The sequence below is a fragment of the Streptomyces sp. NPDC058274 genome, from assembly GCF_042881375.1.
Classification (GTDB): domain Bacteria; phylum Actinomycetota; class Actinomycetes; order Streptomycetales; family Streptomycetaceae; genus Streptomyces.
In genome coordinates this window covers 114,678-305,743 of sequence record NZ_JBHVXW010000009.1, presented here as the reverse complement: position 1 = coordinate 305,743, position 191,066 = coordinate 114,678, and the positions used below count along the sequence as shown (strand labels likewise).

At 71.0% G+C, this 191,066-nt stretch carries 161 protein-coding genes and 2 pseudogenes (1 of these 163 only partly in view); 80 read left to right on the top strand and 83 right to left on the bottom strand.

The annotated features are described in order from the left end of the window. From ACFVYF_RS20665 to glgB, 3 genes are all read left to right on the top strand, one after another. The coding region (locus tag ACFVYF_RS20665; protein ID WP_389457249.1) for an alpha-glucosidase C-terminal domain-containing protein at nucleotides 1–360 on the top strand (360 nt) is incomplete at its 5' end. Between the two features lie 28 nt (nucleotides 361–388). After that, nucleotides 389–1,780, top strand: a complete 1,392-nt coding sequence (locus ACFVYF_RS20660) for a maltokinase (protein ID WP_389457247.1) — start codon at nucleotides 389–391, stop codon at nucleotides 1,778–1,780. Between the two features lie 52 nt (nucleotides 1,781–1,832). After that, nucleotides 1,833–4,166: a 1,4-alpha-glucan branching enzyme gene (gene glgB / locus ACFVYF_RS20655; RefSeq protein ID WP_389457246.1), complete on the top strand. Its 2,334-nt coding sequence runs from the start codon at nucleotides 1,833–1,835 to the stop codon at nucleotides 4,164–4,166. Between the two features lie 27 nt (nucleotides 4,167–4,193). On the opposite strand, the gene ACFVYF_RS20650 is transcribed toward glgB, so the two are convergent. Together ACFVYF_RS20650 and ACFVYF_RS20645 are read right to left on the bottom strand one after the other, a co-directional pair. After that, a complete protein-coding gene (locus tag ACFVYF_RS20650; protein ID WP_389457244.1) occupies nucleotides 4,194–5,618 on the bottom strand; it encodes a M1 family metallopeptidase in 1,425 nt (474 codons plus the stop codon). 126 nt (nucleotides 5,619–5,744) lie between these two features. Continuing rightward, nucleotides 5,745–6,533, bottom strand: coding sequence for a PIG-L deacetylase family protein (locus ACFVYF_RS20645; protein ID WP_389457242.1), 789 nt, complete (start codon nucleotides 6,531–6,533; stop codon nucleotides 5,745–5,747). A 170-nt stretch (nucleotides 6,534–6,703) separates the two neighbouring features. Here ACFVYF_RS20645 and ACFVYF_RS20640 point away from each other — a divergent pair, with 170 nt between their 5' ends. Together ACFVYF_RS20640 and ACFVYF_RS20635 are read left to right on the top strand one after the other, a co-directional pair. Further along, nucleotides 6,704–7,597: a Gfo/Idh/MocA family protein gene (locus ACFVYF_RS20640; RefSeq protein ID WP_389457241.1), complete on the top strand. Its 894-nt coding sequence runs from the start codon at nucleotides 6,704–6,706 to the stop codon at nucleotides 7,595–7,597. A gap of 91 nt (nucleotides 7,598–7,688) precedes the next feature. Then, on the top strand, nucleotides 7,689–8,654 hold the full coding sequence (locus ACFVYF_RS20635; RefSeq protein WP_389457239.1) for an ATP-dependent DNA ligase: 966 nt from the start codon (nucleotides 7,689–7,691) through the stop codon (nucleotides 8,652–8,654). Between the two features lie 22 nt (nucleotides 8,655–8,676). On the opposite strand, the gene ACFVYF_RS20630 is transcribed toward ACFVYF_RS20635, so the two are convergent. Then, nucleotides 8,677–10,017 (bottom strand): MFS transporter, encoded by a 1,341-nt coding sequence (locus ACFVYF_RS20630; protein WP_389457237.1) that lies wholly within the window; start codon nucleotides 10,015–10,017, stop codon nucleotides 8,677–8,679. Nucleotides 10,018–10,125: 108 nt separating this feature from the next. After that, on the bottom strand, nucleotides 10,126–10,740 hold the full coding sequence (locus ACFVYF_RS20625) for a LysE/ArgO family amino acid transporter (RefSeq protein WP_389457235.1): 615 nt from the start codon (nucleotides 10,738–10,740) through the stop codon (nucleotides 10,126–10,128). Nucleotides 10,741–10,806: 66 nt separating this feature from the next. On the opposite strand from ACFVYF_RS20625, the gene ACFVYF_RS20620 reads away from it, so the two are divergent. Then, entirely contained in the window at nucleotides 10,807–11,742 is a 936-nt protein-coding gene (locus ACFVYF_RS20620) for a LysR family transcriptional regulator ArgP (protein WP_389457233.1), read from the top strand. A 136-nt stretch (nucleotides 11,743–11,878) separates the two neighbouring features. Then, nucleotides 11,879–13,303, top strand: coding sequence for a hypothetical protein (locus ACFVYF_RS20615; protein WP_389457231.1), 1,425 nt, complete (start codon nucleotides 11,879–11,881; stop codon nucleotides 13,301–13,303). A gap of 165 nt (nucleotides 13,304–13,468) precedes the next feature. Here ACFVYF_RS20615 and ACFVYF_RS20610 read toward each other — a convergent pair whose 3' ends face one another. Genes ACFVYF_RS20610 through ACFVYF_RS20595 form a run of 4 tightly spaced genes read right to left on the bottom strand, consistent with a single transcriptional unit; the run spans nucleotide 13,469 to nucleotide 17,749 of the window. Beyond that, nucleotides 13,469–15,601: a xanthine dehydrogenase family protein molybdopterin-binding subunit gene (locus ACFVYF_RS20610; protein ID WP_389457229.1), complete on the bottom strand. Its 2,133-nt coding sequence runs from the start codon at nucleotides 15,599–15,601 to the stop codon at nucleotides 13,469–13,471. Between the two features lie 44 nt (nucleotides 15,602–15,645). Continuing rightward, complete coding sequence (locus ACFVYF_RS20605) at nucleotides 15,646–16,638, bottom strand: FAD binding domain-containing protein (protein ID WP_389457227.1); 993 nt, start codon at nucleotides 16,636–16,638, stop codon at nucleotides 15,646–15,648. Next, nucleotides 16,635–17,198 carry a (2Fe-2S)-binding protein gene (locus ACFVYF_RS20600; RefSeq protein ID WP_389457226.1) on the bottom strand — a complete coding sequence of 188 codons (564 nt, stop codon included), beginning with the start codon at nucleotides 17,196–17,198 and terminating at the stop codon, nucleotides 16,635–16,637. Before ACFVYF_RS20600 ends, ACFVYF_RS20605 begins: the two co-directional genes overlap by 4 nt. Nucleotides 17,199–17,257: 59 nt before the next feature. Beyond that, nucleotides 17,258–17,749 carry a DUF5709 domain-containing protein gene (locus ACFVYF_RS20595; protein ID WP_389457224.1) on the bottom strand — a complete coding sequence of 164 codons (492 nt, stop codon included), beginning with the start codon at nucleotides 17,747–17,749 and terminating at the stop codon, nucleotides 17,258–17,260. Between the two features lie 227 nt (nucleotides 17,750–17,976). Between ACFVYF_RS20595 and ACFVYF_RS20590 the strand changes: the two genes are divergently transcribed. After that, entirely contained in the window at nucleotides 17,977–19,158 is a 1,182-nt protein-coding gene (locus ACFVYF_RS20590; protein ID WP_389457222.1) for a PP2C family protein-serine/threonine phosphatase, read from the top strand. A 165-nt stretch (nucleotides 19,159–19,323) separates the two neighbouring features. Continuing rightward, complete coding sequence (locus tag ACFVYF_RS20585) at nucleotides 19,324–19,680, top strand: hypothetical protein (RefSeq protein ID WP_389457220.1); 357 nt, start codon at nucleotides 19,324–19,326, stop codon at nucleotides 19,678–19,680. Between the two features lie 36 nt (nucleotides 19,681–19,716). On the opposite strand, the gene ACFVYF_RS20580 is transcribed toward ACFVYF_RS20585, so the two are convergent. From ACFVYF_RS20580 to ACFVYF_RS20540, 9 genes are all read right to left on the bottom strand, one after another. Further along, nucleotides 19,717–20,424, bottom strand: coding sequence for a fibronectin type III domain-containing protein (locus ACFVYF_RS20580; RefSeq protein WP_389457218.1), 708 nt, complete (start codon nucleotides 20,422–20,424; stop codon nucleotides 19,717–19,719). A gap of 22 nt (nucleotides 20,425–20,446) precedes the next feature. After that, entirely contained in the window at nucleotides 20,447–21,049 is a 603-nt protein-coding gene (locus tag ACFVYF_RS20575) for a hypothetical protein (RefSeq protein WP_383274324.1), read from the bottom strand. 342 nt (nucleotides 21,050–21,391) lie between these two features. Then, nucleotides 21,392–22,387 (bottom strand): LacI family DNA-binding transcriptional regulator, encoded by a 996-nt coding sequence (locus ACFVYF_RS20570; RefSeq protein WP_389457217.1) that lies wholly within the window; start codon nucleotides 22,385–22,387, stop codon nucleotides 21,392–21,394. Nucleotides 22,388–22,547: 160 nt separating this feature from the next. Next, nucleotides 22,548–23,546: a hypothetical protein gene (locus ACFVYF_RS20565; protein WP_389457215.1), complete on the bottom strand. Its 999-nt coding sequence runs from the start codon at nucleotides 23,544–23,546 to the stop codon at nucleotides 22,548–22,550. A 32-nt stretch (nucleotides 23,547–23,578) separates the two neighbouring features. Further along, entirely contained in the window at nucleotides 23,579–24,865 is a 1,287-nt protein-coding gene (locus ACFVYF_RS20560; protein WP_389457213.1) for a TRAP transporter large permease subunit, read from the bottom strand. Nucleotides 24,866–24,868: 3 nt separating this feature from the next. After that, nucleotides 24,869–25,471 (bottom strand): hypothetical protein, encoded by a 603-nt coding sequence (locus ACFVYF_RS20555; protein ID WP_389457211.1) that lies wholly within the window; start codon nucleotides 25,469–25,471, stop codon nucleotides 24,869–24,871. Continuing rightward, nucleotides 25,468–27,597, bottom strand: coding sequence for a hydantoinase/oxoprolinase family protein (locus ACFVYF_RS20550; protein WP_389457210.1), 2,130 nt, complete (start codon nucleotides 27,595–27,597; stop codon nucleotides 25,468–25,470). Before ACFVYF_RS20550 ends, ACFVYF_RS20555 begins: the two co-directional genes overlap by 4 nt. Nucleotides 27,598–27,719: 122 nt before the next feature. Then, nucleotides 27,720–29,330, bottom strand: coding sequence for an FAD-dependent oxidoreductase (locus ACFVYF_RS20545; protein WP_389457208.1), 1,611 nt, complete (start codon nucleotides 29,328–29,330; stop codon nucleotides 27,720–27,722). 42 nt (nucleotides 29,331–29,372) lie between these two features. After that, nucleotides 29,373–30,485, bottom strand: coding sequence for a LacI family DNA-binding transcriptional regulator (locus ACFVYF_RS20540; RefSeq protein WP_389457206.1), 1,113 nt, complete (start codon nucleotides 30,483–30,485; stop codon nucleotides 29,373–29,375). Nucleotides 30,486–30,675: 190 nt separating this feature from the next. Here ACFVYF_RS20540 and ACFVYF_RS20535 point away from each other — a divergent pair, with 190 nt between their 5' ends. Further along, nucleotides 30,676–31,407, top strand: coding sequence for an MgtC/SapB family protein (locus ACFVYF_RS20535; protein WP_389457205.1), 732 nt, complete (start codon nucleotides 30,676–30,678; stop codon nucleotides 31,405–31,407). A gap of 54 nt (nucleotides 31,408–31,461) precedes the next feature. Here ACFVYF_RS20535 and ACFVYF_RS20530 read toward each other — a convergent pair whose 3' ends face one another. The 8 genes from ACFVYF_RS20530 to ACFVYF_RS20495 all read right to left on the bottom strand — a co-directional run bounded on the left by ACFVYF_RS20530 (nucleotide 31,462) and on the right by ACFVYF_RS20495 (nucleotide 43,375). Next, on the bottom strand, nucleotides 31,462–32,949 hold the full coding sequence (locus ACFVYF_RS20530; RefSeq protein WP_389457203.1) for an FGGY-family carbohydrate kinase: 1,488 nt from the start codon (nucleotides 32,947–32,949) through the stop codon (nucleotides 31,462–31,464). 165 nt (nucleotides 32,950–33,114) lie between these two features. Beyond that, the gene (locus ACFVYF_RS20525) at nucleotides 33,115–34,389 is read right to left on the bottom strand and encodes an SGNH/GDSL hydrolase family protein (RefSeq protein ID WP_389457201.1); all 1,275 of its coding nucleotides are present in this window, start codon (nucleotides 34,387–34,389) and stop codon (nucleotides 33,115–33,117) included. Beyond that, on the bottom strand, nucleotides 34,386–36,803 hold the full coding sequence (locus ACFVYF_RS20520) for a glycoside hydrolase N-terminal domain-containing protein (protein ID WP_389457199.1): 2,418 nt from the start codon (nucleotides 36,801–36,803) through the stop codon (nucleotides 34,386–34,388). The genes ACFVYF_RS20525 and ACFVYF_RS20520 overlap by 4 nt, the downstream gene beginning before the upstream one ends. Before the next feature lie 123 nt (nucleotides 36,804–36,926). Then, nucleotides 36,927–38,759: an alpha-galactosidase D gene (locus ACFVYF_RS20515; RefSeq protein WP_389457197.1), complete on the bottom strand. Its 1,833-nt coding sequence runs from the start codon at nucleotides 38,757–38,759 to the stop codon at nucleotides 36,927–36,929. 78 nt (nucleotides 38,760–38,837) lie between these two features. Next, on the bottom strand, nucleotides 38,838–39,764 hold the full coding sequence (locus ACFVYF_RS20510) for a carbohydrate ABC transporter permease (RefSeq protein WP_389457195.1): 927 nt from the start codon (nucleotides 39,762–39,764) through the stop codon (nucleotides 38,838–38,840). Next, nucleotides 39,761–40,693, bottom strand: coding sequence for a carbohydrate ABC transporter permease (locus tag ACFVYF_RS20505; protein WP_389457193.1), 933 nt, complete (start codon nucleotides 40,691–40,693; stop codon nucleotides 39,761–39,763). The genes ACFVYF_RS20510 and ACFVYF_RS20505 overlap by 4 nt, the downstream gene beginning before the upstream one ends. Before the next feature lie 26 nt (nucleotides 40,694–40,719). Next, the gene (locus ACFVYF_RS20500) at nucleotides 40,720–42,036 is read right to left on the bottom strand and encodes an ABC transporter substrate-binding protein (RefSeq protein ID WP_389457191.1); all 1,317 of its coding nucleotides are present in this window, start codon (nucleotides 42,034–42,036) and stop codon (nucleotides 40,720–40,722) included. A gap of 160 nt (nucleotides 42,037–42,196) precedes the next feature. Further along, complete coding sequence (locus ACFVYF_RS20495; RefSeq protein ID WP_389457190.1) at nucleotides 42,197–43,375, bottom strand: ROK family protein; 1,179 nt, start codon at nucleotides 43,373–43,375, stop codon at nucleotides 42,197–42,199. A gap of 183 nt (nucleotides 43,376–43,558) precedes the next feature. Between ACFVYF_RS20495 and ACFVYF_RS20490 the strand changes: the two genes are divergently transcribed. The 5 genes from ACFVYF_RS20490 to ACFVYF_RS20470 all read left to right on the top strand — a co-directional run bounded on the left by ACFVYF_RS20490 (nucleotide 43,559) and on the right by ACFVYF_RS20470 (nucleotide 50,873). Beyond that, nucleotides 43,559–45,682, top strand: a complete 2,124-nt coding sequence (locus ACFVYF_RS20490; protein ID WP_389457188.1) for an alpha-galactosidase — start codon at nucleotides 43,559–43,561, stop codon at nucleotides 45,680–45,682. A gap of 485 nt (nucleotides 45,683–46,167) precedes the next feature. Then, complete coding sequence (locus ACFVYF_RS20485; protein ID WP_389457264.1) at nucleotides 46,168–47,331, top strand: glycoside hydrolase family 64 protein; 1,164 nt, start codon at nucleotides 46,168–46,170, stop codon at nucleotides 47,329–47,331. 98 nt (nucleotides 47,332–47,429) lie between these two features. Beyond that, nucleotides 47,430–48,530 (top strand): substrate-binding domain-containing protein, encoded by a 1,101-nt coding sequence (locus tag ACFVYF_RS20480; protein WP_389457187.1) that lies wholly within the window; start codon nucleotides 47,430–47,432, stop codon nucleotides 48,528–48,530. Between the two features lie 345 nt (nucleotides 48,531–48,875). Further along, nucleotides 48,876–49,904 (top strand): hydroxyacid dehydrogenase, encoded by a 1,029-nt coding sequence (locus tag ACFVYF_RS20475; protein WP_389457185.1) that lies wholly within the window; start codon nucleotides 48,876–48,878, stop codon nucleotides 49,902–49,904. A gap of 291 nt (nucleotides 49,905–50,195) precedes the next feature. Next, nucleotides 50,196–50,873, top strand: a complete 678-nt coding sequence (locus ACFVYF_RS20470; RefSeq protein WP_389457183.1) for an AIM24 family protein — start codon at nucleotides 50,196–50,198, stop codon at nucleotides 50,871–50,873. 60 nt (nucleotides 50,874–50,933) lie between these two features. On the opposite strand, the gene ACFVYF_RS20465 is transcribed toward ACFVYF_RS20470, so the two are convergent. From ACFVYF_RS20465 to ACFVYF_RS20455, 3 genes are all read right to left on the bottom strand, one after another. Then, nucleotides 50,934–52,718 (bottom strand): M4 family metallopeptidase, encoded by a 1,785-nt coding sequence (locus ACFVYF_RS20465; protein WP_389457181.1) that lies wholly within the window; start codon nucleotides 52,716–52,718, stop codon nucleotides 50,934–50,936. A gap of 326 nt (nucleotides 52,719–53,044) precedes the next feature. Then, nucleotides 53,045–54,364: a polyprenyl synthetase family protein gene (locus ACFVYF_RS20460; protein WP_389457179.1), complete on the bottom strand. Its 1,320-nt coding sequence runs from the start codon at nucleotides 54,362–54,364 to the stop codon at nucleotides 53,045–53,047. Then, nucleotides 54,361–55,431 carry a tetratricopeptide repeat protein gene (locus ACFVYF_RS20455; RefSeq protein WP_389457177.1) on the bottom strand — a complete coding sequence of 357 codons (1,071 nt, stop codon included), beginning with the start codon at nucleotides 55,429–55,431 and terminating at the stop codon, nucleotides 54,361–54,363. The genes ACFVYF_RS20460 and ACFVYF_RS20455 overlap by 4 nt, the downstream gene beginning before the upstream one ends. Nucleotides 55,432–55,813: 382 nt before the next feature. On the opposite strand from ACFVYF_RS20455, the gene ACFVYF_RS20450 reads away from it, so the two are divergent. The 3 genes from ACFVYF_RS20450 (at nucleotide 55,814) to ACFVYF_RS20440 (ending at nucleotide 58,439) form a co-directional block, all read left to right on the top strand. Next, nucleotides 55,814–56,884, top strand: a complete 1,071-nt coding sequence (locus tag ACFVYF_RS20450; RefSeq protein ID WP_389457175.1) for a lipocalin-like domain-containing protein — start codon at nucleotides 55,814–55,816, stop codon at nucleotides 56,882–56,884. A 152-nt stretch (nucleotides 56,885–57,036) separates the two neighbouring features. Beyond that, the gene (locus ACFVYF_RS20445; RefSeq protein WP_389457173.1) at nucleotides 57,037–57,678 is read left to right on the top strand and encodes a TetR/AcrR family transcriptional regulator; all 642 of its coding nucleotides are present in this window, start codon (nucleotides 57,037–57,039) and stop codon (nucleotides 57,676–57,678) included. A gap of 134 nt (nucleotides 57,679–57,812) precedes the next feature. After that, the gene (locus tag ACFVYF_RS20440; protein ID WP_389457171.1) at nucleotides 57,813–58,439 is read left to right on the top strand and encodes an alpha-ketoglutarate-dependent dioxygenase AlkB; all 627 of its coding nucleotides are present in this window, start codon (nucleotides 57,813–57,815) and stop codon (nucleotides 58,437–58,439) included. Between the two features lie 14 nt (nucleotides 58,440–58,453). Here ACFVYF_RS20440 and ACFVYF_RS20435 read toward each other — a convergent pair whose 3' ends face one another. From ACFVYF_RS20435 to ACFVYF_RS20425, 3 genes are all read right to left on the bottom strand, one after another. Beyond that, nucleotides 58,454–59,038 (bottom strand): TetR family transcriptional regulator, encoded by a 585-nt coding sequence (locus ACFVYF_RS20435; protein ID WP_389457169.1) that lies wholly within the window; start codon nucleotides 59,036–59,038, stop codon nucleotides 58,454–58,456. Nucleotides 59,039–59,040: 2 nt separating this feature from the next. After that, nucleotides 59,041–60,561 carry an MFS transporter gene (locus tag ACFVYF_RS20430; RefSeq protein ID WP_389457167.1) on the bottom strand — a complete coding sequence of 507 codons (1,521 nt, stop codon included), beginning with the start codon at nucleotides 60,559–60,561 and terminating at the stop codon, nucleotides 59,041–59,043. A gap of 89 nt (nucleotides 60,562–60,650) precedes the next feature. Continuing rightward, nucleotides 60,651–61,856 (bottom strand): FAD-dependent monooxygenase, encoded by a 1,206-nt coding sequence (locus ACFVYF_RS20425; RefSeq protein ID WP_389457165.1) that lies wholly within the window; start codon nucleotides 61,854–61,856, stop codon nucleotides 60,651–60,653. Between the two features lie 448 nt (nucleotides 61,857–62,304). Between ACFVYF_RS20425 and ACFVYF_RS20420 the strand changes: the two genes are divergently transcribed. From ACFVYF_RS20420 to ACFVYF_RS20410, 3 genes are all read left to right on the top strand, one after another. Further along, entirely contained in the window at nucleotides 62,305–62,673 is a 369-nt protein-coding gene (locus tag ACFVYF_RS20420; RefSeq protein WP_389457164.1) for a tyrosinase cofactor, read from the top strand. A 33-nt stretch (nucleotides 62,674–62,706) separates the two neighbouring features. Continuing rightward, entirely contained in the window at nucleotides 62,707–63,531 is an 825-nt protein-coding gene (locus ACFVYF_RS20415; RefSeq protein ID WP_389457162.1) for a tyrosinase family protein, read from the top strand. A 113-nt stretch (nucleotides 63,532–63,644) separates the two neighbouring features. After that, nucleotides 63,645–64,097, top strand: a complete 453-nt coding sequence (locus ACFVYF_RS20410; protein WP_389457160.1) for an SRPBCC family protein — start codon at nucleotides 63,645–63,647, stop codon at nucleotides 64,095–64,097. A 43-nt stretch (nucleotides 64,098–64,140) separates the two neighbouring features. Here ACFVYF_RS20410 and ACFVYF_RS20405 read toward each other — a convergent pair whose 3' ends face one another. The 3 genes from ACFVYF_RS20405 to ACFVYF_RS20395 form a co-directional block, all read right to left on the bottom strand. Further along, nucleotides 64,141–64,836, bottom strand: coding sequence for a ribonuclease H (locus ACFVYF_RS20405; RefSeq protein WP_389457158.1), 696 nt, complete (start codon nucleotides 64,834–64,836; stop codon nucleotides 64,141–64,143). Between the two features lies 1 nt (nucleotide 64,837). Then, a complete protein-coding gene (locus ACFVYF_RS20400; protein WP_389457156.1) occupies nucleotides 64,838–65,797 on the bottom strand; it encodes a helix-turn-helix domain-containing protein in 960 nt (319 codons plus the stop codon). 353 nt (nucleotides 65,798–66,150) lie between these two features. After that, a complete protein-coding gene (locus ACFVYF_RS20395; protein WP_389457154.1) occupies nucleotides 66,151–66,948 on the bottom strand; it encodes a VOC family protein in 798 nt (265 codons plus the stop codon). A gap of 153 nt (nucleotides 66,949–67,101) precedes the next feature. Between ACFVYF_RS20395 and ACFVYF_RS20390 the strand changes: the two genes are divergently transcribed. Next, the gene (locus ACFVYF_RS20390; protein ID WP_389457262.1) at nucleotides 67,102–68,118 is read left to right on the top strand and encodes a zinc-binding alcohol dehydrogenase family protein; all 1,017 of its coding nucleotides are present in this window, start codon (nucleotides 67,102–67,104) and stop codon (nucleotides 68,116–68,118) included. A 71-nt stretch (nucleotides 68,119–68,189) separates the two neighbouring features. Here the strand turns inward: ACFVYF_RS20390 and ACFVYF_RS20385 are convergent, their stop codons facing one another. Beyond that, entirely contained in the window at nucleotides 68,190–69,035 is an 846-nt protein-coding gene (locus ACFVYF_RS20385; protein ID WP_389457153.1) for a neocarzinostatin apoprotein domain-containing protein, read from the bottom strand. Between the two features lie 128 nt (nucleotides 69,036–69,163). Next, entirely contained in the window at nucleotides 69,164–70,366 is a 1,203-nt protein-coding gene (locus ACFVYF_RS20380; RefSeq protein WP_389457151.1) for an SGNH/GDSL hydrolase family protein, read from the bottom strand. A gap of 228 nt (nucleotides 70,367–70,594) precedes the next feature. Here ACFVYF_RS20380 and ACFVYF_RS20375 point away from each other — a divergent pair, with 228 nt between their 5' ends. Together ACFVYF_RS20375 and ACFVYF_RS20370 are read left to right on the top strand one after the other, a co-directional pair. Beyond that, nucleotides 70,595–71,509 carry an SGNH/GDSL hydrolase family protein gene (locus ACFVYF_RS20375; RefSeq protein WP_389457149.1) on the top strand — a complete coding sequence of 305 codons (915 nt, stop codon included), beginning with the start codon at nucleotides 70,595–70,597 and terminating at the stop codon, nucleotides 71,507–71,509. 291 nt (nucleotides 71,510–71,800) lie between these two features. Then, a complete protein-coding gene (locus ACFVYF_RS20370) occupies nucleotides 71,801–73,060 on the top strand; it encodes a glycoside hydrolase family 71/99-like protein (protein WP_389457147.1) in 1,260 nt (419 codons plus the stop codon). A 120-nt stretch (nucleotides 73,061–73,180) separates the two neighbouring features. Here the strand turns inward: ACFVYF_RS20370 and ACFVYF_RS20365 are convergent, their stop codons facing one another. The 6 genes from ACFVYF_RS20365 to ACFVYF_RS20340 form a co-directional block, all read right to left on the bottom strand. After that, complete coding sequence (locus ACFVYF_RS20365) at nucleotides 73,181–75,424, bottom strand: ROK family protein (RefSeq protein ID WP_389457146.1); 2,244 nt, start codon at nucleotides 75,422–75,424, stop codon at nucleotides 73,181–73,183. Beyond that, entirely contained in the window at nucleotides 75,417–78,503 is a 3,087-nt protein-coding gene (locus ACFVYF_RS20360) for an alpha-mannosidase (protein ID WP_389457144.1), read from the bottom strand. Before ACFVYF_RS20360 ends, ACFVYF_RS20365 begins: the two co-directional genes overlap by 8 nt. Nucleotides 78,504–78,733: 230 nt before the next feature. Next, nucleotides 78,734–79,816: a Gfo/Idh/MocA family protein gene (locus ACFVYF_RS20355; RefSeq protein ID WP_389457142.1), complete on the bottom strand. Its 1,083-nt coding sequence runs from the start codon at nucleotides 79,814–79,816 to the stop codon at nucleotides 78,734–78,736. Continuing rightward, the gene (locus tag ACFVYF_RS20350; protein WP_389457140.1) at nucleotides 79,801–80,478 is read right to left on the bottom strand and encodes a ThuA domain-containing protein; all 678 of its coding nucleotides are present in this window, start codon (nucleotides 80,476–80,478) and stop codon (nucleotides 79,801–79,803) included. The genes ACFVYF_RS20355 and ACFVYF_RS20350 overlap by 16 nt, the downstream gene beginning before the upstream one ends. Further along, entirely contained in the window at nucleotides 80,475–81,758 is a 1,284-nt protein-coding gene (locus tag ACFVYF_RS20345) for an enolase C-terminal domain-like protein (RefSeq protein ID WP_389457138.1), read from the bottom strand. Before ACFVYF_RS20345 ends, ACFVYF_RS20350 begins: the two co-directional genes overlap by 4 nt. 228 nt (nucleotides 81,759–81,986) lie before the next feature. After that, a complete protein-coding gene (locus ACFVYF_RS20340; RefSeq protein ID WP_389457136.1) occupies nucleotides 81,987–82,772 on the bottom strand; it encodes an IclR family transcriptional regulator in 786 nt (261 codons plus the stop codon). A gap of 159 nt (nucleotides 82,773–82,931) precedes the next feature. Between ACFVYF_RS20340 and ACFVYF_RS20335 the strand changes: the two genes are divergently transcribed. From ACFVYF_RS20335 to ACFVYF_RS20310, 6 genes are all read left to right on the top strand, one after another. Continuing rightward, nucleotides 82,932–84,320: an ABC transporter substrate-binding protein gene (locus ACFVYF_RS20335; protein WP_389457134.1), complete on the top strand. Its 1,389-nt coding sequence runs from the start codon at nucleotides 82,932–82,934 to the stop codon at nucleotides 84,318–84,320. A gap of 113 nt (nucleotides 84,321–84,433) precedes the next feature. Further along, the gene (locus ACFVYF_RS20330; protein WP_389457132.1) at nucleotides 84,434–85,312 is read left to right on the top strand and encodes a carbohydrate ABC transporter permease; all 879 of its coding nucleotides are present in this window, start codon (nucleotides 84,434–84,436) and stop codon (nucleotides 85,310–85,312) included. Continuing rightward, nucleotides 85,309–86,190 carry a carbohydrate ABC transporter permease gene (locus tag ACFVYF_RS20325; RefSeq protein WP_389457130.1) on the top strand — a complete coding sequence of 294 codons (882 nt, stop codon included), beginning with the start codon at nucleotides 85,309–85,311 and terminating at the stop codon, nucleotides 86,188–86,190. The genes ACFVYF_RS20330 and ACFVYF_RS20325 overlap by 4 nt, the downstream gene beginning before the upstream one ends. Beyond that, nucleotides 86,190–87,038 (top strand): NAD-dependent epimerase/dehydratase family protein, encoded by an 849-nt coding sequence (locus ACFVYF_RS20320; RefSeq protein ID WP_389457128.1) that lies wholly within the window; start codon nucleotides 86,190–86,192, stop codon nucleotides 87,036–87,038. The genes ACFVYF_RS20325 and ACFVYF_RS20320 overlap by 1 nt, the downstream gene beginning before the upstream one ends. A gap of 8 nt (nucleotides 87,039–87,046) precedes the next feature. Next, the gene (locus ACFVYF_RS20315; RefSeq protein WP_389457126.1) at nucleotides 87,047–88,168 is read left to right on the top strand and encodes a glycoside hydrolase family 99 protein; all 1,122 of its coding nucleotides are present in this window, start codon (nucleotides 87,047–87,049) and stop codon (nucleotides 88,166–88,168) included. A gap of 81 nt (nucleotides 88,169–88,249) precedes the next feature. After that, nucleotides 88,250–91,039 (top strand): SpoIIE family protein phosphatase, encoded by a 2,790-nt coding sequence (locus tag ACFVYF_RS20310; RefSeq protein ID WP_389457124.1) that lies wholly within the window; start codon nucleotides 88,250–88,252, stop codon nucleotides 91,037–91,039. 60 nt (nucleotides 91,040–91,099) lie between these two features. On the opposite strand, the gene ACFVYF_RS20305 is transcribed toward ACFVYF_RS20310, so the two are convergent. Further along, the gene (locus tag ACFVYF_RS20305; RefSeq protein WP_389457122.1) at nucleotides 91,100–92,740 is read right to left on the bottom strand and encodes an MFS transporter; all 1,641 of its coding nucleotides are present in this window, start codon (nucleotides 92,738–92,740) and stop codon (nucleotides 91,100–91,102) included. Between the two features lie 199 nt (nucleotides 92,741–92,939). Further along, a complete protein-coding gene (locus tag ACFVYF_RS20300; RefSeq protein WP_389457120.1) occupies nucleotides 92,940–97,235 on the bottom strand; it encodes a discoidin domain-containing protein in 4,296 nt (1,431 codons plus the stop codon). Nucleotides 97,236–97,534: 299 nt separating this feature from the next. Here ACFVYF_RS20300 and ACFVYF_RS20295 point away from each other — a divergent pair, with 299 nt between their 5' ends. Beyond that, nucleotides 97,535–99,010: a short-chain fatty acid transporter gene (locus ACFVYF_RS20295; RefSeq protein WP_389457118.1), complete on the top strand. Its 1,476-nt coding sequence runs from the start codon at nucleotides 97,535–97,537 to the stop codon at nucleotides 99,008–99,010. A 57-nt stretch (nucleotides 99,011–99,067) separates the two neighbouring features. On the opposite strand, the gene ACFVYF_RS20290 is transcribed toward ACFVYF_RS20295, so the two are convergent. From ACFVYF_RS20290 to ACFVYF_RS20280, 3 genes and pseudogenes are all read right to left on the bottom strand, one after another. Beyond that, entirely contained in the window at nucleotides 99,068–101,281 is a 2,214-nt protein-coding gene (locus ACFVYF_RS20290; protein ID WP_389457117.1) for an MMPL family transporter, read from the bottom strand. A gap of 197 nt (nucleotides 101,282–101,478) precedes the next feature. Next, nucleotides 101,479–103,254 (bottom strand): coagulation factor 5/8 type domain-containing protein, encoded by a 1,776-nt coding sequence (locus ACFVYF_RS20285; protein ID WP_389457115.1) that lies wholly within the window; start codon nucleotides 103,252–103,254, stop codon nucleotides 101,479–101,481. A gap of 14 nt (nucleotides 103,255–103,268) precedes the next feature. Then, nucleotides 103,269–104,186 (bottom strand): annotated as a pseudogene (locus ACFVYF_RS20280) (chitinase); the annotation flags it as partial. 626 nt (nucleotides 104,187–104,812) lie between these two features. Between ACFVYF_RS20280 and ACFVYF_RS20275 the strand changes: the two are divergent. Both ACFVYF_RS20275 and ACFVYF_RS20270 read left to right on the top strand, forming a co-directional pair. After that, nucleotides 104,813–106,276 (top strand): FG-GAP-like repeat-containing protein, encoded by a 1,464-nt coding sequence (locus ACFVYF_RS20275; RefSeq protein ID WP_389457113.1) that lies wholly within the window; start codon nucleotides 104,813–104,815, stop codon nucleotides 106,274–106,276. A gap of 269 nt (nucleotides 106,277–106,545) precedes the next feature. Then, nucleotides 106,546–107,592 (top strand): aldo/keto reductase, encoded by a 1,047-nt coding sequence (locus ACFVYF_RS20270; protein ID WP_389457112.1) that lies wholly within the window; start codon nucleotides 106,546–106,548, stop codon nucleotides 107,590–107,592. Between the two features lie 124 nt (nucleotides 107,593–107,716). Here the strand turns inward: ACFVYF_RS20270 and ACFVYF_RS20265 are convergent, their stop codons facing one another. Together ACFVYF_RS20265 and ACFVYF_RS20260 are read right to left on the bottom strand one after the other, a co-directional pair. Continuing rightward, a complete protein-coding gene (locus ACFVYF_RS20265; protein ID WP_389457110.1) occupies nucleotides 107,717–108,199 on the bottom strand; it encodes a VOC family protein in 483 nt (160 codons plus the stop codon). A gap of 107 nt (nucleotides 108,200–108,306) precedes the next feature. Then, on the bottom strand, nucleotides 108,307–108,936 hold the full coding sequence (locus ACFVYF_RS20260) for an RBBP9/YdeN family alpha/beta hydrolase (protein ID WP_389457108.1): 630 nt from the start codon (nucleotides 108,934–108,936) through the stop codon (nucleotides 108,307–108,309). 50 nt (nucleotides 108,937–108,986) lie between these two features. Between ACFVYF_RS20260 and ACFVYF_RS20255 the strand changes: the two genes are divergently transcribed. From ACFVYF_RS20255 to ACFVYF_RS20240, 4 genes are all read left to right on the top strand, one after another. Further along, complete coding sequence (locus tag ACFVYF_RS20255) at nucleotides 108,987–109,967, top strand: LysR substrate-binding domain-containing protein (RefSeq protein WP_389457106.1); 981 nt, start codon at nucleotides 108,987–108,989, stop codon at nucleotides 109,965–109,967. Further along, complete coding sequence (locus tag ACFVYF_RS20250) at nucleotides 109,964–111,184, top strand: epoxide hydrolase family protein (RefSeq protein WP_389457104.1); 1,221 nt, start codon at nucleotides 109,964–109,966, stop codon at nucleotides 111,182–111,184. The genes ACFVYF_RS20255 and ACFVYF_RS20250 overlap by 4 nt, the downstream gene beginning before the upstream one ends. 112 nt (nucleotides 111,185–111,296) lie before the next feature. Continuing rightward, nucleotides 111,297–111,950 (top strand): ClpP family protease, encoded by a 654-nt coding sequence (locus tag ACFVYF_RS20245; protein WP_389457102.1) that lies wholly within the window; start codon nucleotides 111,297–111,299, stop codon nucleotides 111,948–111,950. Between the two features lies 1 nt (nucleotide 111,951). Beyond that, on the top strand, nucleotides 111,952–112,554 hold the full coding sequence (locus tag ACFVYF_RS20240) for a ClpP family protease (RefSeq protein WP_389457100.1): 603 nt from the start codon (nucleotides 111,952–111,954) through the stop codon (nucleotides 112,552–112,554). A gap of 29 nt (nucleotides 112,555–112,583) precedes the next feature. On the opposite strand, the gene ACFVYF_RS20235 is transcribed toward ACFVYF_RS20240, so the two are convergent. Then, nucleotides 112,584–113,027, bottom strand: coding sequence for a helix-turn-helix domain-containing protein (locus ACFVYF_RS20235; RefSeq protein WP_389457099.1), 444 nt, complete (start codon nucleotides 113,025–113,027; stop codon nucleotides 112,584–112,586). A gap of 77 nt (nucleotides 113,028–113,104) precedes the next feature. Then, nucleotides 113,105–113,926 (bottom strand): helix-turn-helix domain-containing protein, encoded by an 822-nt coding sequence (locus ACFVYF_RS20230; RefSeq protein WP_389457097.1) that lies wholly within the window; start codon nucleotides 113,924–113,926, stop codon nucleotides 113,105–113,107. Between the two features lie 135 nt (nucleotides 113,927–114,061). Between ACFVYF_RS20230 and ACFVYF_RS20225 the strand changes: the two genes are divergently transcribed. The 3 genes from ACFVYF_RS20225 to ACFVYF_RS20215 all read left to right on the top strand — a co-directional run bounded on the left by ACFVYF_RS20225 (nucleotide 114,062) and on the right by ACFVYF_RS20215 (nucleotide 116,549). Beyond that, nucleotides 114,062–114,808 carry an SDR family oxidoreductase gene (locus ACFVYF_RS20225; protein WP_389457095.1) on the top strand — a complete coding sequence of 249 codons (747 nt, stop codon included), beginning with the start codon at nucleotides 114,062–114,064 and terminating at the stop codon, nucleotides 114,806–114,808. Between the two features lie 4 nt (nucleotides 114,809–114,812). Next, the gene (locus ACFVYF_RS20220; protein WP_389457093.1) at nucleotides 114,813–115,169 is read left to right on the top strand and encodes a nuclear transport factor 2 family protein; all 357 of its coding nucleotides are present in this window, start codon (nucleotides 114,813–114,815) and stop codon (nucleotides 115,167–115,169) included. Between the two features lie 483 nt (nucleotides 115,170–115,652). Next, a complete protein-coding gene (locus ACFVYF_RS20215) occupies nucleotides 115,653–116,549 on the top strand; it encodes a SigB/SigF/SigG family RNA polymerase sigma factor (protein WP_389457091.1) in 897 nt (298 codons plus the stop codon). A gap of 124 nt (nucleotides 116,550–116,673) precedes the next feature. Here ACFVYF_RS20215 and ACFVYF_RS20210 read toward each other — a convergent pair whose 3' ends face one another. From ACFVYF_RS20210 to ACFVYF_RS20195, 4 genes and pseudogenes are all read right to left on the bottom strand, one after another. Further along, on the bottom strand, nucleotides 116,674–118,134 hold the full coding sequence (locus tag ACFVYF_RS20210; RefSeq protein ID WP_389457089.1) for a diacylglycerol/lipid kinase family protein: 1,461 nt from the start codon (nucleotides 118,132–118,134) through the stop codon (nucleotides 116,674–116,676). Between the two features lie 130 nt (nucleotides 118,135–118,264). Next, a pseudogene (locus ACFVYF_RS20205) lies at nucleotides 118,265–118,608 on the bottom strand (PP2C family protein-serine/threonine phosphatase); the annotation flags it as partial. A gap of 87 nt (nucleotides 118,609–118,695) precedes the next feature. Then, entirely contained in the window at nucleotides 118,696–119,148 is a 453-nt protein-coding gene (locus ACFVYF_RS20200; RefSeq protein ID WP_389457088.1) for an ATP-binding protein, read from the bottom strand. A gap of 236 nt (nucleotides 119,149–119,384) precedes the next feature. Continuing rightward, a complete protein-coding gene (locus ACFVYF_RS20195) occupies nucleotides 119,385–119,753 on the bottom strand; it encodes an STAS domain-containing protein (RefSeq protein WP_389457086.1) in 369 nt (122 codons plus the stop codon). A gap of 315 nt (nucleotides 119,754–120,068) precedes the next feature. Between ACFVYF_RS20195 and ACFVYF_RS20190 the strand changes: the two genes are divergently transcribed. From ACFVYF_RS20190 to ACFVYF_RS20180, 3 genes are read left to right on the top strand one after another with little or no spacing between them, the layout of a single operon-like run. Further along, a complete protein-coding gene (locus tag ACFVYF_RS20190; protein ID WP_389457084.1) occupies nucleotides 120,069–120,215 on the top strand; it encodes a hypothetical protein in 147 nt (48 codons plus the stop codon). A gap of 19 nt (nucleotides 120,216–120,234) precedes the next feature. Further along, a complete protein-coding gene (locus tag ACFVYF_RS20185) occupies nucleotides 120,235–120,882 on the top strand; it encodes a PRC-barrel domain-containing protein (RefSeq protein WP_389457082.1) in 648 nt (215 codons plus the stop codon). Beyond that, complete coding sequence (locus ACFVYF_RS20180; protein WP_389457261.1) at nucleotides 120,882–121,307, top strand: PRC-barrel domain-containing protein; 426 nt, start codon at nucleotides 120,882–120,884, stop codon at nucleotides 121,305–121,307. Before ACFVYF_RS20185 ends, ACFVYF_RS20180 begins: the two co-directional genes overlap by 1 nt. Before the next feature lie 8 nt (nucleotides 121,308–121,315). Here ACFVYF_RS20180 and ACFVYF_RS20175 read toward each other — a convergent pair whose 3' ends face one another. Next, a complete protein-coding gene (locus ACFVYF_RS20175) occupies nucleotides 121,316–122,620 on the bottom strand; it encodes a DUF6777 domain-containing protein (protein WP_389457081.1) in 1,305 nt (434 codons plus the stop codon). A 163-nt stretch (nucleotides 122,621–122,783) separates the two neighbouring features. Between ACFVYF_RS20175 and ACFVYF_RS20170 the strand changes: the two genes are divergently transcribed. Then, nucleotides 122,784–124,064: a streptophobe family protein gene (locus ACFVYF_RS20170; protein WP_389457078.1), complete on the top strand. Its 1,281-nt coding sequence runs from the start codon at nucleotides 122,784–122,786 to the stop codon at nucleotides 124,062–124,064. Here ACFVYF_RS20170 and ACFVYF_RS20165 read toward each other — a convergent pair. From ACFVYF_RS20165 to ACFVYF_RS20150, 4 genes are all read right to left on the bottom strand, one after another. Beyond that, the gene (locus ACFVYF_RS20165) at nucleotides 124,061–125,062 is read right to left on the bottom strand and encodes a serine/threonine-protein kinase (RefSeq protein ID WP_389457076.1); all 1,002 of its coding nucleotides are present in this window, start codon (nucleotides 125,060–125,062) and stop codon (nucleotides 124,061–124,063) included. The two genes, ACFVYF_RS20170 and ACFVYF_RS20165, sit on opposite strands and share 4 nt — an antisense overlap. Beyond that, on the bottom strand, nucleotides 125,062–125,994 hold the full coding sequence (locus tag ACFVYF_RS20160; RefSeq protein WP_389457074.1) for a hypothetical protein: 933 nt from the start codon (nucleotides 125,992–125,994) through the stop codon (nucleotides 125,062–125,064). The genes ACFVYF_RS20165 and ACFVYF_RS20160 overlap by 1 nt, the downstream gene beginning before the upstream one ends. Nucleotides 125,995–125,999: 5 nt before the next feature. Continuing rightward, on the bottom strand, nucleotides 126,000–128,348 hold the full coding sequence (locus tag ACFVYF_RS20155; protein WP_389457072.1) for an FHA domain-containing protein: 2,349 nt from the start codon (nucleotides 128,346–128,348) through the stop codon (nucleotides 126,000–126,002). 109 nt (nucleotides 128,349–128,457) lie between these two features. Then, the gene (locus ACFVYF_RS20150) at nucleotides 128,458–128,868 is read right to left on the bottom strand and encodes a hypothetical protein (RefSeq protein WP_389457070.1); all 411 of its coding nucleotides are present in this window, start codon (nucleotides 128,866–128,868) and stop codon (nucleotides 128,458–128,460) included. 436 nt (nucleotides 128,869–129,304) lie between these two features. On the opposite strand from ACFVYF_RS20150, the gene ACFVYF_RS20145 reads away from it, so the two are divergent. Then, entirely contained in the window at nucleotides 129,305–129,691 is a 387-nt protein-coding gene (locus ACFVYF_RS20145; protein ID WP_389457068.1) for a nuclear transport factor 2 family protein, read from the top strand. A 71-nt stretch (nucleotides 129,692–129,762) separates the two neighbouring features. Next, the gene (locus tag ACFVYF_RS20140) at nucleotides 129,763–130,050 is read left to right on the top strand and encodes a DUF1905 domain-containing protein (RefSeq protein WP_389457066.1); all 288 of its coding nucleotides are present in this window, start codon (nucleotides 129,763–129,765) and stop codon (nucleotides 130,048–130,050) included. Nucleotides 130,051–130,104: 54 nt separating this feature from the next. Here the strand turns inward: ACFVYF_RS20140 and mgrA are convergent, their stop codons facing one another. Next, nucleotides 130,105–131,097 carry an L-glyceraldehyde 3-phosphate reductase gene (gene mgrA, locus ACFVYF_RS20135; protein ID WP_389457064.1) on the bottom strand — a complete coding sequence of 331 codons (993 nt, stop codon included), beginning with the start codon at nucleotides 131,095–131,097 and terminating at the stop codon, nucleotides 130,105–130,107. Nucleotides 131,098–131,208: 111 nt separating this feature from the next. Between mgrA and ACFVYF_RS20130 the strand changes: the two genes are divergently transcribed. From ACFVYF_RS20130 to ACFVYF_RS20120, 3 genes are all read left to right on the top strand, one after another. Continuing rightward, nucleotides 131,209–132,132: a LysR family transcriptional regulator gene (locus ACFVYF_RS20130; RefSeq protein WP_389457062.1), complete on the top strand. Its 924-nt coding sequence runs from the start codon at nucleotides 131,209–131,211 to the stop codon at nucleotides 132,130–132,132. 68 nt (nucleotides 132,133–132,200) lie between these two features. Next, nucleotides 132,201–133,703, top strand: coding sequence for a carotenoid oxygenase family protein (locus ACFVYF_RS20125; protein WP_389457060.1), 1,503 nt, complete (start codon nucleotides 132,201–132,203; stop codon nucleotides 133,701–133,703). A 27-nt stretch (nucleotides 133,704–133,730) separates the two neighbouring features. Next, nucleotides 133,731–134,246, top strand: coding sequence for a DinB family protein (locus ACFVYF_RS20120; RefSeq protein WP_389457059.1), 516 nt, complete (start codon nucleotides 133,731–133,733; stop codon nucleotides 134,244–134,246). Here ACFVYF_RS20120 and ACFVYF_RS20115 read toward each other — a convergent pair. Both ACFVYF_RS20115 and ACFVYF_RS20110 read right to left on the bottom strand, forming a co-directional pair. Then, nucleotides 134,228–135,298: an adenosine deaminase gene (locus ACFVYF_RS20115; protein ID WP_389457057.1), complete on the bottom strand. Its 1,071-nt coding sequence runs from the start codon at nucleotides 135,296–135,298 to the stop codon at nucleotides 134,228–134,230. The two genes, ACFVYF_RS20120 and ACFVYF_RS20115, sit on opposite strands and share 19 nt — an antisense overlap. Nucleotides 135,299–135,495: 197 nt before the next feature. Continuing rightward, on the bottom strand, nucleotides 135,496–135,894 hold the full coding sequence (locus ACFVYF_RS20110; protein ID WP_389457056.1) for a VOC family protein: 399 nt from the start codon (nucleotides 135,892–135,894) through the stop codon (nucleotides 135,496–135,498). Nucleotides 135,895–136,151: 257 nt separating this feature from the next. On the opposite strand from ACFVYF_RS20110, the gene ACFVYF_RS20105 reads away from it, so the two are divergent. The 4 genes from ACFVYF_RS20105 (at nucleotide 136,152) to sph (ending at nucleotide 139,378) form a co-directional block, all read left to right on the top strand. Beyond that, nucleotides 136,152–136,895 carry a phosphatase PAP2 family protein gene (locus ACFVYF_RS20105; protein WP_389457054.1) on the top strand — a complete coding sequence of 248 codons (744 nt, stop codon included), beginning with the start codon at nucleotides 136,152–136,154 and terminating at the stop codon, nucleotides 136,893–136,895. Nucleotides 136,896–137,007: 112 nt separating this feature from the next. Next, nucleotides 137,008–137,718, top strand: a complete 711-nt coding sequence (locus ACFVYF_RS20100; RefSeq protein WP_389457052.1) for a dienelactone hydrolase family protein — start codon at nucleotides 137,008–137,010, stop codon at nucleotides 137,716–137,718. A gap of 83 nt (nucleotides 137,719–137,801) precedes the next feature. After that, on the top strand, nucleotides 137,802–138,260 hold the full coding sequence (locus tag ACFVYF_RS20095; RefSeq protein ID WP_389457050.1) for a pyridoxamine 5'-phosphate oxidase family protein: 459 nt from the start codon (nucleotides 137,802–137,804) through the stop codon (nucleotides 138,258–138,260). Nucleotides 138,261–138,391: 131 nt separating this feature from the next. Then, a complete protein-coding gene (gene sph, locus ACFVYF_RS20090; protein WP_389457048.1) occupies nucleotides 138,392–139,378 on the top strand; it encodes a sphingomyelin phosphodiesterase in 987 nt (328 codons plus the stop codon). A 36-nt stretch (nucleotides 139,379–139,414) separates the two neighbouring features. Here the strand turns inward: sph and ACFVYF_RS20085 are convergent, their stop codons facing one another. The 6 genes from ACFVYF_RS20085 to ACFVYF_RS20060 all read right to left on the bottom strand — a co-directional run bounded on the left by ACFVYF_RS20085 (nucleotide 139,415) and on the right by ACFVYF_RS20060 (nucleotide 146,349). Beyond that, nucleotides 139,415–140,320 (bottom strand): aldo/keto reductase, encoded by a 906-nt coding sequence (locus tag ACFVYF_RS20085; protein WP_389457046.1) that lies wholly within the window; start codon nucleotides 140,318–140,320, stop codon nucleotides 139,415–139,417. A gap of 21 nt (nucleotides 140,321–140,341) precedes the next feature. Next, on the bottom strand, nucleotides 140,342–141,715 hold the full coding sequence (locus ACFVYF_RS20080; RefSeq protein WP_389457045.1) for a phospholipase: 1,374 nt from the start codon (nucleotides 141,713–141,715) through the stop codon (nucleotides 140,342–140,344). A gap of 104 nt (nucleotides 141,716–141,819) precedes the next feature. Next, nucleotides 141,820–142,710: a glycoside hydrolase family 19 protein gene (locus ACFVYF_RS20075; protein ID WP_389457043.1), complete on the bottom strand. Its 891-nt coding sequence runs from the start codon at nucleotides 142,708–142,710 to the stop codon at nucleotides 141,820–141,822. 416 nt (nucleotides 142,711–143,126) lie between these two features. Further along, nucleotides 143,127–144,449, bottom strand: coding sequence for an aldehyde dehydrogenase family protein (locus tag ACFVYF_RS20070; protein ID WP_389457041.1), 1,323 nt, complete (start codon nucleotides 144,447–144,449; stop codon nucleotides 143,127–143,129). Between the two features lie 347 nt (nucleotides 144,450–144,796). After that, entirely contained in the window at nucleotides 144,797–145,996 is a 1,200-nt protein-coding gene (locus tag ACFVYF_RS20065; RefSeq protein ID WP_389457039.1) for an RNA polymerase sigma factor, read from the bottom strand. Further along, a complete protein-coding gene (locus ACFVYF_RS20060) occupies nucleotides 145,996–146,349 on the bottom strand; it encodes a YciI family protein (protein WP_389457037.1) in 354 nt (117 codons plus the stop codon). The genes ACFVYF_RS20065 and ACFVYF_RS20060 overlap by 1 nt, the downstream gene beginning before the upstream one ends. 98 nt (nucleotides 146,350–146,447) lie before the next feature. Here ACFVYF_RS20060 and ACFVYF_RS20055 point away from each other — a divergent pair, with 98 nt between their 5' ends. Both ACFVYF_RS20055 and ACFVYF_RS20050 read left to right on the top strand, forming a co-directional pair. After that, nucleotides 146,448–147,500 (top strand): acyl-CoA dehydrogenase family protein, encoded by a 1,053-nt coding sequence (locus ACFVYF_RS20055; protein ID WP_389457035.1) that lies wholly within the window; start codon nucleotides 146,448–146,450, stop codon nucleotides 147,498–147,500. Nucleotides 147,501–147,714: 214 nt separating this feature from the next. Next, complete coding sequence (locus ACFVYF_RS20050) at nucleotides 147,715–148,080, top strand: cupin domain-containing protein (RefSeq protein ID WP_389457033.1); 366 nt, start codon at nucleotides 147,715–147,717, stop codon at nucleotides 148,078–148,080. A gap of 21 nt (nucleotides 148,081–148,101) precedes the next feature. Here the strand turns inward: ACFVYF_RS20050 and ACFVYF_RS20045 are convergent, their stop codons facing one another. The 5 genes from ACFVYF_RS20045 to ACFVYF_RS20025 form a co-directional block, all read right to left on the bottom strand. Then, a complete protein-coding gene (locus tag ACFVYF_RS20045; protein WP_389457031.1) occupies nucleotides 148,102–149,244 on the bottom strand; it encodes an LLM class flavin-dependent oxidoreductase in 1,143 nt (380 codons plus the stop codon). Between the two features lie 13 nt (nucleotides 149,245–149,257). Continuing rightward, entirely contained in the window at nucleotides 149,258–150,484 is a 1,227-nt protein-coding gene (locus tag ACFVYF_RS20040) for an SfnB family sulfur acquisition oxidoreductase (RefSeq protein ID WP_389457029.1), read from the bottom strand. 3 nt (nucleotides 150,485–150,487) lie between these two features. Continuing rightward, a complete protein-coding gene (gene ssuE / locus ACFVYF_RS20035; protein WP_389457027.1) occupies nucleotides 150,488–151,042 on the bottom strand; it encodes an NADPH-dependent FMN reductase in 555 nt (184 codons plus the stop codon). Nucleotides 151,043–151,075: 33 nt separating this feature from the next. Continuing rightward, nucleotides 151,076–152,200 carry a dimethylsulfone monooxygenase SfnG gene (gene sfnG, locus ACFVYF_RS20030; RefSeq protein WP_389457025.1) on the bottom strand — a complete coding sequence of 375 codons (1,125 nt, stop codon included), beginning with the start codon at nucleotides 152,198–152,200 and terminating at the stop codon, nucleotides 151,076–151,078. Nucleotides 152,201–152,417: 217 nt separating this feature from the next. After that, nucleotides 152,418–152,495, bottom strand: a complete 78-nt coding sequence (locus tag ACFVYF_RS20025) for a putative leader peptide (RefSeq protein WP_389457259.1) — start codon at nucleotides 152,493–152,495, stop codon at nucleotides 152,418–152,420. Between the two features lie 143 nt (nucleotides 152,496–152,638). Between ACFVYF_RS20025 and ACFVYF_RS20020 the strand changes: the two genes are divergently transcribed. The 3 genes from ACFVYF_RS20020 to ACFVYF_RS20010 all read left to right on the top strand — a co-directional run bounded on the left by ACFVYF_RS20020 (nucleotide 152,639) and on the right by ACFVYF_RS20010 (nucleotide 155,034). After that, nucleotides 152,639–153,559 carry a LysR family transcriptional regulator gene (locus ACFVYF_RS20020; protein ID WP_389457023.1) on the top strand — a complete coding sequence of 307 codons (921 nt, stop codon included), beginning with the start codon at nucleotides 152,639–152,641 and terminating at the stop codon, nucleotides 153,557–153,559. Between the two features lie 151 nt (nucleotides 153,560–153,710). Then, nucleotides 153,711–154,601, top strand: a complete 891-nt coding sequence (locus ACFVYF_RS20015; RefSeq protein ID WP_389457021.1) for an MEDS domain-containing protein — start codon at nucleotides 153,711–153,713, stop codon at nucleotides 154,599–154,601. Between the two features lie 7 nt (nucleotides 154,602–154,608). Continuing rightward, nucleotides 154,609–155,034: an ATP-binding protein gene (locus ACFVYF_RS20010; RefSeq protein WP_389457019.1), complete on the top strand. Its 426-nt coding sequence runs from the start codon at nucleotides 154,609–154,611 to the stop codon at nucleotides 155,032–155,034. A gap of 24 nt (nucleotides 155,035–155,058) precedes the next feature. Here the strand turns inward: ACFVYF_RS20010 and ACFVYF_RS20005 are convergent, their stop codons facing one another. Next, the gene (locus ACFVYF_RS20005) at nucleotides 155,059–155,226 is read right to left on the bottom strand and encodes a hypothetical protein (RefSeq protein ID WP_389457017.1); all 168 of its coding nucleotides are present in this window, start codon (nucleotides 155,224–155,226) and stop codon (nucleotides 155,059–155,061) included. A gap of 181 nt (nucleotides 155,227–155,407) precedes the next feature. Between ACFVYF_RS20005 and ACFVYF_RS20000 the strand changes: the two genes are divergently transcribed. Beyond that, complete coding sequence (locus tag ACFVYF_RS20000) at nucleotides 155,408–156,949, top strand: SDR family oxidoreductase (protein WP_389457016.1); 1,542 nt, start codon at nucleotides 155,408–155,410, stop codon at nucleotides 156,947–156,949. A gap of 156 nt (nucleotides 156,950–157,105) precedes the next feature. After that, a complete protein-coding gene (locus tag ACFVYF_RS19995; protein ID WP_389457014.1) occupies nucleotides 157,106–158,479 on the top strand; it encodes a cryptochrome/photolyase family protein in 1,374 nt (457 codons plus the stop codon). A gap of 133 nt (nucleotides 158,480–158,612) precedes the next feature. Here the strand turns inward: ACFVYF_RS19995 and ACFVYF_RS19990 are convergent, their stop codons facing one another. Continuing rightward, a complete protein-coding gene (locus ACFVYF_RS19990) occupies nucleotides 158,613–159,644 on the bottom strand; it encodes a MerR family transcriptional regulator (RefSeq protein ID WP_389457013.1) in 1,032 nt (343 codons plus the stop codon). Between the two features lie 110 nt (nucleotides 159,645–159,754). Here ACFVYF_RS19990 and ACFVYF_RS19985 point away from each other — a divergent pair, with 110 nt between their 5' ends. From ACFVYF_RS19985 to ACFVYF_RS19970, 4 genes are all read left to right on the top strand, one after another. Then, nucleotides 159,755–160,342 (top strand): sigma-70 family RNA polymerase sigma factor, encoded by a 588-nt coding sequence (locus tag ACFVYF_RS19985; protein ID WP_389457011.1) that lies wholly within the window; start codon nucleotides 159,755–159,757, stop codon nucleotides 160,340–160,342. 196 nt (nucleotides 160,343–160,538) lie between these two features. Continuing rightward, the gene (locus ACFVYF_RS19980; RefSeq protein ID WP_389457009.1) at nucleotides 160,539–161,123 is read left to right on the top strand and encodes a sigma-70 family RNA polymerase sigma factor; all 585 of its coding nucleotides are present in this window, start codon (nucleotides 160,539–160,541) and stop codon (nucleotides 161,121–161,123) included. Then, nucleotides 161,120–161,872 carry an anti-sigma factor domain-containing protein gene (locus ACFVYF_RS19975; RefSeq protein WP_389457008.1) on the top strand — a complete coding sequence of 251 codons (753 nt, stop codon included), beginning with the start codon at nucleotides 161,120–161,122 and terminating at the stop codon, nucleotides 161,870–161,872. Before ACFVYF_RS19980 ends, ACFVYF_RS19975 begins: the two co-directional genes overlap by 4 nt. A 280-nt stretch (nucleotides 161,873–162,152) precedes the next feature. Continuing rightward, nucleotides 162,153–162,593 (top strand): SPW repeat protein, encoded by a 441-nt coding sequence (locus tag ACFVYF_RS19970; protein WP_389457006.1) that lies wholly within the window; start codon nucleotides 162,153–162,155, stop codon nucleotides 162,591–162,593. A gap of 97 nt (nucleotides 162,594–162,690) precedes the next feature. Here the strand turns inward: ACFVYF_RS19970 and ACFVYF_RS19965 are convergent, their stop codons facing one another. Next, nucleotides 162,691–163,458, bottom strand: coding sequence for an ArsR/SmtB family transcription factor (locus ACFVYF_RS19965; protein ID WP_389457005.1), 768 nt, complete (start codon nucleotides 163,456–163,458; stop codon nucleotides 162,691–162,693). 202 nt (nucleotides 163,459–163,660) lie between these two features. Between ACFVYF_RS19965 and ACFVYF_RS19960 the strand changes: the two genes are divergently transcribed. Together ACFVYF_RS19960 and ACFVYF_RS19955 are read left to right on the top strand one after the other, a co-directional pair. Beyond that, the gene (locus tag ACFVYF_RS19960; RefSeq protein ID WP_389457003.1) at nucleotides 163,661–164,935 is read left to right on the top strand and encodes an aminoglycoside phosphotransferase family protein; all 1,275 of its coding nucleotides are present in this window, start codon (nucleotides 163,661–163,663) and stop codon (nucleotides 164,933–164,935) included. Between the two features lie 165 nt (nucleotides 164,936–165,100). Further along, entirely contained in the window at nucleotides 165,101–166,177 is a 1,077-nt protein-coding gene (locus ACFVYF_RS19955) for a hypothetical protein (protein WP_389457001.1), read from the top strand. Between the two features lie 122 nt (nucleotides 166,178–166,299). Here the strand turns inward: ACFVYF_RS19955 and ACFVYF_RS19950 are convergent, their stop codons facing one another. Next, entirely contained in the window at nucleotides 166,300–167,754 is a 1,455-nt protein-coding gene (locus tag ACFVYF_RS19950; RefSeq protein ID WP_389456999.1) for an APC family permease, read from the bottom strand. Nucleotides 167,755–167,953: 199 nt separating this feature from the next. On the opposite strand from ACFVYF_RS19950, the gene ACFVYF_RS19945 reads away from it, so the two are divergent. Together ACFVYF_RS19945 and ACFVYF_RS19940 are read left to right on the top strand one after the other, a co-directional pair. Further along, nucleotides 167,954–169,135: an ROK family protein gene (locus ACFVYF_RS19945; protein ID WP_389456997.1), complete on the top strand. Its 1,182-nt coding sequence runs from the start codon at nucleotides 167,954–167,956 to the stop codon at nucleotides 169,133–169,135. Nucleotides 169,136–169,279: 144 nt separating this feature from the next. Further along, the gene (locus tag ACFVYF_RS19940; protein ID WP_389456996.1) at nucleotides 169,280–172,006 is read left to right on the top strand and encodes a sugar-binding domain-containing protein; all 2,727 of its coding nucleotides are present in this window, start codon (nucleotides 169,280–169,282) and stop codon (nucleotides 172,004–172,006) included. A gap of 43 nt (nucleotides 172,007–172,049) precedes the next feature. On the opposite strand, the gene ACFVYF_RS19935 is transcribed toward ACFVYF_RS19940, so the two are convergent. Further along, the gene (locus ACFVYF_RS19935; protein ID WP_389456995.1) at nucleotides 172,050–173,483 is read right to left on the bottom strand and encodes a hydrolase; all 1,434 of its coding nucleotides are present in this window, start codon (nucleotides 173,481–173,483) and stop codon (nucleotides 172,050–172,052) included. 256 nt (nucleotides 173,484–173,739) lie between these two features. Between ACFVYF_RS19935 and ACFVYF_RS19930 the strand changes: the two genes are divergently transcribed. Continuing rightward, nucleotides 173,740–174,003, top strand: coding sequence for a GlsB/YeaQ/YmgE family stress response membrane protein (locus tag ACFVYF_RS19930; RefSeq protein WP_389456994.1), 264 nt, complete (start codon nucleotides 173,740–173,742; stop codon nucleotides 174,001–174,003). Nucleotides 174,004–174,247: 244 nt separating this feature from the next. After that, nucleotides 174,248–175,129: a GNAT family N-acetyltransferase gene (locus ACFVYF_RS19925; RefSeq protein WP_389456992.1), complete on the top strand. Its 882-nt coding sequence runs from the start codon at nucleotides 174,248–174,250 to the stop codon at nucleotides 175,127–175,129. A 213-nt stretch (nucleotides 175,130–175,342) separates the two neighbouring features. On the opposite strand, the gene ACFVYF_RS19920 is transcribed toward ACFVYF_RS19925, so the two are convergent. Beyond that, complete coding sequence (locus tag ACFVYF_RS19920) at nucleotides 175,343–176,146, bottom strand: GNAT family N-acetyltransferase (RefSeq protein WP_389456990.1); 804 nt, start codon at nucleotides 176,144–176,146, stop codon at nucleotides 175,343–175,345. A gap of 271 nt (nucleotides 176,147–176,417) precedes the next feature. Between ACFVYF_RS19920 and ACFVYF_RS19915 the strand changes: the two genes are divergently transcribed. The 4 genes from ACFVYF_RS19915 to ACFVYF_RS19900 all read left to right on the top strand — a co-directional run bounded on the left by ACFVYF_RS19915 (nucleotide 176,418) and on the right by ACFVYF_RS19900 (nucleotide 180,035). Next, a complete protein-coding gene (locus tag ACFVYF_RS19915; protein ID WP_389456988.1) occupies nucleotides 176,418–177,101 on the top strand; it encodes a response regulator in 684 nt (227 codons plus the stop codon). 39 nt (nucleotides 177,102–177,140) lie between these two features. Next, nucleotides 177,141–177,842 (top strand): hypothetical protein, encoded by a 702-nt coding sequence (locus tag ACFVYF_RS19910; protein ID WP_389456987.1) that lies wholly within the window; start codon nucleotides 177,141–177,143, stop codon nucleotides 177,840–177,842. A gap of 253 nt (nucleotides 177,843–178,095) precedes the next feature. Further along, nucleotides 178,096–178,842 carry an MBL fold metallo-hydrolase gene (locus ACFVYF_RS19905; protein WP_389456986.1) on the top strand — a complete coding sequence of 249 codons (747 nt, stop codon included), beginning with the start codon at nucleotides 178,096–178,098 and terminating at the stop codon, nucleotides 178,840–178,842. 131 nt (nucleotides 178,843–178,973) lie between these two features. After that, nucleotides 178,974–180,035, top strand: a complete 1,062-nt coding sequence (locus ACFVYF_RS19900) for an acyltransferase family protein (RefSeq protein ID WP_389456984.1) — start codon at nucleotides 178,974–178,976, stop codon at nucleotides 180,033–180,035. Nucleotides 180,036–180,078: 43 nt separating this feature from the next. On the opposite strand, the gene ACFVYF_RS19895 is transcribed toward ACFVYF_RS19900, so the two are convergent. Together ACFVYF_RS19895 and ACFVYF_RS19890 are read right to left on the bottom strand one after the other, a co-directional pair. Continuing rightward, on the bottom strand, nucleotides 180,079–180,927 hold the full coding sequence (locus ACFVYF_RS19895; protein WP_389456982.1) for a GNAT family N-acetyltransferase: 849 nt from the start codon (nucleotides 180,925–180,927) through the stop codon (nucleotides 180,079–180,081). 257 nt (nucleotides 180,928–181,184) lie between these two features. Continuing rightward, nucleotides 181,185–181,847 carry a chaplin gene (locus tag ACFVYF_RS19890; RefSeq protein WP_389456979.1) on the bottom strand — a complete coding sequence of 221 codons (663 nt, stop codon included), beginning with the start codon at nucleotides 181,845–181,847 and terminating at the stop codon, nucleotides 181,185–181,187. Between the two features lie 322 nt (nucleotides 181,848–182,169). On the opposite strand from ACFVYF_RS19890, the gene ACFVYF_RS19885 reads away from it, so the two are divergent. Further along, nucleotides 182,170–183,756 carry an alpha/beta fold hydrolase gene (locus tag ACFVYF_RS19885; RefSeq protein WP_389456977.1) on the top strand — a complete coding sequence of 529 codons (1,587 nt, stop codon included), beginning with the start codon at nucleotides 182,170–182,172 and terminating at the stop codon, nucleotides 183,754–183,756. A 108-nt stretch (nucleotides 183,757–183,864) separates the two neighbouring features. On the opposite strand, the gene asnB is transcribed toward ACFVYF_RS19885, so the two are convergent. Beyond that, nucleotides 183,865–185,706: an asparagine synthase (glutamine-hydrolyzing) gene (asnB, locus tag ACFVYF_RS19880; RefSeq protein ID WP_389456975.1), complete on the bottom strand. Its 1,842-nt coding sequence runs from the start codon at nucleotides 185,704–185,706 to the stop codon at nucleotides 183,865–183,867. Nucleotides 185,707–186,020: 314 nt separating this feature from the next. On the opposite strand from asnB, the gene ACFVYF_RS19875 reads away from it, so the two are divergent. The 5 genes from ACFVYF_RS19875 to ACFVYF_RS19855 all read left to right on the top strand — a co-directional run. Further along, entirely contained in the window at nucleotides 186,021–187,646 is a 1,626-nt protein-coding gene (locus ACFVYF_RS19875) for an FMN-binding glutamate synthase family protein (RefSeq protein WP_389456973.1), read from the top strand. A gap of 20 nt (nucleotides 187,647–187,666) precedes the next feature. Continuing rightward, on the top strand, nucleotides 187,667–188,764 hold the full coding sequence (locus ACFVYF_RS19870; protein ID WP_389456972.1) for a chemotaxis protein: 1,098 nt from the start codon (nucleotides 187,667–187,669) through the stop codon (nucleotides 188,762–188,764). Nucleotides 188,765–188,815: 51 nt separating this feature from the next. Beyond that, on the top strand, nucleotides 188,816–189,829 hold the full coding sequence (locus ACFVYF_RS19865; RefSeq protein WP_389456970.1) for a Gfo/Idh/MocA family protein: 1,014 nt from the start codon (nucleotides 188,816–188,818) through the stop codon (nucleotides 189,827–189,829). A 146-nt stretch (nucleotides 189,830–189,975) separates the two neighbouring features. After that, nucleotides 189,976–190,707 (top strand): HAD family hydrolase, encoded by a 732-nt coding sequence (locus ACFVYF_RS19860; RefSeq protein WP_389456968.1) that lies wholly within the window; start codon nucleotides 189,976–189,978, stop codon nucleotides 190,705–190,707. Nucleotides 190,708–191,037: 330 nt separating this feature from the next. After that, nucleotides 191,038–191,066 carry the beginning of a PP2C family protein-serine/threonine phosphatase gene (locus tag ACFVYF_RS19855; protein ID WP_389456966.1) on the top strand. It continues 1,438 nt past the right edge of the window, so the window shows 29 of its 1,467 coding nt (coding positions 1–29); the start codon lies at nucleotides 191,038–191,040; its stop codon lies off the right edge, out of view.

Below are 191,066 nucleotides of genomic sequence, written 5' to 3'. Positions count from 1 at the left end.
TCCATGTCCTCGCCGTCCTCCCTGCTCCACTGGACCCGGCGCATGATCGAAATCCGCAAACAGAACATGGCCTTCGGCCTCGGCTCCTACACCGAACTCCCCTCCTCCAACCCCGCCGTCATCGCCTTCCTGCGCGAATACAAAGACGACCTGGTGCTGTGCGTCCACAACTTCTCCCGCTTCGCGCAGCCCACGGAACTGGACCTGCGGGAGTTCAACGGACGCCATCCCGTCGAACTGATCGGCGGGGTGCGCTTCCCCGCCATCGGCGAACTGCCGTACCTGCTGACCATGGCGGGCCACGGCTTCTACTGGTTCCGGCTCCGCGCCCTCTCCTCCCGCGTCATCCGGCGTTCTTGAACGTGAACCTCTGAAAGGACGCGTCGCCATGCCCAACACCGCACTGCAGAGACCTGGAAGCCTCGATCTCGCCGGGCTGCTGAGCTCGCTCGACGAGCTGCTGCACGCGTGGCTGCCGCGGCAGCGCTGGTTCGCGGGCAAAGGGCGGACCATCACGGAACTGACCCTGCAGTCGGTGACCGAGCTGCACCCGGGCTGTCTGCACGTCCTGGTGCACGCCGGCCACGAGGGCACGGGCAGCGGCGACGGCCCAGGAGGCACTCCCCCGGCCGACGACTGCTACCAACTGCTGCTCGGCACAAGGCAGATGCTGCCGCCGCGGCTCGCCCACGCCCTCATCGGCCGGGCCGACGAGGGCCCGCTGGCCGGCCTGATGGTGTACGACGCCCTCCAGGACCCCGAGGCGGCGGAGCTCCTCCTGGAGCGGCTGCGCCACCCGGGCACGGCGGGCCCGCTGCGCTTCGAGCGCGACACCCGGGTCCCGATCCCCACCGGTCTTGCCCCGCGTCTGCTCGATGCCGAGCAGTCCAACTCCTCGTTGGTGTACGGGGATTCGTTCATCCTCAAGGTCTTCCGGCGTGTCCAGCCCGGGATCAACCCGGACCTGGAAGTGCCGTGGTCGCTGGCCCGGGAGGGCTGCACACGCGTACCCGCGCCCGTGGCCTGGTTCCGTACGTCACAGCCCGCGCAGGCCACGCTCGGCGTCCTCCAGCCGTATCTGCGCGACGCCTCCGACGGCTGGGAGCTGGCGGTCGAATCGCTCACCTCCGAACGGGACTTCACCCACGAGGCGTACACGCTGGGGCGAGCCACCGCCGAAGTGCATCTGGCGCTGGCCGCGGCCTTCCCGCTGGAGACGCCGACCCGCCGGCACAACGGGCGCCTCGCCCTCGCGATGACCGAACGGCTGCACGCCACCGCGCGGTCCGTGCCCGCGCTGCTGCCGTATGTGCCCGGACTGCAGTCCGCCTACGACGCGCTCGCGCGCCTCGACACGGCCCACCCCGCACAGCGGATCCACGGCGACCTCCACCTCGGACAGGTACTGCGGACCGGACAGCGGTGGTTCGTCATCGATTTCGAGGGGGAGCCGGCCCGGCCGCTGGCCGAGCGCCGGCGCGCCCAGTCCCCGGCCCGTGATGTCGCGGGCATGCTGCGCTCCTTCGACTACGCGGCGCGCTCCCGGCGGCCGTGGCGGCCGGAGTGGTCACAGCGCTGCCGGGAGGCCTACTGCTCGGGCTACGCCGCCCAGGCGCGGTGGGATCCCCGGGAGGAGCCCGAGGTGCTGCGCGCCTACGAGACGGACAGGGCCGTGTACGAGGTGCTGTACGAGGCCCGGCACCGGCCCGACTGGCTTCCGGTGCCGATGGCGGCGATCACCGGGCTTGCCGAAACGACCCTGCGGCCGCCACGGCAGTGATCCGCCGCCCGCCCCGCTCGCCCTTTCTTCCCGCCCAAGGAGGCTGACCCCCGTGGCACCGCACACGACCGTCGTTCCCGAACCGCCCGTCCTCGTACTGCCTGCGGAGACGCCCGAGCCAGCGACCACGCCCGGCGCGGGACCGCCCGAACCCGGGCACGGCAGTCTTGACGTGCGGCCGGTGGCCGAACCCGGGCACGGCAGTCTCGGCGTACGGCCGACGGCCGCCATGGACGCGACGGACCGTGCGCGCCTGCTGTCGGGCGCCCACCACGACCCGCACGCGCTGCTCGGCGCGCATCCGGTCCCGGGCGGCATCCGGTTCTGCGTCCTGCGGCCCTTCGCCAAGGCCGTGAGTGTCCTGGTCGACGGGTGGCGTGCCAAGCTCAAGGACGTGGGGGACGGTCTCTTCGCGGGCATCCTGGCGCTCGACGCCGTCCCGGAGTACACGCTGCTGGTGACGTACGACGGCGACGAGTCCGAGGTGCCGGACCCCTACCGCTTCCTGCCCTCCCTGGGTGAGCTCGATCTGCATCTGATCGGCGAGGGGCGGCACGAGGAACTGTGGCGGGCGCTCGGCGCCCACCCGATGGTCCACGAGGGTGTCCACGGCACGCGCTTCACGGTCTGGGCGCCGAACGCCCAAGGGGTCAGGGTCTGCGGCGACTTCTGTCACTGGGACGGCAGCGCGTATCCCATGCGCTCGCTCGGCGCGACGGGCGTGTGGGAACTGTTCCTGCCCGGCATCGGGGCGGGGACGCCGTACAAGTTCGACATCACCCGGCCCGACGGAACGCACACCCTGCGCGCCGACCCGATGGCCCGGCACACCGAGGTGCCCCCGGCGACCGCCTCCATCGTCACGGAGTCCTCCTACGAGTGGGGGGACGACGCCTGGCTGACCCACCGCACGGATCTCCCGCTGCACGAGGCCCCGTTCTCGGTCTACGAGGTCCATCTGGCGTCCTGGCGACCGGGCCTGACGTACCGTGAGCTGGCTGAGCAACTTCCCGCGTACGTATCCGACTTGGGCTTCACCCATGTGGAACTGATGCCGGTGGCCGAGCACCCCTTCGGCGGCTCCTGGGGCTACCAGATCACCGGCTTCTACGCGCCGACCTCGCGCCTCGGTACACCGGACGACTTCAAGTACCTGGTCGATGCCCTGCACCGGGCCGGGATCGGGGTCCTCATGGACTGGGTGCCCGCGCACTTCCCGCGCGACGACTGGGCGCTGGCCCAGTTCGACGGCACCCCGCTGTACGAGCACGGTGACCCCCAGCGGGCGGCCCACCCCGACTGGGGCACGCTGGAGTTCGACTACGGCCGCCGGGAGGTGCGCAACTTCCTGGTCGCCAACGCGGTGTACTGGTGCGAGGAGTTCCACATCGACGGGCTGCGGGTGGACGCTGTCGCCTCCATGCTCTACCTCGACTACTCCCGCGAGCCGGGCCAGTGGAACCCCAACATGTACGGCGGCAACGAGGATCTCCACGCCGTCGCGTTCCTCCAGGAGATGAACGCCACGCTCTACCGCCGCAACCCGGGCGTCGTGACCATCGCGGAGGAGTCGACGGCCTGGGACGGCGTCACCAGACCGACCTCCGACGGCGGGCTCGGCTTCGGCCTGAAGTGGAACATGGGCTGGATGCACGACTCGCTGGTCTACATCTCGAAGGACCCGGTGCATCGCAAGTACCACCACAACGAGATGACCTTCTCGATGGTGTACGCCTACAGCGAGAACTACGTGCTGCCCATCTCCCACGACGAAGTCGTCCACGGCAAGCAGGCGTTGGTGTCGAAGATGCCGGGCGACTGGTGGCAGCAGCGGGCCAACGAGCGCGCCTACCTCGGCTACATGTGGGCCCACCCGGGCAAGCAACTCCTTTTCATGGGGCAGGAGTTCGCCCAGGGCGGCGAATGGTCGGAGGCGCAGGGGCCGGACTGGTGGCTGCTCGACCCGGACTACAGCGCGGAGCCGGACCACCGCGGTGTCCGCGATCTCGTCCGCGACCTGAACACCGTCTACCGCCGGGAAGCCGCACTGTGGCAGCGCGACACCGACCCCGCCGGCTTCGCCTGGGTCGTCGGGGACGCCGCCGAGGACAACGTCTTCGCCTTCCTCCGCTACGCCGCCGACGGCTCCCCGCTCCTCGCGGTGAGCAACTTCTCTCCGGTCGTCCGCCACGGGTACCGGCTCGGGGTTCCCGACGACGTCCCCGCCTGGCACGAGGTCCTCAACACCGACCTCGCCCGCTACGGCGGCGGCGACGTCACCAACGAGGGCCCGCTGAAGCCCGGGCCGGAGCCGAGCCACGGTCGCCCGGCCTCGCTGAGCCTGACCCTGCCGCCGCTGGCGACGCTGTGGCTGCGGCCTGCCTGACGGCGGGCGGCCATCCCCCCGCGTGTCTCACGGGGAGGACGGTTTGCCCGCCGTGCCGATCCAGGTGTGGAACAGTGCGCCGAGGTCCTTGCCGGAGAGCCGCTCCGAGAGGCGGATGAACTGCGCCGTCGTTCCGTGTCCGTCGCGGTGGCCACCGGCCCAGGCGCGCAGGATGCCGAAGAAGACGGGATCGCCCACAGCGGCGCGCAGCTTCTGCAGGGCCATGGCTCCGCGGGCGTACACGGGTGTCTCGAAGATGTGCGATCCATCGCCCGGGTCGGCGGGGGCGAACGCCCACAGGTCGTCGCTCGCCGGTCGCGCGTACAGGGCGTCGAAGGTCTTCTGGGCGCTCTTGCCGCCGTGCTGCTCCGTGTAGAGCCACTCGGCGTAGGTGGCGAAGCCCTCGTTGAGCCAGATGTCCTTCCAGGTGGTGAGGGAGACGGAGTCGCCGAACCACTGGTGCGCGCTCTCGTGGACGAGGGTGCTCAGGTCGGGTGCCCGGTCGTAGACCGGTCGCGTCTGGGTCTCCAGCGCGTATCCGACCTGCGGGGCGTGGTCGACGATGGAGCCGGCGGCGCGGAAGGGGTACGGGCCGAAGACGCTGCTCTCCCAGGCGAGAACCGACGGCAGCTTCTTGAGCACGGGGGCGGCGGCGGTCGCCTCGCGCGGGTCGACGGCGTTGTAGACCCTCAGGCCGTCCGGGGTGGTGAACTGCTCGACCTTGAACTTGCCCACCGTCGCCGTGGCCAGGTAGGCGGCCATCGGTTCCGTCTGCCGCCAGCGGAAGGTGGTGCGGCCGTGGGAGGTCCGCTGCCCGAGCAGGACGCCGTTGGAGACCGCGGCGCGCCCTTCGGGCACGGTGATCGTGATGTCGTAGGACGCCTTGTCCGTGGGGTGGTTGTTGCCGGGGAACCAGGTCATGGCGCCCTGTGGCTCGCCGGCCACGAACGCGCCGTCGTCGGTGGGGATCCAGCCGTCCAGGGAACCGTCCGGGTCGGTGACCGGCTTGGGGGTGCCGCGGTAGGTGACGGTGACGCGGAACTCCTGGCCCTTGCGCAGCGCGTGCCGTGGGGTGACGACGAGTTCCTGGCCGTCCCGGCGGAAGGCGGCCTTGTGGTGACCGACCGTCACGCCGGTGACCTTCAGGCCCTTGAGGTCGAGATCGAAGCGGGTGAGCCGCTGGGTGGCGCGGGCGGTGAGGACCGTCTTGCCGTCGAGGTGCCGGGTCCCCGTGTCGTATCCCAGGGTCAGGGCGTAGTGGCGGACGTCGTAGCCGCCGTTGCCGGCCAGGGTGAAGTACGGGTCTCCCGCGCCGGCGGCGCCCACGGTCCCGGCCGCCGCCGGCGAGGCCGCCACGAGCAGGGCCGCGACGGCGACGGGGACCGCCGCGACAACTGCTTCCCGGCGAAGAACGGTCGGGCGTCTGGAGGGCTGCTGTCGCGGCAGTGTCACGTTCGCTCCTGGGGGTGGCGTTGATCAATTCCGGTCAGCTTAGGGGCGGCCTCGACGCGAAAACCCATCGATCAGATCACGTTCTCGGCCGGCCCGCCGCAGGGTGTCGTGGTGATCCGGCCGCGCTCACACCCAGGGCGGCGGACCGTCCGGGACGAGCTGGTGCACGTCGAAGAGGACTGCGGCCTCGACGCCGAGGGCGGGACCGGCCATCCGGGCCACCCAGGTCAGGAACGGGCGCGGTTCGGGGGCCTGTGCTCCCAGCCCCTTGGTGTACTCGACGTGGGCCTCCAGGGAGGCGATGCCGCGTTCCAGCGGCTCGCCGGTGACATCCACCCCGTGCGTGGACTGCTCGGCGCCGGCGAGGCACACCATCCGGATGCCGTTCCAGGGTTCCAGCCCCTCGTCGGCCAGCTCCGGGAAGATCCACCGGTTGCCGGCGTCCCGCGCCGCGTCCAGGGTGGCCAGTCCCACCACGCGGTGGTCGGCCTGGTTGGTGATGCCGCCGATCATGCGCACGGTGAACGCGCCGGAGACCACGATCTCGGGCCGGTGGCGGCGCATGGCCCGCACGATGTCGCGGCGCAGCTCCAGTCCGTACTCGATGACGCCGTCGGGGTGGTCGAGGAACTCGACGGTGTCGACGCCGACTTCGCGGGCCCCGGCACGTTCCTCGGCCTCGCGCAGGGGCTTCGCGCGGTCCGGGTGCATGCCGTCGATACCGGCCTCGCCACGCGTGGCCAGGAGATACGTGACCTGCTTGCCCTGGGCCGTCCACCGGGCGACCGCGCACGCCGTGCCGTACTCGATGTCGTCGGGGTGGGAGGCCACGGCGAGACATCGCTGCCAGTCCTCGGCCAGCGCGGGAAGGGCCGGAGCATCCGGGAAGCCGTCTTTGTCGCGAGGGGAAGTCATGCACCGAATCATGGCGCTCTGCACCTCTTGTGGGACAGAGGCGCGAGAGGCGGGATCCGGGCGCGACGGCTCACTCCTCGGGACGCCGGTCCCCGGGCCTGGTCAGGGCCACCGGTGGCGTGATGGAGTCGCGTCAGTGTGCGACGACCGAGACGACAGATCGGACTTCCGTGAACGGCACTCCGCCAGCCTGGTCCTCCTCACCGGTCAGGGTCGGGCTCGTCGGCGCCGGCCCGTGGGCGCGCGCCGTGCACGCCCGCGTACTCGCCGCCGGGCCCGAGACGCAGCTGACCGGGGTGTGGGCCCGGCGGACCGAAGCGGCCCGGGAGACCGCCGCGCCCTACGGCGCCGCCGTCGCGACGACCTTCGAGGAGCTGCTCGACGGGTGTGAGGCGGTCGCCTTCGCCGTTCCGCCCGCGGTCCAGGCGGACCTGGCGCACCGCGCCGCCAAGGCGGGCAAGGCCCTGCTGCTGGAGAAGCCGCTCGGCGCCGACCTGTCCTCGGCGCAGCGGCTCGCCGAAGCCATCCAGGACGCGGGGGTGGTGTCCCAGCTCGTCCTGACCAATCGCTACCACCCCGTCGTCCGGGAGTTCCTCGCGGCGGCCCGGGAGCTCGATGTGGCGGGCGCCCGTTCCTGCCTCGTCCACGGCGCGTTCCTGGGCGGCGACTTCGCCACCACCTGGCGGCTGGAGCACGGCGCGCTGCTGGACCTCGGACCGCATCTGCTGGACCTGCTGGACGCGGCCGTCGGACGCATCGTCGCCATCCGCGGCACCGGCGACCCGCGCCGCTGGATCGAGCTCACCTGCGAGCACGAGAACGGCGCCGTCAGCCAGGCCTCGCTCTCCGGGTCGGTGAACGTCCCCAGCGGCATCACCCGCATCGAACTCTTCGGCTCCCACCCCACGCTCGTGTTCGACAGCGCCGGACTCGGCCAGGAGGAGCCCTGGCCCGTGCTGCGCCGGGAGTTCGCCACGGCCGTGCGCAGCGGAGTCTCCGGCGAGCTGGACGCCCGGCGCGGACTGCATCTGCAGACCCTGATGGCGCTGGCACTGAATGGGTAGCCCTCCCGGTGGGGCCGATGGGCGGCGCCGTTCAGGGGAAACACCGGCCCGGGACGAGTGGAGTCGTGCCGGGTCTGTCGACAACTGACCTGTGACACTGCCGCGTATCGCGCCCATGCTCGCCACGCCCGGTGTGCTGCCCCCGGCCGGGCAGGACATGCGGTGGGCCTACGAGACCAAGCAGGACGGCCAGCGTGTGGTGGTCTACCTCCCCGGGGACGGCTCCGTGGTGCTGCGTGCCCGGTCCGGGGAGGACATCACGGCCGCGTACCCCGAACTCCTGTCGCTGGGCGGCGCCCTCGGGAGCACCGCGGCGATCCTGGACGGGGAGATCGTGGTCCTGGACGAGCGGGGGCGCGGGGACTTCCAGCGCCTGCAGTCCCGTATGGGCCTGGCCCACGCGCCGGCCAGGGCGGCGCGCCGGGCCGCGGAGACGCCCGTCCACCTGATGCTGTTCGACGTGATGCATCTGCGGGGCGACCTGACGGGGACGCGTTACGCGCGGCGGCGGCAGGAGTTGGAGGCGCTCGGTCTCGCCGGGCCGTTCTGGTCGACTCCGTCGGCGCTCGTCGGCCACGGCGAGTCCGCCCTGCGGGCCACTCGGGAGAACGCCCTGGAGGGGCTGGTCTGCAAACGGCTCGACTCCGTGTACGAGCCGGGGGTGCGTTCCCGCGCCTGGATCAAGATCCGCAACATGAGGACCGCCGACGTCATCATCGGCGGCTGGTCCCCCGGCCGCGGCCGCCTCGCGGGACTCCCCGGCGCCGTGCTCGTGGGACAGCGCGAGGCGGGCCGGCTGCGCTATGCCGGCAGTGTGGGAACCGGCTGGAGCACGGAGGAACGGCTGGCGCTCGCGCGGCTGCTGAGCGCCGCCGAGAGCGACACGTGTCCCTTCGACACGGTGCCTCCCGTGCCGGGTGCGCACTGGGTGCTGCCGCTTCTGGTCGGCGAGGTCCGCTACAGCACACGGACACGAGCCGGGCTGCTGAGGCAGCCGTCGTGGCACCGGCTCCGCCCGGACCTGGCTCCCGAGGACTCCGCCGCGGACCTGCCCTGAGAAGCGGCCGGCCCGGCCAGGCTCAGGTTCCGTAGCGACGCAGCGCCGGTGTCACGGCGGCGAGTACCAGCATCGCGGCGATGACCAGCAGACCGCCGCCCACGACGGCCGTACGCGCGCCCAGGGCCGCGCCGGCCGTGCCGTGGAGTACGTCCGCCAGACGGGGGCCGCCCGCGACCACCACTGTGAACACGCCCTGCATCCGTCCGCGCATCTCGTCGGTGGCGGCCGACAGGAGGATGGCTCCGCGGAAGACCATGGAGACCATGTCGGCGACCCCCGCGGCGGCGAGGAACGCGACTGCGACCCAGAGACTGGTGCTCAGACCGAAGCCCGTGATCGCCGCGCCCCAGGCCACCACCGCGGCGATGACCATGAGGCCGTGGCGGCGGGCGCGCGAGAAGGTGCCGGACAGCAGTCCGCCGGCCACCGCGCCGACGGGAATCGCCGCGAACAGCAGCCCGAGCGCGAGTCCTTCGCCGTAGGGCGCGTAGGTCTCGGCCGCCAGCTGGGGGAACAGGGCCCGGGGCATGCCGAAGACCATCGCGATGATGTCGGCGAGGAACGAGAGCAGCAGCACCTTGTGCCCGGAGATGTAGCGGAAACCGGCAGCGACCTCCCGCCAGCCGGCCCGCCGGGATACGGAGGCGCCGAGCGGCGGCAGCGACGGGAGCCGGAACACGGCCCACACCGTGACGCACAGGGCCACGGCGTCGATGAGATACAGCTCGGCCAGGCCGATGACAGGGATCAGCGCACCGGCGAGCAGCGGTCCGGCCACCAGTCCGGTCTGCATGACGGTCGAGCCGAGCGCGTTCGCCGCGGGCAGTTCGTCCGCGGGGACCAGCCGGGCGATGGAGGCGTTGCGGGCCGGGGAGTTCAGGCCGAAGAAGGCCTGCTGGAGGGCGAGCAGCACCATCAGCACGAGCACCGAGCCGAGTCCGGTGACGGCCTGGATCCAGAACAGCAGTGAGGTGACGGCTATGCCGATGTTGGTGACGAGGAGCAGCTTGCGCCGGTCCATGCTGTCGGCGATCGCACCGCCCCACAGCGCGAAGACCACGAGCGGCAGCAGCCCGGCGAGGCTCGCGTAGCCGACCCAGGCCGAGGAGCCCGTGATGTCGTAGATCTGCTTCGGTACGGCGACGGCGGTGAGCTGGCTGCCCACGGCCGTCACGATGGTCGACGACCAGAGCCGGCGAAAGGCGGGTCGCCGCAGGGGCCGGGTGTCCATGGCCCAACGGCGCCAACCGCCGCGCTGGGTGGCCCGCTCCGCCCGGACCGACGTCTCGTCGTCCGGATCCGCGTCGCTGTCGGTGGTGCTCTTGCTCGTGTCCACGGCCGTCCTGGCTGCTCGATACATCTTTCCGGTGTCAGAGTGCCAGGGTGCCGGTCGGAGCGCGCCACCGGCCCCGGCCGTGACCGGCGCCGGCGCGGTGGGCAGGCTGGTCAGGACGGTGAGGCCGGCGTCTCACGCACCGGCGATCAGCGTGGCGCCCAGGCCGATCATGGTCGCGGCGACCAGACCGTCCAGGACGCGCCACGACGCCGGACGGGCCAGGAAGCGGCTCAGCAGACGCGCGCCGAAGCCGAGGGCGGTGAACCAGACCAGGCTCGCGAGGACGGCGCCGAGTCCGAAGGTCCACCGGAGCGGGCCGCGGTCGGCGGCGATGGAACCGAGCAGGAACACGGTGTCGAGGTAGACGTGCGGGTTGAGCCAGGTCATCGCGAGACAGGTGAGAACGGCACGTCGCCGTGAACCGGCCGGCGCCCCGGCGGCGGCCTCCAGGGCCGCCGGCCGGAAGACCCGCCGTGCGGCGAGTACGCCGTAACCGAGCAGGAACGCGCCCCCGACCAGCCCGACCGCGGTCAGGGCCCGCGGCCACGCCACCACCACCGCGCCCACGCCGCCGACGCCCAGGGCGATGAGGGCCGCGTCGGACAGGGCGCAGATGCCGACCACCGCCAGTACCGCGTCCCTGCGGATGCCCTGGCGCAGGACGAAGGCGTTCTGGGCGCCGATGGCGACGATGAGCGAGAGGCCGGTGCCGAATCCGGCGGCCGCGGCGGTGAGCGCGTTGGTCATGACCTCGACGCTAGAAACCAGCCGATGAGAAGTACAGCTAAAGATTCTTACGTATCATTAGCGCTCGTGATGACGGATCTTCCCCTCGACCAGGTGCACACCCTCCTCGCGGTGGTCGACGAGGGCACGTTCGACGCGGCGGCGCAGGCCCTGCAGGTGACGCCCTCGGCGGTCAGCCAGCGCGTCAAGGCGCTCGAACAGCGCACCGGCCGGGTGCTGCTGCTGCGTACGAAGCCGGTGCGCCCGACGGAGTCCGGCGAGGTCGTCGTGCGCTTCGCGCGTCAGCTGGCCCGGCTGGAACACGATGCCCATGCCGAGCTCGGCATGACGGGCGCCGGGGAGCCGACCCGGCTGTCCATCGCGGTGAACTCCGACTCGCTGGCGACCTGGTTCCTGCCGGCGCTCGCCCGCGTACCCGGTGAGCTGCGGCTCTGCTTCGAACTGCGCCGCGAGGACCAGGACCACACGGCGGCCCTGCTGCGCGAGGGGCTGGTGATGGCGGCGGTGACCTCGTCCCCGGATCCGGTGACGGGCTGTTCGGTCCGCGCCCTCGGCCGGATGCCCTACCTTCCGGTGGCGAGCCCCGGCTTCGCCGAACGATGGCTCGGCGCCCGGCCGGACGCACCCCTCGGCGACGCGCTCGCCGAGGCTCCCGTGGTGGCCTTCGACCGGAACGACGATCTCCAGGACGCGTTCGTCCGCACGCTCGCGCGAGGCCGCCGGGCCGGAAAACAGCGCCATTTCGTGCCTACCTCGGAGGGCTTCGTCGACGCCGTGGTCGCCGGAATGGGCTGGGGGATGGTGCCCGTCGTACAGGCCGGTCCGCTGCTGCGCGCCGGCCGGCTCGTCCTCCTGGCGCCGGACAGGACCGTCGACGTCCCGCTCTACTGGCAGCAGTGGAAACTCGATTCGCCCGCGCTGTCGGCCGTGGCCGAAGCGGTGGCGGCCGTGGCCGCCGAGGCACTCGGCCCGGGGCCGTCCGCCCGGCGGGCCGGCCGCTGAGCCCGGGGCGGCACTCACACGGGTGCCGCACCCGAGTGGCGGGGCGGAGGACGGCCCCCTAGTAATGGTCAGCATCAGCTTGCGTATCGCACATCGGGGAAGCGATGGCAGCCGCACCCTCATCATGGAGCCGACCATGACCACCCGCTCTTTCTCGTTCTCGCCCGGCCCGGACCCGTCCGGGATACCTGCTGACAGCGCGGTCGACCCACTCATGCAGTCCCCCGCGGCGGAGTCCGCCGCAGGGGCGCCGGCCCCGCCCGCCTACCCTCCGCGCGAAGGCCGCATACCGGCCGACAGCCGCGAGGAGGACCGGCGTTCGTACCCGCCGCGGGAGGAACCCGCACCGGTCCGCTACGCCGACGACCGCCCCGAGCGCCCGTACTCCCGCGAGGAACCGGCGCCGGCCGACGTGCACGACGCGCCCCCGCGTTCCTACGCACCGCATGAGGAACTCCGGGCCGCCGACCCGCACGACGCGGCACCCCGTTCCCACACACCGCATGAGGAACTCCGGGCCGACCCGCACGACGCGGCACCCCGTTCCCACGCACCGCGTGAGGAACCCGCACCGGCCGACCCGCAGGACAGCTACAGCAACCCGGTCGACGGTCTGGTGCACGCCGCCGTCGCCGACCGGCCGCTGGAGGAGGTCCTCCAGCTCATCACGCTCCTGGAGCAGTCCCCGGAGTACGCGCGAGCGACCGTCGACGCGCTGCGGGCGGTGGGCGTGGACCGGTCCGTGGAGGACGTCACCCGGCTCGTGGCCCTGCTGACGCGGCCGCCGCGGAACCCCGACTGCGCCGACGAAGCCATCCGCGCGGCGGCCGAGTGCCGCCCGGTGGAGGACGTCACCCGGCTGATGGCACTGCTGCACCGGCCACCGCTGGAGCCGCACTGCGGCGAGGAGGCGGTGCGCGCGGCCGCAAGCCGCCCCATCGAGGAACTCGTCCAGCTGATCGGCCGCCTGGCCCAGGAGCAGCACGAGCCCGTCCGGGCCGTGCGCGCACCCGAGGACCAGCCCGACGCCCCGCCGGTGGACGCCGCCGCGGCCATCGCGGCAGCCCTCCAGGGGCCACAGGACACCCGCCGCCGTACGCCCCGCACCCGCCGCACCCGCACCTCGGTGCGCGGCACCACTCCCCCGCCCTGGCCGCGCTGGCTGGCGGCCGCCGCGCTCGTCGTGTGCGGGATGGCGTACTTCCCGCTGCACCGGGACGGCGCCTCCGCCAACGCCTACGGGTTCGCCCTCGGTGTGTCGGGGCTGTGCGTGCTGCTGGCGGTGACGCTGACGCTCAGGAGCTCCCTGCCGGTCCTCGCCGTGTGCGTGATGGTGCCCTCGGCACTGGCCGCCCTCCAGTTGTTCCAGGGCCGGCTCCACTCCCAGGGCCTCACCCGGTCCCTGGAGATCAGCGCCGCGCCGCCCTGGTTCGCGGGGCTCATCGCGGTGCTCGCCGCACTCACGGCTCTGATGGCCATGCTGGCGGCGCTCCCGTCGGAGCGGCTCGGCAGGCGTCCGGAACACCGGGCGCTGGCAGGAGCGAACCACACACCGGAATAGGTCCGCGACCGATCCGCACACCGGAATGACTCCGGAACCAGCCCCGCGGCACCACCGAGTCCGCGCGGCACACCGCATCCGCACAGCACACCGGCCTCCGCCGCGAGGCCACCCGTAGGCCTACGATTCCGTGGGCCTACGGGTGTTTGTGCCCTGCGCGCGTCCTCACGCGCCGCTCGGCCGTCCTGCGCCACGGTGTTCGGTGAGGGCGGTCAGCACCCGGTCCGGGGTCAAGGGCAGTTCGCGCAGCCGGAGACCGGTGGCGTGGTGGACGGCGTTGCCGATGGCGGCCGCCGTGCCGACGATGCCGATCTCGCCGATGCCCTTGCTGCCCATGGGGTTGAGATGGGGGTCGTCCTCGTCGATCCAGTGCGCTTCGAGAGCGGGGACGTCGGCGTGCGCGGGAACGTGGTAAGCCGCCAGATCCGCCTCGGCGAAGTCACCGAACGCCGCGTCCATCGTGCTTCCCTCGGTCAGCGCCATCCCCAGACCCATGGTCATGGCGCCGATGAACTGCGAACGGGCCGTGCGGGCGTTGAGGATGCGCCCGGCCGCGTACACGCCCAGCAGGCGGCGGACGCGTACCTCTCCGGTCACGGTGTCGACGCCGACCTCGGCGAAGTGGGCGCCGAAGGCGTGCCGGGCGAAGGGGCTCTCGGCGTCGGCGCTCCCTGCTGTGTCGGCGCGCGCGTCGATCCCCTGGTCGGGCAGCGGGCCCGTGTGTTCGGCCAGGCGTGCGCGCAGCCGTGTGCACGCCTGGTGGACGGCCCAGCCCCAGGAGGCGGTGCCGGACGAGCCGCCGGCCAGCGGGGCTCTGGGCAGGTCGCTGTTGCCCACCTCGGTGCGGACCCGTTCCAGCGGGACGCCGAGGGCGTCAGCGGCGATCTGGGCCAGCACGGTGCGGGCTCCCGTGCCGATGTCCGTGGCATTGACCCGTACGACGAAGCTGCCGTCGCCGAGGGCGTGCGCGCTCGCGGTGGAGGGCGAGACCAGCACCGGGTAGGTGGCGGCCGCCACGCCCGAGCCGACCAGGAGCGGGCCTTCGGACCGGGCGCGCGGACGGGGGTCGCGGTGCGCCCAGTCGAAGCGCCGGGCGCCCTCCCGCAGACACTCGACCAGGTGGCGGCTGCTGAACGGCTTGCCGCTGTCGGGTTCGGTGTCCGGCTCGTTGGCGATGCGCAGGTCCACCGGATCCATGCCGAGGGCGACGGCCAGTTCGTCCATGGCCGACTCCAGGGCGAACATGCCCGGGGCCTCGCCCGGCGCGCGCATCCAGGACGGGCTGGGCACGTCCAGCGGCACCACGCGGTGCGTGGTGAGACTGTGCGGTGAGGCGTACATGACGCGGGTGGCCGTGGCCGCCTGCTCCACGAACTCCTTGATGCGGGACGTGTACGTGGTGACCTCGTGGATGACCGAGGTGAGGGTGCCGTCGGCCGCGGCTCCGAGCCGGACGCGCTGCAGGGTGGGCGCGCGGTGGCCGACGACGACGGGCAGCAGACGCCGGGGCAGTACGACGGTCACGGGACGGCCCGTCACGCGTGCGGCCATCGCCGCGAGCACCACCTGCGGCCGGGGCGTGCCCTTCGATCCGAAGCCGCCGCCGACATGCTCGGAGATGACGGTGAGGCCGTCCTCCGGAAGCTTGAACATCCCCGCCAGCACCGTACGCACCGTCGTCGCGCCCTGGCTGGAGTCGTGCACGACCAGCCGGCCGTCCTGCCAACACGCCGTCGCCGCATGGGGTTCCATGGGGTGGTTGTGCAGCGGCGGCACCCGGTAGCCGGCGTCGACGCGGACCGCGGCGGCGGCGAAGGCGCCTTCCGGGTCGCCGTGTTCGCGGCGTCCGGGATAGCCGCCGTTGGCCTCTTCCGGGACGTATCCCGCCGGATGGGTCTCGGTGAGCGTCACGTCGTGGTCCTCCACGGCGTAGTCGACGCGCACCGCGGCGGCGCCGGCGCGGGCCGCCTCCAGCGTCTCGGCGACGACCAGGGCGACGAACCAACCGCGGTGCGGCACCCGGGCGTTCTGCAGTACGGCGAGGGTGGCGTCGTCCGGTTCGGCCAGCCGGGGGGCGTTTTCATGGGTGAGGACCGTGAGCACTCCGGGCAGGCCGAGGGCGGCCTCGGTGTCGATCGCGCGGATCGTGCCACGGGCGACCGTGGCCGTCACGGGCCAGGCGTGGAGCCGGCCGGGCGCAGGGTGTTCGGCGGCGTACCGGGCGCTGCCGGTGACCTTGTCACGGCCCTCCCGTCGCTCGGCGGGTCCGCCCAGCGCGATACCGGTGTCGGCGGCCATGGGTCCTCCTGGTGGATGCCGGGGTTCCGGCCTCGGATGCCGGTTCAGGTACGGGTGGGCGGCGCGAGTCCGCCGAGGACGTCCACGGCGAGATTGCGGGCCAGGGTCACCTTGTAGGCGTTGTCGCGCAGCGGCTGGGCGGCGGCGAGTTCGAGGTCGACGGCGTGCTCGAAGGCGGCCGTGGTCGGGGCCGCGCCCAGGAGGGCCTGTTCGGCCAGCCGGGCTCGCCAGGGCCGGTGCGCGAGCGCGCCGAAGGCGATCCCGGCGTACTGGACGACGCCGTCGGCGACGTCGAGGACGGCGGCGACCGAGGCGAGGGCGAAGGCGTACGAGGCACGGTCGCGCGCCTTGCGGTAGGCGGAGGGCAGTCCCGCCGGGGCGGCCGGCAGCAGTACGCCGGTGATGAGCTCGCCGGGGCCGATCTCGGTGTCCCGCTCCGGGTGGTCCCCGGGGAGGCGGTGGAACTCGGTGACGGGGACGCTCCGCTCGCCTTCGGGACCGTGCAGTTCGACGCGCGCGTCGAGGGCGGCCAGCGCGACCGCCATGTCGGAGGGGTTGGTGGCGATGCACTGCGCGGAGTGGCCCAGCACGGCGTGGTCACGGTGGACGCCGTCCCGGGCCCCGCAACCGGAGCCGGGATCCCGCTTGTTGCAGGGCTTGCTGACGTCCTGGAAGTAGGGGCAGCGGGTGCGCTGGAGGAGGTTTCCGCCGGTGGTGGCCGCGTTGCGCAGCTGTCCGGAGGCGCCGGCGAGGACCGCCTGGGAGAGCGCCGGGTAGCGGTCCCGGACCACGGGGTGGGCGGCGAGGTCGCTGTTGCGGACCGTCGCTCCGATCCGCACCGAGCCGTCGGGCAGTTCCTCCACCGTGTCGAGCGGCAGCCGGGTGATGTCGACGAGGGTGGCGGGCTGTTCCACGCCGAGCTTCATCAGGTCCACGAGGTTGGTGCCGCCGCCGAGATAGCGGGCGCCGGGACGCGACGCGAACGCGTCGGCGGCCTCCTCGACACTGGCGGCGCGTACGTATGCGAAGGGCTTCACCGGATCACGTCCCCGACGGCCTCGACGATGTGCGGATAGGCGCCGCAGCGGCAGAGGTTTCCGCTGAGCCGCTCACGGATCTCGTCCGGGTCCAGTGGCACGGGCTGCCCGGAGGGGGCCGACGGATCGGTCACGTGCGAGGGATGGCCCGCGGCGGCCTCGGCCAGGGCGCCTACGGCGCTGCAGATCTGGCCCGGAGTGCAGTAGCCGCACTGGAAGGCGTCGCGGTCCACGAACGCCTGCTGGAGCGGGTGGAGTTCCTCGCCGCCGCTCCCGGCGAGACCTTCGACGGTCGTGATCTCGCAGCCGTCCAGGCTGATCGCCAGGAGCAGACAGCTGTTGACGCGGCGGCCGTTCAGCAGGACCGTGCAGGCGCCGCACTGGCCGTGGTCGCACCCCTTCTTGGCGCCCGTGAGGTCGAGTTCCTCACGCAGCACGTCCAGGAGGACGGACCGGTGGTCGACGGTGAGCGTGTGCGGCTTGCCGTTCACCCGCAGGACCACTTCGGAGTGGTGCCGGTCGGGTGTGGTGGCGGTGCCGCGCGCGGCGTCTGGATCCACGGAAGACCTCCAGGGGCTGGGGAGTTGCGGGGCCGGGGGCCGGCCGCCGAAGGGCCGGTCTACGGCGAGTCGGGGTCGTCGTCGTCCGGGATCAGGTGGACGGCCGCCTCCTCCGCGGAGGCCGCGCCACCGTCGATGCCCACGTCCTCGGCGAGCATGTCCTTCTCTGCGTCCTCGTGGGCGCCCTCGTCCGGGGCGACCAGGCGGCCGGCCCGGCCGTCGCCCACTTCGTCGTCGCGCGGCTCGCCCTCGCCGTCGGGGAGATCGCCGAGTCCGTCATCGGAGTCCGACTCCCGCAGCGCCGGATCCGGGCGCTCCTCGGACAGGCGCTGGTCCAGGCTCTCGCCCTCCTGCTGCTCCCGCGCGGTGGTGCCCTCGTGCTCCACGCCGAGCGGCCGCTCGGGCGGCGACCAGCCTTCGTCGTACGGGTCGGACTCACGGTCGGTGAGGGTGTCCTCGGGATCGAGGATGCCCTCGTCCTCACGGCCGTCGGGCCCCTCGGGCTGATAGACCTCGTCGCCCATGAATGCGTCGCCGTTCTGACTGCCCATGGTGTCTGTGACCTCCTGGACGGGTGTGGTGTTCTGCAGCCCGCGTATCCAGGCTGCGCCAGACCACACGTTCCGGCACGTCAGGGACGGGTGAGGAACACGGTGCGTGACGGCTCGGCGACGGCACCGGGGCGACGGCGGTCGCCGGGCGACCGACGGGGACCGGTGTGAGACTGCTCGAAAGCGCACCCGGATCATGGTCCGACGTCCCGACGAGGGGAGAAGCAGTGGCGACGGCAGAGACCGAAGAGGGGCTGCTGGCGGAATTCCTCGCCGACCCGCGCAACGCGGCGCTGGACCTGACGACCGCGGTGGCCCGCTGTTCCAAGGCTCTGGGCCTGCAGCACTCCGTCGTCTACCTCGCCGACCTGCAGCAGCGGCGGCTCATCCCGCTCACGGACGTGGCCTGGGCGCTCGACATCGACGACTCGCTCGCCGGCTGGACGTACCGCACCCAGTCGCTGCGCGTCGAGGAGTCGGAGCTCGGCGGGATGACGGCGTGGCTTCCGTTGCTGGACGGGGCGGAACGGCTCGGCGTGCTCGCCGTGCGGTCACCGGCGCTGGACCCGGCGTCGCTGCGCCGCGCCAGGACACTCGCCGCGCTCCTCGCCATGATGATCACGTCCAAGCGTGCCTACAAGGACTCCTTCGTACGGCGGATGCGCACGGAACCGATGCAGCTGCCGGCCGAGATGCTGCGCGCCTTCCTCCCGCCCCGCACGATCGGCACCACACACGCCCTGTCGACGGCGGTCCTCGAACCGGCCTACGAGGTCGGCGGTGACGCGTTCGACCACTCGCTCACCGAGACCACGCTGCACGCCACGATCCTCGATGCCATGGGGCACAACCTCGCCTCGGGGCTGACCACGTCGGTGGCGCTGGCCGCGTGCCGCAACGCGCGCCGTACCGGTGCCGATCTGCCGGATCTGGTGAAATCCGTCGACAGTGCCCTGTCCCAGTGGCTGCCGGACCAGTTCTGCACCGCGGTCGTCACCCAGCTCGACCTGGCCACCGGCCTACTGCGCTGGAGCAACTGCGGGCACCCGGCGCCGCTGCTCATCCGCGACGAACGGGTGGTCGCCGGTGCGCTGGACCGGGAAGCGGACCCGCCGATGGGGCTGCCGTCCCTGCTGGCCTCGCAGCCGCGCCGGGTGCACGAGACCGCCCTGGAACCGGGTGACCGCGTCCTGATGTACACCGACGGGGTAACCGAGGCACGGACCCGGGACGGCAGTGAATTCGGGCTCGAACGGTTCACCGACTCCATCATCCGCGCCACCGCCGGCGGCGAACTGGCGCCGGAGACCCTGCGCCGTCTCATCCACTCCATCCTCGACTCGCAGAGCGACCGGCTGCGGGACGACGCGACGATCCTTCTCTTCGAGTGGCGGCCGCCACCGCGGTGAGGGTGACTTCGCGCTCCGCCCTGAGCACCGGTTCGCGCCGCCGCGGTGAGAGTCACTTCGTGCGGCGCCCGTTCTGCGGTGAGCGTCCCGGGCGCCGCCGTTCGCCGCCGGACGGATCGCCGGACGCCCTGACCACGGAGGGGGTCGCCCGTCTAGGCTCACCGCATGGAACAGACGGAGATCATCCTGCGAGCCATCGGCGTCCTCACCGAGACCAACGCCATGGTCCGCAGGATCGCCCAGGACGAGGACGCCGAGGTCGACTCGACCGAGACCCAGCTCGGCGCGCTCGTGACGGAGGTGTTCCCCAGTGTCGAGGTCCCCGGCGACGCGGGCCCCGCGGAGGCCGGGCAGGCCGTCGCGGACGCCTACTTGCCCGCCACCATCTCGCTGGTGGGTGCCTTCGCCTTCCTCTTCTCCGAACTCGCCGACCTGCATGACGCCGGGCGCACCGACGTGAAGTCGGCCGATCTGCTCCAGGACCTCGCGCTGCGCATGTCGCGGGCGGGCGGCGAGAGTTGACCGAGGACGCCCGGGTGTCCGCCGGGCGCCCGCTCCTCATTCCCCGGTCTTCAACCGGACCACGTTCGACCGCGCTCCGTAGGTGAAGGCACGGATCCGGTACGACGCCCGCTTCTCGGCCGGGAGGGTGATCAGGCCGGTCGCGTTGGTGTCCGGGTCGAGGACGACCAGGGGCTCGTAGACGGTGCTGCCCTGCCGGCGGATCTCCAGCAGGAAACCGTCCTCGTCGGAGGCGTGGTCGGTCCAGGTGAAGAGGATGCCGTTCGCGTGCTTGACCTCGGCCTTGAGTCCGGTGGGCGCTCCGGTGCCGGAGATCCGCAGGGGCGTTCCGGGGACCTCGCGCGCGGCCACCTTGCGGGCGGGGAGCCAGGCGTGACTCGACTCCTCGTCGGCGGTGGTCAGTTCGCCCTCGGGCAGGTTCACCCGGACCGGGTCCGAGGCCGGCCCGCGGAAATCCCGCAGCCGGTAGAAGAACGTGGTGTGCGGCATCAGATCGGGGTGACGGTAGGCCACCACGCTCGGCGGCAGGTACTGCAGGACGGTGTAGGGGCCGGCGTTGTCCGTCGCGAACTCCAGAACGTGGCCTGATGTCCCGGGCCGCTGCCCCTTCCAGGTCAGGTCGATGTCGGTGGGGGTGGTCAGGACGGCGCTCAGGGCCCGGCCGGCCTCACTCGTCGTGGTCCTCGGTGGCGCCGAGCAGGCCGACAGTGCCACGAGCAGCACTGCCGGCACAGCGAGGCGCATGCGCAGGGGCATACGGCGGCGGCTACTTGCGCCAGAAGTGGATGCCGCTCCACACCACGGTGGCCGGTCCGTTGCCGCTGCTGGTGCGGTAGGCGCCGAACTTGTCGTAGAAGCTGCCGCTGGGGCTCGAGATCGTCTGCTTGAGCGAGCCGTTGATGTAGGTACGGTGCTGACTGCCCACCTGGTGCACGGTGTTGACGCGGACGGTTGCCCCGACGGTGCCGGCGTTGGAGAGCGTGGCGCCGCCCTCGACCGCGTACAGCCGGCCGCCGCGCTCGACGGCGAGCATGAAGTACGGGCCCGCGGCGGACTCGTTGAAGGTCTGCTTGAGACTGATCCGGGTGCCGCTGAGGCTGGTGACACGGAAGGAGCCCTCGAACTGACGGGTGCCTCCGGTGTACGTGGCATAGCGTCGTTCAGCCCGTTGGTCACCGCTGGCCGTGGAGCACGTGAGCTGGAACGTCAGGTCGCTGACCTGACCGCACCCCCGCTCCTGCACCGTGAAGGTCGGCGAGACCGACGTCCAGCCACCGGGTTCCACCTCGGCGAAGGCCGAGGGTGCGACAAGAATCGAGGAGGCGCACACCGCTGTCCCGACGGTGAGCGCCCGCAGGCGTGAGAGCATCTCAACTCCCTGAAGGTGGGGGGTGATCGATGTTCATGTGAGTGAACTTCGACCCTGTTGTTGAACAACTGACTCGGAAGCTAGGACTGGACCAACCATCCGTCAAGAGGGTGCGTCGCCCCCGGTCGTCGCTTCCGTGCCACGCGCGTCCGGTACGCGCGCCACGACATGGACGGGTCGTCCATGTCTCGCGGGCCGTTCCGGAAGGCCCGCCCGGGAGCCGGGAGCCGAGCCCGGACGCTCACCGGAGCACGAACCAGTGGGCCGGAGCCGAGCCCCCGACACTCACTGGGCCACGAACCAGTGAGTGGGACCCGAGCCCCCCGATTGCTGGGCCACGAACTAGTGAGCCGGAGCCGAGCCCCGGACGATCACTTCCGTGGGCAGGACCACGGGAGAGGCCGGCGAGGCCCCTCCCGCGAGGCGGGCGAGGAGCATCCGCGCCGCGGTCTCCCCCATCTCCCGCATCGGCTGACGGACCGTGGTCAGCGAGGGCTCCGTGTGCCGGGCCACCGGGATGTCGTCGAAGCCGACGACGGCGACGTCGTCCGGGACACGGATGCCGGCGTTCCGCAGCGCGCCCAGTACGCCGATCGCCGCGAGATCGTTGTGCGCGAAGACGGCGTCGAACTCCCGCCCCTCGGCGAGCAGTCGGCGCACACGCGCATAGCCGTCCGCCTCGGTGAAGTCGCCCTCGGCCACCGGATCGACGCCGATGCCCCGCTCGGCGCAGGTGACCCGGAATCCGGCGAGCCGGTCGCGTACACAGCCGAACCGCCGGGGCCCGGTGAGCACCAGCGGGCTGCGCCGGCCGTCGGCCAGCAGATGGCGCGCGGCCGACGCGCCGCCCTCGAAGTTGGCGGCCGTGACGGACGGAAACTCCGGGTGGCGGCCCCGGTCGTCGACGAGGACGACGGGCAGACCGTCCCGGTGCAGAGCCGTCAGCATGTCGAGGGTGTTCTCCGGCTCCACCACGATCAGGCCGTCGAAGGCACGCGCCGACACCTGGCGGGTGAACCGGGCGACGGACTCGGCGCCCCGGTTGCAGGTGAACAGCAGCAGGCCGAAATCGGCGGCCTCCACCGTGTCGACCACGCCCTGCAGCACCTCGCCCATCCAGGGCCAGGTCAGTGACGGCACCAGCATGCCGACGGTCCTGCTGGTGCCCCGCGCGAGGCCCACGGCACCCGAACTGGGCACGTATCCCATGCGGTTGATGACGTCGCGGACCCGGGCCGCGGTCGACGCGTCGACGTCGGCCCGGGTGTTGAGCACCCGGGAGACGGTCGTCTTGCTCACTCCTGCCGCCTGGGCCACATCGGCGATCGTCACACGCATGGCTGCCTCCTGACACCCCGCCAGGGCGCCCCCGGCGTCGGAAGCGGTTCCGGCGCCGGGCGGCGAGTCAACCGGAGTGCCATGAGGTCGTCAACAGGGCCTCGGAGTCACCTTCGCCGGATTCGCGCCCCCGGTCGGCTTCGGTACCCAAACGTCTCCGTCAGGCGCGAGCCATGGCGATGGATCCCGCGAGCCGCTCCCCCGCCTCGTAGATCATGTAGGGCACACCGCCGTCGGTGCCGAACGACGGGGCTGCGGCACGGCCATTCTCGGGCGCGGAGTCCCGGGAGTTGTAGAAGACCCCGAGATGCGCGCGCTTGCTGAAGTCGTTGCCCACCTCCGTGATCATCAGGTCGCCGCCGCTCTCCTTGTCCTTGTTGTAGACGACGTACGTGCTGTTGTCGCGGTACAGCAGATGCGGCCCGCCGACGTTGACGGCACCGACGTCCGTGTGCCGGATCAGCGGCTGCTGGTCATAGCTCCAGGTGCGCCCGTCGGCCGACCAACCCCAGTGGATGTCACGGTGGTTGGTGGTGTTGTTCAGCATGAAAACCATGACGTAGTGGGCGCCTCGGGACGGCAGCTCGTGCGGGAAGACACGGGCGTACGACGTCTCGGTCGTGCCGCTCGGCAGCATCGACGTGGACAGGACGACCTTGTCGTAGGTGAAGGTGATGCCGTCCTTGGACCGGGCCAGCCGCGTCGTGGTGTTCTCACCGTGGAAGTACAGCCACAGTTCCTTGGCGCTCTCGTGCCACATCACGTGCGGGGACGCGACATGACTGACGGAGTAGTGGGGCGCCCAACTGCGGGCGACAATCGGGTTGTTCGGATACTCCGTGAACGGGCCCTCCAGGGAGTCGCCGTAGGCCAGGCAGATGCCGCCGGGCGCGTCGTGCGGCCCGTAGTACAGGTAGTAGCGACCGAGTGGGGAGGAAAGCTTGTCGTACACCCCGCGGATGCACGGGAAGATGATCTCGCCGGTCGGGTTGTACTTCAGCCGGGACGGGGTGAGCAGGGTGCGGACGTACGTGTAGTCGGGGAATCCGCCGGGTGCGGCGGACGCGGCCGGGGCGGTGAGTCCGCCGAGGGTGACGGCGGCGCCGGTGGCGGCCCCGGCGCGCAGGAACAGCCGGCGGTCGAATCGCGGCTCGGACATGGTCGGCTCCAGAAGGTCCGGAAGGTCGGGGTTCAGAGAGAGGTGGCCGCGGTGACGCACAGCCCGCCGAGGGCGACGGCCCACACGTACGGGAGGGTGCGCACCATGACCTGTTGCGGGGAGACGCCCGCGTACTGGGCGGCCCACACCGTCTGTGTGCTGGTCGGGTCGGCGACTCCGAAGACCTGGTTGTACGAGGTGGCCATGCCGAGCACGGCCGCGGCGGGGTAGATGCCCGTGGCGATGAGGACGCCGGCGATGCCGGCGCCGAGTCCGAAGACGTTCAGCGGCCCTCGGTAGAGGCACAGCGGCACGAGCAGCGTGAACACGAGGACGAACAGCACGGCGTTGTGCGGGCTGACCGCCTTCATCAGCGGTTCGAGCGCGTCGACCGCGCCGGGCAGCTTCACCGCGGCGAGCAGGATGCCGATGGCGATGAACAGGGCGATCGGCGGGGCGGCCACCTCGAATCCGCCGTACAGAGTGCGCAGCAGCCGCCGGTTCATGTCGCGGGGGCGGGTGGTGGTGGCCAGGGCGTACAGGACACCGGCCAACAGCGAGGGAATGATGGCGAGTTCGAAGCCGAGGGCGAGGACAAGGGGCACCGCCGGGGTGAGCAGCGCGTACCACGGCGCGTCACCCAGCCGCTCCCGCCGGGTCGGTGAACGCGGCTTGTCCTGCACGGACTTGAGGGACCAGGCGTGTTCCACGCCCCGGCGGCGCGATTCGACGAGCACATAGGCGACGGCGGCGACCAGGGCGAAGGGGAACAGCTTCACCATGAAGCCGCGCACCGTCGGTATGGGCAGGTCCAGGGCTGTGGAGAAGAACTGCCAGATGGGCAGTTCGAAGGGAATGCCCACGGCGATGCCCATGAGGACGGTCCCGGCGGCGGTCACCTTCGGAATGCCCACCGCGATCATGGCCGGGATGCCGATGAGCCCGGCGAGCATCGCGGCCGGAGCGGATCCGGTGACGGTGCCCACGAGCGCGGACACGGCCAGCACCCCGAGGGCCACGACGACGGGACGGTCGCCGCCGAACTCGACGATCTTGCGGACGAGTGTGGCCGCGATGCCCGTCTCCTCGAGGAGCTTGCCCAGCCAGGAGCCCAGCACGATCGCGATCATCGTGGCGGCCAGGGCGGGCGCGCCCTCCTGGAGCACGGTGTCGAGGACGCTGTTCTTGCCGGTCAGGGGAGCGCCGGCGAGAAAGGCGATGACGACGGCGAGGACGACAAGCGCGAAGGCCGTCGGCAGTTTGCGGGTGAGCATGGCGGCGACACCGGCCGCCATGACGAGCAGGATGACGACACCCATGGGTCACCTCTGTCTTCCGGGTGCGCGCACCGCGGCGGCGAGCGCGACGGTGAGCAGGAGGGGGCTGCGGCCGAGTCCGCAGGCGGTACGGGCGTAGGCGTGGGCGGCGATCTCCTCGGCCCCCGCGACATGGCCGAGGACACGGAAGCGGCCGATCCGCAGGGCGGTGTGCCCGATCGCCGCTCTGAAGGCGGTCCTGTTCTCGGCGCGGTAAAGCAGCGCGTGCGCCGTCTCATGGGCGAGAGCCGCGGCCCGCACGGACCCGACGGGATACCAGGAGCGCCAGCCGAGTTCGTCGATCAGCGTCTCGGCCCGGTCGATGGTGTCGGTGTACAGCTCGACGGTGGCAGGGCGCGAGGAGTAGCGGGCGAGCAGCAGCTGCCCGAGTCCGTCGTCACGCTCCACGATCCGGGCGGGGCACGGCGGACCGGGTTCGAGTGCCGAGCCGAACGCGTCGGCGGCCCGGGCCCATCGGCGCAACAGGGCCGGGTCACGCCCTTCGTGCGTGGGCGTGGCAGCCAGCAGTCGTACGGCCAGGTCCAGGTCGTCCGTCAGCGGTCGGGCGACGCTCTCCTCGCCCTTGACTCCCGTGGGCACTCCGCTCATGACCGCACCTCCAGGACGGCGACCACCGGCTCGTCGGCCGCGCGGTCGCGCATCTCGCTGCGGGCCAGCGCGAGCAGTGGCTGCGGGTCGAGCACGCCGGAGAGGTCGGCGATGCGGGAACCGAGGAGCAGCCGCAGCGCGGGGGCGCGCACGCCGCCGTCGCCGTACGACGTCGCCTCCCGCACGAGGTGCGCGAGGAGTTCGGGGGCGGCTGCCACGGTGGTGGCGGTCACGCGCGCGTCCGGGGAGTGCAGGCGTACGACACCGTCGGCGTCGACGACGCGCACGGGACGCCGGGGAGCACGCAGCCGGCGGCGCACCTCGGTGCCGTAGACCGTGTGGGCCGGTGTGCCGGCGAGGATCCGGACCTCGGCCGGGTCGGTCTTGAGGCTGGCGGCGGCCGCGGCGAGGCGTTCGGTGGCGTCGGCGCTGTGCGAGCGGTCCTGGGTGCGCAGTTCGGTCGCCCCGGTGGCGATGGCGCGCACGGTGCTGGTCTGCGGGTCGACGGTCACCTCGACCTCGACGCCGTCGGGCGCGGCGCCCTGGTCGACGACGGCCCGCTCGGCCTCGGCCCGTACGGCGAGGATCTGCTCCTGGCCGGCGCCCGGGATGATCCGCTCGATCTGCTCCCGCAGCAGCGCGAGCGCCACTCCGATGGGACTGATGACCTCGCTGTGCCGGGCGATCCTGCCCTCCATCCCGGTCAGCGCCGCCAGATGAGGTGTGACGGATGCGGCCCCTCCGCCGCCGCCGACGAGGACCGCCGTGTCGGGGTCGAGTCGGTAGTCGCGGACGAGCGAGTCCACCACGGACCTCACCTGCGCGACGCCGGCGTCGAGGATGCGCGCGGCCGCGGTCGGCACGTCCACGCCGAGGGCGGCGGCGAGAGGCGCGATGGCGGCCTTCGCCACCTCCTGGTCACTGCGTGCGAAGTCACCTTCGGGAACACGGCCGAGGGCATTGGCCGCGCACGTCAGGGTGATCGCGAACCGTCCGCCCGCCGCGTCCAGCACCACGTAGTCATCGGGGTCGTCCGGCATCGGGCGCACCGTGGCGAGCGTCGCGTCGCGCAGGTCGTCCAGGTCGGCGTAGCAGGCGTAGGACAGTCCCGCGATGTGGGCGCTGCGCGGCCCGACCGTCGTGACGCGGCCGTGGGCAACACGGACCATCGAGCCGCCGCCGACCCCGACGGTGCGTACGTCGAGCGCGTTGAGGTACGAGGTCCTGCCGAGCATGGTGGCGTGCCGGACGGCGACCCGGCCGCGCCGGACGACGCTGATGTCGGTGGAGGTGCCGCCGGTTTCCAAGAAGACGCCCTCACTGATCCGCTCCTGCATCAGGGCACCGGCGACACCGGCCGCAGGGCCGGACAGTACGGTCAGCAGCGGACGGCGCCGCATCTCGTCCAGTGCCATGACCCCGCCGTCGCAGCGCATGACCATCAGCGGTGCCGTGACCCCGGCCTTGGTGATGGACGCGTCGACGAGGTCCGCGGTGGCCAGCATGCGCGGCAGGATGGCCGCGTTGACGACGGCGGTGCGGGTCCGCTTGTGCAGCCCGTACAGCGAGGTGATCTCGTGCGCCGCCGTCATCGGGAGCCCGGCGGAGCGGGCCGCCTCCAGCACGGCCCGCTCCCCCTCGGGCCGGTCAACGGCGAACGGCTCGGTGGCGACGAGGACTTGGGCTCCGCCGTCGCTCAACTCCCGGACGGCTTCACGGACGGCCGCGGTGTCGTCCGGGTCGGCGACGTGCGCGTAGACGAGCGGAAGCCTTTTCCCGGGGGCGAGTTCGAGCCTGCCGAGGGCGGCCAGCCGGCGGGTGAGGAAGGCGCCGGGTCCGGTGCCGACGCCGATCAGGCCGACGGTGGCGACATCGCCCTCCAGCAGGGCGTTGGTGGCCTGAGTGGTGCCGTGCGCCAGGAACGCGACATCGGCGGGAGCGCGGTCGACCTGCCGCAGCAGCCGGTCCAGCGCCTCGACGATGCCGTGCGCGACACCGTCCTCGTGATGGTGACTGGTCGGGACCTTGACCTGTCCCAGCAGTCGCAGCGTCGTGGCGTCCACGGCCACGGCGTCGGTGAAGGTTCCGCCCACGTCGATGCCGACGCGGACGCGGTGGGTGGTCATGCCGGAACACCTCCTTGTGCTGTGTCGGTGGTGCGCGGGCGGTCGCCGGGCGGGCCGGATGGAGTCGGCCCGCCCGGCTCACGCACCGGATACGGCGGCCGGGGCGCGCCGTGCGCACCGGTTCAGTAGCCGCGTACGTCGGGCCAGTGGCGCTGCACTCCGTCGCGGTCGAGCAGGCGCGCGAACGCCTCGAACCTCTTGTCCTCGGCCTGCACCTGGTGCGGTTCGACGTCCTCGGTCAGGCAGTGGGCGGCGAGCGCGCCGGCGACCTCGCCGACGTTCCACTCCACGGGGTGCAGCCGGTAACAGCCGTTGGTGATGTGGGTCGTGCCGATGTTCTTGCCCGCGGGCAGCAGATTGCGGACCCGTCGTGGCACCAGCGCCCCGAGCGGAATCTCGAAGGGAACGGAGCCGATGTCGATGTAGGTGTCGCCTCCCGTCGAGGGGTGGAGGTCGATGCGGTAGCCGCCGACGCCCACGGAGTCGCGGTACTTGGTTCCGCCGTACGGGCCGACCAGGTCGATCGCCACGTCGTGCTCGGTGACGGTGGTGACGGCCTTGATCCGGCGTGACTCGCGGACGTAGGGGGCCTTCGCCAGGCCGTCGGCGGTGCCGGTCACGTCGGGGCGCGCCCGCAGGCCGGGGAAGCCGGTGCCGCCGTCCGCGCGGGGGGCCTCGGTCTGCAGCCAGTACAGGACCGACAGGGACAACTGCCGTGCCTCGGCGACCGCTTGGGCTCCGGTCTCGGCGCCGGCTCCGATCAGGGGCTTCAACCAGTAGTCGTTGAGCGGCCAGTTGACGAGCGTGATGTCGGAGTCGAAGGCGCCGGGCCGGTGCAGCCTGCGTGCCAGGATGCGGCGGAAGCCCCACAGTTCCTTGTCGCCGGCGTCCGCGCTCTGGTCGGCGCTCACGTCGAGCGGGTCGAGGTCGGGGTTGGGGACGAAGGTGCGCGGGACGGGCTCCAGGGAGCGCGGGTCGGGCGCCTCGAAGCCGAGGAGCGGGCCGGGCCAGAAGTCGGGGCGGTAGTCCCGCCAGAAGCCGTAGCCCTCGGGGCGGTCGACGGTGTGGTCCTCGCCCTCGTGGTGGGAGAGCGCGAAGCACACGGTGATGCCCTGCTGGTTGAGCGGCTGGGCCCGGTCGGGGGCGTGCGGTTCGTCGTACTCGGACCGCGCCTCGGCGCCGCAGCCGTGCTCGACGCCCGCCAGGTCCAGGAGTTCGCCGGTCTCGGTGGCGTCGATGACGTAGCGGGCGGCAACGGTGACGCGCCGGCCTTCGAGGCGTCCTTCCAGGGTCACGGCTCGTACGACGTCGTGGTCGGACTCGGCCGCGACGGGCCGGTGTTCGGTGAGGACGGTCAGGCGTCCGGCCGCCCGGTGGGGCGCGAGCATGGCCTCCAGGACGGCCAGGGCCACCCGCGGCTCGTGGCAGAGCTTGCTGACCCGTCCGGCGCCCGGGTTGAGGTCCGTCAGCGCGAGCGCCTCGGCACGCATCGGGTACCACTGCCGGTAGAACTGCCTGATTCCCTCGCGCAGTTGACGGTACGAGGCGGTTGTCCCGAACTGCTCGACCCACGGGTGCTCGTCGGGCGGCACGGCCTGCGAGGTGAGCTGTCCGCCGATCCAGTCGGTCTCCTCGGTGAGCACGACGCTGCGTCCGGCCCGGCACGCGGCGAGTGCGGCGGCCACGCCGCCGAGTCCGCCGCCCACGATGAGGATGTCGGCTTCCGCTGTCACGCTTCTCCTTGCTGGTTGTTCGGCCACGGAGGGGTGCGGTGGTCAGGGCTGCTCCGGCGGCCTCCCCGTGGTCGTACCGGGCCGGAAGACGCAGGCGACCAGGGGTTCCTCGGCCTCCTCCCCGGCGACGCGGGCGGCCAGCAGCCGGACCGCGGCCGCACCCAACTCGGGCCGGGGGATGTCGAATCCGGTGGGCTGCGGTCCTGCGGCGAGATCGGCGGGCGGACTGCCGAGCAGGGCGAGCGACAGGTCGTCGGGGCAGCTGAGGCCGGCCGCGTCCACGGCCCCGCGGAGGGCCCGCCAGGCGGCCCCGGTGTCGGTCTCCTCCGCGACGAACGCGGTGACACCCTCGGCAAGCCAGCGGCGCAACCGCTCGGGGGTGAGGTCCCTCTCCGGGTCGGCCGTGCGGAAGACGGCTCCGGGCCCGCCCGCCAGCCCGGCCGCCTCCAGCCCTTCCAGGAAGCCCTGTTGCCGGTCGGTCGAGGCCGGAGCGTCGTCGTCCTCGCGGATCAGCACGATACGGCGATGGCCCAGGGCCGCCAGATGCCCGACGACCTCGCCGCTTGCGCTGACGTAGTCGGCGCCCACCGAGGGCAGCCCTTCGAGTTCGTCGCGCCGTCCGAGGTGCACGACCGGGAAGCCGTCGGCGACCATCCGCTTCAGCTCGGCGACCGGCGCGTGCCGGCCGAGGAACAGACAGCCGTCGGCGAGCCGGACCCTGCTCAGCGCGTCGGGCCCGGAGGCCCCCGCGCCGCCCGAGCTCGACCCCGTGAAGAGCACCAGGTCGTAGCCGCGCGCGGCGGCCTCCTGCTCCACGCCGACGAGGAAGGGGTAGTACGAGTGCTGCACATCGGTGGGGAAGGTGGCCGTGAAGCTGAACACGCCGAGGAGGTTGTTGCGGGCCGCGGCCAGTCGCTGCGCGGCGGGGTCCGGCACGTAGCCGAGGCTACGGGCCGCGTCGAGCACCCGCTGCCGTGTCTCCGCCGAGATCACCGCGCCCTGCGCCTTGTCCGACAGCACGATCGAGACCGTGGCCTGGGAGACCCCGGCCAGCCGGGCGACCTCGGCCTGCCGCGGACGGGGCGCGCGTCCGGCCGCCGTGGGCGTACGACCGCGCCCGGACCGCTTCCTGGGTTGCTCCACTTGCTCCACCATGCTCCTCACCCGGCCCGGCACGACCGCCGCACCGACCACTGATGCGTATTACTGATGCGCATCACTAATGCGTATGAGTGAGCACTGTGGGCGCCTCGCCACCGTCGGTCAAGGGTTCTGACAGGAATGGGCCGAAGCGGGGTAGGCGCACCGGAAGTCGGTACGGCGGTTACGGCTGGGGAGGTTGAGCATGCGGGAGCCGGTGGTCTCGTTGTGGGACGTGGGCAACGGACAGGGCCTGCGTCAGCTGGCCGAACTGGGGCTCGCGCTGCTGTTGTCGAGCCTCATCGGCTGGGAGCGGGCCGCCCAGCAGAAGAGCGCGGGGATGCGTACCCACACCCTCGTCGGCATCGCCAGCGCGCTGATGATGGAGATCTCCCAGTACGGCTTCACCGACGTACTCGGCCTGGACAACGTCTCCTTCGACCCCTCCCGCGTCGCCGCGCAGATCGTCTCCGGGATCGGCTTCATCGGCGGCGGCCTCATCTTCGTACGCCGGGACGCGGTGCGCGGACTCACCACGGCCGCCACCATCTGGCTCACCTGTGCGGTCGGCATGGCCTGTGGCGGCGGTCTGCCGGTCCTCGCCGTCGCCACCACCGCCCTGCACTTCCTCGTCGTGCGCGGCTATCCCCCGCTCGTCGCCCGGCTGTCCCCCGCCACCTCCGCCACCACCTCCGAGATCCGGCTGACCTACCGCACGGGCGCCGCGCTGCTGCCCCGGCTGATGGAGCAGTGCACCCGGCGGGGCTTCCGCATTCTGCAGGTCAGGGTCGACCGGCTGCCGGGAGGCACGGACCCGGCCGCGCGCGTCCTGCTGCGCCTGGAAGGCACCGCCGACGTGGGAAGGCTGGGCTCGGACCTGTTCCAGGACGAGGGCGTCATCGACGTGGACGTGACGATGGAGGCCGACGACGAATGATCCCGCTCGTACGCCCGGGAGGCCGTGCTGTTTCGGCCCTGGAGGCGACAGTGGTCAACGCGGGGGTGCGCCGCTCGTGTCGCGCCCGCGGACGGCGAGCGCGTGGGCGATGTCCTGGGTTGCCGGGTACAGGCGCAGATAGAGGTCGTACAACTCGTCGTAGGACGCGCGGAGACGAGGGTCGGGCGTGATGGTTTCCCGTACGGGGTTCCAGGCGTCGATGTCCGGGGAGCCCACGGCGCTCGCGGCCAGGAACGCGGCACCGTAGCTCGCCCCGAGGGTGACGGCGCGCACCTCCTGCTCCAGGCCGGCCGCGTCGGAGACGATCCGCGTCCACAGACCCCCACGGGTGCCGCCGCCGACGGCCACGACACGGCGGAGGTCGGCGCCGGCCGCGCGCATCGCCTCGACGTTGTGCCGAACTCCCAGCGCGGTCGCCTCCAGGGCGGCGCGGTACAGATCGCCGCGCGTGTGCTCCACGGTCAGTCCCGCGATGACGCCGCGTGCGTCCGGGTCCGCGACCGGTGTCCGCTCGCCCGCGAAGTACGGCAGCATCAGCAGGCCGCGTGCGCCGAGCCCCGACGCCTCGGCCTCGGCGAGCAGCGCGGAGTGGTCGGGCGCGCCGAACAGCTGCCGCAGCCAGTCGGTGATCATTCCGGAGGTCGCCATACCGCCCGCGAGACTCCGTGTTCCGGGCAACGCCCCTACGGTGCTCCACAGTTGGGGCACCAGGAGCCGCTCGGCGACCGTGTTGATCAGGAACATGGTGCTGCCGTACATGAGCATCAGATCCCCGACGCGCTGGGCGCCCACGCTCAGCGCCTCCGACCAGGCGTCGATCGTGCCGGTGACGACGGGGGTGCCGACGGGCAGCCCGGTGGCGGCGGCCGCCTCCGCCGTGAGGTGTCCGGCGATGTCGCCGGGCCAGCGCAGCGGCGGCAGTTCGATGTCCGGTGCGATACGGCGGGCCCAGGGGCCGTACCAGTCCTGGGCGACGGAGTCGTAGAGCGGCACGGCCTGGCTCGCCGAATGGTGGTCGAGCACATACGCGCCGGTCAGCCGGTGGACCAGGTAGGAGCTGGGCATGTACAGCCGCCGGGCCCTGGCCACCACGTCCGGTTCGTGGCCCGCGAGCCAGGCGATCTTGGGACCGACGGCCTGGGTGGACAGCAGGGAACCGCAGCGGCGCAGGACGGCGTCGCGGCCCAACTCGGCGTCCAGCCGGGCGATCTGAGCGGTGGCGCGGGTGTCGACGCCGTAGAGGATCGCGGGGCGCAGCGGCTCGCCGGCCTCGTCGGCCAGGGCCACGCACGGCCCCATGCCGCTGACGCCGACAGCGGTGACGGAGGTGCCCTCGCTCACCAACTCCCGGGCGAGGGAGACGAATTCGTCCCACCAGATCCGGGCGTCCATCTCGACCTGTCCGGGCCGCGGGCGGTCGACCGTGTGCGGCCGGGTCGCCGTCGCGAGGACCGCCCCGTCCTCGCCGACCAGCACGCCTTTGCTGCTGGAGGTACCGATGTCGACTCCGAGCACCGTCATGGTCGAGAGCGTAGGCGATCTCATCGAGGTCCGGGCGAACCGGCGATGCCCCGGACTCCGGCGTCCGGCGTCCTGCCGTCGCCGGATCGACTCCCGTGCCCGCGGACACGCTCATGCCGCCCCGCGGACGCGGGACGGCATGAGGTGGGGGGTGGGTCAGGTGGCTCAGCGGTCGCAGTTCAGGGCGGCGAGGTCGACCGAGTCGGCCATGGCCTGCATTCCCTTGTCGTTGGGGTGCAGGTGGTCGCCGCCGTCGAAGAACGGAAGGATGAGCTGCGGGTCGTACGGATTACGGGTGATCCTGTCGAAATCCGTCACCGCGTCGAGCTCGCCGCTGTTCCTGATCCAGTCGTTGACACCCTGGCGCACGGCCTCCGACGCGGCGTCGTACTCGTACCAGCCCTTGAAGGGCATGACGGTCGCGCCGACGACACACTTGCCCGCCGCGTGCGCCCGGTCGATGATCTGCTGATAGCCGGCGATCATGTCGTCCACCGTGACACCGCTGTGGGACTTGATGTCGTTGATGCCCTCGAACAGGAACACCGTGCGCACTCCGGCGAGGGAGAGCACATCGCGCTGCATCCTGTTCAGCGCCGCCTGCCCCGCGCCGTCCGAGAGCACCATGTTGCCCGAGATGCCCTCGTTGGCCACGCCCTTCACCGTGCTGCCGGACGCGGCCTGCAGTCGGCGGGAGAGGTAGTCGGGCCAGCGGCGGTTCTCGTCCGTGGTCGAGGCCCAGCCGTCGGTGATGGAGTCGCCGAAGGTGACCACGGAGCCGATCGTCGAGGACGTCTCGACGTTGACGGCGTCCAGCCAGTACCAGGAGCCCATCGGGTCGGTCCAGTTGGCCGCGCCCTCCTCGGCGGCGTGGTTGCCCGCGGTCGCGTAGTTGGTCTGCATCGCCATGCCGTGACCGGTCGTCGGCCCCTGGGCGCCCGTCACGTACAGGCTGATGACCAGATTCGCCTGGGCGGCCAGCTTCCCGGACAGCGGATCGCTGAGCACGGTCTTGCCCGCCGGGACAGTGACGGACGCGGCCCCGCCGAAGGTCAGCTTCCGGTTGGAGCCGCTGACCAGCTGCGCACCCTGCTTCTGCAGCCCCGCGTACGCGCTCGCGAAGGTCACCGGGTTCTCGCCGAACGCGTTCGACAGCCGGATGCGCATGTTGGTGCCGCCGACGCTGGTGCGCACGATCAGCCGGTAACTGCGGTCGGCGGGCCCGGCGCCCTGGCGGTCGGCACTCGCACCCCAGGTGACCACGGAGTGCTTGGCCGTGGGCGCGGCCGGGGCGGCCGCCGTACGGACCGGGGCCTGCTGTCGCGGCTGCGACGGCCCCTTGGCCTGCGCCACCGAGGAGACGGTCAGGGGCACGCAGACCGCCAGGAGCAGCGCCGAGACGACACCGAACGCGCGGCGTCCGTTCCGGCCGGCCCTCATCCGAGGTTCCGCAGGGTGACGGACTCACCGGGCTTGAGGCTGATCTTCTTGGAACCGCCGCCGGCGACGACGGTCGCGGTGCGGCCGCCGACGCTCTTCAGCTTCACCCGGGTGACCTTGCCGTTCTTCCAGCTGAGGTCCGCGACGAAGCCGCCGCGGACGCCCACACCGGAAACCGAGCCGGAGGCCGCCCACGCCTCGGGCAGCGCGGGCAGCAGCTCGATGTGGCCCGGCCGCGAGTAGACCAGCATCTCGACGATCGCGGCGGGGGTGCCGAAGTTGGCGTCGATCTGGAAGATGCCGCGGCCCTGCTCGACCTCGTAGATGTCGAAGAGGTTCTGGGCGCTGCCGTTGCTGCCGTTGGACGACGGCTTCAGGTTGTTGACGATCAGCTGGTAGGCCTTCTCCGCGTTCTTCAGCCGCGCCCAGCACAGGCTGCGCCAGGCGTTGGCCCAGCCGAAGCTGTTCATGCCGCGCGCGGTGAGCAGGGCGGTCGCACCGTCGACGATGTCCTTCGGCGTGGAGCCGTCAGGACGGATCCGGTCGCCGGGGAAGAGCCCGATGAGCGGGGAGAGGTGCCGGTGCGTGGTCTCGCCCAGGTCGTCGGGCGACATCCACTCCTCCAGCCAGCCGGTCTTGGGGCTGACCACGGGGAGGTACAGCCGCTTGCGCAGGCCGTCGACGGTCTTGCGGTAGGCGGTGTCCTTCTTGAGCACCTCGGTAGCGGTGCGGTAGTTGCCGAAGAGGTTCCACACCAGTTCCTGGGCGTATGTGATGCCCTTGGCGTCGAGCGGACCCTGTTCGGGCGACCAGTCGCTGTCGGCGATCAGAACCTCGCGCTTGGTCCCGGACGCGTCGGTGACGGTCGTCGTGATCAGGCGGGCCTCCCAGAACTCCACGGCACCCTTGATGAGGGGGTAGATCTTCTTGAGGTAGGCGCGGTCCTGCGTGTACTCGTAGTGCTCGAACAGGCTCTGGCACAGCCAGGCGTTGCCGGCCGGGTGCCACCACCAGCCGCCCCCGCCATAGGGGTTGGTGGAGATGGCCACGGTCCAGCCGGCGATCTTCCCGCTGGAGTTGCGGTAGCGGTTGGTGGAGTCGTTGAACAGCCGCTGGGTGACGTCGGTCCACGCGGGCAGCTGCGCCAGGCAGTAGTCCGTGTAGGCGTCGAAGCAGTCGGACAGGCCCGCCCGGTCGGCCATCCAGTAGTTCATCTGGATGTTGATGTCGGTGTGGTAGTCCGCCATCCAGTCCGGGTCGTTGCCGTCCAGCCAAGGGCCCTGGAGACCCATCGGCAGGCTGCCCCGCGATCCGGAGATCATCAGGTAGCGGCCGAACTGCAGGTAGGCGGCCTCGAGTTCCGGGTCGGGCACGTCGTCCCGGTGGCGGGCCTGCAGCCGCTCCCAGGTGTCCAGCTCGCGCTGCGCGGCGGACGACTTGCCGAGGTTGATGTCCAGCTGCCCGAACACCGCGCGGAAGTCGGCGACATGGGTGTGCAGCAGGCTGCTCGCCGAGTGCCCGGCCGCGTTCAGGACCTTGGTCCGGGCGAGGCGCTCGGGGACCACGGACGTGTCGCGGAACTTCTTGGCCGCGTCGGGCGCGTAGTTGGTGCCGCCGCTGACGACGACGGTGAGGTCCTTGCAGCCGCTGAAGGAGATCGACGTGCCGTCGACACGGACCCGGCCGGTGCTGCTGCGGGCGGTGACGGCGGCGCCGTACTTCAGGCCGTTGGCGAAGGAGGCACCGAACGAGGCATAGCGGCCTGCGCTGTTGGCGGTGGTGGACTCGCCGTGGGTGCCGGCGAGGGACACGGTGCCGGTGTAGGAGCCGCCGCCCTGCTGGGAGAAGTGCAGGACGATGGCGTCGTCGGGCCGGCTGGCGTAGATCTGCCGTTGGTACGTCACGCCCGAGATGTCGTACGAGGTGCTGATGAGGCCCTGGGCCAGGTCGAGCGTACGGCGGTAGTCGTTGACGTTGCCGAGGTCGTGGTCCGGGATGGCCACGGTGAGCTTGGCCAGCAGTGTCAGGGAGCCGAAGTCGTCGCGCCCGTAGGGGAACTGGCCGTCGCTCTGCAGCTTGTCGTTGAGATGACCGGTCCACAGCGTGGCGTCGGTGATCATCAGGAGTTCGCTGGACGGGTCGTTGCTCGCGAGCGCCCCGAGCCGGCCGTTGCCGACCGGCAGTCCCTGCTCGATCATCGACCCGGAGGAACCGGGGGCCTGCCACCACAGCTGGTTCTTCGCGGCGTCGGCCGCGGACAGCAGAGGCGACTCGGTGGGGCGGGAGGGGGCGGCCGAGGCGGTGAAGGCGGGCAGACCGCCGAGTGCTCCGGCCGCGCCGGCGCCGGCGGCGAGAGCGAGGAAGCCTCTGCGGCTGGGCTTGTTGTCGCGAGGTGCTATGTGCTGGTTGTCCACGGTTGGTGCACTCCATATCCGGGAGCGGCTCATGCGGGAACGACGGTGCGGAGCCGTCGGGGCGGGGTCGGTCTCCCGCGGGGCCGGGGGTCAGGGCACCGGGCCCCGCGGGAAGCAGGTCGGTCAGACGGACTTCGGAACGACGATCCGGTCGATGTCCGGGGCGTATCCGCTGCCGCTGTCGAACGTGATGGTGTTGGTCCCGGCCTTCAGCGCCAGCTGGACACTGACGGTCTCGACCGTGCTCCAGTCGCCCGTGGAGGGGAGCTTCTGGCTGGTGCCGTTGCCGCTGTTGGAGGAGACGGTCACCGAGCGCGCGTCCCCGCTGACGTAGGCGACCTTGACGGTGTAGATGCCGTCCTTCTTCACCGTGACGTCGTTGAACCGCACCTTGCCGCCGGTGTAGAGGTTGCCGACCTTCTTGCCGCCGGAGCAGGCGTCGCAGCCGGCGACGGAGGCGTTGCCCGACAGGGTGTTGGCCGCGGCCTCGGCCTCGTAGCTCGTGGTCGCGAGGGCGCTGCCGCCGGGCTTGATGGTGAACAGCCTCGAGCCGTGCGCCGGCAGGGCAGCGGTGATCTTGTTCTTGTGGGTCCCGAGGCTCGACTTGTTCCACAGGTCGCGCACGGAGGCCTTGCCGGTGAATCCGAGGGAGGCCCAGTGAGCGGTGACCGAGGCCGGCGAGTCGCCGAGGTTGAACAGCGCGACGGTGTAGCTGCCGTCGGCGTTCTTGGTGGCCCAGACCTGCTGGTCGCCGACCGAGGTGACCGGACGCGCCACGGGCGAGGCGTTCTGGTCGACGGCGATGACTTCCTTGTTGGTGAGCAGGGAGACGCCGTAGCTGTCCAGCTTGGTCAGGTCGTCACCGGTGAACAGCGGCGACTTGTTGATGGCCCAGAGCGTCATGTAGCTCTGCCGCTCGGCCTTGGTGAGGCCGTCCATCTCGCCGTTGCCGACGTCGATGGCGTCGAGGTCGTTCCAGCCGCCGGGGCCTGCCTTGCGGCTCCACGCCGGGGCGTCGTCCCATCGGTCGTTGACCGAATTCTCCCAGCTGACAAGGGTGTTGCAGTAGCACTCGACGTCGGTGTCGATGCGCCAGCCGTTGGAGTACTTCTTCCAGTCGGCGGCGTGCCCGATGTCGAGCGACCAGGAGACCTCGAGGTGGATCGGGCGGCCGGTGGAGGCGATGGCCTTGTTCCAGGCGGCGACGTCGGCGACGTTGTTGTAGTTGTCGCCGGTCTTGAACGAGCCCGGGCCCACGCCGTCCAGCTTGAGGAAGTCATAGCCCCAGTCGGCGAACAGCTGCGCCTGCGAGTCGATGTACTTCTGCGCGCAGGCGTTGCCGAAGTCGATCTTGTAGGCGTTGTCCCAGCCGTTGGTGGTGCGCAGGTCCGAGTAGACGATGTCGGCGGTGGTGCAGCCCGGGGCGTTCCAGATCGGCGTCTTGCCGTCGCCGTAGGCGCCCTTCTCCAGGCCGACGGGCAGGTAGATGCCGGCCTTGAGTCCCTTGGAGTGGATGTGGTCGGCGACCGACTTCATGCCGTGCGGGAAGCGCACCGGGTCGGGGGTCTGCCGGCCGTACTGGTCGAACTGGGTCTTCCAGCTCTTGTCCATCCACCAGCCGGCGTCGATGTTCACATGGTCGTAGCCGTACTTCTTCAGCTTGGAGGCGAGCGCGTCCGTCTGCTTCAGGACGTTCTTCTCGGTGAGGTAGCTGTAGTCACCGTCCGGATTGAGGCCCGGGTACTTCGACGACTGCATGCTCCAACTCGACCAGCCCATGTACGGCTTGGCGGCGATGGTGGCGGCACCGGCGGGCTCGGCGGGCGTGTCGGCATGGGCAGCCGGGAAGGCCGTCGCGACACTCGCGGTGAAGGCCAGGGCGACCACGGTTCTTATGGAGCGACGGCCGGAGCGAACGGCCGCTGCGGGCAGGACGGTGTACGAGGATGACCGCATGGGTCGGACCTCCTGGGACGGTGGGCTGCGGGGGCGGTTGGTGCGGGGCGGCTCTTGCCCCTGCGGTCGGGAGGCGGCTCAGCCCTTGCCCGATCCGATGGTGAGTCCGCTGATGAACTGGCGCTGGAGCGCGAAGTAAACCAGCAGCGTGGGGATCGCGGTCATCAATGCTCCGGCCGCAATCAGATTGGGATTGGTGAAGTAGGCACCCTGGAGGTTGGCCAGGGCGGAGGTGACGGGCCGCTTGTCGCCGGTCTCGATGAGCGCGAGCGGCCAGAAGAAGTCGTTGTAGATCCAGATCGATTCGAGGGTCGCCAGGGCGGCGAACGCCGGGCGGCACAGCGGCAGGATGATCTGGAAGAACTGCCGCCAGACCTGGGCACCGTCGACGAGCGCCGCCTCGGAGATCTCCTTCGGGATCGTCTTCATGTAGTTGCTGAGGACGAAGGTGCAGAACCCGCACTGGTAGGCGATGTGGATGAAGATGATGCCCCAGATCGAGTTGTACAGGAGCAGGGAATCGGTCATCCAGTACGGCAGCGGGATCAGCAGGTACAGCTTGTACAGCGGGGTGATGAGGACCTGGGCCGGCAGCAGGTTGCCCGCGGTGAACAGCATCAGCAGGACGATGTTCCAGCGGAAGTCGAACCGGGAGACGAAGAAGGCGACCGCCGCCGAGAACAGCAGGGTGCCCAGGACCGCCGGAACGGTGATGAGGACCGAGTTCCAGAAGAAGTGCGGCATCCCGGACTGTTCCCAGGCGTCCGTGAAGTTGCCGAGGCTCAGGCTGTGCGGCCAGGAGAGATAGCCGTTCTTCGCGGTGTCCGAGTAGGGACGCAGCGAGGTGTAGATCGCCCACAGCAGCGGGATGAGCCAGAGCAGGGCGATGCTGCCCAGCATCACGTGGCGGCCGGCCTGGCTCCGGGGCTTCGAGGGGCCGTCGTGGGACGGGGTCTCTCGCCCGGCCCGCAGACGGGAGGCCGGACGCGGCACGGTCGTGGTCACTGGTCCTCCTTGCGGATGGTCTGGACGAGGAAGGTCCCGATGGCGGCAAGGGAGACCAGGAGCAGGATGACCGCGAGAGCCGACCCGTAACCGATGTGGCTGGACTCGCCGATGATGTTGTCGGTGATGAGCAGGGAGAGCAGCTCCATGCCGGGTTTGCTGCCGACACCGCCACCGAGGACGTACACGATGTCGAAGGCCCGCAGGGACTCCATGACCGTGACGACCAGGATGATGATGTTGACCGGCTTGAGGGCCGGGAAGACCACCCGCAGGAAGGTCTGGCGGCCGTTGGCCCCGTCGAGCGACGCGGCTTCCTTGAGCGCCGGGTCGAAGCCCTTCAGGCCGGCCAGGTAGAGGATCATGATGTAACCGGTGTGCCGCCAGGCCGAAGCGACGAGTACGGCCCACAGGTTGAGGTCGGGGTTGCCGAGCCAGTCGATGTGCTCGCCCGATCCCAGGGAGTTCAGGATGCCGTTGAGGAGCCCCGTGTCCGGGTTGTAGATGATCTCCCAGATGAAGCCGACGACGGCCAGGGAGAGCACCATCGGCAGGAAGATCGCGGTCTGGTAGATCCTGGTGAAGCGGATCTTCCGGTCCAGTTGGTAGGCGAGAAAGATGCCGAACGGTGTGGGCAGCAGAGCCGTGAACAGCAGCCAGATCACGTTGTGCTGCACCGCGGGCCAGAACGGCGGGTAGTTGGTGAAGATCTCCTTGTAGTTCTCCAGGCCGATCCAGTGGATGTCGGCCAGTTCGATGCCGTCCCAGGTGGTGAAGGACAGCGCCAGCGAGGCCAGTGCGGGCAGCCAGACGAAGAAGAGCAGAGCGGCGAGCGGGATGCCGATGATGACGGTCAAGAAGATCCGGTCACCGCGCCCGAGACTGCGGGCGCGCTTGCGGACGGTGCGGAGTGAGGGTACGGAGGACACGGTGCGTGAGACCTTTCCGGTCCTGGTCAGGCCGTGAAGTAGCGCGAGCGCTGCGACTCGATCTTCTTCAGCGTCGCGGTGCCGTCGTCGGGGTGGCTGAGCCACTCGGTCAGGCCGGGCAGTACGACGGTGGAGATGAAGCCCGGGTCACTGTCGCGGTCCGCGAACTGGCTGATGTTCTTGGCGGAGCCGATGAGTTCGGCGGACTTCTTCTGCAGGGGGTTGTACGAACTGGTGGAGGTCTTCTCGTTGACACCGAGGTTGCTCGGGTCGACGCCCGCGTACAGCTCTTCGGTCTGCGCGGTGCCGAGGAACTCCAGGAACTTCTTGGAGCCGTCCTCGTTCTTGGGGCGCTTGCTGAGCATGAAGCCGTCGGTGGGCGCCTCCACGGAATCCTGCCCGTACGCGGAGTCGATCTCGGGGAAGGGGAAGAAGTCGAGGTCGGCGCGGACCGCCTCGTCGGTGATCTGCTGGCCGATGAAGAGGCCGGTGACCGACATGCCGGACTTCTTGTCGATCAGGGACTGTGCGGCGTCCTGCCAGGAACGGCCGCCACCGCTCGCCTGGTAGTAGGGGGTCAGTTCACGCCAGGTGTCGAGGATCGCGACGGCGCGCTTGTCGGTCCAGGACGTCTCGCCGCGCAGCAGGGACATGTGGAAGTCGTAGCCGTTGGCCCGCAGGTCGACGTAGTCGAAGGCGCCGAGGATGCTCCAGGTGTCGCCGCCGCCGTATCCCGAGGTGATCGGGGCGAGGCCGTCCGCCTTCATCTTCTTGGCGAGTGCGACGAACTCGCTCCACTTCTTCGGGACTTCGTAGCCGTGCTTCTCGAACACGCTCTTGCGGTAGAAGACGGCCCACGGGTAGTTGTAGAGCGGCACGAAGTAGTACTTGCCGTCGGCGCCCTTCGAGAGCTGCTTGGCGGCGTCGCTGAAGCCGCCGCCTATCTTGTCCCACACGTCGTCGATGGGGCTGGCGAGGCCCTTCTTGGCGAAGTACTGCATGCGGTAGCCCGCGAACCAGGTGAAGACGTCGTCCGGGGTGCCCTGCAGATACGTGGTGATGCTCTTCTGGAAGGTGTCGTGGTCGACCGTGTTGGTCTTCACCTTCAGTCCGCTGTCCTTGGTGAAGGCGTCGGTGACGGCGGCGTAGGCCTTCTTCGGGGTGGCGTCGGCGCCGTTGGACCCGAAGGTGACGGTCTTCGGGTCGGACCCCGCACCTCCCCCGCCGCACGCGGTCAGGACGGGCGCGGCCAGCGCGGCCGCACCGAGCCCGAACAGGCCACCGGTCACTCTGCGGCGGCTGGGTCCACGCGCAGCCAACGGAATGCGGCTCTGCTGCGTCATCGCAACTCCTCGTGCATGTCAGTACGTATCTGATCTTCAGTGCGGGTCCGCACTCTTTGCGGGTCCGCACCCTTTGCGGGTCTGGGCGTCGGTGCGGGGAGGGGCTCCCGCACCGTCCGGGCCGCGGCTGGTGGCCGGGGTCCGGAGGGGCGAGCGGGGTTCAGCCGGTGTCCGAGGTGATGAAGGACTGGATCGCGGTGGCCGCGGCTCCGCGCGCCCACTCCTCGAACGGCAGGGGCCTGGTCTGTACGTCGCACCGCGCGGCGGAGCCGAAGGCGGCCGCGGCGAACGTGTCGCGGATCTGCTCGGCGAACAGGTCGTAGGCGGCCAGGCCCTCGCCGGAGATGATCACGCGTTCCGGGCCGAGCAGATTGGCGACCGTGGCGATGCCCCGGCCGATGGCCTCGCCGGCCCGTGCGTACACCTCCCGCGCTCCCGGGTCGCCGTCATGGGCCAGGTCCAGGGCCTCGGTGGCGTCCGCCACCTGCACTCCGGTGACCTCCCGGACTCTGGCGACGATCGCGGAGTCGGAGGCGATCGCCTCCACACAGCCGCGGTTGCCGCAGTGGCACAGGGGGCCGGACGGGTCGATGGCCACGTGCCCGATCTCGCCGGACACGCCGTGCGCCCCCGACACGACCTGCCCGTGCACCACGAGACCGCAGCCGATCCCGGCGCCGACGGTCACCACCGCGAAGTCGGACAGACCCACCCCGGCGCCGAACCACTGCTCGGCGACGGTCAGCGCCCGGACGTCGTTGTCGACGGTGACCGGCAGCCCGGTCGTCAGGGCGGCCAGTTCCGCGAGCGGCACATCGCGCCATTCCAGGAACGGCGAGTACCGCACCACTCCGTCGGCTCGGTCCACGTCGCCGGAGACCGCGATGCCCAGGCCCTGGACCCGGACTCCGAACCCGTCGGCCTCCGTCAGCAGTTCCTGGACGAGGGCCGCCGTCGAGGTCAGCACCGCCTGCGGATCGCGGGAGGTGAGCGGCACATGGCGGGCGACCCAGATGCGGCAGGTCAGGTCCGTCAGTACCGCTATCAGTTCGTCGCCCGTCATCTTCACGCCGATGAACAGCGCCCGCCCGCCGTCGACCCGCACCGGATTGGCCGGCCGGCCGAGGGAGGACTGCCGCGCGTCCTCGTCGACGTCCTCCAGCAGGTAGCCGACCTCGATGAGAGGCCGCACCGCCTTGGTGACCGCCGCGGCCGACAGCCGGGTCCGCCCTGCTATCTCCGACCGCGTGAGCGGACCGTGGGACAGCACGGTGGTGAAGATCTGGGAGGCGGTCGGCGTATGGGCCGGGAACGCCTCGGTACGAGAGGTCGAGCGCATGGCCGGAACTTAAGTCCCTTATTTTCTGCTGTCAATGAAAGAAGCAGGATTATCTTGAGTGCCTCCTACAACCGGCACTCCGCCTGCAAAAGACAGACTTGGACAAGGTGTTGACACATGATCGAAGGTCACGGTTGGCTCTCGGTATCTCGTGGCACCACCGGAACGTAAGGACCCCTGTCGATGATCTCCTTCGCCCCGGACTCCGGGGTCTGGCTGCTGGCCACACCGCACACCTCGTACGCGCTGAGGATCGACGAGACCGGCGCGCCCTGCCATCTCGCGTGGGGCCCACGGCTGACCCTCGCGGAAGCCGAGGATCTCGTCGTGCCCCCGGGTCCCGAGACCAGCAGCTTCGAGGGACGGGACCCGGTCGGCGAGGAACTCCCGGTGGACGGTGGCACGCGTTATGGCCCGCCGTCGCTACAGGTCCGTTTCGCCGACGGCTCCCGTGCCTTCGAGTGGCAGCCGGAAGGCCACGACATCGAGGAGAGCGGTCCCGGCGAGAGCGTGCTGGTCCTGCGGTTCCGCGATCGCCGCTACCCCTTGCAGGTCTCGCTCCACTACCGGGTACGCGCCGACACCGACGTCATCGAGCGCTGGACCGTCGTGCGCAACACCGGCGACGAGGCCGTCACCCTGCTGCGGGCCGACTCCGCCGCCTGGGCCCTGCCGCCGCTGCGCGACTACCGGCTCTCCCATGTCACCGGCCAGTGGTCGGCGGAGAGCCAGCTGAGGCGCGACCAACTCCCGTACGGCGAAACGGTGTTGACCAGCCGGCGAGGTATCACGAGCCACCACGCCAACCCCTGGGTGATGCTCGACGCGGGTGAGGCGACGGAGGACCACGGCCGGGTGTGGAGCGCCGCTCTCGCCTGGAGCGGGAGCTGGCGCATCACCACGCAGCGCACGCCTGACGGGCGAGCCGGATTCACCGGAGGCGTCGGCCACGACGGTACGACCGTCCCGCTCGCTCCGGGCGAGGAGTTCACCACTCCGCCGTTCGCCGGGGTGTTCACCGAGGGCGGTTTCGGCGCGGTCAGCCGTGCCTGGCACGCCTTCACGCTGGCCCATGTCCTGCCGCATCCGGACGAGTTCGCGCCGGTGCTGTACAACTCCTGGGAGGCGACGGGCTTCGACGTCGACGAGGTCGGCCAGAAGGCCCTCGCCGAACGGGCCGCGGAGCTCGGCGTCGAGCTCTACGTCGTCGACGACGGCTGGTTCGGAGCGCGCCGCAACGACCGCGCTGGGCTCGGCGACTGGACCCCCGCGCCCGACCGGTTCCCCGACGGGCTCGGGCCGCTGGTCGACGCGGTGCACGGGCTCGGCATGCGCTTCGGGCTGTGGGTGGAGCCGGAGATGGTCAACCCGGACAGCGATCTGTACCGTACGCACCCGGACTGGGTCCTGCACTTCCCCGAGCGCCCCCGCTCCGAGCTGCGCAACCAGCTCGTGCTCAACTTCGCCCGCAGTGATGTCGCGGACTGGGCGTACGGCTGGCTGACCCGGCTCGTCGGCGAGCACGGCATCGACTTCCTCAAGTGGGACATGAACCGGGCGTTCAGCGAGGCCGGCTGGCCCGGCCGGCAGGACGGCGCCGACCGGCTGGGCCCGCAGTACGTGCGCAATCTCTACGGCGTCGTCGACCGGCTGCGTGCGGACCATCCGGCGCTGCGCATCGAGTCGTGCAGCGGCGGCGGCGGGCGCGTCGACCTGGGCATCCTCTCGCGTACGGATCAGGCGTGGGCGTCGGACAACACCGACGCCGCCGACCGGATGGGGATCCAGCACGGTTTCGGCCAGGTCTACCCCGCCCGCACCATGGGCTCCTGGGTGACCGACGTGCCGAACCAGCTCACCGGCCGCACGGTCCCGCTGCGCTTCCGCTTCCATGTCGCCATGGCCGGGGCGCTGGGTATCGGCGGGGATCTCACCCACTGGTCCGAGGAGGAACTGCGGGAGGGGGCCGCCCTGGTGGCCGAGTACAAGAGCGTGCGCCATCTCGTGCAGCACGGCCGGCTGGACCGGCTGTCGCCGCCGGCGGAGGACGCCGAGGCGGTGGTTCAGTACACCGCAGCGGACGGTGCCGAGACCCTGCTGCTCGGGTATCGGCGCGTCTCACGGCACGGCAGCCCGAAGGTTCCGGTCCGGCTCCGCGGTCTGACCCCCACGGCCCGCTACCGCGACACCCGCACCGGCACCGTGCACCACGCCGCGGTACTCGGCGCGTACGGCCTCCACCTCGACCTGCCGGCCGGTGACTGGGCCAGCACGGCCGTGCACCTGGTGCGCGAGCCGGAGGCCTGACCGGCACGCCGGTCACCACCCCTGAACGCGCCGCGGTGACACCGCGGCGCGTTCCGCTTGTCCGGACGCGGCCGGCGGTTCTTCGGCCGAACCCCCTGCCGACCTGTCTCGTGTCCGGACACGCCCGCCGGCCCTTCGGCCGAGCGCGGAGGCGGCCCTGCCGCTCGGCCGGCGTGTCCGGACGCGGCCACCGGTCCGTCGCCCGAGCGCGCACGCCGGCCTACCCCTCGGCGCACAGAACGCGTCCGGCTGCTCGCAGCACGCCGACAGGCCACCCGCCGCACAGCGGCCAACAGCCCGCCACCCGCACCACGTCGCACCGCACGCGTGCCCCACACGAGTCCCTGCGCAATTGGTTGACATGTACGCTACCCGGCGCAATTCTGAGAGCGCTCTCAAAAGAAGCGGACGGCTCCCGTCCGCAACGAATCCACCTCGTGAGGAGGCTGAGGGTGCCCAGAAAACTCAGATGGCGGGCCCTGGCGATGGCCGCGGCCACGCTCGCCGCGGCACTGCTGACGTTCGGGGCTCCGTCCCGCGCCGAGGCCGCCGTCCCGGCGACCATCCCGTTGACCTTCAAGAACAATTCCGGCCGCAGCGACCCGGTCTACATCTACGATTTGGGAACGCTGCTCTCGACGGGCCAGCAGGGCTGGGCCGACGCCAACGGCACCTTCCACGCCTGGCCGGCGGGCGGCAACCCACCGACTCCCGCCCCGGACGCGTCGATCGCTGGACCGGCCAACGGGCAGTCGAAGACGATCCGGATCCCCAAGTTCTCCGGCCGGATCTACTTCTCCTTCGGCAAGAAGCTGGACTTCCGGCTGACCACCGGCGGCCTCGTACAGCCCGCCGTGCAGAATCCCAGCGACCCCAACCGCAACATCCTCTTCAACTGGTCCGAGTACACACTCAATGACAGCGGACTGTGGATCAACAGCACTCAGGTCGACATGTTCTCGGCGCCGTACGCGGTCGGTGTCCAGCTCGCCGACGGCTCCACGAAGAGCACCGGTCACCTCAAGGCAGGGGGATACAACGGATTCTTCAGCGCGCTGCGCGGACAGCCGGGCGGCTGGGCCAATCTGATCCAGACGGCACCCGACGGCACTGTCCTGCGGGCACTCGCCCCGGGTCACGGCATCGAGAACGGTGCGCTGCCGAGCACGGTGATGGCCGACTACGTCAACCGCGTGTGGCAGAAGTACAGCTCCTCGACGCTGACCGTGACACCGTTCGCGAACGAGCCGAACACGAAGTACTTCGGCCGGGTCTCGGGGAACGTCATGAACTTCACCAACAGCGCGGGGGCGGTCGTCACCAGCTTCCAGAAGCCGGACTCCGACAGCATCTTCGGCTGTTACAAGCTGCTGGACGCCCCCAACGACCTGGTGCGCGGCCCGATCTCGCGCACACTGTGCGCGGGCTTCAACCGCTCCACGCTCCTGACCAATCCCAACCAGCCCGACACCAGCTCCGCGGGCTTCTACCAGGACACGGTGACCAACCACTACGCACGGAAGATCCACGCGCAGATGGCCGACGGAAAGGCCTACGCGTTCGCCTTCGACGACGTCGGCAACTACGAGTCGCTCGTCCACGACGGCAATCCGCAGCAGGCGTACGTCACGCTGGATCCGTTCAACTGATCCTTTCCGTCCCGCCGGAGCACACCGGCTTGCCTATATGCTCACTCCCGAAACGCTCAAACGAACATGAGCGATCGCGCCGCGAGGGGATCACGAGCATGCGGGAACCGGGCGATGTCAGACGGCAGCGGATCCTCGCGGTCGTACAGTCGCGAGGAGCGGTCCGGGTGACCGACCTGGCCTCCGAACTGGAGGTCTCGGTCGTCACCGCCCGGCGGGACGTGGAGGAACTGGCCCGGGAGGGCAAACTGCGGCGGGGCCACGGGATCGCCCGTCCGGTGACCGCCGCCAGCGAACCCGCCGTTCCCCCGGCCTTCCGGCCGGCCGCGCCCGGCGGTCCGGTGGCGGTGGTCGTGCCCGAACGGCACACCTACCTGTACGAGACCATGAACGGCGCCCGTGAGGTGCTGGAGGCAGCCGGTCTGCGCATCGTGCTGCACATCGCCCCGCAGGCACCCGGCGCCGAACGCCCCATCGTGGAACGGGCGTTGGCGGACGGCGCCCAGGGGCTGCTGTTCGCGCCCCGCTGGCGTACCGCCGCCCTGCAGGAGGCCGACGGAGAGTGGCTGACGCGGACCGGCGTCCCCACCGTGCTCATGGAACGGCGGCCCCGCCCCGGCAGCCCGCTGCACACCGTCGACTCGGTCTGCTCCGACCACTGGCACGGCATGCACCTGGCGGTGGAGCACCTGCTCTCGCTCGGGCACCGGCGGATCGTGCTGGCGGCCCGCGACGACAGTCCCACGGCCCGCGCGATCCGGGCGGCCTTCGCCGAGATCGTCGCGGCCCGGCCGGAGATCGAGGACTCGCTGGTGGTCCTCAGCGCCCAAAGCGCCGGGACGGAGCCGGGAGCGGTGGTTCCCGACTCCCTGGCGGAACTGCTGCGCGAGCGGGGTGCCACAGCCGCCGTCCTGCACGGCGACGTGGACGCGCTGATGCTCGTCCAGCATCTGGCGGACAACGGAGTACGCGTCCCCGACGACTGCTCGGTGGTGGCGTACGACGACGTGGTCGCGGCGCTCGGCAGCACACCGCTGACCGCGATAGCGCCACCCAAGGCCGAGGTCGGAAGGGTCGCGGCCGAGCTGTTGCTGCACCGCCTCGACAGCGCCGGACGGGCATCCGCCCGGTCACCGCGCCGAGTTGAACTCCTGCCCGAACTGAAGGTGCGGGGCTCCACTCGAACCCTGAGCGTTTGACCGCTTTCGTTTCTTCTGATCGATCTATTGACCCGACCCACTCAGCCGATCAGGATGCCGGTGTCTCGCACCTGAGCCGCAGGAGGCATCCATGCCCGGCCGACCGAGCCGCCGGTCCCTGCTCACCGCAGGCACCGCCGCATCACTGACCGGCATGGTGAGCGGTTGTACCCGTTCGACGAGCGGGAGTTCACCGAGCACGCACGGGGCCGCTCATCGCCGCCTTCGTACTGCTGCAGCGGTTCTGGCGGTCGGGGCCGACGGCGGGAGCCGTGAAATAGGCGCCAACAGGACCGGCGGCACCCGATGTTCCCTACCGCACGCGCAACGCACCTCAGGAGAACGATGCACACCTCCCCCGGCGGCCGCATTCCCCCGCGGACCGCTCTCGCCATGGGACCGGAGGCGGCGACGGCCGTCTTCACTCCCGATGCCCTGGAGTCCCTCGGCCAGGTCTGCGACCTGGTACCGCCGCCCGCCCTGCACGATTTCGGCACCGAACACGCCCACGCCGTGCTGCGGGACGTGGAGGTCCTGGTCACCGGCTGGGGCTGTCCCGTCCTGGACGCGTCGGTGCTCGACCGCGCGCCCAGGCTGCGTGCCGTGGTCCACTCCGCCGGCACCGTGCGCGAGCTCATCAGCCAGGCGTGCTGGGACCGTGGCATCGAGGTGTCCTCCGCCGCCGCGGCCAATGCGCTGCCCGTGGCCGAGTACACGGTCGCGATGATCCTCCTCACCGGCAAACGGGCTCTGGAACGCGCCCGGGACCTGCGCTCCGCACGCCGTCGCGAAGACCCGCTGGGCACGACGCGGGACGTGGGCAACTTCGGTCGCACGGTGGGCATCCTGTCCGCCTCCCTGATCGGCCGCCGCGTGATCGAACTGCTGCGCCCCTACGATCTGAACGTGCTCCTGCACGACCCCTACGTCACCGCCGAGGAGGCGGCCGCACTCGGTGTGGAATCCGTGGGGATCGACGAGTTGTTCGCCCGCTGCGACGTCGTGAGCATCCACACCCCGCTGCTGCCCGCGACCCGCGGGCTCGTCGGCCGGCGGCTGATCGGCGCCATGCGCCCGGACGCGGTGCTCATCAACACCGCGCGCGGAGCCGTGGTCGACCAGGACGCGCTGACCGAGGCCGCCGCCCTCGGCCGTATCCGAGCCGTCCTCGACGTCACCGACCCCGAAGTCCTCCCGCCCGGGCACCCCTTGTGGGACTGCGACAACGTCCTGATCACCCCGCACCTGGCGGGCTCCCAGGGCAACGAGTGGGCGCGGCTGGCCGATCTCGCGGTGAGCGAGGTCGCACGGTGGTCCGCAGGCGACGGCTTCGCCCATCCGGTACGACCCGAAAGGCTGGCCTACCTCGCATGACGATGCCCGGACTCCCCGCCGACGGCGACGGCCGGGCCTTCGACCACGACAACGGCTGGGCTCCGCACGCTGTCCGATGCCCGACGCGCATCTCGCCGGCGACGAGAAGGCCAGTCCGTACGGCCCCCGGCTGCGCGAGCATCCGGAGAGCTTCTCGGCCGGGCTGACCTCAACCGTGCGGCCGTCCGGCCGACCGACGGCACCTGAACCCAGGTTGCAGTTCGGTCCTGGATCGTCCACAAGCTGTTCGCGATCTTGGCGGAACGCATTCCTCCGGGACAGGATGCCCTCATGAAGGGTGATCTCTTTTCCAGTGACCACATGGTGCAGCCGGCCGTCGCGCCCGGCATGTCCCTGCAGAACGCCAAGTCCGTCAAGTACGCCGTCAACGGCGAGATGCTCGCACGCCAGGGGGCGATGATCGCCTGGCGCGGGGCCCTGCAGTTCGAGCGCAAGGGCCAGGGCGTGGGAGGCATGCTCAAGCGGGCGGTCACCGGCGAGGGCCTGCCGCTGATGGCGGTGCGCGGCCAGGGCGAGGCCTGGTTCGCGCACGAGGCGCAGAACTGCTTCATCGTCGACGTCGAGCCGGGCGACGTGTTCACCGTCAACGGACGCAATGTGCTGTGCTTCGACGCCTCGCTGTCGTACGAGATCAAGACCGTCAAGGGCGCCGGCATCAGCGGCGGCGGTCTGTTCAACAGCGTTTTCACCGGACAGGGGCAGTTGGGGCTGATCTGCGAGGGCAACCCGCTGGTCATTCCGGTGTCGCCGCAGCAGCCGGTGTTCGTGGACACGGACACGGTGGTCGGCTGGTCCGCGCATCTGGGGACCTCGCTGCACCGGTCGCAGTCGTTCGGGTCCATGATCCGGGGCGGTTCGGGTGAGGCCGTGCAGCTGAAGCTGGAGGGCAACGGCTTCGTCGTCGTACGTCCCAGTGAGGCGACGCCGCAGAAGCCCCAGCAGCACTGAGCCCGGGAACGGAAGGGGGCGCCCCGCCGAGTGGCGGGGCGCCCTCTCGTACGTCGTCCGTCAGCGCCCGGCAGGGGTGTTGGCGGGGGTGACGTTGACGGCGGCCCAGGACTGGTCCACCGTCTTGTACTCCGTGCTGTCCGCCCCGTACATGTCGGCGGCGGCCTTGAGCGTCGCCGCGCGCGCGTCGTGGAAGTCGGTCGTGGAGACCATGTAGCGGGTGAGCGCCCGGTAGAAGATGGCGGTGGCCTTGGTGCGGCCGATGCCGGTGACCTGCGAACCGTCGTAGGTGGGCGAGTCGTACTTGACGCTGCCGATCGTCTTGCGGCCACTGCCCTCGGCCAGCAGGTAGTAGGCGTGCGAGGAGACACCGGAACCCGCGTGGACCTCGGTGTCGTAGGCCTCGGGCGCCCAGTAGTCGACGGTCCCCTCGAGCTTGTCGAGGGAGGGCTTGTCGAGGCGGCGCAGGAACTTCTGCGCCAGGCCGAGCTTCTCGCCCAGGAGGTAGTTCGGCGGGTTCTTCGGGTTGTTGGTGGAGAACTCGACCGCCGAGCCGAAGATGTCGGCGAGGGACTCGTTGAGGGAACCGGGCTCGCCGTACTGGTTGCCGTCCGCGTCGACCCGGGTGGGCTCCAGGGCGGCGGTGGCGTCGACGACTCCGTGGGTCAGCTCGTGACCGGTGACGTCGAGGACGACGAGCGGCTTCTTGAAGAGGTCCCCGTCACCGTCGCCGTAGAGCATGCACCCGCAGGCGGAGTCCCAGAAGGCGTTGCCGACCTTGCGCCCGAAGTGGACCATGGCCTTGGCGCCGGTGCTGTTGTTCTTGATGCCCTTGCGGCCGAAGGTCTTCTTGTAGAAGTCCAGGGTCTTGGTGATGCCGTACTGGGCGTCGACCGCTGCGGTGGCCCGGCTGGAGGTGGCGCCGTTGCCCCACTTGTTGTCGCCGTCGGTGAACTTCTTGCCGCGCGAGAACGCCTCCAGCTCCTGACCCTTGGCATCCCGGGTCTCGGTGTTCCAGCGGTTGGGGTCCTTGAGGACGTAGCTGGTCCGGGCGGTCCGGGTGGTGGTCAGCGGCACCTTGCCGACGAACAGGGAGGCGCCCGTGCCCGAAGCGGTCGACGGATAGCTGGTGGCGGCGGCACCGGTGAGGAGCGCGGACGGGGTGCCCGCGTCCACCGCCGGACCCGTGGCCGGGTTCAGCTTCTCGCCCCGCTTGCGCAGCGTCTCACCGAGAGCCGGCGAGATGAACTCGTCGGTGTCGGGGGTGTTGCTGCGCACCGCGCCGGTCCGTGCGTCCACGACGACCGTGCGGGAACCGCCGGCCTCCGTGGTGTCGCTGTCCGTCACCCGCACCTGGTAGGCGAGTACGGAGGCGCCGTCCCGCGCGTCCACCACGAGTTCGGCGTTGCCGGCGTCGCCCTGCGCGACCTCGGCGGCCTTCCGCTCGGCCTGCCCGGCCGTGAGCTTCGCCTGCGTCGTGGCCGGCTCCACCTTGTGGTCGGCGGCCCGGGTCACGCCCAGGTAGGCGGAACGCTCGCTGAGGTGGACGACCAGGTCGCCGCCGAGGACGGGCATCCCGCGGTGCGTGCGGACGAATCGGACGTGCAGCTTGCCGTCCGGGTCGGTCATGACGTCCTTGGCCTGGAGGGTGTCGTCCTCGGTGACACCAGTGGCCGTCGCGTGGGCGAAGGCGGCCGCGCGGGCCGCTTCCACGGGCGAGGACGCCGAACTCGCGGCACGAGCGGGCGAGTCGGGGACGGCCGCGAAGGCGGGGGCTGCCGGCAGCGTGGCGGCCGTCGTCACCGCGACGGCGATCGCCACGCTGCGTATGTGGGGTCTACGCACTGAGTTCCTTCGAACAGGGGCGGCCGGGATCGCCAACCACCCTGACGCGCGGCACTGTTGGGCACCGCGGGGGCTGTCGGGCCCCGTTGCGGAACTCTCACCGATTCCTCATGTACATGTAAAGGCGAAAGATCCCCTTTGCGTTCTTCGGGGCGATCTCTTTACGAATGTTCACTTCAGGGTGATCGGTGGGTGACCAACTGTGTGTCGTCCGGACAGATGTGAGGGGAGATGAGCTGGTTGCCTCACGGAGCCCGCCGACGGGTGAATGTGACCCATGTCGCACTGCCTCCGGCCCGCAGGTCCGGGCCGGAGGCACGAGAGCGTCAGACCGTCCGGTGGGTGAGCGCGGCGAGCAGGGTCCGCAGATCGGCCGTCGCGCCGGGGTCCAGCGGCGCGGCCGCCAGCAGCGCGTGGGCCCGGGCGAGATGCCGCCGAGCCTCCCGCAGCGCCGCGGAGCGGCCACCGCACTGCTCGACCAGCGTCGCGGCCCGGCGCACACCGGCGTCGTCGAGCGCAGGCCGGGAGGTGAGGAGTTCGGCGAGCCCGGCCCCTTCGGCGGTGTCCAGGGCGGCCAGGACCGGAAGGGTCTTCTTCGCCTGGCGCAGGTCGCTGTGCACCGGTTTGCCGGTGACCGCCGGGTCGCCCCAGATCCCCAGCAGATCGTCGACGATCTGGAAGGTCACCCCCAGATGGCGCCCGATGCGGTCCAGCGTGGCCACCGTCCCCGCCGGCGCTCCCGCCAGCTGGGCCCCCAGGGCGAGCGCGCAGCCGAGCAGGGCGCCGGTCTTGCGCTCGGCCATCGTCTCGTACGCGCTCACGGTCACCGCGCCGGGGCCCGTCCACGGGCGGCGGGCGAAGAGCAGGTCGTCGGCCTGTCCATGGACGAGATCACCGAGGGCCGTGGTCAGGAGGCGTACGGCTCCTGGGGTGTGCGGGCTGTCGGGCCCACGCGTGTCCGGGGTGACGGGCCCACGCGTGTCCGGGGTGGCGATCCCACGCGTGTCCGAGGTGACGGGCCCACGCGTGTCCGAGGTGACGGGCCCACGCGTGTCCGAGGTGACGGGCCCACGCGTGTCCGAGGTGGCGATCCCACGGGTGTCCGGGGTGGCGGCCCCGAAGATGTCCGAGGTGGCGGCCCCGGGCGCCGAGCTCCCGCCCGTCAGGGTCTCGACGGCCAGGGCGAAGAGCGCGTCGCCGGCCAGGACCGCCGGCCCGGTGCCGTACGCCTTCCACACCGCGGGGCGGCCCCGGCGCACCGGGTCGCCGTCCATGATGTCGTCGTGCAACAGCGAGAAGGTGTGCACGAGTTCGACCGATACGGCGGCCGGTACCCCCGTCGCGGCGGACGCCCCCGCCGCCTCCGCGCCGAGCACCGCCAACGCCTGCCGGACACCCTTGCCCGAGCTGTGGGCGGCGGGGGCGCCACCGACCTCCCTGCGGCCCAGCGCGTAGCCGGCCATCTCCTCCACCCAGGGGTGCAGCGTGCCGAGGGCCTCCGTCAACGCGGGCGCGACGAGCGTGCGACAGCGGTGCAGCAGAGCGGCTGCACCACCGCCCGGCTGACCACTATCCGCAAGCGCGCCCGAGGCATCGACGAGCGGTGGGCTCACGGGTCCCACGAGGGACGAGACCAGAGCCGTCATCGGGCGGCCACCGCATCCGAGGAGGGAGAGGAGGCCGGCGCCCGGTCGAGGCCGAGTTCCGTGCGGGCCCGGTCGATCATCGCGCGGGCGCGCCGGAGGCCGATGTCGTCCAGAATCCCGGCCAGTTCGGCCAGATCGGCGGCGGTGAGGGCGCGGTCCCGGCCCAGACGCGCCAGCGACTTGACCAGTCCGAGCCGGGCCAGTGCCCGGCCGCGCGGCTCGCTCATCCCGTCGAACTCGGCGAGCGCCTGCGTATAGAAGTCCCGCGCCTCCTCGTAACGCCCCGCGCGGTAAAGGACGTTGGCCCGCATCTTGTGGTTGTAGGCCAGTGCGCTGACCAGGTTCATCTCCCGGCAGGAGACCTCCGCCTCGCTCAGCAGTTCCAGCGCGCGCCCGGTGTCGCCGTCGCGCACGGAGACGATGTCGGCCAGCCCGCGCAGGGCCCAGGCGTGGCCGCGCCGGTCCTCGGCGCGGGCGGCTATCTCGGCGGCTTCCTCGAACATGGCGTACGCGGTGTCGTACGAGCCGGTGTTGCGGTGTATCTGGGCGATGCCTTCCAGGGCCCACACGGTGTGGCGTGCCTCGCCGCGCTTCCTGGCCTCGGCGAGGAGCTGCTCGTGCAGCGTGGTCACCGCCTCGTAGTCGCCCTGGATCCGGCCGGTCTCCGCCATGCCCGCGAGCGAGTAGCCGCGGACCACCACGTCCCCCGCGTGCTCGCCGAGTTCGGCGGCCAGCCGCAGCAGTCGCCAGGCCAGGGGGAACGCGCCCCGCTGCCGCGCGAGCGTGCCGCCGCTCCACAGCGCCCAGGCCATGGCTCCGGTGTCGCCGGCCTCGCGGGCGGTGCGGTAACTCGCCTTCCAGGCCCGGTCCGCGTCCGCCACCTGACCGAGCCGGCGGTGTGCCTCGGCGACCGCCAGGCCCGAGCGGGCGGCCTCGCCCCGCGCTCCGGCACGCTCGGCGGCGCGCAGCTGCTCGGTGCCGGCCGCCAGGACGTCCGTCAGCGAGGAGTTCACCGACAGGGTGGTCAAAGCGCCCTGGTACTCCGGGGCGAAGGCCTTGCTGTACATGAATGCCTTTCGGTCTGCCGCCGACCGGGACTGCCGCCCCGTCGGAGGATGCTGAACGTCGCCGGGCGGACGGCCGAGCACAGGACCATGCGCACTCCACTCACACGCCTCACGTATACCAGGCATGTATACACTTGATGTATACACGGAGTGTATAGCACCCGCGGCATCAGCCCGGGAATCCTCGCTCCACCGCGGCCGCGCCACCGACCCGTTGCCGATCAAGACGACGACAGCACCCGTGAGGTTGCCTCCCGGAGGTGACGGTTCCGTTCCTCACCTTGCCGCTAATTGACGGGCGCCTAATATCGAGCCCCGGGGGCCGAGCGCTGGAACGTCCGCAGAGAGTGAGGCGACGATGTCCCGTCCCGAGGTGTGCCGCATGGCCGAGGAGGCCGCGGACTACGAACGTCTGGGTATCGCCCGGGGTGACATCGCGCCTTGGGAGGACGGGTTCCGCTCCCGCCCCGGCGGCCCGGGAACGTTCGAGTGGTGGTACTTCGACGCCGTACTCGACGACGGCTCGACCCTGGTGATCAACTTCATGACCAAGGATTTTCGCGTCGGCAAGGGCGTGGACCAGCCGCCGGCACCCGTGGTCACCCTCGAGCTCGACCGCCCCGACGGCACTCACATCGAGCGCACCGCCCCGGCGCACGGGGACGACTACACGCTCGCCACCGACCGCTGCGATGTCAGGATCGGCACCAACACGTTCGCCGGGGACCTGCACACGTATCGCATCCATGTCGACCTCGACGGAATCGGCGCCGACGTCACGCTGACGGGTCAGGTGCCCTCCTGGCGACCGGAGACCGGACATGTGCTGTTCGGCGACTCCAAGCCGCGCTACTTCGCGTGGCTGCCCTCCGTCCCCCAGGGGCGCGTCGAGGCCACTCTCACCGTCGACGGCACCACCGAGACGCTCACCGGCACGGGCTACCACGACCACAACTGGGGCGACGCGGCCATGCAGCGCCTCATGCACCACTGGTACTGGGCCCGCGCCCAGGCGGGCGACTACACCGTCATCGCCTCGTACATCACGGCCGAGAAGAAGTTCGGCTTCACGGAAGTCCCGATCTTCATGCTCGCCAGGGGCGGCAGGATCGTGGCCGACAAGGGTTCCCTGGTGCGCTTCACGAAGTCGGACGAGCGGACCGACCCGGTGACCGGAAAGCCCGTGGCCGACACGCTCGTCTACGACTACGACGCCACCGGCGAGGGCGGTGGGCGCTACCGGGTGACCTTCCGGCGCGAGAGGACGATCGTGCAGGACCGCATGATCGAGTCCCTGAAGGGCCTCAAGCGTGTACTGGCCCGGTTCGCCGGGTTCGACGGGGCCTACCTGCGCTTCACCGGCCAGGTCACCGTGGAGGACCTCGGCCACGGGGAGGCCGAGAGCGTGAGCGCGCCGGCCCTGTGGGAGCTCATGTACTTCGGCAAGCACTGACCGGTGGCCCGTGCCCGTCGTCGTGGTGCCGGCTGACCACCGGGTCGGTCCGGCGCCGACTCCGGACCGACCTGCGGCGCACGGCATCATATCGGCCTAATTGACATATATCAATTAACTGGGCAGAGGCGATTCGACCTTACGATGACGCCATGCTGAAGCCCGCGCGACCGAAGGGACGCCCGCCCAAGGACGAGGCCCCCGCCGCCCCGGAAGAAGGGGTTCTGCAGGCAGCGCTGATCGCGTTCGCCACGCACGGCTTCCAGGGAACGTCGGTCCGCACGCTCAATCGCGAGCTGGGCGTGAGCCACAACCTGCTCCACCAGCGCTTCGGCTCCAAGGAGGCCATCTGGCGGGCCGCCGTGGACTGGGGATTCGGCAAACTGGTGACCCAGCTGCTGGCGACGGACGACGAGTCGGCCGCACCGCTGACCCGGCTCCGCACCTTCGTACGCACCTTCTCGCGCTTCAACGCCGACCATCCCGAGCTGCAGCGGCTGATGAACATCGAGGGCGGCCAGGCCGGCGAACGGCTCGACTACATCATCAACACCTTCGTCTCACCGGTCATCGACCGCTTCCTGCCGCTGCGCGACGCGCTGGTGGAGAGCGGTGACATCCGGCCGGTACCGACCGAGGTGATGTACTACATGATCACTTCCGGTGGTGGAGCCATGTTCGCGAACCAGGCCATGACCGAGCGGCTCTTCACCCGCGCACCCCTGTCGCCCTCGCACAAGGACGAGTACGCGGACTGCGTCGCCGACCTCATCATGAACGCCCTGCGCCCCTGAACGCCCTGCGCCCCTGAGCGCCCGGTCCGGCCCTGGCCGTCGGCAGACAGCACCGTATCCCCCATCACGCGCACCTCGCCGCAGCACACCCACCATATGGAACACATTTTCGAATCTGGAGGTACGCTGCTGGTATGGGCATGAACCTCCAGGGCTCGCTGTTCGACCAGACCGACGACGTGGGCCTCAACCCGTTGAGCGAGCTGCGCCGTACCGAGCTGGGCGGCGGGGCCTGGATCGACCTGCTGCCGGGATGGCTCAGGGGCGCGGACGCGCTGTTCGAACGGCTCGTCTCCGACGTCCCCTGGCGGGCCGAGCGCCGGCAGATGTACGAGCAGGTCGTCGACGTACCGCGGTTGCTCGCGTACTACCGGTCCGGCGACGAACTGCCGGACCCGGTCCTCGACGAGGCGCGCGAGGCGCTCTGCGCGCACTATGCCGCCGAGCTCGGGGAGCCGTTCACGACAGCGGGTCTCTGCTACTACCGGGACGGGCGCGACAGCGTCGCCTGGCACGGTGACCGGATCGGGCGGGGTGCGCGCGAGGACACCATGGTCGCGATCGTCTCGGTCGGCGCGGCCCGCGATCTGGCGCTGCGCCCCCGCCGGGGCGGCGAGAGCCGCCGGTATCCCCTCGGGCACGGCGATCTGATCGTGATGGGCGGCTCCTGCCAGCGGACCTGGGAGCACGCCGTCCCCAAGACGGCACGCGCCACCGGCCCCCGCATCAGCATCCAGTTCCGCCCGCAGGGCGTGAACTGACCCCACCGTCCGCGCTACGCCAGCTGCGCCTGGACGGCCGGGGCGTATCGCTCGACGATGTCCTCGACCTCGGCCCCCCGCAGATGCGTGCCGCGGGCGATGCCGTACATCACACCGAGGCCGAGCAGGGTGCTGACCGCGAGCTCGGCGCGCAGTCCGGCGTCGGGGCCGGTGAGCCGCTCGGCGAGGCGTTCGCTGACCTGCGTACGGAAGTTGGTGCGCAGGATGTCGCCCTGCTCACCGTGGAGCGGGGCGAAGACGATCCGCAGGATGGGGTCGGCACCCTGGTCCCGCTGGCTGACGAGCAGGTGCCGGACCATGTGCCGCCCCAGCTCGTCCAGCGGCGCGTCGAGGAGGGCGGTGACATCCAGCTCGAAGGACATCACGCGCGCGAAGAGCGTGTCCTTGTTGCCGAAGTACTTCAGGACGAGGGGTGCGCTGACGCCCGCGCGGTCCGCGATCGCCTTCAGCGTGATGTCCGCGTGGGGGTGCCGTGCCAGCAGATGGCGGGCCGCTCGCAGGATGGCCGCCTTCGTCGCCTCGGCGTCACGGCGCGCCGGCGCGTCCGCGGCGAGGCTGGGGGACGGAGTGCTCACCATGCTCAGGCTCCTTCCAGTGCCTCGTCTTCGCGCGCCTCGGACCGGCCCGCCTCCGTACGGCCCGCTCCCGCACTGCGGCGGTCCGCTCCCGTACGGCCGCGGACCCGGGCGCCGGGGGTGGTGGGGTCGGCCGGTATGGACAGGGCGGCGGCGCAGGCCAACAGGGCGACCGTACCCGCCATGGCGAACGCCAGCAGATAGCCGTGCAGGGTGGGCACAGCGACGCCGCCGAGCAGGCTGGTGTGATGGACGAGCACGGCGGCGACGGCGGCGCTGCACACGGCCTGGCCGATGGTCCGCATCAGTACGTTGACGCCGTTGGCGGACGCGGTCTGGCCGGCCGGGACGGCACGCAGGATCAGGGTGGGCAGCGCCGAGTAGGCGAAGGTCGTGCCGGTGGAGACGACCGTGGCGCCCACGATGATCACCCACAGGTCCCGGCTGTCCGCGATGCGTATGACGTAGCCGAGGACGATCACCGCGGCGCCGAGGGCCAGCGTCACGCGCGGGCCGCGGGCCGTCGAGATGCGCGCGGAGACGGGCGAGAGCAGCAGCATGGTCACGCCGCTGGGCAGCATGCACAGGCCGGTCGCCACGATGGACAGGCCGAGCCCGTATCCGGTGGCCTTGGGTGCCTGGACGAGCTGGGCGGTCACCAGGGAGTTGGCGTAGAAGCCGAAGCCGAGCAGGAGCGCGGTCAGGTGCGGCAGGGCGACGCGCGGCCGGGCGGCCAGCTTCAGGTCGACCAGCGGCCGGGCCGTCCGCCGCTGCTGCACCCACCAGGCGCTGAGGATGAGTACGCAGGCGACGAAGAGGCCGAGGATCCGCGGGCTGCCCCAGCCCCACTGGCCGCCTTGGGACACACCCAGCAGCAGACAGACCAGCCCCGCGGCGAGGCCGAGCGCACCGACCGTGTCGAAGCGTCCGGGCTCGCGGACCGGCGATTCGCGTACAGCCCACCAGGCGAGCGCGAGTCCGACGGCACCGAGCGCGCTGGTGGCCCAGAACATCACGTGCCAGTTCGCGTACTGGACGATCAGCGCGGCGAGCGGCAGGCCGAGCGCCGCACCGATGCCCACGGTGGAACTCATCAGCGCCACCGCGGAACCGGTGCGGTCCGGGGGGAGTTCGTCGCGCAGGATGCTGATCGACAGGGGTACGACGGCGGCCGCCGAGCCCTGCAATGCCCGTGCGGTGATGAGGATACTGATGTCGGAGGTCAGCGCACACATCACCGAGCCGACGGTCATCAGGGCGAGGGCGGCGAGCAGGACCCGCCGCTTGCCGTACATGTCTCCCGCACGGCCGAGCACCGGCGTCAGCACGGCGCCGGAGAGCAGGGTGGCGGTGACCGTCCAGGACACGGCGCCGGCGGAGGCGCCGGTCAGCCGGGGGAGGTCCGGCAGCAGGGGCACCACGACCGTCTGCATGACGGCCATGAGGATCCCGCCGAACGCCAGGACCGGGACCGTCAGCCGGCCGCGCAGGCCCCGCACGTCACGCCCGGCACGCTCGGCCGTCATGGGCACTCCAGAAAATCGGCACAAAAAAGAGGTGAATGGTGATTCACCATATCGAGTGAATCGCCATTCACCTAGTCCGGCCGGAGGGTTCAGCGCCCCGAGCGGGCCTGCACCGTGCGCGCCAGCCGCGGCCCCAGCCACCGCTTGAGCCGGCGCAGCGCCTCCAGCTGCCCGGCCGCGCGGTCGATCCGGTAGTAGAGCTGCGGCGGGACGTAGGGAAGCAGCGGGGAGTGCCGCTGGCCGAGCAGGGCGAACATCTGCGGGGGCGGCAGGCTGATGTAGCGCGGGAGGTTCTCGTACCACTGGGCGCTGTGCCGGGCCGCGCTCTGGATCGACAGGAGGGCGGACTTGCGCTCCCGCTCGTAGTGGGCGAGGGCCGGTGACAGCTCCGGGTGCGTGCGCAGGGCGTCCGCCAGCGAGATGGCGTCCTCCAGGGCGAGGGTGGTCCCCGCGCCGATGGAGTAGTGGGTGGTGTGGGCGGCGTCGCCGAGCAGGACGAGGTTGTCCCGGTGCCAGGTGCGGTTGGTGAGGGTACGGAAGTTGAGCCACTGGGCACTGCCGTCGCTCTGCGCCCGGCCGATCAGTGCGTGTCCGTCCAGCAGGTCCGCGAAGAGCTTCTCCAGCAGGGCCAGGCCGTCGGGCTCGGACGCCCGGTCGAGCCCGAGTCCGGTCCAGGTCTCCGGGGAGCACTCGATGACGCAGGTGCTGTGGTCCGCGCTGAAGCCGTAGCCGTAGCACCAGATCCAGCCGTGCTCGGTCTCGACGAACGCGAAGGTGAAGGAGTCGAAGACCTTGGTGGTGCCGAGCCAGAGATAGCGGTTGCGCCCGAGGGCGATCTCGCTGCCGAAGTGGTCGGCGTACCGCTCCCGCACACCGCTGTGGACCCCGTCGCCGGCGACGACGAGATCGGCCTCGGGGAGCGGGTCGGTGGCGGTGATCTCGTGCTCGTACTCCAGCCGTACGCCGAGGGACGCGGCGCGCTCGCCGAGGAGGTCGAGCAGCCGGCGCCGGCCGATGCCGAAGCCCTCGTCGCCGTGGTGCACGGTTCTGCGGTCGCGGACGAGGGCGACGCCGTCGCTCCAGCGCACCGAGTTCTCGGCGACGGCGAGGGCGGATTCGGGGTCTCCCGCACGGAGTTTGTCGAGCAGGCCTCCCCAGTACGTCACGCCCCAGCCGTAGGTGGATCCGGCCGGGTTGCGCTCGTGGACGGTGATCTCGTGGGACGGGTCCTGGAGCTTCATCAGGATCGAGAAGTACAGGCTTGCGGGTCCGCCACCGACGCACGCGATCTTCACGCGCACTCCCCTATGTTGCACAAAGCGGTCAATTGATCACGAAGAGTAGCAGGGGCAGAAGCGCGCTTCCGCGGAGCCGGCCGACGGGTTGACCCGAACGCCCCGCCCGCCGGTCACACCCGCGCACTCCCCCGGCATCGCACGGCCGGACCGGCCAACGGGCCCCGGGCGCACCCGCTTTCACGTCACCTTCCGCGCGTGAGCCACGCCACTCGACGGCCACCAGTTCCGCAAGATCATCACCGTGGACCCGCCGGCCGGGAGGAATTCCTCCTTCCGGGCATCGCGGACGCCCCGAACAGCAAGATCATCTTCGTTCAAACTTGCACGACATTTACTTAATTGTCCGGATCGCAGCCAACCGCATATCGACGATTTCCTCCCTTCTCCGACAGCCCGATAAGCATGCCGGGTCAGCACAGGAGAACTGTTTCCAGGAGGACTTCGCATGCCCGAGCTCACTCGTCGCCGCGCCCTCGGCGCCGCGGCCGTCCTGGCCGCGGCCGCCGGCGCGCAGGCCGTCGCCGCACCGCCCGCGTCCGCCGCCCCGGACCCGCACCACGGCGGACCCGAAAGCTTCGAAGAGGTCTACCGGGGCCGCCGCATAGCGGGCCGCCCCACCGCCGGCGGACACCATCACGGCGGCGGCTACGGCGTGTTCATAGACGGGGTCGAGCTGCACGTGATGCAGAACGCCGACGGCAGCTGGATCAGCGTCATCAGCCACTACGACCCCGTACCCACTCCGCGGGCGGCCGCCCGTGCCGCCGTCGTGGAGCTGCAAGGGGCGCCGCTCGTCCCCTTCCACGCCAACTGACCCGCCCCGCAAGCAGACTGGGATCTCCCGCACATGACCGTACGCAAGAACCAGGCCGTCCTCACCGCCGACGAGAAGCGGCGCTTCGTCGACGCCGTCCTCGAGCTCAAGCGCAGTGGCCGCTACGACAGGTTCGTCACGACCCACAACGCCTTCATCCTCGGTGACACCGACAACGGCGAGCGCACGGGCCACCGTTCACCGTCGTTCCTGCCCTGGCACCGCAGATTCCTGCTGGAGTTCGAGGAGGCGCTGCAAGCGGTCGACTCCTCCGTCGCGCTGCCCTACTGGGACTGGAGCGCCGACCGCTCCGTGCGCTCCTCGCTGTGGGCGCCGGACTTCCTCGGTGGCACCGGGCGCAGTCTGGACGGCCGGGTGATGGACGGGCCGTTCGCGGCCTCCGCCGGCAACTGGCCGATCAATGTACGGGTGGACAGCCGGACCTATCTGCGGCGCTCGCTCGGCACCGGCACCCGGGAGCTGCCGACCCGGGCGGACGTCGAGTCGGTCCTCGCCATGGCGGCGTACGACATGGCTCCCTGGAACAGCGCCTCGGACGGCTTCCGCAATCACCTGGAGGGCTGGCGGGGTGTCAACCTCCACAACCGGGTGCATGTCTGGGTGGGCGGCCAGATGGGCACCGGTGTCTCCCCCAACGACCCGGTCTTCTGGCTCCACCACGCCTTCGTGGACAAGCTGTGGGCCGAGTGGCAGCGCCGGCACCCGGGCTCCGGCTATGTGCCCACCGCCGGCACGCCCGATGTCATCGATCTCAACGACACGATGAAGCCGTGGAACGACGTGCGGCCGGCCGACCTGCTGGATCACACGGCGCACTACACCTTCGACACCGCCTGATCCCCCGGTCCGTCGCCACGGAAGCGGATCGCCGGGATTCGCTTCCTGGGGCCCGGGTACCCGCGCCGGACACCGTCCGGGTGGTCCGGACGGGTCCGAGAAGGAGGTAACCCGTGTCTCAGGTCGAGGAATCCATCGAGGTCGGCGTCCCGGTGCACACCGCGTACAACCAGTGGACGCAGTTCGAGACGTTCCCCGAGTTCATGAGCGGCGTCGAGCGCATCGAGCAGCGCACGGACACCCTCACCCACTGGGTGACCAATGTGAACGGGGTGCACAGGGAGTTCGACGCGGAGATCACCGAGCAGATCCCGGACGAGCGGGTCGCGTGGACGACCGTCGCCGGGCAGGCCAGGCAGGCGGGTGTGGTCACCTTCCACCACCTCGACGAGGGCCGGACCAAGGTGATGCTCCAGCTGGAGTTCGTTCCCGAGGGTGCCACCGAGACCGTCGGTGACAAGCTCGGCTTCGTCAAGCGCCAGACCAAGGGTGACCTGGAGCGCTTCAAGAAGTTCATCGAGTCCCGGGGCCTGGAGACGGGCGGCTGGCGCGGCACCATCGCGTGACCCCGGCCCGCTCCCGGTGCGGCCGGCCGCCGGGGCCGCTGACTCAGGCCTCGGCGGTACGGCACTCCGGGTGGCCCCAGCCCTGCGGGTTCTTCGCGATGGGCTCGCCCGCGGCGTAGGGCCGGCCGCAGAGGCAACGGCCCGGGAACTTCGCCTTGATCGTCCGCGCCGGGGAGGCCGCCCGGGCGGGCTTGCCCGCGGGACGACGGCGCTGGGTGCCCGACGCGGGGGTGTCCGGCGAGGGCGGCGGTTCCGGGGAGCCGAGGTCGCTGCCCGCGGGCTCCTGGACGATGGCCGCCTGGCTCGCCGCCCGGTCCGCGAAGTCGTTGAGGCGGTCGCCGTCGACCTGGTGCGCGGGCACATAGCGGAATTCGACCGAGCGGCCGTCGAGCAGCTCGTCGATGCGCACGACCAGTTCCTGATTGGCGACCGGCTTCCCGGCCGCCGTCTTCCAGCCCTTGCGCTTCCACCCGGGCAGCCAGGTCGTCACGGCCTTCATCGCGTACTGCGAGTCCATCCGGATCTCCAGCGGCACGTCCGGGTCGACCGCCGTCAACAGCCGCTCCAGGGCGGTGAGTTCGGCGACGTTGTTGGTCGCGGTGCCGAGGGGTCCGGCCTCCCAGCGGGTGGGGGTCTCCGTACCGTCGGCGACCACCCAGGCCCAGCCGGCCGGACCCGGGTTTCCCTTCGACGCCCCGTCACAGGCGGCCACAACGCGTTCAAGCATGTCCCCGATCATGTCACGGCCCGCCGGGTGCCTCCGGTCCGGGGCGGGTGCCGCCTCCCCCGCTGATGATCAGCCGCTGGCCCAGCGACGTGGCCGTGTGCAGGACGTACTTGCCGTCACGGTGACTGGCGACCAGTCCCCCGTCGCGCAGGACGCCGATCTGGTAGCTGACGCTGGGCAGCGAGATGCCCACCGCCCGCGCGACCTCGGAACTGGTCCGGGCGCTCGGTCCGGCCACCGCGGTCAGCACGGTGGCCCGGGTGCGGCCGAGGAGCCGTTCCAGACCGTCCTCCGCGGAGCGGACGGCGATGTCGAGCGGGGGCTTCGCGACCGGGTAGACGAGCACGGGGTCGAGTCCGGGGTCCGCGAGCGCGGTGGGTCTGCGCCAGCAGAAGTAGGACGGGACGAGGAGCAGCCCCCGCCCTTCCAGATGCAGATCGCGGCGGACCGGATAGTCCACTTCCAGCACCGGGGCCCGCCAGCGGGCCAGCGGGCGCAGGCCGTCGAGCAGTGCCTGGGTGCCGCCGTCGAGGAGGGCGCGGGTGCGCATGCCCACGTCGTTCGCGACCGCTCCCCGGATGTGCGGCCAGTGCGGCTCCATGAGGGCCCGGAACGAACGGCCCAGCGCCTCGGACAGCGCCTTGAGGCCGTCGCCGCCCGGTCTGCCGAGCGTGCCGGCCCAGTTGGGGACCCGGCGGGACTCGGCCAGCCGGCTCAGGTCACGGTCCAGGCGGGTGCGGGGTGTGCCGCGCACCCGTTCCAGGCTCGCGGACAGGCCGTCGCCGGTGACCGGCGGGGTGAGGAAGTCCGGGATGTAACCGGAGGCGGGGACCAGCTCCCGTAACGGGCGCAGGGCACGGCCCGCGACCGGGTCGGCCAGCAGCCTGGCCCGTGCCGACCGGCGCCAGGGGCCGAATTCGAGCGGTCCCTGTGCGGTCTCCAACCGGCAGATGCCGCATATGAGTTCCCACAAGGGATCAGGCTGTCGGGCCACACGAACGTTCTGCAGATCGTACGGGGTGAAGTGAATGCGGAGCATGGGTCTCTTCCACTCGCAATCCCGGTGGGGGGTCGGCCGCTGGAAGCCGGCGCGGCCACTTGGAGGGACGAGTACGGGCTCCCCATGGTTGCCCTTGCGGGAAACTCGTTCCGTCCTCCCCGGCCTGCCTCAATTCCCGGATTCCACAACGGACTTGCGGACGTTCCGAATCTTGTGAAGGACTCGGGCCGAGGGGCTTGGCGAGGGACATTCTACTTCCGGGCACCCGGAAGCAGCCGCTTCCGGAAGCCCGGGAGCGGCCGCTGCGGGAGGCGCGGACCGGGTGTTCAGGACACGTCGGTGAGCTTGGGCATCGCGCCCTCGGTCGTCGTGATGTCGATGACGGAGAAGGACGCGCCCTGGGGGTCGCTCAGCGCGGCGAAGCGTCCGAACGGCGTGTTCATCGGGCCGAAGCGGAGAATCCCGCCGCGTTCGGTCGCCCGCGCCACCGCCGCGTCGCAGTTGTCGACGGTGAAGTAGACGTTGATGTATGGCGGCACCTCGGGCGGGAAGTCGTCCGTCATCGTCATCCGGCCCAGCACCGCTTCGTCACCGAGGCTGAAGAGCCGGAAGTCGACCTGGTCGTCCTCCATTTGCTGGGCGCGATAGGAGAAGACGGCGGGGAAGAACGCGTCCGACTTCTCAGGAGAGCGCGTGAACACCTCGGCCCAGCAGTACGCACCCGGCACTGCTTTCGCCTCGAAGCCCTCGTGGATGCCGGCCTGCCACACGCCGAACACGACGCCGCCGGGATCGCGGGCCAGCGCCATGGTGCCGAATTCACCGACCTGCATCGGCTCCATCACCACCTCACCGCCGTTGTCCCGGATCTTCTGCGCCGTGGCCGCGGCGTCGGGCGAGGCGAAGTAGAGACACCAGGCGGAGTGGCCCTCCTGCCCGGGCATGGGCGGTACGACGGCGGCCACCGCCTTGCCGTCCGCATACGCCTGCGTGTAGTTGCCGTACTCGGACGACGCCTCGCTGAACGTCCAGCCGAGTACGTCACCGTAGAAACTCTTGGCCCCTTCGACATCGCTGAACATCGCGTCGGCCCAACACGGCGTTCCTTCTGGTTGTACCGCCATGACTTCGACCTTCTCCGGTTCGAATGGATGGTTTCGCTCCTCACGCTAGTCAGCCCGCGGCGGGGCCGCGCGCCGAGCGCGCGGACCTGGCCGAGACTGGGCAGAAGCGGAGAAACCACACGGACGGCCGGCGACGGGACGGGGCACGGGATGATGCACGCGTGGGAGGTGGCCCGGCCCGGGCCCATCGAGGGGGAGCCACTGCGCTTCGTCGAGAAACCGATCCCGGTACCGCGGGACGACGAACTCCTCGTACACGTCCGTGCCTGCGGGGTGTGCCGTACCGATCTGCACGTCAGCGAGGGCGACCTGCCCGTGCGCCGGCCGGGTGTGACACCGGGGCACGAGGTGGTGGGCGTGGTGGCGGGGACGGGCCGGGCGGTGAGCGGCTACGCGGTGGGCGACCGGGTCGGGGTCGCCTGGCTTCGCCGTACCGACGGCACGTGCGCGTACTGCGCCCGCGGGGCGGAGAACCTCTGTCCCGGTTCCGAGTACACCGGCTGGGATACCGACGGCGGCTACGCGGAGTACACGACCGTGCCGGCCGCGTTCGCGTACCGGCTGCCCCAGGATCTCGACGATGTCGCTCTGGCGCCGCTGCTGTGCGCCGGCATCATCGGCTACCGCGCGCTGCTGCGGGCGTCGCTGCCCCAGGGCGGCCGGCTGGGCCTGTACGGGTTCGGCGGCAGCGCCCATCTGTGTGCGCAGGTGGCGCTCGCGCAGGGCGCCACCGTGCATGTGCTGACACGCGACGCGGCCGCACGACGGCTGGCCCTCGAACTCGGGGCGGCGTCGGCCGGCGGCGCCGCGGAGCCGCCGCCGGAGCCGCTGGACAGCGCGATCCTGTTCGCTCCGGTCGGCGAGCTGGTCCCGGTCGCGCTGCGCGCGCTGGACCGCGGCGGAGTCCTGGCGGTCGCGGGGATCCATCTGAGTGACGTGCCGCCGCTGCGCTACGAGCGGGAGCTGTTCTACGAGAAGGAGCTGCGCAGCGTCACCTCGAACACGCGCGAGGACGGCCGCGAGTTCCTGACGCTGGCCGCGCGCCACGGCGTCAGCGCCACGACGCACGCCTACCCGCTGTCGCGGGCGCAGGAGGCCCTGCGGGACCTCAAGGCCGGGCGCTTCGACGGGGCCGCTGTACTGGTCAACGACCTGCCGCCGCGCCACTGACCCCGGACCACCGACCGGCACGGGGTTCGCGCGCCGGTGTCCGCGGTGCAGAGCCACGCGCGGCTCTCGACCTACTGGCGGGCGACACCCCGGACAGCTGAGCCGCCGGCCCCGGGCAGCGGCTGTGCGGGGTCGAACCGGAGCGGTGTCCGCACGGTTTCCGGGCCCCGGACGCGGGAGGCGAAGGCGACCAGTTCGCAGCTGCCGCGGGGGCGGCAGTCGACGGTGGCCCCGCTGATCGAGGTGAAGGCCGCCGACAGGGTGATGTCCCGGTCCATGCGCCCTTCGTCGGTCGTCGCGGGCGGCCTGCTGCCGGGCCGGCAGCCGAGGGTGTCCGTCGCTCCCGCGGCGCACTCGAGGACGGAGACGTGGTACTGCGGCTCGTAGCCGCGGCCGCTCACATGGACCGTCTGGCCGTCGGTCAGGTCACGGTCCGGGGTGACCCGCAGGTTGGGCGGCGCCTCCAGCCGGCCGTGCCGGGCGAAGTGCAGCGGCACGGTGGTGAGCAGGGCGCCCGAGTTGTCGGTGAGCGCCAGCGAGCAGGGATCGTCCCGGTCCGCCGTACGGCAGTCCACCGGGCCCGAGTCGGGGCGCAGGAGCGCGTACAGCTTCTTCGGCGACAGGTCGTAGGTGCCGTCGGGCAGCACACGGAACTGCCGCCGGGTGGCGTCGTCGCAGGTTGCCTCCGCCGCGGAGGGGCCGCACTGCTTGACCCAGACGTAGGCCTTCGGCGGGCCGCCGCTGATGCGGAAGGTCACGATGTCGCCGTCCCGCAGTCCCGCCGTCCGGTCGACGTCCAGCGTCGGTCCGGCCGCCGCCTGCACCGGGCCCGCCCCGGTCAGCGCCAGCAGCAGTGCCCCGCTCCCCAGCGCCGCCGCTCGTGCCGCCGTGCGCGCACGCGTCGTCCATCTCGTCATCGACTGGCCCCCCAAGGCTTCCGTTCCCGGTCCGCAGTGCATCCTCGGGGGCGGGACCGGTGAGGGGCCAGAGCACTATCCGGCCAGTCGCCCCCGGCGGACCGTGGGCGGCGCCGACTGGCCGGTCCTCACAGGGCGTTGAGGTCGACGGCGGCCGCCATCGCCGCGTACCCGGCGTCGTTCGGGTGCAGGTGGTCTCCCACGTCGTAGGCCGGGAGCATGCGCAGCGGGTCGGCGGGATCCCGGACCGCCCGGTCGAAGTCGACGACCGCGTCGAAGAGTCCGCTGGTCCGGATGTAGTCGTTCACCGCGAGGCGGGTGGCTTCGAGGGTGGCGTCGTAGACACGCCAGCCCTTGAAGGGGGTCAGGGTCGCGCCGACGACCTTGATGCCATGGGCGTGCGCCTGCCGGACGATCTCCCGGTACACGGCCGTGATCGCCGCCGGATTGGTCTGGTGCGGATCCTGCTGGATGTCGTTGATGCCCTCCATCAGGACGAGGGTGCGCACGTCCGTCCGGGAGAAGACGTCCTCGTCCAGCCGGGCCAGTGCCCGCACCCCGAAGTCACCGCCGTCCAGCAGCAGGCGGTTGCCGCTGATGCCGGCGTTGAGTACCCCCAGCTGCCGGGCCGGGGGCAGTTTCTGCAGCCGGTCCGAAAGGTAGTCCGGCCAGCGGTGGTTGATGCCCTGCGTGGATCCGTAGCCGTCGGTGATCGAGTCGCCGAACGTGACCACCGCGCCGCGCGCCGGCGGGTCGAGGACGTCGACGCCCGTGACGTAGAAGCGCAGTTGGCTGGTACTGGTGTAGGCGGCGCCCGAGACGTCGGCCGCGCGGTCGCCCGCTCTGGCGACGTAGGCGAGCTGCTGCGCCAGCGGGTGCACGGTCTGCAGCCCCGGTATCCGCGGGAGATGGGCGCTCACCAGCAGATCGCTGTCCGGCGCCACCGTCAGGCGTATGGGCTCGCTCTCCACGTCCTGGCCCGGCGCAACGGTCCGGTTCCTGAAGGCGACTTGGCGCACCGTGCCGGGCACGGCATCGGCCCCGGACGCCCGGACGGCCACGGTCACCCGGCCGAGGACCAGCGGGGTCGTACCGAACTCGTTGGACAGCCGGATGCGTACCCGTGAGCCGCCGACGCTGACGTGCACGACCTGGCGGAGCGAGTCGCCCGAGACGACGTCACCCGTCGGTGAGCCCACCACCGCCGGGGCCTGCCAGGTGCCCACCCAGCCGTGCGCGGGGGGCGAGTTGTCCTCCTGGGCGGCCGCGGGCAGGGCGGTCGCCAGAATCAGCGTGAGGGGGACCGCGAACAACTTGGCGCCTCGGAACACGACGTTCACCTCTTGTCTGCGACATGGTCCGCCGGCACCGGAAGGGCAGGGGAACAGCGACAGGGGAATTGGACCCAAGGACCACCGGGCCGTCAAGAACGCGACGAAGCCAAGGACGCTCCGGACCCTGGCGGCCGATGCGGCGACGTGACCGGCGTACGTCTTCCGCCTTCTCCCCCGCTGTGCTTGCCTGGGGGCCCTTTCGGTCGGCGGGGCGGGAGTTGCTGCATGCGAAAGCCGTGGATCGCGGGGGTGTTGCTGGCCGGGCTGCTGCTCGGTGGCTGCGGGGATCCGGCGTCGGGCCCGGAGGCGTCCCCGCCCGTACCGGCGGCCCCCGGGGCGTCGCACTCGCCGTCCTCGACCACCCATCAGCGGCCGGCCGCATCCCCGAGCGTCTCGGCGAAGCGCCCCACCGTGCTCTATCTCGGGGACTCGCTCGCGATGGAGAACCAGAACGTGCTGGGACAGTCCCTGCGGGACGAGGTGCGCGCACGGTATACGAGTGCGCCGTATTCGGGCACCACCCTGTGCGACTACCTGGAGGGCACCACGAAGAAGTCGCTGGTGCCGGCCGCCGACAAGGCGGCCGCGCTGGTGCGTTCGCTGCACCCTGACTATGTGGTGCTCCAGTTCTGGGGCAACTCCTGGGGCTACACGCCCTGCATGGACGGCATCACGTACGACAAGGCGCGCGCCACGTACCTCTCGCGGTACGCGTCGGACGCGGACCGGCTGGCCGACCAGATCGCGACGGCGGGCGGGTCCCGGCGGCCCACGATCGTGTGGGTGCTGCAGGGGCCGGACCCGATCACCCCGGAGCGGGTCCGGAAGGTGAACGCGGTCTACGAGAAGCGGGCCGCCGCCTCGGGTGACCTGGTCGCCGACGCCGGGAAGACGGTGAGCCCGGCCTCGGGCCGTTACACCTGGGCCCAGGAGCTGCCGTGCACCTCGTACGAGCGGAAGCACTCGGCGTACTGCACCCAGCCGGGGCGCGGGCGCACCGAGCTGCACCGCGACGACGACTATCTGCACTTCTGCCTGGCCCCGACCACGTCCAAGCCCAAGCCGTGCCCGGTCCGTTCATCGGGCATTCTGCGCTTCGCGCGTGAAATCACCCGGGTGATCTCCGATCACGTGCGCTGACGGCAGCGCCGACGGGTCGTCAATTCACAATTCGGCGGAATCGGAAAATGGAAAATAAAGAGCCTGACAATCCGCCTGGCCGGGCGCTCCGAATTTTTTAGATTTCCTTCATTCCCAGCGCTTGTAACACGGCGTTAATCTCCTCTACTTTCGCAGCACGCCCGAGGGGCAGGCAGGCCTGCCGCCGTCCTGGACCCCACCCCTTCCAGGCGTGACATCGCGGTGCCCTTTTCACGGTCGCCCGCGATGCCGGTTCTTTCCCGGCAGCCCCCCACATGGAGGAAATCTCCCGTGAGCATCACACGACGCACCCTGCTCGGCACGGCGCTCGCCGCGACAGCGGGACTGAGCACCGCCCAGCACGCGAACGCCTTACCCGCCCCCCTCGACGCACAGGCCCCGGCCGCGAGTCCGCCCGGCGATGTCGTCGGCAAGGTGTCCGTCGGCTATCAGGGATGGTTCGCCTGCACGGGCGACGGAGCCCCGATCAACGGCTGGTGGCACTGGAGTCAGGACATGAGCCGGCCGCCGTCGCTCTCCAACACCACGATCAAGTCGTGGCCGGACATGAGGGAGTACAGCCGCGGATTCGCCACGGCCTACCCCAACCTCAACAGCGGTGCGCCCGCCCGGCTGTTCTCCTCGTGGGACCAGCAGACCGTCGACACCCACTTCCGCTGGATGCGCGAGAACGCCATCGACACCGCCGCGCTCCAGCGCTTCAACCCCTACAGCCCCGAGGGCCCCACGCGGGACGCGATGGCCCAGAAGGTGCGGCAGTCCGCGGAGGCCAACGGCCGCAAGTTCTACATCATGTACGACGTCACGGGATGGACGTCGATGCAGTCCCAGATCAAGGAGGACTGGACGGCGAAGATGAAGGCGCACACCTCCTCGAGCGCCTACGCCCGGCAGAACGGCAAACCGGTCGTGTGCATCTGGGGGTTCGGGTTCAACGACTCGGGGCGCCCCTTCGCGCCGGCGCCCTGTCTGGACGTCGTCAACTGGTTCAAGGCACAGGGCTGTTACGTCATCGGAGGCGTGCCCACGCACTGGCGTACCGGCACGGAGGACTCGCGCGCCGGGTTCTCGGACGTCTATCACGCGTTCAACATGATCTCGCCCTGGATGGTGGGCCGGATCTCCAGCGCGGCCCAGTCCGACCAGTTCTTCCAGAACGTCAACACGCCCGACCAGGCCGACTGCAACGCCCACGGCATCGACTACCAGCCATGTGTGCTCCCGGGCGATCTCCAGGAACGCCACCGCGCCCACGGTGACTTCATGTGGCGGCAGTTCTACAACGTGGTCCGGGTCGGCGCGCAGGGCATCTACATCTCGATGTTCGACGAGTTCAACGAGGGCAACCAGATCGCGAAGACCGTGGAGACGGGCGCCGATGTGCCGGCGGGGTCGGGCATCTGGGCCCTGGACGAGGACGGCACGCGCTGCTCCGCGGACTACTACCTGCGGCTCACGGGAGACGGCGGCCGGATGCTCAAGAAGCAGATCGGCCTGACGGCCACCCGGCCCACTCCGCCGACGGTCTGAGCCGGGGGCCCCGGCCGGGGGACGGTGCCGGGGTCTCCATGGGCGCCGGGGCGGACCGTACGAGGGGGTCCGCCCCGGCGTCGTACGCCATGGGTCCGCCGCCCGTGGGGACTTGAGACGTCAGGCCCGGTCCCTGCCCCGCAGTCGCGGCGTGAACGTGGCGTGGAAGAGCGTGGAGGCGGCGCCCACCGCGGCCGCCTCGGCGCTGAGCACCGACCGCTCCACCTCGACGCGGCGCAGCCGGCGTGCCGTGGGGAATTCGTTGACGGTACGGCCGATCTCCTCCAGGTAGAAGCCGGCGACGTCGTCGGTGAAGAACGGGCCGCCCAGCACGATCAGGTCGATGTCCAGCAGATCGACCAGGCCGAGCGCCCCGCGTCCGACCGCTCCCGCCACCTCGCGCACGGCGCGGACCGCCGCGGGATCGCCGTCGGCGGCGGCCCGGCCCACCGCGCGGTAGGCGGCGGTGCTGCCGCCGCCGGTGCCCGCGGCGCCCAGACCGAGCCGGGCCGCGAAGTCCGGTACGGAGACGGGCGGGTTGCATTCCGGCAGGATCTCGGGGCGGCCGTCGCCGGCCATCCGGCCGAGGGCGATGGCGCACAGCTGCCCGAACTCGCCCGCGTTGGCGCTCACCCCCCGGTAGAGGTCGCCGTTGAGGTAGAGCCCCGAGCCGACGCCCGTGCCCAGGTACAGATACGCGAAGTCCCGTGCCCTGCGGTCGCGTCCGATCCACCGCTCCCCCGCCGCCGCCGCGAGCGAGTCCTTCTCGATGAGCACCCGGCACGGGAAGTGGTCCTTGAGCAGATACAGCAGCGGCAGGTCTTCCCAGGCCTGCATCAGCGGCGGGTTGAGCACGGTGCCGGAGGCGATGTCGACCGGTCCCGGTACGGCCACGCCGACACCGAGCAGGCCGTCCTCGCGTACGGCGCCCCGGGCTTTCCCCAGGGTCTCGTGGCCGAGCGCCACGACCTGCGCGACGAACTCGCCGGGGTCGGTGTCCGCGCTGACCGGCCGGGTGCAGGTGCAGACGATCGCGCCGTCGAGGTCGATGACGACGGCCGTGAGGAGTTCGGGGTCGATGTGCAGACCGAGGGCGTGCGCGGCCGTGCCGCAGAGCCGGACGGGGGTGCGCGGCTTGCCGGAGGTGGCGCGCCGCTGGGCGTCCTCGACGAGGATCCCGCGGTCCAGGAGCGAGCGGGCGATCCGGGACACCGACTGCTGGGTCAGGCCGGTGCGGTGGGCTATCTCGCCGCGCGTGATGCTGCCGGAGAGCCGTACGGCCTCGATGACGACGCACTCGTTGAAGGAGCCGAGGTCGATCTGATTGACCCCGCTGAACGACGCGGAGACGGACGGGAGTTGACCCCTTGCCGGGGCGCGCAGATGTCCGGCGACGTTCTCGCGCAGCCAGTGCACGGGCTCGGCGGGGCCGCCGGTGGGTGGCCGGTGGGCACGCCGTTCCAGTGCGGCGACGAGGTCGAGGTAGACGCGCCGGGAGGACTCGGGGTGGCTGGTGCTGTCGAGCGCGATCATCGCCCGCAGGAAACCGCGCCAGGTGGTCCTTGCGGGGAGGTCGTGGAAGGTGACGGGGGTGCCCGCGTCCGGGTGTCGTCGGGTGTCGCGCTCGGCGGGGCGTCCCCTCTCCCACAGGACGACCGCGTGCAGTTCGATGTCCGGGTGGTGTTCAGCCGCCGCCGCCAGGTAGGCGGGAAGCGCGCCGTCCCTGCGGGTGTCCGCCTCCCGCGCGGGGATGGCCGGGTCCGTGGCCGGCGCGGCACTGAGGGGGTCCAGCGCGCGGGCCACTCCCTCCAGGACGTCCTCACCGATCACCGTGGCGGCCGGGGCGGTACGCGGGGCCTGCGGCCGGGTGCCCGCGAGGAGGACGGCGCTCAGGGGATCGACGTACAGGCCCATCACCCACACGTCGGCGCCGGGCAGGGGTGGCCGGGTCGGGATGTGCGGGGCGGGGGACGCGTCGGGCGGGAGCTGCCAGCGGCGGCGGATCGCGGCCACCGTGGCGTGGGAGACGCCCAGTTCACGGGCGATGGCCCGGCTGGCACCGCTGCCGCCGGGCGCCAGCAGTGCCCGGGTGACGACCTCCGCCTCGTCGACCAGGGCGGGGCGGCCGGTGCGCGGCCGCTGTTCGAGCCCGGGCAGGCCGCCGCTGTGCCAGCGGTGGCGCCAGCTCCCCACCGTCTGCCGCGAGACGCCGAGGCGGCGGGCGATGTCGGCGTCGCGGAGTCCTTCCGCGGCGAGAAGGACGACACGGGCGCGAGTGGCGAGCGGTCCGCCGCTGCCTGCCCAGCCGCGCAGCACGGCCCGGGTCTCGGCCGGCAGGCCTGGGGCGGAGCGCGGTTCAGGCACCGCCGCCCTCCCGGCGTCGCCCGGCGCGCGCGAGTCGCAGGGTGCGGATCTGGAACGGCCGCAGGGCCAGCGGCACGCGGCGGTGCTCGCGGTCCACGGGGTGCGACACGGGGTGCTCCTCCAGGAGGTCGGTCTCGTGGACCGCCTCGATGGGGAAGTCCGCGGCCAGGTCGGCGCGGACGTGTCCCCCGCGTGCTTCGTAGAGCCGTACGACGAGGTCGCCGCTGCGGTCGTCGGCCAGCTTGACCGTCTCGACGACGACATCGGGGTGGTCCACGCGGACGAGCGGGGCACCGCGGCCCGTGTCGGGGGCGGGTCGCAGCGGGAGATTGAGCGCGTACCCCTCGATGAGGGCGTCGTCGAGCGCGGCCCCGGGGCGCAGGGTGTGCCGGAAGCGGTGCAGGCCGCGGTCGGCGTGCGGGTCGGGACCGCGCGATGCCTGCAGGAGCGTATGGCGTACGACGGTCGTGGTGCCGCCGTCGGCACGGGGGTGCCGGGCGACGTCGTAGCCGTAGGTGGAGTCGGTGGCCAGCGCCACGCCCCACCGGTGTTCACCGACGTGGATCCACCGGTGGGCGGAACGCTCACGGGGGGCCGAGTGCGCGTCGGTGTTCTCGTGTGTCGGGTGGGGCACGTGTCCGAACTGCACGTCGGCGTGCGCGACTTCGGCATGGACGTCGAGCGGCCAGGCCTGTTTGAGGACGGTGTCCCGCTCCCGCCAGTCGACCTCCGTGTCGACGGTCAGCACACGGCTCCCGGCCGTGAGGGTCAGGTCCTGGGTGACCGTGGAGCGGCCGGTCCCGCGACGCACGCGAAGAGTCGCCAACAGGGGCCCGTACGCCCGCAGTTCGACCTGTTCCGCGTCGCGCAGCTCGCGGAGGGCGCCTACGGCGCGGCGGTCCGGTTCGGCGCGGTGGAGCTGGAGGAGGTTGCCCGCCTCACCGGGAGCGACGGCGTCCCGTCCGGTGGTGAGGTCGACGGCCGACCGGACGAGACCATCGGCATCCACAAGCACCCTCAACAGACCGTTGTCCAGGACATGTTGGCCGTCGGAGGTCGTCCGCGCGGTGACCGGGGCGGTGGAGTCGAGAGGGAGGCCTGTGCTGCCCGCTCCGAGCGCGGGTGCCTCGGCGAGGACCGCGAGGCGGCCGTCGGGCAGGAGCTGGGCGTTCTCGGAGGCGAGTGCGGTGTCCGCTTCGAGGGTGACGACTTCCCGGCGCGGGTGCGGCGCCGGGTTGAGGACGCCCGGGCCGTCGGAGCCGCCCGCGGCCCGCCGCACCAGCCGGGTGAGCCGGCGCCGGATGTCGCGGTGCTCGTGCTCGGCGTCCTCGTGGACCCAGGCGATGGAGCTGCCGGACAGGATGCTGCGGCTCTGCTGGAGCAGGACGCGCCGCCACAGGGCGTCGAGTTCGTCGTACGGGTAGGGGACGCCGTGGCGCACGGCGGCGGTCGCCGACCACAACTCCGCCTCGTGCAGCAGCGTTTCGCAGCGGCGGTTGCCTCGCTTGGTGCGGGCCTGGCCGGTGTACGAGCCCCGGTGCGGGGCCAGGTCGAGGGCGCCCCGCCAGACCGGTGCCTGCGGGTGGCCTTCCCCTGCCTCGCGGAAGAACTGCCCGGGGTGCCGCATCGTGACGGGCGGGGATCCTTCCAGGTCGCCGAGCCTGCGCGCGCGTTCCAGGACGTCACGCCCGGGACCCTCCGTACCGGAGCCGAGGGGCAGCAGGGAGCGGTCCGCGGGCATCCGGCCGGTGACGTCCGTGACGGTGTCGGCGAGCACGGGACCGGCGAGGGTGGCATCCGCCGCTAAATGGGTGAGGAGCCGGGTGCCGTCGATGCCCTCCCAGCGGACAAGCGGGTGGACCGGTGCCGGGTCGTGGCCGGGGTCGGGTCGCGCGGTGAGGAGCCAGTGGGCGCCCGCGAGGGCGGCGAGCTGCGGGAAGGCGGCGGGGACACCGGCGGCCTGGGGCAGCCACGCGCCGTCGCTGTCGGCGCCGAGTTCGTCCCGGAAGAAGCGCCGGCCGAGGACGAACTGGCGCACCAGCGCCTCACCGCCCGCGAGTTCGGTGTCCGGCTCCACCCACATACCGCCGACCGGCACCCAGTTGCCGTCGGCGACGGCCTTGCGCAGCCGTTCGAAGACATGCGGCTGCTGGTCCCGCATCCAGGCGTAGTGCTGCGCGGACGACGCGGCGACGACGAGTTCGGGGTACTCCTCGGCGAGCGTGGCCAGGGTGCTGAAGGTGCGGGCGCAGCTGCGGACGGTCTCGCGCACGGGCCACAGATTCCCGGGGTGCACATGCGCGTGGCCGACGGCGGCGACCGTGCGGGCCGAGCCGCGGGCCCCCTCGGCGAGGACGGGCGCCAGGACCCGGCGGGCGGCCGCGGCGGAACGGGAGACGGCGTACGGGTCGACCGCGTCGACGGCCCGCTCCAGGGCGGTCCGTATCTCGTGCCGGCGCGGCAGTCCGTCGGGCAGGGCACGCATCAGGCCGTCAAGGGCCTCCATGTCGTGCAGGAGATGCCAGACGTCCTCGTCGCGTACGGCGAGGTCGGCGCGCCGGAGCCGGTACAGCGGGGCGTCCCCGGCGGTGACCGGGTTGCCGTAGTGGACTCCGGTGCCGGTGGCGGCGTCGATGGGGGGATTGGCGGCGGCCTCGACGAGCAGGCGGACGGTCTCGCCGCCGCGGGCGGCGGCGACAACGGGGAGAGAGCCGGTGTGCGGGTGCAAGCCGTGCAGCGGAATGCCGTGCTCGTCATGGACGAGGCCTTCCGCCTGACAACCGTCGTGTCCGGGGTCCTGGCCGAGGTCGATGACGGCTTCGACCCGGCGGCCCGCCCACCGCTGCGGAACGGTGGCGGCGACCCGGAACCAGGTCGTCGACCACGGACGCCCCCAGAGCTCCCCCACCGTGAACGGCGCGTAATCGGCGCGCAGGGCGACGTCCACCGGCACCGGCTCTCCGGGAATGTGCCAGGCGCCGACGTCCATGGGGACGCGCTGCGGATAGAGCGCGGGGCGGAGCCGTTCACCGAGGAATGCGGCTATGCGTTCTTCGCCGGACTTTCTCCGGTCATGCATCGGCAGCCCTTCCTGTCCAGCCAGTTACCGCCATGTAAAACCATGTGTGTTATCAAGTCAACGCCTCGCACGCGTTCCTCCTTGTTGCAGATCGCGACGCAACCGGCGGTTTTTGTCAGGGGAATTGAATTCCAATAGCGGGAGCCTTTGTCAATTAATTCGGCTGACATCCGGAGCGGTAAAGGGCGGCAGGAAGAGCCGCCGCCTTCCTGCCGCCTGTCGGTGGGTGGCTAGTGGGTGCCCACTGCCTCCGGCCGTTCGCAGGTCGTGGCCACCGTGAGGCATCTGCCGCTGTGGGCCGCGTCCAGCAGGGTGAGCATCACGTCCAGTACGTGGTGGGCGAGTTCGGCGGACGCGCGGTGCGGGCGTCCCTCGGCGAGGGCGTCGGCGAGGTCGGCGAGTCCGGTGCCGCGTCCGCCGCCCTGATACCCGGCGGACGCGGGCACGGCCTCCCAGCCCGACCCGCGGTGCACGGCGACGGGGCCCTCGAAACCGTTCGGGTCGGGGACGGAGAGCGAGCCCTCGGTGCCGTGGACCTCGATGCGGGGCAGCCGCGCCGCGTGGATGTCGAAGCTCATGACGAGGGTCGACAGCGCGCCGCCCGCGTGTTCCAGGACGCCGGTGACGTGCGTGTCGACCTCCACGGGGAAGCGTTCTCCCGCCCGGGGCCCGCTGCCGATCTCGCGTTCGGCGCGCGGCCGGGACGCGGCGCCGGTGACGCGGACGACCGGGCCGAGCAGGTGGACGAGGGCGGACAGGTAGTAGGGGCCCATGTCGAGGAGCGGACCGCCGCCGGGGCGGTAGTAGAACTCGGGGTCGGGGTGCCAGCGTTCGTGCCCCGCGGTGGTCATGAACGCGGTCGCCGCCACCGGCCTGCCGATCAGCCCGTCGTCGACCGCCTGGCGGGCGGTCTGGGTGCCGGTCCCGAGCACGGTGTCCGGGGCGCAGCCCACCCGCAGGCCGCCCGCGCGGGCGGCGGCCAGGACCGACGCGGCCTCCTCGCGGGTGGCGGCCAGCGGCTTCTCGCCGTAGACGTGCTTGCCCATGGACAGCGCGACGAGGGCGACGCCCGCGTGGGCCGCCGGAACGGTGAGGTTGAGGACGGCGTCCACGTCGTCCCGGGCGGCGAGGTCGAGCACGGAGGCGGCGACGGACACCTCGTCCGAGGCTCGTACGGCGGCCTCCTTCGCCCGGTCGGGATCCAGGTCGGTGACGGCGGTGAGCCGTACGGTGTCGAGGCGGCCCAGCGTGTCCAGGTAGGCCCCGCTGATCTTGCCCGCGCCGACCATGCCGATCCTCAGCGGCTCGCCCACAGCAGTCCCCTCTCGGTGAGCGCCCGTACCTCGGGCACGTCGAAGTCGTCCGGTTTGTGGCCGATGGCGGACACGAACACGCGGCCCGCGCCCCACGTCCTGGTCCACACGGCGGGCATGACCACGGCCCGGTCCCGTACGTCGTCGGGCGCGAACGTCGTCGTCGCGAGCACGTCGATGAGCGGGTCGGTGGCCAGCCAGTACTGCTCGGTGTGCACGCGGAAGTCGCTCAGTCCGCGGACGACCGGGTGCTCGGCCCGCTCGGGCACGAGGTGCACGTCGTGATCGTGGAAACCCGGCGGATGCATCAGGAACTGGCCGCCGGTGAGGAGCTGGTAGCCGACGTCGCCGCGGAAGGAGTCGACGATGCCGCCGTGCCAGCCCGCGAGTCCGGTGCCCGCACGTACGGCGGCGGCGAGGCCCTCGCTCTGCTCGCGGGTGATCTCGCCCATGGTCCAGCACTGCACGATCAGGTCCGTGGCCGCGAGGAGTTCGGCGTCCTCGTACACGTCGAGGGACTCGGAGGTCTCGACGGTGTGACCCCGGTCCTTGAGGAAGGGCAGGAAGAGGTCGGTGACGGCGAGCGGCTGGTGGCCTTCCCAGCCGCCCCGGACGACGAGCGCCCTTCGCGGTGTGTCGTGCGGTCGCGGTGCGTCGTTCACGGTCGTTGTACGCTCCCGTCGGTGTTGCGCAGCAGGGCCCAGCGGTCGTGTCGGAGGGGTTCGGGAACGGGGTGACGACGGGCCGCGGCTTCGTCGAAGTCGACGCCGTGGCCCGGTACTTCGGGCGGCAGGAGCAGGCCGCCACGGGGGACGACCGTGCCGGGGAAGACCTCGGCGACGGGCGGCTTGAACGTGGCCGCCTCCTGGACTCCGAAGGCATGGCTGGAGACGTCCAGGGCGAGCGTCGCGGCCTGCGCGACGGGGCTGACGTCGGCCGGCCCGTGCGGCGCGAGACGTACGCCGCGCAGCTCGCAGAAGGCGGCGACCTTGCGGGCGGGGGTGAGGCCGCCGAGCGTCGGGATCCGCAGCCGCGCGAAGTCGATGTCGGGTCCGTCGAGGAGCGCCGTGAACTGGGCCGTGTCGCTGAAGAGTTCGCCGACGGCGAGGGGCACCGGGGACACCGCGTGCAGGCGCGCGAAGTGTCTCGCGTCCTCGGGCGCGAGCAGGTCCTCGACGAAGTACAGGCCGGCGTCCTCGACGCGCCGCAGGAAGTCGCGGGCCTGGCGCGGATCGAGCCTCTCGTGCACGTCGTGCAGCAACTCGACCTCGTCGCCGACGAGTTCGCGCACCCGGGTGAGGATCCTCGGGACGGTCCGCAGATATGCCGCCGAGTCCCAGGGCACCCGGCGGGCCCGTACGGCCTCGGGGTCGACGGCCGCCGCGCCGGTGCCGTAGGTGTCGGCGCCAGGTACGGCGGCCTGGATCCGGACGTGCCGGAATCCGCGCTCCCGGGCCGCGGCGACCTTCTCGGCGATCTCGCGCTCGTCGACGCCGTCGACGTGCGTGTAGGCCTCGGCGCCGGTGCGCACCCGGCCGCCGAACAGCGAGTACAGGGGCGCCCCGAGACGCTTGGCCTTGAGGTCCCACAGGGCGACGTCGACTCCGCCGAGGGCGTTGCCGGTGACCGAACCGCCGCGCCAGTAGGCGCTGTTGAGGAGCAGACGGTGGATGTCCTCGATGTCGTCGGGATCGCGTCCGGTGAGCATCGGGGCGAGGTAGTCGTCGAGGACCGAGCGGACCGCGAGGGTGCGCTGCGGATCGCTGGCGCAGCCAAGGCCGTAGAGCCCGGGTTCGTTGGTCTCGACGCGCACGACGAGGTGGGGGCAGCCGTGCGGGGCTGTCAGGAACGTGCGTACGGCGGTGATGCGGACCTTGGCGCCGCGCTCCTCGACCCAGGGGGCCGGGGCGAGGACGGGCGTGCGGGCATCAGCCTGGGCCATGCGAACTCCCGCGTACAGATAGCAGAATGACGTACTGCCATCGGAACGTACGGAGCGCGCTCTACGTTTGTCAACGGCCCTACCAAATGTGGCATCCGGTGGGCCGGAACGCCAGACCCCCGACCGGACGGACGCTTCCACGGCGTCTCCGTAAAGCCCCGTCGTCCACCCGGTGCGGCGAGAGGGCGGGCGAGGCGCCGCGGGGCGGACGGGACTTTGCGGACGCCTCTAGCGCTGCCCGATCCGCTTCAGCAGGGTGCGCAGCGAGTGCGCCGCCTCGGTCACGGCCTGCGCCACCTCCTCCCGGCGCGCGTCGTCCATCCTGCTGCGCGGCGCCGAGCAGCTGATCGCGTCACCGCCGTCCGGAGCGGTGCCGAGCGCGACGGCCACGCACCGGATGTCCACCGCGTTCTCCCCGTCGTCGACGGCCCACCCGCGCAGCCGGGTCTCGGCGAGCTGGGCCAGCAGGGCCTCCGGGTCGACGACCGTGTCCGGGGTCAGCCGCTCCAGCGGCCAGTCCAGCCGGCGCTGCACCTCGGCCGAGTCGTACTGGGACAGCACCGCCTTGCCGAGGGCGGTGGCGTGGGCGGGCAGTCTGCGCCCCACCGCCGAGTACATGCGCAGGGCGTGCCGCGACTCGCGTTTGGCCAGGTAGACGATGTTCGTACCGTCGAGTCTGCCGAGGTGGACGGCCTCGCCCGTCTCCTCCGCGAGGGCGTCGAGCACGGGCCCGGCGAGGCTGGTGACGTCGTCGCCCTCCAGATAGGCGGTGCCCGTCAACAGGGCTTTGAGACCGAGGCTGTAGCGGGTGCCGGACGGGTCGACGTCGACCCAGCGGCGCGCCTCCATCGTGCGCAGGATGGCGTGCAGGCTGCTCTTCGGCACCGACATGGCGTTCGCCATCTCGGCGAGGGAGAGCCGGGCACCGTCCCGCCCGAGGAGTTCGAGCACTTCGAGCACCCGAGCTGCGGATTTGACCTCTTCGACCTTGCGCCCGCGCGCTGTCGTCGTCACCGATTCCACTGGCCCTCCGCCTCCCCACCCCGGCGCCCCACGGCTGACCGGTCAACGCCTCTTCACAGCATGCGTCTTGACGCTATATCACCACGACTCTAAGTTCAGTCACTCCAACGCTATTCGGTGTTCTGAACGCTCGACCCTAGGCAGGGGCTCATGCGTATACCTTTTGCACGAAAAGCGCGGATTGTCGCGGCGGCCCTGGCCACGGCGCTCTCCCTCACCTCCCTCACCGCCTGCGGCGGCTCCTCGGGATCCGGGGACTCCAAGTCTCTGGAGATGTGGACCTTCAAGCAGTCCCATGTGAGCGCATTGCGGGCCGCCGCCAAGGAGTTCAAGAAGGAAACCGGCATCTCGGTCAGCATCGAGGCGTACACGCCCGACGACGCGTATACAACCAAGATCCAGAGCGCGGCAAAGACCGGTGACCTGCCGGACCTGCTGGAAGTGAACTCGGACGGCGGGGACCGCGTGCTCGGCGCCGCCGGGATCCTGGCGGACATCAGTGCCGACTTCAAGGGCGACTGGGCCGACCGTATCCAGCCGGCCGTCCAGGACTCCGGTTTCGTCACGGAGCTGCGCTACAAGAACTCCCTGAACAAGGAGTCAAAGGAGCACGGCATCAAGAAGGGCGCCCGCTACAGCGTGCCCCTCACGGTCGGCACCTTCGGCATCGTCTACGCCAACAAGAAGATGCTCGCCGACGCCGGCATCACCAAGGCGCCCGCGAACTGGCAGGAGTTCCTCGACGCGCTCAAGGCGACCAAGGCGAAGGACCCGAAGAACGGCGGGCTCTCACTCGGTCTGAAGGTGCCGGCCACGGGGCTCACCTGGCTGCTCCAGCCGATGGCGTTCGCCCAGTTGGGACAGCAGGACTACGAGAAACTGTGGAGCAAGGACGAGACCAAGGACTTCGGCTCTCCCAACGGCGTCAAGGTCCTGTCGATGTACGACCAGGTCACCCCGTACTGGATGCCGGGCTCGCAGACCCTGACGATCGACCAGGCCGACCAGGCGTTCGCACAGGGCAAGTCCGCCTTCGATGTCGGCGGAACGTTCACCCTCGCCTATCTCAAGCAGAACGGCATGAACCCCGACGACGTGCTCGCCTTCGGCATGCCCGCGCCCGAGGACGGAGCCGTGCCGGACCTCGCTCTCGGCCCACTTGCCCTGACGGGCGTCAGCATCACCACGTCGAGCAAGCAGCCGGACAACGCCAAGAAGTGGATGGAGTTCCTCTCCCAGCAGGACGTCGCCACGCAGTTCGCCAAGGACGCCACCGACCTTCCCGCCACGGAGCTCGGCGCGGACTCGGCCAAGGTCCTCGGTCCCACCCTCAGCGCCCTGGTCGACAGCTTCAAGGGCACGCCGGAATCGACGTACGACCCGAGCCGCGGTGACGAGTTCCGCCCGGTCGGATACGAGCAGGACGACGTCGGAGCGGTCCTCGCGGACCTCAGTCCGCTGAAGCAGCAGTCCGTCGAAGAGACCGCACGCAAGATCCGCGAGCTCAACCAGTCGTACTGGAAAGCGGCGGGCCAGTGACGACGGCACCCCGACAGACCGTGCCGGCGGCGGTGGACACGCACGGCGGGACCCGCCCGGCGAAGGCTGCCGGCGCTCCCCCGCCGGGCCGCCGCCGGCGCGGGTACGAAGCCATGGCCGGGTATCTGTTCGTCGCCCCGGCCGTGGTGCTCTTCGCCGTGATGGGCCTCTACACGGTCGGCTACGGCTTCGCGCTGTCCTTCGCCACCTGGAACGGGTTCAGCCCGAACTGGACCTGGGTCGGCCTCGACAACTACGCGGACCTGCTGTGGCGCGACCCGATCTACGCACCCCGGGTGCGGCACGCCGCCCTCAACACCCTCTGGGTGATGGTCGCCGCGCCGGCCCTGACGGTCCTGGTGTCGTTTCCGCTGGCGGTGCTGCTCAACCAGGCCAAGCGGTTCCAGACCGTGCTGCGGTCCGTGTACTTCCTGCCGTACGTCACCAGCGGCATCGCGGTCTTCTTCGCGTGGCAGTACATCCTCCAGCCCGATGGCGCGATCAACTCGCTGCTCGAAAGCATCGGCCTGGGGTCGCTCGCGCAGCCGCAGGGCTGGCTCGGCAATCCGTCGACGGCCATGCCGACCATGATCATGGTGACGGTCTGGGGACACGTACCGGTAGCCATGCTCCTGTACCTCACCGGGCTCCAGGGCATCGACCGCAATGTCCTGGAGGCGGCTGAGCTGGACGGCGCGGGATGGTGGCGCACCAACACCTCCGTCATCTGGCCGCTGGTGCGGCCCATCACGGCGATCGTGATGTTGCTCAACCTGCGCGAGTCACTGCAGGGTTTCCAGACCTTCCTGGTCATGACGTTCGGCGGCCCCGGGGACCACACCAATGTCCTCGGCCTGGAGGCGTACCGGCTCGCGTTCCTGAAGAACCTCGCGCCCACGCTCGGCCTGGCCAGCGCACTCGGCTGGATCCTCTTCGCCGCCGCCCTCGTCCTGGCTCTGATCAACCTTCGAGCGCTGCGGAGCAAGACATGACAACGATTTCGGTGGCCCGTTCCCGAGCCGACGCCCGGCCCCCGGGTGACGGCCGTACCCGCAGGACCGTCGCCCGCGCCGTCGTCGGCGTGCTGCTCGCGGCGTACGGGCTGGTCAGCATCTATCCGTTCCTGTGGATGGTGTCGGCCGCGTTCAAGGACCAGGTCGAGGTCGTACGCGGCGGGCACCTCATCCCGGACGACCCGACGTTCCAGACCTTCACCGACACCTGGAACAGGCTGCACTTCTTCGACTTCTTCCTCAACAGCCTGCTGGTGACCGGGTACACGGTGGTCCTCACCCTCGTGATCTACGCGGCCGCCGGTTACGCCTTCGCGGTCCTGCGCTTCCCGGGGCGCGGGTTCCTGCAGAAGCTCTTCGTGTCGCTGCTGTTCGTGCCGGGGATCACGGTGATGCTGCCGATCGTGCTCCTGGAGAACAGGATGGGCATCCTCGGCACGCACTGGGGACTCGTCCTGCCCTTCGTCAACGGCGGCGCCCCCCTGTCGATCCTGCTGATGACCGGCGCCTTCCTGGCCGTGCCCGGGGAGCTGCGGGACTCGGCGCGCGTCGACGGCGCCGGCGAGCTGCGCATCTTCACCCGGGTCTATCTGCCGCTCGCCAGGCCCGCGTTGATCACCGTGGGGCTGCTCACCGCGATCCCGACGTGGAACGAGTTCCTGCTCACGCGCGTGTCCCTCAACGATCCGTCGACGTACACACTCCCCCTCGGCCTGCAGACGCTGTCCGCGGAGAACGTGCCGCACTACAACAACCTGATGGCCGGCGCCCTGATCGTCGTGATTCCCGTGATCCTGCTCTTCCTCAGCCTCCAGCGGTACTTCGTCAACGGACTGGTCGGGGCGGTGAAGGGCTGATGCGCGTCCTGGTCACCGGTGCCGCGGGCCACATCGGACAGCACGTGCTCGCCGAGCTGTTCGCCGCGTCGTACGACGTGGTGGCCACCGACCTCGTGCCGTTCGACGCGCCGCGGGCCGAGCGCGTGCACATCGGGGACCTCCAGGACGCCGACCTCGTGCGCAAGGCGGTGGACGGGGTGGACGCCGTGGTCCACCTCGGGGCGATCCCGCACCCCAACATGGAAGACCACAGCGCCCTGTTCGCGGCCAACTGCCTCACCGCGCACCGGGTTCTCGACGAGGCGGGCCGCGCCGGTGTCCGCCGGATCGTGGCCGCCTCCAGCCTGGCGGCGGTCGGCCTCGCCTGGTCCCCCGTCCCCGTCTCGCCGCTGTACGTCCCGCTGGACGAGGAGCACCCCTCGCTCCTGCGCGATCCCTACGGCCTGTCGAAGGCGGTGCTCGAGGAGACGGCCCGCAGCACGCACCGCCGCTGGGGCACCGATCTCGTCTGTCTGCGCTTCCCGTTCACCGGCAGCGGGGAACGGCTGCGCCGCCAGCTCGCCGATGTGGCGGCCGACCCGGGCGCCCATCGGCACGACCTGTGGGGCTGGCTCGACACCCGGGACGCCGCGGCCGTGGTGCGCCGGGCCCTGGAGGCGGACCTCACGGGCTGTCACGTCCTCAATGTCACCGCCGCCGACACCTCGTCCCCGCTGCCTTCCGCGGAGCTGATGGACCGCTACCACCCGGGCGTGCCGGCCTTCTCGGCGCTGCCCGGGCGCACCTCCCTGTTCGACACGACGGCCTCGGCCGAGCTGCTCGGATTCGTTCCGCGGTTCGGCCGGGCCGGCAACCAAGGAGAGTGACGACAACCATGTCCCGACACCTGGGCTCGTTATCCCGAAGAAGGCTCCTCGCCGGCGGAGCGGCCACCGGGGCCGCCGCACTGATCGGCAGCACGGCGGCCCCGGCCGCGGCACGACCCGAGGACGCTCTCGCGAAGGCGCGCCCCAAGGGCGTCTCCGCGAACGCGCACATCTTCTACTACCCCTGGTACGGCTCACCGGAGGTGTACGGCGCCTGGCGCCACTGGCAGCAGGGCGAACTCACCCCGCCCGACGCCCTCAGCTCCAACTACTACCCGGTGCTCGGCGCGTACGACTCCGGTGATCTGCACGGCGCGGTCGCCCGGCACATGCGCTGGCTGCGGCGGGCCCGTACCGGCGTGCTCGTCAGCAGCTGGTGGGGACAGGGCAGTTACGAGGACCTGATGGCGCCGGTCGTGCTGGACGCGGCCGCCGCCGAGGGACTCCAGGTCGCCTGGCACATCGAGCCGTACCAGGGCCGCGACGCCGCGTCCGTCGTCGCGGACATCCGCTATCTGACGGAGCGGTACGGCACCCATCCCGCCTTCCACCGGGCCGCCGGGCACGGTGACCGCTGCGCCTACTACGTGTTCAACAGCCTGCTCACCGTCGACTGGTCCGCGCTGCACGAGGTCGACGACATCGCCCTCGTCATGGCACAGACCTGGGACGAGTCCCGCATCGGCGACTTCGGCGGCGTCTACACCTACGACGCCATCGCGACCGCCAACCGGCCGGACTGGACCGGGGTCGCCGCGTTCTGCGCCGAGCGCGGCATGGTGTGGGCGCCGTCGCTCGGTCCCGGCTACCTGGACGACCGGGCGGTCCCGGGCAACACGTCCCCGACGCTCGACCGCGCGGACGGCCGTACCTACGACCTGGAATGGGAGTACGCGCTGGCCAGCGGGCACGAGGACGCACCGCCCGACTGGGTGAGCATCACCTCGTTCAACGAATGGCACGAGGGCACCCAGATCGAGCCCGCGACGGCCCGGACACCCGGAACCCTCGACTACCTCTCCTACGAGGGCGCGTACGGCAGACGGGGTGCGCACGCCGAAACCGCTTACCTGGACCGGACCGCCCGCTGGGTGGCCCGCTTCGAGGCCGCACGCGCCGCCCGCGGCTGACGTCCGCCGGGCTCCTCAGGCCGCTGTCACGGCGGGTGCCGCCCCTCGCCTCCCGGCGCCGGGCAGTGTAGACATGGGCACATGGTCCGACTATTGGGTCGATCCTGGGCTCAGTCGACCCGCCGTCTCAGCGGTCTGCGCGCGCAGCGCAGGCGGGAGCGTGCGCGCCGAGGGCACGAGCAGCGGACACCGCACAGAGCGCTCGGCCTGGGGGCGCACGAGGGCGGTCCCCGGCGGCGGGGTGCCGGGCTGCGGTCGGCCCTGAGCGGGCGCAGCGTGGCCGGGCAGGTGTTCGTGCTGCAGGTGGCGATCGTGCTGCTGCTGGTCGTGTCCGCGGTCGTGGCCCTGGTGCTGCAGGTGCAGCACGACAGCACGCAGGAGGCCCGCAACCGCTCGCTCGCGGTCGCCGAGACGTTCGCCAGCGCGCCGGGAACCCGGGCAGCGCTGACCGTCTCCGATCCCACCGCCGTGCTGCAGCCGCAAGCCGAAGCCGCCCGCGTGGCGTCGAAGGTCGACTTCATCGTCGTCATGAACACCGACGGGATCCGCTACACCCACCCCAAGCCGGACCGGATCGGCAAGAAGTTCGTCGGCAACATCGCCCCCGCGTTGGCCGGGCACCCCCTCACCGAGGAGATCACGGGAACGATCGGTCCCCTGGTGCAGGCCGTGGTGCCCATCAAGGACCCCGACGGGAAGGTCGTGGGGCTGGTGTCGGCCGGTGTCACGACCGCGCACGTGGGCGGCGTCGCGGACCGCCAGCTGCCGCTGCTGCTGGCCGCCGCGGCGGCCGCACTCGCCCTGGCCCTCGGCGGTACGGCGCTGGTGAGCAGACGGCTCCTGCGCCAGACCCGCGGCCTCGGCCCGTACGAGATGACCCGGATGTACGAACACCACGACGCGGTGCTGCACGCCGTCCGCGAGGGCGTGATCATCATCGACGGCGAGGGGCGGCTGCTGCTCGCCAACGACGAGGCACACCGGCTGCTCGACCTGCCCGAGCACGCGGACGGGCGGCACGTCCTCGAGCTGGGCCTCGACGCGGAGACCGCCGAGCTGCTGGCCTCGGGACGCGTCGCCACGGACGAGGTGCACCTGGTCGGTGACCGGCTGCTGGCGATCAACCAGCGGCCCACGGATCTCCAGGGCGGCCCGTCCGGCAGCGTCGCGACCCTGCGTGACTCGACCGAACTGCGTGCGCTCTCCGGCCGGGCCGACGTGGCACGCGAACGACTCAAGCTCCTGTACGACGCCGGTGTGGGCATCGGGACGAGCCTGGACGTGACCCGTACCGCCGAGGAACTGGCCGAGGTGGCCGTCCCCCGGTTCGCGGACTTCGTCACCGTGGACCTGGTCGCCGCCGTCCTGAGCGGCGAGGAGCCGGAGTCGGTCGCCGACCTGCGCCGGGCGGCATCCATCGGCATCCGCAAGGACGCGCCGCTCTACCCGGTGGGCCAGGAGATCACCTTCGTCACCTCCTCGCCCCAGGCCCGCAGCCTCACCACCGGTCAGGCCCTCGTCGAGCCCGATCTGAGCAAGGCCCCGGGCTGGCTGGCCCAGGACCTGGAGCGGTCCGCTCAGGTGGTGGACTACGGAATCCACTCGCTGATCACCGTCCCACTGCGGGTCGGGAGCCTGGTCCTGGGCGTGGTCAACTTCTGGCGCTCCGAGAAGCCCGAGCCCTTCGACGTGGAGGAGGTGGCACTCGCCGAGGAGCTGGTCGCCCGCGCCGCGGTCTCCATCGACAACGCGCGCCGCTACACGCGCGAGCACAGCATGGCGGTGACGCTGCAGCGCAGTCTGCTCCCGCGCAGCCTGCCCGAGCAGAGCGCCCTGGACATCGCCTACCGCTACCTTCCGGCGCAGGCCGGAGTGGGCGGCGACTGGTTCGACGTACTGCCGCTGTCCGGGGCCCGGGTCGCCCTCGTCGTCGGCGACGTCGTCGGTCACGGGCTGCACGCAGCGGCCACGATGGGACGGCTGCGCACCGCGGTCCACAACTTCTCGGCGCTGGACCTGCCGCCCGACGAGCTCCTCTCGCTCCTGGACGAGCTGGTCGGCCGCATCGACCAGGACGAGTCGACGGAGGACACCAGCGCCACGATCACCGGCGCGACCTGCCTGTACGCCGTGTACGACCCGACCACCCGGCAGTGCACCGTCGCCCGCGCCGGTCATCCCGTGCCCGCGGTGGTCCGTCCCGACGGCAGCGTCGACTTCCCCGAGGTGCCCGCCGGTCCGCCGCTGGGGCTCGGGGGCCTGCCCTTCGAAACGGCCGATCTGGAACTGGCGGAGGGCAGCAGGCTGGTGCTCTACACCGACGGGCTCGTCGAGGACCGGGAGCGCGACATCGACGTCGGTCTCGAACTGCTGCGGGGCGCCCTGGCCGGGGCCGACCGGTCGCCCGAGGACACCTGCCGGGCCGTACTGGAGGCCCTGCTGCCGGCCCGGCAGAGCGACGACATCGCACTGATCGTCGCCCGCACACACGCGCTCGGTGCGGACCGGGTCGCCGAGTGGGAGGTGCGCTCCGACCCGGCGGCCGTCGGCGAGGTGCGCGCCTCGGTCACCCGGCAGCTGGCCGAGTGGGGACTGGACGACATGGACTTCACCACGGAACTGATCCTCAGCGAGCTGGTCACCAACGCGATCCGCTACGGCGGAGATCCCATCCATGTCCGCGTCCTGCGCGACCGGAGCCTGATCTGCGAGGTCTACGACAGCAGCAGCACCTCGCCCCATCTGCGGTACGCGGCCAGCACCGACGAGGGCGGACGCGGGCTGTTCCTGGTCGCCCAGATCGCCGAACGCTGGGGCACTCGCTACACCCCCGAAGGCAAGGTCATCTGGGCCGAGCAGCCGTTGCCCTGAGGCGTCGGGACACCTCTCGCGACGGGCGACAGGCTCGGCAGGGCGGTGGCAGCCGCACGATCACGGCCGGCCCGGTTCCTCGACTCGCGGCGGCGTTCCTGGAGCCTCTCCGGCCTGTCCCGACGTCTCCCCGGCAGGCTCCTCGGATGCCTCGCCTCCCGGTACGAGCGGGACTCCTCCTTGGAGGCGCTTCAGGTCGTCGGCGCGCACCTGGATGACGAAGAGGGCGATCAGCGCCGCCACGATGGCGAAGATCGCCGCGACGACGAACGCGCTCGAAATGCCCGAGGTCAGCACCTGGTCGCTCCAGGGCGACGGGAGCCGGCCGGTCTTGCGGAACTCCAGCCGCTGCGCCGGGGTGGCCTGCGCCATGAAGTCCCGGACCTGGTCGGTCGCCTCGCTGCGGCTGGCCGTGCCGAAGACGGTGACCAGCACGGACAGACCCAGTGAACCGCCCACCTGCTGCGTGGCATTGAGGATCCCCGAGGCCGCGCCCGCCTCCTGCGAAGCCACCCCGGACACCGCCATCAGTGTCAGGGACACGAACTGCAGACCCATGCCGAAGCCGAAGACCAGGATGGGGCCGAGGATGCTGCCCAGGTACGAGCTGTGGACATCGGTCAGCGTCAGCCAGCCGAGTCCCACGGCAGCGAGGATCGCACCCACCGCCATGAAGGGTTTGGGACCCCACTTGGGCAGCAGCTGCGAGGCGAAGCCCGCTCCCATCGCGATGATCACGCTCACCGGCAGGAAGGCGAGGCCGGCCCGCAGCGGACTGAAGCCCAGGATGTTCTGCACGAACAGGGTCAGGAAGAAGAACATCCCGAACATCGCCGCGGCCAGCATCAGCATCATGGCGTAGACGCCGGCGCGGTTGCGGTCGCGGAACATCCACAACGGAGTGATGGGCTGCTTCGACCGGCGCTCGACCAGGATGAACAGGGCGAGGAACACCACGGCCGCCAGGAACGCACCGACGGTCACGGGGTCGCTCCAGCCGTCCTCCGAGGCACGGATGAAGCCGTAGACGAGCAGCACCATGCCGAGGGTGGAGGTCAGCGCACCGAGGAGGTCGAAATGACCCGGGTGGCGCTCGGACTCCCGGATGTAGCGGGGCGTGGCGAGGACGATCAGCAGGCCGATGGGCACGTTGACGAAGAGGACCCAGCGCCAGTCGAGCCACTCCACGAGCAGCCCGCCCGCGAGCAGCCCGATCGCGCTGCCGCCCGCCGAGACGGCGGCGAACACGCCGAACGCCCGGTTGCGCTCGGGGCCTTCACGGAAGGTCGTGGTGATCAGCGACAGGGCGGTGGGCGAGGCGATGGCACCGCCGACGCCCTGCAGGGCGCGGGCCGCGAGCAAGTGCCAGGACTCCTGCGAGAGTCCGCCGAGCAGGGAGGCGAACACGAAGAGCAGGACACCGAAGACGAAGACACGGCGCCGGCCGAGGATGTCACCCAGCCGTCCGCCGAGCAGCAGCAGGCCGCCGAAGGTCAGGGTGTAGGCGTTGACCACCCAGGACAGGGACTCGGTCGAGAAGCCGAGCGAGGTCTGGATGTGCGGCAGGGCGATGTTCACGATGGTGATGTCGAGGACCACCATCAGCTGGCACGAGGCGATGACGAGGAGTGCGATTCCACTGCCCCGGCCCCGCTGCGGGGAGTCGGCAGTGTTCGAGGTTGTCGCGGGAGCACCCGTCATGAGATCGCCCTGCGTCGCAGGTCAGCAGTGAACACACGCGTTCACTACGGACCACGCTAAGCCGGGTGGCCCGGCCTCACCAATCGATCATGGCAGGGTGCCGGCCGGCGGTGCCGTGGGCCCGGCCCGCTGCCGTGTGGCCCGGATGACGGGAGCAATCCCGTCATCCGGGCCTGCCGGCCTCGGCGCACCCGGTGCGCTACGGCAGGTTGTTGATCTTGAACGTGGACGTCGTGTTCTTCACGTCCTGTGCGTTGTCGCTCATCTTCAGGTTGTGGAAGGTGACTTCACCGACGGCGGGACCCTGCCCGGCCTCCGGCATCTCGTTGGCCCACAGGCCGAACCCGGACTTGGCGTCGTAGGCGTCACCGCTCTTGTGCGCTCCGGTGATCGTCACGTCCGTGAGGATGGTGTCCTTGATCGGGAACTGTGGCTGTCCTCCCACGTAGTTGGTCTGGAACATGATGCCGCTGTACGTCGGATCGACGATGTCGACGTTGTTGATACGGATCCCCTGGAAGACCTTGGACGCGGAGAACAGCCAGATTCCCGGGAAGGTCTGCGCTCCCCAGAAGTGACCGCCCGCACGGACGATCGAGATGTTCTCCAAGGTTGTCGGATCCGTGCCGAAGCCGTTCATCGGGTAGCCGAAGTCCAGCGAACTCACGGTGATGCCCGAGTACACGAGCGTGTCGGCGATGTGGATGTTGCGGAAGGTGTTGTTGAAGCCGCCGTAGACGGCGATGCCCGCCGCGCGCCACGTCAGGATCGACGTGAGGTTCTCGTACACGTTGTTCTTCTCGTCGGCCCCGCCCGCGTCGATGGCGGAGAACAGCGCGAAGCTGTCGTCGCCGGTCGCCCGCGCCTCGTTGTTGACGACGTGGTTGTCCGTGCTGCCGTTGGTCATGTTGATGCCGTCGGCGAACAGGTCGCGGATCCGCGAGTTCTTGATGGTGATGCTGTCGGTGTTGGCGCCCCAGTAGAGGCACACCATGTGCTCGTTCCAGATGTTGTCGATGGTGATGTCGGAGACGTTGGAGAAGTCGAACACCTTGCCCGGCCCGTCGATACGGGAGGTGTAGTTCCCGAAGTAGGCGAAGTTCGTGAACGACGACCCCTTGGCGGCGGCCTCGGCCCGGAAGCCGATGTCGGTGTTCTCCTGCGACGACGGGGCGTGGAAGCGGGTGAACCAGGGACCGGCGCCGACGACCTGGACCGGCTTGCCGTACACCTGGAACTTGCTGGACGTCTCGTAGTCACCGGCCGGCAGATAGACGCCGACGAGCTTGCCCGTCGTGTCCATGCGCACCTTGTCGAGCGCGTTCTGCACGTCCTGCTGGCCGAATCCGGTCGGCACGACGTACGTCGCCGGGTCCGGGTTGGGCACCACCGTCGCCTGCTCCAGGCTCACGAAGTCGATCGCGTACTTGGAGTCGTTGGCAGCGTCCTTCTGGAGGCGGATCTTGCTGCCGGCCGGTACGGTCTGGCCGAGCATCAGGTTCGCCTCGTCGTAGATGTGCCGCGGGGAACCCGATCCCGGGGAGTTGCCCGGTCCGGTCTCCGCGCCGTACAGCCAGGCGTACTTGGACGTCAGGTCGATGGCCTTGAGGAACTTGCCGTCGACGTAGACGTTCAGGGTCGAGTTCGTGCCGCCGCCACCCGCGGAGTCGGGGATGGAGAACCGGGTCACCAGGGTGTTGGCGCTGGCCTTGGTGGTCCACTCCACGTAGTTGCCGGTGTTGTTGAGCGTGACGGCCTTGCGGCCCGAGGCCTCACCGGCGACGTCACCGATGGTCCGGTTGGGTCCGACGGTCTGGGCGCCGCCGCCCGCGGTGCCGTCCTCGGCCTCGTACATGTCGTACGGCATGTTGGCGCCGCGGCCCACGAACAGCGACTGCGAGCTGGTGTTGTTCCCGCGCTTGACCGGCAGTTCGTTCGCGTCGTCCGCGATGACGGTCTTCACGGTGAACTTGCCCTTGCCCGCGGTCCAGGTGCCGAGCTTGACCGGCGCGGTGGTGTCACCCGCCGCGATGGCACCGTCGTACGCACCCGTGAGGGTCTTGACGGTGGCGCCGGACGCGTCGAGCACGGTCAGCGTGATGCCGTGGCTGCCGCTCGCGGAGGCCACCGTGCCCTGGTTCTTCAGAGCGACGGAGAAGGTGACGGTGTTGCCCTCCGCGGGCGTGCTCGGCGACCAGCTGACCGGCGAGGCCACCAGGTCGGAGCTGGCGACGGGCTTGATGACGAGGGAGGTGGGGCTGGTGTAGGAGTTGTTGCCCTCGTTCTGTTCGATGACCTTGTTGCCCGGGTCCGCGACGGCACCGACCTGGTAGGTCCCCGCGTCGTGGGTGCCGATGTCGGCGGTGACCGTGGCCGAGGCCCCGGCCGCCAGCGCGCCGACGGCGGCGGTGCCCGCCTTCTTGCCGCCGAGCTGGAAATCGACGTCGGTGGCGTCCGACGCCTCCGTGCCCGAGTTGCGCACGGTCGCGGTCAGCTTCACGGCGTCCGACTCGACCGGACTGGCCGGAGCCGAGGTGATACCGGTGATCTGGAGGTCCGGGTTCGGGGCGGGCGTGCCCAGGACCTGGAACTCGGCGACCTGCCCGGCGGACGCGCCCGAGTTGGCGGTGAACACCAGCTGGACGTCCGCGATCCGGCTGGACACGGGGATGCGCACGGTGTTCCCGCTCGCCGGGTCGAAGGTGTAGTCCTTCGCGGCGACCAGGCTGGTGAACGCGGTGGCCTTCTGCTCGCGTCCGAGAACCTGGATCTTCTGCGTCCGGGTCGCCCAGGCGGCGTCCGGGTTGAGTTTGACGACGACGGTGTTGACGTCGGCGTTGGAGCCGAGCTTCACGGTCAGGCTGTTCGGGTAGGTCCCCGCGCCGCCTTCCCAGTAGGTGCTCGTCTTGTCGTCGTTGGCGTTCTCCGCCACGAACGTGTAGATCGTGGACGACGCCGTGATCGGCTTGCCCACCGCGAGGTTCGCGTCGTCGGTGGTGGAGCCGTTGCGGGTGACGGTGTTGCTGTTCGCCGACACGTTGCCCGCCGCGTCCTTGGCCCGCACGTAGTACGTGACCGTCGCCGATGTCGGCTGCGGGTCCGTGTAGGTCGTGGTCGTGCCGTCGACGCTCTTGCGCAGGGTGCCGTTGGCGTAGAGGTCGTAGCCGGTGACCTTCACGTTGTCGGTCGAGGCGCCCCAGGTGAGCTTGACCTGTCCGCTGGTGGCCTCCGTGAAGGCCAGAGTGGAGGGTGCGGTCGGTGCCTGGGTGTCGCCGGAGTCGCCCTTGCGGGTGACGGTGTTGCTGTTCGCCGATACGTTGCCCGCCGCGTCCTTGGCCCGGACGTAGTAGGCGACGGTCGCCGAGGCGGGCTGGGTGTCCGTGTACGTCGTGACGTCGTCGGCGACGGAGGTCCGCAGCTCACCATTGGCGTAGATGTCGTAGCCGGTCACCTTGACGTTGTCGGTGGCAGCCTTCCAGGTCAGCTTGATCTGGCCGGACGCCGGCTCCGTGTACGCCAGCTCGGTGGGCGCGGTCGGTGCCTGGGTGTCGCCGGTGGTCGGCCCGTACACCTCCAGCTCCGACAACTGCCCGGCCGGCTGGCCGGTGTTGGCGGTGACGAGCACCCGGACGTACCGCGTGGTCGTCGCGTTGAACGTCAGGGTCTGCGACTGGTCGTTCGCCGCGTTGAACTCATAGCCCTTCGAGGCGGTGATGTCGCTGAAGTCCGAACCGTTCGTGCTGCCCTGGAGCTTGAGCGTCTGGGTGCGTGCGCCCCAGCTCGCCGGCAGCCGCAGCACCACCCGGTCCACCCGCACCGACGAGCCCAGGTCGACCTGGACCCACTGCGGGAGCTCGCCGTTCTTGCTCTCCCAGTAGGTGGCCCGGTTGCCGTCACCGGCGTTCGCGGCCACATACGTCTGAGTGGCACTGCTCGCCGTGAACGGCTTGCCCGCGGCCAGGTTCCCCGAGGTGTCGGTCGCGCCGTGGACCTCCACCTCGGACAGCTGCGCGGCGGCCCAGCCGGTGTTCGCGGTGACGTTGATCCGTACGAAGCGCGTCTGGGTGGCCGGGAACGAGATGGTCACCGTGTTGCTCGCGCTCGGCGTGAAGGCGTACGACGCCGAGGACTTGATGGTGTCGAAGCTCGTGCCGTCGGCGCTGCCCTGCACGGCGAGGGTCTCGTTGCGGCTCTCCCAGGACGCCGGCAGCTTCAGCACCACCTCGTCCACCCGGGTGGAGGCGCCGAGATCCGCCTGCACCCACTGGGGGAAGTTCGCCCCCGAACTCTCCCAGTACGTACCGGCGTTGCCGTCCGTGATGTTGGGGGCGCCGTACTCGGCCTTGGAACTGGCGGCCGTGGCGCTCTTGCCCGCGGCGAGGTTCGGACCGCCGGCCGCTGTCGCGGTCTCGGTCAGCGCGGGGAGCCCTATGAGGGCGAGCGCCGCGGTGAGCAGAGCGGCCAGAAAGCGGCCTCTCCAGCGATGTCTGGTCATGCTTCTCCTGCCCTTGAAGGGGGGTCGCGTGGATGCGTGACAGGTACGAGAGAGTCATGGGTCGAGTTTTTGCGCTCAGTTGTTGCAGAGTTGCATGGTGATGTTGCTCAGTCCACAGTCTGTGCAGAGATAGTTGCTCGTCCCTGTTGACCGGGAGGCAAGGGGCGGCGCTGTCGCGCACGGGACCCCGGGGCACCGGATGGTTCACATGCATTGCGCTCCGGCTCCGGACCGCCCATGATCCTCAGCACCGCACACCTGGAACCTGAGGTTCAGCAACCACCCCTGGGAGGCAGCAGATGTCCACAGCGGCCCGGCAGAAACCGGACCCGGCACAGGGCGCGGACAACTGGCTGGCGCGTATGGCCCTGCGCTTCACGGCCTTCACCGAGAAGTGGCTGCCCGACGCCCTGGGCTTCGTGCTGGTGGGCACGTTCGCGGTGTTCGCGCTGGGTCTGGCGACCGGCGAGAAGCTGCTCGGCGCCCCGTCCGACCCCGCGGCGACCAGCGGCTACGGCCTCGTCGACGCCTGGGGGCAGGGCTTCTGGTCGCTCATCACCTTCACGCTCCAGATGGCGATGATCATCGTCGCGGGCTATGCCGTCGCCGTGTCCCCGCCGGTGGGCCGGCTCATCGCCCGCATCGCGCGCGTACCGGGCACCCCCCGTGGCGCCATCGCCTTCACCGCGGCCATCGCCATGGTGACCTCGTACCTGAACTGGGCCTTCAGCCTCATCTTCACGGCCATCCTCGCCAAGGAGATCGCCCGCCGCGTCCAGGGTGTGGACTACCGGGCACTCGGCGCGATGGCGTTCCTCGGCCTCGGCACGGTATGGGCCCAGGGCCTGTCGGGCTCGGCGGCGCTCCAGGTGGCGAGCCCCGCCTCCAGCCCTCCCGCCGTCCAGAAGGTCATCGCGGAGGGACGCGGCAGCGGTCTCATCCCGCTGACCGACACCATCTTCCTGTGGCAGGGCATCGCCGCCACCGCCATCGTGTTCGTCGTCGCCGTCGGCCTGGCCTGGTTCCTGTCGCCCTCGCCCCAACGCGCCAAGACGGCCGAGCAGTTGGGGATCGAGCTGGGTCCCGGTGTCGCCGAGAACCGCATCGAGACGCGGCGCAGCCGGCCCGGCGAGTGGATCGAGTACAGCCCGGTCTTCGCGATCCTGCTGTTCGCCCTCGGCGCGTGGTACCTGGCCCGGCACTTCGCCCGGGCCGAGGGCAACGCACTCAACGCCCTGGACCTGAACACCGTCAACCTGATCCTCATCCTGCTGGCGCTGATCCTGCACTGGCGGCCGGTGCGGCTGGCTCAGGCCTTCAAGGAGGGGACACCGGCCGCCTCCGGTGTGCTGCTCCAATTCCCGCTGTACGGCGGCATTTTCGGGATGATCGCCTTCACCGGCCTGAGCAAGACCATCGCCGGCTGGCTGGTCTCGGTGTCCAACGAGTTCTTCTATCCGGCGTTCATCGCCGTCTACAGCTGCGTCCTCGGCGTGTTCGTGCCCAGCGGCGGCAGCAAGTGGGTCATCGAGGCGCCGTACGTCCTGGACGCCGCCAACCAACTCCAGGTGCACCAGGGCTGGGTGGTCGTCGTCTACGACCTCGGCGAGGCCAGCGCCAATCTGCTCCAGCCGTTCTGGATGCTGCCCACGCTGACCATCCTGGGCCTGAAGGCGCGGGACATCATGGGGTACACCTTCGCCATGTTCCTGGTGCTGTTCCCCCTGGTGCTGGTCCTCGTCACGCTCCTCGCCCGCACGCTCGCCTTCCCCTGACGGGGACGAGCGTTCCCTGACCTGGGCGGGAGTGAACGGGCGCGCCCGCCGGCGTTCTCAGCGGACGGGCGTCCGCTCGTCCGCCGGCGGGGTGGACTCGCTCCCGCCGAACTGATGCTGCAGTCGGTCGCCCTCGATGTCCAGGTCGGGCACGTACTTGGCGAACCACCTCGGGTGGTACCAGATCTTCGCGCGGATGATCGCCATGAAGGCGGGCACCAGGGTGAGCCGGACCACGAAGGCGTCCAGGAGGACACCGACGGCGAAGCTGAAGCCGATCGCCTTGACGGTCGGGTCGTCGGTGAACATGAAGGCCACGAAGATACTGAACATGATCAGCGCGGCCGCGGTCACCACACGCGCGGACAGGCCAGTGCCCCGCTCCACTGCCTTGAGGGCGTCCCCGTGCTTGGTGTAGTCCTCCTTGATGCGGGAGACGACGAACACCTCGTAGTCGCTGGAGAGACCGAAGATGATCGCGAGCATCAGGATCGGCAGGAAGCTGATGGTCTCGCTCGGCGGGATGCCGAACAGCCGCTCGCCCCAACCCCACTGGAACACCGCGACCTGGGCGCCGAAGGCCGCGAACACCGACAGCAGGAATCCGATGATCGACTTGATCGGGATCAGGATCGTCCGGAAAGCCAGGGTCAGCAGGATGAACGCCAGGCCGACCACGACGACGAGGAACACCGGCAGCGCCGAGGAGAGCTTGCTCGACACATCGATGTTGGAGGCGGTCGTGCCGCCCACCAGGATCGTGGCACCCGTGTCTCCCGCGACCGTGGACCGCTCGTCCCGGATCCGGTTCACGAGGTGGTTGGTGTCCTGGTCGTTGGGGCCGGTGGTGGGGATCACCCGGATGACGGTGACGTCGTTGCCGGCCGCCATGGGCGCGGCGGACACCACGCCGGGGATCTTGGCCAGTTCGGCGGTGATCGGGGCCGCCGCGTCGGCGTTGGGGACCCCGTCGGCGACCACCAGGAGTGCGGCGTTGAAGCCCGCGCCGAAGTTGTCGGTGGTCAGGTCGTAGGCCTTGCGCGCGGTGTTCTTCTTCGGCTGCGACGATCCGCTGGGCAGTCCCAGTTCCATCTTGGTCACGGGCGCGGCGAGTACGAGGAGGACGGCGATCCCGGCGATCAGGAGCGGCACCCTGAAGCGCACCACGAACCGTGCCCAGGCGGCTCCGAAGGTGCGCTCCGGCTCGGTCGCGGCGATCTGGGCGACGTTCTCGTGGTGGCCCGGGCGCAGTGGCGTACTGATGAACCTCGCCACCTTGTTCCCGGCGAAACCCAGCATCGCGGGCATCAGGGTCAGCGCGATCAGCAGGGCCACCAGCACCGCGCCCGCGGCGGCGAGGCCCATCACGGTCAGGAAGGGGATACCGACGACCGAGAGCCCGCACAGCGCGATCATCACCGTCAGCGCGGCGAAGACCACCGAGCTGCCCGAGGTGCCGGCGGCCAGCGCCACTGAGTCCTCGATGCTCATGCCGGTGAGCAGGTTGTTGCGGTGCCGGGCCAGGATGAACAGCCCGTAGTCGATGCCGCAGGACAGACCGAGCATCGTCGCCACGGTCGTCGAGGTCGAGGCGATGGTCATGACGGATGCCAGCGCGCTGATGCTCATCAGGGTGACGACGATGCCGATGATCGCGGTGAGGATCGGCAGTCCGGCGGCGACCAGCGCGCCGAAGGTGATGGTCAGGATCACGAAGGCGACGAGGATGCCGACCATCTCCGGCACCTCGGAGATCTTCAGCTGCCAGCCGGGGTAGACGCTGCCGGAGTACTCGACCTCCACGCCGGCGTCCTGCGCCGGAACGACGGCTGCCTTCACCGCGTCCAGCGTCGATGTCTTCACATCGCTCGGCTGAGCGGTGAACTGCACCGAGCCGAGAGCGACATGGCCGTTCTTGGAGATGGACTTCGCCTGGAAGGGGTCGGTGACCAGGCCCACCTGTGGCACCGTCTTCAGGTTCTTGACCGCGGCCTCGATGCCGGCCTTGTAGGACGGGTCGGTGACCTTGGTGCTCCCGTGGGTCGCGAACACGACCTGGGTCTGGCCACCGCTCAGCGCGGGCAGCTTCTTCTTGAGCACATTGGTCGCCTGCTGCGACTCGGTTCCGGGGACCGTGAAGGTGTTGTCGGTCTTGCCGCCGCCCACGACCGAGAGGGTGATCGCCACGGCGGCGGCGAGGATCCACACGGCGAGCACCGCGCGCCGGCGTCGGAACGCCCAGCGGGCGAGGCGGAACAGGTAGACGGACACGAGTTCTCCCGGACTGATTGGATCAGCCGTCGGCCGATGGCGGGCAGCCCAGAGTGCGCTGTCCCCCCACTGTCGGCTCGCCAGGGGCGGGCCGCGAGAAGAGTGGGCCGTTCGGGTGACGACGGCCGGGCCGACAGGCCTTGAACAGCCTGCCGACCCGGCCTCGCATCAATCTGGAGTCGTCAATTCACGTGAATTCAGGGGTAGTTGACGAGATTCGCCACGTTGTTCGACGAGTTCGACGGGCCTCCGGTGCCGTTGATGACATGGCTGATCGTGCCGGTGCCGCCGAGTGACACGGTGACCATGTCGTGGAACAGAACGCCGGCCGTGTTGGGCGCCTCGATGGCGTGCTCGGCGGTCACGGCGTTGTTGGCACTGAAGAAGCAGTAGCTGCCCAGTCCCCATGCCTCGTGGTGCTGTACGGAGTCGGCGACCTTGTAGGCGTCGTAGCCCTTGGTGGAGCCGTTCATCCAGGCGTCCTGGTTGGGCGGGTCGTAGGGCATCTCGTTCTGGTAGAAGTACGTGCGTCCGTTCTCGCCGTTCCAGATGGTCTGGTGCTTCTGGTAGTGCTCGACGAACAGGCCGTACATGGTGACGTCGTCACCGTTGATGACGAGTCCGGTGTCGGCCGTGTTGGTGTTCCAGCCGACACCGTCACCGTGGTCCGCCCGCCAGATCCAGGTGTGGTCGCCGATCACGTCGGAGCTGTTGACCACCAGGCTCTGTGTGGCCTTGCCGACTCCGGCACCGCCCACCCGGAAGAACACGTCGTGCAGGGACGTCGGATCGGCGGCGTGCGAGGCGGACGCGCCCTTCGGGCCGAGCTCCACCAGTGTGTCGGAGTTCTGCGTGCCCGCGTCGATGAGCAGCCCGGCGAGGTTGACGCCGTCGACATCGGCCACGGACATCGCCGTGACCCCGTTGTCCGGTACGAGAGTGGCCAGACCCAGGCCCAGGACGACGGTGTCGGCCTTCGTCACCTTCAGCGTCTGGTCGAGGTGGTAGACACCCGGGGTGACCAGCAGATGCTTGCCCGCGTCCAGGGCCGCGTTCATCTCGGTGGCGGTGGCGCCGGGCTTGGCGATGAAGAAGTCGTCCAGGGGGATCGACTTGCCCTCGGGCGTGCCGGACGACCAGGACGTACCGCTCGTGTCCTTGCGCAGCGCGGGCACGAACACCTGGTAGGCGCCCTCGTCGTCGATGTACAGGAACGGCTTCTCGCGGGAGACGGGCGTCTGGCCGACCGTGGTGTACGGCGGACTGGGGAAGCTGTTGGAGGGGGCGTTCTTGTCGCCGACGAACACCATGTTCCAGTTGGAGCCGGTCCAGCTGCCCCATTCCGAGTTGCGGGACAGCCACTGCTGCTGCGAGCCGGACTTGACCTGTCCGTCGATCTTGCTGTCGGCGAGCAGGCCACCGCTGGACCAGCCGCCGTCGTCGAGCTGCAGGTCGCCCTTCAGATGGATACGGCGGTAGGGAGCGGCCTGCGAAACCGCCCAACGGTCCGACCCACCGGTCGGGTTGACGGAGAGGTTCTCCGCCGACCGCCAGAAGTTCTGCGTGGCGTTGCCCTGGAACCAGTCCGCCTCGGCGTGCACCGCACCGTTGATGGTGACGTCGTCGGGGGACAGACCGAGCCCGGCGACCTGGGTGTAGAAGCCGACGTTGGCGTCTGCGTCGTACGAGCCGGGCTTGAAGAGGAGCGCCTGGCGGGCCGTGCCGAACTGGTTGCTCTCCTGCTTGCTGAAGACCGAGTCGAGCTTGCTCTGGATGTCGCTCGCGGACATCGAGGGGTCGAAGATCTGGACGTTGGGGCCGAGGTCGGGTTCGGCCGGGGCGGCGCCGGCGCTCTGCACGGCGAGCGCCGCGGTGCCCGCCCCCGCGACGACGGCCATCGCCAGGGCGATGCGCGTGGCGCGACGGCCCCTGCGATGTCCGGTGCTGCGCCCGGCACTCTTGCTGAAGATCATGGTCGTACTCCCCCTCATCCCGTGAACCGGGCGAAGATGCCGGTGAACTGCCAGGGATCCTGGTCGACTCCGGAACAGGTGTCGTCGTTCGGGTAGTTGCCCGGGCAGGGGCGGTCGCGGTTGACGGACCAGAAGGCGAGCCGTGCCAGGTGGTGCTCGTTCGCGTAGGCGAGGATCGTCTCGAAGTCCTTTGTGGTGACGGTCTCGTCGACGTCGGTGATGCCGTTCATCGAGGAGAGGCCGCTGTGCCGGTAGGCCTCGTCGTCGCTGTAGCCGTAGGCGCTCTTGACCGCGTTCTTCAGTCCGTCGGTGGCCTGCTCGGTGAGCTGCCCCATGTCCTGCCCGGCGCCGCCGAAGTCGAACGGCATGATCGTCCAGCCGTCCACCTCCAGGCCGGAGTCGGCGGCACGGCCGATCAGGGAGTCGTCGGGGCCGCTCTGGTCGCTGGGGAAGGTGACGTAGGTGACGAGCCCGGGGTTGTCGGCCTTGACCTGCTTCAGCGCGTCGACGGTCTTCTGCTGGGTGGCGGGGTCGTTGTACGCGTCGCCCTCGATGTCGATGTCGATCGCCTTGAGGCCGTAGGCGTCGATGACCTTCTGGTAGGCGCCCGCCAGCGCGGTGGCGTCGGCGCAGGACTGCTCCAGCTTGGCGCCGCTCGCTCCGCCGAAGGACGGGACGACGTCGCCTCCCTTGGCGCGGATCGCGTTCACGGTCCGTTCGTCGGCTCCGCCGGCGAGGGGGCGGCTGCCGTCCCACTGCGGGGAGCAGCCACCGGCGTCGAGGACGAACGCGAGGGTGAACCAGCTGACGCCGGTGGCGTCCATGACCTCGGCCGGGTCGGGGGGACTGCCCCAGCCGTTGTAGAGATAGGGCGCGACCGCCGTGGGGGCGGCGGCCGGTGCCTGGTCGGATCCGTCGGCCCAGGCCGCGGCGCTGGTGGCGGTCGCGGCGGCCGCGATCGCCACGGCGAGGGCGGTCCGGCGTCCGCGGCGGCGTAGCCGATGGCGCGGGATGTCGGTACGTCCGCCCGGTTGGCGGACGACGGGGTTCGTGCGGTGACTCATGTGGGGGGAATGCCTTCCTGAACACGCGCGGGCGAGACGGCGTGTGCCCGTCGGCAGAGCGCCGGCGCAGCCCGCGGCTGCAGCGTCCGGCCGGAAGGTCACGGCCGGTCTCAGTGCGCCATGTTTCGGGACTTGAAGGCGTTCAGTCAATAGGTCCGCACCATTGAACATCACTGTGACGCAAGGGAGTTGCTTTTCTTCAGAGAGTGAAGGGGAAAGCGACCGAGGCATGCGCATGTGCTCGAATCGTGAAGGCATGCCCGCTCCTTCCCGGCTCGACCGGCCGTGGGCAGTGCCCTGTCGTCACGGAATCGCCGCCGCTGTCACAGCCGTGTCACAGGCCCCTCCGATCGGCCCCCGGGAGCACAACCCCGGACCGGGGTGCCGTGTCAGATCCCACGCCACGGACAAGAAGCCGTACTCAGGCCAACCCCGTCGGTTCGCTCGTATCCACACGGCTGCGCGTCAACGCGGCTTCATACAGGGGGACTTCCTTGCGCTCGACATACCTCGCCGCCCTGGTGGCCGGCGTACTCGCCACCACCGGCACCGCTGTCCTCGCCGGCAGCACCTCCGCGGTGGCCGCCCCGCGCGCCGCCGTGGCGCACGACGACTTCAACGGGGACGGCTACCCGGATCTGGTGACCGCTGCGCCCAAGGCGGCCGTGGGCGGCAAGGCGGGGGCCGGTTTCGTGTCCGTGCTCTACGGCTCGTCCTCGGGCATCGACACCGCTCGCAAGGTGGTCCTCACCCAGAGTTCGGCCGGTGTGCCCGGCACCCCCGAGTCCGGTGACGCCTTCGGCGCATCCGTCGCCTCCGCGGACCTCGACGGCGACGGCTACGCCGACCTGGCCATCGGCGTTCCCGGCGAGGACATCGACTCGGCGACGGACGCCGGCGGCATCACCGTCGTCTGGGGCTCGGCCGGCGGACTCACCGGCACGAGCAGCTGGCTGCAGAGCAACACCGTGGGCACGCCCAGCGCGAACGAGGCGTTCGGGACCGGGCTCACCGCGGCCGACGTCGACGCCGACGGGCACCAGGAACTGGCTCACGTCAACGGAACGGACTCCGTGTACGTGCACGACTTCGCCGGCTCCCGCACACCCGCGAACCCCGAGCAGCTGTACGGCATCCCGACGGAGGACGGTTTCAAGCCCACCGGCCTGACCGGCGCCGACTACGACAAGAACGGTTACGCCGACCTCGTCGTCACCGGGACCCAGCCGTCGCTGGAACAGGTCGAGAACCGTTCGGTACTGCTGCGCAGCGACCGGGACGGACTCATCCTGGACCGCACGTTCGACGGTGGCTCGGTCGGGACCTCCGGTGACATCAACAAGGACGGTTACCCCGACCTCGTACTCGGCGCCCCCCGCGTGCTGGAGCACGGCGAGTGGGACCTGTCCGGGGGCTCCGTCCAGGTGCGTTACGGCAGCAACCTCGGCCTCTTCGGAACCAACGGTGAGGAGCCCGTGACCGTCTTCCAGCAGGGGCAGAACGGCGTCCCCGGCGTCGACGAGCTCGGCGACGACTTCGGCGGCGACGTGAGTCTCGGCGACGTCAACGGCGACGGCTACCTCGATCTGGCCATCGGTTCACAGGGCGAGGGCATCGGTGACCTCGCGGACGCCGGCGCGGTGTGGCTGCTGCGCGGCTCGGCACGAGGGGTGACCTCGGCCGGCGTGCAGAACGTCAACCAGGACACGGCCGGCGTGCCCGGGGCGGCCGAGCAGGGCGACTTCTTCGGTGCGCAGGCCCGTCTCATCGACTCCGACCGCGACGGTCACGCCGAGCTCGTCACCACGGCCCCGGACGAGAACGTCGACGAGGGCTTCGCCTGGGTCCTCGACGGAACCTCCTCGGGGCTGACCACCAGCGGCTCCTGGTCCTTCGGCGCCGCCGCACTCGCCGCGCCGCAGGACAACGCCCACTTCGGATCGACCGTCGCCAAGTGAGGCACGGCGGGTCCGGATCTCCGGCCGGGGCGGCGTCGGGCGACTGACCGACGTCCGGTCACACGTCGCTCGGCCGGGGCGGAGGCCCGCACGCGTCCGCCGTACGTCTGTCTCAGCCGTTGAGGCCGGCCTCGCGCATGAATCGGCCCGGGAAGCCCCTGACGCTTCCCGGGCCGTGGCGTGTCTCCCGGCCGCGCGGGTATCCGCGTGGCTGGCGAGGACCGTGATGCCGGGGTGCAATGGATTGCGCACCGACTTGGAGGACGACGATGGAGTACCGACTGCTCGGCCGGTCCGGACTGCGGGTCTCGACGCTCGCCATGGGCACGATGACCTTCGGTGGCAGCGCCGCCTTCGGCGACGTCGGCCACACCGACGTGGCCGGTGCCCGGCGGCAGATCGACATGTGCCTCGACGCGGGCGTGAACCTCGTCGACACCGCCAACATGTACTCGGCCGGTGCCGCCGAGGAGATCCTCGGCCAGGCCATCGGGAGCAACCGCGACCGGCTGCTGATCTCTTCGAAGGTCCGGATGCCCATGGGCGAAGGACCGAACGACGAGGGCCTGTCCCGCCACCACATCCGGGACCAGGTCGAGGGCAGCCTGCGCCGGCTGAACACCGACCACCTGGACATCTACCACGTGCACGAGTGGGACGGGCTGACCCCGCTCGAGGAGACCCTGGAGACCCTCGACACGCTCGTGCGCTCGGGCAAGGTCCGCTATCTCGGCGTCTCGAACTACTCGGGCTGGCAGCTGATGAAGGCGCTGGCCGTCGCCGACGCGCACGGCTACCAGCGGTTCGTGAGCAACCAGATCTACTACTCGCTGGAGTCGCGCGACGCCGAGTACGAGCTCGTCCCGCTCTCCCTCGACCAGGGCCTCGGCATCATGGTGTGGAGCCCGCTGGCGGGCGGGCTGCTCTCCGGCAAGTACCGCCGCGGACAGCAGGCGAGCGACGGCCGGCACCTCACCGACTGGAACGAGCCGCCCGTGCGCGACGAGGACAAGCTCTACGACACCATCGAGACCGTCGTCGACATCGCCTCGGCGCACAGTGCCTCACCCGCGCAGATCTCCCTCGCCTACCTGCTCGCGAAGCCCGCCGTGACCTCCGTGATCATCGGCGCGCGCAAGGACGAACAGCTGGCCGACAACCTCGGCACCGCGGAGGTGACGCTGACCTCGGAGGACATCGACCGCCTCGACAAGGTCAGCGCGCCCGAGCTCATCTACCCCCACTGGCACCAGTCGCGTCTCGCGGCGTCACGCTTCGGCGCACCGGACCTCGCCCTGCACCGCCCGGCCCGGTAGGAAACCGCGAGCCACCGGCCGGGCTGCCGCGCCCCGTTGGCACCCCCTTGGCCCTGATCCTCGACGAGGTCGCCTCCGCCCTCGTACCCCGGCCGGAGGCGCTCGTCCAGCGGGCGCCGGCCCGCTACTCGCCCGCGTACGCCTTCTCCAGTGCGGCGATGTCGAGCTTGCCCATCGACAGCATCGCCTGTGTCGCGCGGGCCGCCTTCTCCTGGTCCGGGTCGGTGACCATGTCGATCAGCCGGGACGGGACGACCTGCCAGGACAGTCCGAACCTGTCCTTCAGCCATCCGCAGGGACCGCCTTCGCCGCCGCCGTCGGTGAGGCGGTTCCAGTAGTGGTCGACTTCGCTCTGGTCGTCGCAGAAGATCTGGAAGGAGACGGCCTCGGTGAAGGTGAACTGCGGGCCCCCGTTCAGCGCGACGAACTTCTGGCCGTTGGCGACGAACTCGACGGTCAGCACGGAGCCGGCCGGTCCGGGACCGGCGTCGGTGGTGCGGCCGACCCGGCCGAGCCGGGAGTTCTTGAAGACCGAGACGTAGAAGTCGGCCGCTTCCTCGGCCTGGCCGTCGAACCACAGGCAGGTGGTGAATCCTTCGCTGGACATGCGGTACCTCCTAGGCGGGAACGTCTTCACCTCTGTCGACCGATCCTCGTCCGGAAACTCATCGGTGGCGCGCGCGGATACTTCGCGATTCCGTCGGGCGCCGTACGTCAGGGTCCGGGGCGCCGATCAGTCGCCCTCGCGGTGCGTGCCGTGATCCGTACGGCGGGGTCCAGGCACCAGTCGAGGACCGACGGCCAGGCGCCGTATCCCGCGGGGAGGTCCAGATGGGCGCCTCCGGGGACGACGTCGGTGTCGAGGGCGAGCGGCAGGCCGTACCGCCCGGCCGCGCCGCCCGGGCAGTACGGGTCGTCGTCGCCCGCCACCAGCCGGGTCAGGCCGGCCGCCGCGGCGACCTGGGCCGCCGTGACCTCGGGCCGGGCGAATGCGGCGACCTCGCGGTAACGGTCGAGCACCTCGTCGGACGGAGGCGCGACCAGCAGGACCCGCTCGGCGCGGACTCCCCCGCCGGCCACCGCGTGCAGCCAGAGCTGTACGGCCAGGCTGTGGCAGACGACCACCCGCTCGTGCCCCGGTCCTGCGGGCTGTGCGGCGAGCAGGGCGTGGCACCGCTCCAGCCAGACGTCCAGGTCCGGATCGTCGGGATCGGGGAGCTGAGGGTAGGTCACATGCTCGCCGCGGGCGGTCAGTTGATCTGCCAGCCAGTGCTGCCAGTGGTCCTTTGGGCGGTGGTTCTGCCAGCCGTGCAGGATCAGAAAGGAACGTGAGGTCGCGGTCATGGTGCGATCGTCGGCCGCTGCGGGACAGCAGGTCCAGTTAATGTTTGTGGATGGAACAGGTAAGCGGAAGCTTCAGTATTGATCTCCGGAGGCTCGGTGCGCTGCGCGAGCTGGACCGCCGGGGCAGTCTGGCGAAGGCCGCGCAGGCCATGCATCTGACGCCGTCCGCGGTCTCCCAGCAAGTGGCCGCGCTCTCCCGTGAACTGGGCGTCCCGCTGCTCGAGCGGCACGGCCGGGGCGTCCGCCTGACCGGACAGGCCCGGGTGGTGCTCCAGCACGCGGACGTCATCGCCACCCAACTGGAGCGCGCCCGCGCCGACCTCGCGGCCTGGAGCGACGGGCGGCGCGGCACGCTGACCATCGGGGCGTTCTCCAGCGCGATCTCCGGACTGCTGCCCGCCGCCCTGGCCGACCTGGCGCGGATGTGTCCCGACATCGACGTGGCCGTGGTGGAGGCCGAACCGCCCGACCTGTTCACCCGCCTCGACGCGGGCGAGGTCGACGTGGCGGTGGCCGTGGACTTCGCCGCCGCGCCCCCGTTCACCGACCGCCGCTACGCGCGCACCGCTCTCCTGGCCGACGTCCTGGACGTCGCGCTGCCCGCCACCCATCGCCTCGCCGGGCTGGACCGCATCCCGCTGCGGGAACTGGCCGCGGATCCCTGGATCGTCGGGGACGCGCACAGTTGCTGCGGGGCGGTGACCCGCTCGGTGTGTGCGGCCGGCGGGTTCACGCCGGAGATCCGGCACGCGGTGAACGACTGGCAGTCACTGGCCGCTCTCGTCGAGGCGGGCGCGGGCGTGGCACTCGTACCGCGGCTGGTGCAGCCCCTGCACCGTCCGGGTCTCGTGGTGCGCGCACCCGAGGGACACCCGCCGAGCCGTCATGTCTTCGCGGCGGTCCGGTCGGGCGCGGAGCACGACCCGGTACTGGCCGCCGTGCTGGCCCAGCTCACCGCGGCGGGCGAGGCGGCCACCAGGAAATTCATGGCGCCCGTTGGACCGGGCAGGGATAGCATCCGCGCCATATGAGCACCTCAGCACCGGACGCCTCGCGCTCCCTTCAGCCCTTTCGCATCGACATTCCCGACGGCGACCTGGACGACCTGCGTCAGCGGCTCGACCGGACCCGGTGGCCGGACGAACTGCCCGGCGTGGGCTGGGCCTACGGAGTCCCGCGTGACTACCTGCGGGAGCTCGTCCACTACTGGCGCCACGACTACGACTGGCGGGCGGCCGAGGCACGGCTCAACGAATGGCCGCAGTTCACCACGGAGATCGACGGCGCGACCGTGCATTTCGCCCACATCCGCTCTCCGGAACCGGACGCGACCCCCTTGATCATCACGCACGGCTGGCCCGGTTCGATCGTCGAATTCCAGGAGGTCGCGGGGCCGTTGACGAACCCGCGGGCGCACGGCGGCGACCCCGCCGACGCCTTCCATCTGGTGGTACCGAGCATTCCCGGTTTCGGCTTCTCCGGCCCCACCCGGGAGACCGGCTGGGAATTCCACCGGGTGGCCGCCGCGTTCGCCGAGCTGATGCGGCGCCTGGGATATCGGCGCTACGGCGCACAGGGCGGCGACTGGGGCGCCGCCATCGCCCGCGAGCTGGGCCGTATCGGCACCGAAGAGGTCATCGGCGTCCATCTGAACCTGCTGCCCAGCGGCTCCGCGACCAGCGAACCGAGCGCCGACGAACTCGCAGCGCTGAGCCCGCGGGAACGCGAGCGCACGCTCGCCTCGTGGCGGCGCGGGCAGAAATGGGCCCGCGACGAACAGGGTTACGCCGACATCCAGTCCACCCGGCCGCAGACCCTCGCCTACGCGCTCACGGACTCCCCCGTCGGCCAACTCGCCTGGATCGCCGAGAAGTTCAAGCAGTGGACGGGTGCGCCCGAGCGCCCGGAGGACGCCGTCGACCGGGACCAGCTGCTCACCAACGTGATGCTGTACTGGCTGACCGGTACGGCGGGTTCGTCGGCCCGCATCTACTACGAGCGCGCCCACGCGGCCTATTGGGGTGAGCCTCCGCAGCCCTCCACCGTCCCGACCGCACTCGCCGTCTTTCCCCACGACAACTTCGTACCGCTGCGGCATGTCGCCGACCGGACCAACACCATCGTGCGCTGGACGGAATTCGACCGGGGCGGGCATTTCCCCGCGATGGAGGAGCCCGAGCTGCTGGTCGCCGATGTGCGGGCCTTCTTCCGGGACCTGCGCGACAGGGCGTCCGTTCCGAATCCCTGAGGCCCTCTGCTCGTGGCGAATCTGCTGCGGGCCGAGAAACACGTTCCGGTGCTCCTTCCGGCCCGAGAGTGGAGTGCGCGGCGACCGCAGCCGCCCACGACAAGGAGGAACGATGACTCCACTCATCTCGGGCTGGAACCCTGCCCTGACGCCACGGGCCGAGGAGGGGGACACCCCCGCGAACCGGTTCGACGACCATCTGGCCGCGCAACTGCTCGCGCAGCGCATCGTCTTCCTCGGCACCCAGGTCGACGAGGTCTCCGCGAACCGGATCTGCGCCCAGCTGCTCCTGCTGTCGGCGGAGGACCCGCGCACCGACATCAGCCTGTACATCAACAGCCCCGGCGGATCGGTCACCGCGGGCCTGGCGATCTACGACACCATGCAGCTCATCCCGAACGACGTCTCGACGCTCGCCATGGGATTCGCCGCGAGCATGGGGCAGTTCCTGCTCAGCGTCGGCACGGCGGGCAAGCGCTTCGCGCTGCCGAACGCCCGGATCATGATGCACCAGCCGTCCGCCGGTATCGGCGGCACCACCGCCGACATCGAGATCCAGGCGCAGAACCTGGAGTACACCAAGCAGGCCATCGAGCGGATCACCGCGCAGCACACCGGCCAGAGCGAGGAGACGATCTCCCGCGACGGCGACCGCGACCGCTGGTTCACGGCCCCGCAGGCACGGGAGTACGGGATGGTCGACCGCGTCGTGGAGTCCCTCGACGACGTCCGGCCGGCCGCGTCACGGCGACGGATGGGGCTCTGACATGGGGACGTACACGATTCCGAACGTCGTCGAGCGCACCCCGCAGGGTGAGCGCTCCTACGACGTCTTCAGCCGGCTGCTGTCCGAGCGGATCATCTTCCTCGGCACGGAGATCGACGACGGAGTGGCCAATGTCGTCATCGCGCAACTCCTGCATCTGGAGTCGTCGAACCCGGAGCGCGAGATCGCGATCTACATCAACTCGCCCGGGGGATCGTTCACTTCACTGATGGCGATCTACGACACGATGACGTTCGTCCAGGCGCCGATCTCGACGTTCTGCGTCGGACAGGCCGCCTCGACGGCCGCCGTGCTCCTGGCCGGCGGGGACCCCGGACGCCGGTTCGTGCTGGAACACGCGCGCGTGCTGCTGGGCCAGCCGGCCAGCGGCGGACGGCAGGGCACGGTCTCCGACCTCAGCCTCCAGGCGAAGGAGATGCTGCGGATCCGCTCCCAGGTGGAGGAGGTGCTGTCCCGGCACACGCACCACGACGTGGGCACCCTGCGTGCCGACATGGACCGCGACAAGGTGTTCACCGCGCAGGAGGCAGTCGCGTACGGACTGGCCGACGAGGTGCTGAGCCGACGGCTCACGGTGGTCTGACACCCGGGCGCCCGGCCACCGCGCGCCGGTCAGGCGGCCAGGCACATCCCGTTGTACGGCGCTGTCGTGCGGCTCCGGCCGGTGCGCGGGCGGGCCGACCGGGCGAGCTCGTCCTGCGCCAGCGAGAGCAGGTCGGTCAGGCCGAGGCCCAGGGCGCGGGCGGCGGCCGCGAGGACCTCGGACGAGGCCTCCTTGCGGCCGCGCTCCAGCTCGGAGAGGTAGGGCATCGAGATCCGGGCCGCGTCGGCGACCTCCTTGAGCGTGCGCTCCTGGGCGAGGCGCTCGCGCCGCAGGACGTCGCCCACCAGGTCGCGCCACAGGGGCTCTCGGCTCGTGGGAGCCGGCGGCGTCTGCCGGGGCGCGAAGGCGGGCCCCTGCCGCTGCGGCGAGCGGGCCGGGGCGGTGGCCTGATCCGGCGCGGCCGCCGGGCGCAGGGGAATGACGCGGGCTTCGTTCGGCGCTTGGTTGCTCACCCCTTCAGCGTAGAAGCGCTGAGCTGCGCGGGAAGGCATCCGCGTTCCGCTCTCGGTGGAATCAGCGCAGCGGGGAATCAACGCGCGGCGCGGAGCGCACCGAGGAGGGCCAGGGAGTCGGCGTCCGCGGTGCCCGGTTCCGCACTGCCGACGAGCAGGCACTGGCCGGGGGCGTCCTGCACGTCGAAGGACTGGTAGGTGAGCGTGAGGCGGCCCACGTCCGGGTGGTTGAACACCTTGGTCTTGCTGCCCAGGCGGGCGACGGAGTGTTCCCGCCACAGGGCGGCGAACTCCTCACTGGTGTCCAGGAGTTCGGCCACCAGCGCGGTGGTTTCGGGATCGTTCCGCTCGTGTCCGTGGGCCAGGCGCAAGGCCGCCACGGTGTCGCGGGCGACGGCCGGCCACTCCGCGAACAGCTCACGGGCGGCCGGGTCGAGGAACAGGGACCGCACCATGTCGCGGCTGTTGGCGAGCGGCGAGAGCAGCGCCTCGGCCAGGGCGTTGGAGGCGAGGACGTCGAGCCGGCGGTTGGTGATGTAGGCGACGGCCGTGGGGAATGCGTCCATCAGCCGCAGCAGGGCCGGTGCCACGTGCTCCGCGCGCCGGCCGACCGGTGACGTCCTGGGTACGAGTCCGGCCAGCCGGTAGGCGTGCCAGCGGGCGTCGGCATCCATCCGCAGGGCACCCGCGATGGCGTCGATGACCTGGCCCGAGGGGTGCCGTTCGCGACCCTGCTCCAGGCGGGCGTAGTAGTCGGCGCTGACGTCGGCCAGGACGGCGACCTCCTCGCGCCGCAGGCCGGCGACCCGGCGTGCTCCGGAACCGGGAAACCCCACGTCGGCGGGGTTCAGGCGGGAGCGACGTGCCCGCAGAAACTCGCCCAGCTCGTTTCCGCTCATGGACCAAGCCTACGACGGCGCTTCCTGGGTGTGGCGCACCCAGGAAGCCTCGCCCTGCCCCCGCCGCGGGATCCGGCGCATGCTCGGATCCCGACCAGGAACAACGCCGTGACCGGCGTCTACGAAGGGGTCACCATGACCGTTCCCACCCATTCCACGGCCGTAGGCAAGGTCGTGCTGATCACCGGGGCCGGCAGCGGCATCGGAGAGGCCACGGCCAGGCGGCTGGCCGAGGCAGGTCACCGAGTGGTGCTCGGGGCCCGGCGCGGCAAGCTCGTCGCGGCGGTCGCCGAGGACATCCGGGCCGCCGGGGGCAGCGCCGTCCACCGCGAGCTGGACGTGACCGACCTGGAGAGCGTGCGCGCGTTCGCCGGGGCCGCGACCGACCAGTACGGGCGGGTGGACGTGCTGGTCAACAACGCGGGCGTGATGCCGCTGTCGACCCTCGACGCCCTGAAGGTCGACGAGTGGAACCGCATGATCGACGTCAACATCCGCGGTGTGCTGCACGGCATCGCCGCGGTCCTCCCGGTCATGCGGGCCCAGGGCGAGGGACACATCGTGAACATCGCCTCCGTCTCCGGGCACCGTGTCGACCCCACCGCGGCCGTCTACAGCGCCACCAAGTTCGCGGTCCGCGCCATCTCCGAGGGTCTGCGGCAGGAGAGCCGGGACCTGCGGGTCACCGTGGTCAGCCCCGGGCTGACCCGCAGCGAGCTGACCGAGGGGATCAGCGAGAGTGCCGTACGGGAGGCGGTCCAGGACCAGATGGACATCGCGATCCCCGCCTCGGCGATCGGGGAGGCGATCCTCTACGCCATCAGCCAGCCGCTCGACGTGGATGTCAACGAACTCGTCGTCCGGCCCACCGCCCAGGGATGAAGCCATGGTGACGCAACAGGACGTGGAGACATGGGTCGAGCACTACGTGCGGGCCTGGCGCAGCAACAGCCGGAAGGACGTCGCGGCGCTCTTCGCGCCGCACGCCGAGTACCACGAGTGGCCTTACGCGACCGACTGGACCGGCCGTGAGGAGATCGTCGAGGGCTGGCTCGGCCGGGCGGCATGGCAGGAGGGCGGCTGGGAGTTCGAGTGGTCCGTGCTCACGGTCAACGGGGACACGGCCGCCGTCGAAGGCACCGGCCGCTACAAAGAACTCGGCACCTTCGCCAATCTGTGGACGGTGACGTTCGACGGCCGCGGGAAGTGCGTGATGTTCCGGATGTGGAACAACGAGGTGTGAGCGCCGGGCCGGGTTCGGGCAGCGTCCTCGACCGGATGCGGTGTTCGGTACAGCCCTTGCGCCCCACACAGTGTCAAACAGGGCGCCGCACAAGGAATTGCCCCATTTAAGACACCCTCGCGTCGCCCGCCCGGAGCCTTCCGCTTCCGCTCAGGAGCCGCTCGGTCCCGCGCGACGCGACTTGCGCTCCCGGACCCGCCCGGAAGAGGCCGGACGCGGGCATGCGCCGGGCCGAAGGGCCGTACGGGTTCAGGGGCTTTCGGCCCGCGTACACCCGGTAAGGTCGGGTAATCGGGGTCGAGAAAGATCACCGACACGGTCGAGCTTCCTCAACTCGGCCACGTTCCCGAGGACTCCGTGCATCACCGTCTGACCGTCCCTCAGACTTTTTCCGGAGAACGGACACATGGGTTCCGGTGTACGGGGTATTCGCCGAACACGATGCTTGGAAGGGCGAACCGAACAGTGAGCGTGGGAGAGGTCATGGACACCGTCACCGCCGTGAGCCGGTCGAAGGTCAGCCAGAAGTCCGCCCGCACCAGTACAGGTGAGGCACCCCTGCCGCATGTCGAGGACCCGCGAGCCGTGGCTCCTCGCGACGCGCGTGAATTGTCCCGTCAGTTCTTCCAGCGCCTGACGGAGCTCGAAGAGGGCACGCACGACTACCAGTACGCGCGCAACACGCTGATCGAGATGAACATGTCTCTGGTCCGCTTCGCCGCGGGACGCTTCCGTCATCGCGGCGACGACCTGGAGGACATCGCCCAGGTCGGCATGATCGGTCTGATCAAGGCCATCGACCGGTTCGAGATCTCGCGCGAGGTCGAGTTCACCTCCTTCGCGCTGCCGTACATCGTCGGTGAGATCAAGCGCTTCTTCCGTGACACGACGTGGGCCGTGCACGTCCCGCGCCGGCTGCAGGAACTGCGCGTGGAACTGGCCAAGGCGCGCGAGGAACTCGCGAGCCGTCTGGACCGCGATCCGACCGTCGCCGAACTGTCCACCTTGATGAACATCTCCGAGAACGAGGTCGTCGAGGCGCAGATAGCTTCCAACGGCTACACCTCCTCCTCCCTGGACGCCGCGCTCACCGGCGACGGCAGCCAGGAGGGCGAAGCGGTCCTCGCGGACTTCATCGGCGTCGAGGACGACGGCATGCGCCTCGTCGAGGACTTCCAGACACTCGCTCCGCTCGTGGCCGAGCTGAGCGACCGCGACCGGCAGATCATCCACATGCGGTTCGTGGAGGAAGCCACGCAGGCGGAGATCGGTGAGTACCTCGGCTGCTCCCAGATGCATGTCTCCCGTCTGATCAAGCGGATCATCGAGCAGCTGCGCACCGGCATGCTGAGCGATCTGCAGCGGGTCGAGCGGGCCTGACGCCCGACCTGGCCACCCACAGCTGACACGGCCGGTGGCGCCACCCTCGACTCAAGGGGGTGGCGCCACCGGCCGTTTCTCCGTGCGAGCGCTTCATCCGGACGCTCGCCCCGCGCGCTCTCGGTCAGCGCAGCCACTGGTCCTTCTCCGCAGGCCGGTACAGCGTCACGGCCCGGGCCAGCTTGTCGAGCACCAGCCGGGGCGCGGGTTCCCGGGTCACTTCTCCGTCGTACGAGAACCGCGGGTCGCCGTCGAGCACTTCGAGGCGGAGGCTGCGCACCTGGGCCGTGGTGAGGACCCGGCTGTTGTGCAGGGTGCCGGTCAGCACGGCGAGCAGCAGCCGGGTCCTGGCCAGGGGGGTGCCGCCGTCGACGGCACGGACGTCGAGCAGACCGTCGTCGAGCTGTGTGCGGTACGTGGGGGCGAACCCCGCGGGGTGGTATATGCCGTTGCCCGCGAACAGCAGCCACAGACGCTTGGGGCTGCCGTTGACCGAGACCTTCACCGGGCTTCCCGTGGCGAGGAGCTTGGCCAGACCGACGAGCAGCGCGGGCCACTTGCCGATCCGCTTCTCGAACCGCTCGCGGACGCTGACGAGATCCGAATAGACGCCCAGGCTGAACGTGTTGAGGAACACCTGCTCCGGTCCGCCCGGTACGCGGGCCCGGCCCATGTCCGCCACGACCGCGTCGCCGTCCTGCACAGCACGCGCCACGTCGTCGAGGGTCTGGTTGCCCAGGTCCGCGGCGAAGTGGTTGAAGGTGCCGCCGGGGAACACCGCGAGCGGCAGGCCGAGCCGGGCGGCCACCTCCGTCGCGGTGTTGATCGTGCCGTCGCCTCCGAAGGCCCCGAGGGCGCCGCCCTGCACCCGGGCCCGCTCGGCGGCCTGCTCCAGGAGGTCCCGCAGATCCTGCCCCTCCTGCGGAACCGTGATGTCGGCCTTGGGCAGCAGGATGCGCAGATGCTCGGCCGCGTCCGGCGTGTCGGAAGCCCGGGACAGACCCGAGGACGGGTTGACCACGATGTGCAGCCCCTCTCCCCCGGGCAGCGCCGGCGCGGGCCGGCGCGGTGGCGCCGCCGCGGCCGCCACCTCGGGCTTGACCGGCCACCAGCGGGCGGTCAGCGCGGCGGCACCGACGCCGATCGCGACGCCCACCGCGACATCGCCCGGGTGCCGCACCCGGGACCGGATGCGCGCCATCGTCAGCGCCGTGGCGGCCGGGGCGACGACCAGGCCGTAGCGGGGTGCTTCGAGCAGCACTCCCGCCGCGAACGCGGCGGCGGACGCGGCGTGTCCGGCCGCCTCCAGGGGCTGCACCTTCCGGGATGCGGGGCGGGCGAGCGCACGGGTCGCCGTGGACGCGATGGCCACGGCACCGATGCCCCGCAGCGCCGCACGGCGAGCGTTGCGGTTCCCGGAGGCACCGAGGGCGGCGGCCGCGCCGCCCCACAGCAGACCGCCCGCGGTGACACGGCGCCACCCGGGCTCGCCGCTGCGCTCGAGCCCCGCCCGCAGCACGGCCCGCGTGTTGAGCCGTCGGCGCATCCCGCTGCCTGTTCGCAGCCACGCCTTGCGCGTTGTCATGAGTGGGCCCACCCCTTGCATGGTCGACATCGGATCTCGTGGCCGGCAAGGTCGGTGCCGCCTCTGTTCCTGTGCCCCGAGTCTGCGCATTCATGGACTCCGGGGGCCGGGCGCAACGTCCCGTACCTCAGAGCAGCCCGGGGTGCCCGGCGTGGATCACATGCAGCCGGCTGCGGTCCTTGTCGATCCGCACCAGGGTCAGCGTGGCGAAGATGCATTCGGCGGCACGCTCGGCGCAGAGGATCTCCTCCAGCAGGCGCGCCTGTTCCGTGCCGAGGCAGCCAAAGAGCACGGCGGCCCGCCAGGCCACCCGCAGACAGACACCGAGCGCGGCCTCGGCGGCGCCGTGTCGGAGACGTCACCGATCACCGCGTGCAGCGTGCCGTCCGTGTCCTCGACGACATCGAAGAAGTCGCCGCCGAGCAGTGCGTGGTCGCGTCCGGGGCTGTAGCGGGAGGCCACCAGGCAGTCCGCGCCGCGACCGCGCCCCGCTCCGCCGCCCCATCCGGCCTCCCGCCGTGGACTTCCGGTTCGAGGGCGCAGCTCGAGCACGGCTCTGATTCAAGGGCGCAGCTCGAGCACGGCTCTGACGCACTTGCCGACCGGTACGCGCCCGACGCTCACCTCGGTCGCGAGGGCGTGGACGATTTCCAGTCCGTGCCGGCCGATGCGCTGGGGATCGCGCGGATACCGGCGGGGCAGAGTGGCGCTGCTGTCGTAGACGGTGACGGTCACGGAGGCGTCGGTGCCCTCCAGTTCCAGAATGTACGGCCCGTGGCTGTGCCGGTCGGCGTTGGTGACGAGCTCGCTCACGACGAGGAGGAGGTCACCGCCGCCCCGTGCGTCGATCTCGGCGCACCATTCCGACCGGAGCTGTTCCAGGAACAGCTCGGCGAAGGATCGTGCCTCGGCGATGCATCCCGGCTCGCCGGTGTAGTGCGCCGCCCGCCGAAGCGGTTCCACGGGCACGTCGAAGCCAGTCGGTATCACTGCTCCGCCCAAGTGCTCGATCATGCATGTCTCTCTCGGAAGCCGGTACGACCGGACGCTGCTGCACAAGTGCTCGTACCCCAAGATGCTCTCCCCACTCACCCCTGTTTTCCCTGAGATCACAGGAGGTGGAAAGAGGGTGAAAACACCCGCTGACGAGCGGAGACACACGGTGGGTTCCGGCGTAAGTGCGGAGCGCCGCCCCGACCGGGTTTCCGGTGGCCGCCGCGCCCCCGAGTGACCTCGCGGGCCTGCCACGGCTAGTGGGAGTCCGTCCCGGGCGTCTGCCCGCTCCGGCCCGGCCCCGGATCGGCCTCCAGCGCCTCCGCCGCCGTCGCGTACACCGGCAGCACGTCCAGTACGCCGGTGATTTCCAGCACCCTTTCGACGAACGGGGAGAGTGCCGCGAGCCGGAAGCGGGCGCCGTGCGAGGCGTAGGCCTGGAGGATGACGTTGACCGTGGTCGAGTCCGCGAAGCGCACCTCGGCCAGCTCGAGCACCACCGCGTCCGGCCGGGCGAGGGCCGCCTGCGCGATGGCTTCCGCCAGCTGTCCCGCGTTGCCCAGGTCCACCTCCCCGCGGACCGCGATCACCGTCGACCGGCCGGCCTCGCGCACGGACAGCGACATGGCTACCTGGCCTGGACTCCGACCTGAATGCACATTGACCCTTCGGAATGACTTCGGGATGTGGGGGTAATCGGGTGGCGGCGCACAGCGCAGCCGTGGAGCGATGACACGGCCCACCGTAGCCGATGGTTGACCTGTGGCAACAATTGCCGAAAGGTAACGATCTGCTCTTTATCGGCCCAAGTCCACTGCCGCTCAAGGCGATTGCGGGCGCGGAGCGATCGGGGCGCGCATCGTCCCGTCCCGCCGGGGCACAAGGACAGAGCCGGATCCGGTCGACTGCGACCGGGTGGCCCGGATGACCGGAGGTGGACGGTGGTGTGGTGGGTGTGGCTGGTCGTCGTGGTCGCTGCCCTGCTGCTGCTGAGCGTGGCAGTGGTGTGGGTGCAGTCGAGCCGGCGGTCCGGGACCGTCATCGCGGTGCAGCGTGGACGCGGGTTCGGGAAGAAGGGCACGCGGTGAGGGAGAAGAGGGGGACGCGGTGAGCGAGTTGATGGCCGCACGCGACCTCGGCAAACGACCGGTGGTCACACTCGGCGGTGACGTCATCGGCCAGATCAAGGACACGGTCTTCGACGGCCCGGCCGGCCGGGTCACCGGATTCACCCTCAGCGGCCGGGGGTTGCTGTCGGGCCCGCTGAAGCAGAGCCTGCCCTGGAGCGCGGTGTACGCGCTCGGCCGGCACGCCGTCATGGTCCGCGGCCGGGAGGTGCTCGCCGAACCGTCCGCGGTGGTCGCCCGGGGCGAGGCGGCGCACGGCGCCGTGCTGGGCGCCCAGGTGCTGACCGACGCGGGCGCCGAGGTCGGCACGGTCCTGGACATCGTCGTCGAAGGCGGCACCAGCGGGCGCGTGGTGGGCTTCCGCATCGCCGCCCGCGAGGCACTGGAACCGGGTTCGAAGCGCCGGCGGCACAAGGTGTTCGTCCCGCGCGGCGAGACCCTGGCCGTCTCGGGGCGCGCGCTCGTGATCCCGGCGGACGCGACCCGTTTCGTCGCCGACGATCTCGCGGGGTTCGTCAGTCAGGTCGAGGCGTTTCAGATCCGGCGTGCCGCGACCCGGTCCGCGGCGCCCGAACCGGCCGCGCCCGGCGGCCCGCAGGACGGATTCGAGAAAGGCCCGACGCCGTGATGATGTTCTCCCAGGCCCAGGGACTGCCGGTCGTGACGCTGGGCGAGGCGGACGAGATCGGTGTCGTCAAGTCACTGGCGATCGACGCCGAGGCGGGACTGGTCACCCATGCGCGGATCTCCGGGGCACGAGGCCGTAAGGAGACCGCGCTCGACTGGAGTGCGTTCCACGCCTTCGGCCCCGACGCCGCCCTGGTCCGCTCGGACACCGCGCCCGACACCGCGACGCAGGCCGCGTCCACCCCCCACGACGTCCTGCGGGCCCGCGTGTTGACCGAGGACGGTGACGAGCGCGGCACGGTCAAGGACATCGCCTTCGATCCCGGGACGGGACGCATCGAGACGATCTACACGGCGTTGGGCGAGATCCCCGGCGACCGCTTGCTCGGACTCGGGGACTACGCGCTGGTCGTGCGCTCGGGCTGAGGTGCCCCTCAGAGCGCCGGAGTGGTCCCGGACGACTGCGGGGCGCTGAACGAGGAGGCCGACGCCGGAGCGCTGGAGGTGGACGCCGACGACGACGTACCGGAGGACGCGGAACTCGGCGGCTCCGACGATTCCGACGATTGTGACGACGACGGTGCCGACGGGGTCGACGAGGACGGCGACGACGACGAGTCGCACGGAATCGGCGGGGTCCCGCCCGGCGAGGAGACGCACGGCGACGACGAGCCGGGGCTCGGGGTCAGGCCGCTCACCGACGGGGAGGGACGGTCCACCGGCGGCTTGGTCTTCTGGTCCTTCTCGCCCGTGTCGCCCTTGTGGCGGCGGAACCAGTCGTCGTGGTCCGGGTCGAACATGACGAACACGTTGATGACGGTCGTGGCGGGGGTGACGACCACGACGTTCTGCGGCCGGTACGAGGACCAGCTGTCGCCGGTCCGCTTGGGCGTGTTCTGCTGCGCGACCGGCGGGGTCAGCGGATTGCCGCAGGCGCAGCGCACCCGGGGCACGCCGTGGTCGTCGACCAGGACGGCCGTACCCGCCTGGAGCACCGCCTGGTAACTGGTGGCGGCGCCGTCGCGGTAGCCGTGGTTGGTCACCCGGGTGTCCATGCGCAGCTGAACCGGTGTGAGCGAGCGCAGATAGGCCGGGACGCCGGAGGGCTGCACCCCCGCCACCGACGCGAATGCCTTGTTCTTCGCCGGGGCCGCCCGGAGCGCGGAGATCTGCTTCTCCACGTCGCAGCTGGTGACGTTGCGGGTGCCGCCGTAGAGGCCGGGTGCCGATCCGTCCACCCCACGCGTCACGTTGGCGGATTCCGCCGCGCTGTCGGAGGCCGCGGGCGTCTCGGGCACCGTCGAACTGTCGGTGGCCGTCGACTCGGTGAACGGATCGGGGCCGGTCTTGGCCGCCGACTGCAGGAAGACCTCGCCGCCGGCTTTGTCGGACGTGCCGTCCGAGCGGGTGAACACGAGAGCAAGGACCACCGCCGCCACGACCCCGGTGGCGATCAGGGCCACCCGGGGCGCGGACTTCCACCAGGCGCGGTCCGGTCCGCCCCGGCCGGCGCCGCCCGTCCCCTGCGGCCCGGAAGGCCCGCCCGCCCCGCCCGATCCACCGCCTCCGCCGGATCCACCCGTGTCGCCCGCACCCGAACCACCGGCCGGCGGCCCCATCGGCGGGCGGGCGGTGGGCTGGGTGGGACTCGGCTCGGACGGACCAGGCTGCGACGGACCCGACAGCGGGCCCGAGGGCGGTCCTGTGGGGCGGCCGGAAGACGGCGGTTCGACGCTCACGAGCTCTTCTTCCCTGCGTAGGGATCTCGCGGCACTTCAGACGCTTAGCGCCGCTTTATGCACATTGAGCCCATTGTGTGCTCCGGTCCCGTCCCGCTCGCAAGCGGACGCGGTCGGCCCTCCCCGGCGGGCGGACCTCCGAAGCCCTGCATAGCGTGGCAGCGTGAGCCCGAAGACACCCTCCGACCAGGCAGTCGCCCACCACGGCTGGGTCCAGGCCGTCGCCACGGTCCTGGCCGGGGTGATCGTGATGGGCGTGATCGCCGCACTCGGCCTGTGGGCGGCCGGCGCGGCCGGCCTCCCGGACAACGCGTTCCCGCGCGTCACCGCCGCCACCGTGGTGACGGCGGTCGGCGGCAGCATCGAGCTGTCCGGCGACGCCGGTGCGATCGCGGAGACCAAGGCGGGCCTCACCGTGATGCCGCTGTCGGTCACCCTCGCCGGCGCCCTGGTGATTGCCGCCGGCTTCCTGCGGCCGTTGCGCCACCGGGCCGTCGCCGGCGCGCCCGAACTGGCCGGCTGGGCGGCGCGAATCGCCGTCGTATGGCTGCTGGCGCTCATCGCACTCGCCTTCGCGGCCCGCCAGAACTTCGCGATCTCGCTGGGGGACGGCGCGATCTCCGACATCGGCGACCTGTTCGGCGCGTCCCCCAAGGTGGGCTTCAAGGCGGACGTCCCGGTCACCGTGCTGTTCGGTCTGCTGTGGCTGGCGGGTGTGCTGGTGCTCGCCCTGCTCGTCTCGCGCCGGGCCCCCCTTCCGGCCCGGCTGGTGCGCTTCCAGGAGTCGGTACGGCCGGCCGCCTCCGCCATGGTCGCGCTGCTGCTGTCGTACGTCGTGCTCGGGGTCGTCATCGGCCTGGTGGTCGCGGCGACCCGCGGCCACACCGCCGAGACGTTCGCCGTGATCCTGCTGGGGCTGCCGAACCTCGTCTGGCTGGCTCTCACGATCGGCCTGGGCGCCTCCTGGAACGGGCGCGTGGACGGGCCCTTCGGTCTGCCGATGCCGCATCTTCTGGACCAGGTGCTGCGCACGCCGGACATCTCCACGCTCAATCTGCGCACCCTCGCGGAGTACGACGGCCGGGTGTGGTGGCTGGCCGTGATCGACGCCGTACTGCTGCTGGCGGCCGCCTTCCTGATGGCCGCCCGCTCCCCCGCCCGGGTGCGTGCGTGGCAGCACGCCGTGCACCTGGCGGTCGCCCTGGCGCTGACGGTCCTGATTATCTGTCTCGTCGCCCGTCTCTCCGCCCACTACGGCCTGTCCGTGCTGGGCATCGGTGACATCGCCGGCGGGCTGTCCGGACAGCTCCTGCTGCATCCCGGACTGTGGACCGCGCTCGGCTTCGCCGTGCTGTGGGGCCTGGTCGCCGGTTTCCTCGGCGCCCTGGCCGCTCGGCGGATGCACCGGCGGGGCGAGATCGCGTCCGACCGGGGCACCCGCTAGCTCCGGAAGACGGGGCGGGCCCAGGCGGGAGGTTCGGGCGGCGGACCCGGATGTTCCGGTGCTTCAACAGCCCGCAGGTTCACCTGGGTCGGCGGATGGCCATGGCCCGCGCCGCCCGTCACCGCGGTCCGCAGGGCCGCCACGAACGCGAGGCAGGAGCCGTACCGGTCGTCGGGGCTCTTGGCCAGGGCCTTGGCCAGGACGCCGTCGGCCGCGGCGGTGAGGTCGGGGCGTTTGTCGGTCAGGGGCGGCGGCTGGTCGTACTGGTGGGCCCAGAGCAGGGCCATGTCGTCGTCCCGCTGGAAGGGCGGCTTGCCGGTCAGGATCTCGTGGACGACGCACGCGAAGCTGTAGACGTCGCACCTCCCGTCGACCGGACGCCCCGAGATCTGCTCGGGTGCCACATAGTCGAGCGTCCCGACGAACTGCCCGACGGACGTGAAGCCGGTCAGGGACAGCGACTTCTTGGTCAGGCCGAAGTCCGTGAGGTACACGTGCTCGGGATGGTCGCTGTCCGTGCCCGCGGCCACCAGGATGTTGCCGGGTTTGACGTCCCGGTGGACCAGGCCGTGGTTGTGGGCGGCATCGAGCGCGGAAGCCACCTGCGCGGCGATCCGCACGGCGGTCCCGACGGGCAACGGGCCCTCCCGGTCGAGCAGATGGCGCAGATCCTGCCCCGAGACGTACCGCATCGCGATGTACAGGACGCCGTCCGTCTCGCCCGCCTCGAAGACCGGCACGATGTGCGGATGGTCGATGGCGGCGGCCACCCGTGACTCGTGGGTGAACCGCCGGCGGAAGGTGTCGTTGCGGGCGAGTTCCGGCGCGAGCAGCTTGAGAGCGACGGTCCGCTCCAGGCGCAGGTCCTTCGCGCGGTAGACGACGGCCATGCCGCCGCGTCCGATCTCACGCTCGATCCGGTAGCCCGCGATCTGCTGCCCGATCAGCCCGGAGGGCCGTCCCGAGTACAGGCTCATGTCGTGGGCCGCGTCGTCCATCAGGCGTCACCCGGCCGCACGTCGCCCGGCCGCATCGGCGCGTCCGGCACGTGCGGGACGAGACGAGTCGGTTCGTGTCCGTCGACGGGAGCGGACTCGCGTACGACACGGGTCGCTTCGCCCTCTTCCGGCTCCGGCTCGGGCTCCGGCTCCGGCACGAGCCGGGTCGCGTCCGCGTCCGTGTTCTCGTCCGTCTCCTCGTCCGTGTTCTCCGGATTCGGTACGACACGGGTCGCCTCCGCGTCGTTTGGACCGCGAACGACACGGGTCGCGTCCTCCTCCGGCTCGGGCTCGGGCTCGGGCTCGGGACGGCGCGCGCTGTCCCGTACGCGACCTGTCGCGTCCTCGTTCTCCGGTTTCTCCGGTTTCTCCGGTTTCTCCGGCTCGCGGACGACACGGGTCGCCTCCCGGTGTGGCTGGGAGGGTGCCGGGGGCCGGATCCCGGGGGACGGTTCCCCCGGTGCGGCATACGTGTTCAGCCGGGTGCCGTCGCAGTACACCCACCGCTCGTGCTCGGCGTCGTACAGCCATACGGACTCCCCGTCGACGACGACGCCGGCCCGCAGCCCGCGCGTACGGTCGTGGAACTGCTCTCCGTCGAGGCGTCCGACGGTGAGGTCCTCCGTCGCGCCGCGATACCGCGCGATCGCCTCCTCGGCACGGGCGAGGAGCGGTCGCGGATCCGCCGTCCGGGTGAGCGGGCTGGTCGCGGCGGGCGGGGCCTGGGGTACGGCGATCAGCAGCCGGCCGTCGACCCAGGCGGACCAGCCGTTGGCGCAGAGGACCCGGCCCCAGTCGCCCCGCCGGTCGACGAGCTCGACGGGCAGCAGGGCGTCGAGTGACACGGTGGGGTGGGAGGGGTCCGGGGTCTCCCAGGCGGGCAGCCCCTCCTGGGGGACGACATGCGTGGGGCGGAAGTCGGGGGTCGTCATCGCACCTACTTCCGCATGACGGCGGGCTCGTGGCGCCGCAGCAGCCGGGCCACCACGTATTCGAAGACGACCGAGAGCACGACCAGCATCCCGACATTCAGCAGCCACACGCCGGCCGAGTGCTTGAAGAGGGGGTCCCCGGTGAGCTCACCGGGCACGATGCGGGCGAGGCCGATCGTGCTCGCCATCGCACCCAGTGCCCATCGCGAGGGCACGAGCCAGGCCAGCTGCTCGACCCCGGGCACCCCGTTCAGCTTCAGCAGCGCGCCGCAGAACACCACTTGGACGATCGCCAGCAGCACGAGCAGCGGCATGGTGACCTCCTCCTTGCGCACCAGCGCGGAGACGAGGAGGCCGAGCATCATGGCCGTGAAGGCGAGCAGAGCGACGGCCACCGTGATCTCCAGCAGCGGCGGCATGAGGACACCTTCGCCGCCGGGCGCGTTGAGGTCGACGCCGAACAGGCCGACGAGGGTCAGCACGACGGCCTGGAGCACCGTGATGGCGCCGAGGACGACGACCTTGGACATCAGATACGCCGACCGGGACAGGCCCACCGCACGCTCGCGCTGGTAGATGACGCGTTCCTTGACCAGTTCGCGCACAGCGTTGGCCGCACCGGTGAGGACGCCGCCGACGCACAGGATCAGCAGCGCGTTCATCGCCGTCTCCTGGGTCAGCCTGCTCCCGGCCAGGGCCCGGGCCATCGCGCCCATCACGAAGGGCAGCGCGATCATGATGGCGAGGAACGTCCGGTCGGCGCTGAGCGCGGCCGCGTACCGCCTGACCAGGGTGCTCAGCTGGGCGCCCCAGCTCTGGGGCTTGGGCGGGGGCCCGAACGTGGGGGCCGGGGCCGATGCCGCCAGCTGCGGCTGGGAGGTCGAGTTGACGATGTACTGCCGGTGGGTGGGCGACTGACGGTAGTCCCCCGCCCAGTCCCGGTCCCGGTCCCGTTCGAAGGCCTCGAAGGCCTCCGGCCACTGCTCGAAGCCGAAGAAGGCCAGGGCGTCCTCGGGCGGCCCGTAATAGGCGATCCTGCCGCCCGGCGCGAGCACCAGCAGCCGGTCGCAGACGTCGAGGCTCAGCACACTGTGCGTGACCACGATGACCGTCCGCCCGTCGTCGGCGAGGCCGCGCAGCATGTGCATCACCGAGCGGTCCATGCCGGGGTCAAGGCCGGAGGTCGGCTCGTCGAGGAAGAGCAGCGAGGGCTTGGTCAGCAGCTCGAGGGCCACGCTGACGCGCTTGCGCTGGCCTCCCGACAGGCTGTGGATGGGCTGCCCGGCACGCTGTTCAAGGCCCAGCTCCCCGATCACCTCGTCGACCCGTGCCTTGCGCTCCGCCTTGGCCGTGTCCTGCGGGAAGCGCAGTTCGGCGGCGTATGTGAGCGCCCTGCGCACGGTCAGCTGCGCGTGCAGGATGTCGTCCTGCGGCACGAGCCCGATGCGCTGGCGCAGCTCGGCGTAGTCCCGGTACAGGTCGCGGCCGTCGTACAGGACCGTGCCCCGGTCCGCGGGGCGCTGTCCGGTCAGGGCGTTCAGGAGGGTGGATTTGCCGGCGCCGCTGGGTCCGACGACCGCGAGCAGACATTTCTCGCCGACGGGAAAGGACACCTGGTCGATGAGCGTCTTGCGGCCATGGTCTACGGCGACCATGAGGTCCTGTACGTCGAGCGAGACCTCGCCGGTGTCGACGTACTCCTGGAGCTGGTCCCCGACCAGGCAGAACGCGGAGTGACCGATGCCGACGATGTCACCCTCGGTGATCCGGGCCCGCCCGACGGGCTGTCCGTTGAGGAACGTCCCGTTGTGGCTGCCGAGGTCGACGATCTCGTACGTGCCGTCCGGGAGCGCGCGCAGTTCGGCGTGCCGGCGTGAGGCGACCAGGTCGTCGACGACCAGGTCGTTGTCGCCGCCGCGGCCGATGCGGACCGTGCGGGCGGGCAGCGGCCGTACGGTCGTGGGCTGCCGGAACGTGCCGGTCGCGGAGGGCATCCGGACGGCGGAGGGGCGTTCCGGGGCGGTGGGCGGCGGAGTGCGGTCGACGAGGACGGCGCGGGGGCCGTCCGCGAGACTGCCGAAGCGGATCACGCTGCCCGGTCCGACGCCCCACTCGTGGACACGGCGGCCGTCGGCGTAGGTGCCGTTGGTGCTGTTCTCGTCCTCCAGCGTCCAGTGGTCGGCCTCCGGCCGCAGCACCGCGTGGTGCCACGAGACCCGCGCGTCGTCGATGACGACATCGCAGAGCGGGTCACGCCCGACGTGATAGTCGTGGCTGGGGCTCATCACCGTGGAGCCCGTCTCGGTCTCGAGGACGAGTTCGGGCGCTGTCGGCACGATCGGCCGCTCTCCCATGCCTGAATTCTAGCTATTCGTCCACACGTGCGCCTGATCGGCGATCCGTCCGGGGGCGCCGCGCGCACGGAGCGGGGCGGACCGCGCGGCCGGTGGCCGGATGAGACGGTTACGCCGCGGGTGTCGACAGCACGGGGACGAAGCGCTGCATGCGCAGCGCGTCCACGGACTCCGCGAGCAGCTCGTACTCGGTGGTGTCGTCGCGGGTGGCGATGCGGACGAGCTTGCCGGCGGCCAACTCCTCGGCGACGAGCTCCTGTTCCCTGGTGTCGCCGCACCACGCGCGCAGGGCGCTGGGCACGTCGGGGACACCGGCCCCGACGGGCGCGATGGAGTTCGGCGGGAAGGTCGGGTTGTCGGGGTGCGGGTCGAGCCGCTCGGCCATCCAGGCGGCACGGTCCCGCATCCACCACAGGGCCAGCGCCAGGGTGGGCGCGCGATAGGTCCCCAGGGGGACGCCGACGCGCCGGCCGCCGCACATTCCGTAGGCGGTCACATGGCACAGGAATTCGTCATGCACGGTCGCTCCCCCATAACGGCGCTCGATGCCGGTCCGGCCTCTCTTTCCCTGCGGCTCGTCTGCTGCGCAGGATGCTCTTACGGCTCTTGCTGCGCGGGTGGTACCTGTGCCCCTCCGCCGCGCGCGACGGTGCGAGGATGCTCTGCGGCGCGAAGGTTCTGTGCGGGCGTGGCTGAATCGCCCTGGTAATCGAGTATCGCCACTATTGACACTCTGTCACCATGCCATTCCAGCCAGTCTCTTGGCATATTCACCGCATGGAGTGGCCGAAACGGTACGCGGCCCGTTCTCCGGCCGCCGGAGGCCCTTACCCGCGAGGTAATCGACGGTCCCGGGGGCGACCCGGCATGGTTGCGGTACCGGATCCCGGCGGGGCACCGCACACCGGAATCCGGTCCCTGACCAGTACGTATTCCTCGATGGAGGCTGATCGACCATGTCCGCAGACACCGAGCGCCACGAGATCGCCGTCGCCCGCTACTTCGAGGCCTGGAACGCCGCCGACGCGGGGACCCGGGCGAAGGCGGTGGCCACCGCCTGGGCGGTGGACGGCAGTTACACCGATCCGCTCGCCGACGTCCGGGGGCACGAGCAGCTGGTGGCCGTGATCACGGCGGCACACGAGCAGTTCCCGGGGTTCGCCTTCCGGCAGACGGGTTCCGTCGACGGTCATCACGACATCGCCCGCTTCGGCTGGGAGCTGGTCAACGAGGCGGACGGCTCGGCGCCCGTCGCCGGTTTCGACGTGATCACCCTGGACGACGAGGGCCGCATCCGCAGCGTGCTCGGATTCCTCGACCGGGTGCCGGCCGGAGCCGCCTGAAGCGCTCGCGATGAGTTTTGCCGCTCCCGGTGGTCTCTTGAACAGGAGAACCACTGGGAGCGGAGGACCGGATGAGCACGGCAGGCAAGGTGAACGAACAATTCACGGCGGTACTGCGAAAGAGCCCGGACAAGGGCGGCTGGACCTATGTCGTATGGCCGGAGTCCGTCGAGTTCTTCGGGACGCGCGGTCTCGTCAAGGTCAGCGGCACGATCGACGGCCATCCCTTCCGCAGTTCCTTCATGGCCCTGGGGGACGGAAGGCACAAGCTGCCCGTGAGGGCGGACGTGCGCAAGGCGATCGGGAAGGAGGCGGGTGACACAGTGACCGTCCGCCTGGAGGAGCGCCTCGGCGCGTGACAGGCGCCCGCCACCTCAGCGGCGGGCGCCTGCAGGCGTGTCACCCGGGCCGTCTCACTGCTTGATGATCGCGTCGATCCGGGCCAGCTCGTCGTCATCGAAGTCCAGCGCGCGTGTGGCCGCCACGCTGTCCTCCAGCTGCTGGGCACTGCTCGCCCCGATCAGGGCGGAGGTGACCCGGCCACCGCGCAGGACCCACGACAGGGCCAGCTGGGCCAGGGACTGACCGCGGGACGCGGCGATCTCGTTGAGCGCACGCAGCTGGCGCACGAGGTCCTCGGTGAGGGTGTCGGCGCTGAGGAACGGACTGTCGCTCGCGGCGCGCGACCCCTCCGGGATGCCGTCGAGGTAGCGGCTGGTCAGCACGCCCTGCTCCAGCGGCGAGTAGGCGATGGAGCCGACCTGGAGCTCGTCCAGGGCGTCCAGCAGCCCCTCGTCCTCGGGGCGGCGGTCGAGCATCGAGTAGCGCGGCTGGTGGATCAGCAGCGGGGTGCCCAGCTCGCCCAGGATCCGGGCGGCTTCCCGGGTCTGCTCCGCCGAGTAGTTGGAGACGCCGACGTACAGCGCCTTGCCCTGCTGCACGGCCGTGTGCAGCGCGCCCATCGTCTCCTCCAGGGGAGTCTCCGGGTCGAAGCGGTGCGAGTAGAAGATGTCGACGTACTCGAGGCCCATCCGGCTCAGGCTCTGGTCGAGCGAGGACAGCACGTACTTGCGCGAGCCCCATTCGCCGTACGGGCCCGGCCACATCAGGTAGCCGGCCTTCGTAGAGATGAGCAGCTCGTCGCGGTAGGGGGTGAAGTCGGCCTTGAGCGCGTCACCGAGGGCCGACTCGGCGGCGCCGGGCGGCGGCCCGTAGTTGTTGGCCAGGTCGAAGTGGGTGACGCCCAGGTCGAAGGCGCGGCGCAGGATCTGCCGCTGGGTCTCCACCGGGCGGTCGGGCCCGAAGTTGTGCCACAGGCCGAGCGACAGCGCCGGAAGCTTCAGACCGCTGCGTCCGGTGCGGCGGTAGGGCATGGCCTCGTAACGGTCGGTGTTCGCCGTGTACACGTGCGCTCCTGGAGGAGAGTTCCCAATAGGACGTCCTCCACTGTGGCGCGCCCACCGGGCAGTGGTCCAACAGGAGAATCGGATGGGATTGAGCGACTACGCTGCTCAATCATGGAACTGCGCCATCTCCAGCATTTCGTCGCCGTCGCCGAGGACCAGCATTTCACCCGGGCGGCGGAGCGGCTGATGGTCTCGCAGTCGGGACTGTCCGCGTCGATCCGCGCGCTGGAGCGGGAGCTCCAGGCGCCGCTGTTCGTGCGCACCACCCGCCGCGTGACGCTCACCGAGGCCGGCCGAGCCCTGCTGGGCGAGGCGGAGCGGATCCTGGCGCAGGTCAGGTCCGCGCACGAGGCCGTGGCCGCGGTGCAGGGTGTGCTGCGCGGCACGCTCTCCCTGGGCGCCGAGCAGTGCATCGCCGGGGTGTGCGTGGCCCAGCTCCTCGCCGCGTTCCGGCGACTGCATCCGGACGTGGAGATCCGGCTGCGGCAGGCGGGCTCCGGGGCGCTGGCCGAGGAGGTCGCGGCCGGTCGCCTGGACCTGGCCTTCGCCGTACGGATGCAGCCGGACAACGATCAGCTGCGTACGGTGTCGCTGGCCGGGGAGCCGATGACCGTCCTGTGCCACCCGGCGCACCGCCTCGCCGCGGGCGGGCCGGTCACGCCCGAGGAGGTGTGCGGTGAGGCCTTCGTCGACTTCCATCCCGACTGGGGGCCGCGCCGCATCACCGACGCGGCGTTCGCCGCCGCGGGCGTGGAACGGACGGTCGCACTCGAGGTCAACGACGTGCACAGCCTCCTCGAACTCGTCCAGGAGGGACTCGGAATCGCCGTCGTACCACGCCACTTCAGCCTCAAGCCGGAGGCGTCCGCCCTCACCTCCCACGCCCTGAAGGGCACCGGGGAGATGTCGTACGAGACCGTCGCAATGCTTCCGCCGCCGGACGCCACCAGTCCCGCGGCCCGGGCCCTCATGGCGCTCGTGGCCGACGAAACAGGGGGCCTGGCACCACCCCCGGAGGGGCCCCAGCACTCCTGACCCGGCCGGGCCCCCCACCGCAGACTCGTGGACGTCAAGACGACACACGACGGGGCGGGAGTCCGGGGATGACGGATCACATGGGACGGCACACACGACGGAACGTGCTGCGCGGGGCGGCGGTTGCGGCGGCGGGAGGGCTCGTCGGCGGGCTGGGCGCCCGAACCGCGGCTGCCCAGGCGCCGGTTCAGGCGGCTGAACGGCACTACCCCTTTCTGGAAGGGGCGTTCAAGCCCGTCACCGAGGAGCTGACGGCCTTCGACCTGCCGGTCACCGGACGGATTCCGCGGGAGCTGACCGGCCGCTACCTCCGCAACGGCCCGAACGTGCTGGGCCTCGAGGACCCCCGCGCACACCACTGGATGCTCGGCGAGGGGATGGTGCACGGCGTACGACTGCGGGACGGCCGCGCCGAGTGGTACCGCAACCGCTGGGTCCGCTCGTCGGGCGTGGCCAAGAAGCTCGGTGAGCCCTACCCCGGGCCGGTCCCGCCGGACGACTTCCCGTGCAACACCCATGTGATCGGGCACAAGGGGCGGATCCTGACACTCCAGGAGAGCGGCCCGCTGCCGTACGAACTCGACCACGAGCTCAACACCGTGGGCACGTACGACTTCCGGGGAACGCTCGAGGGCGCGTTCACGGCGCACACCAAGTTCGACGCCGAAGCGGGTGAGCTGCACGCCGTCACGTACTACCCGACCTGGGACCATGTGCGGCATCTCGTCATCGGCCCCTCGGGGAAGGTGGTGCGCACGACCCGGGTACCGCTGGCGGGGGCGCCGATGATGCACGACTTCGCGCTCACCAAGAAGTACGTGGTGCTCTTCGACGTGCCGATCACCTTCGACCCCGCGGGCGCGGAACGGGGCGACATCGTGCCCTACATCTGGAACACCGAACACCCCGCGCGGGTCGGACTGCTGCCGCGGGCCGGGGGGCCGGCCCGCTGGTTCGAGGTGGACCCGGTCTACTACTCGCACACACTGAACGCGTACGACGAGGGCTCGACCGTGGTCGTCGACATGGCGAGCTACCCGGCCCCCTTCGAGGCGGCGGGCAAGGGTTCGGGAGGACCCTACGGCGCGGGCACCCCCCGGCTGGAACGCTGGACCGTGGACCACGCGCACGGCCGGGTGCGCAGCAGGATCATCGACGACCGGCCCCAGGAGTTCCCGCGCGTCAACGAGTCCCTGGTGTCCCGCCGGCACCGGTACGCCTACACCGCGGCCGCCGCCGACATGACGCTGGCGTACCTGACGGCCGACGGCAATCCGCCCGACCGGGCCTTCGGCAACGCGCTGATCAAGCACGACCTGTTCCGGGGGACCACGCAGGTGCACCGGCTGCCGAGGGACGCCGCCGCGGGGGAAGCCGTCTTCGTCCCCTCGGCCGGGGCCACCGCCGAGGACGACGGCTATGCGATCGCGTACGTCCACAACCCCGACCGGGGCGCGGCCGATCTGGTGATTCTTTCCTCCCAGGACTTCACGGGAGAGCCGGTCGCCCGGATCCACCTGCCCGGCCGGGTGCCGCTGGGCTTCCACGGGAGCTGGATTCCGGACGCGTGAGCGGCCGCCATGGGAGATGGTGGACGTATGCAGGCAAAGGACATCCTCATCGACGCGTTCCAGCGCATCCAGGAAGAAGTCCACGCGACCGTCGACGGTCTGCCCCCGGACGATCTCAACTCCACTCCCGCCCTGGGCGCCAACTCCATCTCATGGCTGGTCTGGCATCTCTCCCGTGTGCAGGACGACCATGTCGCCGACGCCGCCGGGCTCAACCAGGTCTGGCTCACGCAGGGCTGGGAGAAGCGCTTCGGACTCGACCTGCCCGAGCGGGACACGGGGTACGGCCACAGTCCGAACAAGGTGGCCAAGGTCCGGGTGGGCTCGGGCGAGCTGCTGGTCGGGTACTACGACGCCGTGCACGAGCAGACACTCGAGTTCGTGCGCGGGCTGGGCGCGAAGGACTTCGAGCGCGTCGTGGACGAGCGCTGGGACCCGCCGGTCACCCTGGGCGTACGCCTGATCAGCGTCCTGTCCGACGATCTGCAGCACGTCGGACAGGCCGCCTACGTCCGCGGGCTGCTTCAGAGCGCGACGTCGTAGCCAGGCAGCACCACGTCCTCGATGAGGGCGGTCCGCTCGTCGAACGGGATGAACGCGCTCTTGAGGGCGTTCACCGTGACGGTGCGCAGATCCTCGACGGTCCAGTCCGCCTCCTCGACCAGCAGCGCCATCTCGCGGGTCATCGTCGTGCCCGACACCAGGCGGTTGTCGGTGTTGAGGGTGACCCGGAAGCCGAGGTCGCGCAGGGTGGTGATGGGGTGCTCGGCGATGGAGGTGGCGGCGCCGGTCTGGAGGTTGGACGTGGGGCACATCTCCAGGGCGATCCGGCGGTCGCGCACCCAGCCGGCGAGCCGGCCGAGCTTGCCGTCGACGATGTCCTCCATGATGCGGACGCCGTGGCCGATGCGCTGGGCCCCGCAGATCTGGAGCGCCTGGTGGATGCTGGGCAGGCCGTGGGCCTCACCGGCGTGGATGGTGAACGGGACGCTCTCGCGGCGCAGGTGCTCGAAGGCGGCCAGGTGGTCGGCGGGCGGGAAGCCGTCCTCGGCACCGGCGATGTCGAAGCCGACGACGCCCCCGTCGCGGAACGCCACGGCGAGGTCCGCGATCTCACGGGTGCGGTCGAACATGCGCATCCCGCACAGCAGGGTGCCGACCCGGACCGGGGTGCCCGCGGCCGCCGCCTTGGCCATGCCGGCCGCGAGGCCCTCCTGCACGGTCTCGACGACCTCGGGCAGGGTCAGCCCGGCGTTCAGCATCAGCTCGGGGGCGTAGCGCACCTCGCCGTAGACGACACCGTCCGCGGCCAGGTCGAGGACGTACTCCTCGGCGGTGCGCAGCAGGCCCTCGCGGGTCTGCATCACGGCGAGGGTGTGCTCGAAGGTGGCTATGTAGCGCACCAGGTCACCGGAGTTGGCGGCCTCGAAGTACCAGGCGGCGAGCGCGTCCGGGTCGGTGGTGGGCAGCGGGTGGCCGACCGTCCCGGCCAGTTCCACGAGGGTGGCGGGACGCAGGCCGCCGTCGAGGTGATCGTGCAGCACGGCCTTGGGCAGCCGGCGGATGGTGTCGATGTCGATGCGGGGCGCGGTCATGCGTTCTTTTCCTCGGCAGGTCTCGGGTGTGGTTCGGCGGCTCGCGCCGGCTTGCGGCGCGTACTCGCGTATTGCGGTGCCGGCGTACTGCGATGCCGGCGTACTGCGATGCCGGCGTACTGGGGTGCTGGGCGCGCCTTGGTGGAGCGCTGCCCCGCGTTGCCGCGGTGGGTCAGGCGTCGTGCTGCGACAGCGGGTCAGGCGTCAGGGGCCGGCTCGAGCAGGTCCCAGCGGTTTCCGTACAGGTCCTGGAAGACGGCCACCGAGCCGTACGACTCGTGGCGCGGCTCTTCCAGGAAGGTGACGCCGGCGGCGCTCATCCGCGCGTGGTCGCGGGCGAAGTCGTCGGTGTGCAGGAAGAAGCCCACGCGTCCGCCGGTCTGGTCGCCGACACTGGCCCGCTGCGCCTCGTCCTTCGCGCGGGCCAGCAGCAGCCCGGCCCCCTGGCCCTCGCTGCCCGGCTCGACGACGACCCACCGGGATCCGTCGGGCCGCGGCGCGTCTTCGACGAGCCGGAACCCGAGGGCTTCGGTGTAGAAGCGGATCGCCTCGTCGTAGTCGGCGACGACGAGGGTGACCAGGGCGATGCGTCTCATCAGGACCTCTCGGAGGGTTATACGTAACACGTAGGGTACGGCATCCGTCGGGCACTCCGGTTGCGGGTCAGGAGTCGGCGGGGAACGATCCCCGCCCGGCAATCGTCTACAGTTCAGTAGACCGTCTACAGGATTGTAGTCAGCGCGGGGGTGGGCTGCGGATGCCCTCCGCCCCCACGAGGGAAGGGGCCCACGAGGATGGCCGAAGCCCTGCGCACCGCTCCGCCGCGTGCGGCCGGTGCCCGCCGGGTGCTCCCGTGAAGCGGGAGGACGCCGCCGATCTCGCCGGTTCGACGGCGGTCGGCAGCCTGGTGGCCTTCGTGCTGCTGGCCCTGACCGTCACCGGCCGGCACGGCGCGACCCTGTTCGGCGACGCCGACCTGCTCAGCTGGTCGGTCGCGCACCGGCCGGAGGTCGCGCTGGCCGCGGCCCGCGGAGTGACGTACACCGGCACGGGGATCGTTCCTTACCTCCTGGTGGCGCTGGCGGGGATCCTCGTCGGCCGCTCGCCGCGGCAGCGTTCGGTGGCCGCGGCCGCCTGCGTCGGCTGCCTCGCCGCAGCCCAGGCCGTCCGTTTCGGCGTGATGTCCCTGGTGTCCCGGCCCCGCCCCGCGACGGTGGAGTGGGCGACGCACGCATCCGGCTGGTCGTTCCCCTCGGGACACACCACGACATCCGCCGTCACCGCCGGACTGCTGATCCTCGCGGTCCTCGCCCGCGCCCCACGCGGCCGGTGCGCGCTCGCCCTGCTGACCGGCTGCTGGGGCATGCTCGTCGGCCTGTCCCGGGTCTATCTGGGAGTTCACTGGTTCTCCGACGTGCTGGGCGGCTGGCTCTTCGCCCTGAGCTGGCTGAGCCTGTCCGTGTACGTGCTGGCCCGCCTCGCACCTCGTTCCTACTCCGCGCTGTCGGCACCCCGGCCCCGCCCCGGCCCCGCGGCGGACGAACGCCGCCATGAAAACCGCGGCCATGGTGACGTCCCGCCCCACCCTGCTCCGTAGCGACCGCGGGCGGGCTGTCGCAGCGGCCTGAGGGACCCGTGCGTGGCAGGGTGGAGATCGACTCGGGACCTCGTCCCCCGCCCAGCGGTTCCCCCCACAGGAGTTGACAGCCATGTCCGAGAAGCCGAAGTCGACCGGAGCCCCCGCCCATCAGAACGTGACCTTCCCCAGTGCCGGGTCCACCGCCCACGGCTATCTGGCCCTGCCGCCCTCCGGGCGCGGCCCCGGCGTCATCGTCATCCAGGAGTGGTGGGGCCTGACCAACCACATCGCCGACGTCACGGACCGCCTGGCCCGCGAGGGGTTCGTGGCCCTCGCCCCCGATCTGTACGGCGGCAATGTCGCCCACGACACGGACGAAGCCGTGCGGATGATGCAGGAACTGCCGGTGTCCCGGGGCGTCGAGCTGCTGTCCGGCGCGGTGGACCATCTGCTCGGCCGACCCGAGGTCACCTCGGACACGGCCGGCGCGGTCGGTTTCTGCATGGGCGGCGGCTTCGTCATCTATCTCGCGGCGGCCGACCCGCGTGTCACCGCGGCCGTGCCCTTCTACGGCGTCATCCAGGGCGAGCTGCCCGACTTCTCCGCGCTGACGGCCCAGATCCAGGGGCACTACGGCGAACTCGACGGGACCATCCCCGTGGAGAAGCTGGACGAGCTGCGCGCGGCCATCCAGCACCAGTCCGGCATCACCCCCGACCTGCGCCTCTACCCCGCCGGACACGCCTTCTTCAACGACGGCCGCCCCGAGGCGTACGACGCCAAGTCGTCCGCCCAGGCCTGGCAGAGCACGGTGGCCTTCCTGCACGATCAGCTGGGCTGACCCGGTCCCGGACGACGGCTCCGCCTCGGGCCCTACGACCGGCGACCGAGGCGGGATCCGCCATGACCGCCTAGCCTCACGGCATGACGATCAGCGAGTGTCCCCGTACCGCCGAACAGCGCATGACCGATGTACTGGCCCGGTTGGACAAGGAATTGGACATCTGGGTGGCCTCGGCCGATGAGCACGGGCTGCCGTGCCTGGTGGCGTTGTGGTTCGTGTGGGACGGGAAGGCGGTCTGGCTGTCGACCCGGACCACCAATCCCACCGGCCGCAATCTTCGCGACGGCGGCCGGGCCCGGCTCGCCTTCGGTGACACGCAGGACGTGGTGCTCATCGACGGGGACGTGGAGACGTACAGCGCGCGGGACGTGCCCGGCGCGGCCGCCGAGGCGTTCCTGGAGAAGTCCGGCTGGGACCCGCGCAAGGACAGCGCGTCGTACGCGTTCTTCCGGGTCCGGCCGCTGGCGGTGCAGGCATGGCACGGGCAGCACGAGCTGCGCGGGCGCCGGCTGATGCGGGACGGGGCCTGGATCGTCTGAGGCCCGAGTGCGCGGCGCAGGGGACGTACTTCTCCACGACATCCCACCCCTGCACGGGAGTTACCTGAGAGTAATCCACGGTGGTTTGATGTGCGGCGCCACTCAACCCTCTTCACTCTCAGGGAGATCCAGTGCCGCTCTCCTCAGCGCGCCGCACCCGGGGCGCGTCCGTCCTCGTCCTCTCGCTCGCCGCGGGAGCTCTCGTCGGGGCGACGCCCGCCGCGGCGGACTCCTCGGCGGTGCCGTCGGTGAACGTCCTGACGTACAACGTGTTCCTCATGAGCGAGAGCCTGTATCCCAACTGGGGCCAGGACCACCGGGCCGCTGAGATACCGCAGGCCGCGTTCTTCCGCGGACATGACGTCGTGGTGCTCCAGGAGGCGTTCGACAACGGGGCTTCGGACGCGCTGAAGGGCGCGGCGGCCGGCGCGTATCCGTACCAGACACCGGTCGTCGGCCGGAGCAGGAGCGGATGGGACGCGACCGGCGGAGCCTACTCTTCGACGACTCCCGAGGACGGCGGGGTGACCGTGCTGAGCAAGTGGCCGGTCGTGCACAAGGAGCAGTACGTCTACCCGGACGCGTGCGGCGCGGACTGGTGGTCCAACAAGGGGTTCGCCTATGTGGTGCTGAATGTGAACGGCACCAAGGTGCATGTGGTGGGCACCCACGCCCAGTCGACGGACCCCGGGTGCGACGCGGGTGAGGCGGCCGCCATGCGCAGCCGGCAGTTCAAGGCGATCGACTCGTTCCTGGACGCCAAGAACATTCCGGCCGGCGAACAGGTCCTGGTCGCCGGGGACCTGAACGTGGACTCGCGCAGTGCCGAGTACGCGTCGATGCTCGCTGACGCGGACCTCGTCGGGGCGGACACCCGCGCCGGGCACCCGTACTCCTTCGACACCCAGGACAACTCCATCGCCCACGACCGCTACCCGAGCGACCCGCGCGAGGACCTCGACTACGTGCTCCACCGCGCCGGACACGTGCGTCCCGCGGTCTGGAGGAACGAGGTCGTCAAGGAGCGGTCCGCGCCCTGGACGGTGTCCAGTTGGGGCACCGACTACACGTACACGAACCTCTCGGACCACTACCCCCTGAGCGGCTACGCGGGGTGAGGCCGGTGTGGCCCCGCCCGGGCGGGGCCACTTCGCTCAGTCGGTCCGCCGGCGCAGCGCGTCGAGCCGCGCCGCTTCCTCGTCGGTGAGCCGGAGCGCGCCCGCGGCCACGTTCTCCGCGAGGTGGCCGGGGTTGCCGGTGCCCGGGATCGCGAGCATCTGCGGGCCCTGCCGCAGGGTCCAGGCCAGCCGGACCTGCGCGGGCGTCGCACCATGCGCACGCGCGATGGCGCGCACCTCGTCGTCGTGCGCGTGGCTCGGGCCCCGCGATCCGCCCTTGCCCGCGATCGCGAAGAAGGGCACGAACGCGATGCCCTGTTCCCGGCAGGCCGCCAGGAGGGCGTCGGTCTCGGGGTCCGGGAAGTCGAGGCCGTACTTGTTCTGCACGCTCACCACGGGGGCGATCGCCTGTGCCTCGGCCAGGTGCCTCAACTCGACGCCGGAGATGGCGAGGTGCCGGATCAGGCCGGCGTCCCGCAGCTCGGCCAGCGCGCCGAAGTGCTCGGCGATCGACTCCTGCCGCATCCGGCGCAGGTACACCAGGTCGAGGTGGTCGCGGCCGAGCTGTCGCAGGTTCTCCTCGACGTGAGCGCGCAGGTCCTCGGGCCGCGCCGACGTGCCCCACTCCCCCGAGTAGTCGCGGAACGGGCCGACTTTCACGGCAATGAGCAGGTCGTCCGGGTACGGGGCCAGCGCGCTGTTGATCAGTTCGTTCGCGGAGCGCAGGGACGAGAAGTAGAAGGCTGCCGTGTCGATGTGGTCGACGCCCAGCTCGACCGCGCGCCGCAGCACGGCGATCGAGCGGTCCCGGTCGCTCGGCGTGCCTTCGTGGAAGGCCGCGCTGCCCGTCAGCCGCATGGCGCCGAAGCCCATGCGGTGGACGCTCATGTCACCGAGTGTCCAGGTGCCCGCCGCCGCCGCGGTGATCGTCTCTGAGGTCATCGCGGCAGTTTGGCACACGGTCTACGGATACGTGTATGTGTTCAGCGTGCTCACGGCCGAGGCAGGATCGCCCAGGTCATAGCGGTCCACGGCGAGGAAGTTGGGCTTCTTGCGGGCCGCCGGCCCACAGAACCGCTGTGCCCGGTCGGCGAGTTTGGTGTTGTCCGTCGACGCGGTGGAGGCGATGGCGACATCCCGGAAGTGGTTCATGACGAACAGCGGTCGGAAGCCCGGCTCGGTGCGGGTCAGCGGGATGTTCGTGTTCGCGTCGTACCAGCGGCTGTAGCAGGACCAGTCGGAGGTGCCGATGCCCGGTCCCATGGACCAGTAGTTCTCCACCGTCCACTCGCGCTGGTACATCACGCCGAAGCTGTCCCGGGTCAGACCGGCCGACTCGTCGGACGAACGGCTGTGGTCGGTGAAGATCAGCAGCCGGTCGTTGGCGGCCAGGAGATCCGCCAGCCTGGGCCAGCCGTTCTGGCGGACGCCGGTCTGGTCCGGCCGGTAGAGGACGTCGGACAGACCGTTGACGCGGGCGAGTTCGCCGCGCAGGACGCCGGGATCGACGTAGTCCTCGATGAAGACGGTGACGAACTGGTCGGGGTGCTGCTTGAGGAAGTCGACCATGCGCTGGAGGTCGACCCAGAGCGCGACCGGCTTGCTGACGAGGGTGCAGCTGTTGTGGCAGAGGATCGCACCGTCGGGGGTCTGATGAGCGTCCAGCATGAACCCCCTTACACCGTCGGAGAGTTGCTGGTTGATGCCACGCGACTGGTTCGGCACCAGATTGACGAAGGGCGGGGCGAAACCGCCGTCGACGCCGTTCGCGTAGGCGTTGTGTGCGGTGAGGAACGTGACCTGGTCCAGGGTCCGTTGGCTCTGCGGTGGCATGGGGCCTGCCGGCGGGGTCACGGGGGTGAGGTACCAGGCCGCGAGGCTGCCGGACGAGCCGACGGCCAGCTGGGCGGGGTAGTTCGCGCCGGATGCCTTCGCGCCCACCGTCAGGTACCGGTCCGTGCCGGGGGCCTTGAGTGTGTACTGGTCGGACCCGGTGGGCGTCACCTCCCACGCGGCGTCGGCCGCGGCGCAGGAGACCGTTCTGGCCTGGTCGCCCGAGCGGCCCAGACAGCTGCCGGCGGTGTCGGTGCTCTCCAGGACGTACGAGGAGCCGCTCGCGCGCAGGGTCCACTGCTGGTGGTCCTCGTTGCCGCGGGGGTTGTGCTGCACGACCGCTCCCCCGCTGTCGGCCGCGTTGAGTCCCGTGGTGGCGCTCTGGACGTAGTAGGCGCCGGCGCCCGGCACTCCGGCCGGGCTGGCCGGAGTGGGGGCGAGGACGACGGCGGCCAGCGCCGCTGCTGCGGCGGTGACGGCGAGCAGGGAGCGTGGGGGCGGCATCACTGTGGCGGTGTCCCTTCCAGGTCTGACGACGGGGACGAGCGAAGGCGAACACAGGATGCCGCACCCGGGCATGCTCCTGACAGCGTGCCGGTGAACTGGGGTCAGCAGTACAGGTTCGATCCGGGCGTGACGCCGAGGATCGAGGTGAAGCGGTTGTAGGCGTCGACACGGCTCTGCACCTGGGCGGGGTTCTTGCCGTCGCACTCCAGGGAGCCGTTGATGCTGCGGATCGTCTGGCCGAAACCGGCACCGTTGACCATCGCGTTGTGCGGGGTCATCGTGCCCGGGCCGGACTGCGTGTTCCAGTACCAAAGGCCCGTCTTCCAGGCCACCGCCGCGTCGTTCTGCACGAGCCAGGGGTTGCCCAGCAGGTCGATGCCCAGCGCGTCACCCGCGGCCTTGTAGTTGAAGTTCCAGCTCAGCTGGATGGGCCCACGGCCGTAGTACGCCGACTGGCCCGCCGGGCAGCCGTAGGACTGACCCCAGTCGCAGTAGTGGGAGTAGTTCGCGGTGTTCTGCTCCACCACGTACACCAGACCACCGGTCTCGTGGTTGACGTTGGCCAGGAACGCCGCCGCCTCCTGCTTCTTGACCGTGTCACTGCCCGTGTTGGCGAACGCGGGGTAGGAGCTGAGCGCGGCGGTCAGGCCGCTGTAGGTGTAGAAGGAGTTCCGGTTCGGGAACATCTGGTTGAACTGCGCCTCGGAGACCACGAACCCGGACGGAGCGGGGGTGGTGCCGCCGTCGCAGGCGTACGGCTCCCAGTACCAGGTGCTGATGACCGGGTCGTAGCCCGGGTTGTCGTGCTCGGCGATGTAGGCCTTGCCGTCGGTGTACCGGACGATGTTGCCGGTGACGTACGACTTGCCGGCGACCCAGCTCGGGTAGCTCGAACAGGACGCGGCGGAAGCACCCGAGGCCGGCAGGAGTACCGGCGCGGCCGTTCCGACGATGAGCGCGGCCATGACCGCGGAGATACGGCGTCTGGACACAGGATCAACTCCTTTGCGCAGCACGGCCGCACCCGATACAAGGCATGGCGGAGCAGAGCCTTGTGCGCACGCGCCGGAGGACCGGCCACGGCGTCGGGGGCGGCCGCGGTGGGGGGTGTGGAGCCACACTCAACCGCTTTGGTCTGTACCAGTCAAGGGTGTAGACCAGTCAGATCCGACAACGTTGGCAGGCAAGTCCCAGACACCCCGCGGAGGTTGCGGACACCACCGGATGCGAGGCGAACGATCGCCGACAAAACGGTCACCGCACCCGACGACTGAGTGCCCGACCACGGACACCGCACGCGGCACGCGGCACGCGGCACGCGGCACGCGGCGAGCCTCCCCGGACATGCCGGTGGCCCGGGCCGTCCGAGGACGGACCCGGGCCACCGGTCCCGGGGTCAGCCGAGCGATCAGCCGAGCGGCTTCTGCAGCACCGCCTTGCGGTGGCTGAACGTCTCGATGGAGTAGCGCCCGTGGTAGTTGCCCATGCCGCTCTCGCCGACCCCGCCGAACGGCAGGTCGGAGACGGTCAGATGGGCGAGCGGGAGACCGAAGCCCAGGCCTCCGGACGACGTCTCGGCGGCCAGCCGCTCGCGGGTGGTGTCCGACTCGGTGAACACGTACAGCGCCAGCGGCTTGTCGCGGTCGTTGATGAAGCCGATCGCACCGTCGAGGTCAGGCACCGTGACGATGGGGAGGATCGGTCCGAAGATCTCCTCCTGCATGACCGGCGCCTTGGGGTCGACGTCGGCGAGCACGGTCGGCGCGATGTACTTCGTGGCCCGGTCCGTTCCGCCTCCGGTGACCAGCCGCCCGGAGTCCAGCAGGGAGGCGAGCCGGTCGAAGTGCCGCTCGTTGATGATCCGCCCGTACTCCGTGGAGGTCCGGGGCTCGGCGCCGAAGCGCTCCTCGACGGCGCGGGCCAGCTCGGGCTCCAGGGCGCGGGCGGTCTCGGGGTCGGTCAGCACGTAGTCGGGGGCGACGCAGGTCTGCCCGGCGTTCAGGAACTTGCCGCGGGCGAGCCGGTCGGCGACGACGGACAGGTCCGCGCCCCGGTCGACGAACGCCGGGGACTTGCCGCCGAGTTCGAGGGCGACGGGAGTGAGGTGCTCCGCGGCGGCCCGCAGCACGATACGGCCGACCGTGCCGTTGCCGGTGTAGAAGATGTAGTCGAAGTGCTCGGCCAGCAGGGCCGTGGTCTCCGGGACACCGCCCTCGACGACGGCGACCGCGTCGGTGTCGAGGTACTGCGGCAGCAGCCGGGTCAGCACCCCGGACGTGGCGGGAGCCAGCTCGCTGGGCTTGGCGACCACCGCGTTGCCCGCGGCCAGGGCGCCGAGCACCGGCGTGAGCAGCAGTTGCACCGGATAGTTCCAGGGGGCGATGACCAGGACGACACCCAGCGGGTCGTACTGCGTCCAGGCCGTGGCGTCGTCGCCGACGTACGCCGGGACCGGGGCCGGCTCGGGGCGCAGCCACTCGTCGAGGTGCTCGAGGGTGTGGTCGATCTCGCGGATCACGAAGTCGATCTCGGTGCGGAAGGCCTCCGTGGAGCTCTTGCCCAGGTCGGCGTGGAGGGCCGCGGCGATGTCGTCGCCGTGCGAGGTGAGCATCTCGCGCAGACCGTTCAGCTGGGCGGTGCGCCACTCGACGGGCTTGGTGCGGCCGGAGCGGAAGGTGGCACGCAGCCGGGAGACGACGTCGGCGGGCTGCTCGGGGGTGGACTGGTTCACGGTGCCTCGCTGGTCTGGGCGCGGACGGACGGGTCCACGCGTCGCTCAAGGTGGATGTATATGCCAACCTTTCATGTGCCCTCGTACATTCCGAGCACACGAAATTTACTTTCCGTAAGCATAGGCACGCGAAGCGTGGATGCTCCGGGCGAGGGCAGCCAGGAGGCGGGGCGGCCGGCGCGCGAGCCATTCAGCGTGAGTCGGCCCGGCGCCGGCCTCAGTCCCGTACGGGCCGCCCCGGCGCCGACCTCAGTGCCGTACGGGTTCGACCCGGCGCCGACCTCAGTGCCGTACGAACCCCGCCGGCCCCGGCCTCAGTCCCGTACGAGACCCGCCCGGCCCCGGCCTCAATGCCGGACAAGTTCCGCACGGCTGCGTTCGAGATACCCGCGCTCCGCCGCGTTCTCGGTGAGCGCGATGGCCGCCTCGTACGCCCGTACGGCCTCCGTTGCGCGCCCCAGTCTGCGCAGCAGGTCCGCGCGTACGGCGTGGAAGGCGTGGTATCCATCGAGGTCGAGCCGGTCGATGAGGGCCAGCGCCGCCTCGGGTCCCTGCGCCTCGGCGACGGCGACGGCGCGGTTGAGCGCGACGACCGGGCTCGGGGCGAGGGCCATGAGCTGGTCGTAGAGCTGAAGGATCTGTGCCCAGTCCGTGGCGGCCGCGGTCGGGGCATCGCTGTGGACGGCGTTGATCGCGCCCTGGATCTGGTACGGCCCCGGACGGCCCAGGCGCAGACAGCGCCGCACGAGGGACTGGCCTTCGGTGATCAGCTCGCGGTCCCAGCGGGAGCGGTCCTGGCCGGAGAGCAGGATCAGCTCGCCGTCGGGGCTCTCGCGGGCGGGCCGCCGGGACTCGACGAGCAGCATCAGCGCGAGCAGCCCCAGCGCCTCGGGCTCGTCCGGCATGAGGCCGGCCAGGAGGCGCCCGAGACGGATGGCCTCCTGGCAGAGGTCGGCCCGGCCGCCGTAGCCCTCGTTGAAGATCAGGTAGACGACGGCCAGGACCCCCTTCACGCGGTCGGGAAGGTCGGCGTCGCGCGGGATGCGATAGGGAATGCGGGCGTCCCGGATCTTGGACTTGGCCCGGACGAGCCGCTGGGCCATCGTGGGTTCGGGGACGAGGAAGGCGCGGGCGATCTGAGGTGTGGTCAGGCCGCCCAGGAGGCGCAGGGTCAGCGCCACCTGCGCCTGGGTGGCCAGCGCGGGATGGCAGCAGGTGAAGATCAGGCGGAGCCGGTCGTCGCGCACGGGGCCCTCCTCGACGGGTTCGTCCGGCGCGTACAGCTGGGCGGCCTCGGTGTGCCGGGCTTCGCGCGAGGACTCGCGGCGCAGCCGGTCGACGGCCCGGTTGCGGGCGGTGGTGATGATCCAGCCGGCCGGACTCGGGGGCACGCCGGTCTCCGGCCACTTCTGCAGTGCCGTGGTGAACGCGTCCTGCACCGCTTCCTCGGCGAGGTCGATGTCGCCGAGGAAGCGGACGAGGACGGCGACCGCGCGGCCGTATTCCGTGCGGAACACGGCCTCGATCTCCGCGGTGGGCGTGGGCATCAGCCCTCGGCTTCGCCCATGAAGGGGCGCACCTCGATGGGGAGCGTGGTCGCCAGAGTCGCCTTGCGGCCCCATTCGAGTGCCGCGTCCAGGTCGGGCGCCTTGATGAGGCAGATCCCGCCCAGATACTCCTTGCTCTCGGTGTACGGACCGTCGGTGACCAGGACGTCGCCCTGCTTGGCCTGGAGCACGGTGGCCGTCTCCGGGCCGTGCAGTCCTCCGGCGAACACCCAGGCCCCGGCCTCGCGCAGCTCCGCGTGGAAGACGTCCAGGTTGTGCATGATCTCTTCCAGCACCTCCGGTGCGGGGCGCTCGCCCACCGGCTGCATCACGCTCAGCAGATAGTGCTTCATGATGTGTCCTCCTCGGTCTCGTACCGCTTCTCACTCACTACACGAACGGGAGAGCGCCGGATCGACACCGACCCGACGACACCGGAAGATTCTTTTCGATGACCATCGCACCCCACCCTCTCGTCGCCCGTGCGCGCCGGCTCGCGACCGAGGTCCTGGCGCCCCGAGCCGAGCGGGTCGACCAGGAGGGAGTGCCCGTGAGCAGCATCGACGCCGTCAAGCGGTCGGGGCTGCTCGGGGTGAGCGCCCCGGTGGCATACGGCGGATCCGCCGCGCCGGCCGCGGTGGCGCGGGAGACCGCCGAGATCCTGGCCGGTGCGTGCTGCTCCACGTGGTTCGTGCAGACCCAGCATCACACTCCGGTGCAGATCCTGGCGAGGGCCGAACTCCCGCTACGGGAACGGCTGTTGGGTCCACTGGCGGGCGGGGAGCTGCTGTCCGGGGTGGCGTACGCGCAGTTGCGCGCGTATCCGCGTGTTCCGGTCCGGGTGACGCGTGAGCGCGGCGGCTGGCGCTTCGACGGGACGGTGCCCTGGTACACCGGCTGGGGGCTCAACGACGTGATGCTGCTGGCGGGGGTGACGGACTCGGACGAGGCGCTGTTCGCGTTCACCGAGGCGCGGGAACAGCCCGGGCTTCGTGCGTCCCCGCCGATGCGGCTCGCCGCGCTCACCGCCTCCCGGACGGTCTCGCTGGAGCTGGCCGGGCTGTGGCTCCCGGACGAGGCGGTCGCGCTGCGGACTCCGTACGAGACCTGGGCGGCCGGCGATCGCCCCAAGAACACCAATGCCTCGCCCGCCGTCTTCGGAGTCGCCGAGGCGGCGCTCGCTCTCCTGGACGGCGATTCCGTCGCCGGGGAGACGGCACACGCTCTGCGGGCCCGCCTGGACCGGGTGCGGTCGCGGGCGTACGCCCTTGCGGATCATCCGGTGCCGCACGAGCGCATCGAGGAACGGCTGGCGTGCAAGACCCAGGCGTACGACCTCATGCGCGCGGCCACCACCGCGGCCGTGGTGGCCGGGGGCGGGCGGACCATGGATCTCGGCAGCCGGGCCCAGCGGCTGGCACGCGAGGCGATGTTCCTGCTGGTGCAGGGACAGACGGCCGAGGTGCGGCAGGCGCACCTCGGTTCTCTCGCGGCGGCCGACTAGGACCGGTCCGGCCGGTCACCCGAATGGCCGTACCGGCTGGAAGGGCGGACGATGGAGTGGTGGGGCCCGGCCCCGCCGGTGCCGCGCGCGCGGCCCGTCCGGCCCGTGCGGCCGCGAGAGAGAGGCCGGCCCCTGGCCGTTCTGAGCACGGCCGCTTCGGCCGTGCCGAGCACAGCCGGAGCCGCACTGAGCACCTTCGGAAGGGAGAGCCGCCATGCTTGAGGTGAAGACGCTCGACAAGCCGGACGAGCGCCGCGATTTCCCCCGGGGCCACCTCGAAGCCGTCCATATGACCGGACTGGACTTCGCCGTGGGTACCTTCGAACCGGGTTGGCGATGGTCCGAATCCGTGGCGCCGATCGCGGGGACCGACAGCTGCCAGATCCACCACAACGGCTATGTCGTCCAAGGACGCATGGGCATCCGCATGGACGGCGGCGCCGAGAGCGAAGTGGGACCGGGCGACGTCTTCGTCGTCTCGCCCGGGCACGACGCCTGGGTGGTGGGTGACGAACAGGTAGTGGTGTACGACTTCGCGGGTGGCATGGCCCAGGAGTACGCGAAGGCGAGTGAGGGCTAGGGGGTGTCGGGCGGCGGGCGCCTAACTTGCGAAGGGCACCTGCGCCGCGGGGGCTGTCGGCTGGGCGAACGGATGCCGCCACAGCCCCTGCGCCGCCAGCCTCGGCAGGACGCCCTCGCCGAACCAGTACGCCTCCTCCAGGTGCGGGTAGCCGGAGAGCACGAACTCGTCGATGCCGAGGCGGTGGTACTCGGCGATGCGGTCGGCGACCTCGTCGTGGCTGCCGACGAGGGCGGTGCCGGCGCCGCCGCGGACCAGACCGATGCCGGCCCACAGGTTGGGGTGGATCTCCAGACCGTCCCTGCGTCCGCCGTGCAGTGCGAGCATCCGGCGCTGGCCCTCGGACTCGCTGCGGGCGAGCCCTGCCTGGACCGACTTCACCGTCTCCGGGTCGAAGCCGTCGAGCAGTTTGTCCGCCTCGGCCCAGGCCTGCTCGGAGGTGTCGCGGGTGATGACGTGCAGCCGGATGCCGAACCGGACGGTCCGGCCCTCCTTCGCTGCCAGGCCGCGGACCCAGGCGATCTTCTCCGCGACCTGGGCCGGCGGCTCGCCCCAGGTCAGATAGACGTCCACATGGCGGGCGGCGATCTCACCGGCGATGGGTGAGGAGCCGCCGAAGTACACCTCGGGAACGGGGTCGGGCACCCGGGCGAGCCGGGCGTCCTCGACCTGGAGGTGCTCGCCGGCCACGTCGACGGTCTTGCCCTCCCACAAGTCGCGGACGATCCCCAGGAATTCGCCGGTACGACGGTAGCGGGCGTCCTTGTCGAGGAAGTCGCCGTAGGCGCGCTGCTCGTGGCTCTCGCCGCCGGTGACGACGTTGAGCAGCAGCCGTCCGCCGGTCTGCCGCTGGAAGGTGGACGCCATCTGCGCGGCGAGCGTCGGCGAGACGAAGCCGGGCCGGAAGGCGACCAGGAACTTCAGCCGCTCGGTGTTCTGGCTGACCATGGCGGTGGTCAGCCAGGCGTCCTCGCACCAGGCACCGGTGGGGGTGAGCGCACCGACGAAACCCAGGTCCTCGGCGGCCCGGGCGATCTGGCTCAGATACGCGACCGTCGGCGGGCGGTCCCGCCCGGAGACTGTGGCCGGCGTGCCGTGACCGCCGCCCACGACATGGCGGCTGTCGCCGTTGGTGGGCAGGAACCAGTGGCAGGTGAGGGACACCAGGGATCTCCGATCAGAGCAGTCCGTGCCGGGGTGGCTTCGTGCCGTTCAGCACGTAGCGGCCGATGTGCTGAATCTTCCAGCGGGCCGGGTCGTGCAGGGTGTGCGTGCGCGCGTCGCGCCAATGCCGGTGCAGGTTCAGCGAGTTGAGGGCCGATCGGGTGCCGGACACCTCGAAGAGCGCGCCCGCCACCTCCACCGCGGTGGCCGCGGTGTGCACCTTCGCGGCGGCCACCGCGATGGACGCCTCGGCCGCCGAGTCCTCCGTCAGGGCGGCCCGGGCCGCGTCGACCGCACGGGCCCCGGCCCCGAGCAGCGCCTCGGCGGCCCTGACCTGGATGGCGAGCTCGCCGAAGCGCTGGATCAGCAGCGGGTCCTCGGCGGCGCTGTCCACACCGCTCTCGAACCAGGGGCGGCTCTTGGTGCGGACGAACTCGGCGGCTGCGGCGAGCGCGCCCGCCGCGATGCCCGCGTCGATGGCGGCGTGCAGCAACTGGGCCACGGCACCGTGGAGTTGCGGCCCCTGGAAGGTGAGATGGTGCGGGACGACCCGGTCGGCGGGGACGGACACCGCGTCCAGCCGGACGGTGCCGCTGGCCGTCGTACGCTGGCCCATCCCGTCCCAGTCGTCGACCACCGTGACGCCCGGAGCGTCCCGCGGGACGTACGCGACGTGCAGGTTGTCGTCCTCGGCGCGGGCCAGGACGGGGATCCAGTCGGCGAAGAGCGCGCCGGTGGAGTAGTGCTTGACGCCGGTGAGGGTGTACGAGCCGTCGGATGCCGGTTCCAGGCGGGTGCGGATGTCCTGGACGTGCTTGGTGCCCGCCTCCGACTGGGCGTTGCCGAAGCGCCGCCCGGCCAGCACCTCGCCGAAGAAGAACTCCTGCTGCCGGGGCGTTCCCTGACGGCGGAGCACGTTGACGTAGACGAAGTGGTTCTGCGGGATCTGGGCGAGGCTGGCGTCGGCCGAGGCCAGCAGCCGGAAGATCTCCGCGAGGGTCTCCTGGCTCACGTCCGCCCCGCCGTGCTCGGCGGGCACCGTGACGGCCAGCAGACCCGAGGCCGAGAGCCGCGCCAACTCGGCGTGCGGAAGCAGGCGCCCGGCGTCGCGGGCGCTCGCCCCGGCGCGGAACTCGTCCGCGAGTGCGGCGGCCACGGCCAGCGCCTCGGCGTCGTCGGCGATCACCTTGACGGACTCCGAGGCGGCCTCGGCCGGGTCCCTGACTGCGTGCGTGGACACCGGTCAGCCCGCGGCGGCCAGCAGCGGCGTCCGGCCCAGGGCCGCCGAGAACTGGTCGACGACCTGGGTCAGCGCCTCCGCCGTGCCCGGCGCCACGGTGATGCTGCCGTCCTCCCCCACGGTGATGTCCTTGTCGAGGGTGAACCAGCCCTGGACTATGTGCGCGGGGCCCATGGAGTTGAGCACCGGGCGGAGCGCGTAGTCGAGGGCGAGGACGTGCGCCGTGCTGCCTCCGGTGACCAGCGGCAGCACGGTCTTGCCGGTGAGCGCGTACTGCGGGAGCAGGTCGAGCAGGGCCTTGAGCACGCCCGAGTAGGCGGCCTTGTACACGGGAGTGCCGATGACGACACCGTCGGCGCGGGCGAAGAGCTCGGTCGCCTCGACGATCGCGGGATGCCGGAAGTCCGCGCCGAGCAGCGCCTCGGCGGGGATCGTACGGACGTCCAGCGGGATCACCTCGTGCCCCTGTGCGGCCAGCCGTGCGTCGAGGTGACGCAGCAGCTTGGCGGTGCGGGAGGAGACGGAGGGGCTGCCGGAGACGGACAGTACGGTGGCCATGGGGCCCTCTTTCGCAGGCTCGGATCAGTGGTGTCAGGCGTGCGCGGGGACGGATTCGTCCTCGCTGTCCGGCAGTTGGGCCTCCAGCTCGCGCACGAGGGGCAGCACCCGGCGGCCGAAGTACTCGACCTCCTCGTGGTAGTGCAGGAAGCCGAGGAGAAGGAGGTCGACTCCCAGGCGCTTGTAGGCGACGATCCGTTCGGCGATCTGTTCCGGCGTGCCGATCAGCCCCGTACGGAATCCGTCGTTGTACTGGACGAGGTCCTCGAAGCTGGAGTCCTGCCACATGCCCTTGCCGTCGGCGGTGGACCGGCCGGCCTGCTTCACCGCGGCACCGAAGCCCTCGACGGCCTCGGAGTCGGCCTGGGCGACGATCTCGCGGAGCGTCTCGCGGGCCTCGGCCTCGGTGTCACGGGCGATCAGGAAACCGTTCAGGCCGAACTTCGGTGCCTTGCGGCCCACTTCGGCCGCCGCCTTGCGGACGTCCGCGATCTGCTCGGTGACGCCGTCGAAGTCCTTGCCGTTGGAGAAGTACCAGTCGGAGACACGGCCCGCCATGGCGCGGGCGGCGGTGGAGTTGCCGCCCTGGAAGATCTCGGGGTGCGGGCGCTCCGGGGTGTTGAGCGGCTTGGGCTTGAGGGAGAAGTCCCGCAACCGGTAGAAGTCTCCGGCGAGTTCCGTGTGGTCCTCGGTCCAGATCTGGCGCAGGGCGCGGATGAACTCCTCGGAGCGGCGGTAGCGCTCGTCGTGCTCCAGCCACGGTTCGCCGAGGGCGGTGAACTCGCCCTTGAACCAGCCGCTGACCACGTTGACCGCGAAGCGGCCGTTGGACAGGTGGTCTGCGGTGGCGCCGAGCTTGGCGAGGACTCCCGGGTGCCACAGGCCCGGATGGACGGCCGCGATGACCTTGAGACGTTCGGTCGCGAGCAGCAGGGCGAGGCTGAAGCTGGTCGACTCGTGCTGGAACTCGGCGCCGTAGCTGGCCATGTAGCGGACCTGGCTGAGGGCGTAGTCGAAGCCGTTGTTTTCGGCGAGCACGGCGAGTTCGCGGTTGTAGTCGTATCCCCAGTCGGTGCGCTGCTCGATCTTGCTGGTGACCAGGCCGCCGCTGACGTTGGGGACCCAGTAGGCGAAGCGGACGGGTTCTGTTGCGGACACGGAAAGCTCCCGGAGTGCTGTACGCGGGCATGACGAAATGAGGGCCCGGCATTTCCCGCGGAAATGCGGACGGTGGAGCAGGAGCGGTGGGACCCCGAATGGACAGCGTTGCGCAGAGAGCCGCGCGAATGCGCTGTGCGGGGAGAATGCGCCGGTCAAATCGCCGGTACGAGCGGGCGAGCTGCCGGTGCGAAGGGGACCCTACCGTCGGGGGTCGTCAGGCTGCGCGACAACAGACGGAGCTGGAGACACGCGCGAGGTCGACGTGGCGTCGCCGCGTGAGGTCCAGTCGCATCGTCATGTCGTCGATCGTCGCAGCCGCCCGTCCGGGCAGTCAAGGAATAGCCGGCCGGTCTCGTATCCCGGACCGGCGAAATTCACGAAGGCGTGACAGGGAAACCCTTGAACCGGGCCGTCCGGGGGCCGCATTCTGCTGCGGTGCGAACAGAGCAGCTGGAATACATAGCGGCGGTCACCCGGCTGGGCTCCCTGCGCCGCGCCGCCGAGGAACTGCACCTCTCCCAGCCCGCGTTGAGCGAGACGGTGCGGAATCTGGAACGCGAGCTGGGGGTCGATCTCCTGGAGCGCAAACGCTCCGGCGCGCGGATGAGCGCCGAGGGCCGTGAGCTGCTGCCGCACATCGTCAATGTGCTCGACGCCGTGGACCGGCTGCGGGGCGCGGCCGGCGAACAGCACCGCATCAGCCGTATGGTCCGCGTCGGCACGGTGAACGCCGCGACGGTCCCGCTGCTCATTCCCACCGTCCAGGCCTTCCGTACGACGCATCCGCAGACCCAGGTGGAGATCGTCGGCGCCCAGCAGTCGGACATCCACCGGGCCCTGTCGGAGGGTGGTCTCGACCTCGGCCTGGTGAATCATCTCGACGGCGACGACATGCCGGCCGACTTCGAGAGCACCGAACTGCTGCGCGGCCGCCCGGTGTTGTGCGTCCACCCGGACAGCCCGCTCGCGGCCAAGGCCGTCGTCCCGGTCTCCGACCTCCTCGACGAACCACTGATCGCGATGCGCTCCGGCTATGTCATGCACCGCTACGTCCGGCGGCTCCTGGACGGGGACACTCCCGCCTTCTCGTACTCCACCGACGGTGCCGAGATGGGCAAGCTGATGGTCGCCGAGGGGCTGGGCTCCACGGTCCTGCCCGACTTCAGCGTCATCGGCGACCCCCTGGAGCGCCGGGGCGCGATCACCTACCGTCCGCTCTCCGACGACACGACGCGGGTTTTGCTGATGCTCCGGCGCCGCCGGGCGGACTCCGTCCCGCGCGCCGCCGACGACCTGCACACCGCCTTCGTGCACCGGGCCACGGAGCTGGGCGGCAGGCTGACCCACCAGGTCTGATCACGGCCACGACGGGAGGGTGGCGAGCCCTCCTGCACCGTGCAGAGTGCACCCGCCGGACCCGAACCGGGCAAAGCACACCTGTCGGAGCCCTCGTGTCACTACCCTGTGTAGCGCGACCGTAGCGCCCGGGAGGTGAACAGCTCTGTTCATGAACGAGAATGAGAACGACAACGAGGAGTGCGCGCACCACCCCGGGACGCTGCCCGTCCAGCAGCTGCGGCCGGGTGACCACGCGTTCTTCGGTTACGAGGGCGACAGCCACGGCCGGGACGTGATGTCCGCGTTCGTCTGGGCCGGCCTGGCCCGCGGCGAGAAGGTCATCGTCTTCGGCCCGCCGCGGCTGACCGAGGGCCAGCTGTGGTCCGCCTTCGAGGACGCCCCCGGGCTGCTGCTGGCCACGGCGCACCGGACGGGCCGGCTGCGGCTGAGCAGTATGCGGCAACTGATCAGGCCCGACCGGGAGTTCACCGCCGACCGGCAGTGGCAGCGGCTCGTGGAGGAGAGCGCCGCGGCGCGCGCCGAGGGCTTCACCGGGCTGCGCGCCTACATCGACATGGGATGGGTGGCGGACCTCGACGCCGACCTCGACACGGTGATGGACCGCGAGCGGCGGGCCGCGCCGCTGTTCTCCGACGGGTTCTACAGCGAGATCTGTGCCTACGACCGGGACCGCTTCCCCGACCGGGTGCTGCGGGCGATGCGACAGGCGCACCCGCGTGATCTCCTCACCAGGATCGGGCAGTTGAGGTGCCTCCACCTGGGCGGGACGCTCCATGTGGTCGGGGAGGCCGACCTGACCACCCGCAGCCAGTTCACGCGGGCGCTCGACGAGGCGCTCCGCCGCCCGCGCGAGGAGGGGCGCGTCACGGTGGACCTCCGGCGGACCGAATTCCTCAGCGTCCAGTGCGCGCGGGACCTCGTACGGCTGGTGGGCGAAGCGGGCGCCGGGGGCACTGTGCGGATCCGCTGCTCCGCGCGGCACGGCGCGCTGCTGAGCCGCCTGGGCGCCCGGCCGGCCGACATCGAAGTGTCCGGGTGATCGGTCCATGTCTCACACGCCGGGTGACGGTACTCCGTACACCGCTCAGGGAGTTCTGCTGCGCAGCCCGTTCGGCGGCGGGGACCTGCCGCGGCTACGGGTGCTCGTGGCCGGGCACGTGTCCCTCGCCGGGCTCGCGGAACCACGGCGGACGGACTTCGTCACCGCCATGGACGCGGTGGCGACCAACGCCGTCCAGCACGGCGGCGGCCGGGGAGCACTGCTTCTGCTGCGCCGGACGGGTGAACTGGAGTGCCGGATCAGCGACGGGGGCCCGGACGGCACCGGGGCAGTGGGCGCCGGTCTCGCTCGCGGCGGGGAGGATCCCCTGCCGGGCGGGGGCCTGTGGCTCACCCGTCTCGTCACCGACCGGCTCACCATCGCGCCGGACGGCCCGGGGCGGACCGTCAGCTTCGCGATGCGGCTGGCGTGACGTCCGCGCAGCCGGCCGAGCGGTTCAGTCGTCGTCCCGCGTCGGGATCACCACGAGGAAGGCGTCCGACTTGAGGTCCATCACCACGGTCGCGGGCTGACCCTCGGCCCTGCGCAGCGCCGCGTATTCCTCCGCAGGCCACGATCCGCGCGGAGCTCCGGCGGGAAACCGCTCCAACACCTTCGCACTCATACCGGCGTCCACCTCCACGAACGTCTCCGTCAGGGCCTCGTATTCACTTGCCCGCGATCTGCCGGGACATGTCATGACCGTTCCGGGCGGGTCGCTTGCCCGGAAGGAGTACACCGGCGCATCCGCCGGGCGGCTTCGCGTGGAAGGGATCACGAGGGGGCCGACGGAACGGGACAACAAGGTGAACGACACAGCACCCACGCGCGACGACGAGACGGGCCCCGGCCTGCACTGTCTGGTGACCGGCGCCACCGGCTACATCGGCGGGCGGCTGGTCCCGGAACTGCTGGACGCGGGACACCGGGTGCGCTGCCTGGCACGCTCCCCCGCCAAACTGCGCGACTACCCCTGGGCGGGCCGTACGGAGATCGTGCGCGGCGATGTCACCGACTCCGCGTCGGTCGCCGAGGCGATGCGCGGGGTGGACGTCGCCTACTACCTGGTGCACGCGCTGGGCACGGGCAAGGGCTTCGAGGAGACCGACCGCACGGCGGCCCGGATCTTCGGCGAGCAGGCCCGCACGGCCGGCGTCCGGCGCATCGTCTACCTGGGCGGCCTCACCCCGGAAGGCGTCCCCGAGGACCAGCTCTCCCCGCATCTGAGGTCCCGTGCGGAGGTCGGCCGCATCCTGCTCGGCTCGGGGGTGCCCACCACGGTGCTGCGCGCCGCGGTGATCATCGGATCGGGTTCCGCCTCCTTCGAGATGCTGCGTTACCTCACCGAACGGCTGCCGGTCATGGTCACACCCAGCTGGGTGCACACCCGTATCCAGCCGATGGCGGTACGGGACGTGCTGCGCACCCTCGTCGGCAGCGCCCGGATGCCGGCCCACGTCAGTCGGGCCTTCGACATCGGCGGACCCGAGGTGCTGACGTACCGGGACATGATGCGCCGGTACGCCGACATCGCCGGCCTTCCGCACCGGCTGATCGTGCCCGTGCCCGTCCTCACCCCGCGGCTCTCCAGCCACTGGGTCGGTCTGGTCACGCCCGTCCCACGGTCGATCGCGCGCCCGCTGACGGAGTCGTTGCGGCACGAGGTCGTCTGCCACGAACACGACATCGCGCGGTACGTCCCCGATCCCCCGGGCCGGCCGGCCGGTTTCGACGAGGCGGTGTCACTGGCCCTGCAACGCGTGCGGGATGCCCAGGTCTCGACCCGTTGGTCGTCGGCCTCGGTGCCCGGCGCGCCCAGTGATCCGCTGCCCACCGACCCGGACTGGGCGGGCGGCAGCCTCTACACCGACCGGCGCGAGTTGGCCGTCGATGCCACGCCGGCGGCGCTGTGGCGGGTCATCGAGGGCATCGGCGGGGACAACGGCTGGTACTCGTTCCCCCTGGCCTGGTCCGTCCGCGGCCGGCTGGACCGCCTGGTGGGCGGTGTCGGACTGCGCCGGGGCCGCCGCGACGCGGCACGCCTGCGGGTCGGCGACTCGCTCGACTTCTGGCGGGTCGAGGAGATCGAGCCCGGTCATCTCCTGCGGCTGCGCGCCGAGATGCGGCTGCCGGGACTGGCCTGGCTGGAGATGTACGCGGAGGCCGGCGACGACGGGCGGACCCGCTACCGCCAGCGTGCGCTGTTCCATCCGCACGGGCTGCTGGGGCACGCGTACTGGTGGAGTGTCTCGCCGTTCCACGCCGTGGTGTTCGGCGGTATGGCCCGCAACATCGCGAAGGCGGCGAGCAGGGGAGCCGTGGCGAAGGAACCCACGTCCGCGCACTGACGGACCCGGCGCCGGTCCCGCGCCCTGTCCGGCCTCGCTCGCCGCGCTGCGACCTGCGCATCCGCGGGAGCCACCGAGCCCGAATCGACGGAGCCGGCCCCTGTTCGCCGGCCCCTTTTCGCCACCCGCCCCCACCATCCGCACCGGAGCCCCGCCATGAACGTCTCGGTCGTCCTGTTCACCTCGGACCTGCGGCTGCACGACCATCCGCCACTGCGGGCCGCGCTCGACGGGCCGGGCGAGGTGGTGCCCCTCTTCGTGCGCGACCCGGGTATCGACGCTGCGGGCTTCGCCGCGCCGAACCGGCTGGCGTTCCTCGCCGACTGCCTGACGGATCTCGACGCGCAGCTGCGCGAGCGCGGCGGCCGCCTCGTGGTGCGCTCCGGCGACGCCGTCGACCAGGTGGGCAAAGTGGTCGCCGAGGCGCAGGCCGACGAGGTGCACATGGCGGCCGGGGTCAGCGCGTATGCCCACCGCAGGGAGGAGAGGCTGCGCGCCGCTCTGGAGGCGGAAGGGTGCCGCCTCCACGTCCATGACTCCGTGATCACCGCGGTCCCGCCCGGTGCGGTCACGCCCGCCTCCTCGGACCACTTCGCCGTCTTCACGCCGTACTTCCGGCACTGGGCGCGGCTGCAGCTGCGCGACGCGCTCGCGGCGCCCCGGTCGGTCAGGGTGCCGGACGGGGTCGGCTCCGAGCAACTGCCGTCCCGCAGCGGCGTACGGGGAGTCTCGGAGGGACTGGCCGCGGGCGGCGAGACCGGGGCGAGGAAGCGGCTCACGGCCTGGCTGCGCGACGGGATCGTGTCGTACGAGGACCGCCACGACGACCTGGCCGGTGACGCCACCTCGCGCCTCTCGCCCCATCTGCACTTCGGCACGCTCTCCCCCGTGGAGCTGGTCCACCGGGCGCGCCGGGCGGGTGGCTCCGGCGCCGAGGCCTTCGTGCGGCAGCTGGCCTGGCGGGACTTCCATCACCAGGTGCTGGCCGCCCGGCCGGCCGCGGCCGGCGCCGACTACCGCACCCAGCACGACCGTTGGCGGTCCGAGGCGTCCGCGCGGCAGGACGTCGAAGCGTGGAAGGCGGGGCGCACCGGCTATCCGATCGTGGACGCGGCCATGCGCCAGCTGCGCCACGAGGGCTGGATGCACAATCGCGGCCGCCTGCTGACCGGGAGCTTCCTCACCAAGACCCTGTACGTGGACTGGCGGATCGGCGCCCGGCACTTCCTCGATCTGCTGGTCGACGGCGACCTGGCGAACAACCAGCTCAACTGGCAGTGGATGGCGGGCACCGGCACGGACACCCGGCCCAACCGGGTCCTCAACCCCGTGGCCCAGGCCAAGCGGTACGACCCGGACGGGGCATACGTCCGGCGGTGGGTTCCCGAGCTCGCGGGGCTGGACGGCGCCGCCGTGCACGAGCCGTGGAAGCTCCCCGGCCTGGAACGCGCGGCCTACGACTACCCCGGTCCTATCGTTGAACTGGCAGCCGGGCTGGCCCGCTTCAAGCACGCCCGGGGCCGGGACTGAGGGGGCGGCAGCAAGTCCGGCAATCGAGGACGACCTTGCGGGCGCGTACCCGCGTACCCGCCGACCACTTCGCTGAGCACGCACGTGTTGAGGAACCGGCGACAGGAGTTGCCTGCTCGGCCGGCGGCCGGGGTCAGGTCCCCGGGTCCGGTTCGCCGGCGTCGTAGGCGCCCGCGAGGGCGGCGAGGGCGTCTCGCAGGTCCGGTGGCCGGAGCATGCCCGGTGCCTGGTGTCCCGCCCAGCCCGGACCGCCGAGGAGCACGGCGGGCCGGCGGCGCGCTCCCTTCACACCCCAGTGCGTGCCGGCGATGTGCCGGGCGAGCGGAAGGCTCGCCGTGGACCGCGCCTGGGACCACAGGACGACGGCCGAGGGCCCCAGACGGCGTACGGCGGCGGCGAGGGCCTCCACGGGGACGGCGCCGCCGAACATCCGGGTGGGCAGAGCGAGTTCGGCGAGCCCCGCGTCGAGTGCCTCCAGCGGCAGGGTGTGCTGTTCACCGGGGACGCAGGCCAGGACCACGGGGCCTGGTCCGCAGGCGCCCGCGCCAAAGTCGCCGGCCGGACGTGCGGCGCGTCGCAGGACGGTGGAGACATGCCAGGACAGCAGGTGCTCCACCTCGACATAGCGGTCTCCCGAGGACTCCCATTTACGTCCGACGGCGTGCAGCGTCGGCACCATCACCTCCTCCCAGGCGACGACCAGGCCGTACTGCTCCACCAGTGAGGTCAGCCGGTCCTCGACGGCCGGGGCGTCGAGCCGGACCGCGGCGCGGGCGAGCCCGCGGCACTCCTGGCGGGCGTCCCCGAGCGGGAGCGCGCCCGCTGCCCGGGAGCGCCGGCCGCCGGTGCCTGTCCGCCCGTCGGCAGGCGCGGGACCGGTGGCGGGATGTGCGGACGCCTCTTTGGCGGCGCGGGCCGCCTCCGCGGGCGGCACTCCGGCCGAGGTCAGACGGCACATCTCCTCCAGCATCGCCACGTCCTGGGGTGTCCAGCGGCGGTGCCGTCCGTCGGCACGGACCGCGGGCCCCACTCCGTAGCGCCGGTCCCAGGACCGCAGGGTGCTGGGCGACACCCCGAGGCGGCGCGCCAGAGCGCCCGTGGTGACCCCCGTCCACGGACGTCCGGACACCGGTCCGCGCGGGTCCGACAGCTCGCTCTCACCCATACGGCGACGATACGACGCAGAAACGACGCGAGTTGTCCCGGAACGCGTCCGGTGCCCACGATGGGGGCTGTCGGGACGTGCATTCCGCCGCATCGCGAGGAGCCAGGGCCATGACCACACAGACGCTGCCCCCGAGGCCGTCCGCGGAGGAGACGCCGGCCGACGCGGACCTCACCCGGGCCTTCGTGGACGGCGACGAAGGGTCGCCGGCCGCCGCCTACCGCCGCTGGGGCGCCCTGGTGCACACTCTGGCCCGGCGCTCGCTCGGGGATGCGGGGGAGGCCGAGGACGTCACCCAGCAGGTGTTCCTGGCCGCGTGGCGAGGCCGGGGCGGCTACCGGCCCGACCGCGGGACCCTGGCCGGGTGGCTCGTCGGCATCACCCGCCGCAAGATCGCCGACGCCCTGTCCGCCCGGACCCGCCGGACCGGCCTGATCGCGGCCGCCGGCGCCGCCCTCGCGCTCGACGATCACACCATCGGGCATCCGGACGCCGTACTCGACCGGGTTCTTGTCCGGCACGAGCTCGCCAGACTGCCCGGACCCCAACGGCACGTCCTCCACCTCGCGTTCTACGAGGACCTGACCCAGACCCAGATCGCCCGGCGCACCGGCCTGCCGCTGGGCACGGTCAAGAGCCACGCCCGCCGGGGACTTTGCCGGCTGCGCCACTGTCTCCAGCAGGAGGCCGGCCGGTGACCGCCGCCGCGGCCGGGCACATCGCGGGTCCGGTGAGGGACGCGCGAGCCGATTCGACGCACCAACCGTGCGACCGCTGCGGGCCGGGGCGCCCCAGGCCCGGACGTTCCTGCGGATTTCCCGCCGCGCGCCAATCCGCCGCCGTACCGGCTCCGGATCACCTGCGTACCACTCGTCCGTCCTGGAGGACCACCCCGTGAAGGAAGTCGTGGAGATCGGGAGAAACCCCTTTGCCGGGCCGAGCCTGCCGGATCTGATGGGCGAGGTCGCCCGGGGCGACCAGCAGGCCTTCGCCTCCGTCTATGACGCTGTCGCGGGTCCGGTGCTGGGGATCGTGCGACGGGTGCTGCGCGACCAGGCCCAGTCCGAGGAGGTCGCGCAGGAGGTGCTGGTCGAGGTGTGGCGGACCGCCGCGCGCTACCGGCGCGACCGGGGGTCGGTGATGAACTGGGTGCTCACGCTCGCCCATCAGCGTGCCGTGGACCGGGTGCGCTCGGTCGAGGCGTCGGCCGCGCGCGAGACGAAGGCGGCTCTGCTGGACCGTACGCCCGAGTTCGACGAGGTGACCGAGCAGGTGGAGGCCCGTCTCGAACGCGAGCAGGTGCGGCGCTGTCTGCGCACGCTGACCGAACTCCAGCGGGAGTCCGTGACCTTGGCGTACTACCGCGGCCTGACCTACCGCGAAGTGGCGGAGCTGCTGGCGCTTCCGCTGGGGACGGTGAAGACCCGGCTGCGCGACGGTCTCATCCGGCTGCGCGACTGCCTGGGGGTGACCGCGTGACCACCGTCGACCTGCACACCCTCACCGGCGCGTACGCGCTGCACGCCCTGTCCGAGGGTGAGCGCGACGCGTTCGAACGGCACGCCGCGGACTGCGAGGCCTGCGCGCTGGAGGTCCGCGAGCTGGCCGAGACCGCCACCCGTCTGGGCCTCGCGGTCTCCGCGTCCCCGCTGCCCGCCCTCAAGAGCCGGGTCATGCAGCGGATCACGGCCGTCCGCCAGGACGCGCCCCGCACCGTTGCGCCCCCGCCGTCCGTGCGGGCGGTCTTCCGGGCACGTGGTCTGACACGGTGGGTGCCGGCCGCGTGTCTCGCCGCCGCGGCCGCCCTCGGTGGCACGGCCGTATGGCAGCACGACACCGCGCAGGACGCCCGGAACCAGGCCCGGCAGGCCGAGGCACATGCCGATGAGCTGGCCGCGGTCCTCGGCTCCCCCGACGCCAGGACGCGTACCGCGAAACTGGGTGATGGGGCCCGTGGCACCGTCGTCGTCTCCCAGAGCCGCGACGAGGCGGTGTTCATCGCCTCGGGGATGGCGAAGCCGCCGAACGGCAAGGTCTACCAGCTCTGGTTCGACGACGACGGCACCATGCGGCCGGCCGGGCTGATGGATCCCGGGCGGACCACCGAGGCGGTCCTGCTGGACGGCTCCGTCGGCCGGGCGTCCGGCATGGGCGTCACCGTCGAACCGGCCGGCGGCTCGCCCGCACCGACCTCCGCCCCCGTGGCCCTGCTGAACTTCCCCGTCTGACCGTCCCGTCCCCTCCCGGCCTCCGGGACGGGACGGTCACCCCCGCGTCGCCGGCCGGCACCGGTGGTCAAGAGTCCCGCCGACCGGCGGCCGAGCCGTCGATCCGCGGCCTGACGTGCCACCTCACCGCCCTCGGGAACGGCCGCGCCCCCTGGCGCCTGCTACCTCTCTCCAGCACTACACATAAGGAAGAAATAAGAGCAGAATGTACTTAACCGGCTCTTACCGCATTCCGTACCAGACGCGGTGAGGTCTGCCAGAGAGACAAAGGAGACGAACCATGGCCAACGTCTCGCACACCAGAGGTGACATCTCGAGCCACCCTGATGTCCCAGAAATGCGGGACCGCTACGCCCGCATGCTCGGTGGTCGCGATGTCGCACTCGTGGACGGACCGGTGTTCCTGCTCGGTCTGTACTGCGCGGCATCCCCGTGGATACTCCACTACACGACAAGCCAGCCCCCGCTCGTGGTCCACAACCTGATCATGGGCATCGCGATCGGCCTGCTGGCTCTCGGATTCACCATGGCACCGGAGAGGATGTACGGCCTGAGCTGGGCCATGTGCGCGATGGGCGCATGGATGATCATCTCGCCCTGGGTCGTCGGCACGAGCCCGGACACCGGAGTCGTGATCAACAGCATCATCATCGGCGCGCTGGCCGTGGTGCTGGGGATGCTGTGCGCGTTCACGACGATGAGAGGCCCGACTCGGACGTAACAGGGAAACCGTCGTCATGCCCGGCCGGCCCGCCCAGCGCGGGCCGGTCTTCTGCGTGCGGCCCGGTGCCGGCCGGTAGTGGCCGCAGGCGCCGGCCTCAGCGGTTCGGGACAGACCACGGCTCCCTCGACAGCGGACGTCCGGTCTCGATGAACGACTTCAGGTTGGACAGCACCGCCGCCCAGCCGCCTGCCGCGTTCCTCAGCATGGTGTCGTCGGCCAGGTCCTCATGGGTGACGGTGAGCCGGACGATGCCGCCGTGCGGCCGGACGTCGAAGGTGACCCGCGAGTACCTGTCCTCCTGGCCCTCCTCCTCGGGTGCGACCCACGTCGTCACCAGCCGGGTCGGCCGCTCGCTCTCCACGACGGTGCCGACCACGTCGGCGATGTCCGAGCCGTCCGTGCGCCGGTGCTCCCAGCGGGAACCGGGCTGCCAGTCGGAGACGTTGCGGTGACCCCAGTAGGTGGCCGTCAGGTCGGCGTCTGTCAGGGCGTCCCAGACCCGCTCGGGCGTGCTCTCGATGTAGATGACGTACACGAAGCTCGGTTTGTCGGTCATGGTTCCCTCGGCTCGTCGCTTGAGGTCGCTCAGCGCACGCAGACGCGGGCGCTCGAATTTGTCGATCCACCGCTCCTGGATCTCGTGGAGCGGGACCGGATTGAGGTAGTGCAGCCGCTCCCGCCCCCGGCGCACCACGGCGACCAGGTTGGCGGCCTCCAGGACGCCCAGATGCTGGGTCACCGACTGACGCGTCATGGCGAAGTGCTCGCACAGCTCGCCCAGCGTCTGACCGTTGTGCTCGTGCAGCCGGTCGAGCAGTCGCCTGCGCGTCCGATCGGCCAGCGCCTTGAACACCTGGTCCATCCCGGGGTCATCCTCTGATCGCACACTCAACGTTATGCAGGCAATTACTTGCATGTCAATCGGAGGGGCTGGATGATCCCGGCGCTGAAGGAGCGCCGCTCCCCCGCCGAGATCACCAGCGGATACGCGTCGTCGGTTGAGCGGAGCGGCCAGTACCGGATATTCGCTGGCCGGGCGAACCCTTGCCGCGCACACTGACGCCGTGAGTCGAACTGTGAGCGCGTGGGTGACGTCTGGTGAGGACTTCCTCGGAGTTGTCGGCCCCTTGTCGGTGGACGTTCCGTGGTGGTCCGAGGTGGAGCCCGTCGTCGGCCGGCTGGAGGACGCGCTCGGTGTTCCGGTGCTGGTGCTACGGCTGCTGTCCGTGGACGGCGGCGAAGGGGCGCGGGACGGCCATGTGACGTACCACGTCGAGGCGTTGGAGCACCCGGATCCCGGCAGGCTGGACCATCTCCCGGTCGATCAGGGCGTGTTGACCGGCCACCAGGAGTTCCGGTCGCCGTGGGCGCGCCCCGACGGGCTGCGGGAACTTCTCGACTGGGCGACGGGGGCGCTGGCCTCGGCGGGACGTCCGGTGACCGGTCCTGTCGAGCAGCGCCGGACATGGAATCTGGCGGGGCTCTTCCGGCTGCCCACCGCGCGGGGCCCGGTCTGGCTCAAGACCACCCCGCACTTCGCCGCCGACGAGCCCACGGTCATCGGGGCGTTCGCGGCAGTGGACCGCGGGCTGGTCCCGGCGGTCCTCGGTGCCGGCGACCGCCGCATGCTGATGGAGCACATCCCCGGTGAGGACTGCTGGGGCGCGTCCGCCGAGACCGTCCAGGCGGTGGTGGGCCGCTTCGTCGCGGCGCAGGCGGCCCTCGCGTCCCGGCGCCCGACCGGTCTGCGGGACGGCCGCGCGGCAGAGCTCGCCGCCGAGGTCAACGCGCTGCTCGACGGCCCGGTCGCCCAGGAGCTCACCGCCGAAGAGGTGGCCGGTGCACGGGAGTTGGCCAACGGCTGGGCCCAACTCGCGGGGTGCGGCCTCCCTGACACCGTGGTGCACGGCGACTTCCACCCGGGCAACTGGCGCAGCGACGGCGGCCCGCCGGTCGTCGTCGACTTCGCCGACGCGTACTGGGGCCAGCCTGTCCTGGACGCCCTGCGCCTCTGCGACTTCCTTGCCGAGGAGGTACGGCCGGTGGCCGTTCGCGCCTGGGTCGACGCCTGGACGTCCCTCCTCCCGGCCGGCGATCCGGCCCGCGCCCTCGAACTCGCCGAGTGCCTCGCCCCGCTCGCGTACGCCGTCCGCTACCAGGAGTTCCTGGACGGCATCGAGCCCTCCGAGCGGCTCTATCACGAGGGCGAGCCGGCGGCGGAGCTCCGCACGGCCCTCCGCCTCGCCCGCAACCCGAGCCCGCTCTTCGCCCCGGGCACCGCTGCCGCGTCCTCAGGGGGCGGGATCCTGCCGACGCCGGGTCCGGCGATGACTCGCTGAGCCCTGGGGGGCCACACCGGCTCCCGCAGGGACCCGGGGCCGGGGCTCGCTTCGCGTGACCGGCGCCGTAGCCGGATCTCTGAGGTCAGTCGATCCGGTCAAGGCCGGCGATGGACCACGCCTGGATATGCTGGCGGCCCGAGGGGGGACTTGGGGGGGGCAGCGATGACCGGGGGCAACGACGACGTCGGCGAGATCCCGACGCCACCGCGCTTGGGTGCTGTTGTCGATCTGGCGCCGGTGCGTGATCGCGACCGGCCGGTGTGGCTGACGCTGAGCGAGGACGGCACGATCAGCCGGTGGGACGTGGCAGCCGGCAGCCACGAGACGGTCGGGGCCACCACCGTTCCGGCGGAACCCGGTCGCGCACCATGGAATGGCTACGAGCTCCGCAGACACCTTCATGCCTCCCATGACGGTATGTTCGCCGCGGTGGTCAACGACCACGGCCTGTTCGGCGAGGTGGTCGACCTCAGCACCGGCGAGGTCACTCTGGCTCTGGACAATCAGGGTGATGAAGAAGAGACAGTGCCGTTCTCACTGGAGTTCACGCGAAGTGGTGGGCGTTGCGTCGTCATCCACCGCACCGCCTGGAACCGGCTGGATGTGTCGGACGCGCAGACCGGAGCACTGCTGACCGACCGCACGCTCCCCACGCGTGCAGACCCGCAAGCCGTGCTGGAGCACGACCTCGACTACTTCCACGGCGCGCTGTATGTGAGCCCCGATGGAAAGCGGATCCTGGACGACGGCTGGATATGGCAGCCGGCCGGGATCCCTGCGGTGTGGGATCTCGGCCCATGGATCGAGGGCAACGTCTGGGAGTCCGAGGACGGTCCGAGCCGGGTCGATCTCTGCGACCGGTGGTACGACTGGAATCGTGCCGTGACCTGGATCGACTCGACCCGGGTCGCCGTCGAGAGCCTCGGCCACGACGACATTGACACGCGCCCCGGGGCACGGATCATCGATACGAGCCGAACCGGTCGAAGTGAACCGCCGCGGAGGCCGAGGGCCGTGGAACTCCTCGCGTTCGAAGGGCCCACCGGGCGCTTCTTCAGCGATGGCACCCACCTGTTCAGTTGTGGTGACACCGGTCTGTCGCTATGGGATCCGGCTGAGGGGAAGCTTCTGGGCACCATTCCCGGCTTCTCCCCCGCGTACTACCACCCGGGTGCCCGGCAGTTCTTGCAGCTCGCCGACGGCGTGGTCCGCCACTGGACCGCACGACGGGTCCCGTAGTCGCGCCCGCGGGACCCGACGGCGAGCTTCCGTCCGTGTCGTGCCGCGATCGCCCGGGCGCAGGCCGCGATCCCCCGGGACGCCGCGTGCGCACAGGCTGGGGCATGCCGTTGTTCTACGCCTCAGGCCCCAGCCGGTTCCGCGTCCGGTGTGCGAGGTGCGAGGTACTCCTCAGTGATCTCTTTCGGGCCGAAGGGCCACACCTTTTCGAAGCGCGCCCACAGGACGAAGGCCACGCAGCCGAGCGCCACCCAGGCCAGGGACCATTCGATGGGGTGACGGCCCGGGGAGTTCTTGTCCGCGTACCCGTAGATGGTCAGCCAGCCCACGAGGGCGACGATGCTCGGCACGGGGTAGAGCCACATGCGGTACGGGCGGCGCAGCGCGGGCTGGCGTTTGCGCAGGACCGTGAGGGCGAGGATCTGGGCCAGTGCCTGGACGATGACCATCACCGTGGTGAGCAGCTGGATCAGCGTGGCCAGGTCGGTGTGGCGGCCGATGAGGAAGCCGATCGCGGTGATCACGCCCATCGTCGCCAGGCCCAGCATCGGGAAGCGGTGCCGGGGGTGCAGCCTGGCGTAGGGGCGGAAGAAGACGCGTTCCCGGGCGGCGTCGTACGGGACGCGCGAGCCGCCGAGCAGTCCGGTGAAGACGGAGGCGAAGGCCGTGATGAGGATGAGCACCGTGACCGTGTCGGCCGCGCCCTTGCCCCAGGTCTTCTCCAGGACGGCGGAGGCCACGGACGTCGAGGCGATGTCGCCGGGGTCGGTCATCCGGTGCCAGTCGATGACGCCCAGGGTGCCGATCTGGAGCAGCAGGTAGATCGCCATGATGCCGAGGATCGAGAAGACGATGGAGCGCGGGAGCGTGCGGCCCGGGTCCTTGATCTCGGCACCCATGTAGGCGGTGGTGTTGTAGCCGAGGTAGTCGTAGATGCCGATGGTCAGGCCCGCGGCGAAGCCGGTCCAGAAGTGGTTGCTGGTCAGCTCGAAGGCGTGCGCGGGATAGGTGAAGGCCAGGTCGGGGCTGAAGTCGGTGGCAGCGGCCAGGATCACCAGGAGGACCGAGGTGATCATGACGGCCCACATCACGGCGGTGATCCGCGCGATGTGCTCGATGCCCCGCCACAGCAGCAGCACCACCAGCGCGACGATGCCGAGCCCCACGAGGTCCCCGGTGGTCTCCCCCATGCCCGGCGCCAGATAGCCCAGGTACTGGACGAAGCCGACCACTCCGGTGGACATGATCAGCGGGATGAACAGCATGGCCGTCCACACGAACAGGAACGGCATCAGACGTCCGGTCCGGTACTGGAAGGCCTGGCGCAGATAGACGTAACTGCCGCCGGAACCAGGCATCGACGCGCCCATCTCGGCCCATATGAGTCCGTCGGCGAGTGCCAGCACGGCGCCCGCGAGGAACCCGACGACCGCCTGCGGGCCGCCGAACGCCGCGACCATGAGGGGGATCGTGACGAACGGTCCGATGCCGCACATCTGGCTCATGTTGATGGCGGTCGCCTGGAACAGACCGACGCGACGGACGAAGCCACCCGTGGGGGGCGGGCTACCGGACATGGGGCCTCCTGAGACGAGACGCGGGGAGAGGTACGAAGTGACGGCCGACGCCGCTGGGCGGCCGTCGGATCAAGGGCGGCGGGTAACCGGCCGGCGCTGGGCTCCCCTCGGCTCGCCCGGCGAGGCTGACTGGGCGATAAAGTTAAGGAGCCTTACTAGATGCGTCAAGGGGCTGTCCCTCATGCGTGAGAATGGTGCGATGCCCGCCAGCGACGTCGCAGAGCAGCCCGAGCAGCCCTGGAGCCGCAGGCGGCTGCGCAGCACCAACGAGCGACTGCTGCTCGACCGGCTGCGCACCGGCGGCGCCGCGTCGCGCGCCCAGCTGGCCCGTGAGACGGGCCTGTCGAAACCGACGGTCTCCAGCGCGCTCGCCGCACTGGAGGAGGCCGGACTGGTCCGCGAGGCCGGCACCCACGCGCCGGAGCGCGGCCGGGTGGCGGTCCTGTACGCCCCCGATCCCGCGGCCGGTCACGCACTCGGCATCGACATCGGCCGCGGCTGGCTGCGGGTGGCGCTGGCCAGTCTGGACGGCGAGGTGGTGGCCCGCGCCGACGTCCGCAACCGGGCCCGTACCTCGGGCGCCATGGCCGATCTGGTCGTGAGCACCGCGCACCAGGTGGTCGCCAACTCCGGTGTGCGTCCGGACGAGGTGGCGCACGCGGTGGTGGGCACACCGGGTGTCTACGACGAGAAGCGGCGGCGGGTGCGCTACGCGATGCATCTGCCCGGCTGGGGCCGCGCGGGCCTGTTCGACCGGATGCGCGACGAGCTCGGCATTCCGCTGGAGGTCCACAACGACGCCAACCTCGCCGCGCTGGGCGAGTACACGTACGGCGCCGGAGCCGGCAGCCGGCTCTTCGCGTACATCATGATCGGCACCGGACTCGGCATGGGTGTCGTCAGCGAAGGGCGGCTCTTCACGGGCGCGCACGGCGGAGCCGGGGAGATCGGCTTCCTGCCCTGGCCGGGCGGCCAGAAGCCGGACACGCTGGAGGACGCGGTGTCCGGCGAGGCGGTCGTCGAGTCGGCCCGGCTGTTCGGCATGACCGGCCAGCTCACCGCGAAGGCGGTCTTCGATGCGGCACGGCAGGGAAACCCCGCCGCGGTCAAGGCCGTCGGGCTGGAGGGCGAGCGCATCGCGCACACCGTCGCCGCGGCGGCCGCGGTGCTCGACCCCGATCTGGTGGTGCTGGGCGGCGCGGTGGCCCACAGCGTCGATCTGCTGCTGCGCCCGGTGCGCGAGACGCTGCGCACCCTCACGCCGTTGCGCCCGAAGGTCGTGCCCAGCCGGCTCGGTGAGGACGCGGTGCTGCTCGGCGCGGTGGCGACGGCCCTGGGCACCGCCCGGGACGTGGTGTTCGAGCGTCGTTCGGCGTTGTGACTCCGGGCCCGCGGGCCGTAGTTCCGCCCGGCGCGGTGATTGACATGGATAGCTCAGCCGCCTAGCTTGTGGGCCCAGTTAGTAAAGTTTCCTAACTTGCAGTGCCGTAGCGCGGATGCTCCCCCACCTCCCAAGGAGACCACCGTGTTCCACCGCCCTGCCCTCGGACGGCGCTTCGCGACGGCGGCCGTCGCCCTGGGCCTCCTCGGCACCCTGTCCACCAGCGCGTGGGCCGGCGCCCACAACAGCGGACCGGCGGCCGCTCACCGCCCCCGCGTCACCTTGGTCGCGGCCACCCCCGGCAGCACCACCGCGCTCTCCGGGTACGCGATCCAGTCGACGGCGAAGGTCACCGACTCGGCGGCGGCCGTCTCCAGCCCCGGCTACCCGGCCCGTGACTGGTACCCGGCCGGTTCACGTTCCACGGTGCTCGCGGCACTGCTCGCGAACGGGAAGTACGCCGACCCGTTCTACTCGGCCAACCAGCAGAAGATCCCCCCGGCCGACTTCGACGTCCCCTGGTGGTACCGCTCGGACTTCACCGTGCCGGACACCTCCGCACGCACCTATCTGGACTTCAGCGGGGTGATCTCGGCGGCGGACGTCTACGTCAACGGCCGGCAGATCGCCACGGCCGCCGATGTGGCGGGCGCCTACACCCACCACGAACTGGACGTGACCTCCCTGGTGCGGGCGGGCACGAACACGGTCGCCTTCCGTATCCAGCCCAATGACCCGAACAAGAACCTGACCATGGGCTGGATAGACTGGCTCCAGCCGCCGCCCGACGAGAACATGGGGATCGTCCGCGACGTCCTCGTCCGCCGGGGCGGCCCGGTGGCCCTGCGCGACGCGCACGTCGTGACCAAACTGGACGTCCCGTCGCTCGCCTCCGCGGACCTCACGGTCAAGGCGAAGGTCCGCAACGACTCGGACAGCCCCGTCACCGCCGAGGTCAACGGCACCATCGGCTCGGTGACCTTCGCCAGGACCGTCTCTCTCGCCGCGCACGAGACAAAGGCGGTCACCTTCGCCCCGGCCGACGTGCCGGGGCTGCATCTGACGTCCCCGAAGGTCTGGTGGCCCGCGGGCATGGGCGGACAGCCACTCTACGGCCTCGATCTGACCGCGTCCGCCGCCGGCACCGTTTCGGACACCGCCCACGAGGACTTCGGCATCCGGGACGTGAAGGCCCCGCTCAACTCCGACGGCGCACGGCAGTACAGCGTCAACGGCCGCAAGCTGCTCATCAAGGGCGGCGGCTGGTCCCCCGACGAGTTCCTGCGCTGGGACCGCACCTATGTCGAGGACCGGCTGAAGTACGCGCTCGATCTCGGCCTCAACACCATCCGGCTGGAAGGGCACATCGAGCCGGACGAGTTCTTCGACCTCGCCGACCGCTACGGCGTCCTCACGCTGCCGGGCTGGGAGTGCTGCGACAAGTGGGAGGGGAATGTCAACGGGGACGAGCGCGGCGACAAGTGGACCGCGGCCGACTATCCGGTCGCCAAGGCGTCGATGGCCGCCGAGGCCGCCCGCCTGCGCGACCACCCGAGCGTCATCTCGTTCCTGATCGGCAGCGACTTCGCGCCCGACGCGACGATCGAGAAGAACTACCTCGACGCCCTCCAGGCCGCCGACTGGCCGACACCCGTGGTGGCCGCCGCCTCCGACAAGTCCTCGCCGGTCTCCGGCCGTTCGGGCATGAAGATGACCGGGCCCTACGACTGGATCCCGCCGGACTACTGGTACGCCAAGCGCGAGGGCGGCGCCACCGGCTTCAACTCCGAGACCAGCGCGGGCCCCGACATCCCCACGCTCGACACCCTGCGCCGCATGATGACCCCCGCGGAGCTGGACACCCTCTGGAAGAACCCCGACGCCAAGCAGTACCACCGCTCACCGTCGTCGACCTTCGGCACCCTGAAGATCTACGACAACGCGCTCGCCGGACGCTACGGCCCCGCTTCGAGCCTGGCCGACTACGTCCGCAAGGCCCAGCTCGCCCAGTACGAGAACGTCCGCGCCCAGTACGAGGCCTACGGGCGCAACGCCACCGACTCCTCGAAGCCCTCGACCGGCGTCGTGTACTGGATGTTCAACAGCGGATGGACCTCCCTGCACTGGCAGTTGATGGACCGTTACCTCGACCAGGGCGGTGCCTACTTCGGCGCCAAGAAGGCCAACGAGCCGTTGCACGTCCAGTACTCGTACGACGACCGCTCGGTGGTCGTGGTGAACAGCCGGCACACCGGGGCGTCCGGCCTCACGGCACGCGTCACCCTCTTCAACACCGACGGCTCCCAGAAGTACGACCGTACGGCCACCGGCGTGAGTGTGGGCGGAGACGGCGCACGCAGCACGGCGCTCACCGTGCCGTCCTCGGTGAGCGGTCTGTCGACGACGTATCTCGCCCGTCTGACACTCACCGACGCCCAGGGCAAGGAGGTCAGCCGCAACGTCTACTGGCTCTCCACCAAGCCGGACACCCTCGACTGGGCCAACACCGACTGGTACTACACGCCGACGACGAGCTACGCCGACCTCAAGGGCCTCAGCTCGATGGCTCAGGTCCCGGTCTCGGCCACCGCGTCGACGGCCGAGGGCACGGACGGCACGTCGACGACGACGGTCACCGTACGGAACACCGGGACCGGCAGGACGCCCTCGCTGCTCACGGACGTGCACCTCGTGGACGCGACGGGCAAGCCGGTGCTGCCGGTTCAGTGGTCGGACAACCAGGTCAGCCTGTGGCCGGGCGAGTCGACGACCCTCAAGGCCACGTACCGGACAGCCGATCTGCACGGCTCCCCTGCCCGGGTGCGCGTCTCCGGGTGGAACACGCCGGAGCGAACGGTCCCGGTGAGGTGAATGCAGAGGGGGCGGGCCCCGGCAACGGGCCCGCCCCCGTCGCTCAACTCACGTTGACCGCCGTGTCGTCCAGGACGAACGACGTCTGCAGGGTGGAGCCTTCGACGCCGGTGAACTTGACGGTGACCGTCTGCCCGGCATACCCGCTCAGGCTGAAGCTGCGCTGGGTGTACCCCGAACCGGCGTTCAGGTTCGAGTAGGTGGCCAGGGTCGACAGCACGGTGCCACCACTGTTGAGGACCTGGGCCTTGAGGGTGTCGTACGCCGTGCTGGTGGTCGTCTCGGCCGTGACCACGTGGAGATAGAAGCTCAGGGTGGCGGCGCAGCCGGACGGGATGGTCACCGACTGGGCCAGTGTGTCGGTGTGCGCGGAGCCGTAGCCGTTCAGCCAGGCCTTGTACGAGCCCGTACGGGCGGCTTCGCCGGAGTCGTTGGTGATCACCCCGCTGCTGGTCGTCCAGGACGAACTGCCCGACTCGAAACCGGGGTTGGCGAGCAGCTGGGCGGCTGTGCAGGTGCCGCCTCCACCGCTGCTGCTGCCCCCGGCGAGCCACTCGGTGGCGTTGAGGGCGAGGGCGGCGTTCGTCGCACCGGAGTCGTTCCAGCCGTCGTACAGCGTGTTGCCGGACTGGCCGGTGCCGTCGTCGATCGGGGAGCTGTCGCCCCAGAACGCGACGCGGCCGCTGCCGAACGTGCTGGTGGCGAAGAAGGCGCCCGTGTTCCCGGAGTAACCGGTGCGGTAGAGCAGGCCCTTGACGGCTCCGTTGTCGGCGGGCTTGAGCGTGGCCGTCGTACCGCTGGCGATGAGGCTCTTGCTGACCGTGCCGAAGGATCCGTGCAGGACCGCGTTGGAGCTGTCGCTGACGGCGCTCGGGTAGTCCGAACTGATGCTCAGCGAGTCGATGGAGAAGCCGAACGGGTCTGTGCTGTCGACACTGTTGTTGGTCATCAGGTCGTTGAGGATCTCGACCGCGTCCTCGCCGTCGTTGTTGCGGTCGGCGCCGGTGTGGTCGGAGATCATGAACAGGCCGCCGCCGTTCTTGACGAACGTCATGATGGCGGTCTTCTCGGCCGTGGTGAAGAGCGTGTTCGGTTCGGGCAGGACCAGGGTGTCGAAGTTCTTCAGATCGGTGGTGGCGGAGCCGCCGTAGGAGAGGCTGGAGCCCGAAGGCAGCGTCTTGAGGCTGTAGTTGCCGGTCTTCTGCAGGGCTACGCCCCAGGACGAGATCGCGCCGGTCCAGTCGGTTTCGGCGGAGGGTGTGGAGTCCTGGCCCAGGGGGTCGGGCTGACTGGTGGAGAGGATCCAGTCGGCGTTGCCGGCCGTCTCGGCGTGCGCGTTGTCGAACAGGACGCGGTGGGGGGTGGCAGCGGCGGCCGGAGCGGCCGAGGACGCCTGGACGGCGGCGCCCGTGGTGAGCAGTCCGAACACGGTCAGCGCCGTGGTGAGTCTGTGGCGGGACCTTCTGAATCCGAGCATCCGGCAAACCTCCGTGAGGGGTGGGGAGAGGCGGTGCGGGCGCCAGTCTGCGCGCGTAGAACGGCCGTTGACCGAGCCCCGCACGACAGGCCATTGAACGGTACATGGCAAGTCGGGGTACTGAACAGAAGACCGTGACCGGCAGGGTGGGACTGACTCCCCCTCGAAGGGGAAGACGCCCGGTGCGGGGAGCGACTGGCTCCGCCTCGAACGGGAAGACGCCCGGTGCGGGGAGTTCCGACGAAGAGGGGCAGAGATGGAGATCTCGGGCATCATCAGTGCCATCGTGATCGGTATCGTCATCGGCGTTCTGGGCCGGCTGGTCGTCCCGGGGCGCCAGCGCATCGGCATCCTGTGGACGATCGCGGTCGGCATCGTCGCCGCGTTCATCGGCGCGGGCATCGCGGCGGCGTTCGGTGTGGCCGACACCGACGGGATCGACTGGGTCGAGTGGCTCATCCAGATCGCTCTGGCCGCCCTCGGCGTGGCCGCGCTGGACCGGGCGAAGGCGCACCGCTGACGGACGCCTGCACGGCACCGGCCCGTCGCCTGCGGCGGGAGGCGGTTCCGGTGTTCCGGGTGCTGGACGCCTGCCCCGGCACCCGACGGCTCACCGTGCCGAGGGTCCGGCACCTGTTGACCGGAGCCGCTCCCGCGTCGGGAGCGGCTCCGCCCCTGCGCGGGCAAAACCTGTTGCGGGCGTCGCGAAACGGCGGCTAGCTTCTGCGGGCTCACCACCGCATCCCGCAGCCCACGGAGACACCTTGCCCCTGCGCATCACGCCCCTGACCGATCCCGAGCCCACGCCGTCGAGCCGACGGCTGGCATGGCTCGCCTCCGACGACGGGGGTGTGCCCGTGGGTTCCGCCTTCGTGCGGCTGTTCACGAAGGAGGGGCAGGAGCATCTTGCCGAGCTCGAAGGGGCGGTGCATCCCGCGGAGCGCCGGCGGGGCGCCGGGACGCGACTGCTCGACGCGGCCGTCGACGCGGCCCGTGCCGATCGTCGCCGGTCGCTGATCGCGCAGGCCGAGGCGGAGTCGCCCGGCGATCTGTTCCTGGCGGCGCGCGGTTTCCGGCGGGTGCTGGCGCTGACGTACGCGCGGCTGCCGCTGGCCGACGCGCCGCTCGACCGCATCACCGCCCTCGCCCAACAGCCGCACCCCGGTTACGCGTTGGTGCACTGGGACGGCACGGTGCCCGGGGAACTTGTGCAGACCTTCGCCGACTCACGGCGGGCCATGGACGACATGCCGATGGAGGGGACCGACTACGGGACGGTCGCCTGGGACGTGGAGCGGGTGGTCACGGCCGCCGAGACGATCGCGAAGCGCGGGGAGCTGCTGCACACGGTCGCGGCCGTGGACACCTCGGACGGCTCGGTCGTCGGCTTCTCGGAACTGGTCGTGCCGGGCGACGGAAGAGGGGACGGGCAGCACTACGGCACCGGCGTGCTGCCCGAGCACCGCGGACACGGACTCGGGCGCTGGATGAAGGCGGAGTCGATCCGGCGCGCTCGCGCACGGCACCCCGAGCTCGGCGGGCTGCTGACCGACACCGCGGACAGCAACGCGGCGATGAACGCGGTCAATGACGCCCTCGGATACCTGCCGACGCACCGGGCAGTGGAATACCAGCTGGATCTGTGACGAGACCGGTTGATCGTCAACTCGGCGTCGTGCAGCGCGTGTTGGCTGCCTCGGTGGCGATCCGTGCGCTCTCTCGGCCGGACCGACCGACCGGGCCGAGACCGTCGCCCCGCCCCCACCGGTCACGTCGCTGATCTGCGGCTCCGTGCGCTCTCTCGGCCGGACCGACCGACCGGGCCGAGACCGTCGCCCCGCCCCCGCCGGTCACGTCGCTCACGCGTCCGGCGCAACCCGGCCCGCGTCGACCGCGTACACGTACGGCGTCGTCGTGGTCAGGGGCACGAAGCCGAGGCGGGCGAGGACCGGGCGGCTCTGGCTGGAGGCGTCGACCTGGACGTAGCGGTAGCCGCGGTCGGCGGCGACCCGGGCGCGGTGGGCCACGAGGGCGCGGTAGATGCCGCGGCCGCGCCAGCCCTCGACCGTGCCCCCGCCCCACAGCCCGGCGAACCGGGCGCCCGGCACGAGTTCCATTCGGGCCGCGCTGACCGGTGTGTCACCGGCGAGGGCGACCACGGCGACGACGTTGTCCGCGTCGCCGGTCACCTGGGCGAGCAGTTGGTGGCGCAGCCGGGTGCCGTCCGTACCGAAGGCCTGCTCATGGACGTCCGCCACCAGGTCGACTCCGGCCCGGTCGGTGACGGGGAGCAGCCGTACGCCTTCGGGCGGCTCGGCGTCGAGCGTCAGATCGCCCAACTCCGCGATCATCAATGTCTCTTCCGCCTCGGCGGTGAACCCGGCCGCCGTCAGCCGCTGCCAGAGGTCCTCCGGCTGGTCATGCCCGTAGAGCTTCCACTCGAAGTCACGCCCCAGCCCGGTGAAGTACCGCACCTGCTCGGCAATCGCCGCGTCGGCGGTCGATTCGTCGAGGTCCGACCAGACCACGCCGTTCCAGCCCCGCTCGGTGCCGACCTGGCGCACCACCCGGCCCAGGTGATCGATCCGGGCGCCCGGACCGTCGGGCCGCGCACCCTCCCGCATGTCCCGGTCGAACAAAGCCAGTACCCCAACGTGATCCATGTGCTCACTCCAGCATCAGTTGAGAGGGCAAGCAATGGGATAAGTCGGGCAATCAGTCGGCCGGCGGCCCGTGAGGCACCCCGGGCGCTCCTGGTACGCCCGTCGGTACGCGCTGTTCCCGGCTCCGCTCGTCACGCACGGTTTTCGTCCGCCGTTCGACACGGGCCCTGCTCGGCGGCTGTTCGGGCGCGGTGTCGTCCACCATGGACTCCGTCCCCGACCGGAGAACCCGACGACCGCATCCCCGGACCCCGGAAGAAGACCGAAGCACATGACCATCCGTGTCCTGCTCGCCGACGACCAGGCGCTCCTGCGAGCCACCTTTCGCATCCTGATCGACTCCTGCACCGATCTGGAGGTGGTCGCCGAGGCCACCGACGGCAGGGAGGCGGTCGAGCTCACCCGTGTCCACCACCCCGATGTCGTCCTGATGGACATCCGTATGCCCGGCACCGACGGGCTGACCGCCACGACCACCATCTGCGCCGACCCGGACCTGGCCGCCACCCGTGTCCTCATCCTGACCACGTTCGAGATCGACGAGTACGTCGCCCAGGCCCTGCGCGCCGGTGCGAGCGGGTTCCTCGGCAAGGACGCCGGGGCGGACGCCCTGCTCGCCGCCGTCCGTACGGTGGCCTCCGGAGACGCCCTCCTCTCCCCGCTCGCCACCCGCGCCCTCATCACGCGTTTCCTCACGGCGCCCGCGCCGGGCACCCCGTTGGCACCCCCGGAGGCTCTCGCCGCTCTCACCGCCCGCGAACGGGAGGTGACGGCCCTGGCGGCCGAAGGCCACTCCGACACCGAGATCGCCGGGCGGCTCGTCGTCAGCCCCTTGACCGCGCGGGCCCACGTCCAGCGGGCCATGACCAAACTCCATGCCCGCGACCGCGCCCAACTGGTCGTCATCGCCCACCAGTCCGGCCTCGTCCAGCCCGCGCCACCGTCCGTGCGCTGAGTGTCGCCATGCGGCAATTGCTCAGGGATGATCTGTCGTATGGCAGAGGTGACAGGCCCGGGCGTGGATGACGCCCGGGCGTGGGACGAGCGGTTGGGATGGGCGTACGGACTGATAGCGGAAGACCCCGCTGAACGGGCGGCGGCACACGCCCGGCTGACCGCGGCGCAGCGCAGTACGGCGGTGGCGCGGGACCGGTTCAACGAGGTGTGGCGGCTGACGGCGGGTACGGGTACGGGCTCGCCGTTCGAGGAGCCGGCCCTCCTGCGCGCACATGAGGAGTACGTCGACGTCCGGAGCCACTCGCTGCCCGAAGGGCTGTGGGACGGGCGGGGCGCCGAGGACATCGTGACGTGGCCGGGGCTGCCGTACGCCCTGCTCTTCCTGGAGTGGGAGGCGCGGTATCCGCAGGAGTGGACGCGGTATGCCAAGGCGTGGGGCACGAAACAGGGGCTCCTGCGCGAGGTGGCGGGTGCGGGGCGGGACGAGGCGGCCCGGGCCAAGCTCATCGACCTGACCGAGACCGTCGTCCGGCGGGCCTACCGCTGCAAGGACCGTGAGTACGTGCGGGTGGCCCGGGCCGTGGACGGTGACGAGCTGCGGGAGCGGCTGACCCGGGCCCACCGCTCGGACAACCCGTGGGCGCGGCTGCACGCCGGATACGTCCTCTGGCTCCTCGACCACCCTGACGTGCCGAACACGCGGCACGTGTGGCGGACCTGGCTGGCCGCGGTCCAATGATCCGGGCGCGCGGACGACCGGCCGCCGTCCGGTGCTCCCGGGCACGCCCCGGATCACCGGATCCCGGCCGGATCTCCGGGTGCAGGCCGGATCTCCGGGTGCAGGCCGGATCTCCGGGTGCAGGTCGGCTGCCCTCCGCGGGCCCGCTCGGCCGCGGGTGCCGGGGGGCGGGAAGCGTCGGTTCCGCTCACGCGGTAGCTTCGCCCTGAGACGGCCCGGTCCGGCCGTGCGGTCATCGAGTCGCGGGAGAGTCATGAGCGAGGACGCGATCGTTCAGGTGGCACCCGGAGTTCATCTGGTGCACGGCAGCGACACGAACTGGGTCGTCCTGTCCGACGGGGACGCGGTCACGCTGGTCGACACCGGCTATCCGGGCGACCGGCAGGCGCTCCTCGCGTCGCTGGAGACGCTCGGCCACGCCCCCGAGTCCGTCGTCGCCGTCCTCGTCACCCACGCGCACAACGACCACCTCGGCTCGGCCGAGTACCTCAGCCACACCTACGGCATCCCCGTTCAGCTGCACGAGGCGGAACTGCCGCACGCCCGCCGCGAGTTCCTGCACCAGGTGTCCGTGGGCCAGGTGGCGCGCCAGGCCTGGCGTCCCGGAGTGCTGCCCTGGGCCGTGCGGGCCCTTCGCTCGGGAGGCAAGGCGGACGTCCGGATGACGCGGCCGCAGCCGTTCCCCGGCGAGGGCGCGCTCGATCTGCCGGGCCGGCCCGTGCCGGTCCACACGCCCGGGCACACGGCCGGTCACAGCGCCTTCCATCTGCCCGAGGCCGGCGTCCTGATCTCCGGTGACGCGCTGGTCAGCGGCCATCCGACCTCACAGGTGCACGGCCCGCAGCTGCTGCCGGCGATGTTCGACGCCGAGCGCGAGCGGTCCCTCGCGGCGCTCCGGACCATCGAGGACCTGCCGGCGGACGTTCTGCTGCCGGGGCACGGTCCGGTGCACCGCGGCCCGCTGCGTGCGGCCGTGGAGCACGCGCGGGAGCTCGGCTAGCCGGCCGGCCGCGCGTCGCCGCTCCGTGGTCAACGGCGCCCGTCCGGGCCGGGAGAATCTCCGGTGACTGGCCGCTCCGTTCCCGGGCAGGCGGCTGACAGTCAGATCCTCCCCCAGGTCATGGAGACGTGGTGCCGCACGAAGACGTCCCCCCACCCGCACGCCCCGGCAGGGACGCGTACTTCGACAACGCGAAGTACCTCACCATCGTGCTCGTGGTCTGCGGACACGCCTGGGAGCCGCTGACGTACGGCAGCCGGACCGTCACGGCCGCCTATCTGACCGTGTACGCGTTCCACATGCCCGCGTTCGCGCTGATCTCCGGGTACTTCTCGCGGAGCTTCGACATGGCGCCCGGACGGCTGCGGCGTCTGCTCACCGGGGTCGTGGTGCCGTACCTCGTCTTCGAGACGGCGTACACGCTCTTCTACCGCTGGGCGCAGGACGACCCGGGGTATCCGCTGAGCCTGCTGGATCCCTGGTACGTGATGTGGTTCCTGGTCGCGCTGTTCGTCTGGCGGATGACGACGCCGGTGTGGCTGGCGCTGCGCCACCCCGTGCCGGTCGCCCTCGGCCTGGCCGTGCTCGCCGCCGTCTCACCCGAGCTGGGCGGTGATCTCGCGCTCCAGCGGGTGCTGGGATTCATGCCGTTCTTCGTGGTCGGGCTGACGCTGCGGCCGGAGCATTTCGAGCGGGTACGCAGCCGCCGCACACGGCTGCTGGCCCTGCCGGTGGGCGCGGGCGCCCTGGCGGTGGCGTACTGGGTGGCGCCGTGGTTCGACGCGGGCTGGCTCTACCACCGGGGCAGCGTGACGGGGCAGGGGGCACCGGCCTGGGCGGGGCTGCTCACGACGCCCGCGCTGTTCGCCCTGGCGCTGCTGCTGACGGCGTGCTTCCTCGCCTGGGTGCCGCGCCGGCACAGGTGGTTCACGACGCTGGGCGCCGGGACGATGTACGGCTATCTGCTGCACGGCTTCCTGATCAAGTCGTCCCGCTTCTGGAACTGGTACGACCGCCCCTGGCTGCACACCCCGCTCGGTGAACTCGCCGTCACCGCAGCCGCGGTGACCGTCATGACGCTGTTGTGCACGAGCCCGGTGCGTGCGGTCTTCCGGTACGTCGTCGAGCCGCGTATGGACTGGGCGTTCGCGCGCCGGCCCCGCTCCGGCGCGCGGGCGCCGGAGGCCCACTGACCGCGCAGCCCCGGCGCCCCCGCCGAGTTGCGCCGGACAGGCCCTACCCGAGTTCCAGCGTGGTGACGCCGAAGACGCGGTCCGCGGCGAACTCCCGGACCGGGCCGGTGTACATACGGGCCGTCTCGAAGGACGGGGCCAGGCCGAACTCCTCGGCCAGGGCGACGGCGGGTGCATTGGCCTCGGGCACGTCGATGGCGACCTCGCTCCCGGCGGCATCGGCGGTCAGCCCGGCGAACAGCGCCCGGGCGTCGTCGGCTGTGTCCGCGAACAGCGGGCCGACCCGCAGCGCGTCGCGGCCGGGACGGATCACCCCGTAACCGGTGAGCCGTCCGTCGACGACGCGGGCGAGGGCACGGTGTCCGTCCTGTGCGAGCCACCGCTCCAGGAAGCGCGGGCGGTCGGCGGGGCAGCAGGCGCTGTCGTACTCGAGGACGGTCTTGAGATCCTGGACGGGCGATACGTCGTCCGGAGCCTCGGTCCGCGGCGCCGCACCACTGAAGCGCACGGTGCGGTGGGCGAGTTCGAATCCGGACCTGCGGTAGTTGTCCTGCTGCGCCACCACGCCGTCGAGGCCGACGGTCCGGCCGCCGGCGTGCGCCAGCGCGGTCTTCCAGGTGGTGATCCCGTAGCCGTGCCCCCGCAGATCGGGGCGGACGAGGTAGAAGCCGAGGAAGGCGTAGTCACCGCCGTAGTTGACGACCGAGATCGCCGAGACCGGCTGTCCGTCGATCCGGCCGATGAAGAAGCCCTCGGGGTCCTGTGCGAAGAAGCTCGGAGCGTCGGCAAGACCGGGGTTCCAGCCCTCGTCCGCGGCCCAGCCGGTGACCACCTTCCAGTCGTCGGGCGAGGCCTGGGAGACGACGAGGTCGTGGGAGACCGGAGAGGTCATCGATGCGCTCCACTTCGTGGGGGTCGTGTGCTGTGCGGTGGTCGGCCGCACCGCAGCATCCTTCCCGATCAGCGCGGTCTGCGCCACGCCGTTCCCGGTTGACCGGTGATGCCAACCAGCCACCCAGGTATCGCTGTTGGCCGTCGCTCGCAGTCGTAGCGGGGCCCTGGGTGACCCTCGGCGCCGGGCGTGAGAAAGGCAGAGGCCCCACCGGTCACGAGTCCGGTGGGGCCTTCCCGGAGGGACGGCGCAGGGCCTCAGCGGTCCCGCGACGGCCGGAAGCGCCGGTAGAGCGCGGCCCCTCCCAGGACCAGGGCCGTACTCCCGGCGAGGGCCGGAAGTGTGGCGTCCGCTCCGGTGTGCGCGAGGGACGCCACGGGCTGCGGCGGGATGTTGCGCGGTCCCGGCGCGGGCGGTGTCGAAGCCTTGGGCGGCTTGGGCGCGGGCTTGCCGGGGTGAGGGGGCCGGCCGCCCGAGGTGTTGGTGGACTCGTTGCCCTCGGCCGCGTTGCCGATGCCGACCACGCTCACGGAGTTGCCGCTCACGTTCACCGGCAGCTGGACCGGGAGCTGCACGCCGTTGCCCGAGACCAGACCTGGCGAATCCTTTCCGCTGCTCTGTGCGGAGGCGCCCCCGTGGGAGGCGGCACCGCCGCGGCCCGTGCCGTGCTTCCCGCCGGCGGACGTGTTCGCGCAGCTGTTGCCCGCGGCCGGGTTCAGGACCCCGACCACGTTGACGGTGTTTCCGCACACGTTGACGGGCACGTGCACCGGCAGCTGGATGGTGTTGCCGGAGATCAGCCCGGGTGAGCCCGCCGCCGTGCCGTCCGCCGAGGAGTCCGCGGACGCCGGCATCGTCATCGCCATCGCCCCGGAAGCGGCGGCCGCGGCGATCAAACCATTTCGGGTAACCCGTTTCATAGGTTCCCTGCCTTCCAGACATGGTCACGGGCACTCGCCCGCACCGGTTAAAACGCAAGAGCACCATCCGAGTTATGGCTTATCCGTCTTTCACCCCATCGAGCGGCACGGCTTTCGAACTGCCGCCCCGGGTCGTCGACGGCCGCCGTGCGGCGCGCAGGGTAAGGCACTGCGGCCTCTGCCGCTCGCCGGGAGGCGTGCTCACGGGGGCCCGCTTATCGTGATCCAGGGGGTCTCCCCGGTCCGCTGATCACGGGTTTTGCCCGGTCCGCCGGCCCGCGGGGTGTCCCCTGTCCGCAGCCGGGCGACCTGGGAGGCAGGCATGCTGTCCGTGCACCGACGCCGCGCGTTGGCCGGAACCGCAACCACGACGCTGGCCCTGCTGGCGGCCGGGCTGCCGTCCGTGGCGACGGCCGCCGAGGGGCCCGACCTGTCCCGTTTCTACGGCCAGAAGATCAAGTGGGCGGCCTGCGAGGGCGAGGAGACGCCCAAGGATCTGCAGTGCGGAAAGGTCACCGTTCCGCTCGACTACGCGCACCCCGGCGACGGCTCGCTGGACCTGGCGCTGGCCCGCTACCGCGCGACCGGCCCTTCCCGGGGCTCCGTGCTGCTGAACTTCGGCGGCCCCGGTGGCGCGGGCGTGCCTCAACTCGCCGTAGGTGGCAAGGACTTCATGAGCCTGACGAACCGCTACGACGTGGTGACCTTCGACCCCCGCGGCGTCGGCCGCTCCTCCCCCGTCAGCTGCGGGGACGGCACGAGCGAGGCCTCGGACGCGACGGAGGACGGCGCGGACGACGACGATCCGCAGGCCGCACTGGAGCAGGTGCGGAAGGCGGCCGAGGAGTGCGCGCGGCACTCCGGGCCCGTACTGCCGCACATAGGCACGGTGAACGCGTCGCGGGACATGGACGTGATGCGCCAGTCCCTCGGCGACAAGAAGCTCAACTATCTGGGCTTCTCGTACGGCACACGGCTGGGCGCGGTGTACGCGGCGCAGTTCCCGAAGAAGGTCGGCCGGATGGTGCTCGACGGGGTGGACACGCTCACCGAACCGCTGGCCGAGCAGGGCGTGGTGGGCGCCGAGGGACAGCAGACCGCGCTGGAGGACTTCCTCACCTGGTGCACCAAGGACGTGTCCTGCCCCTTCGGACAGGATCCGCGGGCCGCCCGGGAACAGGTGGTCCAGCTCGTCGACTCCCTCGACCAGGACCCGGTGCCGACGGACTTCGGCCAGGACTTCACCGGTCAGGACGTCGTCGGCGCGATAGGCCAGGCGCTCTACAGCCGGCAGCTGTGGCCGGCCCTCGAACAGGGCCTCGCCTCCCTCGTCCAGGACGGTGACACCCGCGGGCTGATGCAGCTGTCGGGCGGCGCGGCCCTGCCCCATGAGCAGCGGGGCGGGCACGCGACCTCCGCCCGGCGGGACGGCGGGCTGGTCGACGAGCAGGACGTGCCCCTGGACAACCTCCCGGCAGCGCTGATGGCGATCAACTGCGCGGACGATCCCGACCGGCCCACCGCCGACCAGATCAGCCGGGACCTGGGCCGGCTGCGGTCCCAGTACGAGGAGGCGTCCGAGGTGTTCGGCCGCTACCGGCTCACCCAGGTGCTGATGTGCTACGGCCGCCCCAAGGGCACCGACTTCATCCGCGACGAGGTGCGGCACGTCGGCACCTCGAAGATGGTCCTCGTCGGCACCCGCGGCGACCCCGCCACCCCGTACCGCTGGACGCAGGAGACGGCTGAGCGGCTCGGCTCCTCCGCCGTCGTCCTCGACAACAAGGGCGAGGGGCACACCGGGTACGCCTCCTCGAAGTGCGTGCACCAGAAGGTCGACGACTTCCTGCTGTACGGCTCCGTGCCGGACAACGGCAGCTCCTGCGGACCGGAGGGCTCGGGCGGCTGAACCCGTACCGGTTCGGCGCGGGAGGTACGGCGTACGCGACCGTCCGCACGGTCGCCGACCCGGCGGACGGCGAGGACCGCCGGGTGGACTCCGCCGACCTCGGACCACTCAGCTGAGCGTCACCTCCGGCGCGTACATGTCCAGCCACAGCGCCAGGTCCAGGGTCCGTTCGAGGCCGCGCCGCGACGCCTGCATGATCTGCGGGGTGTCGTCGTGCGCGGCCCGGGCGACCCGGGCGCGGTCGACGAGGTCGAACACGGGGTGGGAGGGCTTGGCCAGGAGGTCCTTGACGTGTTCCTGGAGGGCGATCGCGTACTTGGGGTCCTGAGTGGACGGATAGGGGCTCTTGACCCTGTCGTACACGGACCGGGGGATCAGGTCCGCGGTCGCCTCCCGCAGCAGGCTCTTCTCCCGGCCGTCGAAGGACTTCAGGGACCAGGGCGTGTTGTAGACGTACTCGACGAGCCGGTGGTCGCAGAACGGCACCCGCACCTCCAGGCCGACCGCCATGCTCGCGCGGTCCTTGCGGTCGAGCAGGACCCGTACGAAGCGGGTCAGGTGGAGGTGACAGATCCGCCGCATCCCGTACTCGAAGTCGCTCTCGCCGTCGAGGCGCTGGATTCCGGCGGTCGCGGCGCGGTAGCTGTCGGCGATGTACGACTTCAGGTCCAGGGCGCCGGTGAGGTCCGGGCGCAGCACGTCGGAGTCCTCACCGAAGTGCTGCCCGAAGCGGACCAGCCAGGGGAAGGTGTCGGCGCGCCGGGCCTCCTCGTCGAAGAACTGCAGATAGCCGCCGAAGACCTCGTCGGCGGACTCTCCGGAGAGCGCGACCGTCGAGTGTTCGCGGATGGCCCGGAACAGCAGATACAGCGAGGCGTCCATGTCGCCGAAGCCCATGGGGAGATCGCGGGCGCGGATCATCTTGGCGCGTACGTCCGGGTCGGCGAGGGCGTTCGAGTCGAGGACGATGTCCTGGTGGTCGGTGCCGGAGGCGCGGGCCACGTCGTGGACGAAGGGGGTGTCGGGGGTGCCGCGCAGCTCGTCCGCGACGAAGTGGTCGGCCTGGCCGACGAAGTCGACGGCGAAGCTGCGGACCTTCTCGCCGCGTTCGGCGAGCTGCCGTGCGGCCAGCGCGGTCATCGCGGAGGAGTCGAGACCTCCGGAGAGCAGGGTGCAGCGCGGCACGTCGGCGACGAGCTGGCGGCGCACGATGTCGTCGAGGAGTGAGCGGACCGTGGCGATGGAGGTGTCGCGGTCGTCGGTGTGCGGCCGGGTCTCCAACTGCCAGTAGACGTGGCGGCGCAGACCGGAGCGGTCGACGGTGACGACGGTGCCGGGCTCGACCTCGTGCATGCCGTCCCAGACGGCGTGTCCGGGCGTCTTGACGAAGGCGAACAGTTCCCTGAGGCCGTCGAGCCGCACTCGGGCGCGGGCGAGCGGGTTGGCGAGGATCGCCTTGGGCTCCGAGCCGAAGAGGACGCCGTCGGGGGTCGGGTAGTAGTAGAACGGCTTGATGCCCATGCGGTCGCGGATCATCACGAGCTTGTCGTGGCGGCCGTCCCAGACGGCGAAGGCATACATCCCGTTGAGCCGCTCGGCGAGCGCCTCACCCCATTCGAGATACCCGCGCAGGACGACCTCGGTGTCCGAGTCGGTCGAGAAGCGGTGGCCCCGGCCGGCCAGCTCGCGGCGCAGCTCGGTGAAGTTGTAGGCCTCTCCCGAGTAGACGAGCGCGACCATGCCGTCCGGTGTCTGCGTCGTCATGGGCTGGCGCCCACCGGGGAGGTCGATGATCGCGAGCCTGCGGTGCCCGAGGGCGGCGGGTCCCTCAATCCAGGTGCCCCGGTCGTCAGGACCGCGGCAGGACATCGTCTCGGTCATTGCATCCAATGTCCCGGCCTCCGCCCGGAGGTCGCGGTCGAAGGAGACCCATCCGGTGATGCCACACATGGCTTACCTCCTGCGTCCGATCACCGGGGCACGCACCGCGCGACCTGCAATTCCACGGATTGAGCGCGTGCCCCAGGCAACCAGTTGTATCGAGCACCTATATGACGAGGCTGCGTCATGAAGGAATCGGAGTCAACACGTCCGTAACCTGACCGGAGCAGCGGACCCCATGGTTTCGGCCGCGTTTTGCCACGGGAGAACCCTCGGAACCGTGTCCCACCGGGTGGATCCGATCAAGAATTGGCCAAGAGCAAAGACTTCCTCAACATCCTGGGCACCCGAGCGGCATGCCTGCTTTCGCTCATTCACCTCGCATGCGTTTGACTCAAGGTGTGCGCCGGATGCTCCTGCTGTTGTTCGTCGCCCTCGCCGCGGCCGGGGCGCTGGTCCTCGTGTGGGCCGGCTCGCCGTGGTGGTGGTTCGCGGCGGGTCCGCTGCTGGCCCTGACCGCCCTCGGCGTCCGGGACCTGGTGCAGCGCCGCCACTCCGTACTGCGGAACTACCCGCTGCTCGGCCATCTCCGCTTCCTGCTGGAGGCGCTGCGTCCCGAGCTTCAGCAGTACTTCATCGAGCGGAACTTCGACGGCCGCCCCTACGACCGCGATGTGCGCAGCATCGTGTACGAGCGGGCCAAGGGCGTCGAGGCCGAGGAACCCTTCGGCACCGAGCGGGACGTGTACGGAGACGGCTACGAGTTCCTGGAACCGTCGATGCGTCCCATCGACGTACCGGACGAGCCGCCCGTGGTGCGCGTCGGCGGACCCGACTGCACCCAGCCGTACGACATGGCCCTGCTCAACGTGTCCGCCATGAGCTTCGGAGCGCTGTCCTCGAACGCGATCCTGGCGCTCAACAAAGGCGCGGCGATGGGCGGTTTCGCGCACGACACCGGCGAGGGGGGCCTGACGGAGTACCACCTGCGCAGCGGCGGCGACCTGATCTGGGAGATCGGTACCGGGTACTTCGGCTGCCGCACCTCGGAGGGGGACTTCGACCCCCACGAGTTCGCGGACAAGGCGTCGCTTCCCGAGGTCAAGTGCGTGTCGCTGAAGCTCTCGCAGGGGGCGAAGCCGGGGATCGGCGGTGTGCTGCCGGCCGCGAAGGTCAACGCCGAGATCGCCAAGGCACGCGATGTCCCGCAGGGCCAGACGGTGACCTCACCGCCCTACCACCGGGTCTTCTCGACCCCGCGCGAGCTCGTGCTCTTCCTCGCCCGCATGCGGGAGTTGTCCGGCGGGAAGCCCACCGGGTTCAAGCTCTGTCTCGGCTCGCGCCGCCAGTTCCTCGCCGTGTGCAAGGCGATGGTCGCGGAAGGCGTCACGCCCGACTTCATCGTGGTCGACGGGGCGGAGGGCGGGACGGGCGCGGCTCCGCTGGAGTTCGCCGACCATCTCGGCGCCCCGCTCACCGAGGGGCTGATCACCGTGCACAACGCGCTGGTCGGGACCGGGCTGCGCGACCGCATCCGGATCGGCGCGAGCGGCAAGGTCGCCACGGGTTCGGACATCGTCAAGAGGCTGCTGCAGGGCGCGGACTACACGAACGCGGCCCGCGCGATGATGTTCGCCGTCGGCTGCCTCCAGGCGCAGCGCTGCCACACCAACACCTGCCCCGTCGGCGTCACCACCCAGGACCCGCGCCGCGTCCGCGCCCTCGACGTCGCCGACAAGTCCCAGCGCGTCCATCGCTACCAGCGGGCGACGGTGCGCAGCGCGAGCCAGCTGATGGCCGCCATGGGGGTAAAGGATCCGCGCGACCTCGGCCCGCACATGCTGCTCCGGCGCACCGATCCGACGACGGTCCGGTCGTACGCGGAGCTGTACGAGTGGCTGGCGCCGGGCGTCCTGCTCAGTGAACCGCCGGCCTCCTGGGACGCCGACTGGTCGGCCGCGGATCCGGACTCCTTCGGTGCCCGCCCGCACCGCATGCCCGCCGGGTGAATCGGTCCTATGGTGCACATATGGAGCACGCTCTCAGTCCCACCGTCCTCAGCGAGCTGCGCCGGCCGCGGCCCTATCCCGCGGTGTCCGTGCTGACGCCGACGCACCGCCGGGAACCCGACAACGCACAGGATCCGGTCCGGCTGCGCAATGTGGTGGCCGAGGCCAAGAAGCAGCTGGAGGCCGATCCCGCGGTCAGCCGGGAGCGGCGGTGCGATGTCGTCGAGCAGCTCGACCGGGCCCTGGCCGAGGTCGACCTGACGCACGCCGAGGACGGTCTGGCGATCTTCGCTGCGCCCGGCGAGCACCAGGTGTGGTCGCTGGCCCGCACCGTGCCCGAGCGCGTGGTGCTCTCGGACACCTTCCTGACCCGCAATCTCGTCGCCGCGCAGGCCGCCCAGCGGCCGTACTGGGTGCTGTCGGTCTCCGCCCACCAGGTCACGCTGTGGAACGGCGCCGGCGGCCATGTCGTCGAGGCCCGCGCCCACGGTTTTCCGCTGACGAAGGACCGCGAGAACTTCGACGCGGAGCGCCAGGAGCGGATCGGCGACATGCCGAGCACCTTCCGCGACGAGGACGGCCGCCGCTTCCTGCGCGAGGCGGACTCGGCCGTGGGCGCCGTCCTGCGCGAGCACCCGCGCCCGCTGTACGTCACGGGCGAGACCGCCGCCCTCTCCCTGCTCGACGAGATCGGGACCGTCACCAAGGACGCGGCACACATCCCGCACGGCGGCCTCGCGCACGGCACACCCGAGGCGGTGGCGCAGGCGGTACGTCCGCTGCTCGCCGCCGAGGAGAAGAAGCAGGCCGACGAGGTGGGACGGGCACTCGAACAGGCCCGTGGCCGCAAGGAGTTCGCCGCCGGAGTCGACGAGGTGTGGCAGACCGCGAGCGAGGGCCGCATCCGGCTGCTCGCCGTCGAGGAGAACTACCGTGTGACGGTCCGCGACGAGCACGGCGACCACCTTCTCCCGGCCGAGTCCGACGATCTGGACGCCCGCGAGGACATCGTCGACGAGATCGTCGAACAGTGTCTGGAGACCGGGGCCGAGGTCCGCTTCGTCCCCGACGGCAGCCTCGCGGACGCGGAAGGGATCGCCGGGGTGCTGCGCTACTGATCTCCACGGCCGACAATCTGAGCCGGACCTGTCGGCAGGAGAGGTGAGCGCGTGAGTGAACTGTTGGGCGTAGCGGTGCTGGGCGCCGGGCACATGGGGGCTGACCACATACGGCGGATCGACCGGGTAGTGAGCGGGGCCCGGGTCGCGGCGGTCGCCGACCCCGAGACCGGGCGGGCCCAGGAGGCCGTGGCCGGGATCGACGGTGTCTCGGTGCACGCGGAGGTGGCGGCCGCGCTCGACACGCCGGGCGTACAGGCGGTGCTGATCGCCTCGCCCGGGCCCGCGCACGAGGAGGCGCTGCTCGCGGCCTTCGCGCGCGGACTGCCGGTGCTGTGCGAGAAGCCGATGGTGCCCGACTCGACCGGAGCGCTGCGGGTGGTGGCAGCCGAGGCCCGGCTCGGCCGGCGGCTCGCGCAGATCGGTTTCATGCGCCGGTACGACGCCGAGTACCAGCGCCTCAAGTCACTGCTGGACAGCGGGCGGCTGGGCCGGCCCCTGATGCTCCACTGCACGCACCGCAACGTGTCCTCCCCGCCCGGCTTCACCACCGCGATGCTGGTCGACAGCTCCGTCTCGCACGAGATCGACGCGGCGCGCTGGCTGCTCGGCCAGGAGCTCACGGCGGTGACCGTGCTGCGGCCCCGCTCCTCGTCGTACGCCCCCGAGGGCCTCGCCGATCCACAGTTGGTGCTGTTCGAGACGGCGGAGGGCGCGCTGGTGGACGTGGAGATCTTCGTCAACTCCGGCTTCGGCTATCAGGTGCGGTGCGAGGCGGTGTGCGAGTCCGGCAGCGCGCGGATCGGGGACGAGCACACCATGCTCGTGACGACGGCGGGCGGCGCGTGCGAGGACGTGGCCCAGGACTACCTCGTCCGGTTCGCGGACGCCTATGACCGGGAGGTGCAGGCGTGGGTCGACGCGACCCGGGACGGCCGGGTGGTCGGCCCGACAGCCTGGGACGGGTACGCGGCGTCCGCCGTCGCCGAGGCGGGCGTCCGGTCGCAGCACAGCGGCACCCGCGAGCCGGTCGACCTCGCCCCCCGCCCGGAGCTCTACACGTGATCTGCCACCGACACCGGGCGAGCCGGCCCCTGGGCACCCACCGAGCCGCCGCGACCAGCCGGAGTCGCGGGCGGCCGTGAGGTCCTGCCGGCCGTTCAGATCCTGGGGTCTGGCCTTTTGGCCGGCCCCCACGCTATGAAGATCGAATGACTCGTCTTCCCGTCTGCGGTCCGGAAGGGCCCCTGCGCACCACACCGCCCGTCCGCGACCCGGTGCCCGTCCGTGCCGTCCTCTTCGACTTCGGCGGCACGCTCCTGCAGATGGCAACGTACGAGGACCGGATCCGGGCGGCGCTGGGGCGGCCCGTGGACGAGGCCGAAATGGCAGGGCTGCTCGACGGACTGGAGGCAGGCCTGGCCCACCCCGTGGTGGTCGAGGCGCAGCGCGGGCGTGATGTGTCGTCCGGGGCACACCGGCACGCCTTCACCACGTGGTACGCATCGGTGCCCGTGCTGGCGCCGTACGCCGGTGCGCTCTACGCGCAGCTCCGCTCGCCCGGGCACTGGGTGCCGTACGCGGACACCGCGTCGACGCTGGCGCGGCTGACGGACGCCGGGATCGCGCTCGGGGTGGTGAGCGACGTCGGCTGGGACCTGCGCGAGACCTTTGCGCATCACGGACTCGACGGGTACTTCTCGGCGTGGGTGCACTCCTACGCGTACGGCACGGAGAAGCCCGATCCGCGGTTGTTCGAGCAGGCCTGCCGTGAGGTGGGGGCCGGTCCCGGGGAGACGCTGATGGTCGGCGACCATCCCGCGAAGGACGGCGGGGCGGCCGGGGCGGGGCTGCGGTCGTATGTCCTGCCGGCCGGGGCCGCGCCGGGTGGGCATCGTGGGCTGGACGCGGTGCTGCGACTTGTGGGCGTGGCGGAAGCCTGACTGAGGTGCGGAGCCGGTGTCGTGCGGGGCGGGTCGTCCGAGCGCCGGGGCGTTGATGGAGGTCGTACACATGACCCTCGAACGTGCGAGTGAATGACGACGCACGCGTACTGACTTTGCGTCAATTGGCGTACCGCTTCTACGATTTGACCAGGCAGGACACCTACCGCAGCGGGGTGAGGCGCACCCTCCGAAAGGACTGCGGCATATGCCAGGTGCACCACCGCGTCGTCTGTTGCCAAATCCCTTACAGCGCGTCGCGGGCTGTGCGACAGTCGTAACGGTCCTTCCGTCAGCCTTGGTCGTACCGTCCCCGCATCGGAGTACGTCATGCCCCCCCATCTCTCTGCGGACCACCC

Excerpts from the sequence above, each read along its gene's own strand:
- ACFVYF_RS20120 (WP_389457059.1), top strand. The coding sequence starts at position 133,731 with ATGCAGGCAAAGGACATCCTCATCGACGCGTTCCAGCGCATCCAGGAA.
- ACFVYF_RS20305 (WP_389457122.1), bottom strand. The coding sequence starts at position 92,740 with ATGACGGGTGCTCCCGCGACAACCTCGAACACTGCCGACTCCCCGCAG.
- ACFVYF_RS19920 (WP_389456990.1), bottom strand. The coding sequence starts at position 176,146 with ATGGATCACGTTGGGGTACTGGCTTTGTTCGACCGGGACATGCGGGAG.
- ACFVYF_RS19935 (WP_389456995.1), bottom strand. The coding sequence starts at position 173,483 with ATGCTCGGATTCAGAAGGTCCCGCCACAGACTCACCACGGCGCTGACC.
- ACFVYF_RS19955 (WP_389457001.1), top strand. The coding sequence starts at position 165,101 with ATGACCGGGGGCAACGACGACGTCGGCGAGATCCCGACGCCACCGCGC.
- ACFVYF_RS20540 (WP_389457206.1), bottom strand. The coding sequence starts at position 30,485 with ATGGTGGAGCAAGTGGAGCAACCCAGGAAGCGGTCCGGGCGCGGTCGT.
- ACFVYF_RS20420 (WP_389457164.1), top strand. The coding sequence starts at position 62,305 with ATGCCCGAGCTCACTCGTCGCCGCGCCCTCGGCGCCGCGGCCGTCCTG.
- ACFVYF_RS20260 (WP_389457108.1), bottom strand. The coding sequence starts at position 108,936 with ATGACCGCGACCTCACGTTCCTTTCTGATCCTGCACGGCTGGCAGAAC.
- ACFVYF_RS20265 (WP_389457110.1), bottom strand. The coding sequence starts at position 108,199 with ATGTCCAGCGAAGGATTCACCACCTGCCTGTGGTTCGACGGCCAGGCC.
- ACFVYF_RS19860 (WP_389456968.1), top strand. The coding sequence starts at position 189,976 with ATGACTCGTCTTCCCGTCTGCGGTCCGGAAGGGCCCCTGCGCACCACA.
- ACFVYF_RS20535 (WP_389457205.1), top strand. The coding sequence starts at position 30,676 with ATGCGGGAGCCGGTGGTCTCGTTGTGGGACGTGGGCAACGGACAGGGC.
- ACFVYF_RS20270 (WP_389457112.1), top strand. The coding sequence starts at position 106,546 with ATGGAGTACCGACTGCTCGGCCGGTCCGGACTGCGGGTCTCGACGCTC.
- ACFVYF_RS20080 (WP_389457045.1), bottom strand. The coding sequence starts at position 141,715 with ATGCCGCCCCCACGCTCCCTGCTCGCCGTCACCGCCGCAGCAGCGGCG.
- ACFVYF_RS20345 (WP_389457138.1), bottom strand. The coding sequence starts at position 81,758 with ATGGCCCAGGCTGATGCCCGCACGCCCGTCCTCGCCCCGGCCCCCTGG.
- ACFVYF_RS20415 (WP_389457162.1), top strand. The coding sequence starts at position 62,707 with ATGACCGTACGCAAGAACCAGGCCGTCCTCACCGCCGACGAGAAGCGG.
- ACFVYF_RS20025 (WP_389457259.1), bottom strand. The coding sequence starts at position 152,495 with ATGCGACTGGACCTCACGCGGCGACGCCACGTCGACCTCGCGCGTGTC.
- ACFVYF_RS20485 (WP_389457264.1), top strand. The coding sequence starts at position 46,168 with ATGGCCGCGGCCACGCTCGCCGCGGCACTGCTGACGTTCGGGGCTCCG.
- ACFVYF_RS20145 (WP_389457068.1), top strand. The coding sequence starts at position 129,305 with ATGTCCGCAGACACCGAGCGCCACGAGATCGCCGTCGCCCGCTACTTC.
- ACFVYF_RS20245 (WP_389457102.1), top strand. The coding sequence starts at position 111,297 with ATGACTCCACTCATCTCGGGCTGGAACCCTGCCCTGACGCCACGGGCC.
- ACFVYF_RS20630 (WP_389457237.1), bottom strand. The coding sequence starts at position 10,017 with ATGTATCGAGCAGCCAGGACGGCCGTGGACACGAGCAAGAGCACCACC.
- ACFVYF_RS20250 (WP_389457104.1), top strand. The coding sequence starts at position 109,964 with ATGAGCACCTCAGCACCGGACGCCTCGCGCTCCCTTCAGCCCTTTCGC.
- ACFVYF_RS20495 (WP_389457190.1), bottom strand. The coding sequence starts at position 43,375 with ATGCGCTCGACCTCTCGTACCGAGGCGTTCCCGGCCCATACGCCGACC.
- ACFVYF_RS20565 (WP_389457215.1), bottom strand. The coding sequence starts at position 23,546 with ATGTCCGAGCCGCGATTCGACCGCCGGCTGTTCCTGCGCGCCGGGGCC.
- ACFVYF_RS20525 (WP_389457201.1), bottom strand. The coding sequence starts at position 34,389 with ATGAGGGCCGGCCGGAACGGACGCCGCGCGTTCGGTGTCGTCTCGGCG.
- ACFVYF_RS19870 (WP_389456972.1), top strand. The coding sequence starts at position 187,667 with ATGGAGCACGCTCTCAGTCCCACCGTCCTCAGCGAGCTGCGCCGGCCG.
- ACFVYF_RS20010 (WP_389457019.1), top strand. The coding sequence starts at position 154,609 with ATGTCTCACACGCCGGGTGACGGTACTCCGTACACCGCTCAGGGAGTT.
- ACFVYF_RS20360 (WP_389457144.1), bottom strand. The coding sequence starts at position 78,503 with ATGCATGACCGGAGAAAGTCCGGCGAAGAACGCATAGCCGCATTCCTC.
- ACFVYF_RS19970 (WP_389457006.1), top strand. The coding sequence starts at position 162,153 with ATGGCCAACGTCTCGCACACCAGAGGTGACATCTCGAGCCACCCTGAT.
- ACFVYF_RS20440 (WP_389457171.1), top strand. The coding sequence starts at position 57,813 with ATGGGCATGAACCTCCAGGGCTCGCTGTTCGACCAGACCGACGACGTG.
- ACFVYF_RS20610 (WP_389457229.1), bottom strand. The coding sequence starts at position 15,601 with ATGGCCGCCGACACCGGTATCGCGCTGGGCGGACCCGCCGAGCGACGG.
- ACFVYF_RS20015 (WP_389457021.1), top strand. The coding sequence starts at position 153,711 with ATGAACGAGAATGAGAACGACAACGAGGAGTGCGCGCACCACCCCGGG.
- ACFVYF_RS20165 (WP_389457076.1), bottom strand. The coding sequence starts at position 125,062 with ATGGACGACGCGGCCCACGACATGAGCCTGTACTCGGGACGGCCCTCC.
- ACFVYF_RS20460 (WP_389457179.1), bottom strand. The coding sequence starts at position 54,364 with ATGACGGCTCTGGTCTCGTCCCTCGTGGGACCCGTGAGCCCACCGCTC.
- ACFVYF_RS20115 (WP_389457057.1), bottom strand. The coding sequence starts at position 135,298 with ATGACCGCGCCCCGCATCGACATCGACACCATCCGCCGGCTGCCCAAG.
- ACFVYF_RS20405 (WP_389457158.1), bottom strand. The coding sequence starts at position 64,836 with ATGATCGGGGACATGCTTGAACGCGTTGTGGCCGCCTGTGACGGGGCG.
- ACFVYF_RS19950 (WP_389456999.1), bottom strand. The coding sequence starts at position 167,754 with ATGTCCGGTAGCCCGCCCCCCACGGGTGGCTTCGTCCGTCGCGTCGGT.
- ACFVYF_RS20085 (WP_389457046.1), bottom strand. The coding sequence starts at position 140,320 with ATGACCTCAGAGACGATCACCGCGGCGGCGGCGGGCACCTGGACACTC.
- ACFVYF_RS19930 (WP_389456994.1), top strand. The coding sequence starts at position 173,740 with ATGGAGATCTCGGGCATCATCAGTGCCATCGTGATCGGTATCGTCATC.
- ACFVYF_RS20300 (WP_389457120.1), bottom strand. The coding sequence starts at position 97,235 with ATGACCAGACATCGCTGGAGAGGCCGCTTTCTGGCCGCTCTGCTCACC.
- ACFVYF_RS20595 (WP_389457224.1), bottom strand. The coding sequence starts at position 17,749 with ATGGGCAGTCAGAACGGCGACGCATTCATGGGCGACGAGGTCTATCAG.
- ACFVYF_RS20110 (WP_389457056.1), bottom strand. The coding sequence starts at position 135,894 with ATGAGACGCATCGCCCTGGTCACCCTCGTCGTCGCCGACTACGACGAG.
- ACFVYF_RS20125 (WP_389457060.1), top strand. The coding sequence starts at position 132,201 with ATGACGGATCACATGGGACGGCACACACGACGGAACGTGCTGCGCGGG.
- ACFVYF_RS20180 (WP_389457261.1), top strand. The coding sequence starts at position 120,882 with ATGATGTTCTCCCAGGCCCAGGGACTGCCGGTCGTGACGCTGGGCGAG.
- ACFVYF_RS20550 (WP_389457210.1), bottom strand. The coding sequence starts at position 27,597 with ATGACCACCCACCGCGTCCGCGTCGGCATCGACGTGGGCGGAACCTTC.
- ssuE (WP_389457027.1), bottom strand. The coding sequence starts at position 151,042 with ATGGCCACCGTACTGTCCGTCTCCGGCAGCCCCTCCGTCTCCTCCCGC.
- ACFVYF_RS20215 (WP_389457091.1), top strand. The coding sequence starts at position 115,653 with ATGGACACCGTCACCGCCGTGAGCCGGTCGAAGGTCAGCCAGAAGTCC.
- ACFVYF_RS20130 (WP_389457062.1), top strand. The coding sequence starts at position 131,209 with ATGGAACTGCGCCATCTCCAGCATTTCGTCGCCGTCGCCGAGGACCAG.
- ACFVYF_RS19905 (WP_389456986.1), top strand. The coding sequence starts at position 178,096 with ATGAGCGAGGACGCGATCGTTCAGGTGGCACCCGGAGTTCATCTGGTG.
- ACFVYF_RS20325 (WP_389457130.1), top strand. The coding sequence starts at position 85,309 with ATGACAACGATTTCGGTGGCCCGTTCCCGAGCCGACGCCCGGCCCCCG.
- ACFVYF_RS20515 (WP_389457197.1), bottom strand. The coding sequence starts at position 38,759 with ATGCGGTCATCCTCGTACACCGTCCTGCCCGCAGCGGCCGTTCGCTCC.
- ACFVYF_RS20480 (WP_389457187.1), top strand. The coding sequence starts at position 47,430 with ATGCGGGAACCGGGCGATGTCAGACGGCAGCGGATCCTCGCGGTCGTA.
- ACFVYF_RS19965 (WP_389457005.1), bottom strand. The coding sequence starts at position 163,458 with ATGGACCAGGTGTTCAAGGCGCTGGCCGATCGGACGCGCAGGCGACTG.
- ACFVYF_RS20330 (WP_389457132.1), top strand. The coding sequence starts at position 84,434 with ATGGCCGGGTATCTGTTCGTCGCCCCGGCCGTGGTGCTCTTCGCCGTG.
- ACFVYF_RS20285 (WP_389457115.1), bottom strand. The coding sequence starts at position 103,254 with ATGATCTTCAGCAAGAGTGCCGGGCGCAGCACCGGACATCGCAGGGGC.
- ACFVYF_RS20335 (WP_389457134.1), top strand. The coding sequence starts at position 82,932 with ATGCGTATACCTTTTGCACGAAAAGCGCGGATTGTCGCGGCGGCCCTG.
- ACFVYF_RS20100 (WP_389457052.1), top strand. The coding sequence starts at position 137,008 with ATGTCCGAGAAGCCGAAGTCGACCGGAGCCCCCGCCCATCAGAACGTG.
- ACFVYF_RS20210 (WP_389457089.1), bottom strand. The coding sequence starts at position 118,134 with ATGACAACGCGCAAGGCGTGGCTGCGAACAGGCAGCGGGATGCGCCGA.
- ACFVYF_RS20055 (WP_389457035.1), top strand. The coding sequence starts at position 146,448 with ATGACCATCGCACCCCACCCTCTCGTCGCCCGTGCGCGCCGGCTCGCG.
- ACFVYF_RS19945 (WP_389456997.1), top strand. The coding sequence starts at position 167,954 with ATGCCCGCCAGCGACGTCGCAGAGCAGCCCGAGCAGCCCTGGAGCCGC.
- ACFVYF_RS20385 (WP_389457153.1), bottom strand. The coding sequence starts at position 69,035 with ATGACGAGATGGACGACGCGTGCGCGCACGGCGGCACGAGCGGCGGCG.
- ACFVYF_RS20445 (WP_389457173.1), top strand. The coding sequence starts at position 57,037 with ATGCTGAAGCCCGCGCGACCGAAGGGACGCCCGCCCAAGGACGAGGCC.
- ACFVYF_RS19910 (WP_389456987.1), top strand. The coding sequence starts at position 177,141 with ATGGCAGAGGTGACAGGCCCGGGCGTGGATGACGCCCGGGCGTGGGAC.
- ACFVYF_RS20500 (WP_389457191.1), bottom strand. The coding sequence starts at position 42,036 with ATGACGCAGCAGAGCCGCATTCCGTTGGCTGCGCGTGGACCCAGCCGC.
- ACFVYF_RS20430 (WP_389457167.1), bottom strand. The coding sequence starts at position 60,561 with ATGACGGCCGAGCGTGCCGGGCGTGACGTGCGGGGCCTGCGCGGCCGG.
- ACFVYF_RS19890 (WP_389456979.1), bottom strand. The coding sequence starts at position 181,847 with ATGAAACGGGTTACCCGAAATGGTTTGATCGCCGCGGCCGCCGCTTCC.
- ACFVYF_RS20230 (WP_389457097.1), bottom strand. The coding sequence starts at position 113,926 with ATGAGCGGAAACGAGCTGGGCGAGTTTCTGCGGGCACGTCGCTCCCGC.
- ACFVYF_RS20570 (WP_389457217.1), bottom strand. The coding sequence starts at position 22,387 with ATGCGTGTGACGATCGCCGATGTGGCCCAGGCGGCAGGAGTGAGCAAG.
- ACFVYF_RS20585 (WP_389457220.1), top strand. The coding sequence starts at position 19,324 with ATGGAACAGACGGAGATCATCCTGCGAGCCATCGGCGTCCTCACCGAG.
- ACFVYF_RS20435 (WP_389457169.1), bottom strand. The coding sequence starts at position 59,038 with ATGGTGAGCACTCCGTCCCCCAGCCTCGCCGCGGACGCGCCGGCGCGC.
- ACFVYF_RS20455 (WP_389457177.1), bottom strand. The coding sequence starts at position 55,431 with ATGTACAGCAAGGCCTTCGCCCCGGAGTACCAGGGCGCTTTGACCACC.
- ACFVYF_RS20645 (WP_389457242.1), bottom strand. The coding sequence starts at position 6,533 with ATGACTTCCCCTCGCGACAAAGACGGCTTCCCGGATGCTCCGGCCCTT.
- ACFVYF_RS20140 (WP_389457066.1), top strand. The coding sequence starts at position 129,763 with ATGAGCACGGCAGGCAAGGTGAACGAACAATTCACGGCGGTACTGCGA.
- ACFVYF_RS20395 (WP_389457154.1), bottom strand. The coding sequence starts at position 66,948 with ATGGCGGTACAACCAGAAGGAACGCCGTGTTGGGCCGACGCGATGTTC.
- ACFVYF_RS19895 (WP_389456982.1), bottom strand. The coding sequence starts at position 180,927 with ATGACCTCTCCGGTCTCCCACGACCTCGTCGTCTCCCAGGCCTCGCCC.
- ACFVYF_RS19995 (WP_389457014.1), top strand. The coding sequence starts at position 157,106 with ATGAACGTCTCGGTCGTCCTGTTCACCTCGGACCTGCGGCTGCACGAC.
- ACFVYF_RS20200 (WP_389457088.1), bottom strand. The coding sequence starts at position 119,148 with ATGATCGAGCACTTGGGCGGAGCAGTGATACCGACTGGCTTCGACGTG.
- ACFVYF_RS20625 (WP_389457235.1), bottom strand. The coding sequence starts at position 10,740 with ATGACCAACGCGCTCACCGCCGCGGCCGCCGGATTCGGCACCGGCCTC.
- ACFVYF_RS20295 (WP_389457118.1), top strand. The coding sequence starts at position 97,535 with ATGTCCACAGCGGCCCGGCAGAAACCGGACCCGGCACAGGGCGCGGAC.
- ACFVYF_RS20160 (WP_389457074.1), bottom strand. The coding sequence starts at position 125,994 with ATGACGACCCCCGACTTCCGCCCCACGCATGTCGTCCCCCAGGAGGGG.
- ACFVYF_RS20530 (WP_389457203.1), bottom strand. The coding sequence starts at position 32,949 with ATGACGGTGCTCGGAGTCGACATCGGTACCTCCAGCAGCAAAGGCGTG.
- ACFVYF_RS20575 (WP_383274324.1), bottom strand. The coding sequence starts at position 21,049 with ATGCTCTCACGCCTGCGGGCGCTCACCGTCGGGACAGCGGTGTGCGCC.
- ACFVYF_RS20065 (WP_389457039.1), bottom strand. The coding sequence starts at position 145,996 with ATGCCCACGCCCACCGCGGAGATCGAGGCCGTGTTCCGCACGGAATAC.
- ACFVYF_RS20560 (WP_389457213.1), bottom strand. The coding sequence starts at position 24,865 with ATGGGTGTCGTCATCCTGCTCGTCATGGCGGCCGGTGTCGCCGCCATG.
- ACFVYF_RS20470 (WP_389457183.1), top strand. The coding sequence starts at position 50,196 with ATGAAGGGTGATCTCTTTTCCAGTGACCACATGGTGCAGCCGGCCGTC.
- ACFVYF_RS19885 (WP_389456977.1), top strand. The coding sequence starts at position 182,170 with ATGCTGTCCGTGCACCGACGCCGCGCGTTGGCCGGAACCGCAACCACG.
- ACFVYF_RS20195 (WP_389457086.1), bottom strand. The coding sequence starts at position 119,753 with ATGTCGCTGTCCGTGCGCGAGGCCGGCCGGTCGACGGTGATCGCGGTC.
- ACFVYF_RS20490 (WP_389457188.1), top strand. The coding sequence starts at position 43,559 with ATGATCTCCTTCGCCCCGGACTCCGGGGTCTGGCTGCTGGCCACACCG.
- ACFVYF_RS20450 (WP_389457175.1), top strand. The coding sequence starts at position 55,814 with ATGGCCGAGGAGGCCGCGGACTACGAACGTCTGGGTATCGCCCGGGGT.
- ACFVYF_RS20375 (WP_389457149.1), top strand. The coding sequence starts at position 70,595 with ATGCGAAAGCCGTGGATCGCGGGGGTGTTGCTGGCCGGGCTGCTGCTC.
- ACFVYF_RS20315 (WP_389457126.1), top strand. The coding sequence starts at position 87,047 with ATGTCCCGACACCTGGGCTCGTTATCCCGAAGAAGGCTCCTCGCCGGC.
- ACFVYF_RS19875 (WP_389456973.1), top strand. The coding sequence starts at position 186,021 with ATGCGTTTGACTCAAGGTGTGCGCCGGATGCTCCTGCTGTTGTTCGTC.
- ACFVYF_RS19990 (WP_389457013.1), bottom strand. The coding sequence starts at position 159,644 with ATGGGTGAGAGCGAGCTGTCGGACCCGCGCGGACCGGTGTCCGGACGT.
- ACFVYF_RS20155 (WP_389457072.1), bottom strand. The coding sequence starts at position 128,348 with ATGGGAGAGCGGCCGATCGTGCCGACAGCGCCCGAACTCGTCCTCGAG.
- ACFVYF_RS19985 (WP_389457011.1), top strand. The coding sequence starts at position 159,755 with ATGACCACACAGACGCTGCCCCCGAGGCCGTCCGCGGAGGAGACGCCG.
- ACFVYF_RS20050 (WP_389457033.1), top strand. The coding sequence starts at position 147,715 with ATGCTTGAGGTGAAGACGCTCGACAAGCCGGACGAGCGCCGCGATTTC.
- ACFVYF_RS20220 (WP_389457093.1), top strand. The coding sequence starts at position 114,813 with ATGGTGACGCAACAGGACGTGGAGACATGGGTCGAGCACTACGTGCGG.
- ACFVYF_RS20060 (WP_389457037.1), bottom strand. The coding sequence starts at position 146,349 with ATGAAGCACTATCTGCTGAGCGTGATGCAGCCGGTGGGCGAGCGCCCC.
- ACFVYF_RS20615 (WP_389457231.1), top strand. The coding sequence starts at position 11,879 with ATGACCACCCGCTCTTTCTCGTTCTCGCCCGGCCCGGACCCGTCCGGG.
- ACFVYF_RS20240 (WP_389457100.1), top strand. The coding sequence starts at position 111,952 with ATGGGGACGTACACGATTCCGAACGTCGTCGAGCGCACCCCGCAGGGT.
- ACFVYF_RS20310 (WP_389457124.1), top strand. The coding sequence starts at position 88,250 with ATGGTCCGACTATTGGGTCGATCCTGGGCTCAGTCGACCCGCCGTCTC.
- ACFVYF_RS20225 (WP_389457095.1), top strand. The coding sequence starts at position 114,062 with ATGACCGTTCCCACCCATTCCACGGCCGTAGGCAAGGTCGTGCTGATC.
- ACFVYF_RS20005 (WP_389457017.1), bottom strand. The coding sequence starts at position 155,226 with ATGAGTGCGAAGGTGTTGGAGCGGTTTCCCGCCGGAGCTCCGCGCGGA.
- ACFVYF_RS20320 (WP_389457128.1), top strand. The coding sequence starts at position 86,190 with ATGCGCGTCCTGGTCACCGGTGCCGCGGGCCACATCGGACAGCACGTG.
- ACFVYF_RS20390 (WP_389457262.1), top strand. The coding sequence starts at position 67,102 with ATGCACGCGTGGGAGGTGGCCCGGCCCGGGCCCATCGAGGGGGAGCCA.
- asnB (WP_389456975.1), bottom strand. The coding sequence starts at position 185,706 with ATGTGTGGCATCACCGGATGGGTCTCCTTCGACCGCGACCTCCGGGCG.
- ACFVYF_RS20580 (WP_389457218.1), bottom strand. The coding sequence starts at position 20,424 with ATGCGCCTCGCTGTGCCGGCAGTGCTGCTCGTGGCACTGTCGGCCTGC.
- ACFVYF_RS20255 (WP_389457106.1), top strand. The coding sequence starts at position 108,987 with ATGGAACAGGTAAGCGGAAGCTTCAGTATTGATCTCCGGAGGCTCGGT.
- ACFVYF_RS19915 (WP_389456988.1), top strand. The coding sequence starts at position 176,418 with ATGACCATCCGTGTCCTGCTCGCCGACGACCAGGCGCTCCTGCGAGCC.
- ACFVYF_RS20475 (WP_389457185.1), top strand. The coding sequence starts at position 48,876 with ATGCACACCTCCCCCGGCGGCCGCATTCCCCCGCGGACCGCTCTCGCC.
- ACFVYF_RS20095 (WP_389457050.1), top strand. The coding sequence starts at position 137,802 with ATGACGATCAGCGAGTGTCCCCGTACCGCCGAACAGCGCATGACCGAT.
- ACFVYF_RS20555 (WP_389457211.1), bottom strand. The coding sequence starts at position 25,471 with ATGAGCGGAGTGCCCACGGGAGTCAAGGGCGAGGAGAGCGTCGCCCGA.
- ACFVYF_RS20660 (WP_389457247.1), top strand. The coding sequence starts at position 389 with ATGCCCAACACCGCACTGCAGAGACCTGGAAGCCTCGATCTCGCCGGG.